Below are 230,686 nucleotides of genomic sequence, written 5' to 3'. Positions count from 1 at the left end.
CAGTAAACTGCTGATATGTACCAATGCCTTTGCCCGGCAGTTATTACCGGCATTGGATATCGTTCCTGCGCGTGGACAGGTATTAGTGACCTCCCCTATTGAAAATCTGCCACTCAAGGGCACTTTTCACTTTGATGCCGGCTATTATTACTTCCGTAACCTCGGCAACCGGGTATTGCTCGGTGGGGCACGCAACAAGGCTTTCGAAGAGGAAACAACCACCGAGCTCACTACTACCAATACCATTCAACAGGAGCTGGAACATTTTCTATGCACCTATATCCTGCCTGGTTATTCGTACCAGATCACCGACCGCTGGAGCGGCATCATGGGCATGGGCAATGAAAAGCTACCGATCGTAAAAGAAGTATCTCCACAGGTATTTTGTGCCGTTAGAATGAGCGGCATGGGTGTTGCACTTGCTCCCGTTATTGGACAACGGATTGCAAAGTTACTCAGTTCATAGTTCAAAGTTCATAGTTCATAGTTAACTTTTTTTGTTATTCATAAAATAAATTTTATATTTATTTCTCAGGCTTTATAGTAGCATTATAATATTACTTCACTTGAACAATTTCGAAATGGCTACTTTTAACAGCTTCGAAGAAATTAAAGCCTGGCAAAAAGCAAAGAATGCTGTGCGCTAAAATCCATTCGCTTTCTACCACGACAGATCTGGCAAAGGATTATAAATTGAAGGACCAGATCAATGGCTCCAGCGGCTCAATTATGGACAACATTGCGGAAGGTTTTGGAAGAGGAGGAAATAAGGAATTTATTCAATTTCTATGCATCTCACTTGGGTCTGTATGTGAATGCCAATCACAATTATACCGTGTGTCGGACAGGAATTATATCGATAAAATAATGTTTGACGAGCTATATCATTTGTGTAATGAAATCAGAAAAATGATTTTTGGGTTGATTCTTTATATACAGAAAGCTTGCGCAAAAGGAGTAAAATTTAAAGATCGTAAAAACAAAGACAATAATTTGCCTGGTGCAGAACAAACTTTAGATATTGACTCTGAACTTTGAACTTTGAACTTAAAACTTAGAACTTGGTTTTAGTCGAAATAATCGTCGTCGTAAACCCAAGCAACGCGATCAATGCAAACGACCACCGCAAACTGGAAAGATCAGCAATAAAACCTATCATTGGCGGACCGGCTAAAAACCCCAGATAACCGATCGTAGAAACAGCCGCCAGCGCCACACCCGGTGAGAACTGCGTTGATTTTCCCGCAACACCATACACCAAAGGCACCACAGAAGATACACCAATACCCACCAGCATAAAACCCAGTGTAGCCATAACTATAGTAGGAAAGCCAATAGCGATCGCCAGACCGCACGCAATGACCAACCCGCTTAATTGCAAGATTCGCAAGGTACCCAGGCGGGTGATCAGTTTATCACCGATAAAACGGCCGCCGGCCATCGTACTCATAAAAGCGGTATACCCAAGCGGTATCAAACCTTTCGGCGCCTCCACCACTTTTTGAAAATACACGCCGCTCCAGTCGAACATCGTGCCCTCACATACCATACAGCACATTGCAATTAAACCGAGCTTTAACAACGTGCTATCGGGTTTTGCAAATAAGGGGCGGTCATCGCCGGCATTGATATCCTGCTTAAGGGTGTTGCGGTACAGCAGAATGATAAACAAATAAGCTGCACCGGTTATAATGCAAAAATGAATGAATGGCGATAGATGAAAATTGATCATGAGCGTACCAATGGAAGCGCCGGTAAAACCTGCCAGGCTCCAGATGCCATGAAAAGAAGCCATGATCGAGCGGCCATACAATACTTCAAGGCTTACGGCCTGGGTGTTTACCGCAATATTGAACAGGTTGCCCACCAGGCCAAACGCAAACAAGACCGCTACCAGCTGCCAGGTTTGTTGAACCAATCCGATCATGCATAAAAAAAGCGGATACACTACAGCAGCCAGCAAAACCATTTTGCGGCTCCCGAAATGATGCACCAGCCATCCTGAAAATGGTAAACTAAGCATCAGTCCAACAGGTAATGCAAACAGAACCGCGCCCAGTCCACCATCACTTAAATGCAAGTGCAATTTTATATCGGGAATGCGCGAAGCCCAACTGGCAAAACATAATCCGGCAATAAAAAAGAATGTACCAATCGACAGGCGGGCTGCTCTTTTTGAAACCGCCGGCTGCACCACAGAAGTATCCATGGTTCCAAAATTACGATGGTTCTAATCACAAAAACATTTTTGCATGAATTTGGATCAATTTCTTCATTTTATACAACCATCTGTTGTTTATAAACGTACATAAAGCTGAACCCTCTTTGCGTACAAAAGGCTGTTAGGATAGCGAATAAATGTTCAACCAGACAATGCATAAGATTTATAACCGTTAATGCAGTCTGATTGATATATTTCTTTAAATTTACAAAACGGGTTTTCAATTTATTCGTTCCAAAAGGCTCAGTGACGTTCCAACCGGTCATTTATTTCCTCTGACTAGTAGCAGTAGCAGCTCCCTTCCAACCAAGTGCTACGTTTTCGTGACAGCCATGAAAACGAGGTGTTTTTTTGACCTAATACTTACAATTTTATGCAAACCTCATCTGTTTCGCATAGTGACACCACTATGCAGGCAACAAATGGCGCTAAGCGGCCGGCAGCCTTTTTTGCCATTCTGAACGGTGTAATTGAAAATACCGAAGGATTTACCTGGATCATTGACAATAACCTGCAGTACGTAGTTTGTAATGCCCGTCTTCGCAATATCATTAAACAATATACCGGTAAAGAAATTGTGCCCGGCGACGAGGTAATTGATTGCATAGCCCTGCTCGACGCTTCGCAAAAACTCCCCTGGGGCAATATTTATCACACCGCGTTTAACGGTCAGCCGCATCGGTTTACCCAGCAGATCTGCATACAGGATAAAGCTGTTTACTTCGACATTACGGTGAACCCGGTGCGCGAAGCCAGTAATATCATCGCGCTCTCCTGCACAGCCCAGGATATTACCGAACGAAAAAATGCCGAAGAAAGGCTGCGCCAAAGTGAATTGAAATTCAGATCGCTTATCGAAAACAGCACCGACATCATCACGATGGCCAATGCTGAAGGAAATATCTTTTACAGCTCACCCTCTGCCTATAAGGTCTTTGGCTATGAGGAAGCCGATTACATCGGCCGTCATGTTTGTGCGTTTGTACACCCCGATAGTTTGCCCGCCATGGGCGAATTATTGCAAAACCTCATGCAGCACCCCGACGAACTGTTCGACCTCGACCTGAAGGTATTTGACAAACAAGGCAATGAAAGATGGGTACAGGGGCTCGCTACGAACATGCTACAGGCGCCCGGCATCAATGCACTGGTGGGCAATTTCAGGGATATTACCGAACGCAAACAGGCAGCAGAATTAATCCAGGAATCGGAATACCTGTATAAGAACCTGTTCCTGAAAAGCCCGCTGCCCATTTGTGTTTGTGATGCAGCAACCATGCAGTTCGTAGAAGTGAATGACGCTACGATTCAGCTGTACGGCTATTCACAGAAGGAGTTCATGAAGATGACCGCCTATGACGTTATGTCGCCGGAAGAAAAATCTGAACTGCAACCCTCCCTGCCTATAACGGAACATAACAACCGCCCCTCGATATTACGGAAACACGTTAAAAAGAATAACGAAACCATTTTTGTAGAAGTATGGGCGCATGCTATCAATTACAAAGGCTGCAATGCCTGGCTGGTACTCGTAAATGACATCACCGAAAAAATACAATTGCAGAACCAGCTGGTAGAAGAAAAGATCAGGCGGCAACAGGAAATTGCCAAAGCGGTAATCGATGGGCAGGAAAGCGAACGCGAAAGCCTCGGCCGCGAACTGCACGATAATATCACGCAGGTGCTTACGACAGCACGGCTGTATCTTACCTGCGCCAGGGATACTCCGGCCATGCAGGAGAGTATGATCAAAAAAAGCATCATCACCATCAGCAGCGCCATAGAAGAGATCAGGCGATTGTCCAAATCGATGATCGAAACATTTCATAAAGAAGTGGGCCTTGAATTATCGTTGAACGACCTCATTGAAAATGTACGGCTGGCGCAACCATTCACCATCTCCCTGCATTTCGATGTGCCGGACGAACAGCAACTCGACGATAAACTTAAAATGACGATCTTCCGCATCGTACAGGAACAATTGAACAACACTATTAAACATGCCGCTGCCTCAGCGATGCAGATCGCTATCGTACGGAAAAACCGGTTGTTACTGGTCACCATTGCCGACGATGGCAAAGGGTTCGACACCACGCAGAAAAGAAAAGGCATTGGCATTACCAATATTATCAGCCGCACTGAATTGTTCAATGGACGCGTTAAAATTGAATCATCGCCCGGGCAGGGCTGCCGCATGCAGATCAGCTTTACCATTTGATTTTCAACCCTGACAGGTTAAAATTTCATTAACATATTGTGTTTGGTTGTTTTACACCGTAAAACGAGGCTGATGCCTTACTTTTGCGGTGTTTTTTTTACTAAATGCACAGGGGAAATTTTATGGAAAAGGCTTTTTTATTCGATTTGAACGGCACCATGATCGACGATATGCACTTTCATTTAAAAGCATGGTATCATATCCTGAACGATGACCTGGGAGCCAATTTAAGCTGGGAAGAAACCAAAAGCCATATGTATGGCAAGAACAGTGAGTTATTGATCCGCATATTTGGAAAAGACCGGTTTACACCTGAAGAAATAGACCGGCTGTCAGTAGAAAAAGAAAAACGGTATCAGCAGGAATACCGGCCGCACCTGCAATTGTTACCAGGCCTGCAACAGTTCCTGGAAAAAGCACATGCGTTGAACATTCCGATGGCGATTGGTTCTGCCGCCATCCCATTCAATATTGACTTTGTATTAGACGGACTGAACATCAGGCATTATTTCAAAGCCATTGTGAGCGCCGACGATGTTCAGATCAGCAAACCTCATCCCGAAACATACCTGAAAGCCGCCAAACTGTTAGGTGTTGATCCGGCGAACTGCCTGGTTTTTGAAGATGCGCCCAAAGGTGTGGAAGCGGCCCAAAATGCGGGTATGTCGTCTGTAGTGCTGACCACCATGCATGAAAAGCACGAATTCACACAATACACAGGGATCATTCACTATATAAAAGATTATACGCACCTGACACCTGCCGGCCTCATGCAGGCAATGGCGGTGTAATGTTCAGGTGTGCCACACGTTGAAAATTTGGCACACCTAATGCTCGTCAGCTTGCCTTCCTATCCTTCGCAATAATTCCAGACAGGCGCGGCCATTGTGGTAAGGACATTTCCACAAGCCAGCCTTGTCTTGTTGCTGCATAACAGCATGATCTTCGTTAACGCCCCAAAACCATTCGCCGTGCCGGTGATCGATGATGTGTTGCTTAATGAATGCCCATGTGTTGTACACATACTGCAGGTATTCATGCTGGTCACTCAGCTGCCAGGCATTGAAAAAACCTACCAGCGCTTCCGCCTGCGGCCACCAGTGCTTTTCCTTAATCAACCGGTTATCGGCAGCTTCAAACTCATACCATAAACCACCATCGGTATCGAGCCCGATGACCACTGCATCTGCCATTTTAAGCGCGTTCGCCTTCATCCTGTTGACTAACGCTTCGTCGCCGATGACTTTTGCCGCTTCAAACAATAACCAGCTGGCTTCTATATCATGTCCGTAGGAGACCGTACCCGATCGTACATTCCATTGTTCATCAAAAAACAAATGCAGATGACCGGTATATTGATTGATGATGTGTTCATCGAAGTTATGTAAGAGCCCTGCAATAGCCTGCTTTAGTTGAGCATCGGGCCATATACGGTATAGATTGGTGTAAGCTTCCAGAATATGCAGGTGCGTATTCATCGTCTTCTTCTCATTGGCGTCTTTGTCGCTCAGCCGCAGATCAGCCAGCGGTTGCCAGTCACGCGCAAAGGCTTCGAAGTACCCCCCGTGCACCGGGTCATAGGCTTTTTCCTGTATCAACCTGTACAGATCAATGGCCAGTTGCTTCGCCGGTTCCTTATGCATGGCGGTGTAATATTCACTGCAGCCATACAATACAAAAGCAAGCGCATATACCTGCTTTTTAGCATCAAGTGGTTCGCCCGTACTGGTCACCGTCCAGTACACGCCACCGTATTCTTTATCAAGAAAATATTCCTGGATGTAAGCAAAGGCCCGGTTGGCCATTTTTGCATATCGCCAATCGTTCGTCCTGTTTGCAGCAGCCGAAAACGTCCATAAGATGCGCGCATTCAACACGCAGCCTTTAGGCGCATCAGCATAACAGTTATTGTGATTATCAATGCGGCCATAAAACCCACCCTGCTTTTCATCCACCGCATGGCGTAACCAGTATTCGAGTATGGCCAACAGCTCCTGCTGGATTTCCCTTTTAAGATCTATCAGCTTCATGAAACGATTATACCACTTTTTTCAATGCGGGAGATATTAAATTTACTGCTGTTGTACAATCTTATTGTTATCAATCATTTTATACAGCGTTCGCACCGAAGCGGCAGAAGTATAGCCATCTGCCGGCGTGTGCATCACATAATCTATCAGCCGGCTGATGCTCGATTCGGCCACATGCATGCGGGTGTCTGATGATGCATAATAGATCAATACGCGGCCATCCTCATCAACCACCCAGCCATTGCCAAACACTACGTTCGATACATCTCCTACCCTTTCTTCGCCCTCGGGCGCAATGAAATAGCCACCGGGTTTGTAAATGATCTTTGCCAGATCGTTCAGGTCGGTCATAAACATATACAGCACATAACGCAATCCGGCTGCAGTGTTCCGCACGCCATGTGCCAGGTGCAACCAGCCATGAGCTGTTCTGATCGGTTGCGGCCCCAATCCATTCTTTAGTTCCGAAATGGTATGATATACCCGCTTATCTACCACCACCTCCTTGTGAATAACGGCCTGTTCAATAGACCTGCTCAGGCCAAATCCAATGCCACCGCCGGTGCCGGCTTCAATAAATCCATCCTGTGGGCGGGTATAAAAAGCATATTGTCCGTCAACAAACTCCGGGTGCAGCACCACATTCCGTTGCTGGGGCGATGGCGTTTTAAGATCGGCCAGCCGCTCCCATTTTTTAAGATCTTTCGTGCGCGCAATACCGCATTGTGCAATGGCGGAAGACTGATCTGATGGCGCCGCATTGGGATCACGGCGTTCGGCACAGAACAAACCGTAGATCCAGCCATCTTCATGCTGCACTACACGCATATCATAGATGTTCGTATCCTCTATAGCTGTCTCGGGCATCAACACCGGGTAATCCCAGAACCGGAAGCCGTCGATGCCATTCTCACTTTCAGCCACCGCAAAAAATGATTTCCGGTCCGATCCTTCCACCCGCGCTACCAGGTAATATTTTCCGTTCAGTTTTATAGCGCCCGCATTCAGCACCGAATTAATGGCGATCCGTTCCATTAAATACGGGTTCGTTTTCTCATTAAGATCATATCGCCAGAACAGCGGCGTATGCCGGTTCGTCAATATCGGATATTTGAACCGGCAATAAATGCCATTCTGTTCTTCCGATCTTTCATTAGGACGGGTGATCAATGCTTCATGCGCTTGTTTCAGCATCTCCAGTCGCATCAAAAAGTTCTTATCCATTGCATTTGAATTTTAGTTTTCAAGTTTATCCCACCAGGTCTTTTTCAGGATCAATACAATGATCAACAGTATGGCAACGGTGATCAATAAAGGCAGTTTTAGCCACAACACGATGTACATAGGCAGAATGGTTAAGCAACACTGGCCTGTGATACCTAATGCCACATTGAACATATCTGTTTTAAAATTCTTATTGGGCCTGAAAGCAGGGTCTTCGGCCATCACTTTTACCTGTATGGGTTTCCAGAAGCCCCAGGGTTTTACCGTTTTGTAAAACTGTTTCAGAACGGGTTCTGCGGTGGGCGGGGCCAGCCAGGTACCGATAAAACAACCGGCCAGCGAGATCAGGAACAACAATGGCCAGCTGTACAGGGGCAGGGTATTTTGAAAAATATAAGGGAATACCAGGGCGGCTGCAATACCACTGGCCATACCCCAAAAAAATCCGCTGGCGTTAAAGCGCCACCAATACCATTTCAACATATTCGCAGCAATATATCCGCCATATAAAGCCCCTACGATCCATTGCAGCACACTGTTAACATCTTTGGCAAAAAAACCAAGCGTTACGCCAATGGCCACCACGACAATACCGACCAGGTAATTGGCCGTGATGATCTTCCTGGTACCGGCATGCGGATCAATGTACTTGAGGTATATATCATTTACAATATAAGCCTGTGCCGCATTCAGGGTTCCCGAAAAAGTGCCCATAAAGGCGCCTAATAATCCGGTGAGCACCAAACCCAGTATGCCAACGGGTAAAAAACTGTTGATGGCCGCCGGTAAGATCTTTTCAAAATCGGTTCCGGCGCCTGACCGCAGATCCAGCTGGTCATAGTATAACAGGGCGAGCACCGTTAAACCAATGATCATCGAATACCGCACCGGCAATAATATGATGGAAACAAAGCCCGACATTTTACTCGCTTCCTTCGGTGAACGGGTTGATAATACTTTCTGCATATCATAGTTGGGCGCCGGCCCGGCCAGGCTGGCGAATATGCCTTTGAACAGCATCATCATAAAGAAGAAGCCGAACAAACCAAACCCATCTTCTGTGATCTTCTTGTTGGCGTCCGGCACGATGTTGCTCCAGTCAAGATCCAGCTGCCAGTTGAAAAAGGGATTGGTCCAACCAGCGGGCACGGCCATTTGGGTACCGGAGCCGTGCAAGCGCAGCATGGCAATGACCGCAATGGAAATGCAGGCCAGGATCATGATCGCATACTTGATCACATCGCCGAGCACAATACTGTGCATGCCGCCGAGAATGGAATAGAACATTGCAAACAGCGTAAACACGATGCCATACAAATGCGGCACATATTCCGGTGCCACTGTAAATGGCACATACGGCTGCACTATATGCCAGGGCACAAAGATCTCCATGAACTTGCCCAGGCCCACAAAGCCATAGGCCAGGAATCCCAAACAGCTTATCAGCGCAAAAGCCACCACTACATTATGCGAACCCCTTACCCCTCTGCCGCTCGATCCAAAACGGGTCACCAGCCATTCAGCACCCGTGCTGGCATTTGACCGGCGCACCCATTTTGAAATGAACATCATCATAAAAACCTGGTTGAATACAGGCCATAACCAGGGGATCCAGATCGATTTCATGCCATACACAAAACAAAGCGCCACCATCCACATGGTGCCACTGATATCGAACATATCGCTGGCATCGCTCAACCCCAGCATATACCAGGGCAGCGACTTGCCGCCCAGCAGATAACTTTCTTTATTCTTTCGCGCCCGCTTGCGCATTACCCAGCCAATTCCCACCATAGTGATCAGGTACAGCACTACGATGCTTACATCTAAAAGTGTTAATCTCATTATACGTTGCTCCTGTTTCTTTTGGGTTGCCGCTATTTCACCAGTAATACATCGTCAAAATAGAATACTTCATCCTGCGCATCGGGTCCCTTGATGCGGAAACCCAATTCGTTGAACGGCGACCCTTTTTCCCACAATTTCAATGTTGATAAAGGCACTTTGAAATAAGTCCATACGTTCGCCTTCACATCTATGCGGTTATCCTCGATATAAGTTCCATAGCCGCCGTCTATTTTATCTGACATGATATAAAGTGAATAATCCCTCGATGCACCTTTTACCCAAAAGGTCAGGTATTTGTAGGCAGGATCCATGGCTATGCCGGCTGCACTTTTGAAACCGATCAGGTGCCAGTTACCCTTCTGATAGTTCTTACCAACGGATCTGGTACCACTCTTGAATTCTGCCGTAGAAATAAAAGCCGCATCACCCCAGGAGTTATTGGTAATGCCCGCTCCGAAATCCTCTGCAAAAACGGGTAATGCCAGGTCAATGTTCACAAACTCCTGTGTGGTGGTCCGCATGCCCGTACCATTGGTAATATCGAGGGTAGCGCGCGGAACCGTTGTGGCCGGCATCCTGATCACCAGCTGCTTTTTTGATTTGGAAAGAACGGTTGCCTCTGCAGTAGTACCGGTCAACACCACCTTGCTTACGCTTTCCAGGTTATTTCCCGTTAATGTAAGCTCTGTTCCGGCTACATAATTGTAATTCGACACACTGGTCACACTGGGGTACGCCAAACCGTTAAATGGTACCGACAGCGTTTTTCCGGCGCCATTGGTAAAGATGATATTCTGCTGGCCGCCCGATACCGTATCAGGCACGCGGAACACAACAGCAGTGGCGGTATTAAGCGTAGTATAAAAAGATGCAGGCACGCTGTCCTTATCAAAAAGGATCTTCCTGATATCGCCCAGGCCGGTACCCTTCAGGGTTAGCACCGTGCCGCCGGCTGCAGAACTGGGGTCCAGACTTTCAGCCACCGGATCACCCGATGGATCGCCAGGATTGCCATCGTGATCCTTTTCACACGAATGCAGGGTTATGGCGAGACAGGCTGTTATAAAACCGATCGCAAGAGATCTATACTGAATGAATTTTTTCATAGTAACAATCGAGTTTAGAATTAATAATAACTAACCGGATCTTTTGCCAGCTCAGGGTCCTGCAATATTTCACCTGCAGGAACGGGCAGATACATATACCGTTCTAAAAAGGTTACATAGGCTGGTGCGTCTGCCGTGCCCCTGTTCTGCGCTTCAATCAGTTGCTTTGCTTTTGCAAAACCCTGTCTTTGCAGGTCAAACCAGTAATCCCCTTCAAAAGCGAACTCAACCCGGCGTTCTTTCAGAATATCATCTTTTGTGATCGAGGTCTTTGTTGACAAACCGGCCCTTCTGCGCACTTTATTATACGCTTCCACCGCTGATGATTCGGTAGTTGATGCGCCGGCGCCTATTACGGCCTCCGCATATATCAGCAATACATCGGCATACCGCAGCATCATGGTATTGATACCCGAGTTCATGCCCAGTACGGTTTCACCGCCAAAAGTTTTTCCAGGGCCCACTACGTATTTGGCAATATTCGAACGCGTCGCATTTTTAATGCCACCCTCGCCGTCTTTTTGCAGGGTATCGTATTTATAACCGTTCGCCATAAACGCATTATAGTTCGCGTTGGCGTTTTTCGGTTTCCACTCGGGTTTTGTCCAGCCATGCTCCATCACCGAACCTTTGCGCCGCAGATCACCGAACTCATAGGCATTTAAAATGTCCAGGCTGGGAATATACAATTGCCACATACTGGCTTCTTCTGTTTGCAAATTGGAGGGTCCCCGGTCAGGATTTTTCTGGTTACCTGATCCCCAGGGATTACTGGTAAGCTGGTGCTGGATGGAGAACAGGGATTCCTTATTGTTGTTAAAGCTGCTTGAATTGAACATGCCCGCATAATTATCAACCAGGTCGTACTGGTTGGAGGCGATCACTTCCTGCGCTTTTTTCCTCGCATTCTCATAGTCTTTCAGGTACAGGTACAGTTTAGCCATCATGCCTTTGGCGGAATACTTCGTCAACCGGCCGGGCTGCGGATCAGTTTCAGGCAAACCTGCTTCAGCCAGCTGCAGCTCTTCGAGCGCAAAGCGCAATACATCTCTTTGGAAATACCGGGGAATATTGAAATTGCCCGACAAAGCCGTTTTACCCGGATCGGTGATAATGGGCGCATCGCCCCAGATGCGGCCGATAAAGAAGTACACCGTTCCTCTGAAGAAATGACATTCTGCAATAGCGGGATCAATAAAAGTCCTGTTACCCCCCATAGCAATTTTCTGCTCCAGGGTTTTGATGTATTCGCTCGTCCAGCCGCCGATCTTGTAAAATACTTTCCACGCATCGGCTATCCGCACAGAGGTGGAAGCGTAGGAAAAATTCAGAAATGGCGGATCATCCCCACCGCTTGTATGTTCATTGCCGGCCATTACATCGCCGATGGCGTCCATGGCCCTGTTCTCATAACCCGACCACGGCAGGCCATATAATGTGCTGGTGAGCCCGCGCACTTCATCTGCTGTATTGTAATAGTTATCCAGGGTGGTTGCATCCAGGGCAGGCCGCTCGGTAAATTTTTTCGAACAGGATACCAGTACCAGTAGTACGGCCCCGAGGGTATATATATGATTTCGTTTCATTGTTATTTTTTTAAACCATCAGATACTTTAAAACTCAAGACTTGCACCGATCGTAAAGGAGCGTGGATTGGGATAGTGGCCCATATCAACATTCATGAGCTTGATGTTATTGTTGAAGGCCCCGATCTCCGGATCGTATCCGCTGTAATCAGTAAATGTTTTCAGGTTCTGTATACTTACATACACGCGGGCGTTGCTCACTTTTACTTTGTCAAGGATATGCCGTGGTAACCGGTAGCCCAGCGTAATGTTTTGAATGCGCACATAGGAACCATCTTCAACATAGCGGTCAGAGATATAAATGTTGTTGGTGTTCGTATTGCTGAACCGGGGTAATTTGGCGCTTGTATTGGTTTCGGTGTACCGGTCTTTTACCGTGCGCAGCTGGTTATAATTCGCATTATCCATTTTTTCCAGCTGCCAGCGAAGGAAGTTGAAGATCCTGGCGCCCTGGCTACCCTGCAGGAATACACTAAGATCGAAATCTTTATACTGGAAGGTATTGGTGAATCCGAAAGTGAATTTGGGAAGCGGGCTGCCGATGAAAGTAATATCCTCTGCATCGATGATGCCATCACCCGTCACATCCCTGAAGCGAACATCGCCGAGCCAGGTATGCGTTTGATCGACCGTATAATCAAACTGCGGCAGGCTGTTGTCCAGCTCATCTTTGGTGCGGAACAGCCCATCGGTAACCAAGCCAAAGAATGAACCAACCGCATAACCAGGTTTGGTAAAGGTGATGGTGTAATTGTCGTAATATACTTTACCCGACAGGCCGGCGGTTGACGCCGCCATTTTCTCAAGGCGGTTCTTGAAGTGTGAAAAGATGAAATTGGTTCTCCAGGTAAAATTGTTGGTCTTAATGTTATTGGTGGTCACACTGATATCAACACCGGTATTGCTCATTTCGCCCACATTGCCGATAGGCGCTTTAAGGTCGTCCCACTGGTCGCCCACGCCTATTAACCGCGGACCGGTCAGGAACATCAACATATCAGTGGTTGTTTTCTTGTACAGGTCTACGCTCAGGTCGATCCTGCCCTTCAGGAACGACGCATCGATACCTGCATTCTTCGTTACCACGGCTTCCCAGCTCAGATCAGGGTTGGAAATACCATTCAGGTAATTGGCGTCCCCAAAACCAACGGGCCCGGGCCAGAAGCCAACGACTGACGTGTATGGCGGATTGGGCGCGCCGGAAGGCAGGTTCTGGTTCCCAACAGCACCATAACCCACGCGCAGCTTCAGATAGTTCATTACATGTTTAATGGGATCAATGAACCGTTCGTTGGAGGCTGTCCAGCCCAACGATGCACCGGGGAAATACCCCCATTTGTTATTCGGACCGAAATTGGAAGAAGCATCTGCGCGGAAGCTTACCGACAAAGAGAAGCGGTCATCATAGGTGTAGGTGCCCCTGGCAAACCACGATTCCATGGCCCAGTTATTTTTGCCGCCTTCGAGCTCCCAGGTAGGTTTATCGCTGCTGCCGGCATTCAGGTCAAGGATATTATTGGCAAGATTGATCTTCTTTCCGTTTATGGATTCATAGTAGGAATACTGAGCTTCATGCCCTACGGTAGCAGAAATGCTGTGTTTATTAAGCCATTTATTATAGTTGAGGTAATTGCGCAGGGAATAATAATAACTGTTGGCCCGTTTGTCGAATAACTGGCTTTGCAGTTTGTTGGGACCAATAGCGCCTGCGTTCTGGTAGGCCTGGTTATTGTTGAGGCTAAGCGAATAGGCGAATTCTGTTTTAAAGGAAAGGTCTTTTCGCAATTGCACATCAGCGTAAGTACTGCCGAATACCTGCCAGTTGGTGCCTTTGTTGCCGCGGTAATGACTTCTGGCAATGGGATTGTCCTGGCCGTATTGAAAACCACCAACGGTAGTTCCACCGCCCCAGGTTCCATCGAGGTTCTTTACCGGGATGAGCGGACTTTGAACAGCGCCCCACCAGATGGTTCCTTCGGCCGCATCGGCCAGCGTCACATTCTGGATAGACCTGGTGGCATTGGTGCTGAAGCCGATCTTCAACCAGTTCTTGATCTGATGATCGATATTAAAGCGCAGTGCATACCGTTTGAAATCGGAACCGATGAGAATACCTTTCTGATCAAAATAGTTTAATGATAGATAGTATGATGTTTTGTCCTTGCCACCCGAAAAGCTCAGCTGGTGATTCTGCAACTGGCCGTGGCGGAACATGGCATCCTGCCAGTCGGTACCAGATCCCAATACAGAAGGATCTTTGAATTCCTCGGCAGGTAGTGAACCTATCAACGGCGCTACGGCATTCTGATACTCGGCAAACTCCTGCAGGTTCATCAGGTCTAATTTCTTTTGCACCTGTTGCTCGCCGTAATACATATCGTAGCTGATTTTTCCTTCACCGTTCTTTCCTTTTTTGGTGGTAATAAGAATGACGCCATTCGCTGCCTGTGACCCGTAAATAGCCTGTGCAGACGCATCTTTCAATACATCGATCGATTCAATATCACCCGGGTTAATGGAAGCCATTACGCTGTTACCGGTTTGACCATCGGAACCACCGAGGCCGGCATAACCGGTGGTGTTACGCGTATTACTGAAGAACGGAACGCCATCGATCACGATCAATGGGTCGTTGCTGTTAATAGATGTAACGCCACGCACCTTAACCGACACACCGCCACCCGGCTGGCCGCTGTTATTGGTAATGGTTAAACCGGCCACTTTTCCCTGTAAAGCCTGGTCGATACCGGCTACCGGCAGGTCTTTCAGGTCTTTGGCTTTAACAGAGGAAACAGCTGAGCTCACATCGCTTCGGCGGGCTGTGCCGTAGCCGATAACAACCACTTCGTTCAGTTTGCTATCGGTAATGTTCAGGGTAATCATGACCGATTGTTTTCCCTCGATGGAAACGTTCAACGGTTTCATGCCAACATAGGAGACTTCGAGTGCGGTAGCGCCGTCAGGAACTGTGAGCCGGAATTGGCCGCTGGCATCTGAAACCGCAGTTATTTTTCCTCCTTTTACTTTAATGGTAGCTTTTTCAAGTGGAACCCCGTTTTGGTCGGAGACAACGCCCGAGATCGTTTTGGTTTGGGCAAACGCAGGAGCCGTTTGTGCCAGTACCCATAGCACACCTATGAGTACCCGGCAGAGTACTTTTTTTCTCATACAGCAATACAATTTGGTTCAAATTTATGCTTCAAGGATGATTGAGATATAATACTATATTGACCTATTTTTATATTATTTCATGCGTTAATCGTGCAAAACACACGTATAAATCAGCTAAATCGTTACTCATGCTACATTTCATCGTTTGCACGTATATAATACAATTATGATATTAATTATACCGGTAATTGTATAAATTTGATCAGAATAACGATACAATTGCCAGCATATGAAAAGCACTTTATTACGGGAAATAACGCCCCTGACGCAAAGTGATTGTTTTACCCTTTTCTCCCGCATCAAATCTGAGTTTGATTTTCCCCTTCATTATCATGAAGAGTTCGAGCTCAATTTTATTCATAACGCCAAAAACGCCAGGCGTGTGATCGGCGATCATATTGAAGAGATTGATGAGCTGGAACTGGTGCTGGTAGGCAGCAACCTGCAGCATGCCTGGTTCACCCATCATTGCCGCAGCAAAGAGATCAGGGAGATCACCATCCAGTTTCATAAAGACCTCTTCGATGAAAGGTTCCTGCGCCGGAACCAGTTGAGCTTCATCCGCACGATGCTGGAAAAATCGCTGCGGGGCATTTTATTCTCCAAAGAAACGACCCAGCAGCTGGCGCCCCGTATTATAGAGCTGAACCAGAAGCAGGGATTCGATTCAGTGCTTGAATTAATGTCAATACTACACGATTTATCGATCTCACGCAATATGCGTATTTTATCAGACGCTTCCTTCAACAATACCGAACAATACACTTATAATAGCCGGCGCATTGAAAAAACGCTGGAGTATATGAACCACAACTTTGACAAACCGATCACACTGAACGAAGTAGCCAGGCTGGCCAATATGTCTGACGCCGCCTTCAGCCGCTTTTTTAAACAGCGTACCGGCAATACATTTATCGATAGTTTGACCGAGATCAGGCTGGGCCATGCGTCGCGATTGCTGATAGACACCACCCAATCGATCGCTGAAGTGGCCTATCACTGCGGCTTTAACAATATTTCGAACTTCAACCGGATCTTTAAGAAGAAAAAAAGTTGTACACCCAAAGACTTCCGGGAAAGCTTTTCGGGTACCCGGATCTTTATTTAAGACGTGATTTCCTGATCATCGTTAGTAAATGACATGTATGGGTGAACGGCAGACGGCTGCAACTTGCAAAAACCGGCAAATAGGCCCTGTGCAAAGGGTATGGCGAGGGCCCTATTTAAAAAAAATAGCTATCTTCATCACACGGTTATATTATTGTTCGGTTTTTCTTATTACTTTAACCCAAAATTCTATCCGTTTCCACTATTATAATTACTCGATTGTAGTAGTAAAATGGACCGATTCACTTTCATATGAAACATTATTCCAAGCAAAAACGCATGCTTGTTGCGGTTGACTGTATCATTTTTGGTTTTGACGGTCATGAACTAAAACTGCTGCTCATCCAAAGAGGTTTTGAACCCGAAAAAGGCAAATGGAGCCTTATGGGTGGTTTCGTTCAGCCTGATGAAGATTTTGAACAGGCCGGCGCCCGCATCCTTAAACAGCTCACCGGTCTTAAAAATGTATATATAGAACAGCTGTATGCCTTCGGCGAACCCAATCGCGACCCTGAAGAACGCACTGTTTCCATTGCCTATTTTGCCCTGATCGATATTCATAAATACGAAAAGCAACTGAGCGACGATTTCCACGCCGAATGGTTCTCCCTGAAAAAAATACCCAAGCTGATCTTCGACCATAGCCGCATGGTGAAAATGGCCCAGGAAAAACTTCGTTATAAAGCGGCCTTCCACCCTATTTTGTTTGAGCTGATGCCGGAAAAGTTCACCCTTCCACAATTGTACAACCTGTACACCGGCGTGTATGATACTGTGTTGGACAAACGTAATTTCACGCGCAAAATACTTTCTACCAAACTGCTCATTAAACAAAAGGAAAAGGAAAAAGAGGGTTCTAAAAAAGGCGCCTTCTATTATAAGCTGGATAAGCGTCGTTATGACTCGCAATTCCATGCTTTCCTCAACTTCATTCCCAACCCGGATAATCTGAAATAAGCAAATGGACACCCGGGGCATTGAGCACATTGAAATATTTATATTTTGAATACAAAACAGGTGTGGCACCCTTTAAAAGGGTGCCACACCTGTTTTGTAACTACCAGCCGCCAGTTATTTACTCAACTCTTTATATCTCTTACACGCTTCAATAAAATAATAATCGCCATAGGTCAAAGGCACATCTACCTCAGTGCCGGCAGGTTTATGCCCTACTCCATGCTGCAGGATAAAACCTCCATTCGTTCCGGCAGCAGCTTTATAGTCGGCACCTGATAAGTTTTTAATGAGGGTCGTTGCCACCTGCAGATACTCCCGGGCGGCTGCCCCTTTGGTATACTGGCTCAATTCAATAAATGCGGAAGCCATGATGGCTGCTGCTGATGCATCGCGCAAGGCATTGGGAATTTCGGGTGCATTGAAATCCCAGTAAGGGATCTTATCGGCCGGTAAATTGGGATGCGACAAAATGTATTTGGCGATCTTTTGCGCCTGCTGCAGGTAACTTGCGTCTTTGGTATAGCGATAGCAAACCGTATAACCATATAGACCCCACGCCTGGCCGCGCGCCCAGGCGGAAGCGTCAGCTGCCCCCTGCGCTGTTTTCTTCTGTTTAACCGCGCCTGTATTTACATCATAATTCAATACGTGGTAAGAACTGTTATCAGGGCGGAAATGATTCTTTAAAGTGGTATTGGCATGGGTAACCGCTATCTTATAGTAAGAGGAATCACCGGTTGCTTTGGTTGTTTCAAACAACAGCTCCAGGTTCATCATGTTATCAATGATCACGAGAAAATCGGACGGATCTTTAGAATCCCAGGACCTGATACAACCGGTTCTTTCATTGAACCGCGTGCAAAGTGATTTGGCGCTGTTCAGTAATATCGCTTTGTACTCCTCTTTTGGTTTGATGCGGTTGGCATTACCAAAACTGCAGAACATCATAAACCCAAGGTCGTGGGTGGTTGTGTTATATTGCTCCTTTTGTAATATGCCCAGGATACGATCGGCTTCATTGTACAGCGCAGTATCGCGGGTTTCTTCGTACAGGTATAACAGCGTGCCGGGATAAAAACCGCTGCACCACCAGCCCGAGCCACTGGTCTCTGACTTACCGGTTTGCGGATAATACGTCTTCGGGAAACGGCCGGGCGGCAAACTTGCTTTTAATACTTTGTATTGCTTCGCGCCATCTTCAAAATTCGTGGCGATCGTTTGCAGGAGCGCATCGCTTTTTACCGCAGTCGCTCTCTTCTGCGCCTGGCAGGCTACGCTTATCGTTATAACCATTGATAACAACGCAGGAACAATAACAGGTGATCTCATGGATAGCTTTAATTTCCGTCGAAAATAATGAAATGTATAGTAAAACCGGGCGATTATCACTAAGCTATATTGGTAAAAAAATATATGATCCTTACATAGGCAGGAAGTTGACCAGTTAACGGGTTAACTAGTTAACTGGGTCAACTGGTCAACTAATCTAATAACCCTGATTCTGCTCCAACACTGCATCCTTGTTCAAATCCCTTTCCGCCTGCGGAATGGGTAACAACAGGTGTTTGCTGTTCAGCCCCAATACCGGATTAATATTTTGCGTATTGTATTTTTTGGTGCGGTCAACCAGTGTGCCGGTACGCATCAAGGTCATGCGGCGGTTCTCTTCAGCTAACAATTCGCGCACCCTTTCATCGAGGATGAGATCCATATTCACCTGCGCGGCTGTTACTGGTGTAGCGTTCGCCCTGGTCCTGATCTCATTCAACGAAGCAGCTGCTTCGGCCAGCTTCCCCTGTTTGAACTGCGCTTCTGCCAGCAGCAAATAGGTTTCGCCCAAACGCATTAAAATGAAATCCTTGACCATCGCAAATCCGAATACATCGTTGGGATCGAACTGGTACCATTTGGTAGTATGCGGCGCGATCTTGAACACCGTATCAGCGCCTACGTACGGAACAGGCTGGCCATAATTGGGCTTTCCTGCTGTATTGTAATAAAACCGGTGACGGATATTGTTCTCGGAATTACGCATATCGCCGGGCTCATACAAGCCATACACTACCCAATCGGTAAGGCGCAACCGGGCAATGCCCCTGCCACCGAGGGAATCGCAGATGGTCATATCGGTGATCTGGTAATACGCAGCACCCCAGTTACGCCGCTGTTGGGGAGCACCACTGTAACCGCCAACTACGGTACTTGTATTTTCCAGTTCCAATACCCAGATGGCTTCTTTATTGCCTTGTCCGTACCGCTGGTTGCCATATACAAACATATCAGAAAAAGGATCACCGGGCTGGCTCGTGCGGATGCCATACCTCGATTTGGTCAGACTAAACTTGTTACTGTTGATAACGGCTTTACATTGCACTTCCGCCAGATCGTTCTTTCCCATGCGCAAGTAGGCCTCTGCCAGTAACTGCTGCGCCATGGCCTTGTTGGCCCGGCCATACAACCTGCCTTTTGAGTTCGATTTCACATTATCGATCGTGGGCAGCCAGGTTGCCGCAAAGCTGAGATCCTCGATGATCAATGCGTTTACAGAATCCAGTGAGGCGCGCACAAAATCTGTTTTAGGCCTGGATAACGGTTCTGTAATAATGGGCACTCTCCCAAATAAGGTAGCCAGGGTGTTGTAGGCATAGGCCCTGAAAAAACGGGCTTCACCATTGACAGTGTTCCTGGCGGCATCTGACAAACTGGTAATGGCCGGATTCTCTGCGTTCGCAATAATATTGTTGGCATTATTGATCATCTGGTAGGCCCAGCTCCAGGTAAAGGAAGCAGCAGCATCTGTAGAGATCAATTGCGAATAATCATAATAAGGTACTTCTATGCCCTGCTTTTGCGTAGGCGGCACGAACGCAATATCAGTTCCGGCCTGCCATACACTGGGCCAGCCCTGCGCATCGCTCTTGGTTAAGAACAATCCCATCTGGTAATATAAACCGATAGCAGCCGCTTCAAAGCCCAGGCTGTCGGTCAGCGTTTCAGGCGCATAATTCGAATACAACTTTTCGTCGAGGAAAGTTTTTTTGCAGGAATACAATCCCTGCAAAACCATGTACACGCACAATATGGTGATGATATGCTTTTTCATTTCTCCAAAAAATTTAAGTTGATCAATTAACGAAGTCCTACATTAACACCGAAAATGAATGATCTTACCAGTGGGTAGTTGTTCTCCCAGCCCCCGCTTCCGCGGAAAGTAAAGTCATTTTCGGGATCCCAGCCTACCCAGTCGGTGAATGTATACAGGTTACGACCACTTAGATAAAAAGTGAGGCTGCCCAGTCCGGTCTTGTTTAACAATCGTTGAGGCGTAGTATAACTTAAAGTAGCATCTTTGATGCGGGTGTAGCTGTTGTCAGAAGCATAACCATAACCACGGCTGTTGGTATAGCGCAGCGATGGGCGGGAATTGCTTTTGTTCTCCTCTGTCCAGTAACCGATCTCACCCGGCGTATTCATACGGCCCGCTTCATCGGCCCAGGTCAGGTTTACGTTATTTTTAATAGCACCCTGGAAAGTTTGAATAAAAATGTTCAGGTGCCAGTTCCTGTAATGAAAAGTATTGGTGAGGCCACCGATCCATTTGGGTAATGTGGAGCCCAGCACGCGTTTATCATCAGCCGTGATGGTTTTGCTGCCGTCCAGATCAGCGAATTTCAGATCGCCTGGTTTAACTCCGGGATCCTGGCTGGAAGCATCTTCGCCGGTTTGCCAAACCCCCTCCAGCACATAATCGAACACTACCGACAGCGGCTGCCCGATGAACCACCGGTTGCCGAGATCGTCTTTTTTATCACCATACAGGTCAATGATCTTATTACGGTTGCGGGAGAAATTCACCATGGTTTCCCATTTGAATTCCCCGGCTTTTACGTTAACCGTGTTCAGGGTAATTTCAAATCCGTTATTGGCTAATTTACCCAGGTTATCCCACACGGTGTTATAACCGGTGGCTGTAGGCAGATTGCGTCTTAGCAGGATATCATTCGTGCGGGTACTATACACTTCTATGGTACCATTGATCCGGCTGTTCAGTAACGAGAAATCGAGGCCGGTATTAAAGCCGGTGGTGGTTTCCCAGGTAAGGTTCCTGTTGCCCATCGTGCTGGTGCTTACAGCACCAACAGTGCTTACGCCGTTGAAAGGAAAACGAACGGAAGCATTGGTAGAAGCAGTTCCATTGGGGTCAATAGCCTGGTTACCCGATTTACCGTAGGAAACGCGCAGTTTAAGGTTGTTGACGAACGTAACCGGAGCCATGAATTTCTCATTGCTGATGTTCCAACCCAGGGCAAAGGACGGGAATAATCCGTATTTGTCGGTATTGGCGCCAAAAGCGGAATAGCCATCGCGCCGCGCGGTAACCGTTACCAGGTAGCGGCTGTCGTAATTATAGTTCAACCGGCCCATTTGCGAGATGAGCGTACTTCGGCTCTCATACGAACCGTATACGTTAACGCCATTGAAATAACCCAGGTACCCGGCACTTAGGGTGGCCGCCGCACTCAGGTTCTTGTATGACAGCTCATCGTTCACAAAACCGGTACCCGTCGTACTGCTTCCAAAGAAATCGTTGCGCTGGGCGCTGTATAAACCGGTAAAATCAATATGATGTTTTTGCCAGTCCTTTGTATAGGTGATGATATTTTCAAACAACCAGTTCTTGTTATGGGCGTTCATGACAATGGCTGTTCCCAACTGGTCATTGGCTTTGCGGCCTACGTAGTTGGCGCTGTCGCGGGGCAGGTATGACCAGGCAGCATTGGCCCGGTATTTCAGACCAGGGATAATAGCCGGTTTTACTTCAACATAAAAAGTTCCGTTCAGGTTATTGCCGCGGCTGATGCGATCGGTATACAAACCAAGCAAAGGATTCAGGTACAATAATTCCGGGTTCATAGGGAAGATCTCATAATCACCATTGGCCTTGCGCAATGTTCCGTACGGACTCATAATAGCGCCAAGATAAAAGTTAGCTCTTCCGCCGTCGTAATTGTTATTGGCGAAAAATAAGGACGTTCCCACTGTTAAGAAGTCGGTGAGGTTTACATCCAGGTTCGAACGAATGCTCAGGCGCCGGTATTGATACCCTTTTACTACACCTTTCTGCTTCAGGTATTCGCCCGAGAGATAATACTTTACGTCTTTGGTTCCGCCCGATACACTGATGTTATGATCCTGGATGATGCCTTGCTGGGTTACTTCTTTGATCCAGTCAACGGTATTGCCTGCATTGTAATTGGCAATTTCATACGCGTTCGGCAACACATCGGTTTGTGCCTGGGTAGGATTCACCTGCTTCCACCAGTCGGCATATTTTTGCACATACCCTTCCGGGCTGTTGGGCTCCATTACATGCGCCAGGTTTTCCAAACCCATATAACCGTTGTAGCGGATAAGCGGTTTACCGGAAGCACCACGCTTGGTAGTAATGAGTATTACGCCATTAGCGCCACGGGTGCCATAAATGGCCACGGCCGATGCATCTTTCAACACTTCAATAGAGGCAATGTCATTTGAGTTGATGTCGTTGATATTACCACCTGTTGTACTGAAGGGAATACCGTCCACTACAATAAATGGCGTTCGGTTGGCATTGATAGAATTAATACCTCTTACCGTAACGGTAGCGCCGCTGCCCGGCACAGATGAGTTTTGTGTAATGTTCAGGCCCGCTACCGAGCCCTGCATAGCCTGGTAAACGTTGGTCACCGGCAGTTCAGATAAACGTGCTTTCGGAACAGATACTACCGAACCGGTAACATCTGACTTCTTTTGCGTACCATAGCCTATTACCACTACCTGATTCAGATCAGCGACATTCTCCTGCAACACTATATCGATGGCATGCCGTCCTTTCACGGGTATTTCCTGGTCGAGAAAACCAACAGAACTGATCACCAGCACTGCATTTTCATTAAACACACTCAGGGAATAGGTGCCATGTTCTTTCGTGGAAGTTCCATTGCTCGTACCTTTTTCCTGCACGGTCACGTTGGGCAATGGATTATTGCGGGTATCTGTAACGCGGCCCGATACTTCAAAGGCCAGTGGCGTGCGGGCTTCCGCAGCTTCTTTTTGTTCGGTTGAAATAACGATGAGATCGCTGCCCACAATTTTAAAGGTAAGCGGCGTGTTATTCAGCAGCTGCTTCACCACATTGCCCACCGGCTGACTTTGCACATTGATATTGATCTTTTGTTCGGCTGGTAAGATCTCTTCATTATAGACAAACCTGAAATAGGTTTGCCGCTCAATTATTTTAAAGGCGGTTCGCAGGGAAGCATTTGCCAGTTTCAACGTCACTTTCTCCTGGGCAAACCCTACATGCGCTACAGACTGAAGTGAGAAATAACAAATAAGCAGAACAGTCAATTTCATCAGCAGCAAGCATTTGATAACAGGGGCAGGGCATGAGAATGCCCTACATCCATTTTTTTTCATAACTTAGTTTTGAATCGTTAAAGGATGAGAATTTCTCGCAAGAAGGTTTTCAGAATTTAACATCAACGGGGAATGCGCCAACATTCTCCGTTTTGTTTTTACGAAGTCATGTTCGTTTGTTCATTGCAAATCGTTTTGGTTACACAATCGTTATACAGCGTATATATAGCTATTTGTTCTTACCATATAGTGACCCGGTCGCCTTTTATCTCATAATGAAATCCACGGGAAATACTCAAAGCCTCCATTACGTCGGCCAGCGATTTGTTCTCAAAGACACCCGTGAAATGCAGTCCATTCAGCGATTCATTCTTCAATACGATGGTTACATTATACCATCTTTCTATTTCGGGCAGCATCCGATCGAACGCTTCATTCTCGAATGCCAGTTTGTTCTTCACCCACATGGTTTCAAAGTGGCTGGTGGTATCCTGTTTATATGGACGTATCCTGCTCAATGTCATTACAGGTTCATTATCCGGCCAGCCGGCGCTGCTGTCGTTATTGGCGGTACTGATAACGGCAGCGTTATCATTTTTAACAATGAGCTTTTCATCGGGCTTCAGCACTATTTTTTTGTCGGGACTATTATGCAGGGTTATTTCTACGGATCCGCGGATCAGCGCTGTTTCCGTGGTTTTTTCAGCGGGATAAGAGCGAACATTGAATGCGGTGCCCAATACCTTTATATCAATGGAATTGGTATGAATGATAAACGGGATACGTTTGCCGGTTTCGGGAGACGAAGCATGCGCCACATCAAAATAGGCTTCGCCGATAAGGGTAACTTCTCTGGTATTTCCTGAAAAGTTTTGCCCGTACGTTAATTTACTATCAGCATTCAGCCAAACCTGGGTACCATCGGGCAATTCCACTTTCGATTTGGAGCCGGGGCGGGTGCTGATCGTATTACTGGCAACGGGTTTGGCTTCTCTTTTTGTGGCAGGCATGTACACCAGCAAAAAGATCACCAGGCAGGCCGCAGCGGCGGTAGCCGCCCAAAGCCATCGGAGTGGGTTGCGGCGCCGTTCTGTTGTTGTTTCTGCAGGGTCGCTTTCTGTTGTTTCGTTGTCAAACTGCAGGGCAGGCAACGCCAGGTGATTGCTGAGGCGTTGCAGGTGTTTATCAAAATGACTGGCCGCTACCGGCGATGATGGCCGTTTGCTGCGCCACATATTGCGCATGAGCTCAGCACGCAATTCCCATTCGGGATGCTGCTTCAACAGGCTATTGAGTTCTTCCAGTTCTTTCGGGGTGGCTTCGCCTGAAAGCTGTATACTTAACAGAAACCAGACTCTTTCTTCGTTCATAAAGGATGGCTGTACCTGCTAAGACAAGGGATCCGTTCCTGATGTACCAAGGGTTTGAAAAAAAAGTTGCCGGTTGCCGGGTACCGGTTGCCGGTTGCCGGGTACCGGTTACCGGTTGCCAGGTACAGGGTACCGGTTGCCAGGTACCGGTTTTTCGAATTCACAATTGGGGATTGACAATTGACGATTGTCGATTGACGAATGTCGGTTCACGACTTGTCCGCCGTAGCCTTAGCGGAGGCGAATGGCCGATTCACGGATGGAGGCTGGTAAGGCTTCGGCGATCTTGCGGGTGGCTATGGCTACCTGGTTGCGCACGGTGAGCACCGAAATGTGCAGAATATCAGCCACTTCCTTATAGCGCATGCCATCTTCCTTTACCATTTGAAAGATGAGGCGGCACTGGGGCGGCAGCTGTTTTATGGTTTGTTGAATGGTGTTAATGATGTCGGCAGAAATGCACAGTTCTTCGGGATTATCGAGGCAGATCACCGCTTCGATATCCATTTCATCGAGACTGGCCACGGGGTTCTTGAAATGGCGGGTAATATAATTAAGGCAGAAGTTCTTGGCGATCTGATAGAGATATACCTTCAGGTTTTCGATCTCCGGCAGCTTGTTCCTGATCTGCCATAATTTGATAAATACGTCAGAAACAATTTCTTCGGCTGTTTCCGATGACTTTACAAAGGAGTAACAAAACCGGTGGAGATTATGGAAGAAAAGATCATACAAAGCATGGTAAGCCTGCATATCCTCATACAAAGCAATGCGCTCCTGGAGCGATCTGATATGATAGAGATCATTCAAAATGGCAAGTTCTGGTTTTATATCGCAAGCCTAATTTCTGCTAAAAAAATAATACCAGCAAAAATTTGCCATGCCTTTTTTTATGCAGGCGTTGATAAAAGGTCAGAAATACAGTTGCAACCACCTTCCATCAAATCGCTTTCCATCACTGTTGGCCTGCAACGGAACAAACCACGTTGCTTCGGTGTTTAGCCAGCCTGCGATGTACGATTTCGGGCCTACTTAGGATCACTGCTGGCTTGCGATAGATCATTGCTCACCCGAAATGGTCGCTGCAAGCTGACTTCTCATCATTGATTCTTTGCAATGAAATAAGATCATTTGCTTTTGGCTTATTGCAGCTTGAAATTACTTCATGTCAGCATGCAATGAAGTCATTTCAGTCTGTTATGAACTAAGAACACATGTATTTATATCATTTCAACCTGAATTCGGATCGTTTCAACGCAACAATGATCCATTTCTTTATGGTAATGGACCATTGCAACTCAGCAACGATTTATTGCAAAGCGATCTTGGATCATGGCAACCTGCTTTGTGCGTTTAGCAACCTGCAATGGTAACATAACAGCCTACTGTGTTGAGGTAACAGCTTGCAACGCTGTAATAACAACCAACAATGACCTGGTTACAGGCAGCAACGATGAAAATACACGAAACAATGATCCATTGCAGCCTAGCAACGATCCGTAGCAAGCGTGCTGTGATCAGCGATCGTAAACATTATGGATACAACTAAACTTATCAGCCCAAAATCCCCCATAAATTCAAAAATTAATTATTCTTTAAGCTTTGCTTATCTTTCCGATCGTATTTTTGAAAGCTTACGCCCTTTATTATGAATAGAATACTTTTTGCAGCTACCGTGATCTTTACTACGCTCATTGCCTGTAACGAGACCGAAAACGGCAATGGTGACGCTAATAACATGTCTGTAACGGAAGCCATCCCTGCCATTCAATATGCAGTAGTGAATAAATATCCTCACGATACCTCCTATTTTACAGAAGGCCTCGAATTCTATAAAGGACAGCTGTTCGAAAGCTCCGGCGGCAATGCCGACGAAAGCCCCTACCCCTCTGAACTGGGCATCAGCGACCTGAAAACGGGCAAAGTAACTACCAAAGTGCAGCTGGATAAAACAAAATATTTCGGCGAGGGTATTACCTTCTTCAATGATAAACTGTATCAACTTACCTGGACGAGCCAGATCGGCTTTGTGTACGATGCCAATACGTTTAAAAAGATCAAAGAATTCAAACTTCCTTCCAAGGAAGGCTGGGGTTTAACCCATGATTCAACTCACCTCATCATGAGCGATGGTACCAGCAACCTGTATTACCTTACCCCTGATTCACTCAAACTTCAGAACATTTTGCGGGTAACGGATAATAATGGCCCTGTAGCCAATATGAACGAGCTGGAATACATCAACGGCTACATCTATGCCAATCAATGGGAAACATCCTATATTCTCAAGATCGACCCGGCAACCGGTAAAGTAGTCGGCCGTATTAACCTGGAGAACCTGCAGAAAGAAGCCTCCTCCCTGCGCCCGGGCGCCGATGTATTAAATGGTATTGCATACAACCCCGAGACCGGTCAGGTACTTGTTACCGGCAAAAGGTGGCCGTTTATTTATGAGATAAAGATACAGTAAACAGGATCGTCTGGTGCTTACTTGTAAGTATTACAGTATTAGGAAAGCGTCACAGGTTACAAGTTTCAAGTTGCAGGTTACCCCAGTTACAGGTTACCAAGTACAGTTACCAGCGGTGTAGATTGCAGAATGCCAAAAAATGTCTTAGATCTTAATTTGCAGGGCCGGGAACCGGCGACTGGTATCCGGTAACAATTTCCCTGAAACCTGTAACTCTTTTTATTCCCCGATCACATAGATCAGCGAACTGCATTGTTCTTTGTGGAATAACGTATTCAGGTTGGAAATGGAGCCCATGATGCCTCCTTTCAGCACACTGTCTTTTCCGGTTTTATATTTCTCGCTTAACATGCTTACATAAAAGCTGTCGAACCACATTGGTTTTACGGCTCTTAGTTTCAGTCCGTGTTTTTCGAGCAGTAACCGCATGGAGTCAGGAGAGAAATGATACAAATGGCGGGGAACATCATACGCGGCCCAATGCTCTTTATATTTGCCGGCGTCGTAGCTCGTATAATTAGGAACGGCAATGAACAGGGTTCCCTGCGGGCGCAACAATTCTTTCAGCCGGTCCATATACTCATTCAACAGGTGCACATGCTCCAGCACATGCCACATGGTAATGACATCGAAATCGCCAAAGGAATTATCGAAGAATTTATCGGGAGGATATACGTATAATCCGTACTGTTTTACGGCATTTTCACGGGCGGTTTCACTGGGTTCAACCCCTTCTACCAGCCAGCCAAACTGCCGCATATGATCCATAAATGCGCCAATACCACAACCAACATCCAGCAGGCGGGGCATGCTTTCGGCATTGGTGTACGATTGTACCAGTTTCCTTTTATTTTTCAAACTACGTTCGCGCACTCGAAGATATAATCTGTTCACCAGTCCTTTGCTGGTATTGCTGTGTGAAATATAGTCTTCCGACTGATAATAAGCAGCTATATCATCCTGTTGGGGTGCGTCCTGGGTAAATCGCATGGTGCAACGGCTACACTCCCAGATCTCGAACATTTTTTGCGAAACCGTATGATCCTTTGATGCCAGTACACGACGGATCTCAGACGAATCGCAGGCAGGGCATGTGGTATAATGTATAGGTGACGACATCAGGTATTTATGACCTGCAAAGAAAAGAAAATTCAAATTGTTTAAAAGAAAAATATCAGGGAGCTGCCTGGATCGGTTGTTGGTTTCCTGCAGCTGATGTAACCAGTCCATCCCGGTACATCCGCAGGAAGATCACCGTCAAAGCAAGTGCAGCAAGCACTATGGCAAAGATCCACCAGCCTTTTTTCTTAGGCGGCTGCTCCTCATACAACTCGGGCGCCTGTTCATCACCAGATATTACATTATTATTTGATGCTGAGGTTTCAACGAGGTCTGTGCTGGAGATCTTCCGCGTCACTTCCTGGTCACCCACGAGCATGGTGTGCTGTGTATGGGTATGTATCACGCGATTGGCCGGCGTATGTTCCTGCAAACTGGGTATCCGGCCTGCCGATTCAAAAACTATTTCTCCTGAGATATCTTTTTTCAGTGTTCCTATGCCATCCCACTGAACTTCCATTCCTTCGCGCAATTTACTGCGCAACTCGTATGCCCATTCGTTATACCATTTAATGGCTTCATAATCGGCAATGTTCTGCTGTTTGGCCAGATAGGTGAAAAAATCTTTATCCGGAGCATCGAAATATTTATCAAAACGGAAATGGTAATCGGGAGGAAGAATACGACGGTTCACAAAATCAGTTTGCGCCGGAATGCGCTCTATATACATTGAACCCAGTCCGGGAATACTGATACTTCTATGTTGAAGCAGATAACTTACCAGCACATTGTTCATAATATTCCGTTGTTTACGCTGCAAAAAACAAAAATTTTCTGGTTTTAAGCACATAATGTCCCTAAAACCTTTATCCACCACCCCAGAAACCGCTAAACGTCAAACGCTTAACGCTTAAGGCAAAAGACACCATCAAGGTAGTCTGCGTTAAGCATCAAGCGTTCAGCTTTAGGCTTTAAGCCTATTTTGTATTGAATGAATACGTTATACCTCCCAAAATACTAAACCCGAATACCTCGTACTGGTTCCAGCGCTGGTACCTGTCATTTAACAAATTGTTAAGCTGTACCCACAGGTTAAAGTTTTTCGTGATCCTGAACTCGGCTCCTGCATTCAGGTCAAATGCATTGTCCCCTTTATAGCTGTCGCCGTTCTTTGACAGGTATTTAGGTTTGGTCCAGGTCCACAGTTCACTGTAAAAGAACAGGTCTTTCAATAACTGCCAGCGGATCGCCGCATTTAATTCTATAGGAATTAAACCATAGGGATCTGCTTCACGCTCCTGCTTATAATAATTGTTCCATGTCAGCCCGGCAGTAGCGCTGAACTTTTCGCCCACCGTATACCCGATTTCACTGTGCAAACGCAGGTTATTCATCTTGGGCTCATAGCGGATATTGAAGGTGTTGCCATAAAGTGTGTCATTAACAAATAATGGCATATTATGATAAGTAGCTAAACCCAGTTTAGCAGAATAGGTGAAATGATCGCCCAACGACCCCTTAACACCGCCATACATTTCTATGGTACGGGTATTCACCAGGGAATCAGGCTGCGCCAGCCAGGGATTGATGGACGCAAAACGCTGGTACGATCCCTTGCTGTAAGAGCCTACCCAACCCAATTGCAGCGTGAATTGTTTGTCATTGGTAGTGATGTCGGCCATAACATTGGGCAGCATGTGGAATTTCTTCTGATCCCATGAGGGCAGAATTCCTGCATGCAGGTACAGGTTACCGGTCTTAACCGATACCGCTGTTGCGATCTGGTATAAATTGTTCTGAATACTTTTCTTATCGGTCTTCAGATTGTCGTTCTTATAGTTGGTAAGATCAGCGGTGGCGCCAATATTAAAGGCAAATTTCTCACTGTCGCCAAAGGTCTTTTCCAGCGGCAGGTTCAGCACGGTGTTGGTCTCTGTGGCTTTGTTGCCAAATGTAGTTCCGTTAAAGCCACTCACCCGGATGCTCGGGTGAAAATTAAGCCCGAATTCTGTGGGCGCAATATTCCTGAAATCGACCTTTCCTTCAATGGTCTGAAACTTCTGCTTCAGATCGTCCTTGGTGAACACTTCTGCCAGTGAATCGGGTTTAAAGCCATACAAATAATAATCATCACTGCGGAAACCCAGGCTTCCATTCCACTCCAGGTTCTTCGAGGTTCTGTAGGTAGCTGCCGCGCCCACACTGGTCTGACTGTTCTTTTGAAAAGGCAGTTCGCCTTTCGACGTATAGTGATTACCGAAAATATTAAAGAAGGTTTTCTGGCCATCGCCAAAACTGAATCCTGCTTTTACAAAGGGCTGATGAATATTACCGATACCCGCTTTGATGTAATTACTGTTCACCCAGTTATTGCCCGTATCCGCCTTTAACGCCACCGGATGAACCCCCGCCGGCTGATAGGTAAAAAACAGGTTCTGCGCCGGTATATTATAATTCAGCCGGGGTTTGGTGGTATCCACTGCCGGCTCTGTTGCATTGAAATTGATCTTTGATGCCTCCCGTAAAACCGGTTTAAAAGTAGAGGTTACATCAATGGTCTTTCCTTTATTGGGTTCCTGCGCCATTACGGTAGAACCTAAAAAACAACCACTGATAAGGAAAACTGTTGTTCTGAATTGTTTATTCATCTGAATAACGATGTTCGTGAATGGTGAAATCGTGAATCGTCAATGGTAAATGGTGAGTGAATAGCTCACGAATTTCATTGCTGCCTCACAATCCAATAACCTATTAACTTAATAACTTAAGAACTAAATAACTTATTAACTAGCCCCCTACTTTACTGTTCTTCCTCTCCTCCTCCTGCGTTTGTTTCAGCTTGCGTTCCGCTTCCTGCCGCAGGTCTTCCAGTTTGGCATTGTCCACTATGCTTTGGTAAGTGGCTTTTGCATTGAAATAATCTTTCTGTTTCAGGTATACATCACCTAACAAAAGATAGGCTTTGGTTACCCAAACTTCGTATGAGCCGGATTTGTTCACCACTTCAAAAGCTGCTTTCTCTGCATCGGCCAGGCGGTCCTGCACCAGGAAGCAATTGGCAATCTCATACCGGGCTTCTGCACCATAAGCTGATTTATTGAGGGAAACAACCTGGCGGTAATAACTGATCGCCTGGTCACATTGATTGGACGTCTGGAACGATTTCGCAATGGCCATATTCGCAATCACCTTATCGTCTGAACCAATACCTTTCTGGCTCAACAGGTCTTTTGCATTGGTAACAGCATCCGTCCATTTTTGTAACTGGAACTGGCTGCGCAGCAATCCACGCATGGCTTCCAGCTTATTTTCCTGCGAGGTGGCAAATTCTTTCAGCCTGGTAAAATATTTCTCAGCCTTCTCATAATTCTTCAGTTCAAAAAAGTTCAGGCGTGCGGCGCTCAGTAATGATTTTTCGCCGAATTTATTAGGCACCAGGTCTGATAATTTTTCATAACCTTCGGCCGCTTTGGTCCAGTCTTTCTGGTTATAATAAATTTCACTCTTGTAGTACAATGCTTCCATAGCATATTTGCCATCGGGGAAACGGGTAAGATATTCCTCAAACTTTTTGGCTGCACCGGGAAAATTACCATTATTGAATTGCACTTCTGCCTGCTGGTACATCAACTCATCTTCCTGGTTGGTGGTAATTTCCTTACCCACAGAACGGGCAAACGTTATGTACTCGCTGGTTTTGCCCTGCTCTACATAGATGAGGCGTGCATTCTCCAATGCGGCTTCTGCCTCCGGTGAATTGGGGAACTGTTGCAGGACATTGGTATATTGTTTCAGCGCTTCGTTATCATTGTTCAGGTTGTAATATGCGATACCCATTTTAAGGTAAGCCTTGGGCTTCAGTGATGGCACCGGATCGCTCACCACATTCTTTAAATAAGGAATAGCTTCCCGGAACTGCTCACCGGCAATATAGGTCATAGCAATTTCCATATTGGCATCGGCCAGCAGGTTCGATTGCGGATAACGGCGTGCAATGGTAGTAAGCAGATTGATCTTTTCCTTTTCATTATTTACGCCGGTGATCATGGCCTTCTGGAAGGTGGCATAGTCGCCCGCCGCCCATGAGTAACCGATCACTTTATCATACATGGCCATTGCCTTCTTGAAATCGCGGTTCATATAATAACAGTCGGCACTGCGAACATATGCGTCCTGCTCGAGTGCACTGGCATTGATCTTCGGGTTACTGACCACTTTTTCAAAATAACCCAGCGCCTGGTTATAGTTCTCTCTTTTTAAGAAACAATAACCCAGGTTATAATAAGCATTGGTTGGATTTATTTCTATATAAGAAACCGGGCGTTTCAGGTATTCAAAATAATAGCGGATAGCATCATCCAGTTTGTTCAGCCGATACGAAATTTCGCCCCGCCAGAACTGGATCTGGGGTAATACACCCGTATTATTGGCGTCTGCCTCTGCTTTGGTGAGCAGGTCGTTGGCAGTAACCAGCATACCATCATTGATGAGTTCAGTAGCCCGGCCATATAATACCACCGGGTACAGTTTCCTGGCATTGGAAGATGGATTCTTCACCGATTCGATCAACGCCAGGGCATCTTTATAGTTGTTGGTGCTGGCCAGCATATTTACCAGCAGCTCTTTTGCTTCGTTGTTGTATTCTGACTGCGGATACTTGTTCAGGAACTCCTGTAACTCGGAGAGGGCTACGTCCTGGTAACCCAATTCGTATGATAATTTTGCGTAATTGAATTGCGAAACTTCCTGTTGCTTTTGATTGCTGCTGTTGCGGGCACACAATTGAAAGGCGTTGCGGGCATTGGCTTTCTGCCCTGTTCTTAAGTAGGCATCGCCCAGCAGGTACATCGCGTTCTGCGCCAGTGAATCATCTTTGCCACTGATCTGCTTGAATCCCTCGATCGCTTTGTTCCAGTTCTTCGCTTCGTAATAGCTGTAGGAAAGCTCGTAGATATCTTCGCGTTTTACACTATCCGCTTTTTTAACGTAGGACTCCAGATACGGCAGCGCTTTATCGAACTGTCTTTTTTCAAAATAAGCATGGCCCACCATCTGGCGCATCTGTGTATCGTAAAAGAGATTGCCCCTTTTCAGTTTCGACTCGGCATATTCCAGCGCTTTCTCTTTCTGACCTAATGAATAATAGATGCCGGCAATATAAAAAGGCACCACCTTACCATAATTGGGATGGTCTTCCACCACGGTAAAGGCAGTGAGTGCGTCCTTGTATTTCTTTTCGTAAAAACAAATGAACCCATAGTAGTAATTGGCATCGGCATAATTGGGATCATCCTTCATCTGCCTGATGGCATCGAACATCGGTTTGGCCTTGTCGAACTGTTTAGAAACAAAATAGCCGTACCCGAGATGAAATTTCATATCGGCAATTTCCCGGTTGCTCAGGTTGCCGATCTTAACGGTTTCGTATAAGGAAGCTGCCTGGGCATAATCACCCTGGCGGAAATAATATTCAGCCAGGTGAAAGCTCATCATTTGCACCCGGGCGGCATTATCTTCCAGTTCAATGAATTTACGGGCATTCAAAACGGCGCCTTCTTCATTTTGCTTCAGGGCGCAGACCGTGCTGTAATATTTTATTTCCTGGTACGTTATAGCCTGGTCGCTACGGTCGGCCGAGGTTTGTTGTAGCTGCAGGTCTTTTAATAATGGATATGCCAGACTGTATTGTTCCCGTTGATAATATTCTTTTGCTTGCTTGAATGTTGCCTGGGGATCTGTTAATACACGTGTTTGCTGGGCATAGGAAAAATGAAAAAGACCTAAAAGGGTTATGAAGGCTGTCGTTTGTTTCATTCCAGTGTCCTTAAGGTGATAGGTAAAACTTCGTAAAGGTTCTAAATATTTAACCTTTAACCAAACATCGTTCCAAACAGATGTGGATAAGTGGCAGGATTAACAAATCTTTTTAATACTAAATGTGAAAAATAAATACCCGTATTTTTGACCTACCTTAAAAACGAACTCATGAAAAGACTACTGAGCACAGCCTGTTCCGAAACCGCATTTAATATCGCCGTGTTACTAATACGTGTTACTTTCGGTTTACTGCTCCTCGTAAATCATGGAATTGACAAGCTGAAGCATTTTGCTGAAAGACAGAACAGCTTCCCCGATCCGTTTCATATTGGGCATATGCCATCGCTGATGCTGGTGCTGTTTGCTGAAGTGTTTTGTGCCGTATTTGTCATTCTGGGACTTTTTACCCGCATTATGACCATTCCTATTGTGATCACTTTTTTAGTGGCCGTTTTCATGATCCACAAAGGATTCAGGGGTAATAATGAAGTAGCCGTAATTTATCTCGCCGGATTTTTCAGCACCCTGTTAATGGGGCCTGGCAAATATAGCATCGATGGCGCTATGGGCAAATAAGTGAATGGTGAATGGTCAGTGGTGAATGGTACCCGTATTCAGAACCCGCCACTGATCATTTACAACCCGCTGTTCATGTCTATTGTTTCAAACTTTTTATTTAACATTAAATAAGTCAGGGTCATTCGAAGATCGCATTATGCAAACAGCAGTTCATTTCAAATTGGATTAGCTATTGACCATTGACCATTCACCGTTGACCATGTTCACCGCCGAAACCCAGATCCGTGTTCGATATGCCGAAACTGACCAGATGAATGTAGTGTACTATGGCAATTATGCCCAGTATTTTGAAGTAGGCCGTGCTGAATCTATCCGCCAGTTGGGTTTTACCTATAAAGATATGGAAGCGATGGGCGTTATTATGCCCGTGGTTGAAATGCATTGCCGCTATTTGCGTACCGCGCATTACGACGACCTGCTTACCATTAAAACCACCCTGAAGGAATTACCCACCGATCATAAAATTGAATTTCACCAGGAAGTATTTAATGAGAACAAAAAACTGCTCACGGTAGGCCGTGTAGTGCTTTACTTCGTTACTGCCAATGGCATGCAGAAAACGACGATGCCTGCGCAACTGTACGATAAATTAAAAACATTCTTTTAGATTTCTGATTTCTGATTGCTGATTTCTGATTTTGAGATTTTGAGATTTGCTTACATTTCAACTTTCCGATAAATCTTAAAATTCCGATTAGCCAAATCCCAAAATCTCGAAATCCTGAAACCCCGAAATCCCGAAATCCCGAAATCGGAAATCCTATTTCAGCACATCGAGCACTGTATATAACTTCTTCACGATGTCTCCCGCCGACCGTTCATAGTTATTTACTATAACAGAGAACACATACTGCTTTCCGTCTTTTGCGGTATGATAGCCGGCAAATGCCCTTGAACCGCCGATGGAACCGCTTTTCATTTTCATCCCATTGTACTCGGGCAGCGCATTGTAAAACGAATTGAACCAGGGCCGGTTCTTCGCATATAACAATGCTTTCACTTCGGCATGGGTGGTAACCCGGTTCTGGGGCGACAGCCCGCTGCCATCGATCATATTGATGGCGCCTTTGTTTATTCCATTGGCCGCCCAGAAATTGCGCACCAGTTCAACGCCTTTTTCCGTAGACCCTGATCTGCTTTTTTCCCAGGCGATGGTCTTTATCAGCGCTTCTCCATAAAGATTGATGCTCTTGCGTAAAAACCAGAAATTAATGTTTTCCATTGTTGGCGACAATAGCGTCGTCAATTCCTTTTGCATCGCCGGCCATTGTGCAGCATGAGCCTTGCTCGTTGAATATATTTTGAACCTGCCTGTAACGGCAATATGGTGTTTAGTCAATAATTGTTCCAGCTCATGTGCAAACTGTACAGGGGCATTCGGGAAAGCGCCCGAAATAACAAACGATTCGTTGCCCATAGGCACAGTGCCTTCGGTAAAACCTGTTCTTGAGTAAGGCGGTAAATAAATAAATCCATTGTCGCCGCTCCCCCTTTTGCCAGTGGTAATATAGTTGCTCAGTACAGAGCCCTGCAATTCGGGAATTGTTTTTACGATCCTGGTAGTGTCGCCTTCATTTTTTCCCGGCGCCAGATGCAGGTCATACTGATTTTCGTGCCAGTTAATGGCCCAGCTGCCTGCCCCATAATAATTGCCAATATCATCCCAGATCCAGCCGCCAGGCAGCGGTTGCACTGAAAATGCCGAATCATTCAATAATACATGGCCCGTAATGCGCGTAATGTTATGTTGCTGCAGCGCTGCTATTATTTTTTTGAATACGATTTCCTCTTTGGTATCTGCCCAACGCCAGCTGCCCAATGTAGGGTCTCCATAACCGTTAATATGCAGGTTCCCATGTAATACGCCATTCTCGATACGGCCATCATAACCGATCACCGTTTTATAGCGGTAATCCGCGCCCAGTAGATCAAAGGAAGCTATACTGGTAAACAGTTTCTGGGTACTGGCTGGCGCCAACCCGATTTGCGCCTGGTGCTCATACACCGGTTTACCGGTCTTTGCATCGGCCACATATATACTGAAAATACCATGTTGTACCTGGGCATCGGCTTCAAACTTTTTTACAGCGTTGGCAAGTTTCAGGGCAACAGTTTGGGCCCAACTAATTTGCACGATCATGGCAAATAAGAGAAAGATCAGTCTCTTCATGGGTTACAAGTTACAGGTTTCAGGTTACAAGGTAAAGGATTAAAAGGTACAAAGCTCAAAGCTATCGAAACCTGTATTCATTGGCACATTAGCTAATTGGCACATTAGCTAATTAGCACATCAGCTAATTAGCACATTATGTCTACATTTGTTGCTATGGAAAAGATTATCGCCTCCATAATAACCATTGGTGATGAATTGCTGATAGGCCAGGTAGTTGATACCAACAGCGCTTTCATTTCGCAGGAATTGAACAAGGCCGGGGTATGGGTAAAAAGAAGAGTGGCTGTAGGTGATAGTAAAGAAGAGATCATCCGCGCACTCAATGAGGAAAGCCGCGATTCGAATATCATTCTCATTACCGGTGGACTGGGCCCTACTGCCGATGACATTACCAAACCGGTACTGTGTGAATACTTCGGCGGAAAGCTGGTCATGAATGAAGAAGTGCGAAAACACCTGATCTATCTTTTTGAACAGGTATACCGCCGCCCTATTATCGAACGCAATCTTAAGCAGGCAGAAGTGCCTGATGTTTGTACCGTGCTGCCCAATGCCCGCGGCACAGCGCCCGGCATGTGGTTTGAAAAGAATGGTAAAGTATTTGTGTCTCTTCCCGGTGTACCACATGAAATGAAAGGATTGATGACCGCAGAAGTGCTGCCTCGCCTGCAGCAGACATTCACAATGCCATTCATAACACACAGGACGCTGCTTACAGTGGGTATGGGCGAATCGTTTATTGCAGAACGGATTAAAGACTGGGAAGAAAAACTGCCCGCACACCTGAAGCTCGCCTACCTGCCCAATTATGGCATGGTACGGTTGCGCATTACCGGATGGAGCACCGATAAGACCCGGCTGGAAAACGAGCTGGATACCGAATTTGGCAAATTGAAACAACTGGTTCAGGAATGGCTGGTGACCGATGAAGATGAGACCCTGCCCATGGTGTTAAGCAAATTGTTACGGTCCAGAAAAAAAACGATGGCCACTGCAGAAAGCTGTACAGGCGGATATATGGCCCATCTTATTACAGCCATTAGCGGGGCCAGTAACATATATAAAGGGAGCATCATAAGTTACGACAACGAGATAAAGATCTCGGCACTGAATGTATCGCCTGCCTCCCTGCAAAAAGCAGGGGCAGTGAGTGAGGAAGTGGTAAAAGAAATGGCTGCCGGCGCCCTGGCCAAACTGAATACCGATTACGCCGTAGCTGTTTCAGGTATCATGGGACCCGATGGTGGTTCACCCGAAAAACCGGTGGGCACCGTTTGGGTGGCTGCCGGCGACCGAACTAAGCTGGTCACCCATAGATTTCAGTTCCGCTTCGATCGTGCGCGGAATATTGAAATGACGGCGATCCAGGCATTGAATCTTTTACGGAAATTTATTGTAGAAAACGCATAAGCAAACAGTTGTTAGCATAAATCATTACCTTTGGCGCCTTGGAAGTTCAAAGTTCAAAGTTTTAAGTTCTAAGTTCTAAGTTCCAAGTTCTAAGGTTTTGATGTTGCGATTTGAGTATTAATTAATAAGTTCGCGACTTTAGTTATTGATCCGGCCCGAAACTAAAAGTGAAATCATAAACCTTCCCGCCATGGCGGGAAATTAAAATCTGCAATTGCATATGGCTCTAGTTGACCTGGTGATGCCTAAAATGGGTGAAAGTATTATGGAAGCCACTATTTTGAAGTGGTATAAACATCCCGGAGAAACAGTGAAGATGGATGAAGCGGTACTTGAAATTGCCACCGATAAAGTGGACAGTGAGGTACCCTCCATTGCTGAAGGCGTTATTGAAGAAACCTTTTTCAATGTGAATGACGTCGTACCCGTAGGTACGGTGATTGCCCGCATCCGGTCAAATGCTGCAGAACCAGCTTCAACCAATACACCAGTGGTTACCAGTCCGGCCGCGGAAGTAGCGGAAAACCGCCCGCTGGCGCACGACATGAACCACAAACCAGTTACCAGTGAGTCGTTCAGCCATCAACCGGCTGCCCAAAACGGTTCGCGTTTTTATTCTCCCCTGGTCTTGAATATTGCCACCAGCGAAGGCGTTAGCCTCAGCGAGCTGGAAAATATTCCCGGTACGGGAAATGAAGGCCGGGTTACCAAAAAAGATATCCTGCAATACATTGCCAATAAAAAAGCCGGTAAGGTCGGCGGCGGTGCGGCTGTTGCTTCACCCGTTCAGAAAGCGGCTGAATCCACACCGACCATTCTGCCCCAGGTGCATCAGCCCCAGCAGGAACCTGAGCGCCACATCCAAACCTACAGCGGTAATGTCGAGATCATTGAAATGGATCGCATGCGCAAGCTGATATCCGACCACATGATCCGCAGCAAACAAACCAGTGCACACGTTACCAGCTTTACCGAAGCCGATGTAACGAATATGGTGCATTGGCGCGATAAGGTTAAAAAAGAGTTTGAAAAACAGGAAGGTGAAAAGCTCACGTTTACACCCCTGTTCATAGAAGCCATTATTCGCTGCATTAAAAAATATCCCTGGCTGAACAGCAGCGTTGATGGTGATAAACTGATCGTAAAGAAAGACATCAATATTGGTATGGCCACTGCCCTGCCAACCGGTAACCTCATCGTACCGGTTATTCGTAACGCCGATCAGCTGAACCTCGTTGGCCTCACCCGCCAGGTGAACTCGCTGTCGAATGCAGCGCGCAATAACCGCTTAAGGCCCGATGATACCCAGGGGGGCACTTTTACGCTTACCAATGTAGGCACCTTTGGCAGCCTGATGGGCACTCCCATCATCAATCAGCCGCAGGTAGCTATTCTGGCAACCGGCGTAATTAAGAAAAGACCAGTGGTTATTGAAACCGAGCAGGGCGATTTCATTGCCATCCGCCACATGATGTACCTGTCGCTGTCATACGATCATCGCATCATCGATGGCGCATTAGGTTCTACATTCCTGAATGCAGTAGCCAAAGAACTGGAGAACTTTTCAGTGGAAAGAACGTTATAAGTCGCTTTCAAATAGTAGGAAATAACCCTGACGGCCATGTCAGGGTTATTTTTTTATATACTAATCTTACAGGACCCGCGTTTACAATTAAGCGCCCGAATTGTTCACTGTGTGCCCGGTTAAACATCGTTGGGCAGAACCCGGTTTTAACGGAAAATAGTTAAACCATCACTTCCTGGCACGGTCTTTTTTTTGTAAATTGATGATAAGGTCAATCATTTGCCTGCAGTGCCCGGATCAACTAAATTCTAAACTTTTAAAACGTAATCGAATGAAAACGCTTTCAGAAACCTGGTTTGCCGAAGGCTATATTGATTTCGAGTTAAAGAAATATACGCTTCTCGCCTATCTTCAACAGGTGACCCAATACTTCAATGAATCTAAATTATACCCGCAATTATCGGATGTTATCTTTCATTATAATAATCTGCAGGCATTAAAAGAGAACAAAAAATTCTTACAGGAACAATTTCCTAAAAAATTAACAGGTGTTCAGATTGAAAAGCTGCAGTTGTTGTATGAGCAGATCATCGAAGATGACGAACTGATGCAGGAACTGGAGGATATTATCAACTATTCGGCTGATAAACTGAAAACAACCATCAGTAATGGCACAGAGATCTATGAATTTGTGGAGGAGAAGCTGAATATTTTTCCGGTTGGACTGGTACCGCTTGACACGAATGAAGGTTATTTCTTCTTGAGTGAAGGTTCGCATCGTACTACAATGGTGTATCAATACAGATTGAGCTTTTTTGAAAAGCACGACGAAAAATACCGGGCTATCAGAACAGAATATGTGAATGACTGGGAACGCAATATTGTAAATACCTACGAGAACATCAAGGCTGAACTGTTGCGCAATAACCGCGACATGCCTAATCCCGCTGTATATTCCATTGAGACCGAATTGTCGTTTCCTGTTTCGGAAACTTTGTTACCGGTAGCGAAACGGAGTCTGGTAAGATATATATCGAAAGCAGCGTAAAAACATTTCTGATTTCGCGATTTTGAGATTTCGAGATTTCGGGATTTTTAGAATTAAATCTCAAAATCCCGAAATCAGAAATCAGAAATTAAATGGTGGTAATCAAAAACCTTTTTTCTCCTCAACCTCCGTTCCCCAGTCAATGCCCTTCGACGTAGCGGGTAATCCTTCCGCCAGCCAGCGAGGCGCAGGCGCTCCTTTCAAAAAATGATCGAAGTATTGAGCCAGCCTGATGCTGAGGTCTTTGCGGTTCTTTCTTTCAACCAGGTTATGATCTTCACCGTTATACTGTAACATCCATACTTTTTTACCCAGGCGGCGCAAAGCGGTAAAGAATTCAATGCCCTGGTACCAGGGTACTGCACCATCGGCATCATTATGCATAATAAGCAGGGGCGTATTTACTTTATCGGCCCTGAACAAAGGTGAGTTCCTGATGTACAGGTCGGGCCGTTGCCACAAAGTAGCGCCGATACGGCTTTGTGACCGTTCGTACTGGAACTGGCGGTTCAGGCCGGTTCCCCAGCGAATGCCGCCATAGGCGCTGGTCATGTTTGATACCGGTGCACCGGCTTCAGCTGCTGCAAACAAATTGGTGCGGGTAACCAGGTAAGCCACCTGGTAGCCACCCCAGCTTTGTCCCTGAATAGCCATTTTGGTAGAATCGACCCACGGCTTTTTCGCGAGAGATCTGGCTGCTGAAACAACCGCGTTGTAAGCACTTTCGCCAGGCTCTCCCTTCTTATAATAGATATCGGGAATGAACACCAGGTAACCATTGCTTACAAAATAAGGGATATTAACGGTTGAAGCGCTGGGCGCAGGCGCACGGTACATATGCAGGGTCTCTGAATATTTTTCATAGAAGTAAAATATCACGGGGTATTTCTTCTTCGCATCAAAATCTTCCGGTTTGAACAATAACCCTTCCGACATTTTTCCATCGAACATTTTCCATTTTACCAGCTCGGCAGTTAGCCAGTTATATTCTTTCTGTTGCGGATTGGTTGTTCCCAGTATGGTTTGTGGCAATGTGCCATGGCCCGATTTTGTATTGGTCGACTTGCTCCATTCGCTGACTGCCAGCGATGGCGACCTGTCGAAACTTTCGGTTGTGTATACCCAGGTGTCGGCGTTTTTGGCTTTTACTACCTGGAAACCGATCTGGAAGGGCCCATCCACCTGCGTTTGGTTGAATGTCTTTTCCTGCGTATCATAAATGCTCAATCCGCCATACTTGTTTACTTCATTCAATGTTTTAAATACCAGTTTCTGGCCATCAGAAATGTATCTTTCTTCCTTGTCAGGCGACATATACTGGAACCTCGTCTTATGCAACCGGCCGTACCCGTTGGTAAAATTGCGGGGCTGGGTCTTGCCATCGGGATCGCATTGCCATACATCATACTTATCATACACATATACAAACCTGTCGTCCTGGTGCCATTTCATGATGCCATAAGCAGGCGGATCGTCTGGATGATCATCATCGTCCTGATATAAGGGAACGGCGATGCTTTTAGTGATATTCGTAATGACGCCGCTGCTCACGTTATAGGTAAAATAATTACGTTGTACCGCATCGTACCAGATCACATATTTGCCTTTTGGCGAGATAGCTATCGGCGAGCGTACTTTGTCCTTGACTGCTTTACGCGAGCCATCGATGGTTGAAATGATGTACACATTGTATTTCGAATGACCCAGCCATTGGAATTCAACACGATTGCCTTTGGAGGTCGCGGCCAGCACATGATCTGCATTGCCCTCATCTGCCAGGTGAACTACTTCTGCATCTTCGGCGCCCAACTGGATCACCTTGTGATCATCTCCATTCAGCACAGCCCGGAAACTTCGCTGTAATTCCGTGTTCAGTTGCACCAGCTGCTGCGGCTGCAGGTAATCGTCTTTATAATGCCAGATGTCGAGTTTGGCTGTTTCAAAATCAACGAGTGTGGTATCTTTTGGCTTGCGGATCGGCATTAATCCGAAATATAATTTCTGACCATTCCTGCTGAACTCAGGCGCCTGCGTTTCGCTCAGTGTTAAGCCTTTGGCAACGCCGGCAGTAGTTCTGTCGACCCGTAACCGGGCGCTGTCCATACCGGGCCGGTAATAATATAATTTATAGAATTTCTGCAGCGCTTTCGTGCTGCTGTCGCGTTCGGCAATAAACGCCAGTTGTGTACCGGCCTCGTCGATCGCAAAGCTTTTTGCTACATTGAAGCCGCGCAGCACCGTATCGGTTCTTCCATTGGTCACCTGGTGCCAAAGGATGGCTGCTTTTTTCAGGGTATCGGCATTGCTGCGCGTGGTTTCTATAACGAGCGTATTACCGGCCTTGCTGAAATAATAATCATTTGTTAGCGGAAAGGTCCTTTCTTCCCCGGTATATAAATTCCTGAGCACCAGTTCAGTGCCTTCTTCAATTGTTTCACCCTTTGACTTACTCTCTTTCTTCGGCGCCTGCAGGGCAAGCAGGCCTTTTGTTTTTGCTTCATTCGCCTTGTTGCGCAAACTGTCGGCCACGCGGGCCAGGCTATCGGCCATGCGCACCAGATCCGTCAACCGGGCAAGCGAGTCCGGCTGTTTCGGCGGCGCCGGCAGTGCTTTCTCCCGCAGATACGCCATCCATTGACCGGTTCCTTTTTCGGGTGATTTAAATGATCGTACACGTGGTAATCGCAACACGCTGTCTTTGCCCATTTCAACAATGGCCAGACTGTCTTTCGGCATATCCTCGGCTTTTTTCTTTTTGATCTTAGCCTCGCGGGTAGCCGCAAACAGCGGTTTGATCTTACAGATCACGAAACGGTTGTCTTCGGTAATAGCGGCTGCATAGCCACGGGGAATTTCTTTTTTGTAGGAATTATCGGTAGCCTGGATCACCAGGGTGGCATCTCCTTCCTGCGGCGTGATGGTGTATACCACCCATTTTCCATCGTTGCTGATATAACGTTCATTAATATTTTGCCAGCCATCGTACACGGCATGCGTAAGGGGCTTTTTTTGGGCGGAAGCGGTTACTGCTGCCAGCAACAATACAGGGAGCGCGAGTATTCTTCTCATGAGTTGTAGTCGGTTAAAAAATAAAATTAATACAAACTTTATTTCTACCGCAACTGCTATCCTGCAGAATAACCGCTTATAATAATTAGCTAATGTGATGATGTGATAATTTGATAATGTGATAATGCATGGAAAGTGTATTTACATTATCGAATTATCACATTTAGTTGGGGCCAAAGTTAGTGCGCAAAGACGCGATTGTATACCTTCTCCACACCCGCATCAACAGCAAAACATCCTGAGCGTAACACGAGCTTATGAGCAGCTACATTAAAGAATGTTTTATTGGCCGACCCATCATTGTCGAAGATAATGCGACGGGCGAATTCACCTCCCGGCGAAGTCAGGCAAACATTCTCAGAATGAGTGGTATCTATCACAACCGTGTAGCTGCCTTCCTTAACCAGCTCATGATTTTCGTAGATGAAATATTTATTGTCATTAAACGACAAAAAATTGCCCTGGCCCGGGGGATGCGACACCGTTGGTGTAATAGAGGCCGAGGTAGCAGCCAGCTCCCAGCTTCCAATAAGGTCTTGCGCCAAACCATTGTCGGTTTTGTCTTTTTTGCAGGCCACGAATGCCGACATTACAAAAATAACCAGGATGTAAAATACCTTTTTCATGTGCTATACCATTTTACTGCCTTGACACGAAAGCAGCTAATACCGTTGCATCTGCTTGTCCGCCCTAGCACTGGCGAAGGCGGATTTAGCCTTCAGCTTTTATGCCTTCGATAAACAATCAAGGTATGCAGGAAGACCGATAATAAGATCAATAACAAGCCAATATAAAATGAGCCGGAGAGGTATTTGTCTTCCCTGAAGAGTACAAACGCAAGCGCAATGCCATAGAGAGGTTCCAGGTTATAGCTGAGATTCACGGTAAAAGCAGAGATCTTTTTCAAAGCATTCATTGATAAATTAAATGCCCATACGGTGCAGAACCAGGCTAACACCAGCAACCAGCCGGTATCTGCCAGGGTGGGTATAACATGACCGGCCGGAACAAAATACAGGTATAGCGGCAACAACAGGGTAAGGAACAGAAAACCGCCGCTCAACTGGTACAGGGTCACCGATTCAGGTTTGTATTGCTGTACCAATAACCGGTTATAAACAGGGAACAGGCTCGCAAGTAATGCCGATATAAGCCCCAGGATAATACCTGTTTTGAACTGCGGGTCAAAATGAAAAATGAGGTAGATGCCGCCGATCACGAACAGTCCGAGCAGCAGTTCGGTGCTGTTAAAGGCTTTGCTGGTGATTAGCGGTTCCAGGATGGCGGTAAAAAAACCAATGGCCGAAAAGCATACCAGCGCCACCGAAACATTCGCGTACTTGATGCTGGCATAAAATGTTACCCAATGCAGCGCTACAATAATGCCTACCCCTGTTATGCGCACTGCACCATTCCATGTAATGCGGTATACATCGCGTTTAAAGCTATACAGCACCCACAGCGTAAGTACTGTGATCAGTAACCGATACCACACCAGCAGCGCCTCGTTGAGCGAAATGAGCCTGCCCAGAACACCTGTAAACCCGGCCAGAAAAACCGCCGTGTGCAACTGTAGAAATGCTTTTCGCATGGAAAACGAAGGTATAAAAAAGGTGTGGCATCCGCCAGCCGGCGGATGCCACACCCGATGATCGTCTTATATAGTTATTTTGTTTTCGCCAGCACCTTTTCGCCCGGTTTGGATACCGTACCATAAGAGTTGGTGCCGGTGTTTTTGACGCGGTTGTGGTAATCTTTGAAAAGGCTGAGCCAGCGCAATTTCAATACACCCCAGATCCCTTCTTTCACGATGCCTTTGTGCATTTTTGAAACGCCGTATTTACGGTCTTCAAAAATAATGGGCACTTCTTTTATTTTGAAACCCAGCTTCCAGGAAGCAAATTTCATTTCGATCTGGAACGCATATCCCAGGAAACGGATCTGATCGAGGTTGATCGATTCCAGCACTTCGCGTGAGTAACATACGAAACCGGCGGTGGTATCTCTAACCGGCATCCAGGTAATGAGCCGGGTATATAATGAGCCGCCTTTTGAAAGCAGAATCCGGTTGCGGGGCCAGTTGATGGTTCCACCGCCTTTCACATACCGTGAACCTACTGCCAGATCGGCGCCACCGGTTTTGCAGGCCTCGTATAAACGCTGCAGGTCCTTGGGATTGTGAGAAAAATCGGCATCCATTTCAAAAATGAACTGATAGCCTTTTTTCAATGCCCATTTAAAGCCGTGAATGTAGGCAGTACCCAGCCCCAGTTTACCTTTACGTTCTTCGAGGAATAATTTGCCGGCATATTTTGCCTGGCGCTCCTTTACCAGCGTAGCGGTATTGTCGGGCGAGCCATCATCAATAACAAGAATGTGAAAATTATCGTATTGGGCAAAGATGATATCAATCAAATGACCGATATTCTCCCGTTCATTGTAGGTTGGTATGATAACGATGTTTTCCAAACAAATTGATTGATATTGGAATACGAAAATACAATAATTCAAATTGTGCAATTATATAAATTACACATTTGCAATTAAATAAATTGACAGGAGATCACAATCCTTTCTTTAACAAGGTTCTGTTAAATATTTCGGTCAGCTTGGCCTTGGTATGCATCGGAAAATCTCCTTTCATCATCCAATCATAATATTGAGGCTCAGCTTTTAACACATCTGCTACCGCACGACCTTTATGTTTGCCGAAATTAAAAACTTCCACCCCGTTCTCCATTACCATCCGCCGGGCAAAATCTACGATACAGTCATCGCCAATGCAGGTAATGATCGTTTCTACGCTGTTTCCCAATTGCGGATATTTCTCGATCTGGGCCTGTAAAATCTCCCAGGTGGCTACAGCATCCACTTCTGCTCCATGCGCCCCTTCGAGGTTCTTATTGCAATAAAATTTGTATGCCGCACTCAGGGTTCGCTGTTCCATCATATGGAATATTTTCTGAACATCAACCAGTCTGCGGTTGCTGAAATCAAACTCCAGCCCTACCCGTAAAAATTCCTCGGCCAACAGGGGAATATCGAAGCGGTTTGAATTGTAACCGGCCAGGTCGCAATTATCGAGGAACTGTTTGATCTCATTGGCCACCTGTTTAAATGTAGGCGCATCCTTCACCATTTCATTGGTTATACCATGTAGATCGCGCGATATAGCCGAAATAGGTATTTCCGGATTGAGTAGTTTTCGTTTTATCTGGCGGGTGCCATCGGGTTGAACTCTTACTATAGCTATTTCAACGATACGATCCGAGCCCAGGTTAACCCCGGTAGTTTCAAGATCAATGATTGCCAGCGGCTTCTTTAACTGCAACATTCAGCAATGATAATTGATAATGGTTATATAAAATTAGGCCTATGGGTAAAAAGATTCAAATTGATAAAAATTCCTTTCCTGCTGACAATAAACACATCAAACGGGTATCAGGTTTACTACCGGTTAAAAATTTTGAAAGCAAATCACTGTTTGCAGGGAAAGCCTTCGCAACAACCGGTCAACAATATAATACTAATTATTAATAGCTGTTATATCCTTTGCAAAGGTAAGTATATCTGCCCCATCATAGTTACCGGAACTCATTAACAGCAGACAGGCATTTTTATACTGTTGCTGCTGCAGCCATTGCATCAGCTCACCCTTATCGTTCAGCACGTTCAGTCCTTCCTTGCCGAAACCCGCCTTTACTTTTTCGGCCGGCAGATCAGGCATCCGCTTCAGTTCCAGGGCATGTTTCGAATAGAATACGACGGTTTTGTCGGCCCTGTCCATAGCGCCCCTGTATTCATTCATGAACTGTTCATTAAGGCTGCTGTACGTATGCAGCTCCAGCACGGCAATCAACATACGGTCGGGGAACTGTTGCTTTACCGCCTCAATAGTTGCCTTTACTTTTGAAGGCGCATGTGCAAAATCGCGATATACGATCGTGTGCTCATTGCGGCCCAGCAGCTCCAACCGTTTGGCGGCACCGGTAAAAGATGAAACCGCTTTTATAAAACCGGCCGCATCCATCCCCAGCTCACGGCATACATACCAGGCAGCGTGTAAATTAAGCAGGTTGTGATTGCCAAATACCTGCAATTCACCCGTTTGCCCTTCTATGGTAAGTGTCGTTCTGCCGTTTGCTATAGTATGTGCCGGAACCTGGTAAGGCTGATAACGAATGTCTGTTCGTTTATTTTCGGTTACCAGCTTTTTCAACACCTCATCGGTTTCATTATAAATTAATATGCCACCAGGCTCGATCTTCTGTATGAAGATGGTGAACTGTTCCAGGTAAAAATCAAATGTTGGAAAAACATTTATGTGATCCCAGGCAATGCCGGTGAGAATGGCTACATGCGGAAAAAGAAAGTGGAACTTGGGCCGTTTTTCAATGACACTGGCCGGGTATTCGTCGCCCTCACATACAATAACAGGTGCGTGGGTAACCTGTACCGATTGATCAAAACCTTCGAGCCTGGCCCCTACGAGGTAATCGAAATCTTTACCTGCTTTGCGCAGGGCATGCATGATCATGGAAGTCGTGGTGGTTTTACCGTGGCTGCCGCCCACTACCACCCGCGTCTTGTCGCGGCTTTCCTGGTATATATATTCGGGAAAAGAATAGATCTTCAGGTTGAGCTCCCGGGCTCTTTGCAATTCCGGGTTATCCTGTTTGGCATGCATTCCCAGGATAACCGCATCGAGATCGGCCGTTATTTTTGCGGGGTGCCAGCCAATGGCGGCCGGCAACAGTCCTTCTTTTTGCAGGTTCGATTGGGCCGGTTCAAATATTTCATCGTCACTACCGGTTACCTGGTAACCTTTCTTGTGTAAGGCAAGCGCCAGCTGGTGCATCACGCTGCCGCCAATAGCTATAAAGTGTACTTTCATCTGATATTATTTACCATCCCGGTGCAACCGGGACAAGCGTTTCATTCAACGGATTTACAGCTAAATGTATTTAAGGTGGAACGATTACCAAAAACTTTTTATATACACCCGGATATTTTTTGCGAACCGGGCTTGCACAAGCGGGATATTATTTGTTATTTTGATCATTCTACTATCCAATCCGACAGAATTTTCCTCTCCCTTAAGTCCGTTAACCTTTGAATGAACCTGATGATCGTTCTGCCCTTGTATTCATCAGGCAATTGTTAACATTTAATAAATATCACAAAATGAAACGGACAATCGTTATCGTAGCTATGGTTATTTTGGCCAGTGCAGCTATTACCTCCTGCGCGGCATCAAAAGGGGCCAGGGGCACAGGATGTAAGGGAACGCAAGGGTATATTGGATACGGCCACCGCTAAATTAGTTAACCCTGATATTATCTATAAGGCTCCTACCGGGAGCCTTTTTTTATGAAAAAGAGGCAACGAGGCACAAGGGCAACAAGGCAATCCCCCCTTCAGGGGGCCGGAGGGCTAAAAAGAAAACCCTTCCACCAGTCGGGCAGAAGGGTTTAAATTTCTTATGGCTTATCACAAAGGGCCATCCTGGGATCAGGACGGCCTCTAACGATTGCTTGCCATATGAAAAAAAACTTATTTCTTCTTTGTAGTGTCTGCTTTCTTAGTTGTATCAACTGTAGCAGCGGCAGTGTCTACTGTAGGAGCAGGAGCAGCAGTAGTATCTACAGTAGTAGGAGCAGTAGCGGCAGTATCAGCAGTTTTTTCTGCTTCAGCGCTTCCACCATCATTACATGCTACAGCGAATAAAGAACCAATAGCTAAAACTAACAACAGTTTTTTCATTGTACCGTTTTTTGTTTGTTAACAAATCAATTTGAAGTTTAATACAGAATCCGGGAAAAGGTAACCCCGTCACCCTAAGATTTTTTATTTTTTTTTAAAAAAAAGTCCAACCTTTCGGGCAATGGGCGTTTTTAGCCCTTTTTGGCGTGAATTTTACGGCCGGGATGGGTTACTTCTATTTAAATTGGGTATTAATTAAAGGTTCAAAGCGTGAAAACTGATTCTACCGACGAAAAAGCATTGTTAAAAGGACTGGCACTGAACGACCGCAACTCCGTTGAAACCATTTATAAACTGTATTATAATATGGTTCAATCGTTGATTATCAACAATAATGGATCTGCGGACGACGCACGCGACATATTCCAGGAAACAGTTATTGTGCTGTACGAGAAAGCTAAAACCGGTTCCTTCGAGTTAAACTGCCAGCTAAAAACTTTTGTTTACTCGGTAAGCCGGCGGCTCTGGCTGAAAAAACTGCAGCAACAACAGAAATTTCTTCCCAGTATGAACAACCTGGAAGAAACAGTGCCGGTGGAGGAAGAAGTTGAAAGCCACAGCCAGCGAAATTCAGAATTCCAGATGATGGAAAAGGCTTTATTACATCTGGGCGAGCCCTGCAGAAGTTTGATCGAGGCTTTTTACCTGCAGAAAAAGAGCATGACAGATATTGCCGGCCATTTTGGATACACGAACGCTGATAACGCCAAAAATCAGAAATATAAATGTCTGATGAGACTTCGGAAATTATTCTTTGCCGAATTTAAAAACGACAACGTGTAATGCAAGATCTACAATTATTAGATGCTATTGAACGGTTTCTCCGCGGTGAAATGTCGCCCGAAGAAATGGCTTCTTTTGAGCAGCTGCGAAAAACGAATCCCGAAGTGGATGAAAAAGTTGTGGAGCACACCATGTTCTTACAGCAGATCGACCAGTTCGCTGAAAGGAAGAACTTTAAACTAACCCTGCACGACGTACACAGCCAACTGCTCGAGTCTGGCGAGATCAAAGAAGAAGCCCCCAAAGCCACCGTTTTCCAAATGTGGAGAAAATACAAACGGGTTATGGCTGTTGCCGCTTCCATCGCCGGTATCACCACCCTGCTCATTGCCGGTATGGCCACTTACTACTCACAAAAGAAAACCGGCGCCGATATAGAAAGATTGAGAAGAGAAGTGAAACGTGAAGTTGCCCAGAAAGCCAACGAGGTTATCAATACCATGCAGGCCCGTACGACCAAAGCCCCTGAAAATACACCGGTCAAATTTGGTGGAACCGGCTTCCTTGTAGATGGCAAAGGGGTAATTGTTACCAACGCACACGTGGTGAATGGTTCCTCTACTGTGGTGGTACAAAACAGCAAAGGACAGGAATTCAGATCACGCATCATTTATACCAATCCCGAAACAGACCTGGCCTTCATTAAAATAGAAGACGCTGATTTCAGAAGCATCGGCCCCCTGCCCTATGGCATCCGCAAAGGTGGTACCGACCTCGGTGAACAGTTGTTCACATTGGGTTACCCGCGCGAAGAGATCGTTTATAACGAAGGCTACATGAGCGCCAAAACCGGCTACAATGGCGACACCCTTTCCTTCCAGATCGGCGTATCGGCCAACCCGGGTAACTCTGGCGGCCCTGTATTCAACAGGAACGGTGAAGTGATCGGCATTATCAATGCCCGCCAGAAAGCAGCCGAAGGGGTGGTATTTGCTCTTACCGCCAAAAATATCTTCCGCAGCCTGGAAGAAATTAAAAAAGATTCTACCTACGAGAATATCCGCTTAACGCTTAACTCGTCTATCAGGAATATGGACCGGGTGCAGCAGATCAAGAAAATTGAAGACGCTGTGTTTATGGTGAAATCTTATTAAAGGCTCAAAGCTAAAGGCTCAAAACACTCAAGGCTAAAGGCACAACTTATAAAGCAGAAGCCTCCTGAAATATCGGGAGGCTTCTTCTTTTATTGGTGGGACTTCTATCTTTAGTTAACGAGTTGACTAGTTAACGAGTTGACTAGTTAACCAGTTAACTCGTCGAGTGGTCAACTGTGAACGAACCTACTTCCACAACTTGGCGGGATACTCACCCGCTTTCACCAGCGCTTCCAAATTCGCTTTCACTTCAGGTGCATCTTCTTTATAGGTAACACCAAACCATTGTGCTGATGTTGGTATTACCTTAATGGTGCCTTTTCCTTCATTGATGAATTTATCGGCAACAATAGGTATGAAGAATTCTGATTTAATATTCGAAATATTTTCTTTCAGAAAACTATTGAACAGCTTTTCAGAGTAGCTGAAAATAGAAGGGGAGAAACACCAGAAGTTCATGGATACCTGAGAATCGAGCGGTAATTCTTTTGGTTGCTGGTTGTCGTCGGTAACGATCTTTCCATTCACTTTTGCAATATTCAGGCGTTCTGCAATAGACACCAGGTTGCCATTTCCATTGGCCACACAAACACCTCTGTTCACAGTTCCGTTGTCGGATAATGTTTTCAGCAATTCATAACCGATAATGGAATACGTATTATCATTCACATCTTTTGTAAGGAACGTATAAGCCTTCTCAAATGCATCGCGACCGTAGAAATCGTCGGCATTGATCACCGCAAATGGTTCGTTGATTGTATTCTTGGCGCACAGTACTGCATGCGCAGTTCCCCAGGGTTTGGTACGGTCGGCAGGCACTTCGAAACCATCGGTAAATGATTTCAGGTCCTGGTACACATAATCGATCTGCACTTTACCTTTTAACGGGGGCTCCACTATGGCTTTAAAATCGTCAGCAAATTCCTTGCGGATAATAAATACCACTTTTTTAAATCCGGCGCGTATAGCATCATAAATAGAATAGTCCATGATCGTTTCTCCGCCGGGTCCGAATGATTGTATCTGTTTCATACTACCATAGCGGGAAGCCATGCCTGCTGCCAAAATCAAAAGAGTTGGTTCCATTATTGTATTTTTAAAAATTGAGCCACGAAAATATAAAAATATGTGGTGAAATTAATTTTGATAAACAAAGTATTCAATCAACCGGTTGACTTAACAAAAGCTGTGGTACAGCCACTTGCCAGCGATCTCTTGCATAACAAAAACGTTGCCATGGATGTATTGCGGCTCGATCGCATTCATCCGGTCATTTCGGGCAACAAATGGTTCAAATTGAAATACCATATCCAGGAAGCGTTGCAACAAAACAAAAAAGGCATCCTCACTTTTGGCGGCGCATGGTCGAACCACCTGGTAGCTACTGCCCTCGCCTGCCGGCAGGCTAACCTGGCCAGCATTGGCATCATCAGGGGAGAACGGCCGGCGCTGCTCTCTGCTGCTCTTCAGGAAGTGCAGGAATATAATATGCAATTGCAGTTCATTGCGCGAACAGCCTATAGCCAGGAAGCAGCTATCATTCCGCAGTTACAATCCCTTTACCCTGATTATTACATTGTACCCCAGGGCGGACAAAGCCACCTGGGTGTACAGGGTGCTGCCGAGATCCTGCAGCTCACACAGATAAAAAGTTATTCACATATATCCTGCGCAGCCGGCACCGGCACCATGCTTGCGGGCTTAGTGCGCGGTTCATTACCACATCAACAGGTTTTGGGCTTTTGCAGTCTGAAATTGCCTGCAGATGACAACAGCATCAACCGTTTTGTACAACAATACGCCGGGCCTCATCAGCAGTACACTGTTGTTTATGACTACCATTTCGGTGGTTATGCGCGGAAAACAGATGAGCTGATCCGTTTTATGAATACCATTTATCAAACACATGATCTGCCCACCGATTTTGTATACACGGGCAAACTGTTATTCGGGATGATGCAGCTGGTACAATCCGGTTATTTTAAACCCGGCAGTCGTATTTTAATAGTACACAGCGGTGGTTTACAGGGCAACAGGTCGTTGCCCGCAGGAACATTAACATTCCTGTAAGTTGTAATATAAAACCGCTGTCGCAAAACTATTATATTTGCGACGCCAAATCCTTTACCGACTAATACAACATTGGCGCATGCGCAAACTGGCAGCATTACTAATACTAACTTGTACCTTATTTATAACCAACAGCTGGGCGCAGGAAGTGCTGCCTGATTTTACCGTCGTAACCAAGGGAAACAAAAAGGTCATTATCAGCTGGGTCAACAATTACCACGTTGTTAAGCAAATAAGTGTTCAACGCTCTAAAGACAGCACCAAAGGTTTTGTTACTGTTCTCTCAGTGGCAGATCCTACTGCACCGCAGAACGGGATCGTTGACGGCAAAGCGCCGGATGAAAAACAATTTTATCGGTTATTCATTGTACAGGACAGCGGCAAATTTGTATTCACGAAATCAAGACGGCCTTTCTGGGATACCGCACATGTTGCAGTAGCGAAACAACAAACGCCCGAAAATGCGCGCCGGGTGATCATTACAGAAGGCGTTTCACCCACACAGGCGGAGGAAATAAAGGAAAAGCTGAAACCGGCAGCCCCCGCACCCACACCCGTTGTGAAAGCGCCCGAGCCGGAGAAATTCTTCTTTATAAAGAAACGTGATACGCTGGTGGCTACCATAAATGCCAGGGAGCTGAAGAAGTTCCGCGATTCTGTCGTTTCCAAAACAAAAGATACCATTGCCTTTGCCAGCGCAGACACCATCCTGTTAAAACCTTTTGTTCCGAAAGAAGTGTTCAAGCCTTCCAAATTCATATACACCGAAAAGGATGGGAATGTCGCCATCAACCTGCCGTATATCGCAATACACAAGTATTCTATCAAATTCTTCGACGAAAAAAGCGTTCCGCTCTTTGATATAATGGAAGTAAAAGAATCCACCCTGCTGATCGATAAAGTAAATTTTCTACGATCGGGCTGGTACCGGTTCGAATTATATGAAGACGGCAAACTGAAGGAAAAGCACAAATTCTTTATACCGAGGGATTAAGGCAATGTGATAATGTGATGATGTGATGATGTGATAATGCTTCAATTTAAGCAGTCCCTTCAAATCCATAGCCCATGCTAAGCTTTCCTTCGGACTTGTATTCCATTATCGAATTATCAAATTATCACATTATCAAATTAGCCTATTAGCTCTACCTCAAACACTCTTTCAAAATTCGCTTTCACCCGGTCCTTGACCTCATTCATATCGAGCTTTCGGCCCAGTTCTTTCTGCAGGGAGGTCACCTGCTTGTTCTGAATACCACAGGGAATGATGTAATTGAAGTAAGACAGATCGGTATTTACATTGAACGCAAAACCATGCATGGTGATCCAGCGGCTGCAGCGAATACCCATAGCACAGATCTTCCGTTCTTTGCCCGGAATAGCCGCGTCGAGCCAAACCCCGGTTTCGCCGGGCGACCGCTCTCCTTTCAAGCCATAATCGGCCATAGTGGCAATGATCACTTCCTCCAGGTTCCGCAAATATTTGCCAATATCCGTGTAGAACCTTTCCAGGTCGAGAATGGGATAACCTACCAACTGCTCCCGGCCATGAAAGGTTATGTCGCCCCCACGGTTGGTATGGTAAAAACTGATCCCCTTGGCCGCTCTTTCCGCCTCACTGATCAGCACATTTTCAATATCGCCGCTTTTTCCCAGCGTATAAACCGGCGGATGCTCTACAAATAACAGGTGATGGATCGTATCTGGCCCAACTAACTCATTATCAATGATCGACTGTCGATTATCAGCCTGCGCCGGCTGGCCGGCGATAATCGGTTGCCGATTGTCTGCTGCCGAATCCAGTGCTGCCTTCCTGTTCCGGTATTCGGTTTTAATGCGAACATTTTCCTGTAAGAGGCTCTCCTGCAGATCCCAGGCATCCTGGTAGCCGAGCTGACCAAGATCACGAAATAAAACACCCTGTTTTATACTGGTTTTCATATAGAAACAAATGTACTACTTTATACAACTCCCGTCGTTTGTTACCTTTGTCGAAACTGTGATACCACATGACTATAAAGGATGCCAACACTTTTAATGAGCAGGACGAAAATTTTGAAGGCGCAGAAAGCGCAGATGGCGCTGAAGGCGCAGAGGAACTGTATGAACGATTCAGTTTGGTGGTAGATAAGGGCCAGGAACCCATGCGCCTCGATAAATTCCTGGTAGCCCGTATCGAGGGCGCTTCCCGTAATAAAGTGCAGCAATCCATTGAAACCGGCCGGGTTACGGTAAATGGTAAAACCGTACAGGCCAATCACAAAATAAAGCCGGGCGAAGAGATCATCGTGTACTCCGACAAGGAAATGCATGGCGAAGAGATCATCCCGGAAAAAATGCCGTTGAATATTGTTTTCGAAGACGATGACATCCTGATCGTAAATAAGCCGGTGGGACTGGTAGTACACCCGGCCAGCGGTAACCCCCGCGGTACACTCATCAACGGCGTTGCCTGGCATTTACAGCAGCAGAACAGCGATATTTCGGCCGACACCCTGCCCCGTTTTGGACTCGTGCACCGGATCGATAAAAATACCAGCGGTTTAATGGTGCTGGCAAAAACCGAAAAAGCGGTGACCTCCCTGGCCAAAGAATTCTTTGATCATACCATTCACCGCCAGTATGTGGCCATGGTTTGGGGCGATGTTGCCGAAGACAGCGGCACCGTTCGGGCGCATATTGGCCGCCACCAGCGCTTCCGCAAGATCTTCGACGCCTACCCCGATGGGGATTATGGCAAAGATGCGGTTACCCACTATAAAGTGCTCGAACGCCTGGGCTATGTGACCATTATCCAGTGTGAACTGGAAACTGGCCGCACCCACCAGATCCGCGTACATATGAAACACCTGGGCCACCCCCTGTTCAATGATGAATTATATGGTGGCGACAGAATTGTAAAAGGGACCGTTTTCAGCAAATACAAACAGTTTGTCGACAACTGTTTTGCCATTTGCCCACGGCATGCCCTACACGCAAAGACAATCGGATTTATTCATCCCCGCAGCCGCAAAGAAGTGGTGTTCAACAGCGAAATGCCAGAAGATATGCAGCAGTTGTTCGAGAAGTGGAGGGGCTATGCCAAGACGCGGTCAATAACGTAATTTGCTAATGTGCTGATGTGCTGATTTGCTAATGTGATAATTCGATAATGCTATAATTAGATAATTAGATAATTTAGAAATTAGGGGAAGCCTGCGAGCTATCGAACCTCCCTGAATTGGATTCATTATCACATTATCACATTATGAAATTATCACATTTTCTGTCTCACTTACTTAGGCCAAAATCAAAGAGCGTGGCTGTAAAGATTGAACGCTCCCTCTTTTTCATGACCACGTCCCAGTTGCCATTATACCGAAGCAGCTTTGGCACGAGGTAATTGCCGAATTTTGTGAGCTCTACTTCCATGCGTACGTCAAAATCGTACACGCCGGCATTGTAGCTAAGGTCGTAGTTGCGGGCCACGATCTCCCAGGTATCAATACGGAACCAGGTGGTCATATTGTTCACTACGATCTTGTCCTTTTCACCTTCCGACAGATCAGCCCTCGGTTTGCAGGTGAACACATAACACATTTCGCCTTTGAAGGCTTCCATATCAATGGTGAAATCGTACCGCTCTGCAACGTCCTCTTCGAACAAGGCCACCTTGTTGCCAATGAATGGAATGCCGGGGATCTTTTTACCGGGGTTGAAGAACAACATTTTCAGTTGCTCTTTATGTTTTGCCAGTCCGCTTTTACCCTGTGTGCTGAACGTTGCCTCTTTTACAATATTCGTTTCCCCACAAATGGTATCGGCAGCAAAGAACAAACCGGCATACATGCCGGCTGTATAATAGTTGAACTGATGATGTTTGTCGTAGATATCGCCGCTGGTGGTTTCTTCCAGTACCTGGGTATAGCGGCAGCCATTATTTACATGCTGCCTGGTACGGCTGTAGAGCGAAGCCGTCACCTGGTCTTTTTTACCCAGCATCCTGATATCGTTCAGCGATGTATAACCGAGTACTTTCAGGTTACGGAACGCTTTGTAAAAAGTAGTGTCGTTTTTGATGCGCTCGATGAAAGCCTGTACGTTCAGGTTATTGCGCACCACTACTTCTTTCAGGGTTACCGCTTTGTTTTCAAAATGCACCAGGGAGTCCTGGGCATACAGCGGACATGAAACCAGTAAGAAGATCAGTACGCGCCAGCAGGCTGGTAACATATCGGCACTATTTAGGGAAGATCATTTTGTAATCGGCCCGCACTTTACCTTTGGAAATATCATCCAGTTTACCGCGCAGCATTCTTTTTTTCAAAGGCTTCAGGTAGTCGATAAACAATTTTCCTTCTATATGGTCGTATTCATGCAGAATGATCCGGGCAGTAATGCCATTGAATGTTCTTTCGTGCGGCACGAAGTTCTCATCTACATAACTGAGCGTTACCGTTTCATTACGCATGATGTCTTCCCTGATCCTGGGAATGCTTAAACAACCTTCGTTATAGGCCCACTCTTCTCCATTGAGCTCTTTGATCCGGGCATTTATAAATACCTGTTTAATGCCAGGCTCATCGGGATATTTCCCTTTTTCATCCTCCTCCTGGTTCTCGAAGATCTGGGCACTGTCAACGACAAACAAACGGATGTCCTTATTGATCTGCGGTGCCGCCAGTCCTACCCCGCTGCTGGCATACATGGTTTCCCACATATCAGCGATCAGTTTCGACAAATTAGGATAGTCGGGGGTTATTTCCTTACCCTTGCTCCTCAAAATTTCAGCCCCGTATGCTACGATCGGTAAAATCATGGTATCTGTTCCTTTTGAATAAAATTTGGGTGCAAAGTTACTTATAAAAAGTGAGTGGCTGAAGGCTGTTGCCGGTTACCGGTTACCAGTTGCCGGTTTACCTGTTACAGGTTTCAGGACATATGGCTCATTTTCATAAATCATTACAACCGGCGGCTTACCTTTTTAGCTGTTACAGGGTGCGGGTTTCCCTGTAACTTGAAACTTGTAACCTGTAACAACTATCTCATTTACCGCTGGGTTATTGGCCATTTACTTGCTATTCATTGATAATCAGCTAATACTCCGAAGATACTCCTGCAGCATGATGGTGGCGGCAATTTCGTCGACCAGGGCCTTGTTCTGCCGTTGCTTTTTCTTCAGCCCCATATCGATCATTGCCTGGGAGGCCATTTTGGAAGTGTATCGCTCGTCGACCATTTTAATGGGAATGGTGGGAAATTCTTTTTTCAGCCGCTCCACCGCTTTTTTCACCAGCGGTGTGGCATGCGTATCCGTTTCGTCCCAGTTCTTGGGCTCGCCCATAATGATCAGCTCCACGGCTTCTTTCTGGAAATAGTCCTTCAGGAAAGGGATCAGTTTGGGCGTCTCCACCGTTGTCAACCCGGTTGCAATGATCTGCAGGGGATCGGTAACGGCCAGGCCGGTGCGTTTTTTTCCGTAGTCTATAGATAGAATGCGAGCCATTCAAAAATTAAAAGTTCTTTGTTTATAACTGGCAGTTCCAGGTTTCAGGTTCCAGGTTCCTCGGCATATCTTCCCAGTCCCTGCATCCTGTAACTTGTATCCTGTACCTTGTAACCGGTAACATGTAACCTGTACCTAATTAATATGCTTTTGATTTGTACCCGGTGACAGGGAACCGGTAACCGGTAACTGAATTTTCCTGCACCCTGTATCCTGTACCCTGTAACCTGTAACATGTAACCTGTACCTGATAAATATGCTTTTGATTTGTGCCTGGTGACAGGGAACCGGTAACCAGTAACTAAATTTCCCTGCAACCTGGACCTTGCAACCTGTAACTTTTGAGTGTAATCACCCTACAAACAGATCAGTAATAACAAAAATTGCAAACACCACACTGGCTATTCCATTCGCTGTCATAAACGCCAGGTTCACCCGGCGCAGATCGGTTGGTTTTACAATGGAATGCTGGTACAGCAGCATGCTTACGAAAACAGCCACGCCGATCCAGTAGATCCAGTTAAAATGACCATATACACCGGCAGCAATAACGCAGGCAGCGCTTAACACATGTAATAGCTCCGACACGCGTAGTCCTTTCTTCTTTCCCAGCCAGGCAGGGATGGAATACAATTGTTTTGATTTATCGAACTCTTCGTCCTGCAAGGCATAAATGATATCGAAGCCGCTTACCCAGAAGATCACTGTCAATGAAAATAAGATCGGCAGCAACGCAAACGCGCCCGTCACCGCCAGATAGGCGCCAATGGGGGCCAGCGATAAACCCAGTCCCAGCACGAGGTGACAAAGCGGTGTAAAGCGTTTGGTATAGCTGTAAAACAAGATCACGAACAATGCTACGGGTGATAACAAGAAACAAATGCGGTTAATGAACCAGGTGCATACCACAAACAATAGACTGCAGATAATAGTAAACCACAATACATTGTTTGCTTTCAGTATACCGGCCGGAATTTCGCGGATGGCAGTCCGCGGGTTTTGCGCATCGAAGTGGCGATCGAGATAACGGTTGAAGGCCATGGCGGCGCTGCGGGCGAAGATCATGCAAAGGATGACCAGCATGAATAATAACGCTAACCGGGAATAGTTAGGGGTGAACCTGAAAACAGTGGTAACAAACTCGCCTTGCTGACCCAGCGATTTTCTGGCCTCGGCTATACCCGTGTTCATCAGGGCAAAAACGCCCAGCATAAATCCGATCATCGCAAAGGGCATGGCGAAAATGGTGTGCGAAAATTTTATCAGGCTCAGGTATTTTTTGACGGTGCTCATTGTTGTTTATCGAATATTGAATGTATATTTTTTATTGGGCAGGAATCGTCATCGCAATCGACAATCGTCAGTCGACAATCGTCAGTCGACAATGCTGAAACTGCATTATCACATTATCACATTATCAAATCATCACATTAGCTAATTTGCTTCTGACCAGCTCCCACAACACGATCCCCGCCGCCACGGAAATGTTCAATGAGTGTTTCATGCCGAGTTGCGGAATTTCAATGCAACCGTCGCATAATTTGATCACTTCCTGCTCTACCCCCGTCACTTCATTGCCAAAAACAACAGCCACCGCTGCCTGTTGGTTAATATCGAACTGATGTAAGGGAATGCTTTTTTCCACCTGTTCTATCGCATATACCAGGTAGCCATCTGCTTTGAGCTTTTGCACAGCCTCCACGGTTGTTTCGGCATATTTCCATTCCACCGTTTCAGTAGCGCCCAGGGCGGTCTTATGAATATCGCGGTGCGGGGGTTGAGGCGTATAACCGCACAAATAAATGCCCCGCAACAAAAAAGCATCCGCCGTGCGAAATACACTGCCTACATTGTGCATACTGCGGATATTATCCAGCACCACCACTACAGGCATTTTTTCGGCTTCCTTAAATTCATGAACCGATTTGCGGTTCAGTTCGTCCATGCTCAATTTGCGCATGGGGGCAAAGTTACTTTAAAATGGCCTTTCTTACCAGACCCACCACGATTTCGAGATTGCGGGATTTTGGGATTTCGAGATTTAGAGATTTAGAGATTTCGGGATTTAGAGATTCTGGGATTTTGAGATTTTAAATTAATCGGAAAGATGGCCCTTGAGCAAATCTCAAAATCTCAAAATCAGAAATCAGAAATCAGAAATCAGAAATTCTTATTTCTTCCCATTTTCTCCACATCCCCGATCCCTGCTTTTTTATCCCCTGTCAAACCTTTTATATTTGCCTGCCATGTCAAAAGCCACTACAGAAACTCCATTAATGCAACAGCACCGGGCCATTAAACAACGGTACCCCGATGCTGTACTGTTGTTCAGGGTAGGTGATTTTTATGAAACTTTTGGCGAGGATGCCGTCATTGCTTCGCAGGTGCTGGGCATTACCCTCACGAAAAGAAACAATGGCGCCGCTTTCAGCAGCGAACTGGCCGGATTTCCCCACCATTCGCTCGATACCTACCTGCACAAACTGGTGCGGGCCGGTTATCGCGTAGCCATTTGCGATCAGCTCGAAGATCCCAAAGCGGCCAAAGGCATAGTGAAACGCGGCGTAACGGAATTGGTGACGCCCGGGGTAGCCACCAATGACAAAATGCTGGAACATAACAGCAATAATTTTCTGGCTGGCATTCATTTTACTGAAGAACAGGCCGGCATTGCCTTTCTGGATATTTCTACCGGAGAATTTTTTGTGGCCGAAGGCAATTCGGAATACATCGATAAATTACTGCAAACCCTGAAGCCGGCTGAGGTCATCTTTCAGCGCAGCTTCCAAAAGCATTTCAAAGAGGTGTTTGGTTCCCGCTTCTATACCTATACCATGGAAAGCTGGATCTTTGACGAACCGTATGCTACGGAAAGTCTGCTCAAACATTTCAACACCCATTCCCTGAAAGGATTTGGCGTAGAAGAGTTGCACCGGGGTATCGTAGCCGCCGGCGCGGTATTACACTACCTGAAAGATACCGAGCACCCCAACCTGCAGCATATTACGAGTATCCAACGCATAGATCGCGACGATTACCTGTGGATGGACCGCTTCACCATTCGGAACCTCGAGCTCATCAGTAACGGCAATGGCGAAGGCAACAACCTGCACAAGGTGCTCGATAATACGGTATCGCCCATGGGTGCCCGCCTGCTGAAACGCTGGATCTTGCTGCCCTTAAAAGATACTACCCGCATTAATGAACGGCTGAACCTGGTTGAGTTCTTTATAAAAGAAGTTGATCTTCGGGCCAAATTGACACAGCACATTAAACAGTGCGGCGATATTGAACGGCTGGTGAGCAAGATCCCGTTAAAAAAGATCAACCCGCGCGAGGTGCTGCAAATTGCCCGTGGTCTACGGCATATTGAAGAGATCAAACAGATCTGCAGCAATACCGACAATGAATACCTGAAACGGCTGGCCGATTCATTGAACGGCTGCCGCTACATTGAAGAAAAGATCACCAAAGAGATCATCGATAACCCGCCGGCCATGGCGGCCAAAGGCGGCGCCATTCAAAACGGCATTCACGCCGAACTCGACGAGCTGCGCAATATTGCTACCAATGGCAAGGAATACCTGGTGCAACTGCAGCAAAAGGAATCGGAGAAGACAGGCATTTCCTCGCTAAAGATCGGTTTCAATAACGTGTTCGGTTATTACCTTGAGGTAACCAATTCACATAAAAGTAAAGTGCCCGCAGAATGGATGCGCAAACAAACGCTGACCAATGCGGAACGGTATATTACCACAGAGCTGAAGGAATACGAAGAAAAGATTACAGGCGCTGAAGAAAAGATCCTGGCTATTGAGCTCGACATTTATGAAAAGCTGTTGCTCGAATTGCAGGATTACATTGCGCCGATGCAGGTGAATGGTCATGTAATGGCCGTGCTCGATTGCCTGCTGTGTTTTGCACATAATGCCCTTCACTTTAATTATAAAAAACCCGAGCTGCATGAAGACGGTGTGCTCGACCTGAAAGAGAGCCGCCACCCGGTGATAGAACGCAATTTACCGGTGGGTGAACCTTATATTGCCAACGACATTTTGCTCGATCCGGCCACTCAACAGGTGATCATTCTAACAGGACCGAACATGAGCGGTAAAAGCGCCATATTACGGCAGACAGCGTTGATCACCCTGATGGCGCATATGGGCAGTTTCGTACCGGCTACTTCAGCCCGTATTCCGCTCACTGATAAAATATTCACCCGCGTAGGCGCCTCCGATAATTTAAGCGGCGGCGAATCTACCTTCATGGTGGAAATGAATGAAACCGCCAGCATTATCAATAATATTTCCAGCCGCAGTTTGATCCTGCTCGATGAGATCGGCCGCGGTACTTCAACCTACGATGGTATTTCCATTGCCTGGAGTATTGCAGAATACCTGCATCAATCGCCCCACGCACCCAAAACCCTGTTTGCCACACACTACCATGAGTTGAACGAACTGGAAAACAAACTGGTGCGGGTAAAGAACTATCATATCACCAATAAGGAAGTAGGCAATAAGATCATTTTCCTGCGTAAACTGGCGCCCGGTGGCAGCACCCATAGCTTTGGTATTCATGTGGCGAAAATGGCGGGTATGCCCCCTGCCCTCATTGAACGGGCAAATGAGATCCTGAAACTGCTCGAAAAAAAGCATGAGGAGCAGCCGGCTACCAACGCCAAGAGCAAACTGGCCGAACAGGTAAAACAACCCGACACTGCAAAAGTACAGCTCTCCATTTTTGACGCCCACAGCGAAACCTTCGAAGGCATTCGTAAAATGTTACAGGATATCGATATCAATAGATTAACGCCCGTGGAAGCGTTGTTGAAGTTGAATGAGATCAGGAACCTCGTGAAATGATGTGATGATGAAACAGCACAAATGTGCTGATTAGCTAATTAGCTGATGTGCTAATGAAATACAGCGCTAACGATAATTAGCTAATGTGATGATGTGATAATTTGATAATGTGATAATGAAAAACAGCGCTAATATGCTGATTAGCTGATGTGATGATGTGATAATTTGATAATTTGATGATGAACAGCACAAATGTGCAGATTAGCTAATTAGCTGATGTGCTAATATGCTGATGTGCGTTTTGCGTTTTGTATTTAGCCTTGAGCCTTTAGCGTTTTGCGTTCCGCGTTTAGCGTTCAGCGTTAAGCGTTCAGCGTTACAAATAACTCAGCCACCATTGCGTATGCGTGTTCTTATAATTGTTATACCAGCGGCATAAAGGGTATAATAACAATACCAGCGCTATCCAGATGATATATACCGCCCACAGATCATAACCGAACTGCACCGGCCGGAACAGGAAAGGCGTTGGACCGGCAATATCCTTTGCGCCATATCCCTCTATATAAAATGCAATGACCGTTGCCAGGTGGATCAGGTAAATATGCAGTACGTAATAGAAAAAAGGCACCCGGCCGAATACTTTTACAAATTCTGCAAACCGGTTCTGCACATTTTCGAGCAGGGCCAGCATAATAAGCGCGGGCCCCAGCGTTATACACGTATACATCAATGAAGGCGGATACTTTTGTACGTTCATGAACGCCAGGAAACTACCTAAAGCGGTTGACCGGCTCGTCCAGGTAAAAGGATCGCCGTAATTGTTCATCAGGCGCAGCACCACAAATAATGCGATCAATGCCAGTCCGGTCAACAGCAGTTTCTTTTGCCGGCTTTGCGCAGTTACAATCGGTTCAAACAATCTTCCGGCACAATAGCCCATGAGCATTATACCCAGCCAGGGCAGAAAAGAATAAGCTATGATAAGCATTCTGTTCGGTGCATAGGCATAGGTATCAAAACGCCCGTTGTGTAACAGGTCCCAAAAAAACCCTACGTCATTTTTACGGGCAGCTTCCGGATAGTCGAGGATATTATGCCCAAACACGATCAGGGCGCCTATACTGAAAATAACCCAGTAGGGCAAACGAACCGCCAGTCCAAGCAGCACCATACTGATGCCGATGGCCCATATTACCTGTAGTATAGTGGTTCTGTATAAAGGATCGAAGGTCCAGCCCAGGGTTATTACAACCACTTCTATCAAAATAAGCCAGAGTCCTCGTTTCATCAAAAAACTGCCCAGGTCGGCTTTTGTTTTCCTGGTGCCCACCAGGTAAGCGGACGTTCCGGCAAGAAATACAAAAGTAGGCGCGCAGAAATGCGTGATCCAGCGGGTAAAATACAAAATGGGAGTAGTTGTGTCGGGATTCAGCGGATCACTTTGAAAAGCATCAACATGAAAATAGTCGCGGACGTGATCCAGCGCCATAATGATCATTACGATACCGCGCAAGATGTCAATAGATTGTACCCGCTTTCTGACTGCAGTTAGTTCATTCATACTGGCTCTTTAAGGGTCCTCCAAGGTACAACTATTCCCCTTAATGGCTTATGATTTGGGTTTAACGGCAGCAGGCATAAATAAAAGCTGCCCCGATCCTTTCGGGGCAGCTCGATCACACTTTCGCATGACTTGTTTTAACTTAACCACAGCGATTGAAAGGTAGAGTTGTGCATCCTTTCACTGTATATACTTTAAAAAATATGCCAGTTGTGCCAGATAAATGAAACAAAATGTTAAAGGGCATTAATACTATTGCTACTCAATGAGATAGAACTAGCTCCGGATCTTATGTAATCGGTAAAAATCATCTTTTAACTTATCATAAAGCCCTGAATATACTGCATAATAACGATGGTAGCGGTCATGCATCGCCATATCGGGTACATAATGCTGCGGCTTGTGGATTTCAGGCATCAACAGGTTGCCGGCCAGCAGGTCCAGGGCCTGCAAACCAAGTATGGCCGCGCCTGCAGAAGAAGCATCGTCGTTATTGATCACCTTGATTTCTTTGCCAAAAAGATCAGTTAACCATTGTAACCATAACGGAGCATTGATAAAACCGCCGCTCGCATATATATGCTGTATAGTACCCACAGTTTCCTGTACGGAAGTGGCTACCTGGTACAATGCATAGTTGATCCCTTCAATAATGGCGCGCATAAAATGCGCCTGCGTATGGCCGGCATGCACGCCGAAAAAAACGCCTTTTGCAACAGCGTCCCAGATCGGCGCCCGCTCGCCCAGCAGGTAAGGAAGAAAGAGCAAACCGTCGGCGCCCGCCGGCGCCTGGGCAGCCTGCTCAACAAACGCAGCCAGGTCTTTGGCGCTGGCAAATGGCTTATGCAAAAAATGCTCGGTGTACCATTTCAATAACACAATACCGTTATTGATCGCTCCGCCGGATACGTACCGTTCGTTGGTTAGGATGTAATTAAAGATGCGCTCCTGCTTATCCCAGGCAGGCTGGCTGGCCATCATACGCACAGCGGCGCTGGTGCCAATGGTCACCGACAGATCACCAGGCTGAGTGGCATGGCTGCCAAGGTTGGCCAGACAGCCATCACTGGCGCCAATGATAAAAGGCGTGTCGGCGACCAGCTCCAATTGTTCAGGACAAGGCCTTTTGAGTCCTCTTAAAACATACGTGGCAGGTACGGGCCGCGACAGGCGTGCCGGGCTAATGCCGGCTGCTGCCAACGCCGGTTCATACCAGGTGTTATTGAAAATATCGAACAAGCCGGTAGCTGATGCAATGGAAAAATCGACCAGGTATTCCTGAAAAAGACGGTGAAAGATGAATTCCTTGATGGAAATAAATTTATGGGTAGCTGCAAATATCGCCGGCTCATGGTGTCGAAACCACATGATCTTACACAGGGGCGACATGGGATGGATAGGCGTGCCGGTGTGGCGATAGATCTCCCTGCCGGCAGGTGATTGTTTCAGGGTTTCTGCATAAGCGGCGCTGCGGGCATCGGCCCAGGTAATAACATTGGTAAGCGGTTGGCCACCGGCATCTACTGCAATCAAACTATGCATGGCTGCACTAAAACTGATACCGGCGAAAGTACCCGCCAGGGTTATTACCTGTTGTGCCGTTCTTTCAATACAGGTGATAACGGCATTGTATAACACCTCCGGATCCAGTTCGTGATAGTCCGGCTGTCGGGAAACCGGGTTATACGACATATACGTATTTGCAACAACTTTTCCCTCCCGGGTGTAGGCAATGGCTTTGGTGCCTGATGTTCCAATATCAACGCCGATGATAATGTGATTCTGCCCGGAGTGAGACCATTCTTTCATGGGCAGTAATTTACCAAAAAAATGAAGGCAGAAGTCGAAAATCGGAAGTCCGAAGTCCGAAATCGGAAGTCAGACCTCAGAATAAAAAAGACATCCCGATCACTCGGGACGTCTGTTCTTATTTGTTAGCAAAAGGAGCCGTTAACATATATGCCAGTCACCACGAAAGAACGCTAGATCATGTCCTTCAGTTTCTCCACCACAAAATCAATTTCTTCTTTGGTGTTATGTTTACTGAACGAAAAGCGAACCGTAACCTGGTTGGGGTTATTATTAATAGCCCGAATGACATGCGAACCCTGGTCGGCCCCGCTGGTGCAGGCGCTGCCTCCACTGGCGCAAATATTATTCATATCCAGGTTAAAGAGGATCATTTCCGACTTCTCCGTCTTGGGAAATGAAACGCTCAATACAGTGTAAAGACTGCGGCCCAAAGGATCGCCATTGAAAGAAACGCCGCGAACTGCCTTTTTCACCTGTTCCATCATATATACTTTCAGTTCCTGTATGTACCTGCTGTCTGCTTCGTACCGTTCGGTCGCCAGTTCAAGCGCTTTGGCAAAACCTACAATACCATACAGATTCTCGGTACCCGCCCGCATATTGCGCTCCTGCGCGCCGCCATGGATATATGGTTTGATCTTTACATTCTCGTTAATGTACAGTAAACCCACGCCTTTAGGCCCATGGAACTTGTGCCCGGCGCCAGTGATAAAATGCACAGGAGTATTGCGCAGGTCGAAGGGGAAATGACCGACTGTTTGCACGGTATCGGAATGAAATATGGCGCCATACATTTTACACAGGTTACCAACCGCATGCAGGTCGAGCATATTACCAATTTCATTATTGGCATGCATAAGCGTTACCAGGCATTTTTCGGTACTGCCGGCCAGCAGCCGTTCCAGGTCTTCCATATCAACATGGCCATTGGGCAGCAGCTTTACAAAACTCAACGTTGCTTCGCTATGGCGGTATAAATGTTCCACGGTGTGGGAAGTAGCATGGTGCTCGATCGGCGAGGTAATAATATGCCGGCAACCCAGGTCATGGATCGCAGCGTTGATGGCAGTGTTGGAACTTTCCGTTCCACCCGATGTAAAAAAGATCTCTGCCGGATGCGCATTCAGGATCTTTGCTACGATCTTGCGGGCATTTTCAATGGCCAGCCGGCTTTCCCGCCCGTAAGAATAAATGGCAGACGGGTTGCCAAACTTATCAGTAAAGTAAGGCATCATAGCCTCCAGCACCGCGGGGTCGAGCGGCGTGGTAGCAGCATTATCAAAATAAATACGGTTTGACATGTAGAATTCGTTTAAGTCCCCTTTCCACCGGAGGAATTAGGGGAAGGCCAAAAAAAAGCTCCGCTAAAAAAGCGGAGCAAAATTCAAAAAAATATTTGAATAGTTATTTTAATGTACCTGAATTACACGCATAGCATCAAAAACAATGTAACACCGTTAAATGTTCAAAAAACAGCGCTCTTCAACTGATATTATTCAAAAGAAGCCATTGTTCTTTGCATTATTTCCACCGGCCATTGCACCATCAAAAGGCCAGACTTTCTGAACTGTGGCCTACTTTCAAAGTGTGCCGCACCCTTTAAGCGCTCAGAACTACAAAAACTCCTTGATATCGTGCATCAAACGCAGCGCAATATTATTGGCGGTCGTTTCGAAGCTGCTTTCTGCATAAATACGAATGATCGGCTCTGTATTGGAAGTTCGTAAGTGAACCCAGTCACTGTCGAACTCAATCTTTAAACCATCTTCCGTATTCACCGGCTGGTTCTTGTATTTTGTTTTGATCTTCTCGAAGATCTCTTTTACATCGATACCGTTCTGCAGTTCTATCTTATTCTTTGAGATAAAATAATCGGGGTACCGGGTTCTGAACGAACGGATACCATTTTTGTGGGTAGCCAGTGAGCTCAGGAATAAACCGATCCCAATGAGTGCGTCACGGCCATAGTGCAGATCAGGAACGATGATGCCACCGTTGCCTTCGCCGCCGATTACCGCCCCCACTTCTTTCATTTTATTCACCACATTCACCTCACCCACCGCAGAAGGATAGTACTGTCCGCCGTGTTTGATAGTGATCTCTTTCAATGCCTTTGTGCTGCTCATATTGCTCACCGTATTACCTACTTTTTTACTGAGTACGTAATCTGCAACAGCTACGAGCGTGTATTCTTCCCCGAACATGCTGCCGTCTTCACAAACGAAACAAAGGCGGTCAACATCCGGATCTACAGCGATGCCCAGATCGGCCTTATGCTTACGCACAGCGGCGCTCAGGGCGGTCAGGTTCTCCGGTAATGGTTCAGGATTATGTGCAAACTTCCCGGTGATCTCTTCGTTCAGCACGATCACATCTTCAATACCCAGGGCAGCCAGCAATGGCGGAATAGCCAGGGCGCCGGTAGAGTTCACCACATCAACAACCACTTTGTATTGTTTCTGGCGGATGCTTTCCACATCGACCAGGGGATAGTTCACGATTGTATCAATGTGCTTTTGGATGTAAGTGTCATTTACGGTGTAGGTGCCCAGCTTGTCTACAACAGCGAAATTGAAATCTTCATTCTGGGCTTTTTCCAGCACCAGCGCACCATCGGCCCCGCTGATGAATTCACCGCGTTCGTTCAACAGCTTTAATGCATTCCATTCTTTGGGATTATGACTGGCAGTAATAATGATACCACCTGCCGCTTTTTCCCAAACCACCGCCATTTCAACGGTTGGTGTGGTAGACAAGCCAATGTCAACCACATCTATGCCCAGCCCTGTTAGCGTACTAACAACTAATTGCTGCACCATAGCGCCGCTGATACGGCCGTCCCGGCCGATAACAATCTTATTGCCCGAATTTTTTTCAAGCACCCAACTACCAAAGGCGGCGGAAAATTTTACCACATCAAGGGGAGTGAGATTTTCTCCGGTTTTACCTCCGATCGTTCCACGAATACCTGATATACTTTTAATCAATGCCACAATAACAGGGTTTAACAGTAATAATTACAAAAATAAGTGTTTGGCCGTTAGCAGGGGCTATCAGATTCGGGTATTTTACAGGATCGGGAATACGAAAAGTGAAGATAAGTGAAAATTAAAGACATTTTAGATATGAGTTCAAAGATGTGGAAAACAATGAGTAATATACGATTTCTGATTGCTGATTTTCGATTTCTGATTGCTGATTTTCGATTTCGAGATTTGCCAATGCACCAGAACCTCCGCGTAATCTCAAAACCTGCCTGCAAGCAGGAAGGCTTTGGGGTAAATGCCAAAATCTCCAAATCCCAAAATCCCAAAATCTCGAAATCCCGAAATCCCGAAATCTCGAAATCAAAAATCGTTAAGCCCTACTTTTGCGTAAACTTTCAGGCGCATGTTCAACAGCAGTAACTGGTTCAAAGAGTGGTTCAATTCACCTTATTACCATAAATTATATTTTGAACACGACGAGCAGGAAGCCTCCGCCTTTATGACCAGGCTGCTCGGGAAACTAAAGCCGGCCGAACATGCCAAACTGCTCGATGTAGCCTGCGGCCGCGGCCGGCATGCTAAATTCCTCGCCTCAAAAGGGTTCGATGTAACCGGCATCGACCTGGCCCCCGACAGCATTGCCATTGCCCGGGAACAGGAGAATGGCCACCTGCAATTCTTTGAGCATGACATGCGGCTGCCCTTCTGGATAAACTACTTCGACTACGCTTTTAACCTGTTTACCAGTTTTGGCTATTTCAGAACAGAACGTGAACACTACAACGCCATCCGCACCATTGCCGGCTCCCTGGTGCACAAGGGTACCCTGGTAATAGATTACCTGAACGTGCATTTTGCCGAGGACCACCTGGTGCATAAACAGGAAAAGGTAATTGACGATGTTACCTATTACCTTACCAAATGGTTCGATGAAACGCATTTTTACAAGAAGATCGAGATCGAAGACGAGGCCCTGGAGGCGCCGCTGGAATACACCGAGAAAGTAGCCAAATTCTCCCTCGGCGATTTCAACGATATGTTTGCCTTTTACGACCTGCAGCTGAAAGAAGTGTATGGAGATTATAATCTCAATGGCTACGATATAAAACAAAGCCCGCGGATGATCATGATTGCGGAGAAGAATTAGATGATTTGATAATTCGATAATGTGATAATTATTGATAATCGGGCGGCCTGCTATTTGACAGACCTCCCGAATATGCGCATTATCACATCATCACATCATCACATTATCACATCATCACATTATCACATTATCACATTATTTGCCCCCTTTCTTATTATTAAGCAACATAAACTTCGCCGTCTCATACAACGCATCGGTAAGCACCTGCATATCATGCGCAATGGCGGCATGTTCCGCATCGTTGGGAACGGGTTCATTATTTACAATGGAAACCAGTTCTGCTTTTTTGGTCACCAGCTGCTTGCGGTATAAATAATCACCCTTCACCACACCGGTCATGCTGTTATCCGGATCAAAAATAAATGCAAACCCTTTGGTGGCCGAATCCAGCAGGTCTTTGCCGAGTGTGCTGTTGGTGTATTTGATATTCAACAATCCGGCAATGGTGGGCAATACATCGGTTTGTGAACTGATGGTATTGATGCGGCGGGGCGCCAGCAGCCCGGGTGCATAGAATAACAGGGGCACATGCATACTGGTCAGCCGCTGGGCCGTCCATGATCTGGGGAACAGCGCATCGGCATTGCCGGGAATGCCATGGTCGCCGATAAACACGAATATGGTATTGTTAAAATACTTTTCCTTACGGGCAGCTTCAATAAATTTCTGGTAACCGAAATCGGTGTACCGGAACGCATTCATTTCCGCCAGGGATTCAAACCCATATTTCGCCAGGGAATCCGCAGGCGCCTCTATCTTTTTAAACTCCTTCAGGTCTTCCTCCGGTATGGTGTATGGCCGGTGGTTGTCTGCCGTTTGAATAATGGCAAAAAAAGGCTTCTGCTGCCGGGCCAGCACTTTATTGGCTTCCAGGAACAGGTTCTTGTCACTGATGCCCCATACATCGATCTTTTCTGCCTTATAATCTTCCTGTTCGTATAAATGAAGTCCATCTATATTGTTGGTAAGCACCCCGCGGATGTTCGCCCAGCTGGTGCTTCCGCCCAAAAAGTAAAATTTCTCGTAGCCGGTAAGATCGTTGATGATGGTATGCTGGTCAACAGCAGCCGGATTACGGCTGGCGGTCTTAGGCATTTCCACATCGGGTGTGCCGGTAATGGTTGCCCAAACACCGCGGGCAGTTCCGTAGGTAGGTGTAAAACAACGGTCGAAAAAGATGCCCTGCCGGCATAAACTATCGAAAAAGGGAGTGGTATTCAACGGATTGCCATACATGGAACTTTTATAGGCGCTGAACGATTCACAGATGACCAGTACAATATTAGGCTGGGTGGTGATCGCGCCGGGCCGCGGATTTACGGTTCGCCGAAAGGCCGCCGGAAAAGGCAGGTCCGTCGGAAAATTAAAATGTTCGCCGATGACCGGGGCAAAAGCCTTCACTTTCTTTTCATCATAGGTGCTGTGCCTGAACTTCAGCGTGCTGAAAAAACTTTCAAACGGGTTCAGTGCCAGGTAGGCTTTATAGTCGCTGCCCTGTGCAAATGCATCGCTCCACCGCAGCGGGTACTGGTTGAACCTGCCGAAAATGAAAAAGCCGAAAACCACGAAGCAAACGGCGAAGGAAATAATGCGATTGCGTTTTGTTCCGGTAAACGATTGCTTGCTGACCGTGCGGTGTGCACGATGGATGATCCAGATCAACACGGCGGCAACAAGCAAAACCGCCAGCACCATCCGCACAATCGGATACGATTGCCAGACCATATCCATGGAAATGCGGGCATCTTCCAGGTAATTCAGTACACTGGCATTCAGCCGCTGCTCCAGGTAAGCATAATGGGCAAAGTCAACCGAAAAGAAGAAAAGTGCAAACAAAATGGCCACCGCCAGGGTGATCATCCAGAATTTTTTTCCCCGGCCACTGGAAAAGGGATGTAATACGGGTATACTTCCCAAAACAAGCATGGGTATCAGTAACCAGGAGATCATGCGCAGGTCATACCGCAAACCCAGGAAAAAAGACCCGCCTAATTGGCTAAGGCCATAACTTTGCTGGTCGGAAAGAATAAATAACCCCAGCCTCATGAGCGTGAATAGAACAAGGAAAATCAAGCCAGTCCATAATATCCACCGGATCAGTTTAGGAATTTTCGCCATACGTTATAAATAACAAATAAGACCTAAAATTATAGTATTTATTTTTGCAATTATGATTGTTGATCCACCCGCCTTCCTATTAACATTTTGGCAACTAATTCAGCCCTTCGATGCATGGCTGATCACCCATATTAACCAGGACTGGAGCACATCTTTTTTAGACACCGTTTTGCCGTTTATGCGGGAGACCCTCACGTGGATGCCCCTGTACCTGTTCCTGCTCTTATTTGTGACCAGAAACTTTGGTATAAAAGGCTGGTGGTGGGTCATGGGCGTGATCCTGTGCGCCGCCCTTAGCGATCTGATCAGCAGCCAGCTAATAAAACCAAACATTATAAGAACAAGGCCCTGCCGCGATGAAATAATGGGTCCGCAATTACGCTTTTTCATCAATTATTGCCCACGCAGCAGCAGTTTTACTTCTTCCCATGCCACCAACCATTTTGCCCAGGCCATGTTCTTTTTTGCCACCTTACGGCCAGCTATAGGTAAATGGGCCGGTCTTTTCTTCGTTTGGGCGTTTATTATTGCCTATACACAGGTTTATGTGGGGGTGCATTACCCTTTTGATGTATTTTGCGGGGCGCTCCTGGGTTGCGGAATAGGTTTTCTGCTAAGCAAACTATTTCATAAGCGAATAGGAATGCTTACAGTATCTTAGTTTAACCAAACCAACCGGCTAATGGAATTATTTATTTTACTGGCGTTGATCTTATTGAATGGTTTATTTACGATGTCTGAAATAGCCCTGGTATCAGCCCGCAAAGCCCGGTTAGAGAACCTGGCCAATAAAGGTGATGAATCGGCCCGCAAGGCTCTGCAACTGGCTAATAATCCTGAGATCTTTTTATCCGCAGCACAAATAGGTATTACGCTCATTGCCATCCTTACGGGTGTGTACTCGGGCGAACGCTTTGGTAAATACCTGGAACCTTCCATCGAAAAAATTGAAGTGTTGCGGCCGTATGCCCAAACCGTGGCCACTACGATCATTGTTATAATCGTTACTTTTTTATCTATTGTTTTCGGCGAACTGATCCCAAAACGCATCGGTTTGATAAAGGCTGAAAAAATTGCCCGAATCGTAGCGTTACCGGTCCTTTATTTTTCCCGGGCCACCCACCCTTTTGTGTGGTTGCTCAACAAGACCAGCAACCTCTTTCTGAAACTGCTGAACGTAAAAGTGACTGCCGATAATTCGGTAACGGAAGAAGAAATTAAAGCCATGATCAGCGAAGGCACCGAACAGGGCGCCATAGAAGAAGTGGAACAGGAGATCATTGAACGGGTGTTTCACCTGAGCGACCGTAACATTACCTCGCTCATGACCCACCGCAGCGATATCATGTGGTTCGATATGAACGATACCGAGGATTCCATCCGCGACAAGATCCTCAATGAGCCGCATTCGGTATATCCTATTTGCGATAAAGACCTGGATAATATCAAAGGCATTGTTTCCCTGAAAGACCTGTACGTCACCAACGACTTCACAGCTTTCAAATCCATTATGAAACCTGCCCTGTTCGTGCCGGAGAACATTACGGCCTACCGCCTGCTCGAACGGTTCAAACAACAGCGCGTGAACTCCTGCTTTATCGTTGATGAATATGGAAGCCTGCAGGGTATGGTAACGCTGAACGACATTTTAACGGCGCTGGTTGGCGAAATGCCGCAGCCGGATGATGATTACTATGAAATTGTAAGACGTAAAGACGGCAGCTACCTGGTAGATGCCCAGATCCCTTTCTATAATTTCCTGAGCTATTTTTATAAAGCCGAATGGATGAGTGAAGTGGAGCAGGAATTTGATACGCTCGCCGGCTTCATCCTGCACCAGCTCGAACGTATTCCTCACATCGGCGATAGCATGGAGTGGAAAGGGTTTCAATTCGAGATCATTGATATGGATGCACAGCGGATCGATAAGGTGCTGGTAACACCTTCAGACGATATTAAGGAAGAGATGGAGGATAATGAAGAAGACGAGGCTTAATTAGCTAATGTGATAATATGATGATGTGATAATGTGATAATTGAATACAGTTCCTGGGGTTAAAATTGAAAGGAAGCTTCTTTGTCGGGATTGTTCAGCCGGTAACTTTTGCGGTTGCCGCCAACAGTAACATGCATCATGTTCATTTGCTTTTCGTACGATTCGTACAGGATGGTATTCACTACGTCGATCTTTTTCGGCGCCACCGTATTCTGTACCTCGAAATAGCTCCATACGGCATCATTCTCTTTTTCAAAACCAACGAATGACAGGGTCACAGCTTTATTATCGAGCTTCAACAGCAAATGGCTTTTAATATATTCCATTACCATTTTATCGGCCAACGGTTTATTGGCCGGCGCCGTAAGATCTACCTTTGTATGATAGATACTGGTAAGCGTTTTCTCGAAATCATCGGTAAAGATCTTGCAGCTTATTTCCAGATTTTTGTCGGCTGCATTGTGATTGATTTCCGTAACACTTACATATAATGGATGGCGGGCATCATGCGGCAATCTGCCGTCATTGCCTTTTGGCAGGAAAGCCGAAAGCAGGAACAACCATTTATACAGAAGTATTACCATTAAACATGAAAATTTTAAGGTTACAAATCTCTTAATTATTTTAACACCATTTCGGCAATATGCAGGATTTTACCATTTATTTTCAATTAGGGGTTGACCACATTCTTACACCAGACGCACTGGATCATATCCTTTTCGTAACCGCTTTGTGCCTCCGCTACCTTTGGCGTGACTGGAAAAAAGTAGTGGTGCTGGTGACCGCGTTCACCATTGGCCACTCGTTAACGCTGGCCCTGAGCGCCCTCGGTTATATGCAGGTAAACGCTACCTGGATCGAATTCCTTATTCCGCTTACCATTGCCGCTACCTGCGTCAATAATATCATTCAGTTCAAAGCAGAACCAACAAAGCGGCTGCCGTTGATCTATTTCTTTGCCCTGTTCTTTGGGCTGATCCATGGACTGGCCTATGCTGAAACGATCCTCAGTCTGGAAGGAAAAGAGAACCTGGTGGCAGATCTGCTGGCATTCAATATCGGTATCGAAGTGGCGCAGCTGGTGATCGTGCTGGTGGTTTTATTGCTGTCTTATTTAGTTGTTCAATTATTAAAATTATCACGAAAGGTATGGTTGCAGGCCGCATCTGCCTTAATTTTGGTCATTTCACTCTTTTGGGCATTTGAAAGATTCCCTTATCATAAAAACTACGATGATGAATCAGAAAAAACAGTTCTTGTTTCTGGTATTGGCTGTAGCAGGTATGTATAATGGCGTACAGGGCCAGAATATACAGAACAATCCGGGCTCCAATCACGGAAATAAATTTGAACAGTTGGGTACGATACTACCAACACCCAACGAATACCGCACCGCCAGCGGCGCTCCCGGTCCGAAGTACTGGCAGCAACGGTGCGACTACGATATTAAATGCGAGCTCGACGAAGCCAACCTGAAATTAACCGGCAGCGAGACCATTAATTATTTCAATAACTCACCCAATACACTTACCTATTTGTGGTTGCAGCTCGATGAGAACCAGCACAGCTCCACGAAGAACGCCAACTATCAAAACGGCAGTAACATGCCCCGGCAATTGAATGCTGCAATGGTCGACAGGCTCGAAGAAGCCAATTCGGACAATGGCTATGGCTTCAATATCGTTAAAATAACAGATGTTGCCGGCAGCCCGTTGAAGTATACCATTAACAAGACCATGATGCGGGTTGAATTGCCCACTGCATTAAAGCCCGGTCAAAAATTCACCTTTAACATTAGCTGGAATTACAAGATCGCCGACCGCTTTAAGTATGGTGGCCGCGGCGGTTATGAGTATTTCCCTGAGGATGGCAATTACCTGTTCACCATGGCGCAGTGGTATCCCCGCCTGTGCGTATACAGCGACTTCCAGGGCTGGCAGAACCACCAGTTCACCGGCCGTGGCGAATTTGCTTTGACCTTTGGCAATTTCAAAGTGCAGATGACAGTGCCGGCCGATCATATGGTGGGCAGCACCGGTGAATGCCAGAACTACGCCCAGGTATTAACGCCTACGCAAATGGCGCGTTACACCAAAGCCACAACAGCCAAAGAACCGGTACAGATCGTAACGCTGGAAGAAGCTAAAAAAGCGGAAACGCAAAAAAGCAAAGCAAAGAAAACCTGGATCTTCAAAGCCGATAATGTCCGCGATTTTGCCTGGACCTCTTCCCGCAAGTTCGTATGGGATGCCATGCCGGCTTATGTAGAAAGTAAAAAAGTAATGTGCATGAGCTTTTACGGCAAGGAAGCGTATGGCCTGTACAGTAAATTTTCTACCAAAGCGGTGGCGCATACCATTAAAAGTTATTCCAAATTCACCATCCCCTACCCATACCCGGTGGCACAAAGTGTAGAAGCATCCAATGGAATGGAATACCCCATGATCTGCTTTAACTACGGCCGCACCGATAAAGATGGCACTTACAGTGAAGCTACCAAATACGGTATGCTGGGCGTGATCATCCATGAAGTGGGACACAACTTCTTCCCCATGATCATCAACAGCGATGAGCGCCAGTGGAGCTGGATGGATGAAGGCCTGAACTCATTTGTCGAATACCTTACAGAAGAACTGTACGATAATAAGTTCCCCGTTCGCGGTAAAGGACCAGCCTGGGCTATCGTTGATTATATGAAACTGCCCAAAGACCAGCTGGAACCTATTATGTCGAACTCAGAGAACATCATCGGATTTGGTCCCAATGCCTATACCAAGCCCGCAACCGGTTTGAACATGTTGCGCGAGACCATCATGGGCCGCGAACTGTTCGACTACGCCTTTAAAGAATATGCGCGCCGCTGGGCCTTTAAACATCCCGAGCCTGCCGACTTCTTCCGTACCATGGAAGATGCATCCGGCGAAGACCTCGACTGGTTCTGGAGAGGATGGTTCTTTGGCACCGATCCCTGCGACCTGGCCATTGATTCGGTAAAATATTTCAAAGCCGATGTAAATGCAGCTCCTGCACAACAGGGCGATACCGTAATATTTAGAAAGTTAGACCGGCCTATGGGCTCTACCAACCCGGATATTTCGAAACTCCGTAACCGCGAAGACAAAAGCATTCAGTTCCTCACCGACCAGGATACTACGCTTCGTGATTTTTACTGGAAATATGCACGGGGCATTGAACCATATGACAGCACTACCTACCAGGTGCCGGTTCCTGCTACTATCGAACCGGCAGATGAAGCCGCCAAACAAAAAGTGGCCGGAAAATATTTTTATGAAGTTGCCTTCAGCAATAAGGGCGGACTGGTAATGCCTATTATTGTTGAGTGGACCTTTAAAGACGGCACCAAAGAAGTGGACCGCATTCCGGTTCAGATTTGGCGTTATAATGAAAAGAATGTAAGCAAGGTGTTCATGAAAGATAAGGAGGTGGCTGCGCTGAAACTGGATCCCATGCGGGAAACAGCCGATATCAATGAAGGGAACAACACCTGGGGTACCATGCCGGCACCGTCGAAATTTGCGGTGTTCAAACAAAAACAACAGGCGCGCGGACAATCAACCGGTATTACGCCTATGCAAAAAGCACAGGAGCAGAAAAAAGGATTCTAATAAAGATCTTCCCATATCAAATCGCTTCCTGTTACCAGACAGGGAGCGATTTTTTTTACGCTTAACGCTTGCCCGTCCGTAGCTTTAGCGAAGGCGGGCCGAACGCCTGTGCGTTGCGCCTTTAGCTTTGAGCCTTCAGCCTTCAGCTTTGAGCCCTCAGCCTTTAGCCTTCAGCCTTGTGCCTTTAATGGCATGCCCTAAAGAAAAAACCGACAAAAGCGACAACAAGAGGTATCCAGAAGAAAATAAAATTATCTTTCATAATTCAGTAAAATTACTATCCATCACACATATTGCCTGATCACCCGGCTAAAAACCGGCTGATATTATAGAAAATACCATTTCACCCTGAACAGCATTACAATTATCAATGATATATTATGCGCAAGTAAACAAGATGGGGATAACTGATTAACGTTATTTGAACATTTATATATTATTTTTGCGACCCCTGGAATTAAAAATCCGGCCGCATTTCTTAATCTGGATTTTTCTTTCTAATATAGCGCCACGATTCCTTTGAATTTCCTATCACTATTGATGCTCCAATCTCCACACAACGTCCTTTGCATTTGTACCATTATTCCATTAACCTAACGTGAATGCCTGGCGGCTTGATGTTCCATCCCTTTATGCATTTATAGCTTCCCCTGTAATCCTTTGAAAACGCGTGTCTGTGGAATACGTGTATCCGATCGCAATGTCCTTGGCCTGATCATTCTAAAGAACAATAAATAAATATGAAGAAGGTTACCTCTACACTCTTAGCATTATTCCTATGCCTGTACCTGAGCGCCCAGGTGGGAACGCTGGACGAAACGTTTAATCCGGCGCCAGCAGCTACGCCCGGTTATGTCATTAACAATCTGCATGCTGCCAACGCCGATTACGGCAAGGCGATCGCCACCCACCTGGATGGACGGATTGTTGTAGCCACCTATACCACCAACGAATTCATGACCCTGGTGCGCTATTTACCCAATGGCACCCTGGATGCTTCCTTTGGAACCGGTGGTATTGTGAATCTGAGAGAAGATGATGCTGAAAATAACAACGCCGTTCCGTTTGCTATTACAGTATTAAATGATAATTCCATACTGGTGGCAGGTTTTTCCTATGACGCCACGAAAGATTTCGCGCTCCTGAAATTGCAACAAAACGGTACGCCCGATCCTGCTTTTGGTACTGATGGATGGGTATTGACGCCGATAGGTGCAGGCCACGATGAAGCACGTGCGATAACGGTTCAAAGCGATGGTAAGATCCTCGTGGCTGGATTCAGTCACAATGGAACTAACAATGATTTTGCCGTGGTAAGATATGAGGCGGATGGAGATCTCGATGGCGGCTTTGGTACCGGCGGCATTGTAACAACTGCTATCAGTGGTAACGATGAAGCAGCCGGCGTGGCTGTGCAACAGGATGGAAAGATCATTGTGGGTGGAACCAGTAACAAAGGACCCAACGGCGACTATACAGCTGTACGGTATAATGCCAATGGAACACTCGACAATAGTTATGGCACCGGCGGCATTGCTACCATCGATATCGCCAATGGCGGCGCCGGTTCAAACGATGAATGCTATGCAATGATCTTACAGGTGGATGGAAAACTCCTTATGACCGGAGAATCCTATCCCATTGCTGTAACCAACAATGATATAGCTACCATTCGTTTAACCACAACAGGTATACCCGATGCCACTTTTAATGGCGACGGCAATACTGATGGCATCATCGTATTTGATTATGCGACAAACCCTACCGTTAATTCTGATGAAGACGGGCGGTCAATAGCTTTGCAAAGCGATGGCAAGATCATTATCGGCGGTGGTTTGGAGCCCATAGGCGAAGACTTCAGGTTCTTGTTGTTACGTTACAACACCAATGGCATCCTCGATGCCGCTTCTTTCGATGGCGACGGCATCGTTAATGCTGATCTTACAGCCGACGAAGAATTCGGCTATGCCGTTCATTTATATGATGGCCGCATCTATTTGTCTGGCGGCACCGGCGATCCCAGGAACTTCATACTGGCCGCCTTTGAGAACGACGGTACGCCGCTGCCTTTGGTATTATCTAATTTCTATGCCAATAAGCTCAGCAACAAAGTTCAGCTGCAATGGCAAACGTCCAGCGAAGAAAATGTAAAGCAGTTCATTGTAGAGCGCAGCAATGATGGTAAGACCTACAAGGCCATCGGCCAGGTAGCCGCATCAGGTAATAGCAGTACTACAAAAAATTACACATACACCGATCAGTCGCCCTTTATGTCTGCAAACAACTATTACCGTTTGTTGATGCAGGATATTGATGGCAACTACAAATACAGCAAAACCGTCATCATTAAATTCGACGATGAGTTAAGCGCTAACCTGCAGCTGTTCCCCAATCCGGTTAAAGACGTGTTACAGGTGCAAATACCGAATGGACTGAACGGTACGATCGGTTTACAGATCATCGATATGAACGGACGTGTGATCAAACGGAACAACTTCGCATCTGATGGTAATGCCCTGAATACGCCACTGGATGTAAGCACACTGGTAAAAGGGGTTTATATCCTGAAAGTACAGGCCGGTTCTACTACTTTGATAAGCCGGTTCACTAAAAACTGATGTGCTGATTAGCTAATGTGCTGATGTGCTAATTAAGCTCTTATAAGTATTAATAAAAATAGAAGGCCCCGCCAACAAGCGGGGCCTTCTATTTTTAAAATTGTATTTCATTAGCAAATTAGCACATTATCACATTTGCTAATTAACCACCCGTGCTTCCATCTTTATACCTCACTTTCTTCTTTCCTGAATTCTTTTTTTCAAACTCCACCACTTCTTTTGGTTTGGCAACCGGTTTCTTTTCAGTGGTTACGGGGGCGCTTTTTGCTTCCTGTTCCAGTTTACCCAGGGTGTACAGTTCTGAGCGGATCACCCGTCCGCTAACAGGATCGTAATATTTCCATACGCCGTGCTTGATGGCAGCGCCTTCATTCTTTACGATAACGGTGCGGTAAGTATCGAATTTGTCTGGATCTTCAATTTCGAGGGTATCATATTCCTTATCGGGATTCATGGCGCGCCAGCTCTGTTCCAGTCTTAAAGCACCATCCTTGTTGAAATAGCGGCAGATGCTGTCCTTAAGGCCCCATTTGTAATATTCGATGCCTACGAGGTCGCCCATGAGCGAATATAAGCGCCACTCCCCTTCCTTGCGGTCCTTTTCATACCAACCCTCTTCTTCATAGCCAGGTTCGCCCCGCACGTTGTCATGGTGGTGCTTCCAGGGCCCCCATTTCCGGCCCAGTTTGTCGATCCGGTTCAGGGTATCGCCCTTTGAGGTAAGTTTATAATCCTTCCATTGGGCAAAACTGCATACCGAAAACCCCAGCAGGAACACAAATAATATCAATCGCATTGTAACAGATTTGATAATGGTAATAAACAACTTATCCTTCGCAATAATAACGCCAACCCCCGCAATTCATTGCCGATCGAATATAAGGGGCTTTGTTAAAATTGGCTACCGCGACTGGAAAACGATTTCTGATTTCGGGATTGCGCGATTATGGAATTGCGCAGGCTTGAACATGCTGATGAATCTCAAAATCCCAAAATCTCTAAATCTCGAAATCTCGAAATCTCGAAATCTCGAAATCAGAAATCAGACATCACTTCCGGTCGATGAGATATTGTAGCGCGAGCTCATAGCCCTTGAGGCCCAGGCCGATAATGCTGCCCGCCGCTTTGGCCGATACATGGCTTAATTTGCGGAACTCTTCCCGCGCATGTACATTGGAGATATGTACCTCTACCACCGGCGTTGTAATGCTGGCGATGGCGTCGCCAATAGCTACAGAAGTGTGGGTATAACCCCCGGGATTCATAATAATGCCATCATATTCGAACCCAACCCGTTGTAATTCATTGATCAGCTCCCCTTCCACATTACTCTGGTAGTAGAGGATCTCTATCTGCGGGTATTTGCTTTTCAAGGTTACCAGGTAATCTTCAAAAGAGGTACTGCCGTAAATGCCGGGCTCCCGCTTTCCGAGCAGGTTCAGGTTTGGACCGTTAATGATAGCTATTTTCATAACGTTATGGAGAAAAAAGGGCGGGTTCTTTTACAGTGACCCGCCCTTATTATTAGTTCATGTATTCCTTGATCATGTTAATGAAGTCATCGAACAGGTAGCGGCTGTCGTGCGGACCAGGCGTGCTTTCCGGATGGTATTGTACCGAAAAAGCGGGCTGGTCTTTCAACCGGATGCCTTCGATCGAATTGTCGTTCAGGTTCACGTGGGTGATCTCTACGTTCTTCGCCTTTTTAACAGATTCGGGATCAACGCCAAAACCGTGATTTTGCGTGGTCACTTCGCATTTGCCCGTAAGCAGGTTCTTCACCGGATGGTTCAAACCGCGGTGGCCATGGTGCATTTTGAAGGTAGTGATGTCATTGGCCAGGGCCAGCAGCTGGTGCCCCAGGCAGATGCCGAAGGTGGGCTTTTTCTCTTTCAACACTTCTTTAACCGTTACAACCGCGTAGTCCATTGCTGCCGGGTCGCCGGGACCATTGGAAATGAAATACCCGTTGGGAGCAAATTTCTTGAGTTCGCTAACCGGTGTTTTGGCAGGAAATACTTTTACATAAGCGCCCCTTTCAACCATACATTGCAGGATATGCTGCTTGGTGCCAAAATCAAGTACGGCGATCTTTACCGGTGAATTGGGATCACCCAGGGTATATGGTTCGCTGGTGCTCACTTTGCTGGCCAGCTCGAGGCCGTCCATGCTGGGCACCTTTTTCAATTCTTCTTTCAGCTGGTCAACATCGAGAATCTCAGAAGAGATGATGCAGTTCATAGCACCCTGCTGGCGCACATGGGTTACCAGTGCACGGGTATCAACCCCTTCAATGCAAACGATATTATTTTTGATCAGATATTGATCCAGGGATTCATTAGCCTGTTTGCGGCTGTATTGTTCTTCCAGGTTCCGGCCGATCATACCGCGGATCTTCACACTATCCGACTCAACATCAGTGTCTTTGGTGCCGTAATTCCCAATGTGCACGTTATTCATAATAACGATCTGGCCAAAATAACTGGGATCGGTAAAAACTTCCTGGTAACCGGTCATCCCGGTATTGAAACAAATTTCACCGGCTGTAGTGCCTATTTTACCAAAGGCTTTTCCGTAATGAACGGTGCCATCTTCCAACAGTAGTACAGCGGGTTTTTGAAGCGGATTCGACATCTTTCTATAAAAAATTTTGCAAAAATAAAACAATAATTTGATTTTGGGATTTCGAGATTTCGGGATTTTGGGATTTTAACCTTTGCCTCTCATACCGACTCTCCATCTCAAGGTCCCTAAACGCTAAATCCTGCCATTCGGTTCATAAAAAAAGCAAGACCGGTAACAGTCTTGCTTTTCTATAAAAACCAATTCGATCATTTTTACTTCGCTGCTTTTTTAGCTGATTTTTCTTCTGATGCTGTTTCTTCGGCAGGAGCGGCAGCTTCTTCACCGGCAGCTTTTTTACGGCTACCACCGCGACGTGTTTTCTTCGCAGCTTCTTTTACTTCACCTTTTCCTTTACCGTAGATCTCATTATAGTCAACCAGTTCGATCATAGCTGTTTCAGCGTTATCACCCACGCGGATACCCAGCTTAATGATGCGGGTATAACCACCAGGACGGCCACCAACTTTCTCGGCTATAGGTCCGAACAGTTCAGTAACAGCCTCTTTGTTCTGCAGGTAGCTGAACACTACACGGCGCTGATGCGTGGTGTTATCCTTAGACTTTGTGATCAGCGGCTCAATGAAAGTGCGCAGTGCTTTTGCTTTAGCCAAAGTGGTAGTGATACGCTTGTGATTGATAAGCTCACAAGCCAGATTTTTCAGTAACGCCTTCCGGTGAGAAGCCGTTCTGCCCAGGTTGTTGATTTTGTCTCCGTGACGCATGACGTTGTTGTTTTATCGACTGTACCGTGTCAGGAATTACAGTCTACTGTTATTAATGTGATAATGTGATAATTCGATAATTTGATAATCCAAAAACCGGCGCTTACAAAGGCCGCGCAAAAGCATTATCACATCAGCTAATTATCACATTAGCTTAATTGACTAAAGTTCTTCTTTGTCGAGACCAAGTTTGCTAAGATCCATTCCAAAGTGCAGTCCTCTTTCAGCCAGCACCTGCTCGATCTCGGCAAGTGATTTCTGACCGAAGTTCCTGAACTTCATCAGGTCTTCCTGTTCGTATTGAACCAGCTCGCTCAAGCTGTTGATCTTGGCAGCTTTCAAACAGTTGAAAGCGCGTACAGACAGATCCAGGTCTTCAAGCGGCGTTTTCAGGATCTTACGCAGTTGCAGCATTTGCTCATCAACTACATCCTCTTTCTTATCTTCCTTGTTATCGAAAGTGATGTTCTCGTCGGTGATGATCATCAGGTGCTGGATCAGGATGCGGCTGGCTTGTTTCACCGCTTCTTCAGGGTGAATGGTGCCATCGGTAGTAACTTCCATGATCAGTTTTTCGTAGTCAGTACGCTGTTCAACACGCGTGTTTTCAATAGCATACTTTACGTTTTTGATCGGTGTGAAGATAGCATCGGTTGGGATGTAGCCAAATGGCGCATCTTTCACCTTGTTATCCTCAGCAGGAACGTATCCGCGACCTTTTGAAACAGTCAGCTCGATATCGAGCTTGGCTGAAGAATCCAGAATACAGATCAGCAGCTCCGGGTTCATGATGTCGAAGTTTTGTGTAGCTTCTCCGATCATACCGGCTGTGAACTCTGATTTATTTTTGATGCTCAACGTAATTTTTTCCTGGCTCACTTCATGATCTACCTTCTTCTTGAACCGAACCTGTTTCAGGTTCAGGATGATCTCCAGCACATCTTCGGTAATTCCCTTGATGGTAGCAAACTCATGGTCTACACCTTCAATGCGGATACCTACAATTGCAAACCCTTCCAATGAACTCAACAATACCCTGCGCAAAGCATTACCAATGGTTACACCGTAACCAGGCTCTAACGGGCGAAACTCAAACTGGGCTTCGAATTCCGTTGCTTTTTGTAAAACTATTTTGTCAGGTTTCTGGAAATTTAAAATGGCCATATTTTAAAATTTCGATTTTTTACTTCTTTGTTAATGAGTTGCAGCGCTTGGCGAGTTATAATTATCAGTAGTGAATGCAGCATTGCGGGTTCCTTGCACGTTTACCGTTTGCCGTTTCACGCCTCACGATTACTTACTATACAACTCAACAATTAATTGCTCCTTAATGTTCTCAGGAACGCTTTCCCGCTCTGGATAAGCTACGAAAGTACCTGTCATTTCAGCTTCGTTCCAGTCGAGCCAGCTGAACTTCTGGTTCTTACCGCGGAATACGCTGGTAATAGCAGTGTTCGACTTGTCTTTTTCTTTAATGCTGATGATATCGCCTGGTTTTAACTGGAAAGAAGGAATGTTCACCACTTCTCCGTTAACAGTAATGTGTTTGTGCGATACCAGCTGACGGGCGCCGGGACGTGAAGGAGAAAGACCCAGGCGGTAAACGGCGTTATCTAAACGGGCTTCCAGCAATTTGATCAGGTTTTCACCAGTTACACCTTTTATACGCGCAGCTTCTTCAAAAGTTTTGCGGAATTGTTTTTCCAGAACGCCGTAAGTGTATTTTGCTTTTTGCTTTTCTTTCAACTGTAATGCATACTCACCGGGAGCTTTACGCTTTTTTGAAGGACCATGCTGACCGGGAGGGTTACTGTTCTTTGACAGATATTTACCATTGCCTAAGATAGGCTCGCCGAAAATGCGGCAGATTCTTGTTTTTGGACCAGTGTAACGTGCCATGTTGTTATTAATTAGATTTTTTGGTGACGGTACACGATCCTAAAAATCTTAAAAATCAATCGTGCACCCTGTTAAAATATATTTCGAGATTTCGGATGTCGGGATTTTGGGATTTAAAAATTCAAATCCTAAAATCCCGAAATCGTAAATCAGAAATTCGTTATACCCTGCGTTTTTTGGGAGGACGGCAGCCATTGTGCGGCAGCGGAGTTACGTCCTTGATCATAGCTACTTCAATGCTGTTTTGAGCCAGACCACGGATAGCGCTCTCGCGACCGGCGCCGGGACCTTTTACATATACATCAACTTTCTTCACACCTGCATCGAAAGCTGTTTTGGCAGCATCGGCTGCAGCCATCTGAGCGGCATATGGAGTGTTCTTTTTAGAACCTTTGAAACCCATTTTACCGGCACTGCTCCAGGAAATAACCTGGCCGTTCTTGTTGGTAATGCTGATGATAATGTTGTTAAAGCTGGCTGAAATGTGAACATCACCATAGGTGTCCACTTTCACAATTCTTTTCTTCGCAGCGGCTTTTGCGCTGGGCTGTTGTGCTTTTGCCATAATTGTTTACAGGTAATCTTGTTTAAAAATAACTCCCATTTGAGTGGGAACCAGATCAACACTCCACCTGCACCTGGTATCTGTTGCTGACCTGTTATAATTGGTGCAATTATATAAAAGCTCAAGCCACAAGCGGCAAGGCACAAGAATCAAAAAATTGAACCTTGTACCTTGTGCCTTGTAGCTTAGCGCATTTATTATTTCTTAGGTGCTTTCTTTTTACCGGCAACAGTTTTCCGTTTTCCTTTACGGGTACGGCTGTTGGTACGTGTACGTTGACCACGAACAGGTAATCCTTTACGATGGCGCAAACCACGGTAGCAGGCGATATCGAGTAAACGCTTGATACTCATTTGCACTTCAGAACGTAACTGACCTTCTACCTTGAATTCGTTGGTAATGATATTACGGATAGCGTTCAGTTCGTCATCATTCCACTGATGTACTTTTTTGTCCAGCGCAATACCTGCTTTGGTAAGTATATACTGGGCAGTTGAACGGCCGATCCCAAAAATGTAGGTAAGACCAATTTCGCCTCTTTTATTCTTGGGTAAGTCTACACCGGCAATACGAGCCATAATTCTTGATTATTGTTTGTTGTTTGTAGTTTGTTGTTTTTATAATTCATCAGTCCTACAACCCGCAAACAGCTTTAATTGCCGGTTGCCGATTGCTCATTGCCGATTGATTACCCTTGTCTTTGCTTGAAGCGAGGGTTCTTTTTGTTGATAACATATAACCGGCCTTTTCTACGCACGATCTTGCAATCTGCGCTACGCTTTTTGATAGATGCACGAACTTTCATAACATTTATTTATTTACAGTGCTTTACTATTTATAACGGAAGATTATCCTCCCCCTCGTCAAATCATAAGGGCTCATCTCCACACCCACCTTATCTCCCGGCAAAATCCTGATGTAATTCATCCGCATTTTACCAGAGATCGTTGCCAGTATTTCATGGCCATTTTCAAGTTTTACCTTAAACATTGCGTTCGATAAAGCTTCAGTTATAACTCCATCCTGTTTAATCAGCGGTTGTTTACCCATATAATTTTAAGGAGGCGCAAAGATATGATAATCGCCCTAAAAAAGAAAAAAATAAGAAATAATTAAAAATAATTGCCTTTTTTCCCTTTAATTCCGGGCCAAAAGGACATAAAAAACAAGGAGCACCGAATGCTGAAGATGGTTCAACCCTCCTTATCCGACACTCCTTGTTTCCTATAAAAATATGAAAATAAGTAATTTAATGCACACGGGCAGGTAATAATTCTACCTTGGTCATTTGGTAATAGTGATTTTGCAGTTCATGCACCATAATCGGCTGGTTCAAATACCGGTGGTCTTCGCGCCACCAGATCTCCATCACCGAAAAATCGTCTTTTTTGGGTAAAAGCACCCGGAAAGAGTCTTTCATGTACTTTACACTCCCGTCTCCGTTCTCGGTCATGGTAAAACCCAGCTTCCGCATTTGCTCATCATTCAGGGCGATGGGATACAATTGCTCCGGTGAGTACCAAAATTCCTGCACACCCGTATCCACACACACTTCCTTGTCTTCCCGGTTGATATCCGTAACCATCCCTTCCTTCTGCTGACCTTCATATTCAGCTATTACAACATCTCCGAATTTAAGTTCTGAAAATTTGATCATATGACAGCATTTTTAGTTGATTTCTAATTTACAAAAGGCTGTCCATATAACAATACTTAAGTTCTAAGTTAATGTTCCCGGTTCATAAGAAGGGGTGGGTTTAAGTTACAGGTTACAAGTTACAGGTTACAGGTTACAGGTTTCAGGCTTTTCCGGGCAACCTGTAACCTGTACCTCATTCTATTACAAAGGCCGCTGTCTCCGACTCCTTTTCATGCTTTTGTGCATTCGTCTTCCCTATCTTCCGGTTCACCTGCCGGTTAACGAAGTACAACATTACGATCACCACGATCATTGAGGCTATTACAATGATCCCCAACGTACTGTAATGCTGCAGCTTTTGATCGGGGCCCTCGGTGATCACCTGCCCCGCCAGAAACGCCGCCAAACCACCCGCAAACTGCTGAACCGATGAATTGATACTCATGAAGGCACCCCTGTCCTGCGGTTGCGGAATGGCGCTTAAAAGCGCTGTAGAAGTGGTCATCCTCGCCAGAATACCTGCAAACATGAGCACATTGATCGTGATCACCACGGCCAGCGGTGTAACGCCCAGGTTGGTGTAGATGGCTACCATGATCATCGTCAACAGGCTCCCGCCTACAAAAACATTGTATTTACCCAGTTTATCACCTAAAAACCCGGCGAGCGGACCGAAAACAAAAGAAAATATTCCCGAGATGCCATATAAGACCGGCAGATCCTCCTGCCTGATGCCAAGATTCCTTACACTGAAGTCGCTCCCGAATGGCATTAACATAAAGCCGCCCGTAGCCAGCAAGGTCGTGGTCAAAAAGGCCAGCAGATAATTCCGATTCGAAATGGTGTTGCCCATGTGCTGAAAGACGTTGCGGTCATGCTGCAAAGCCAAATGGGCATTCACCGGCTTCATTTTCAGGGCGATAATAATGCCGGGGATCACTCCTGCAATGACGATCATCCAGAAAGGGGCATGCCAGGCGAATTTATTGGCCAGAAAAAGTCCAATAGGTAAACCCAGCACCTGGCTGGCGGCAAAGGCCATTTGTATAAAGCCCATCACCCGGCCCCGCACTTCCAAACTGAACAGATCGGTTACAATGGCCATGCTTACCGAACCGATAACCCCGCCGAAAAGACCGGTCACAATACGGGCGCCCAATAAAAACCGGTAACTGGTAGCCATGGCGCACAGGGCCGTACCGATCAAAAAGCCGGTATAGAAAAAGATCAGCAGCTTTTTGCGGTCGAACTTATCGGCAAAACCTGCAGCGAGCAAACCCGAAGCGCCGGCGCTGAATGCATAGGCCGAAACGGCCATACCGAATTGGGCCGGGGAAATGTTCAGTTCCGGTCTGATGATAGCGCCCAGCGGCGACATCACCATAAAATCGAGGATAACGGTGAATTGTAAAAAAGCCAGTATGGCGATCACAAAGACGTCATAGTTGGAAAAGGATGGTTTCGCGATTTTCGTTGGATTGGTTTGGTTCATGTAAAGTATGATTTGTGTTTGGACAAATACCCGCCCTGAGGTCGATGGGACGGAAAATCCAGCCTCCCGATTGCATTGGGAGGATTTTTCTTTGGGATTCTATGGGTCGTTAATCAGGCAGCTCTTCGCATAAATATCCTACGGCCGTCACCAGCCGGATTATATCTTCCGGCATTAACCAGGCTGTTTCAATACGAAGCACATTGTCAATATCGTGCTGATCAACATTCCACTTCAGGATTCCGGGCGTTTCGCCCATCACCGGTGAAATACGCCAGATATCTTTAGCAGATATCAGGTTGGTCTTGAAGACGAATACTTGCACGTTTTGTTCAGAATAAGAAGCAGGTTTAACGATGGTATTCATAAAAATGAACATTCATTTACTTAATTTGGCAAAAAAATATTACGGTTTCAGGGCTTTCAACACCAGCTGCAGCGTTTGATCCACTATCTCATTGCTGATCGTGAAATGCTCAGTGGCCGGCGTTTCGCCCTGCGTGTGGAATTTGATCAGCTGATACAAAGGGGCAAAAGCTACGGCCCAGTACACTTCAAAGGGAAGCGGCGTTAATTCGCCGCGGTTAATGGCATTGTGTACGAACTTACCGAGCACATCGCCAAAGTTCTGCCTGATGGTTTTTTTAATGGCATCGTAAGTGGGCATGTACCTGATCTGCTCTATGAACTGCATATCCAGCGGATGATTCAAAAAGAATTCCATCCGGTTCTTCCATTGCAGGGCCATACCGTCGGCAAACGACATTTTTGGGTGCATGCCCTTCAGGCTCGATTCCATCAACCGGTTGCTGATCTCCGTCGCGATCTGGGTGATCAGGTCATCCCGGTCTTTGTAATAGATGTAGAGCGTAGCAGGCGACACGGCGGCGGCTTTGGCCAGTTTTTGCATGCTGAAGCCATCGAGCCCCTCCTTTACGATCATTTCGATCGCTTTTTCCCGGATACTATTTTCTTTATTGACGTCCCTTGTACGCATTGCAGGGCAAATATAAATGAATATTCATTCACTTATAACTATTTCGCCGGTTTTTTTGAGGGTTTTACCAAATCCGTCAGATACTGCAAGGATTGGAAAATTGTTTGGTATTGATTAACAATCTTTTATGACCTTACCCGGGTTAAAATAAAAGTTTATAGCATGCCATTTATACTTTTAAATGGTACGCTAAAAATTATTTTCACCCCATTTCCAGCTATAAACCATACTCCAAAAACTTTTGAAGCACCATTTCCAGCTATAAACGTTACGCCAAAAACTTTTGAAGCACCATTTCCAGCTATAAACCATACGCTAAAAACCTTTGGAGCACCTTTTCCAGCTATAAACGATACTCCAAGAACTTTTGGAGCACCATTTCCAGCAATAAACCATACTCCAAAAACTTTTGGAGCACCATTTCCAGCTATAAACGTTACGCCAAAAACTTTTATCAGCCCATGTCAAACTATAATGTAGACGCCAATAACTATTATCAACCGATTTCGAACTGGAAACTATACCGGAATCACCAACTCCAACCTATCCAGTTTGTCATTGATGAATGCAATCTCTTCCTTACTCAGCTTCACATCCGCCGCTTTTGCATTCTGAACAGCCTGTTCGGCATTGCGGGCGCCGGCCAGGGCAATCGTAATACCCGGCTGATCGATGGTCCAGCGGAGCACCAGCTGCGCCAGGGTAGCATTTTTTTCCGCAGCCAGCGGCCTTAAACTGTCGAGCATATCGTTCACCCGTGTTATGTTCTCGGTTGTGTAAAAACGATTGCCATCACGGGTATCGCCTTCACTGAAACTATGACCGGGTTTTATTTTACCCGTGAGCAAACCGCGCTGCAGCGGACTGTACACAATGATCGCTTTTTTATTTTCAATGGCGTAAGGAACCAGGTCTTTTTCAATATCCCGCAGCACCATGCTATAAGGCACCTGGTTAGAAGCGAGGCTGATGGTCTTTTCGGCTTCCTGCATCAATGCGGGTGAATAATTACTAACCCCGGCTGCCAGTATCTTGCCCTGCTCCTGTAACCGCACCAAAGCCTCCATGGTTTCTGCTACCGGTGTAGTGTTATCGGGCCAGTGTATCTGGAACAGATCAATATAATCGGTTTTCAGGCGGCGCAAACAATCCTCGCATTCCTGTATCACACTTTCTTTGGATGCATACTTATGCATGTCAATGTCACGGCCATGATTATCCCTGCTTTTGAAAAAGAATTCACCGCCTTGTGTATCCCAGCGTAAGCCGAATTTCGTAAGCAGCTGCACACGGTCGCGGGGAATGCTGCTGATCGCTTCCGCTACAATTTCTTCGCTCAATCCCTGTCCGTACGCCGGCGCCGTATCAATAGAAGTAACGCCATTGTCATACGATGCTTTGATGGCATCAACGGCCTCGCGGCGGTCACTCCCACCCCACATCCAGCCGCCAATGGCCCATGCACCAAACGTAATTACCGAAGCTTTTACAGAAGAAGTACCCAATTGTCTGTATTCCATAACTTAATTTGTTGGTTGTGACTATTTATTGAGCTTATCGTTTTTGTAATGATGCAAGTTAATGTAACTTTGCACGTCTAATAAACGTCACGTTCTTATTAACATGCAACGAAAACCTTACAGCGGTTGTCGTATTGCAGTCAGTCTGCCGGCCTTGCTTCGCCGAAGCTTTGCGAAGGCGCAGCAGGCAGCCATGAACTCAAAAATATTATGAAAAAAATTCTTTTATCTATCCCGCTGGCATTGCTGCTTTTTGCGGCCTGCCGCAAGGCAAACAACCCGACGGTGTTTGATCTGGGGGTAGATGTGCAGGGTGGCTTCGAAAAAGATCATGTACAGGTGTATATTGATAACCAACCGTTATTAAATACTGAGGTAACTACATCTCCTTTGTTGGGACTGGCCACCAGCATTTCAACAGCCAATACAGAGGGCCTTCACACTATCAGGGTCATTGTAAACGGCAATATTGAAAAAACGGAGAAATTCGCCCAGCCCGGCGATCTGTACATCGGCATTAGTTACAACAAAACAACTGCTACTGTTTCCTGCAATTATTCCGAGCACCAGTTCTTGTACTATTAAAACTGCATTAAAATCCTGAATACAATCAGGTGTGGCATCTTTTGAAAATAGGCCACACCTTTTTTTATGACCGCTTTTTATAGTGCAGAACTGCCCAGCTATTCAGTACCACGGCAAAGCCCAGCACCGTAAACAAATGCGGACTGATATCTTTTAAACCACTCCCCTTCAGCACCACCATCCGCATTACATCGATAAAATAAGTGACCGGGTTCACTTTGGTGATGGCCCTGGCCCAGGCAGGCATACTGTCGATAGACGTATACAAACCACTCAATAAAATGAACACCATCATCATGAAGAACGATAACAGCATGGCCTGTTGCTGATTACTGGTGTAGGTTGATAACAGCAATCCCAATCCCAGCACAGCCAGCAGGTACACCGCTGCAAACGTATATATTACAAGTAAACTGCCTGCAGGAATAATACCATAAGCCAGGCGTGCAATGATTAGTCCAATAGTGAGAATAAGCAGTCCAAGTACCCAGAAAGGGATCAGTTTACCCAGGATGAAATGGTATTTTTTGATCGGCGTTACATTGATCTGTTCAATGGTGCCTATCTCTTTTTCCCGTACAATGTTCAATGATGCCAGGAAAGAACCAACCATTGTTACCAGCACCACCAGGATGCCGGGCACCATAAATAACTTGTAATTCATGGCAGCATTGAACCAGTTCGAAGAAGTTACTTCAATCTGCACTTCGGGACTGAACCGCGGCAACTGCACCCACTTCAGGCGTACTTCCCGGTTATAATCCTGGATGATACTGCGCAGGTAGGCGCCGCCCAGATTGGCTTTTACCCCGTTGATGGCATTGATGGCCATGAACAAGGTAGATTCATTTTCTCTGATCAGTTTCTTTTCAAAATCGGCCGGTATTTCCAGTACGAGATCAGCTTTATCGTGTTCTACCTGTTGCAATGCATTGGAATATGAGCCGGAATAATCCTGCAGCTGGAAATATCCCGAGGAAGTTACTTTATTTAACAGCTGGCGGGAGTATTGCGAATGGTCATGATCTACCACGCTGAGCTGGATGTTCTTCACTTCATAATCTGCCGCCCATGGCAAGATCAACAATTGTATGGCAGGCATCATAAAGATGATGCGGAGGATAGACGGATCCCGGAATATTTGCCGGAACTCTTTCTGTAACAGAAAACGCAATGTTCTCATATAATTATTTTAAGCCAGTCTTATTTTGAATTTCCTGATGCTCAGTGCGAGCAGGAACAACAGCATACCAGTAAGGATGAGGGTCTCTTTCCAAACGGCTGCAATACCCAGCCCCTTAATCATCACTTCTTTTACGATATAATAGAACCATTTGGCCGGAACGATATTGGAGATGATCCGCAGCGGCAAAGGCATATTTTCAATGGGGAACATAAAACCGCTGAGCATGACGGTTGGCAGGAACATGCCGGTCAATGCAATGAACATAGCGGTTTGCTGGGAATCGGTTCCCGTAGAGATCAACAAGCCAAAGGCCAGGCAGGTGAGAGTGAACAGGATGCTTTCAAAGATCAGTAACAACAGACTGCCATTGATAGGCACATCCAGTACAAACACACTCAGCAACAGGATGCTTGTAACATTCACGATAGATAACAAGAGATAGGGAACCGCTTTGGCCACTACGATCTTGAAAGGCTGCATGGGCGATACCAGCATGATCTCCATCGTGCCCAGTTCTTTTTCCCGCACAATGGTAATGGCTGTCATTAGTGTACACACCAGCATGAGCACCATGGCCATAACACCCGGCACAAAACTGTAAGCGCCTTTTAATTGTGGATTATACAACATGCGCATCTCCGTTTTGATCGTATAGGGTAAACGCCTGTTGTTGGTGATGCGGTCCTGGTAATCGAGAATGATAGCCGTGGCATAATTGGTGAGCGTATTGGCCACGTTCGGGTCAGAAGCATCGGCGATCAACTGTACCTGTGCAGCATTGAAATGGTCGAGGTCATTCGCAAAATTTTCCGGGAAAATGACCGCCAGCTTGATCTTACCCTTTTTAAAGGCCGCCTCGATCTCGGGATAGGCATGTACATCCTGCACTACATCGAAATACCGGCTGGCATTTAGCTCGCTGCGCAAAGCGTGTGTAGCCAGGTCGTTCGACTGATCGAAGATGGCGATCTGCGAATTCTTTACTTCATTGGTAAGTGCAAATCCAAAGATGAGGATCTGCATAATGGGCATACCCAATAAAATAAACACGGTTCTTTTGTCCCTTGCTATATGATAGAACTCTTTTTTTACGAAAGAAACAAATTGTTTCATATAAATGATTGTCGATAAGTGGAACTAATTCCATATTAAGTATCTGTTACAGGGTACAGGGTACAGGTTCAGGGCCCTATCCTTTGCTCCCTTCAAATATTTAAAGGCTGCAACCTGTAACTTTTTCTACCTGCAACCTGAAACCTGTAAGTCTTTGTGCTTACTGCGAACCATCTTTTAGTCGGTGCTTCGCTTCGCCTTGCGGGCTAATTTCAAAAACACTTCGTCCATCGAGTTCACTTCAAACGTCTTCTTCAATTGTGCCGGCGTATCCAGCGCATCTATTCTGCCATCCACCATAATAGATACACGGTTACAATACTCGGCTTCATCCATATAGTGTGTGGTCACAAAAATGGTGATCCCCGATTCCGCTGCCTGGTAGATCATGTTCCAGAACTCGCGGCGGGTAACGGGATCTACACCTCCGGTTGGTTCATCGAGGAAAACGATCTCCGGCTCATGAAAGATGGCGACCGAAAAGGCCAGCTTTTGCTTCCAGCCCAGCGGTAATGATCTTACCAGCTTGTTGGTCTCGCCTTCCAGGTGCAGCTCTTTTAACAGGAAGGCTGTTTTCTCTTTGATAAAGGCATCGCTTTTTCCATAGATGCCGGCATAGAACCGGATATTCTCCTTTACCGTCAGATCTTCATACAGCGAGAACTTCTGGCTCATATAGCCGATGCTTCGTTTGATCTGTTCCGTTTGTTTAAAGACATCGAAGCCCGCCACAGCCGCTTTGCCGGAAGTGGGCATCGACAATCCGCACAACATCCGCATGGCCGTTGTTTTGCCGGCTCCGTTCGCCCCCAGGAAACCGAAGATCTCCCCTTTTTTTACCTCGAAAGAAATGCCGTCAACGGCTGTGAATTCGCCGAAACGTTTCGTTAATTCAACTGCCTGTATAGCGATATTGTTTGTTGTCATTGTTTACAATTTAATGGTCAACTCACGCGTCCTCCTAGCCGCTTTGCTTCATGAGTGCTATAAAGCAATCCTCGATATCCGCTTTAATGGACTGCACTTCCGCCTGCGCATGCTGATGCTGTAAATAATTCGAAACGTCGGCAGCAGCATAGCCGTCTTTCAGCACAACATGGTGGTATTCTCCGAAGGGATAGGCATCCTGTGTACCTTCAAAATGGTGCAGGTGATTCAGCAAGGGCAGCATGTTCGCGTCTTTAACGGCCACAAGGGGTTGTTTAAAAGCAGCGATCACCCCTTCGGGACTATCTACTGATAATATGGCTCCGTTTTGAATCAAAGCCACACGGTCGCACATACTGGCTTCATCCATATATGGTGTCGAAACCAGGATGGTAATACCCTGCTTTTTAAGGTTCCGCAGCATTTCCCAGAATTCTTTTCGTGATACGGCATCCACGCCCGTGGTTGGTTCATCGAGAAATAAAACCGAAGGCTTATGGATCAGCGCACAACTCAGGGCCAGCTTTTGTTTCATACCTCCCGATAGTTTACCGGCTTTCCGGGTCCTGAATGGTTCTATCTGCGAATAAATGTCTTTAATGAGATCGTAATTCTCCTCGATGCTTGTGTTAAAGATGGTGGCAAAGAACTCCAGGTTCTCTTCAATGGTCAGGTCCTGGTACAGGGAGAACCGGCCAGGCATATACCCTACCCGATGACGGATCGCTTTGAAATCCTTTACCACGTCTAACCCATCTACCGAAGCAGACCCGCCATCCGGCAATAATAAGGTCGTGAGTATCCGGAATAAAGAAGTTTTACCAGCGCCATCGGGTCCAATGATGCCGAATAATTCGCCCGGCGCTACGTTAAAAGATACGCCACTGAGCGCCTGGGTCAGTTCTTTCTTTTTGCCGTAATGCTTTGTAAGGTTATTTACTTTTACTGAAACCATGTTAAAAGATTAAAAGTTGAAAGGGTTGATAGAGTTGATAGAGTCTCCTTTATCAACGCTATCAACTTTATTAACTTATCAACTACTTCGCAAACATCACCTCTCCATACATACCGATCTTTAAATAACCGTCATTCTTTACACGTACTTTGATAGCATATACCAGGTTCGCCCGCTCGTCCTTTGTTTGTATGGTCTTTGGGGTGAACTCCGCTTTATCACTCACCCAGGTAATGGTTCCGGGGTATTCCCTGTAAGCTTTTGCGCCGCTGTCGATCATCACCTTTACAGCCTGGTTCAGCTTTATCTGTGGCAATTGCGTACCGGTGATATAAGCGCGCAGGGTAAGGGTATCGAGATTGGCGATCTTGTACAGGGCCTTGCCGGCCGACGTTACCTCGCCCGCTTCGGCATACTTCGTAATAACAGTTCCGTCCACCGGATTAATGATCTGCGCTTTGCCGATCTGCTCGTTTAATTGCGCCACTCTCTTCTCCAATGGCTTTTTTTCGCTGAGCACCGTCCGGTTCTGCGTATAGGTGTTGGTTCGCTGCACATTGATCTGTTGGCGCGTAACATCCATTTGCTTTTGCAATACTTCTATCTGCGAAGTAATATCATCCAGTTGTTTGCCGGTAGCCGCATCCTGTTTCAACAGGTTCTCAATACGCGTACGTTCATGCAGCAGGTTCTTCAATTGCGATTGCTGAACAGCCAGCTGTTCTTCCAGTAGTTTTATCTGCGGCATTACATTATATGTTCTTTCCTGCAGGGCTTCAATAGTGGCCTGCATCTGTTCCTTTTGCAAAGACAGATTTTCAGCATCGATAATGCCCACGACCTGTTCGCGAGGAATGGCCTGCCCTTCAAATACGTTGAACGATAATATTCTTCCGGTTTGCTCGGCAGAAACGATCACTTCATCTACTTCGAATGTACCGGAAGCATCGAATTTCTGCGCATTACGGTTACAGGCTGCAAAAAGCATCGCTGTAGCAGTAAGGGTTACAATAAGTTTGTTCATGAGCTTTTATTTAATGTAATAATGTGATAATCCGATAATGTGATAATGGAATACAGAATTTAATGAATGCTTACGTGGGAGCTCCGCTTTATAGGAACTGCTGCTTTTAAAGCATCATATTATCTCATTATCAGATTTTCTAAATAATTATTGGTTGCCTGACAGGGTGCGGTAATTGATGCGGGCCTGAATAAGCTGCAACTGGTGCGCAATAAGCGACTGGCGTGCCTGGTCTTCGGCATTCACCTCTTTTAGAAAATCATTGGCAGTGATCACCCCGTTCGACAGCTGTGCATTGGCTGCATCTTTTACCTGCGCCCGGATGGCGATGATCTGCTGGTCACTTTCTATCAACCGGGATAGTTTCTCCAATTCGGCTTCCTGTTGTTTAAGCTGCGTATTGGTAGTTAGCAGGAACATTTCTTTTTGTACATCCACTACCCGCTGGTTCACCTGTAATAATTCGCGCTCGCGCCTGGTGGTATACAAACTGCCCAGGTTCCAGTTCAACCGAACACCTCCTATATAAAAGAAATCAAACTCATTCTTCAACATGTTCAATCCCGGACGGCCATAACCACCCTGCACAAATAAACTGGTGCGTGGCCGGTTCCTGGCACTGATCAAATGGTTTTGCACTTTATACAATTCGTTTTGATAATTATATAATTTCAACTCCGGACGAACCACTGTTTCCTTCACCAGCGGCGCAGGCATTACCGGTTGTTCCAGTTGTATATTCGCAGGCAGTGAGCGGTTGAGGAACAGGGATAATACATCCACCAATCCTTTACGGTTGGCGTTCAGTTCAATGATGCGCTGATCATTCTTCATCAGCTCCGCTTCCAGGGTTAACTGGCTCGAACGGAATGCTGTTCCATTCTTTACCTGCGCTTCCATTCGTTTAATACCTAACTGTATGTCCTTTTTTACCAGCTCCACCTGCTTCAGTTGTTCGTCAACCAGCAAAACACCCAGGTACAGTTGGTTGATGCGGTCTTTCACTTTATACAACTCTACTTCCGCTTTCTGGTCTTCCACCAAAGCGTTGGCATGCTGCACATTCTTTTGTGCGGCGGTATTTCCGCCATCATATAACAGCTGACTTATTTCTGCCTGGATCTTGTACTGATCTTTCTCCGGCGCATCGATCTTGATGCCGGGAATACTAACCGGAACGCTGGTTACATCTGATTGGTAAGTGGCCTGCCCTGAAATGGTGAGTTGCGGCAGGAAACCTTTGCTCAGGTTTTCAATGGTGAGGGTGGCGGTCTGGCGAACGAGGTCTTTTTGTTTGATCACCGGATAATGTTGCCGGGCCAGGTCGTATGCCTGTTCCAGCGTGAGCCGGCTGCTATCCTGCGCCTGCACGCAGATGGCCAGCAGCAACACCCCTACATTAAACCAAAATTTAATCATAAGGTTTAACCATTTAGTTAATTGCATGGTAAAAAAATTTATTTCTTAATTGAATCAATAACAAACCTGACCACTGACTTTTTACGTTGCTCCATCATTTTTATAAACTCCTCATCATTCGTTTTGGTTACCCATTGTACCATGGGCCTCGCGATAAAAGGAAAGATGCAAAGCGAAACCATGTTGATCATCAGATCATACGCCCTGATCGGCTTTATCTCGCCTTTCTTTATCAGTTTGGCCAGGTGCTCTTCTACTTTATCAATCGGCGGCCGGCTGTTACCCCAGATCTTTTTCATCATTTCTTTAGGATTCCGGCTTACTTCATTCAGGATAAAATTCGCCAGCAGCGGATTCTGCGACAGCGTATCAATATACTCACCCATAAACTTTTCAATCTTTTCAAACAGCGGCATTTCCGACAACATGATCGTTGTAACCTTCGGCATGAACTTCTGGGCCTCTTCCATAAAGATCCGCTCGAACAGCTTCTCCTTACTGCGGAAATAATAATGCAATAAAGCCTTGTTAATACCTGCTCTGTCAGCAATATCCTGCATACGGGCGCCATCGAGCCCGTTTTCCATAAATACCTGTTTGGCAGCTGCCAGGATCTTCTCTTCGGTACTTGTATCGTTCTTGGTTACTTTAGCCACGAAGTTTAACCATTTGGTTAAACACAAAGGTATAACGAAAATGTTGATACTGCCAAGCATTTCAGTAAAAAAAAAATCGCCTGCCTTGTTTAATGGCAGACGATCAGAATAATGTGCTAATGTGCTTATTTGATAATTAGCTAATGAAATGTCCGATATGGATCATTACTTACTGCTCCCTTCGCCTTCTATACCCTTGCCCATTGACTGTCATCCCGCAGCGGGCATGCATTTACAACAAAAAGCACTATTGGCGCCAACTTACATTAGGAACGTTTAATTAGGGCGTTTTTAATTAGCTAATTAGCACATTAGCTAATTAGCTAATAATGATTTACTCCGCCCAACTCATTGTATAATTCGGATTTTCAATTTGCAATGCTTCCTTGGTCAACTGTAAGGGATGAAAAGTGTCAACCATCACCGCCAGCTCTTTGGTTTCTTTGGCGCCCAGGCTTTTCTCCACGGCGCCAGGATGCGGCCCGTGTGGAATACCGCCGGGATGCAGGGTGATCATACCGCGGGTTACATTTTTGCGGCTCATAAAATCACCATCTACATAATACAACACTTCATCGCTATCGATATTGCTGTGGTTATACGGCGCGGGCACCGACTGCGGATGATAATCGAACAGGCGCGGGCAGAATGAGCACACTACGAAATTATTGCCCTCAAATGTCTGGTGCACAGGTGGTGGCTGGTGCACACGGCCGGTGATAGGCTCAAAATCATGGATGCTGAAGGCAAATGGATAACAGCAGCCATCCCACCCCACTATATCGAACGGATGATGCCCATAATGCAGGTTGTACATCATTCCCCGCTTTTTGGTGCGAATGAGATAGTCGCCTTTTTGATCAAAAGTGGGTAAATTCTGCGGTGGCCGGATATCCCGCTCGCAAAACGGAGCATGTTCCAGTAGCTGTCCGTATTTACTCTGGTATCTTTTGGGAAACCTGATAGGACTGAATGATTCCACAATGAACAGGCGGTTATTATCATCTTTGAATTGTATCTGATAAATGGTGCCCCTGGGCACTATCAGGTAATCTCCATACCCAAATGGCAACTCGCCATACATGGTACGCAATACACCCGTACCCTCATGCACAAAGATCATTTCATCAGCATCGGCATTTTTAAAAAAATAATCGTGCATGCCTTCCTGTGGCGCGGCCAGTACAATATGACAATCATTATTCACCAGTACCGGCGTGCGGCTCTGTAAATAATCGATAGCTGGTTTTATATGAAAGCCCTCAAAACTCCGGTGCTTTAACATTTTTTCTTCGGCTATTTTGGGCGACACGTCGTATGATGGTTCTGTTTTAATGATATCGGTAGGTGGATGGCAATGGTATAACAAGGAATAATCATTTGAGAACCCTTCGGTGGAAAACAATTGTTCGGCATACAATGATCCGTCAGGTTTACGGAACTGGGTATGACGCTTATGCGGGATATTCCCTAATTTATAATAGTATGGCATGATAATAACAATTTGCTAATGAGATAATAGGCTAATGTGCTAATTAACCGCCTGCCGGCAGCCACGCTACCAGTAGCATTATTTAAGGAACGAGTAATTATAGTGTAGATGCTTCTGGCCTTACCAGGGAAAGTTCGAGGGTTTTTAGCAGGAAGACGTATTTCCAGCTCCGCTTATCGATCCAATATGTAAAGTTGCGAAAGAATGGCATGGCAATGATCGTTGATATAAAGTTAATAAATACCGGACAAAACAGGCAATTTCGAAATTTGGTCCGTAAAAAGGAAAATCCGGTAATTTGCGGCCCAATTCAGGAGAAACCAGGCGAAACACTAAATAAATTCAGATGAAAAAGAATTTAATCCTTACCAAAGAAAGACACATCGATGCCAGCGCGCTGAAAGTATGGAATGTTTTGACCGATAACCAAAGTGTTGAACAATGGCTGGGCGTTCAAATGATCACCGACTGGCAAATTGGAAGTCCAATCGCCTTTACCTTCAATTACAAGGATAAAGAAGTGAAAGACAAGGGCACGCTGTTGCACTTTGAAAAGGAAAAAAAATTGACCTATAATTACTGGAGTGTGTTCTCAGCTACGGAAGATAGTCCGGAAAATTACTCAGAGATCACCTTCACCATTACAGCGGAAGGAAATGGTGTTTTGTTACAAATGACACAAAGTAATATACCTTCCCAGGTAATGTTTGCCCATGCCGATAAGAACTGGGCAGAAACCATGGACACTATAAAAAAGCTGGCAGAAGAGGAAGCGCAATGGTGAATGCTTGCCCGTCCTTAGCAAAGCGAAGGCGGGGTGAATGGCCGCGGCACACAAAATTATTTATGAAACGAATCGGCTTGATCTCAGACACACATGGTTATCTGGATGACGCAGTTTTCAAACACTTCGAGAACTGCGATGAGATCTGGCATGCCGGTGATTTCGGCAATTTAGCCCTGGCTAATAAACTGGCTGCTTTCAGGCCATTGAAAGGCGTTTATGGTAATATTGACGGACAGGACATCCGCACGGTTTATCCCGAGAAATTGCGCTTTACCTGCGAAGGCGTGAACGTATTCATGATCCACATTGGCGGCTATCCCCCCAAATACAATCCTGCGGTAAAAAAAGAATTGACAACCGATCCGGCCCAACTGTTCATTTGCGGGCACTCACATATTCTGAAAGTGATGTTCGACGACAAATTGCAATGCCTGCATATAAATCCCGGGGCAGCAGGAATGCAGGGCTGGCACAAAGTGCGCACCCTGATCCGCTTTGTTATTGATGGAAGTAATATGAAAGATTGTGAGGTGATCGAATTAGGAGCAAGAACACAAACTTTATAATCTTATTTATAGTAATGAAATACCGGTTACTGGGGTACCGGTTACCAGTTACCGGTTACCGGATTCAAATCCTTTATCCAACTTTTTAAATTGTCAACCTGTATTTCATTATCACATTATCACATTAGCTATTTATCACATTTGTCCCTGACTACCACTTACTTTCCATTCTTAACCTTTTCATTATAAATAACATCTAACAACCCATTAGAGAAAGTATCCTCGCCCAACTGCCAGAACATTATACCATTGAGCTTTTGATTGACCGCATACTCCGTTTTAAGCCGCATGGAGGTGGTATCATCGTACGTTACGAACAGTTTCTTTTCCGCATTATACAACCAGGGGGCTTTTGCAACCGGATCCCAGTGATAAACATAACCACTGTCGGGGGCAAATACTTTGGGATAATTCCTGAACGGCACGCCCCGTTTGAATGTAGCCGCCTGGTACAGGCCGTTATTTACGTTTTCTGCGTTTTCAAATATGCGTGCGTAGAAGGCTGCACCGATCACCATTTTGTTTCGGGGAACGCCTATAGAATCGAGGAAACGGATGGCATTGTCGGCCGATTCTTTTTGCTGAGGTGTTGAATAAATGGGCGTATGATGACCTGTAACGGTGCTGAACCCATTTACCAGATCATAGGTCATTAAATTAACCATGTCAATGACCGGCATTACTTTTTTCCATTCAATACTTTCCTGCAGGAACTGGGTAAATCCGCCGGCAGCGAAACTGATAATATTTTTGGGGCCAATGGCCTTGCGCAATTCGATGACCAGTTTGGTGAAATTGGGTTTATCCTCGGGCACAAACCGGTGACCGGGATACCCCGAAATGGCAGGATATTCCCAGTCGAGGTCGATTCCATCGGCCTTGAAATGATCGAGCAGTCCTTTCACCGAGCGCGAAAATTCAGCCCTGCCTTTATCTGTGGAAAACACATCGGAACAGGTTTCACAGCCGCCCCATCCACCGAGAGATAGCAGCACCTTTAATTGCGGATTTCTTTTCTTCAGCCCTACCAGCCGTTGAATGGTGGCGCTGTCACCGGCATTATCAACTACCAGTTGATTGCCTTTTAAATGACAAAAACTAAAAATGATGTGGGTGAGCTTTTCGGCCGCAAAACTGTCAACCTGGGCAGCCTGGCCGGCATAGTAGGCAATAACGTTCAGCGGCTGCGCTTTGCCGCTCTTTTTGGAGGCAGCCTGTGAAAAACCGCTGGTGTATATGACAAGTAGCAACAGGATTTTTAATGCAATGCGGGTCATGAAATATGTTTTTAAATATTAGTGCTGTTAAAGCGAAAAATGTAATGTACAGCCGAACGTCCATTGAATGGTAACCACTCGTATAAAAGCGCTCACGGGCACAGGTATCGTTTATTGCTGCGGCACATTTACCTATCATCAAAAATAAAAGAGAGCAAAGGAGTACGGAACTCACTTTGCTCTCTTTATTTTATTAAGTTAAGCGATTGCCTACTTCTTCGCAAACTGTGAACGGATAACGTTCAATGCACCACCTGCTTTAAACCACTCGATCTGTTGTTTATTGTAAGTGTGGTTCAACGTTATTTCGTCTTTGCTGCCATTTTTATGGTTCAATACCATGGTCAATGGTTTACCAGGCGCAAAAGATGCCAGTCCAACGATATCGATGCTATCATCTTCCTGTACTTTATCGTAGTCTTCTTTATTTGCGAAGGTCAATGCCAGCATACCCTGTTTTTTCAGGTTGGTCTCGTGAATACGGGCGAAACTTCTTACCACGATAGCGCGAACGCCCAGGTGACGGGGTTCCATAGCAGCGTGCTCGCGGCTGGAGCCTTCACCGTAGTTCTCATCACCTACTACAACAGAACCAATGCCTGCTGCTTTGTAAGCGCGTTGTGTTGCAGGAACCGGACCGTATTCGCCGGTCAGCTGGTTCTTGACTTTATCGGTTTCTTCGTTAAAGAAGTTCACGGCGCCGATCAGCATGTTGTTACTGATATTATCGAGGTGGCCGCGGAATTTCAACCATGGACCAGCCATAGAGATATGGTCAGTAGTACATTTACCTTTTGCTTTGATCAGCAGTTTCAACCCTTTCAGGTCGGTGCCTTCCCAGGCAGCAAATGGTTCCAGTAACTGCAAACGTTGTGAATCAGGAGCCACTTTTACCTGAACGCCGCTGCCATCAGCTGCAGGCGCCTGGTAACCGGGATCTTCTACAGAAAAACCTCTGGGCGGTAATTCCATACCGGTTGGTTCATCCAGCATCACTTCTTTACCATCTTCATTCTTCAACTTATCTTTTAATGGGTTGAAGGTAAGATCACCGGCAATAGCGAATGCGGTTACGATCTCCGGAGAGGCCACAAACGCGTGGGTAGAAGCCAGACCGTCATTACGTTTTGCGAAGTTGCGGTTAAACGAAGTGATGATCGAGTTCTTACGTTTGGGATCGTCGATGTGACGGGCCCATTGACCGATACAGGGACCGCAGGCATTGGCCAGTACAATACCACCGATCTTGTCGAAAGTATCGAGGAAGCCGTCTTTTTCAATAGTATAGCGAACCACCTCAGAACCGGGGGTGATGGTGAATTCAGCTTTAGCTTTCAGATTTTTATCGATCGCCTGTTTTGCCAGTGAGGCAGAACGGCTGATATCTTCATAAGAAGAGTTGGTGCAGGAACCGATCAGGGCTACTTCCAGGCGTTGCGGCCAATCGTTCGCTTTTACAGCTTCTGCAAACTTGGAAATAGGCCATGCGAGGTCTGGTGTGAACGGACCGTTTACATATGGTTCCAGCTCATCGAGGTTGATCTCGATCAACTGATCGTAGTATTTGGCAGGATCAGCGTATACTTCTTCATCAGGACGCAGGTGTTCCTTGATCTGAGTAGCCAGGTAAGCTACATCCTCACGGCCGGTAGCGGTCAGGTAGCTGGCCATTTTCTCGTCGTATGCGAACAGTGAGCAGGTAGCACCAATTTCAGCACCCATGTTACAGATAGTAGCTTTACCGGTAGCGCTCAGGCTGTCGGCGCCTTCGCCGAAATACTCAACAATAGCTCCGGTACCACCTTTTACGGTTAAGATACCAGCCACTTTCAGGATCACGTCCTTGGCGGCAGTCCAACCACTCATTTTGCCGGTTAATTTAACACCGATGAGTTTGGGCATTTTAAGCTCCCAGGGCAAACCTGCCATTACGTCAACCGCGTCAGCACCTCCTACACCGATGGCGATCATACCTAAACCACCGGCATTAGGTGTATGGGAGTCGGTACCGATCATCATACCACCGGGGAAGGCGTAATTTTCCAGCACTACCTGGTGAATGATACCAGCGCCGGGTTTCCAGAAACCGATACCATATTTATCAGAAATAGAAGAAAGGAATTCGTATACTTCTTTATTGATCTCATTCGCGGTTTTCAGGTCTTCCTGGGCACCGGTCTTGGCTTGAATCAGGTGATCACAATGCACGGTTGAAGGAACGGCTACTTTTGCACGTCCGCAGGTCATAAACTGCAACAATGCCATCTGCGCGGTTGCGTCCTGCATGGCTACGCGGTCGGGTGTGAAATCTACGTAGTCAACGCCACGATCGTAGGCTTTTTCTGCCGGAACGAACAGGTGGGCATATAATATTTTTTCTGCTAATGTGAGGGGACGGCCTACCAGTTTACGCGCTTCAGCCACCTTCTCAGGCATTGCGGCGTAAACCTTTTTAATTAAGTCCAGATCAAAAACCATGATTTTTCGTTTAAGAAGTGATCAAACGTATAAAAAAGTTTGGCAAAGTTACCTAAAAAATGGGTAGGGTGGGATTCATTGCTTGCAGATTTTTGATGAATGTTTTAATTTAGAGCCATGAACCGGTTCAGGCAATTTATAGAATGGCAGGCATTTGGCGTATGCACAGCTATTGGAGAAAGGCTGGGCATTGCCACCTCGCGCATTCGTACCTGGTTTATTTATGTTTCTTTTCTTACAATGGGTTCTCCATTGATCATTTACTTCATCCTGGCGTTCTGGATGAACATTAAGCGATACATCTGGTCTCTCCGCCGTAACCCCCTGAAATATCAATAGAACCTTTTACTCCTCTGAATAGTAGCCTTACCTGGGCTGGTACGGATTTTTTTATTATCTGTCCTATGTACAGACGTAAATAAGGCTCGGTGTTCGAATTTGACTACACTAATACCAATTATGAGCAATTGGTGCATGCGATGGCCTCCTTATTACAGGTTCCCGTGCACAATGAACAATTGTTATTTCCCGAAGCTGTCGGCAACGGTAGTTTTCGTCATATACATGCGCCTAATGGACTACATGCCTACCTCATTGAATGTACGTTTCATAAGGACTGGCATATACACATCAATCAATCCAGTGAAGAATACTACATGCTTCGGTTTGATGAACTGGCCGTTCCACAGTCATTGACCATTACCGTAGCTGATGAAAAGATCAGGGAAAAAAATACCAACCGCGCTTTGGCTTATCTCACAAGTTCCCTCTATAACTGGTCGTATGAAGGAACAGCGGGTAGTACATATAGAGGTGTACTCATTGCATTCAGCAAACAGTGGCTGGCCAGGTATTTTGAGATAGAACGGGTGGAAGATGTGCTTTCGTCCTACATTTCATTAAAAGCGGAAAGCATAAATATTGTGCCACTCGATGCACGGTACCGCCGGTGGATGAAAACCGTCAGTCATGTAGAAGATGACAATCCGTTACGTACAACGATCCTGCAAAACCGCATGATGCTGCTGATCGAACGGTTCTTTACAGGCCTCTTCGAAAAGATGAGCAATCCTGCTTACCGGCTGCCCCTGTCTCATGAAGATATTGCCCGGGTAATGCATATTGAACGATTGTTGACAAGGAATTTGTTGCAAACGCCTCCATCGATCCAGCAACTGGCCAGAATAGCCGCCATCAGTGAATCGAAGCTGAAAAAGGATTTCAAGACCATGTACAATTTTCCCATATATGAGTATTTTCAGAAAGCACGCATGCATGCCGCCCAGGACAAATTACTCACCGGAAAATTCTCGGTAAAAGAAGTGGCCATGGAACTGGGCTATTCGAACCTGAGCAATTTCACCATTGCATTCAAAAAAGAATTTGGCATCTTACCCAGCCAGCTGCTCTCCCAAAAGAAACTGTCGCATTAAAATCCATGTGCTGGTCTATAATAGTTACGACCGCCGGCTCTGTTTATAAAATGTTAAATCAACATCAGTAACATATCGTTTACTTCCTGCGGTTATTGTTATGACTATATTGGATACTGCATCGTAAAATTCCGGTATAATTTTCCGTAGATCTACAGTATAAATTTATTCAGGTTCCCCCCGTTTTTAGATCCAATATTACATGTGTAAAAATGTTTATAAATATTTTTATGCATCACAACTGTCTTGATAAACAGTGTATTACAGCTCCCGCCGGGAGCTTTTTTCATATTACATTTTTATGTATGGTATACTTTTAGCTTCTTTGTGAACACATTAAATATTTCACACACTATGAAATCCAACTTTCGCACGTTCCTTTTCGCATGTGCACTGTTTACTACCGGCCTGGTTTCCTGTTCTGACAAAGAATCGAATGAAAGAGCCAGGTTAGAGGTCCGCATGACCGATGATCCTGCAGCTTATGATGCAGTTTATATCGATCTTAAGGATGTACAGATCAATGTAACCGGTGAAGACGACAAAGGATGGCAATCTTTACCTGGTGTGCAAAAAGGTATTTATAATTTGCTCGACCTGGTGAATGACAAAGACACCCTGTTGGTGAATGCCGACATCCCTACCGGAAAACTGCACCAGATCCGCCTCGTACTGGGCAACAACAATTCTATTGTTGTAGATGGAACTACCATTCCATTGGAAACACCCAGCGCCATGCAAAGCGGTTTAAAGCTGAACGTTCAGCAAGATGTAAAAGGTGGCATTTTGTATACCATGCTGCTTGATTTTGATGCAGGAAAATCAGTTGTAACTACTGGCGGCGGCAAGTACATTTTGAAGCCTGTTATCCGCACGGTACTGAATGCCGTTGGTGGCAGCATCAAAGGTGCCGTTACACCTGCCAGCGTGATCACAGCCGTTTATGCGATCAATGGTACCGATACCATGACTACCTTTACCGATGCAACCGGTGGCTACCTCATCAAAGGTGTACCTGCAGCTACTTACAACTTGCAGTACTGGCCAACCGACACTGCCTACAACTCACAGGCCAAGACCGGCATTGCTGTTACAACCGGTAATGTTACTGTTGTAGATACGGTGCGTTTGGTAAAATAAGTGAATGGTCAATGGTGAATGGTGAATATGCCCTTTATTCAAACCTCACTAAGTTAAAACATAAAATGCCCTTATAGCAGAACTTGCTGTAAGGGCATTTTCTTTTGGGGAAACGCGATATTAATATTAATTATTAGGCGTGAACGTAGGAACCCATTCACCATTGACTATTGACCATTGACTATTGACCATTGACCTTTGACTATTGACCATTCACCACTCACCATTACACCACCGCTTTCCTCAGCTTCACCAGCTTTTGCAACAAACCTTCCAGCAGGTCGAGTTTCAGCATATTGGCTCCATCACTTTTGGCAACGGCGGGATTGGGATGTGTTTCAATAAACAAACCATCAGCGCCCGATGCAATGGCAGCGCTCGCAATGGTACCGATCAATTGCGGGTTACCTCCGGTAACACCGGTTGTTTGATTGGGTTGTTGCAGACTGTGGGTGCAATCCATCACCACCGGTGCGCCATGTTCTTGCATCCAGGGAATATTCCTGTAATCGACTATCAGGTCCTGGTAACCGAAACTGTTACCCCGCTCGGTAAGGATCACATTTTCATTACCGGCCTTTACGATCTTTTCCACGGCAAATTTCATGGATGGACCGCTAACGAACTGCCCTTTCTTTACATTCACTACTTTGCCGGTTTCGGCCGCTGCGATCAGCAGGTCGGTTTGCCGGCATAAAAAGGCGGGTATTTGTAAAACATCGGCAAACTGCGCCGCAATGGCGGCCTCATCATGTGCATGGATGTCTGTTGTTACCGGTACTTTAAAAGCAGCGCCTGTTTTTTGTAACAGCTGCAAGCCGGTTTCATCGCCCAGACCGGTAAAGGAAGAAGCGCTGGTGCGATTGGCTTTCCGGTAAGAGGCTTTAAAAATATAAGGAATGCCCAGGTTGCGGCAGATAGTGGATACTTTATCTCCTACTTCCATCAACAATTCTTCACTTTCCACTACACAGGGACCAGCAATCAAAAAGAAGTTCGATTCATCGTATTGTTGTCCGGCGAAAAGGTCAGTAAGCATTTTTTTCATGCAGCAAAGGTATAAAAGTAATGTGCTAATGTGATGATGTGATAATTTGATAATGGGCTCACCTAATTTTAGCAGCTCAAAACTTATGCAATTTCTTAAATATCAAATAATTAAATCGCAGATTCGCTTTCAGCATCGCTGGCCACACAGGCATTATCACATTATCCAATTATCATATTATCACATTGGTATTTGACCATTTTTTCTTTCTTTTGCGACTATTACAAAAACTAACAGTTGTTTATTAATGATTAGAGAAAGAATACTCGTAATTGGCGCTTCAGGCCAAATTGGTGTTGAACTTACACTGGCCCTGCGCAAGATCTATGGTAATGCCAATGTCATTGCTTCTGATCTCCGGGAAGAGAACGATTTATTGAAAGGTACCGGTCCGTATGTCAGCCTCGACGTTATGAACAAGGAAATGCTGCACGTTCAGGTTATCCGGCAAAACATTACCCAGATCTATTTGCTGGCGGCCATCCTGTCGGCCACGGGTGAAAAAAATCCTAACCTTGCCTGGCATCTCAATATGCAGGGCCTGCTGAATGTGCTGGATATCGCCCGGGAAGAAAAGATCAATAAAGTATACTGGCCCAGCAGCATTGCCGTATTTGGCCCTACGTCACCCAAACAACAGTGCCCGCAGCAAACCATCATTGAACCAATAACCGTCTATGGCATCAGTAAATACGCCGGTGAATTCTGGTGTAACTATTATCACCAGCGTTACCAGGTGGATGTACGCAGCCTTCGTTATCCCGGTTTGATCTCTTACAAATCAGCACCTGGTGGCGGCACTACTGATTATGCAGTGGAAATATTTCATGAAGCACTGGAAGAAAAAAAATACACCTGCTTTTTGAAAGAAGACACTTACCTGCCCATGATGTATATGCCGGATGCTATTAAAGCAACCATTGAACTGATGGAAGCGCCGGCCAGTAATATCTCGGTTCGCACTTCGTATAATATCTCAGCAATGAGTTTCTCGCCCAAAGAAATTGCCAGCGCCATTAAGAACTATATTCCCGAATTCACTATCAATTACGAACCCGACTACCGGCAAGCTATCGCCGACAGCTGGCCGCAAAGTATTGATGATTCAGTTGCGCGCAAAGACTGGGGCTGGAAACATGAATACGATCTGTTAAAAATGACCAAGGACATGCTCGAGAACCTGCGCGACAAATAACTGATTTTGCAGGAGTAAGCGGGTAACCGTACCGGTTGTAGAATTTATTTTGTATTCCAGGAATTGTGTATTAAATTTCCTGAACAATCGGCGTAGTATTCAATAGTATATTAGTTTTTCCTGCATTTCTGGTCAGGTTCCTGATATAGCAACCTTCTAATGTGATAATTTGACATTTCGATAATTTGACAATGTATTAATTCGGGAGGTTCCATTTTTTGCAGGCTTCTCCCCGTAAGGCCATTATCATATCAAATTAACATATTCACTGTTTTTCTTTGAGCATTTAGTGCTATGTGTTGTCACCGGGGCTGTTTCAAAAAATGAAGCAGCCCCAACTTTTAGTACCATGCAAATGCACTAAACTTGCACGGTTAAATTTTGTTTAGATAAATAATATGAAAAAGATTTCCTGGATCATCGGTTTAATGACCGCTTTTGTTTTCAGTGCTGCAGCCAACCAAAAGCCGGCCGGCGGTATGTGGCGCGCCTCCCTGCAACGGGCTGATGGCTATACCATTGATTTTAGTGTTACTATACAATATATATCGGGTAAACCGGTGTGGTTTGTGCGGAATGCTGAGGAAAAGATCAGGGTAACCGCTATTGAACAAAAGCAGGATTCCATCGTGGTGCAAATGCCTTTGTTTGAATCGGAATTCAGGTTGCAACTGCTAGGCACCCACACCCTGCGGGGGGTGTGGGTGAAAGGTACTTCAACAGCAACCCAGGTAATGCCTGTGGTATTTAACTATGACCAGGCAGAACGGTTTCCCCAGGCGAAAAAAAGCAACCGCAAAATTGCCGGACGGTGGGGCGCTACTTTCTTCGATAAAAACAGAAGCAAACCGGCCGTTATTGAATTCAAACAATCGGGTAACCAGGTAGCTGGCACCGTATTAACGCCAACCGGTGATTACCGTTACCTCGAAGGGGCACTAGACGGGGACACTTTACACATGAGCACTTTCGATGGCAGCCACGCGTATTACTTCAGAGGCACCGTTCACAACGATACTGCCATTACAGACGGCTTGTTCTTTTCCGGCGCCACTTTTGTCGAAAACTGGACAGCCCGCAAAAATGAGCAGGCCACGATTCCCGATACGCTGGCAAATGTTTACCTGAAACCTGGTGAAGACCGCCTGAACTTCAGGTTTCCCGACCTGGACAGCAATATGGTATCCATTAACGATGATCGTTTCCGCAATAAAGTAGTGATCATTCAGATCATGGGCTCCTGGTGCCCCAATTGTATGGATGAGACCGCTTTCTTAAGTGAGTATTATAAAAAGAACAAACAACGCGGCATTGAAATGATCGCACTGGCTTACGAATACAGCACCGACTTTCGCCGTTCACAAAAAAGCCTGCGTAAATTCCAGCAGCATTTCAATATTACCTATCCCATGCTCATAACAGGCGTACGGGTTTCAGATACTCTGCGAACAGAAAAGACATTACCGCAAATAACGAAGATCAAAATGTTTCCCACTACCCTCTTCATTGGCCGTGATGGAAAGCTGAAAAGAACGCATAGTGGTTTTTATGGACCTGGTACTGGCGAACACTACGAGACGTTCAAGAAAGAGTTTAATACTATAGTAGACGAATTATTAAAACAAGGAACCTAGAGGGTCCTTGTCGGCAGTTACAGGTTCCAGGTTTCAGGGTTCAGGGTTCAGGTTAATACTATCCGGTTTTCCCTGCAACCTGTAACCTGAAACCTGTAACATATTGTTTACTCACTGGCACTCATTATTGCCTACGATATCACTTAGAGAGGCCGTATCCAGATGTTTCTAAAGCTTGTTGGATTGCCATGATCCTGCAACACCAGCGGTTCTTTATCGCCATGTTTCTCATAAGTGGCAATGCCAATGTACTGGGTGCTGCCCCACAGCGTGGAATTATTCTGCACCAGCACGCCATTATGCAATACGGTTATCTGTGCGCGTGATTTAACAGAACCATCTTCATAAAAGCGCGGTGCTATAAAAATGATATCATAGGTTTGCCATTCCCCGGGACCTCTGCTGGCATTTACCAAAGGGGGCAATTGTTTGTAAATACTGCCTGCCTGGCCATTGCTGTAGGTCCTGTTCTTATAGGAATCGAGCACCTGCAGTTCATACCGGCCCATTAAGAAAATACCGCTGTTGCCACGTCCCTGCCCATCGCCTTTTACTTCGGCGGGGGTACGCCATTCAACATGCAACTGGCAATCCCCAAATCCCTGTTTGGTATGAATTTCACCCGTTCCGGCCGCAACCGTCAATGCGCCATTCTCTACTTTCCATTTAACCGGGCCGTTGTCTTTTCCCGCCCAGGCATTCGCGTTTTGTCCGTCGAACAGTATGATGGCATCTGAAGGTGCGTCAGAACTGGTTTTGCCGGGCGTGATCACTTTAGGCTCGGGTTCCCATACTTCAGATAGTTTGGGATCACCCTGCCGTAAAGGTTTTTGCGCCTGTACGGCATATACACAGATAATGAAGGCAAAGGCACATACGAATCGTTTAACCATTGGTTGATAGTTTTTATTATTGAGTTGGAAAGTTAATGAAAAAGGCAACGAGGCAACGAGAACCACTAGCCGGTCAGTCGTATTAGCACATTAGCAAATCACCTCATAAGTACATTTGATTTCTCCCCCTTCAGGGGGGCGGGGTTATCGTTGAATAACGAAGCTCATAAATACCTGCTTGTCTACCTGTTTAACATCAACGCCACTTACTTTGGCATGAGGTGGTCCCTGTTTGCACCAGTGCACCAATTGATCGAGCTGGTCGGCGGTTCCGGTGGCCATAATATGCACGTTGCCATCGGGCAGGTTCTTTACCAAACCCGAGACACCCAGCTCCAGCGCCTTCTCTTTCGTGCTTTGCCGGAAATATACCCCCTGTACGAGGCCGCTTACGGTAATTGAGATGGTTTGTTCCATACCCCGAAAGTTAATAAGTAATGTGGATAATGGCTCCTGGCTGCAATAAATAAGCCACATATTAAGAGCAATCATTTCGTGAAGTTACCTGGTAATCAGCCGGAATAAAGTCAAACGGGTATAATAACGACAAGAGCGTCACACGCTATTAGCCACACTGATAAATTTTGCTATTTTTATAAGGTAATAAAAGGCAATATAAGATCCTTATGACCCTCCGTAATGCGATACAATCCATTACCCTGATCGTGGGTATTTCGTTTACAATGGCCTGGTTGGGACAATACATTCTGTATCACTATAATATTGCTGAAGCAGTATGTTTCACCAATGACTGCCCTGCTACTACGAAATCCACCATCATAGGAACTTTATTTCTCATGCTATTGTTCAGCGCCGTGTACCTGGTTTTCATTAATCCCGATCTGGCCAACAGTCCGGGTATGGAGGTAAGTATACTTCTAAGTTGTGTTATGCTGAACTTCATTTATTTCAACAGCAATACCAACGCGTACCTCTCCCTGATCCCTTATAATATTGTGACTGTTTATTTTTATTACCGGGTCAGGAACCAGCTCAAAAAGCCGTTCGCGTTCTTCACCTTCATCCTGCAGGAACTGTTCCTGTTGTTGCTGCTGGGTTGCACGTATGTGTACCTCGATGAATTGTTTGTAACCAAGAGTCTGGACCGGGATATTGTAATGTTTACGGGAGCAGAAAAAATGATGGGACGTATATTCGATTTCCTGGTGTGGACCATATTTATCTTACACGTATTGTACCTCTTCTTCAAATTCATCCTGAAGAAAACGATCCTGCGCTCCATTTCTTACCCCCCGGCCCGCTAAGTGTTCGGCGTTAAGCGTTTTGCGTTTCCGCAATCTTATAAATAGGCTTATGATGAACGGGGAAATTGCAGGAGTTGGCAATAAAACACAGGGCATTGGCCTTTTCATGTAATGCATCGGCCTTGTCTACCATTTCTTCATTGGCCACCGTGATCACCGGGAACAAGGTCACTTCGATAAAGCGGCCGCCGCCGTCAGCTGTTTCTTCCATAATGCCGGTAGCATCATCAACATACTCCATCACACGCACACCAGCCGTGGTGCATAAATGCAAGAACCATAACATGTGGCAGGATGACAGCGAAGCCACCAGCAATTCTTCAGGATTGTACCTCGTGATATCGCCCCGGAAGGCAGGGTCTGATGAGCCGGGGATCACCGGCTTGTTACCGGCGGCAATGATATGCTCTCGTTCATACGAAGTATAGGAGGCGGTGCCCTTTCCCCGGTTGCCCGTCCAGGTAATATTTACTTTGTAGTGATGCGCTTTCATAGAATCAAGTTAAGGTTATTGCCCAATTGCTGCGGGTTGCTCCGGGGTGCCTGCCGGTGCAACGGAAGGTTTACACCTCGTAAACCAGGCCATAAAGAGCAGCAATAGCAGAATAACAAATCGTTGGATGCGAGATCGGTTTGGCATAGTGCAATGTTTAATTATCCAACAATGAACAGGGAATACCAGTCTGCAAGCCTATCATTTATGTAATGTATTATTCCCTGGGTTACCGTAACAAGCCATCCCGGGCTGGTGCACGGCGGGGTTATCTATTCTGTAAGTTACACATTATTAAACGGATGCGCCCAAAATTATTTTTCAGCTTATGGTTGATCACCGGTCACCCAAAAAAAATTTTGCTGGCAGCTAATAGGTAGTATTTTTGCGGCTCATTATGATAATTTTCATACACATCCACCACCATCATCATACTTACCTCAGCAGGTAGGCCGATGGTGCTTTGTGTAGTGCCAGATATTTTTAAGGGCTTACCGCATGGTAAGCCCTTATCATTTTAAACATGGTCTGCAAGACCTTAAAACATGACATGCTGATGAAACTTCGGATCGCTATTCAGAAATCGGGACGCCTGTATGAAGATTCCGTACAACTGCTGAAAGAATGTGGTATTGCCCTGCGCAATGTAAAAGACCGCCTGAAAACAGAATCAGACAACTTTCCCCTCGAAGTGTTCTTTTTGCGCGATGACGATATTCCGCAATACGTTGAAGATGGCGTAGCTGATATTGGTATCGTAGGCGAGAACGTCCTGTACGAAAAGAACAAAAAAGCAGCTATCGTTGAAAAACTCGGCTTTGGCAAATGCCGCCTTTCCGTAGCGATCCCCCGCAACCAGCAATACGAAGGCGTGCAAAGTTTACAGGGCAAACGCATCGCCACCAGCTATCCCCTCCTCGTTAATGAATTCCTCGCTAAAAATAGTGTGCAGGCCGAGATCCATGAGATCAGCGGCTCGGTTGAAATAGCTCCCGGCATTGGCCTGGCCGATGTAGTGGCCGACCTTGTAAGCAGCGGTTCTACTTTACTGATGAATGGCCTTAAAGAAGTCGAAGTTCTATTACAATCTCAGGCAGTGCTCATCCGTAATAACAACCTGGATGCCGACCAGCAAAAACTGCTCGATAAACTGATCTTCCGCATCCGCGCAGTAAAGAAAGCCGATAACAACAAGTATGTTCTATTGAACGCGCCCAACGATAAGGTAAAGGAGATCATTGCCCTGTTGCCTGGCATGAAAAGCCCCACCGTGCTGCCGCTGGCCGAAGCTGGCTGGAGCAGTGTACACAGCGTGCTGAGTGAAGATACTTTCTGGGATATCATTGAACAGCTCAAGGCTGCCGGCGCCCAGGGCATCCTGGTAGTGCCTATTGAAAAAATGATCATATAAAGCTGAAGGCTAAAGGCTGAAGGCTGAAGGCTGAAGGCAAATAACATAAGAGTCAAAGAAACAATCATCAGGGCACAAGAAAACAAGAACAAGCCTAATTAATTTCATTATGCAAGTTTATCAATATCCGCAACGGAGTGAATGGAAGGCGTTGCTGCAACGGCCGGTGATGAATGTAGAAGCACTGGAAGGTTCTGTAAAAAATATTCTGCAGGCTGTTAAACAGGAAGGTGATGCAGCCGTAAAAAGGTTCACGCAGCAGTTTGATAAAGCTGCTATCTACAACCTCCAGGTCAATGAGGAGGAATTCACGATCGCGCAACAAGCGCTCGACGCTAAACTGAAAGCCGCCATCCTTTCGGCCAAAGTAAATATTGAAACATTTCACAAAGCACAGCTTTCGGCGCCTGAAATTATTGAGACCATGCCCGGCGTGAAATGCTGGCGCAAAAATGTGGCCATCGAGAAAGTAGGTTTGTATATTCCCGGTGGTACGGCGCCGCTGTTTTCCACTATCCTGATGCTGGGCGCTCCGGCCAGGCTCGCGGGCTGTACGGAGATAATCCTTTGCTCACCGCCCGATGCCAATGGCCAGCTGCACCCGGCCATTCTGTTTGCAGCCAAAGCAGTGGGCATTACCAAAGTATTTAAAGCAGGCGGCGTACAGGCTATCGGCGCAATGGCTTATGGCACGGAAACCATTCCGGCTGTGTCTAAAATATTCGGTCCAGGCAATCAGTATGTAACCTGCGCCAAACAACTGGTGCAACAGGATGGACTGGCCATCGACATGCCCGCCGGCCCCAGCGAAGTGGCCGTTTATGCCGATGAATCGGCGAATGCGGCCTTTGTAGCAGCCGATCTGTTGAGCCAGGCAGAACATGGCAGCGACAGCCAGGTGGTGCTGGTGAGCTGCACGCAGGCCGTCGTTGAGGATATTGAACAGGAGATCAACAAACAGGTAGCCGTACTACCGCGAAAAGACATTGCTGTAAAAGCGCTGGCCAACAGCAAACTGATCCTGGTAAATAATGAAGCAGAAGCGATTGACCTGCTGAATGAGTATGCCGCAGAACACCTCATTTTAAGTTGTAACAACCCGGAAGCCATTGCTGAAAAGATCATCAATGCAGGATCTGTATTCCTGGGCCATTATTCACCCGAAAGCGTCGGTGATTACGCCAGCGGAACCAATCATACCCTGCCCACCAATGGCTATGCCAAAGCGTACAGCGGCGTAAGCGTGGACAGCTTTGTAAAAAAGATCACGTTCCAGCAGCTGACCCAGGAAGGCCTGAAAAACATCAGCAAAACAGTTATTACCATGGCAGAAGCGGAAGGGTTACAGGCGCATGCAAATGCGGTTAAAGTTCGTTTATGATACCCTGCCCCGAAAGGGGGCATAGTAACCGGTTACCACATAGTTTGAAGTTTTCAGTTCAAAGTTTTCAGTTCCGGTTCTTAGTTCGTAAGTTTTTAGTTATTAAGTTCTTTAGTTAGTGGTTTGTGGTTTGTAACGGCAGTTCGTCGAAAAAGCGTTGGCAACTGTGATTATTTACATTAAAGTTGCGCTTTTTCGAAAATTCAATTGTACGCTTGTCCGCCAAAGCCCTGGCGAAGGCGGATTGACCATTGACCATTGACCATTGACCATTGACTATTGACCATTGGCTATTGACCATTGACCATTGACCATTGACCGTTCACGTTTCACGATAAAAAAAAAGTATGTCATTCGATTTAAATAGTTTACTAAGAGAAAATATAAAAAAGCTGGTACCCTATTCATCAGCACGCGATGAATTCAAAGGGGAGGCCAACACTTTCCTTGATGCGAATGAAAACAGTTTCGGCTCACCGCTTACCAAATGGTATAACCGGTATCCGGATCCATTACAATTGAAAGTAAAAGAAAAGCTGTCGACCATTAAAGGCGTTCCGGTGGAGAACATCTTCCTGGGAAATGGCAGTGATGAATGTATCGATGTGCTGATGCGGGCATTTTGCGAGCCAGGCGTCGATAATATTCTTATTTGTCCGCCCACCTATGGCATGTATGAAGTAAGCGCCCACATCAATGATGTTAATATCAAAAAGGTTCCGCTCACCCCGGCGTTCCAGCTCAACCTGCCGGCCATTGAAGAAGCGATCGATGACAACACCAAGATCATCTTCTTATGTTCGCCCAATAACCCTACCGGCAATTCACTGGATCGCGACGATATTGAAGTTATTCTGAACAATTACCACGGCATTGTAGTGATCGATGAAGCATATATCAATTTCTCCCGCTTTCGTTCGTTCACCCAGGAATTGAATGATTATCCCAACCTGGTGATCCTGCAAACCCTGTCAAAAGCCTGGGGCCTGGCCGCCCTGCGTGTGGGTATGGCATTTGCGTCGCAGGAGATCATTCACGTGATGAATAAAATAAAACCGCCTTACAATATTAACCAGGCTTCGCAGGAACTGACCCTGCAGGCTTTGGAAGAGGTTGGACAGGTAAATGACATGATCAAAGAAATAGTTGCCCAGCGCGATTTACTGGCGAAAGACCTGTTGACTATTCCCGTGGTTCAAAAGATTTATCCTTCAGATGCCAACTTTTTGCTGGTGCAGGTAACTGAGCCAAAGTCTTTATATAAATATTTACTCGAAAAAGGCATTGTGGTGCGCGATCGCAGCAGTGTTGAGCTGTGCGCCGGTTGTTTGCGGATCACCGTGGGCACCCCGGCAGAAAATGCGGCCGTTGTTGATGCAGTGAAAAACTGGAAACCATCCTGATCAGGTTGTTGCCAGGTACCGGTTACCGGTTTCCGGGCCATGAATGTCGATCATTCTGCCTGCAGTCGGGAACTCCGAATTTTTTGTCTGGTATCTGGGACCTGGTAACTGGTAACTAAACAGTAATTTTAAAATTCGCTTGTTTAAAAAAAGCGCTATAAACAGTTGCATTATGAAAAATTTAATGATCCTTGCATGTACAGCCGTTATAGCTGTTACTGCATTCGGCAATGATACCACCAGGCTGAAATCACCTTCGACCGGCATTGTTCAAAAAGACGACGATGGCCCGGCCATCACGTTGCCTCAGGGTTTTAAATCGGTAGTTGTAACAAGCGGATTGGGCAAGGCCCGCCACCTCACGGTGGCCGCCAATGGTGATGTATTTGTCAAGCTCGAAAAACTGAAAGATAATAAAGGCATTATCCGTTTACACGATACCAATGGCGATGGCAAAGCCGATGAAACCAGCGGCTTTGGCAATTATGTAGGCACCGGCATTGTCATAAAGAATGGTTACCTGTATGCATCTTCCAATTCGGATGTGTACCGTTACAAGATCGATGAAAAGACCGGCGCTGTAGATATTGCCTCAGAAGAAAAAATAGTAACCGGACTGGTTGATAAAAGCCAACACAATTCAAAATCACTTGCGTTGGACAACAATGGCAACATCTATGTAAACATCGGCGCTCCTTCCAATTGCTGCCAGGTGCAGGACCGCGTTAAAGGGTCACCCGGACAAGACCCCTGCCCCATCCTCGAAAAAGCAGGCGGGATCTGGCAGTTCAAAGCTGATAAAACAAACCAGTCATACGAACAAGGCGTACGATACGCGACCGGCTTGCGCAATGTAGTGGGCCTCGACTGGAATACCGAAGTAAATGACCTGTACGTTATGCAACATGGCCGCGACATGTTATACCAGTTCTTCCCCCAACTGTTCAATCAGAAAGAAGGCGCTGAAAATCCGGCTGAAGAAATGTTCCGCGTGAAGAAAGGCGCCGACTGCGGCTGGCCTTATTGCTACTGGGATATCGACAAAAACCAACAGTTACAAAATCCGGAATATGGCGGCGACCGCCAGAAGGCAGATCGCTGTGCCGACAAAACAAAATCAATTGTACAGTTCCCCGGCCATTTAGCGCCCAATGCGCTGCTGTTCTATACAGGAGATCAATTCCCCGCCAAATACAAAAACGGCGCTTTTATCGCCTTTCATGGCTCGTGGAACCGAGCTCCCGAACCACAGGCTGGTTTCTTTGTCGTGTTCGTACCGTTCAAGGACGGCATGCCCAATGGAAAATGGGAGGTATTTGCTGACGGCTTCTCCGGTTTTCAACAGGGCGGATCAACCGGTAAAGCGAAATACCGCCCCTGCGGGCTGGCACAAGGCCCCGATGGCTCGCTGTATGTTTCCGATGACAACAATGGGACGATATGGAAAGTGAGTTATGGCAAGTAAAGTCAGTTACCAGTTACCAGTTGCCGGTTGCCAGGCTCTAAATGCATGCTGCCTGACAATAATTAAACTGTATAAATTTTTAGCCCGGTAACTGGTAACCGGTACCCGGTAACAATTCATCAACACCCAACCAATCACAGTTAAACTAATCATATATGAAAAGAACGATGCTCATAGTACTGGTATTATTCATTGCCACCGCATTTGCATTTCAACAAAAACAGCAACAACCAGCCAGGTTAAAAGCGGCGATGGCCAGAGGTAAAACGGTGTATGAAAATGCCTGCCTGGCCTGTCACCAGCCCGATGGCAGCGGCGTACCAAACATGAACCCGCCCCTGATAAAAACAAAATGGGTGCTGGGTGATAAAAAAGCCCTCACCAGGATTGTACTGAAAGGCTTACAGGGTGGTGAAATTGAAATTGACGGGGATAAATTCCACAATCCCATGCCTCCGCAGGAATCAGTGTTGAATGATCAGGAAATTGCTGATGTTTTAACGTATGTTCGCAATAGCTTTGGGAATAAAGCCAGCATGGTGACGGCTGCTGAAGTAAAAGCCCTGCGCGCCAAGCTCAAATAACAATTGAACTTTTAAAATAACTTTTTTGAAACGGATTTTATTCATCGATCGCGACGGAACCTTAATTAACGAAGCGCCTCCTACGTACCAGTTAGATTCTTTTGACAAGCTCACTTTTTATCCGAACATGTTCGAGTACATGGGCCGCATTGCCCGTGAACTGGATTATGAACTGGTAATGGTCACCAACCAGGATGGCCTGGGCACTGATGCTTTCCCGGAAGACACCTTCTGGCCCCTGCATAACCTGGTGATGAAAAGTCTGGAAGGTGAAGGCATTCATTTCAGCGCCGTTCATATCGACCGTTCATTTCCCAAAGACAATGCCCCTACCCGCAAACCTGGGACGGGCATGCTCACACAATATCTGAACAATCCGGCGTATGATATTGCCAACTCCTATGTGATCGGCGATCGTATCACCGATGTACAGCTGGCCAAGAACCTCGGTTGTAAAGCCATCTGGCTGAACCAGGACCCCAACCTGGGCGCCGGTGAAATAAGTGATAAGATAAATGAATTGCGTCCGGTGATTGCCCTGGAATCTACGCACTGGAGCACCATTTATGAATACCTGAAACTGGGCCTGCGCAGAGTGGTGCATGAACGCAATACCAATGAAACGCAGATCAAAATAGACCTGAATGTAGATGGCAGCGGCAAGGGTGCTATTTATACCGGTCTCGGCTTTTTTGATCATATGCTCGATCAAATCGCGCGCCATGGTAAAATGGACCTTACCATTCGGGCAAACGGTGATCTGCATATCGATGAACACCACACCATTGAAGATACCGGTATTGCACTTGGTGAAGCATTTGCCAAAGCTCTGGCCGACAAACGGGGTATGGAGCGTTACGGTTTTGCATTACCGATGGATGAAGCCGATGCCAAAGTACTGATCGATTTCGGCGGCCGCAACTGGATCGTATGGAATGCCGAATTCAAAAGAGAACGCATAGGTGAAATGCCAACAGAAATGTTCTTTCACTTCTTTAAATCGTTTTCAGATGCAGCCCGCTGCAACCTGAATATCGAATGCCACGGTGATAATGAACACCATAAAATAGAAGCCATCTTCAAAGCTTTCGCCAAAGCGATACGCATGGCGGTTAAGCGTGATCCGTTATCGAACTATCTCCCTTCTACCAAAGGTGTGCTGTAGCCTGATTAATCAGTTCTTCAGTTATTAAGTTATTAAGTTATTTAGTTCTAACTAACGAACTAAATAACTTAATAACTTATAAATTTTGAACTGTGAACTATGAACTGTAAACTATTGAGGCAACACAGAACGATGAACCACCTTCTTCCTCCCGATATTCCCTGCAAGGCCAATACTGTAATAGAAATGATTGCTTACTGTTTCGGTAACCGCTACCCGGTATTGTGCATTAAAAACAAAGAAGACTTCATCGAAGAGATTTACCTGTAAGCCGGTGCCGGCAGGAATGAATGCGCCCCAGTAACTTCTGAACTTGGAAATGCCCGTGCCTATTTGCAGGAAGGGACTCACCCAATACCGGTTTGAAAACAATTTTCCTTTAATAGATACATCGCCTTCCAGCAACAGGTTATCCTGCCCCAGCAACACGTCATCCTGTTTATAATAATCCAGGAAACTACCGGTCAATGTACCCGTAAAATCGAAATACTTCGTTAACCCGTTGATGAAGTTCAATGCCAGTCCGGGCGACATATCTTTCAGCTTGCCGAATTGTGAATTCCGCAGCGCCTGGCGCAGCGAAGTAGCGCGGATATTCGCAGCCGATTTGAAATCATTGAAGAAAAAATAGATCCCCAAGGTAGGTCGCTGTATATAATCGTCCTGACTATATGCAGGGGCTACTAATGACAGGACAGCCAGCAGAAATCCTACATGTTTTTTCATATCCGGCCGGTTTGGGAAGAACCGTTCGGGCAAAAATAGCCGGTACCTGTAAACTGGAGAAATTAATTATTGATTGCCGGCCACCATCTGGTCTTCCGGTTTCTTTTTACCCAGATACTCGATCTTAACTTTGGTTAAGCCACGGCCGGTATAGCCCAGGGCGACAGCGGCCGATTTACTCATATCGATCAAACGGGGGTTGGCCGGGTGCATGCGGTCGTTGATCCATACTACCACCGATTTATCATTTCTCAGATTGGTAACGCGGATCCAGCAATTGAGCGGGAGGGTATTACAGGCTGCGGTCAGTTTTTTCTGGGTGAACACCTCGTCGGTGCAGGTACGCAGGCCTTCGAACTTATCGGCATAAAAACTAGCCACACCATACTGAGTTACAGGCACATTTCTTTTCTTGTTCAATGCCACGCTATCTACTTTCTGTTGCGCTTTTGACGCAACAGCCGCACACATCAGGACTGTTAAAACCAATATATTTTTCATGGTATAGAATTTATCAAAGGGTCTTGGTATCGAAGTATCGCTCACTCAATAACCTGTCTTCCCCATATACATCATTATAAAACTTAATGCTTCCGTTCTTCGCTTCACAGGTAAAATACCTGATAAAAATGGGCACCCGGGGGAACCCGGAAACCACATGTTTTTCCCGCCTGTCTATCCAGCTCCGCAACGTGTCGGGCGGATATCGCAGCGTATCATTCCTTACCAAAAAATCGGCCAATTTCATGAAATCCTTGATCCTTACACATCCATGACTCAAGGCCCGGTTCTCTTTAGAGAATAGCCAGCGGGCATTGGTATCGTGCAAATAAACAGCGTATTTGTTTGCAAAATTGAACTTCAACACCCCCAGCGAGTTATCGTCACCCTGCCGTTGTTTTATCAGAAAGGGAAAATAATGCTTGCTGTATCGCTTCCAGTTCACGCTGTCCGGATTCATTACACTGTCGTTCTTGTCAACCACCATCAGGTTCTGCTTCCGCAAATAGTCGGGATTGGCCTTGATCTTTGGTAACATTTCATTGAAAATGATACTGTAAGGAACCGTCCATTGCGGATATGTAATGAAATTCGATACATTCGATGTCAGCAGCGGCGTCCTTGTCTTAGGCTGCCCCACTATAACGTTCGATTCCATCTTCACAGTACCCGAATCAACAATGCACATTTTGAAGGCCGGAATGTTCACCCAGATATAAGTCGTTGGCATTGAATCTGGTAACAATTTATACCTGTCCAGCGTAATGGCAATCCTTTTAAACTTTTCCCAATCCGTATTATTCAGGCTGTTGATCGTGTTAAGGTTCAATTTTCCGGTCTCTGCAAGCCCTTTCTTTCGCTGGTATCTGGCGATCACCATCTTAAGCGACGTAGTGTCGAGATAATCATAAGGCGATTCCAGTAACTCCTCTTCAAACAGCCGCTGCTTGAGGTTGTTGACATAATCCATGGAATTATTAGGCGGCGAGGGAATATATGTATATCGTTTAAGAGGTTCTACTGATCGGAGCATTTTCTGCAGCTCGAATTTCAGCGAGTCGTACGCCATGTGTTTGGGCTCCAGGGCGTGCATCAAAGTATCTACCTGGCCTGTTTGCTGCAGCGAGTCGAACAAACTGAGGTAGGCGCTTCTGGTAAGCGTGTCTTTGCGTAACGTGACGCTGTCATACGGCAGCCGGCCCCGGTGCAGGTCGCTGCAAATTCTGAAAAAAGCGTCGGTGAGCAGCAATTCGCCCCGCGACCACAGCGCAGCGTCTTTTTGAGCGAGCGTGTCCTCCGTGGTTTTAGTGCGGATGTTGTTTAAGATATTGTAATGATAGTCAGTGGGAAATAATCCATAATCCTTCGACTGGCCAATAAAGTGCAGCAGCGAATCGCTCAGCGGCAGCCATTTTTCCTGGCGGCTCCAGATGGGTTCAAAGTTTCTTTTTTGATAAACTTCGTGAACGAGCGAGTCTTTTGCAAAATACATGGAGTCGTTCAGCACCCCGTTACTGGCCAGAATGAATTCGAGGGCCGACTGAATATTCCTGGGGATGCGGATATTCAGTGCTTCGGGCTGTTCTACAATGTCTTTTTCTTTTGGCTGGGGAGGCTTAACGGCCGCTTTTCCGCGTCCATGGCAGGCAGCCAGGCCGAGCGCTACAATGATCAAACACCAATGAAGGCGGGAAAGAATACATTTTTTCATGTTCATGGATCCTGGTTATCCGGAATAAAAGTTTGTATCTTTTCAGTGACTGACCTGCCTTTAAACCGGTTGCAATGTTATACAAAATAGTACTTCACCGTTGTATTTACATCCTGGCTTTCCTTATTTTTTTCCACGTGCTGCCGGGCCGCGGACAAGAAACAGGCGTTAGCCGGTACGGCGTGCCAGTCATAAATAAATTCACTGATTATCAATTATCTGTACACAATGATTCTGCCAAAAAAATGGTGGAACTGCTAAAATTTATGCCGGGTCTGGTGCTCGATCTGCGCTATGCCGGCGCCAACAATTTTACCCACCGGCAAATGTATGTGCCGGCGCCCCGCTGCACGTTCCTGCGGCTGCCTGCTGCCAGGGCCCTGGCGGCGGTTCAAAAAGAATTGAACAGCCAGGGCTATGGGCTGAAGATATTCGATGCTTACCGTCCATACAGCGTTACGGTAAAATTTTGGGAACTGATTGGCGATGAGCGCTATGTGGCTCATCCAGGGAAAGGATCAGGACACAATCGCGGCCTGGCGGTTGACCTTACGATCATCGATCTTAACACCCGCCATGAGTTGGATATGGGAACCGGCTTTGATAATTTTACCGACACGGCCCATCATAGTTTTACTGCTTTGTCACCAGCCGTACTGGCCAACCGGAAGCTGTTAAAAGAAACGATGGAAAAACATGGTTTTACTAAACTGGAAACGGAGTGGTGGCACTTTTTCTGGAGCAATGATCGTGGATATGAGGTACTTGATCTTCCTTTTAATGATTTACTTTCCAACAGCAAGTAAATGTTACGGTTTACAAGTTGCAGGGCATTCAATGTAAATCATAAAGACTATCCCCCTGTCACCTGAAATCTGTAACTCTATCTAAACTTCGAAATCTTTTCATCACCAGTTACATTGCTACTACTACGAACCTGGATCTGCAAATTAGTGATCCACTCGGCGCATCCCTTCTGGTATAGGAATTCATTTACCTGGTGAATCACCTTCATTACGTCATCATACGTTCCTTCGAGCACAGTCGCGAAAGGACCTACTTCATATTTGATCCCGGATTGTTGAATAATGGCAATGGCATCATCAACCCACTGGTAAGGATGTTTGTCGAGTACAATAGGAACTATTTGTATAGAAGCATTGATGATGTAAGAATGCATTGTTGTTTATGGTTTGCTGGTAAGGAATATGATGTAGCAGCGGCATTACACCAGTCGTTTGATGCGTTGCTCCAGCAACAGCAGGTCGGCCAGCACCATGGCAGTAACCGCCTCCAGTACAACAGGTACACGCAGGGCAATACACAGATCGTGGCGGCCCTTTACGGAGAACGCTTCCTGTTCACCGGTTTCCCAGTTCAGCGTCTGTTGTTCTTTGGGAGTGGAGGAAGTCGGTTTTACTGCAATGCGGAAAACCAGTTCATTGCCATTGGTAATTCCACCCACGATGCCACCGGCATGGTTGGTGCGGGTTTTACCGGTCATATCTTCAATAGCATCGTTGTGTTCGCTTCCATACATCCGCGCAGCGGCAAAGCCGGTGCCGAATTCAATGCCGCGGATGGCAGGGATGGCAAATACCGCATGACTGATCAGTGATTCGGCTGAATCGAAGAAAGGTTCGCCCAGCCCTGGCGGCAGACCGGTTACGCGGCATTCAACAATACCACCAATAGAGTCTTTATGATCGATCGCATTTTGTAAGCCTTTCTCGAGGTCTTTTTCACCGCCGATCTCCAGGATGCTGGCGGTTACTTTGGCATCACCCAACAGTTTTTTGGCAATTACACCGGCAGCTACCAGGCTCACGGTTAACCGGCCACTGAAATGGCCGCCGCCGCGGTAATCTTCATGTCCGCCAAACTTTTGATGAGCAACAAAATCAGCATGGCCCGGGCGGGGAACAGCGCGTTGCTTTTCGTAGTCGCCTGAACGCGTATTCTTGTTTTCGAATAAAATGGTCAGCGGAGCGCCGGTTGTTTTGTTGTTGAACACCCCGCTTTTAAAAATAGGCAGATCATCCTCTTTACGCGGCGTGGTACCTTTTTGGGTACCGCCTTTCCGGCGTTCTATATCTGCCAGGAAATCTTCTACCGATAATGGCAAACCGGCAGGACAACCATCAATATTCAAACCCACACTTTCACCATGCGATTCTCCGAATATGGTTACTTTGAATATGCGACCGAAACTGTTCATTGTATTGTAATGTTCTTCTTTTAATATTAGAGCGCTTCAGCATACAATATGCGTGCAGCAACTAACAATATGTTACAGGTTGCAGGTCTCTGGTTACATGGCGTACATTTCATTATGTTCCCTGGAACATGTAACCTGTAACTTGTAACCCTTAATTACACTCATATCTACCATTACGGCTTTGTACCCGCTTTGCTTACAATGGCACCCAAAGCTGTAATATGCTCATAAAAATCAGGATAGGATTTACTCACCGCCTGGGCTTCGCTGATCACGGTTTCACCGGTTGCTTTTAAAGCAGCTACGGCGCAGGCCATCGCTATGCGGTGGTCGTGGTGCGAATGTACGGCAGCGCCTTTCAGTCCGTTGCCACCTTTGATGAGCATCAGGTCATCCTGCAGTTGAATGTCAACGCCCATTTTGCCAAACTCTTCCTGCAGTGTTAAGGCGCGGTTGCTTTCTTTATGGGTTAACCGGGTTACGCCTTCAATAACGGTAGTGCCTTTGCAATAAGCAGCCAGGGCTACCAGGGGCGGAAACAGGTCAGGACATTCTGTTGCATCGAACTGGAAAGCTTTCAAGGCAGCAGGTCCGATCTCAATTTGCTCAGGTTGTATGCTCATGCGGGCGCCGCAAGCCTGCAATGCCTGCAGTACGGCGCGGTCGGCCTGGGTCGATTGTACATCGAGTCCCATTACGGTGATATCGCCGGCAATGGCGCCGGTCACCAGCAGGAAGGCCGCCCCACTCCAGTCACCTTCTACGGTATAAATTATCCGTTCAGATGGAGGATTGATTGTTCCGGTAAAATGAAAGGCTTCATAATTCCTGTTCTCTACCTGCCAGCCAAACTGTTTCATTACCGTTAAGGTAAGATCGATATACGGCTTACTTTTCAGGTTGTTCACCGTTATGGTTACGCCTTTGGCATTTGAAGCGGCATAACCGAATAAGAGGCCGGTCAGGAATTGTGAGCTCAAAGAGCCATCGATGGTAATATTTTTGGGCTGCAGTGGTCCTTTCACGTGCAAGGGCAGTTTGCCTTCGCGCGAATTGATCTCAACACCCAGCTGCGGCAACACTTCATCAAAGAAATCCATCGGACGGTTCACCAGGCTGCCCTCGCCATTGATGGTAATACGTTTATTACTCAATGAGATAATCGGCGTGAACATGCGGATGCCCAAACCACTTTCGCCACAATTAACAGCGCCGCTTTCGGGATTTACGCCACCGCCGGTGATCTGCAAACTGCCGTCGTCCATTTTCTGTACTACAGCACCCAGGTCCCTGATAACACCCAGCGCTGCATTATCGTCATTTGAATGACCGGGATTGCGAATGATGGTGGTTCCTTTGAAGAGTAATGACGCTGCACATCCTCTTTGCATCGAGCTTTTAGAGGCAGGCGCCTGTATGGTTCCTTTTATTTCAGATGGTTGAATTGTTACTCTCATAAGTTGATCAGTTGACCAGTTAACTAGTTAACTGGTCAACTTGTTAACTGATTAACTAAGTTCATTAATAATTTTCTCCAGCTCCGCCATAGGTATGGGCTTAACGATCCCCTTCCCTATCTTTTCCAGCAGCACAAAATTCATTTCTTTTTGCTCCCGCTTTTTATCCATCTTCAATACCTCAAATGCTTTGGGTTTATCGAAGTTGGCCAGCGTGGGCAATCCATATTGATCAAGCGTTTGTATAACCCGGTCACTGTCTTTAAAACGCACCAGCTTTTCCGAGATCTGGCAGGCGGCTGTCATACCGATGCTGATGGCCTGGCCATGGCTGAGCTCATACATATTTTCAATAGCATGCCCCAGGGTATGGCCAAAGTTCAGCAGGCGCCGTTCTGCTTTCTCAAATTCATCGGCCTGCACTACAGTTGATTTTATATCTGCATTGCGGCGAATGAGTTTGGCTAAAGCGGGTTTGTTTTTCTGGTAATGGGTAAGCTTGTTCTTTTCAAGCTCTTTGAATAAGGACAGGTCTTTTATACAACCATGTTTGATGATCTCGGCAAAACCGTTCACCCATTCCTGTTTGGGCAAAGATTTCAGAAAGCTATAGTCGTACAATAAAAATTGCGGCTGTCGGATGGTGCCTACTAGATTTTTATAAATGCCTACATCAATTCCATTCTTGCCACCGATGGAAGCATCTACCATGGCCAGGATGGTGGTAGGTACAAAGCCACATCTGATGCCCCGCATGTAAACTGCGGCTACATAACCGGTAATATCGGTAACCACCCCGCCACCGATACCTATGAGCCAGGTACTGCGGTCGGCTTTGAACTCGATCAGTTGTTCTATGATCGAATCAACGGTAGCCTGCACTTTATATTCTTCACCGGGCTTCAGGGAAATGCAGTTCCACCCCTTCAGCTTTTTTTTATGGGCCTGGAAAATATGTTCATCCGTGATCAGCACCGCGTGTTCCTTGCCGATCATTTTTTCCAGCCGGGAAAAATCAGCATCGAAATAATAGTTCACGGTGGCTGCAGTAAACTGGTAACTTTTTGTTTGCATACGCGCTAATCAAACTTGAATTTTCTGAAACACTTCCAGCTCACTTTCCAGCGTCTTCGTTTTGTGGTGTTCTTCCTGTTTTTCAATATAATCAAGCACCTGTTTTACGCTGCTTGGGCTAACGCTCAATGCGGCGATGTTTTCGTCCCACTCAAAATGGCTTTTGATGAAATTGCCTTCATTGATCCAGGCGGCTGATTCGGTACGGATGCTCTTCATTATCTGGGCCAGATTCTGCGTTGGCATCATTTGCACGACAGCATGCATATGATCATCGGTGCCGTTCACCGACAGCACATTGATGCCATTCTCGGCTGCATGCTTCTTAATGTGTGCAAATAAAACAGTACGAACAGGCTTCGTCAACAAAGGCTCTTTATTCTTTACACAGGTTATAACATGTATGAACAAATACACTTTGCTGTTTTGGCTTGTCATTTGGAAGTCTTTATCGTGAATGGTCAATTGTCAATGGTCAATAATTTCTCGATTTTGAATTTCCCGGGTAATCCGGAACCTCCAGATCCGTGAGCTATTCACCATTCACCATTGACCATTCACATCTTATGAATTCATGATCTTGTTCTGGTGGTTAATGCTCTCCATGTGTACAGCATCAAAATATTTGGTGATGAACTCTTTGCTCAGGTTCAGTTTTTCACCTTTTTTGAATGCTCTGTCGAGGATCTCATTCCAGCGGTTGGTTTGCAGAATGGTGATGTTATTGTTCTTTTTGTATTCACCGATCTTTTCTGCAATGCTCATACGCTGACTTAAGATCTGCATCAGTTCATCATCGAGGTGATTGATCTGCTGACGCAATTTTTCGAGAGCGGCATGATATTCTTCGGAGTTAACATCTTCTCTGCGCCATGCGATCTGACCGATCATTTCACCCAGTCTTTCGGGGGTAACCTGTTGTTTGGCATCGCTCCAGGCTTTATCGGGATCGATATGGCTTTCGATGATCAATCCGTCCATATCCAGGTCAATAGCTTTCTGGGCTACATCGAGCAGGATATCGCGGCGACCACTGATATGTGAAGGATCGTTGATCATTAATAATTCCGGATTGCGGCGTTTCATTTCGATGGCCAGGTGCCACATAGGCGCATTCCGGTATTCGGTATTACCATAAGAACTGAATCCGCGGTGGATCAAACCAATCTGTTTGATGCCTGCCTTGGCCACACGCTCAACAGCACCGGTCCACAGTTCCAGGTCAGGATTAATAGGGTTCTTGATCAACACGGGTACATCAACACCACGCAAAGCATCTGCTACTTCCTGTACACTGAACGGGTTAACAGTGGTACGGGCACCGATCCACAATACGTCTACATCAAAGGTCAGTGCATCTTCTACCTGCTTTGCAGTAGCTACTTCTACAGTCACTGGTAAGCCGGTGATCTTTTTGGCTTGCTGCATCCAGGGTAAACCTTTTGTTCCAATTCCTTCAAAACTTCCCGGACGTGTACGTGGTTTCCAAATGCCGGCACGCAGCATGTCTACCTTACCTGTTTTTGCCAGCCGGGTAGCGGTTTCCAGAACCTGCTCTTCCGTTTCGGCACTGCAGGGTCCACTGATAATCATCGGGCGTTTTTTCCATACCTGTTGCACGGTCTCTCTCATGGTTGTTGATGTTTGTTGCATACAATTGTTAATTTGCTAATTTGCTAATGTGATAATCTGCTAATGTTAAATGATATAATTGCTAATTGAAATTATTGTCAGTGGTTTTCCAATTAGCTAATTAGCAAATTATCAAATTAGCTAATTGGTTAGCGTCTGCTATCCGCTTCGTTCATCCTGATCCTTCTTCCCTTGTAATTTCTTCCATCAATAGCCTGGATCATCTGACGGGCTGCCCGTTTATCGATCTCGATCCAGCTATTCATTTCCTTCATATCTATTCTTCCAAGCACATCTTTTTGCAGTTCGCTCATATCTAAAATGAACTGCAGAAAACTGGCTTTATAAAAACCGTCCTTGGTACCAAGGTTCACAAACAACTTGGTATAATCGCCACCACCAGCGAATTTGCGGCCCCTGGTATCGGTGTATGGTTTTCTGTCGCCATCGCGCCGAACGGTCAGGCGTTCGCCTCTTTCGCGGCGTTGTTCCCGTACGTTCAGGTCTTCGGCATTCTCGTAATATTTCAAAAAGCGGTCAAACTCCAGGGCGGCCACGCGTTTCAAAATGTCTTCCTTGCTCATATCGGCGAACTTCTCTTCAAGCATGGGTACATACGTCTCATAATCGCCATGGTTCACCTCCAGTTGCAACAGCTTGTCCATGAAGTGGTAGAACTGTTTACGGCAAACATCCTTACCGGTAGGGATCTCCAGCTTATGGAAAGGCGCCTGTACAATGGTTTGTATCTGCCGCATCTTTCCCAGTTCGCGCACATGCACGATCGACATACATACCCCGGTCTTACCGGCACGGCCGGTTCTTCCGCTTCTATGGGTGTATACTTCCACATCATCGGGCAGCTCGTAGTTGATCACATGCGTGATGCCCGATACGTCGATACCGCGGGCGGCCACATCTGTTGCTATCAGGAGCTGTAAGGTCTTATCCCTGAAATCACCCATCACCTTGTCGCGCTGCTGCTGGGTAAGGTCGCCATGCAATGCATCGATATCGTATCCTTCGCGGGTTAACTTCTCGGCAATATCCTGGGCATCGGCTTTTGTACGCGTAAAAATGATGCCGTAAATGCCAGGATTGAAATCGATCAGTCTTTTCAGTGCTTCATACCGGTGCTGAGCACTGGTGATGTAGTACTGGTGATCGATGTTCTTGTTGGCTGAATTCACTTTGCCCACTGTTACTTCAACGGGCTCTTTCATATAGCGCTTGCTCACGCGGCGAATTTCCGGTGGCATGGTAGCGCTGAACAACCAGGTGCTTTCGCGTTTGGGCGTGTTCTGCAAAATGAATTCAATATCTTCCTGGAAGCCCATGTTCAACATCTCATCGGCTTCATCCAGGATGACATACTGGATCTGCTCAAGGTCGATTGCCTTGCGTTCTATCAGATCGATCAAACGGCCGGGTGTGGCTACAACGATCTGCACACCTCTTCTCAAATCACGTATCTGCTGGCCTATAGGCGCGCCGCCATAAACAGCCGCCACATACATACCGGGTATAAACTTTTTGAATCCTTCAATTTCATTCACGATCTGCATGCACAATTCCCTTGTCGGACACACCACTAATGCCTGGGGATGCTTCAACTGCTCATTCACCAAATGCAACAGGGGCAACCCAAATGCAGCCGTTTTACCGGTACCTGTTTGCGCCAGTCCCACCAGATCTTTTGTTCCGCTCAACAACACAGGAATGGCTTTTTCCTGTATCGGGGTGGGGTTAGTAAATCCTAAAGCATTGGTAGCCTGTATCAGCCGTTCATCCAATCCCAATGCATCAAATGTTATCATAGTCAGAAAATTTGGCGCAAAGGTACTGTTATTATGGCCGTTGACCAATTTAATCCTGTTCAAAGAGCAATTTGATTATATCCAGTTCGGCTGGGACCTTCAGAGCCCCTTTTCAGGGTTACGAGCCCGCTGTATTAGTGCTGTTACAAGTTCCAGGTTTCAGGTTGCAGGGAGTACAACTTCAAAAAATGTGATCCCCTGTAACTTGTAACCTGTATCCTGGAACTCATTTTAGTATTCGTTTGATCTTATTCGCCTGCTCTATCAACTCCAGCAAATAAGCATAGTTCTCCTTCTCCAGGCAGGCCTTGAACTTGCGCAGCTGGCTGATATGTTCATTCAGCACATCCAGCACGTTCTCGCGGTTCTGTTTGAAAATAGGCACCCACATCGCCGGGTTACTCTTTGCTAAACGAACCGTACTCTCAAAACCACCACCTGCCAGCTCGAAAATGGTATCTTCTTCTTTTTCCTTTTCCAGTACCGTATTGGCCAGGGCAAAGGAAGTGATGTGCGAAATATGGCTTACATAGGCCGTATGCATATCATGGCTGTCGGCATCCATGTATACCAGGTGCATACCCAATTGACGGTAAATGTCTTCAATGGTTGCAACCGCGGCTGCATCACTTTTTTCTTTTTCACAGATCACACAGGAACGGCCGGCAAATGCATTCCGCACAGCTGCTTCCGGACCGCTGTATTCCGTACCCCACATAGGATGGGTGGCCACAAACCGGTGACGCATGGGATGGCTGGCTATGGCAGAACACAAAGCATGTTTGGTGCTGCCTGCATCGGCCACGATCTGTTTATCGGTTATCATGTCCATCACCTGTTGCATAACGCCGATGGTAGCATCAACCGGGATGGCCACATAAATGAGATCGGCCTGTTTTACCGCTTCGTCCAGGGGCAGCGCTTCATCTATGAGGCCCAGCTCTATGGCCTTCTGTGCACTTGCCTCCGTACGGCTTACACCGATCACTTTTTTAACCAGCGCCCGCTCTTTCAGGGCCAGGCTGAAGGAACCGCTGATTAATCCTACACCAACTATGGTAACGGTATTGAACATGCTCTAATTAACTTTTAATGCTGGTAAAAATGCTTTTATCCGTGTAATGCTTTCTGCGAACTTTTCTTCCGTGCTGCACAGGCTCACCCGTATATAGCCATCGCCTGCCTTTCCAAAAATGCCCCCGGGCGTTATAAATACCCCGGTATTGTACAGCACCTGATCGCTCAGCTCATAACCGGTCTTGTAGCCGGCCGGGATCCTGGCCCATACAAACATTCCAGCCTGGCTTTTATCATACACGCATTCCAGCAGATCGAGCAATTCAAAAACTTTCTCACGACGCTTTTTGTAAATAGCATTCACTTCATCGTACCAGCTCTTTGGTAATTGTAATGCTTTGGCAGCCGCTAATTGTGCGGGAAGGAACATACCGCTGTCCATATTGCTTTTAAACCGCAGTACTTCATCGATGCGCTCTTTGGCGCCGCTCAAGACCCCTACCCGCCAGCCGGCCATATTGTGCGATTTACTGAGCGAATTCAGCTCGATCGCTATTTCCTTCGCCCCGGGCACCCGCAGTAAACTCGTGGGGTTGTCGTTCAGGATAAAAGAATAAGGGTTATCATGACAAACAAGAATGTTATGCTTTTTACCGAAGGCCACGATCTTTTCGAACAGGCTAACAGACGGTAGTTGCCCCGTCGGCATTTGCGGATAGTTGATCCACATTAATTTAAATGTCCCACCGGCAGCCACCAGTTTATCCAGCGCATTAAAATCAGGCTCCCAGTTATTGGCTTCCGTAAGATCGTAATCAACGCATTCGCCACCGGCCAGTTTAACGGCGCTTCTGTAGGTAGGATAGCCGGGATTGGGTACCAGCACTTTATCGCCTGCATTCAGGTAGGTCATGCAAATGTGCATAATGCCTTCCTTGCTGCCCAGCAGTGGTAATATCTCTGTATCGGCATTCAGTTCTACATCATACCATTTCTTATACCAGTCGCTGATGGCTTTACGCAATACCGGCGAGCCTTTATAACTCTGATAAGCATGTACATTGGGTTTGGCGCTTTCTTCCTGCAGGGTCTTTACCACATCGGCATGCGGCGGCAGGTCGGGGCTGCCAATGCCCAGGTTGATCACGTTCCTGCCCTGCTTGTTCAACTCATCGATCTCCCGCAGCTTTTGCGAAAAATAGTATTCGCCAATTCCTTCCAATCTTTTTGAAGTTTGCATATCATTGTTTTTCTTGATCGTATAACTTGTATCGTTAGTGATTTGTTTCTCAGTTACCGGTTGCGGTTTCCAGGCGCCGCGCTTTTCCTGCAGGCTGCTCGCAATTCGAGGGCTGTATTCCCCGGTAACCGGTACCTTGGAACCGGTACCTATTCAACAGTCTTCCCATTCTTATAAACGCCGTACACTTTCAACTCTTCCGTGATCGGCTTCATATTTTTAATAACCTCTTCAAACTGATCCTGCGTAGTGAATTCCATATCTGCATGAAAACTGTATTTCCAGTCGCTGCCGGGAATGGGAAAACTTTGCAGCTTGCTCAGGTTGATGCCGCCATCGGCAATGCGGGTAAGTACCCGGGCCAGGCTGCCGCGCGAGTGATCGGTGATAAAGCTCACCGATGCTTTATTGGCATCAGCTACCGGTTGCGCTACTTCCTCTGGTTGCAGCACCAGGAACCGGGTATAATTGTTTTTCATGGTATGTATGTTGGGGGCGATCACTTCGAGATTGAACAGGTCGGCGGCGAGTTTGCTGGCGATGGCGGCGATGTGTTTACTGCGATGCTGGTGAATATGTTTGGCGCTTAAGGCGGTATCCTCAGTCTCTACCAGCTTCCAGTTGTATTTGTCGAGGTATTCAAGGCACTGCTGAATGGCCATGTGGTGGGAATGCACTTCGCGGATGTCTTCCAGTTGTACGCCGGGATTAACTAACAGTTGTTGTTTTATAGGCAGGTATATTTCTCCAATGATCTTCAGGGTGCTCTTCTGCAACAGGTTGTAGTTGGGTAAGATGCTGCCGGCGATGGAGTTCTCGATGGCCATCACGCCACCATTACTTTCCTTTTTGCTGCTGGCGATCCTGGTTAGTTCGCGAAAGGTGGCGCAGGGGATCACTTCTACATTTTTGCCGAAGAACTGGCGGGCTGCTACCTGGTGAAAACTACCTTCATATCCCTGGATAGAAACCTTTATGCCTGTACCCTGCATGCCATTGGAGCCTGGCGTGATCTCCTGTTGTTGTTTTCGGTCGATCATAGATTTTTTTTTATGCTTTACCCGTTGAACGGGGGATTAAAAAGCAATAAAAAAAGTCCCGGCTTTTTCGCCGGGACTTCTTATGTTGAACTTTTTGTTTATTCTTATTTTGTTGTCAACAAAAGCATTCCCGGCCTACTGGTAAAGTAGAAATAAAAATAAAAGTAAAAGAAACGGTATGCCTTTGCTGTAATCATTACATCAAAAATAATAACTAAATACTTACATGCAAACTTTTTTCAGATAATTCTACTGTCCCCAACCCACCCGTTTTAGTGTAAAACACAGTCTGGGACTGCTTTTCAGCGAATTAAAAAACCGGTTTTCAAATTTATTCAAGCCTTTTGCGCATTTGTTCATCAATTTTTTTGAACAAATGGAAGGGCTTATAAGTGCGCCAGTTATCGAGATCCATCAGTTCAACGTAGCGATTCAGGCGGGCTCCTTTGAAGTCGTATTGCGTTTGTTCGGGCATGTTGAGGATCACGATCCAGCCTTCTTCGTCGGTCACTTCTTCAAACCATTCCTGGTAATAGTCTTTATCGCCGCTATGAAAATTGAGTACGTTCTCGGCAATGAAAATGAACTTGCTGATACCCTCGTAGAAAAAAACGTCGGTTACCTCCCGCTTCAGCTCCATGATATCATTTTCTATCGCATCGTTCCATTCACCGATCAGTTCTATGATCGCATACTTCTCTTCATAATCGGCCATTAATGTTTTCAGGTACATGGTGCGGGAACCGAAATCGTCCCACTGCGGATGGATATAATAATTGTAAACAGTTTGTGAAAATGTAAACTCAGAATACACCCTTCCGAAAAACGGTGACCGCTCATCCTGCTCACTGGTGTAAATGTGACGCCAATTATAAAATGGTTCTATCTCATGCATATTTTTATGTCAATTGTCACTTGGCAATCTTGCTTAAAAACCATGCCACGAAGGCATTAAAAGAAAAAAGGCTGTAGCAATTTACAGCCTTCGCAATGCGGTTTCCAAATATTTTTTTATTGTTTATTCTACCATCAACTTGTCGGTAAACACCGCTTTTTTACTATTACTTAACACTTTGATCATGTAAGCGCCTTTGGCCAGGCCTGCCTTAAGAAACACAGGCACAGACTGGGTTCCATTGACCATGGCTATCTTCTCTGAAATTATTTTTCCTGTAAGATCAACCAATTGAATTGTATACCGACCGGATTCCTTACCATTGAAATTAACATTTACCCAACTGGTAGCAACGGGATTGGGATACATTGAGATCTTATCATTGCGAATGATAGCCCTGTTAATTAACGATATAACCGGTTTATCATTGGCAAAGGCCAGATTGCCATTGGCCAGGTCAGATGCATTGAAGACAGTGCCTTTGATATCTATACGCGTGGCCAGCCATGAATGCATATCTACTTTGTAATATGCTTCGGCTGTATTGGCACTGCTTACGATCAAATCACCATCATTATCTACCACGGCGCCGTTAGTAGTGAAGGTAGCCGGCAAACCCTGGATCTCTGCCACCCAGCTGGCCAGCCTGGTTTGAATGTTCACCTTGAACACCTGGCGGTACGCAGATATTACATACAGGTTATCGGCAGCATCGGCGATCATATCTCCACCCCAGCCCGTTGTTTTTGCATGTATCGATCTTTCGCCATTGTTGGCATCGTCCTGCAATGCACCCAGATCGGTGATCACCGGTTTGCGGCCCGTAGTGAACCTTATCAGGTGATTGGCATCGTTGCTTAGCGCATAACCATTGCCATCAGCAGCAATGACCATACGGGTAATATGATTGGCTTCGTTATTAAGATCAGCAGCCGGCGTGAAATTTTCATTCTCGAAGTAATATAGCTTGGGAACCTGTTCACCCAGGTCGAGGTAGCGAAGCTGGTTAGTGAATAACGGCGCATAATAGAGGCGGTTGTGCCGCTGGTCATACGCGCAGGCGGCCGACAGCGAAGCTACCGGAACAGTCACATTAGGTGTAGCGCCATTCTGTGTAGTAACTGCTTTAATTTCTTTTCCGGTTCGTGCATTGTACACCGTGAAATTAGGCTGCTTGGAATCAAAAATAGAGCGGGTAACGGTACCGGTTGTAAAGTCGATCTGCTTTACATCCGTCCAGTTGAAATTTCCTTTTTCTGAACTTGTTATAGCGTATGCTGTCGTTAATTTTTGTTGGGCAGAAACTTGTGTATTGGCCAATAGCAAACACGTTGCCATAGCAGATAGTGTAAAGCTGTACCTCATAAGTAAAAGTTTAATGATATGTACTTAAAAGTTACAGCTTTTTACGGAGCCTGCCAATGCTAAATTATTGTCATCTGTTTATAGTAACCACGTGAATGGGCAATGGTGAATGGTGAATGGTGAATGGTGAATGGTGAATGGTGAATGGTGAATGGCTCGCGATGTTTTTAGCCTTCCGGCTTCTGACCTTAGACTTCAGACCTCAGTCTTCCGACTTCATACTGCAGACTTCCGACCTCCGCCTTCAGCCTTCCGCCTTAAGCCTTAAGCATTAAACGAATCAACCGCCTTCTTCACGCTGCCATATTTCAGCAACAGTTCGCGGGCTTTATCGTAGCTGTTGATACCGGTTTTTTCCATTACCATCTTGGTGCCCCTGTCAACCAGCTTGCTATTGGTAAGTTGCATGTTTACCATTTTATTATCTTCTACCCGGCCGATCTGGATCATGACCGCGGTAGAGATCATATTCAATACCAGCTTTTGTGCGGTGCCGCTTTTCATGCGGGTGCTGCCGGTAACGAACTCGGGACCTACCACTACTTCAACAGGCAGTTCAGCTGCATCGGCCAGCGGCGAGCCCGCGTTACAGGTTATACAACCGGTGGTAATGCCTTTTTGGCGGGCTTCGGTAAGGGCGCCGATCACATAAGGCGTTGTGCCGCTGGCGGCAATGCCTATTACGACATCCTTTTCGTCAATAGCATGTTTCATAAGGTCGAGCCAGCCCTGCTCCCAGCTGTCTTCAGCCTGCTCTACCGGGCGTTGGATAGCCACATCGCCACCGGCAATGATACCGATCACCAGGCCCTGGGGAAGGCCATACGTGGGGGGAATTTCGCTGGCATCCAGGATGCCCAGGCGGCCGCTGGTACCGGCGCCAATATAGAAGAGGCGGCCACCGGCCAGCATTTTATCGGAAATAGCAGCCACGAGTTTCTCTATTTGCGGGATGGCTTTCTCAACTGCAATAGGCACCTTCTTATCCTCATTGTTCATGTTGGTAAGCAACTCAGGAATACTCATTTGCTCAAGATGCCGGTAATTGCTCGGCTGCTCTGTTACCCTGGTAAATTCTGCTGCCATAGTTCTGTTGTTCAATGTTTTATTCGGGTTCTGCACAAGGTTTGTTATTTGTTAAACATGGTATTGGATCAGGCCTTCCATAGCGCCTTTTAGAATTTTCCCCTGCTCAAATTCATAGGAATGAGACAACTCCTGAATTATATCATGGAACGCAAAAGCCACGCCGCCTACAAAATGGATGGGGCTGTTCCAGCTTTCAGGGAATTTACATAAGTGTGTAAAATAGAAATCATTCAAACCGTCCTCAATGATATTTTCAATCATATAGTGCCCCCTGTTTTCCGACAAAAACAGGCAAAAAGTGGCCATGTATCTGTTTGCCAGGGGCTTCCGGTATACGTTCTCTAAAATTTCTACGGCTGATGTATTATATCTTTTTTCGAATTTGTAACGCAGCTCTTCATCAAACGTATTGTACAAATAATATTGAAGTACTTTTTTGCCGAGGTAGGCGCCGCTTCCTTCATCGCCCAGGATATACCCGATGCCCGGAGCCTGCCTGGTTATTTGGTTACCATCGTAATAAACGGCAAAAGAGCCGGTACCCAAATTACAGGCCATGCCTGCCTCGCGCCCATTGAGGGCCCTCGCCGCTGCCAGCATATCATCACTCACTTCTATCGAGGCCTTTTCAAAAACAGTTGTTAGTGATTGCCGCACCATATCTACGTTAACCGGATTCCGCATGCCGGTTCCATAATAATGTATTTCTTCTATTACTGCCGATGCCGGTAACTGAGGCAGTAATTCCTGCTGCAGTAACGCTACCGTTTTTTCTGTATTAAAGAAATACGGACTGATGCCCTGAGTAAAAACTGTTTTAGTGTTCTCCTTAGATTCTGCCAGAAACCATTCACATTTGGTGGCCCCACTATCTGCCAGCAGTATTGCCATATTTATAACCGTTTAGTCGTATAATTTCCAAACTCTTGTTACAGGCTCATTTATACACATAGCCATCCTGCGAAGGTAAGGCGCATACCTGAAACAACCATGCTGAAAGCCAGGCATATACCTTGCACAAAAACGCAAGCAGCCCGTCTCTACGCTGCCTTCCCCCATCGGCTATTGGTTAAAAGTACCGGAACCATGCGGTCTGTAACCATTCAAAACAAAAAGCTGTTTCTTGCAAATTAATTATGAACTTCGCCGAAAATTTATAGATTTCTATCCCTTGCGATGCTGTTTCTTTGCTGCTCCGGCAAATTCACTTACAGTACGCAAAATGCTCAACCTGCCTGCTGCGCCTTTGCGTAGCTTCGGGCCGGCGGGCAGGCGCTAAACGCGGAACGCACAATGCTGAACGCCGAAACCGAACTTCAGGCTCTCGAAATTATTCGGTTTGAACGTATTCGGAGAAAAGCGTTAAGCGTTCAGCTTAATTTCGGACTTTTCGAAATTATTCGGGAAGAAGGTATTTCGGAGGACGGCGTTAAGCCTTCAGCGTTAAGCGTTCAGCTTAATTTCACCGGCCTTATTAAAACATAACTATATAAAGCAGATGAAAAGACTTCAAGTATGGATGCCACTGTTATTTTCTCTTGTATTGATCCTGGGCATGTTCATCGGTTCGGCTTTAAGGCAGAACGTCCCCAGCTCCCGCGGTATTTTCAACAGTGGTAAACGTTCTGTGCTACAGGAAGTGGTTGACCTGGTCAATTTGAAATATGTCGACAAGGTTAATACCGACAGCCTGACCGAAGACGCCGTACAGGCTATGCTCGCTCACCTCGATCCGCACTCGGTTTTTATTCCTGCTTCTAACGTTGAAGAAATAAACGAAGACCTGCAAGGAAATTTTGAAGGCATCGGAGTTGAGTTCTTCATCATCGACGATACTGTTCATGTAACCAATGTGCTGGCTGACGGGCCCAGCGACAAAGCCGGCTTGCAGGTGGGTGATAAGTTCCTGAAAGTAGGCGACTCGGTGGTAACAGGCAAGTCTATCAACGCCGATAAAATAAAGAACTTTCTGCGGGGCGTAGGCGGCAGCAAGGTTGAAGTGACCGTTTTACGCGCTGGCAAACAAATAAAAACGTCCATTACCCGCGGAACCATTCCTCTGTACTCAGTGGATGCGGCTTATATGATCGATACCTCCACCGGGTACATACACCTGAACAAGTTCTCGGGCACCACCTATGAGGAATTCATGAAGGCCATGGAAACCCTGCAGGCGAAAGGCATGACCAAACTTATTTTCGACCTGCGCGGCAATGGTGGTGGTATACTCACTGAAGCTACCGACATAGTTGATGAGTTCCTGGGCAATGACCGCCTGATCGTATACACACAAGGTAACAAGCAGGAAAAAATAGAATACCATTGTAAACGCCCGGGGCTGTTTGAAACCGGCAAGCTGGTACTGCTGGTTGATGAAAGCTCTGCCAGCGCGAGTGAAGTAGTGGCCGGCGCCCTGCAGGACTGGGACCGTGCTACCATTATTGGGCGCCGCACCTTTGGCAAGGGCCTCGTACAGGAACAATATGACCTCAGTGATGGATCGGCGCTGCGCTTAACTGTGGCCCGGTATTATACTCCTATTGGCCGGAATATTCAAAAGCCGTATAACCGGGGCCGTGCTGCTTATAATGATGAACTGGCTGAACGTTTCGAGAACGGCGAGCTGGTGAATGGCGATACCGTTGCCAAACATAATGGTCCGGCCTACAAGACCAAAAGCGGCAGGATCGTATATGGTGGCGGTGGCATTACACCCGACGTATTTATTCCTTTCGATACGGCTACTTTCTCGAGCAACGTGTATGTGCTGTTCGACAACCAGTTGTTCAGCAAATTCATTTACATCTACTACCAGCAGAACAAGTCGTATTTCGACCAGTTCAAGAACCCGGCTGATTTTGCGCGTCGTTTTACCGATACCCGCACTGCCTGGAACAGCCTGGTAAACTATGCCGGCAAAAACGCCGTGAACGTACAGAACGTACCCGAACGCGATAAACTGGAGATCGAGAAACGCATCAAGACCTGGCTGGCCCGTCAGATCTGGCGCATGGAAGGTTATTACGAGGTTAGTAACACCGATGATGCAGCGCTGACCAGGGCGTTGGCGGAAATGAAAAAATAAAAACCCACCCTTAAAGGGGAGTTACAGGTTACAGATCGAAAAGTAATAAGATTTTTATAACAAGAAAGCCCCGGATTACATTCGGGGCTTTTTCATTTTGTTGATTGTTGGGTTATGAGGTGAAATGCTGAATGGTCAATGGTCAATGGTGAATGGTCAATGGTGACTTCCGACCTCTGACTTCGGTTCAGGGGGCCGCGGGGTTAGGGGGGTATAACTCTTTCTTCTCGATCCGGTAAGAAGCTATCAAGCCCGTACCACCGCCCATGGCAATAAAGGCAAACCACAATGCCGGGTTCTCATAATCGTGCAGCATGTACTGCGTAATAAAATAAGACAGGGCCAGTCCCAAACCTGCGCCAAACAGCAGCAAACCCCATTTCAGATTGGTATATGGCGCCGGCCGGTTGATCTTGTCCCGGGGGTTCAGTCCTTTTTCAAGCATGGCCAGGTTTTCACGGCTGATCAAATACCTGATGCCAAAGATCATGATCAACAATCCCAAAGAAGAGATGATCAACCAGATGATCGCTAATATTCCTTTATCCATAATGTATATTTTTTAAGTTCTATACATCTATGACTACAGCTGTTGCCGGCAGGTTACAGGCTAACCGGTCAATTTATTTCATAAATGAACAGAAAAGTATCAAAACCGAACAGTTCTGTAATAAGCCTTCTAAATAAACGACTGATAATCAAACCTGCCCGATTCCGGCACAGCTAATGCGCCAAAGCCTGTAACCTTTATTTGTCTTACATCGTCATACCGTTAATAATGCAAACCGGACCGGGTGATACTGAGATCATTAGCAGGGTACTGAAAGGCGACCAGGCTATGTATGCTGAATTGGTAAAGCGATACCAGAATTTCGTTTTTACCATAACCTTGCGCTATACCCCTGCCCGGGAAGATGCCGAGGAAATAGCCCAGGACGTGTTTGTCAAAGCTTACCGGAGCCTCGCCGATTTCCGCGGCGATTCAAAATTCAGCACCTGGTTGTATACTATTGTCACCACCACCTGTATCACTTTTTTACGCAAAAAAAGAATACCGGTGCATTCACTCGATAACGAACGGGTGTTTGAGGTGGCAGACAATCAGAATTCGGCTTTCCGCGCCAACCAGGTAGAACAGAAATCCAAAGCGCAGGCCATACAGGAAGCCATGCGGTTATTGAGTGTTGATGACGCCCGGATCATTACCCTGTTTTACCAGGCTGAACAAAGCCTGGAAGAGATCGGCCGTATCCTGGGTATCGATCCCAATACCGCCAAGGTAAAACTGCACCGCGCACGGCAACGGTTGAAAGAGAAAATGGAAAAACATTTTGCAGAAGTCGTTGAAGAGCTGAGGGATTAGCCGGTTAAAAATTAACGCGTAAAAACACAACTATGAACAAGCAACAACATATAGAGGAACGTTTGTGGGAGTATATCGACGGCGCAGGCAGTGCTGAGGACCGCTTGTTTATTGAACAATTGATAACTACCAACCAGGAATGGAAAACCAAATACGAGGAACTGCTGCAATTACAGGACATGCTGAGTCACCTCGAGCTGGACGAACCCTCCATGCGGTTCACCCAGAACATCATGGAATCTATCAGCAAACATCATATAGCCCCTGCTGCCAGATCATACATCAATAAACGGATCATCTGGGGCATTGCCGGTTTTTTTATCTGCAGCATCATTGTATTGCTGGTGGCCTGTTTAACCCAGGTGAACTGGTCGGCCGGCAGTTCCGTCAGCTCTTCTGCGATCAACTTTGGTAAGCTCAGCCATGTAGACCCCGGCCGCTTTATTAATAGTACCTACACCACCCTATTCATGATGATCAATGTAGTGCTGGGGTTGGTGTTGCTGGATCGTTACCTGAATTTCCGTAAATCTAAAATGGAAAGTAAGAGGTCGTGAGTGGTGAGTGGTGAATGCTGAGTGGCTCGCGATTATCCGGATCAATATAGGATTCTGCGCCGCCCGAATTTTATTGCAGGCGCCCGATTGCCGATTAACGACATAAAGCAAAAAGCCTCCGCTATCAGCAGAGGCCTTTTTATATTTCGCTCTTCAACTAGTTAACTGGTCAACTGGTTAACTGGTTAACTGGTCAACTAATCATTAAACTTCTTCTTCAACTCAGCCAGCTTCGCCTGGAACGGATTCAGCGGCTCCTGTTTCTTCGGCTGGCCCTTTCCGCCAGCTGCCGGCTTACGATCGCCACTGCCGCCACTGCGTCTTTCACCGCCGCCACCTTTCGCCTGATCCTTCATGGTAAGGGAGATCCTTTTACGGGGCACATCCACTTCAGTAACGGTAACCATCACCTTCTGTTGCAGCTTCACCACTTCGTTGGGATCAGAAACATAGGTATTGCTCAGCTGGGAAATATGCACGAGACCATCCTGTTTAACACCAATGTCGACAAACACACCAAAGTTGGTGATATTGGTAATGATGCCGGGCACTGTCATGCCGGGTTTTACATCCTCGATGGCTTTGATGGTGTCATCGAAGCGGAATTCCTCGATCGGGGCGCGCGGGTCGCGACCAGGTTTTTCCAGCTCTTTCAAAATATCATCGATGGTGTATTCACCAATGCTTTCGTTGATGTATTGTCTTTTATTGATCTTTTTACGCAGATCGGCTTTTTTGATCAGGTCTTCAAGCGACGCCTGCAGATCCTTCGCCATGGCTTCAACTACATGATAGCTCTCCGGATGCACGGAAGAATTATCCAGCGGATTTTCAGCCCCGGGAATACGTAAGAACCCTGCGCACTGTTCGAACGATTTGGGTCCCATCATAGGCACTTTCTTCAATTCTTCACGGGTTTTGAATGGACCGTTCTTGGCGCGGTATTCAACAATATTTTTAGCCAGCGTATTGCTTAAACCGGAAACATACACCAGCAGGTGTTTGGAAGCTGTGTTCACATCAACGCCTACAAAGTTCACCGCACTTTCTACTACCCTGTCCAATGCTTCCTTCAGGCGGGTTTGGTTAACATCGTGCTGGTACTGGCCAACACCGATCGATTTGGGATCGATCTTTACCAGTTCACTCAGCGGATCGAGTAAACGGCGGCCAATACTTACGGCGCCACGAACCGTTACATCATGATCAGGGAATTCTTCACGGGCAACTTCTGAAGCAGAATAAATAGAAGCGCCGCTTTCATTCACCTGGAATACGCTTACCGGTTTGCCATAATCGATGCTTCGTACGAGTTGTTCAGTCTCGCGGCCTGCTGTTCCATTTCCAACACCAATGGCCTCGATATCGTATTTGTCGACCAGGAATTTTATTTCAGCTACACTCTTCTGCCATTCGTTCTGTGGCGGGTGTGGATAGATAGCTGTATTGTGCAAAAGATTACCTTGCGCATCGAGACATACGACTTTACAACCGGTACGGAAACCGGGGTCAAGCGCCAGTACTCTCTTCGAGCCCAAAGGTGAAGCCAGCAACAGCTGACGCAGGTTCTCGGTAAACACCTGGATAGCTTCTTCGTCGGCTTTGTTCTTGCTGGCCAGGCGGAACTCGTTTTCGATAGATGGTTTCAATAAACGATCGAATGAATCATCGATCGCTTTCTTAACCTCATTGGCAAACGGGTTGTTGTTTTTCACAAAGGTCCTGTTCAACTCATCAATAGCGGTTTGTTTGTCGATATTGATATCCATAACCAGGTAACCTTCTTTCTCGGCACGGCGTATAGCCAGTATGCGGTGAGAAGGACTGTCAGCCAGGTTCTCATTGAACTCAAAGTAATCACGGTATTTCTGTGCTTCCTCTTCTTCTTTTTTGCTGCTTAGTACTTTCGACGTCAGCCTGGCTGTTTCGGTGAACTGCTGACGCACCTTATTACGCGCCTGCTCATTTTCACTCACCCATTCTGCAATGATATCGCGGGCGCCCTGCATGGCCTCTTTAATATCTTTAACCTGCTCATTCAGGAATTTGGCAGCTTCTTCATCAGGATTTTCATTGCCCTGTTCAAATACCAGTTTCGCCAAAGGCTCCAGTCCTTTTTCAATGGCCTGCGTAGCTCTTGTTTTGCGTTTGGGTTTGTACGGCAGATAAATATCCTCCAGCTCCGTAGCGTCGAAACAGTTCTCTATGCGTTCTTTCAGCTCGGGTGTTAATTTTCCGAGGCCTTCTATCGTTTTAACAACTGTTTCTTTGCGCTTATCCAGTTCAGAAAAATAAGCGATCTGTTCAACCACCTGGGTGATACCCACTTCATCCATGTTGCCGGTCGCTTCCTTCCGGTAACGGGCCATGAACGGAATGGTAGCACCTTCACTTTGCAACTGGTGAATATTGGTGATCTGCTTAATGCTGAATGATAATTTTTCAGCGATCTTCTGAATGTACTTTACTTCCATCTATTAGAATTTGCAGTTTTTTAATTTCGATTAACCTGCTATCCCCTTCGCCGGCTGCTGACTTCCAATCTCCGGCTTCCGGTAAAGGGGTCGCAAATGTAAGGCATCAAAACAAAGAAAAAACTTGTTTTTACCAACAACATTTTTTTCCGAAAAACGTAACCTATTTTATTAGGTCTGATCAAAATTATAACATATAAAGGTTGAAGCGGCCATCACCAGAATTAATCTTGCCGGCTTTTTCATTAAGAAAAAAAATGGTATTTTACTACATGCCTGTCACCCATCACGGTAGGCCTTTGTTCCCTCCCACTCAGGCGAGAGTGGATGTAGCAAAAAGCAAACCAATCGGACATGGAAAGCACCAGTTAAGACCTGCTTCCCTCAATAAGTGCTTTTTGGAGAAATTCATTGACAAGATGCGGCGCCGTCATGATCATCATGTGACCTTCTTTCTGAATCACATGTGTGGGCTGTGTAAATTTTACCGGCAGAATTTCATCTCTCGTTCCATGAATATGCCATACCGGTTGTGGAACGGTTTCATTTTGCCAGTTCAAAATGGCATGCATGCTCCAGCGGATCAGATCATCATCGCTTTCGTGGATGATCTGCCTTAATAACTTTTTAACCTCATTCTTTTCGCGGGTAAAGAATCGTTTTGCAGCAGCTGCTGATTTCAATAACGATACCGGCACCAGTTTGTGTAATCCTATTTTACCGGCCATGCGAAAATAGCCTGGTAACTGGTTCGATACCGGTACACTGGAAATAAGTATGGTTGCTGATGGATGATATTGTTTGGCGATCTCTATAGCGAGCATGCCGCCAAATGATAAACCTACCAGAGCAAAAGGTTCATTGGTATTGATGCCAGATGCCAGGCGCAGGGCGTATGATGGCAGGGTTTCTTCTTTTTCAGGTGTGATCCAATCCAGGTAAACGGCTTCAAAATTGGCTGGTAATTGTATGTATTTAAATACCCGCTTGTCTGCAGCCATTCCGCTTATAAAATACACTTTCATCATTAAGTTCCCCCGGTACAAATTTACATTGGAATCAACGCTCTTTCCCGACCTGAATGTTAAATAAACAATCCTGCCAAATTAACACGCTCCCCGCGGCAGAAAGGAAAACCTTACCTTTGAAACCATAAACTACATGACATGGATATTAAAAATAATATTCTTGAAACGATTGGAAATACGCCACTTATCAGGCTCAACAAGATCACCCGGCAGCTGCCTGCCACCGTGGTTGCCAAAGTAGATTATTTTAATCCGGGCAACTCCATCAAGGACCGCATGGCCATTAAGATGATCGAAGTAGCCGAACAGGAGGGAAAATTAAAACCGGGTGGAACCATCATTGAATGCACCAGCGGTAATACCGGCATGGGACTGGCACTGGCAGCCTGTGTAAAGGGATATAAATGCATTTTCACGACAACCGATAAACAATCCAAAGAAAAAGTAGATATCCTCAAGGCAGTAGGCGCAGAAGTAATTGTTTGTCCAACCAATGTTGAACCAGATGATCCCCGAAGTTATTATTCAGTAGCCCGCCGCCTGGCTAAAGAGATCCCCAATTCATTTCACTGTAATCAATATGACAACCTGGCTAACCGGCTGGCCCATTATGAAACTACCGGCCCGGAAATCTGGAAGCAAACCGATGGAAAGATCACTCACCTGGTTTGTACAGCCGGCACGGGCGGCACAGTAACAGGCGTGGCTATGTTCCTGAAAGAAAAGAATCCCAATATCAAAATATGGGCGATCGATGTGTATGGTTCTTTGCTTACAAAATACTTTCGCACGGGCGAAGTGGATATGAATGAAGTGCATCCCTATATCTCGGAAGGCTTTGGTGAAGATTTTGTGCCGGAGAATTACGACATGAGCGTCATCGATCATTTTGAGCAGGTGACCGACCGCGATGGGGCTATCATGGCCCGCCGCCTGGCCAAAGACGAAGGCATTTTCTGTGGCTACAGTGCAGGCAGTTGTGTACAGGGACTTTTACAGGTTGCTGCCCAATTCCCTTTGACAAAAGACGACCTGGTGGTTTGTATCTTCCACGACCATGGCAGCCGCTATGTAGCTAAAATATATAATGACCAGTGGATGATGGAACGTGGTTTTATGGATGTAAAGACCTGCAAAGACATCATTAACAGCCGCGCCGCCAAACAGAAGCTCATCACCATTGCACCCGAACACACCGTAGCTGATGCAGTGGAACTGATGCGCAAATACGACATAGAGCATATTCCGGTCATTAATGGCAGCGGTCCCGTTGGCGCCATCAGTGAAAGTGGTTTGTTCCAAAAAGTATTTTCCGATCCTGATATTAAAAATGCTGCCATAGCAACCGTTATGGAACCCGCCTTCCCCGTGGTTGATTTCAATACACCTATTGAAAAGCTGCGCACGTTGATCAATAAAGACAATGGAGCCGTGCTTAGCAAAGATGAGCTGGGGAACTATCATATCGTGACCAAATATGATGTCATTCAGGCACTGGGGAATTAATGTGATGATGTGATAATTCGATAATTTGATAATGAAATACAGCTTAAAATACAGAACGCAAAATGCTTGGCATTGCGTTCTGTATTTTAAGCATTTGCGCTAGGCGTTGAGTATTTGGCGTAAAAACAAAGCGCCCCGGTATTAGCAGGACGCCTTTGTGAAATCTTGTTCAGGTACTTTGGACGGTTTTAACTAAGGACTGGTTTGCTGATAGAGATTTCTGGTTTTCACGATATTGGATACGGGGTACGGATCAAAAACCAAAAAACTATAAAACTAAATCAGGGATTAGGGGTTCTTCTACGTTCAGGAGTAAGGTTGTGTTCGTGTTCTCGGGTACGTGATCTTTCAGGGTACGTCAACAATGTTTTGACAGTACAAAGATGATGATGTTTTTGCGGTGTTGTGACTTTATTCGATCAATGGCATTCCTTCCTCGTTTAATGCAAAGAAATTCCGGATTAAGCTGTGAAGATCCCGTGAAACCCTTACTGGAACAGCGTTTCAGATATATACTTTTTACAAGATGTTTGATCCCGATCAATAAAAAACCAGGCTCCCGTTTCACTGCTTAGTAATACTACTTTACCCCATCAGCAATAATACGTATAACGGGGGTGGACAGCTACTATTTTTGCAGTAAATACCGAACGATTTAAATCGAGAGTTTCTGCGCTTGTTAACATTTCGTTTAGATGTAACTTTGTCTTAGAAGTTGATTGATTACTAATCAATCTAAATCCAATGTTCCAGAAAAACTGTTCGTGTTCAATATCCAATAAAAAACGTAGATCCGGTACCAGTCAACTTCACTTTTTACAATCCGATATCATTCTATAAAATCCATTATCCAGGATCCAATGTCCGTGACAACCGAGTATTCTGTGAAAACCACCAGTATATCCTGTGATCAACCAGTAAATTAAAATCCAACGTCCCATAAAGACCGAGGTAGTTCCAATTCCTGTGTGTTAAAAACCGTCTGCTTAACTCCAATAACCCCTCCTGCTAAAACCGACAATGCTTTTAGCAGGAGGCAGCAGCGGTCCTCAAACGCTTAACGCTACGCAAAACACCCTCCAACTTCATCATTTCTCCTTCAGGTAAAACATTTCCAGCACCATTACAAAAACCAAAGCCTATGTTCAGTACTTTTGCAGCTTTGGTTCCATTATCACATTACATTAGCTAATTAGCACATTAGCTAATTAGCACATTATTTTATGCCAGTTTACATCGATCAGCTGGGCCATGTGCTTGAGCTGCCGGCTACGCCCCGCAGCATTGTATCACTGGTTCCTTCCATAACAGAATTGCTGTACACTTTACAGCTCGATGAACAGGTAACCGGTATAACCAAATTTTGCATTCACCCCCAAAGCTGGTTCCGGCAAAAGACCAGGATCGGCGGCACCAAGAACATCAATACCAGCGCCATTCAACAGTTACAACCGGATCTCATCATTGCCAATAAAGAAGAGAACGTAAAAGCGCAGGTTGAACAACTGGCCAAACAATTCCCGGTATTTACTACAGATGTAAACAACCTCGACGATGCGCTCGAGATGATCGAGCAAATTGGCGCCATCACGGGAACAACCGCTAACGCCAACCACCTGGTGAGCCAGATCAGGTGCGCATTTTCGAACCTCCAGGTTACAAACCATAAACCCAGAACAGGCTATCTCATCTGGCGCAATCCCTATATGACCATTGGCAAGGATACTTTCATTCACGATATGCTTACGCGTTGCGGCTTTACCAATATATTTGGTAATACCACCCGTTACCCTGCCGTTGACACCTGGCAACTGGCCCACTGCGACCTCTTATTACTCTCATCGGAACCATACCCCTTTAAACAGAAACATCTTGATGAACTGCAGGCGCAGTTACCCAATACCAGGATCATGCTGGTCGATGGCGAAATGTTCAGCTGGTATGGCAGCCGGTTGTTGCATGCACCTGCCTATTTTAACAGCTTATTGAAAAGCATCGATTAACTTTGGGTTGAAGTTGAATACTAGTTACCAGTTACCGGTTTCCGGTTACCGGAAATACAAAATGCAGAGGGCTATTTGCAATACGCCCCTGGTAACCTGGACCTGGCAACTGGTAGCTTTTTTACCATTGACCATTGACTATTCACCATTGACCATTGACCATTGACTATTGACTATTCACCATTGACCATTGACCATTGACTATTCACCATTGACGAATATGATTGACATTATAGAGACAAACGAACCGAATAAACCATCCCGTAAAAAACCCATGTTCCCGGTACATGACCGGTTACGCGGCTATTTAAAAAACCATGGCCGTGAAGTGAAGCTGCCAGTATTGTACAATGACCTGCTGCACATCACTTATTCGGTTCCGTTGAAAGATAAAAAAGGGAACGATACGTATTGGGAAACGGTCGTGTACGATATGCGCGACTGGGAGTTTATCCGCAGCGGACTGGTGCAGATGTATGCCATCCTGAAAACAGAGGGCGATCTAACATTCACCAGTCACCTCGATGTGGCCCGCATAGATTATTGCAGCTTCGGTAATTCCAACCCCTTCCGTATCCGCATTGTAAACAAGTATAACGACAATTACGACCATTACTATATCAAGATCGCCGATGCTTCACGCATCTACGGCCTCGAGCTGGAGCATATCCTTTCACCCAACCGTATTACCTACCTTACCAACCAGAACACACTGGTGGAAGAGCATATTCCCGGCATTCCCGGCGATGTATTCATAGCCAATCATCTCAACGATCCGCACACCAACAAGATCAGGCTGGCGAAGGAATTCGTCAAGTTCAATGAACGCTGCTTTGTGCGGTTACTGGGTGATATGCGTTCTTACAATTTTGTGGTGGATATTACACCGGATATTGAAGACTATCAATACCGCATCCGCGCCATCGACTTCGACCAGCAATCCTATGAAGGACGCAAAAATTTGTACATGCCACAGTTCTTCAAAGAGAACTATGCCCTGGTTGACCTGTGCTCGAAACTGCTCAATAAAGAAAGTATTCACCAGTACCAGACGGAAGAACGGACCATGATGGCATTCCGGGTGGCTTCGTCCCGTTTCCGCCTGATGGAACTACTAAACATCATGGCCAAAGACCAGATCTCTGTGCCGGCTAAATTGCACCAGCTGCGCACCGAGCTGGGTGATTATTTTCATAACCAGCAGTTTTACAAATGCAACTCCATGGGCCAGCTGGTAAAACGCCAGTTGAAACAAACCCTGCAAAAGAATTTGAAACTGATCCAGAAGAACCTCGGCAAGTTTGAAGATTGATCTAAATACCCAACCAACATGCATTTCACCATTACCGGTTATTCAACCGCGCTTTTTTCTACCTGGTACTTTATTGAAGAGCTCAAACTCCTGTTCGATGCCGGCGACGGCGTTGCCGCCAGCCTCTTACAGAAAAGCAGAAAAATAGAACATGTTTTTATATCGCATGCCGACCGCGACCATCTCACCGGACTGTTGCAATTCAACCAGCTGAATGCCCGTCCTGGTTTTCCCGTTATATATTATCCCAGAGATTGCGGTTCTTTCCCGGCACTGAAAGACTTCACCACAAAATTCGACCCGCCTGTTTCCAGTGTCGTATGGAATGCTATTACACCCGATAGCAACTTGCGCATTAAAGAAGACATTATCATTAAAGCGGTTCACAACGGACATGTGGCTACGAAAGCAGGGGTAAAAAGTCTCAGCTATAAGGTGATTCAATCGAAATTGAAATTAAAGCCCGAGCTTACGCAGCTTCCGGGCGAACGAATAAGACAGATCATTGAAGAACAGGGCCGGGCAAACACCCATACCGAGGTTCAAACTGTTTTATTGAGTTATTCAGGCGATACTCCGGTAGAAGATGTCACCCGTTGGGAAGATTCAAAAATACTGATCCACGAAGCTACCTTCATGCACGAGGACGACAACCTGATCTACGCTCATGGTAACAAACACAGTTATCTCGAAGAAGTGATGGAAATGGTAAGCCGTTCACGGATTGAACAGCTCATCCTGGGTCACTTTTCAGCACGCTATTCTCAGGAACAGATCGACCGCCGGATCCTGGAGCTTTGTAACCGCTATGCTATCAATATCCCGGTATTCAGGGTGTTGCCTGGCGCCGTGGCCAGCGATATCCTGAAAACAGTACCCGTGAACGCTTAAAAAGGTTAGCTTCATATCATACATTACAATCAATAACTATCCTTTTTGCCTTTAACAAGGTAACCGGAGAATCAATTGGTTATGCAAGACCGGCCGGTTTAGCATGTAACAAATACACCTCTTTCTTTGCTAAATTGACTATCTTCGCGCCTTATTAAAAAAAGAGATAATTTCTTAAAGAATTTCCAACGCTTTTGATACTCAATTAACTAACAAGACGCTTTAACACTGAAAATGATGAAAAAATACAAACCAGGAGTGCTCTTTGGTGAAGAACTGGAAGCCCTGTATAAAGATGCAAAGGAAAACCAGTTTGCTTTACCTGCCGTAAATACAATTGGCACTAATACGATCAATGCGACCCTTGAGACAGCCGCAAAAGTAAACTCACCTGTAATCATTCAATTCTCCAATGGCGGTGCACAGTTCATTGCCGGTAAAGGCATGCCTAACGACCAGTTACAAGGCAATATTTCCGGCGCCATTTCCGGTGCATTGCATATTCATAATGTAGCTAAATATTATGGCGTACCGGTTGTGCTGCACACCGACCATGCCGCTAAAAAATGGTTACCCTGGATCAGTGGTCTCATCGATGCCGGTGAACTCTTCTTCAAAGAGAAAAAACAACCTTTGTTCAGCTCTCACATGCTCGACCTGAGCGAAGAGCCGATCGAGGAGAACATTCATACATCTGTTGAATATTATAAACGCATGCAGCCCCTGGGCATGGGTATTGAGATTGAGCTGGGTGTTACCGGTGGTGAAGAAGATGGCGTTGATAACAGCGGTGTTGAAAATGAAAAATTATATACACAGCCGCAGCACGTAGCGTATGCGTATGAGCAGTTAGGCAAAGTTGGCCGCCTGTTCACCGTAGCTGCTGCATTTGGCAACGTGCATGGTGTTTATAGTCCGGGTAACGTAGAACTGCGTCCCGAGATCCTGAAGAACAGCCAGGAATATATCAAAAAAGAATTCAAGACCGGCGAGAAACCCGTGTACTTCGTATTCCACGGCGGCAGCGGTTCACCCCAACATCAGATCAGGGAAGCCATCAGCTATGGCGCTATCAAAATGAATATCGATACCGATCTGCAATGGGCATTCTGGGAAGGTATTCTCAACTATTACAAAAAAAGCGAAGGATACCTGCAGGATCAGCTGGGCAACCCCGAAGGACCAGACAAACCAAACAAAAAATACTACGATCCGCGGACCTGGTTGCGCAAAGGCGAAGAAAACTTTATTAAACGTTTAGAAATTGCGTTTAATGATTTGAATTGCATCAACAGAAATGCTTAAAGTTTAGAATTTAGTTTCATATTCCTTTACTGGTTTAAAAGATTATGATCTCAGTCCCGGCGGTACCGTCGGGACTTTCGTTGCGTCGCACCCTTGTACGGCATATCTTTGCGCAGCCCGGAAGTTGGAAGTTGGAAGCCGGTAGCCGGAAGCTGGAGGTCGGAAATCAGAAGATGGAAAAAAGCGCGAGCTATTCACCATTGACCATTCACCATTCACCACTAGCTTGTGCATAATTGATGCGTGGCTTATGGTTTGCATACGGCAATTCCATTGACAATTCACGTTAAATTTTAAATAAGTATGCCGTCAAAAAAAATCATCGATCTGCTTGGTGACAAAGCCTCTTATCTGCTCGAACACAAAAGCACGACCATTGACAAATCAACGATCACACTTCCCTCCCCCACCCACATTGAAGACATCTGGTTGAACAGTAACCGCAGCAACCAGGTACTGCGCAGTCTGCAGTCTTTGTTAGGCAATGGCCGCCTGGCCAATACCGGCTTTTGCAGCATCTTCCCGGTTGACCAGGGCATTGAACACAGTGGAGGTTCTGCCTTCTCCCCCAACCCGATCTATTTCGATCCCGAAAACATTATCAAACTCGCCATTGAAGGTGGTTGTAACGCCGTAGCCAGCACGTATGGCGTATTGGGCATTATGAGCCGGAAATATGCGCATCGTATTCCGTTCGTAGTGAAGATCAACCACAACGAATTCCTAAGCCTGCCCAACAAGTACGATCAAACCATGTTTGGTACTATTAAAAGCGCCTGGAATATGGGAGCCGTAGCAGTGGGTGCTACCATTTACTGGGGCTCTGCAGAAAGCGCCCGCCAGTTAAAAGAAGTGGCAGAGGCTTTTGAAATTGCACACGAGCTGGGCATGGCTACCATTTTGTGGTGTTATACCCGTAACAGTGGTTTCAAAGTAGATAATGTGGATTACCATACCGCTGCAGACTTTACCGGACAGGCCAATCACCTTGGTGTTACATTGCAGGCCGATATCATTAAGCAGAAACTGCCTACCAATAACGGCGGTTACCTGGCTACCAAACACGGCAAAACTTCTAACCTGGTGTATGATAAGCTTACGAGCGATCACCCGATCGATCTTTGCCGCTACCAGGTATTGAATTGTTACAGCGGCCGTGTGGGCCTGATCAACAGCGGCGGCGAAAGCAAGGGCGCCAGTGACCTGGCCGATTCAGTATATACAGCTGTGATCAATAAACGCGCCGGTGGTATGGGATTGATCCTTGGCCGCAAAGCATTTCAACGGCCGTTCAAGGAAGGTGTTGAGCTATTACATGCTACACAGGACGTGTACCTGGATAAGGATATCACTGTTGCTTAGTCTTAAGTCGTGCTCCTGCTCTTATTGATGCGAAGCAGGAAGTAACAAGTATGAAGTACGAAGATCCGATTCAGGTTTAGCTTTCAAATAAGAAACAGGTTTCGACATAATTCGAAAAAGCTGGTAGTAAACAGCTAGTGGCAAGTAGGAAAAACAACAACTCAGCGTTCTTCCCATTGGCTACCGGCTATTCGCTGCCAGCTTCTATTTATTACAAAGCATGTTCTTTATTGACGACTTCGTACTTCTTACTTCACTTGCTATATAAACAAAGCATCACTTCACTATACACTTTGCTACTATCCTCAGTCATGATCATGATGACCACGTCCATGTCCGCGACCATGACCATGACCATGATCGCGGTCGTGACCACGTCCATGATGTTTGTAGTGGCCATGTCCATGACCGCGTGGGCCATCATAATAATCGTCGCGGCCGCGGTAATCGCGCCAGCACTGCTGATGGCCCCTGTAGTTTCTGTAACGGGCATATGTTACCCGGTGATCGCTGAAGTGCATGTAAGGCCTTGGACCGCTGCAAACCACTTTATATCCGCTGTACAGATCATAATTGCGGCAGCGGGCAGGTAAATTATAAGAGAACACCCAGTTGGGACCGCTTAAGTACACGAACTGACGCCTGGGCACATAATAGTAACATTCAATATCGGGCAGGTAATAATAATCCACGGAAGCGTAACCGGCAGGTCCCCACATCGGTGGAAAAATCTGTAGAACCCGTTTCATATGTAATCGATTTGGTTATCATTGAGACGCCAAAATACATGCCCTGTTTAAATTAAAATGTGGACAACCGTTCAATTAACAAACTTTAAGCATATAAGCTGTGTTACAGCCGGTTAATCGTTAATGACAACATAAAAGTGATAGTGCGCGGTTGATTTAAGATATTCTTTTCAATTGGTGAATGGTCAATGGTGAATGGCCAATGGTGAGTGGCTCGCTACTATCGAGACTCATAACTAATCTTTCGCCGCCGTAAGCGCTTCTGGTGCCGATTGACGACTCACGGTTGCCGTCTGCCGATTGACGATTGCCGTTTCCCGTCTGCCGATTAACGATGAGGATTGCCGATTGACGACTCACGATTGCCGATTCCCGTCTGCCGTTTCACGATTTGTAATTATGTATTGCATAATGCGCCAACTTCGTTTGTCCGGCGACGTAACCGACTGGCATTGTCAATCTCTGGTAAGGGGTAAAAAAAAAGACAGCCAGCCATGCGGCCGACTGTCGTGATCTAGCAACCCCTAAACCAGCGAAATCGTTAAACGGGTAATTTTCCAGAGCAACTTAACGATGCTTGTATGAACAAAGCTTTACCCGCTACTAATTAAAGCCGGTACTAAGACACCTCTCACCTCCGGGATATCTTACAAATGATTTATGTATTTTTTTTTCTACACACAGGGTTATAAACCTGCATGTCAATCATAACAATTAATGCTGTCTCTAATAGTAATCATGAAGGGCCAAGCTTGTTGTACAACCAAGCAAATAATGAAAGCAAAAACACAACTAGGGAGGAGTTCGCTATATCCGTTTGTTCCTGCAAGTTAGTGGTAAAACTATAATAAAAAAATTTTTTTGGGCTTTTTTATCAATAAAACGAATGAGCAAAATAGTCACGAAGTGCTTGTCCAGACCGTGTTTGCGCAGATTCATCTTTTACCTTTTTCAGCAATATCACGGCCTGGTTCAATTGCACTGCATTTCAATAAAATACACATAGCCATCATAGTAAAGCCCTCCCGAAACACCGGAAGGGCTTTACTATTGTGTATTAGAAATTTAACGCCTAAAATCCTTTCTTAGGTTCTGCAGCCGTTCCTCCATTCGCATTTTCAGGCATTTGAATAGCCAGGAATTCATTGCCACCCAGCACCAGTTTGGCAACTTCCTGTATATCTTTCGGTGTCAATGCATTCACATACTTCTCATAATGAATGAACCGGTCGGGATCGCCACCCTGCAATTTGTACTGCAACAGCTTTTCTACCCAAACGCCGTTCTCTTTCAGGTTCAACTTATGTTGCTCAAGCCATTGCTTTTTTACTTTGTTCAAATAGCTGGTATCGGGCCCTGCAGCTATAATGGATGAAAACTCATGTTTAATGGCTTTTACCAGCGTATCAACTTTTTGCGGGCCGCATGGCAGTTGTACTACAAAACTGTAACTGTTGTAAGGATATTTCTCCAGCTCGGCATACGTACCACCGCCATAAATGCCCTGGATCTTTTCCCGCAATTCTTCAATGATCCTTATGTTCAGCACCTCACTCAATGCATGCGCTTTCAGCTCCGTATCTTCATTGTACGGCGTTTCACCCGTATAAAATGCCAGTATCAGGCTTTGATCTTCTTTACCCTTATTAATAGTGAAAGTTCGTTTGCCTTCTACGGGTCGTACTTTATTATCAGTGAAGCTGAATTTTTTACCGGACACAGGCAAGCTGGCTATATACTTTTCTATGAGCGGTTTAATGTCTGCTTCTTTAAAGCTGCCTGCAAATACAAAATGCATATTGCTGCAATCGCCCAAATGTTCCTGGCGAATTGCCAGCACCCGTTCATAATCGATCTTGTCGAAGTTCGCACTGTTGGGCACGGCCACTGGCGCCAGTGGATGGTTATTGAACAGGGTTTTGTATAAAGTGTCTACAAAGGAAGCCCTTGGATTGGCATCGATCCTGGCGAACTGCAATTTATTCTTTTGCACAAAAGCCCTGAACAAAGCAGTATCGCCGCGTGGCGCTGTACAATGCAGATAGGTTAGCTGAAACAAAGTGGCCAGATCCTTAACGCTGCTACTGCCGCGGTAGCCATCTGAAATGGAAGTGAACACCGGATCTACACTAACTGTTTTACCGGCCAGCACCTTACTGAGATCTGTAGGTGAAAATTGTCCTACCCCCATAGCCACCGTAGCAGGAACCATATATTCAGCGCTGTATTTATCTGCGAGCCCATAACTGTTCTTGCCACCCGGGCGGGTAGCGCCCATAATGATCTGATCGCTTTTAAAATCAGTCGGCTTCAGGGTCACCGTAATGCCATTGCTTAGTGTATATTCTGTTGTACCCAGTTGTACATTTTTTTTAACTACAAGCACTTTGCCTGCTTTCGGTTCTGTGCGCAACAAAGTGGCGGCAATGGCTTTTTCCTGGTATGGTTTAATATCGGCGCGGGCCTTTGCATCAATGATCGCCAGCAGTTCCTGCTCAGTAGGTAATTTTTCAGTTTCCTTTGGCTCCGGACCGCTCATGTACACAAACAGGTTCTTCTGGTCTTTAATGAGTTTCGATACTGCATTCACTTCCGCCAGCGTAATGGCCGGTAACAGCGCTTTCACATACTCATACTCTTTTTCAATACCCGGTATTGGTTCCTGCAGCAGAAAATGATTCATGTATTCTTCTACATAATCGGCCGATTCTGTTTTTGCCCGATTGTTATAGGTTCTCTCATATTGAGCCATTACCGATTTCTTGGCACGCTCTAATTCAGGCGCCGTAAAACCGTACCGCTTTACCCGCTCAATTTCTTCTGTGAGCGCCGCCAGCGCTTTTTGCGGATCACCGGTACCGGCTGCTGCCAGGGCATTGAACGACTCATATCCGCGGGCATAGGAATCAAAATCAGCACCGCCATAGATGAACGGCGGATTTGCTTGCTGGGTCAACTCCTGCAAACGTTCATTCAACATAGACACAAACATCTGTTGAACCAGGTCGTCGCGGTAATCGCCCACAGTTACAGCGGCTGCTTTTTTATAGGCAGGATAATTTATTGCCACCCTGTTATTCGTAGCTTCCTTGTCGGTTACCACCATGGCCTGTGAAGCGGTATAAGGAGGCACATGGGCATATTCCCTTGTACGGGGCGAAGCTGGATTGGTTAACCCGGCAAAATGCTTTTTGACCAGGGCTTCTGCTTTGGCTACCTCAATATCGCCTACCACCACCACAGCCATCAGGTTTGGCCGGTACCAGTCCTTATAAAAACGACGGATATTATCCAGGGGGAAATTTTTAATGATGCTGTCAACACCAATCGGCAGCCGCTTTGCATATTTCGATCCTTCAAACAGCTTCGGGTAAATTTTCCTGAAGATGCGCTCATTGGCGCCTTTGCCCATCCGGCTTTCCTCCAGGATGATGGCTCTTTCGCCATTGATATCATCATCAAGATAGGTTACGTTATGGGCCCAGTCTTCCAGTACCTGAAAACCCTTTTCCAGGTTGCCCGGTTTATCGGTTGGGATGGGCAGCATGTAAACTGTTTCATCAAAACTGGTGTAAGCGTTCAGGTCATTGCCAAAGCCAACGCCAATATCCTGTAAAAAAGATACGATGTCATTTTTTTTGAAGTGGGATGTTCCGTTAAAGGCCATATGTTCCGCCATATGCGCCAGCCCCTGCTGGTCATCATCTTCCAGGATGGAACCGGCATTCAGTACCAGGCGGAGCTCCACTTTCTGTTCAGGCTTTTTATTCTGGCGAATGTAGTACGTGAGGCCGTTATCCAGCTTGCCGATCTTTACTTTGGAATCAACCGGTAGTTTTGCGGACAGGTTTACCTGCGAAAAAGAAGGTTGCATTACAAAGAAGCCAAGCAGCAGCAATAGCCACCGTACTTCAACACGCAAAGTGTACATCATGGTTGTTGTCGTTTTGGATTACAAAAATATTTGGGGTAGCCATAACTTCAACGCCCGTTTGTAAAAAAATGGGCAGGTCGAAGTGAGAGGTCGGAAGCCGGAGGTGAGAAGTGACCTATTCCTCAGAATTGTAACCAAGGTCGGCAGGTAAAAACAAAGGTGAGCCTCGCATACAATAGCGAGCTCACCTTTTTATTATCTTCCGACTTCCGACTTCAGATCTCAGATTTCCGACTTCCGACTTCAGTTATTACTTAACCACCTCTGGGATAACAGCTCCCACGCTGCCACTGGGCATCTGAATGCGCAGCATCGCTGCTAAAGTAGGCGCTATGTCGGTCATATAAGTTTCGCGATTGGTCTTGCCCACAGGGATGCGCCAGCCGTAGAACAACAGCGGGATATGTGCATCGTACGGATTCCAGGCACTGTGGGTTGTACCGGTAGCGCCGCCTTCCATATAGTTCGACTGCAACATAACTTCAATATCGCCACTCAGGCGCTGATTGTAGCCATTGGCTACCATATCGCGTTGTTTGGCAGTGAGCGGCTCTTCCATCAGTTTATCCAGCGCAAATACACGGGAAACCTCGGGTTGACGGCTCAGGTATTTTACAATAGTTTTCTTGATTGCCGCTTCATCGAGTTTCAGGGAATCTATCAGGTTATGATCGAGGTAAAGCTGGTGGTTGTAATTGCCAATGATCAGCTTGCCGTTGCCGTATTTTTCTGAGAGTATGCTACCCAGTTCTTTCAGCCAACGGCTGGCAGGGGCTGTACCACCCGGCAATTTATGTTCTTTCATAAAACCGGGCACATGGGCTACCGCGTGGTCGGCTGATAAAAACACCAGGTACTGGCCTTTACCCACCTTTGCATCGAGGAAATTGAAAAAGCCGCCGAGGTCTTTATCAAGGCGCAGGTAATCATCTTCCTGTTCAACAGAGTTTGGACCAAAGGCATGGCCGATATAATCGGGTGAAGAAAAGCTGATGGCTAACAGGTCAGTGACATTATCGGCGCCCAGTTGTTCATTTACAAGCGCTTCTTTTGCCATTTCAAGCGTTATCACATTACCGTAGGGCGTGCTGCAAACAGCGCCATAATTGGTATTGGTAAACTTTTTCAGGTCATACGGAAAGCCTTTCTGTTCAGCGCCCAGCGGTTTGCCTTCGTATGGTTTTTCGTCGGCAGTGCTTTGGGTATAAGTGTTAATGGGATACAATGTATTCCATCCCATGGCATAGTATTTATCAACCAGCTTGCGGGCGTTGAAATCCTGTACCCATTTGGGAAGTTCATTCATGTAATAGGTAGAAGTTATCCAGTTGCCATTGCGGGAGTCGTACCAGTAGGCAGCATCTGCTGAGTGACCGGCGGGCAGAATACCACCGCGGTCTTTCACGGCTACTCCAATTACTTTGCTTTTGAAATTGGTTGCCAGTTTCAATTCATCGCCTATGGTGGTAACGAACATATTGCGGGGGCTCATAGCGCCAGGCGTGCCGGCGGCAGCACCTACCGTTGTTTCGGCAGTATCTTCTGTACAATACACGCTGCGTCTTTTTTGCGGGTCGTACCAGCCGTTGCCAATTATGCCATGAATGGCAGGTACACTACCGGTATAAATGCAGGTGTGGCCACAGGCAGTGATCGTGGGCACATAGGGGATCATGGTGTTTTCACAGGAGAAGCCCTGGTTCAGAAAACGTTTAAAACCACCATCAGCGGCATAACGGTCATAATAACGATACAGGTAATCCCATCGCATTTGATCTATGACGATACCCACTACCAGTTTGGGCCGGTTTACGGAAGCTGCAGCAGTGCTTGTCTTAGTGGCACTTGTCTTAGTTTGAGCGGGGGTTATGTAACAAAACAGCAAAAAACAGATCGTTGCTAAAAGAAGGCGCATTAAAATTAGTTTTCGCAAAGATAGCCGGCTACCTAAACCGGAACATTAAAATTTTATAAAATCAGCAACACAACCGTTTGCTTAAGAGTTTGATATTGAAATTGTTTCACCACCCGGGTTTTTACACAATTGTTATAGCTGTTCAAATAATCGGGCGCTTTATCCGTTTATCCAACCAAATCCACAGGGAACAGTAACGTTCTAACGGTCGGCCATTAAATCACTTGTTAAAGGCCCCGCCTAAACGATTGTTCTCCCGGGCAGGCATTAAACCATTAAAAGCGCTACCTTTGCGCCATTCGCCAAATACAGCAATAACCCTTTAATTAAAATCCATATTATGGCAGATATTTTTGAAAGATTACTAAAGAATTATGGTCCAATAGGTCAACATCGTGAAAGGGCTCATGGTTATTTTGCATTTCCTAAATTGGAAGGCGAGATCGGGAGCAAAATGAAATTCAGGGGAAAGGAAATGATCGTGTGGAGTTTGAACAATTACCTGGGGTTAGCCAACCATCCTGAGATCCGGAAAGCCGATGCTGAAGGAGCTGCTCAATACGGATTGGCATTGCCGATGGGCGCACGCATGATGAGTGGTAACTCCAACAACCATGAGTTACTGGAAAAAAAGCTGGCCGATTTTGAAGGTAAGGAAGATGCCATTTTATTGAATTTTGGTTACCAGGGTATGGTTAGCCTGATCGATGTGTTGTGCGGACGTCACGACATTATTGTTTACGACGCCGAAAGCCATGCCTGTATTATAGATGGTGTTCGTTTGCACCCCGGTCACCGTTATGTTTTCAAACATAATGATATGGAAGACCTGGAAAAGCAATTGCAACGCGCAACTGCACTGATCGAAAAACAAAAGGCCGGCGGGATCCTGGTGATCACCGAGGGTGTATTTGGAATGGCCGGCGATCAGGGCAAACTGAAAGAAATAGCCGATCTTAAAAAGAAATACGAATTCCGTTTACTGGTTGATGATGCACATGGTTTCGGTACCCTGGGCAAAACCGGCGCCGGCGCTGGTGAAGAGCAGGGCGTACAGGATGAGATCGACCTGTATTTCTCTACCTTCGCTAAATCCATGGCTTCTATCGGTGCATTTATTGCCGGTCCGAAAGCGATCATCGACTATATCCGCTATAATATCCGCAGCCAGATCTTTGCTAAAAGTTTACCAATGCCGCTGGTGATCGGTAACCTGAAACGCCTGGAACTGCTGATGACCCGTCCTGAGCTGAAAGAAAAGCTGTGGGATGTGGCCACCAAACTGCAAAAAGGACTGAAAGAAAGAGGTTTTGATATCGGCAAGACCGATTCAGTGGTTACTCCCGTATATATGAAAGGCGGCGTTGAGGAAGCTACCGCGATGGTAATGGACCTGCGTGAGAACTACGGCATCTTCTGCTCTATCGTAGTTTACCCCGTGATTCCAAAAGGACACATTATTTACCGGTTAATTCCTACTGCGGCTCATACGGACCAGGACATCCATAAAACACTGGAAGCCTTCTCTGCCACCAAGCAAAAACTGGATGCCGGCGCTTATAAAGTTTCTGCCATTCCTGATATGGCCGAAGCGTAAGTTATGCCCTTTTTGACTGCCCGAAACACTGTCAGGAGGTAATAACCAGTCGTCCACCGCGTTCAGGGCCTGATCAACAAATTGATTTACAACATCCCAATACGATCCCGGAGCACTCCTCCGGGATTTTTTTATGAATTAACTCAAAACAGCCGTTTGCCAAATAAGAAACAGGCGGAATAAGCGTTATTACTTATTAGAGATAAAGAGTTTCCAATAGTAAATTGACGTAGAAAAAACACTAATCAGATGAAGTGAATTTTATTCCGGCACCCTAATATCGATATCTATGAAAGCGGTCATTGTGCTGACTTTGCTGCTGTCGCTGCTAACAGCAAGAACAGCAAACGCACAAAGAAAAAGACTACCTGACAGTGTGAACGTACTGATCCGTCTGCATCCGCGGAACCCTTCCAGTCCGCGGGTTGATTCTGTATTGGTGATATTCGACCGGTTCGACCATACCGGGGCCGGGATTGTAAGGAATATCTACTACCCCACTAATAATCAATTCACTATTCCCAAAGTTCCCGAAGGGAAGTATTATATAACCATCTATTGCCTTGGTTTTTACACCGATAAGTTCAACGACCTTATGTTCATCAGCAAAAGGCACAGCAATCACCTGAAGTATAAATTACAAAAGACCGAGGAGTACATTCCCGGCACTTTTCTGCCTGATATGGAGATCGATTTCACCAACCTCGCCATTACCAATATCAAGTCGTTCAGGTAAGCGAAGATGCGCGCCCACACGACCGGTCACCCGCAGCCACTCTTTAGCAGTTGAATCATACCAGGTTGATACCTGGATCGCTTCAGGTTCGTACCTGCTTCGCCAATCTATCGTTACTGTCCCGCAGCTGTTATGTACGTATCTCGAGGATGTCCCGTATCTATAAAGGAACGGCTTATATACGAGACATGTACGAGACATCTACGGAACATGTACGAGACATGGGAGAAGATGGTGCGAAGCAAACCCGGCCCAGGGTACTACCGGGGGCAGAAAAATTAGCCAAAAGGGAGGAAAACAGGAGTTGAGTAAGTAAAAGGGCGCAGGACGGTAAAAACTACAATAAACACCAAAAAAATAGCCTCCCGGAGGGGAGGCTGCACTAATCAAATACCATTAACCATTAAACCTTATCCTATGAAAATTCAAATATAGTATGAATATCTCAAAGTATAGGTCGTGTTATGGGGAAATTTTGCTGTAGACGTTGTTAATTGATTAAAATCAAGGTAAAAATAAACGAAATAATTGAGTTCTTTTCCAATCTGGATAACCTACGCAACCGTTTGCGCTGACATATTATTTATTTATATTCTTTCATTTAATAAAGTGACCACTCGCTTATGGGAAGCGCTTCCTGTGAACATATTCATGCTAAGACACATGTTTAATAATTGATTATAAAACACATAGCTGTTCTTTGTCTTATATATTAACAGGTTGCAGGTATAGCAACCGCTATGTCCCCATGAACCTCCATTCGTGACATCCTTTATTATTCGTTTAATTTATATAGATACACTTACCAGCTTGACTTAAAGTTCTTCTGATAGTCATCAAACGGCACTTTTCCGAATTTGCCTTCGCCGAAATATTTGGCAATGAGTTCAAACTCGCCTGGGTTCAGGTAACCAGGGATGGCTTGCGGTTCGCCATTGACCGGAATAAAGACAGTAGTGGGATATGATAAATGCCCGTTCGTGAGATAAATGGCAAAATCGTGGGTCTTATGCCTTGCATTGAAATTATAGGTTTTGCCGTTCCAGGTGATGGTTTTGCGGCCTTCGGCATCAAATTTCACCGGGTAAAACTTCTGCTGCACATAGCTGCTTACATCCTTGTTCGCATAGGTTTTCCGGTCCATCGTTTTACACCAGCCGCACCAATCGGTGTACAGATCTATCAGCACGGGGCGTTTCTCCTTCTGCAATCCGGCTGCAACATCCTCCAGCGTCATCCACTGCAGCTTTTTGTCAGCTTCTTCTTTTCCGGCCGTTATCCAGTTCCCCTTATCAGCCTTGATCGCCGGCTTTTCTGCACATGAAAAAACAACTATCCAGCAAAACAAAACCGATATTTTCAATGTTTGCATGTGTATTTTTGTTTAACATCATAAATTTAAGTCATTTCCATGCATAAAATCGTGTTGGCCATTACCGGCGCCAGCGGCAGCATTTACGCCCGCCTATTGATCGAGAAACTGCTCACCATCAAACAACAGTGGCAGGATGTAGCCGTAGTAATGACCGACAACGCCAAACAGGTGTGGGAAACCGAACTGGGCAACAAGGACTATACCCAATACCCCGTCTCTTTTTATACGACCAAAGACTTTACTGCGCCCTTTGCATCCGGTTCAGGCCGGTACAATACCATGATCATTGCCCCCTGCTCTATGGGCACTTTGGGCCGCATTGCTTCAGGCGTATCAAGCGATCTCATTTCGCGCGCCGCCGACGTAGTGCTAAAAGAACGGCGCAGGCTCATTTGCCTGGTGCGTGATACCCCGTATAATCTGGTGCACATAAGGAATATGGAGACCGTTACCCTGGCCGGCGGTATAATTTGCCCCGCTACCCCTTCTTTTTACAGCCGTCCAACGACTTTGGAAGAAGCGGTGGCCACGGTGACTGACCGCGTGCTTGATCTGGCGGGATTGGACATTACTACTTATAGATGGGGCGCTAACGAATAAGATAATATACCTGTTAAAGCGTTACAGGTCACAAGTTGCAGGTTACAGGGCCTATCTATCAGTCAGCTCTTAACCGGTTACGTGTTATAGGTAACATATTAAAGCGTTACAAGTTACAGGTTCGTTAGAGAGCCCATATTTTACCCTGCCCTTAAACCGGTTACGAGTTATAGGTAACTTATTAAAGCGTTACAGGTTACAAGCTGCACATTACAGGGCTCTTACCCCTGCAACCTGGAACCTGTAACCTGTAACTTATAAATTAACCTGGTAACCTTAATTTGTATCGGCAATTATCTCAGATCAATAACTTCTACCCCCGGGTATTTGCTTTTATCAAACACAAACAGGTTGTCGGGCAGGTTGGCTGCACCGTTCATTGAATTAACGGTATATACCATTACGCTGCCTGATTTATCGAGGATGCGGGTGCTGTAAATCGTTTTGCTGTTCTTATCAACCAGCAGATAAACCTTGTGGAAGGGTTTGGTCTTATCAACCGGTGTCATTTCAATTTCCTGAACCGTTTTGTTGCTCACTTTTTTATCGCCGTTCAGCTTATACAGGAAATCCTTGTCATAAAAGTTGGTGAACAACTTTTGCATGGTAATGGTATTGGCAGAATTATCAGGTTTGGTGATCGTTACCTCGTTCGCCGATTTATCGTAGGTCCAGATGTTGGCGCCGTCACAAAAAACCTCCTGACCGGTACCGGCGATGCTAACGCGATAGCGGGCGCCTTTCAGGGAAGCAGTACCTTTTTTACTTCCCAACAAACTGCCTTTATTATCCTCATTGCGCAGGGTAAAGCTGGCCTGTACCGACTTAAACGTTTTGAACTTGGCGCTTACCGCATCCAGTACTTTCTTGGCAGCGGGGTCACTTTGTTGGCTAAAAGTTATAGTGGCTATAAATAAAGTAGAAGTTAATACGATTAGGCTTTTCATTATATTCATTATGTGAATTCTTTGGGTAAAGGCCGCAAAGATATTAGTTATAACCTTTTGCGGCAATTATAAGACGCGAAATGTTAACGGAGGTTGTGCATTAGTATCACATTAACAAAATTCTAACCCTATATTAAACCGGCCAGCAGTTGTTCCAGATCGGCTTCAGTCTTGATCAGTACGTCCCGTGCCTTACTGCCCTGGCTGGGGCCAACGATGCCAGCGGCTTCCAGCTGGTCCATCAGGCGGCCTGCGCGGTTATATCCCAGTTTCATCCGCCGTTGCAACAATGAGGTAGAGCCCATCTGGCTGCTAACGATCATGCGGGCAGCGCTTTCAAACAAGGTATCGCGGTCCTCGAGGTCCAGCTCCTTGCCTTCAAACTGCTTCTCATCAACGTATTCCGGCAAGAAGAATGCCTGCGGATAGCCTTCCTGAGTACCAATGAAATCGCAAATGCTGTCTACTTCGGGTGTGTCAACAAATGCGCACTGCAGCCGGGTTATTTCCCCATTATAGGAAATAAGCATATCGCCCTTACCGATCAGTTGTTCGGCGCCGCCCGCATCCAGGATAGTGCGTGAGTCGATCTTCGATGATACTTTAAAAGCAATACGTACCGGGAAGTTGGCTTTAATGGTACCGGTGATGATATTCACCGAAGGACGCTGTGTAGCGATGATCAGATGGATACCCACCGCACGGGCCAGCTGCGCCAACCGCGCAATTGGCATTTCCACCTCTTTACCGGCCGTCATGATGAGGTCGGCAAACTCATCCACTACCAGTACAATGAAAGGCAGGAACTGGTGCCCTTTCTGCGGGTTCAGCTTCCGTTTAATAAATTTCTCATTGTATTCACGAATGTTGCGGGCGCCGGCCTCTTTCAGCAGGTCGTAGCGGTTATCCATTTCAATACACAGGGCGTTCAGCGTATGAATAACCTTTTTTGTATCGGTGATAATGGCTTCTTCCTCGCCTGGCAGTTTGGCCAGAAAATGCGTTTCAATATTGCGGTACAGGCTTAACTCCACTTTCTTGGGGTCAACCAGTACCAGCTTGAGCTGTGACGGGTGTTTCTTGTACAAGAGTGACACCAGGATGGCGTTCAACCCAACCGACTTACCCTGACCGGTAGCACCGGCCATCAACAGGTGCGGCATGGTGGTAAGGTCTACTATAAAGTTCTCATTATCGATCTTTTTGCCAATGGCGACCGGCAGGCTGAAATTATTGTTCTGGAATTTTTCCGACGACAGCATACTGCGCATACTCACTACCGTCTTTTTCACATTGGGTACTTCAATACCCACTGTACCCTTACCCGGTATGGGCGCAATGATACGAATACCCAGGGCCGCCAAACTCAACGCAATGTCATCCTCCAGGTTTTTGATACGGGAGATCCGCACGCCTGCAGCCGGCACTATTTCATACAAGGTTACGGTAGGTCCTACCGTGGCGCTGATCTTCTGGATCTCTATATCGTAATTCTTCAGCGTATTGATGATCTGGTTCTTGTTGGTCTCCAGTTCTGTGGGATCCTGGATGATACGTTCACTGCCATGCAGCTCTAACAGATCGAGGCTTGGGAATTTATAATCGCGCAGCTCGAGCGAAGGATCGTACGGCTCCTGGGAAACAGGCTTTTGTTCAACCTTTGGCTCTTCCACCGGCAGCTCGGGTTGATCCACTTCGGGATACGATTTAATTTCCAGCTCCAGGTTAGGCTCGGGTTTATTCCCTTTGCCTTTTTGTGCAGTCACCGGCGTTTCTATGGGCAGCGGAATTTCCGGCGTTTCTTCTATTTCTTCTTCAATCTCTTCTTCCAGTTCGTCTTCTTCCTCCAATGCAGGTTCCTGAACCGGCGTTTGTTTTTCGACCAGTTTTATATCCAGCTGCGGTTCTTCCTCCGGTTGATCTGTTTTTGGCAGTTTTTTAAGCGCGCCCACGCCATCTTTCAGTTTGTTACCAGCTGTTTTTACTTTAGGCGTTTCAATTTCTTCGGTATTCACCATTACCGGCGTTACTGCTTTGGCCGGGTCTTCCGTTTTAGGTTTGACTAATGCTGGCGCCTTGAAAACAGGGTTGAAACGCCAAATGATATAGGCCAGGCCGGCTACCAGTAATAAAGCAGCCGTGCCAACGCTGCCGATCATGCGAACGAGCCAGTCGCGGCACATATCACCTACTGCCCCGCCCCAGGCAAATGCACTGCTGCTGAAAACAAAGGAAAATACAACACTGAAAAACAACAGGCTTACGATCACATAGCGCAGATTGCGCCCGAGGGAAAATATCTTAGAGCCCAGCAAGGCATTTACGCCAATTACAAAAAAAAGGCTGCAGAACATGAAGGACGCAGCGCCGAATCCTTTAAAAAAGAACAGGTGTGAAATATACGCACCCAGGTTACCCAGCAGATTGGTGGTCTTTACTTCTTCGCCGGGCAACAGGATAGCAGCACCCCGGAATACCTTATCCTGGTCTTCCTTCCAGGTAAACAGATAGGATGCAAAGGCAATAAATAAAAAAAGGCTGATCAATAAGGCGAAAGCACCTGCAATTTTATGGGTACGTTCGTCTTTTACCAATTGTTTTACCGTTACCTGAGCTTCTTTTTCAGGTTTGAATTTTTCCGGATTAGCTGGCTTTTTCTTTTCTGCTTTGTCTGCTTTTAAGCGGTTGGCCATGTTCGCAAAGATAAGTAGTTTAAGGAATAAGGATCAAAGTATAAGGACGGTTCACACCTATGAGAATTGTTAAGTTTCGAAGAGGTTACCGGTTACCGGCCGCGGTTACCGGGCCTTGGAAACAACTAAATATTTCCGGCATACTAACCTTGAACCTGTATTCCTGGCAACGGGTAACCGGCACATGGATCAGCACATTAGCTAATTATCACATTAGCACATTGTGCTTTTTTCGTACTTTCACTCAAGAAACTAACGCACCCCGGTGCAAACCGGGGCATTATATGAGCACTAATCGCCATCCTGGATTTGTATCAGCCAACACTACCTGCCACCATCCTTATCACAAGGCCGTCAAACATACATTTTTTTATATCCTGCTTTTTTGTTTAGCCACCAATAGTTATGCACAATGGTCAGATACCATGATCATTGATGTGGCCGCTATCCGTTATCATAAAGCTATCGGGAAATATTCCCTGTTCAACTCGCAGCCCAAACATCAAATACCGGATGCTGATATCTATAAGCTGCCTTTCCAGCAAAATCCGGGCAATTACCTGCCCCATGACCTGCCAGGCAAGCTCATAGAACAGGACTGCTTTTTACAGTTCTTTTTAACCAACTCGCATGACACGGCCATTACGGTTTGTTTTACCCCGGCGTATTTCTGTTCGGAATTTATACTGTTCAAAGCCCGGCCCGATGATATTCCCGGAAGCTTCAGCAGGTTGCCCGACAGCCTTACGGCTGACGACCGGTCTGATGGCGTAAAACAGATCGTTGTGCAACCTCATGAAACGGCTACCTATTTTTGCCGGTTCAATTTCGTGCGAACGAATATAAACTCTCTTACGCCCCGCATCATCCGGTACGATTACCTGCCGCAATGGAGCATGAGCCAGCGTGACCGCGACCATATGCTCGACGTATTCACTTACACGGTCTCGGGCGTATTGTTGTTCATGATCTTTTATTCACTGGCTGTTTATATTCAAAGCCGCAACAAAGAATTTATTTTTTACGCCGGCTACACCTTCCTCACCTGCTCGCTGCTGTTTTTAAAATCGTATCTCAATTACAGCGCCACCCCATTCAATTATTTTTATGAAGAATACCTCGATTTCATGATCATGACGGGCAGCGTGGTAATGTATCAGATCTTCATGCGAAAATTCATTAACAGTAAAGAGAATTATCCGCTGCTCGATAAATGCCTTCATTTTTTCTCCCTGCTGCTGATCGGCGCCAGTATCGTGTTTTCCATTGTATATTTTTTAACCGACAGGTATATCCTGTTGAACATCATGGAGAACTTTATCATTAAACAGGTTTTCTTCCTAACCGGTGTGTTCTTTATCGTGTACAGCATTAAAAAGAAGAATACGCTGCTCAACTACCTGGCTGCCGGCAATTTTTCGCTGGTGGTGTTTTCCGTTATTTCCTATATCATCATCATTACGGGCTGGAAGCTGGTGAAGGACGATATCACCTCTGTCTTTAACCGGGCTTTGTTCTATTACGAGATCGGACTGGTGTTGGAGCTGGGATTCTTTTTGTCGGGCCTGGCGTATAAGAACCGGCGTGATATCATCGAGCGGGTAAAAGAGCGGGAACGCCTGAAACTGGAAAATGAACGTAAAGAATTCGATAAACAAATGGCGGTAATGGCTGCCAAACAGGAAGAGCGCAACCGGATTTCAGCCGACATGCACGATGAGCTGGGATCGGGCGTTACAGCCATCAGACTCATGAGCGAGATCATGAAGAGCCGGTTGAAAGGCGATGTAGTGCCCGAGCTCGAAAAGATCTCCAACTCGGCGAATGAACTGCTGGGCAAGATGAATACCATCATCTGGACCATGAAAAGCAGTAACGACACGCTGGAGAGCCTGATCGCCTACATCAGGGCCCATGCCATTGAATATTTTGACTCCACGCCTATTGAATGTAAAGTGCAGCTGCCGCCGCTTATTCCGCAGGCAGAAGTAAGTGGCGAAAAAAGAAGGAACATCTTCCTGAGCATTAAAGAAGCGCTGAACAATGCCATGAAACACTCGCAGGCCACGCAGATCCAGATCGTTATTTCTACCAGTGATAAATGGCTTATGATCAAAGTGGCAGATAACGGCGTGGGCATCGATGCCGACAAACTGCGCCGCTTCGGCAACGGCCTCAGCAATATGCGCCGCCGCATGGAAAGTATCGACGGCACATTTAAAATAGAGTCTGATAAGAATTGCATTCTTACATTCGAAGCCCCGATTTAGGTTTGTGGTTTATGGTTTGTGGTTTGTTGTTACGCCTATATTCGGAACTCACTATTACTTGCAGCCTTTCGATTCACTCACTATAGTTGCAGCTTGAATTCGCTAAACTATAAACCATAAACTATAAACTGCTTTTCTTAATCACTGCCAGGAACAGAAAGATCCAGCCAACAATAAAGAAAACACCTCCAAAGGGCGTAATGGCGCCTATGCCGCGCAGTCCAACGGTTTTTGTTGCCTGCAAGATGGTTAATACATACAATGAGCCAGAGAACAATATTATACCCACGATGAAGCAGATCCCTGCGTACTGGAGATATTTGCCAGGGAAGCTTCCAAACAGAATAGCTACCGCCAATAATGCAAATACATGGTAGAATTGATAACGCACCCCGGTCTCAAAGGTAGTAACGGTTTCAGGAGGAACAATCTTCTTTAATCCGTGTGCGCCAAAAGCGCCGAGGGCTACGGCGAGTGCGCCCAGAATGGCGGCCGTTTGTAAAAAACCTTTATGCATGTAATACGGTTTGAATAAAATCATTCATGGATATGGCATCTTCCTTATCGATGATTACATCTGCCTGCTCATAGTACATCCGGCGTTCATTCAGTTTACGAATGATGTAATGTTTGAGGTCTTCGTCCTGGATATCTTTCAGCAATGGCCGTTGTAAACGCTCCTTCATCAGGCGGTGCAGCAGCACATCTACCTGGGTATTGAGCCATACCACGGTGCCATACTTCTTCATGAATTCGATATTATTAAAAAAACAGGGCGTGCCGCCGCCGCACGACAACACCATATTGCTGTTTTCATCCACGATCTTTTCCAGCACTTCTTTTTCGCGGTTACGGAAGTACTCTTCACCCGATTCGCCGAAGATCTCCGGAATACTCCGTTTTTCTTCTGCCACAATCACTTCATCAAGATCATAAAATGGTAAACTCAGCCGTTGCGCTACCTGTTTGCCCCAATGCGTTTTTCCGGAACCCATGAAACCGATTAAGAAAATCCTCATTACGTCGCAAGTTATTTAAAAGCATTGAAACCCGTAACATCCATACCAGTGATCAGCAAATGTATGTCATGTGTGCCTTCGTAGGTAATAACACTTTCCATATTCATCATGTGCCGCATCACGGAATATTCGCCGGTGATGCCGCTGCCGCCGAGGATCTGCCTGGCGTCGCGGGCAATAAACGCAGCCATTTCGCAGGCATTGCGTTTAGCCATACTCACCTGCTGCGGCGTGGCCTTTTCTTCATTCATCAGTACCCCCAGCCGCCAGTTCAGCAATTGCGCCTTGGTGATCTCGGTGATCATTTCGGCCAGCTTCTTTTGCTGCAGTTGAAAAGAGCCGATCGGTTTATCGAACTGCTGCCGTTCTTTCGAATAGCGCAAAGCGGTATCATAACAGTCCATAGCCGCACCGGTAGCGCCCCAGGCGATGCCATACCGTGCTTTGGTAAGGCAGCTCAGCGGCCCTTTCAGTCCTTTTACATTGGGCAGAATATTCTCTTTCGGCACTTTTACATTATCAAAAACCAGCTCACCGGTTGCGGAAGCCCGCAAGCTCCATTTATTATGCGTTAAAGGGGCTGTAAAACCTTTCATGCCCCGTTCCAGGATGAGGCCGTATATTTCCCCATTTTCATCCTTGGCCCAAACGATGGCCACTTTGGCGTAAGGGGCATTACTGATCCACATTTTGGCGCCGTTGAGAATAACGTGGTCGCCTGCATCGGTAAAATGGGTGGTCATGCTGCCGGGGTCTGAACCATGATCGGGTTCGGTAAGGCCGAAGCAGCCGAGCCATTCGCCATTGGCCAGCTTGGGCAGGTATTTGCGCCGCTGGTCTTCACTGCCGTATTCATAAATGGGGAACATTACCAGGGAACCCTGTACAGATGCGGTTGACCGTACGCCGCTGTCGCCCCGCTCCAGCTCCTGCATCATGAGGCCGTAGCTGATGTAGTCTAATCCCCCTCCCCCGTATTCAACCGGGATGGTAGGGCCGAAACAGCCGAGCTCTCCCATCTGCTGAACGATCTGTTCGGGGAACTCTGCTTTCTGCGCAAAATCTTCTATGATAGGCGATATTTCTTTTTTCACGTAATTACGAACAGATTCTCTGACAAGTTTCTGTTCGTCGGTCAATAGTTCGTCCAATAAGAAGTAATCCGGGCTGGTGAACAAATCGGTTCTGGTACCCATGACTAAACTGATTTTCGATATTACGCTAAAAGTAAGAAAAAGCGGGCAAGTTTATGGTTTATAGTTTGTTGTTTGTGGTTAATTTTCATTCGCAACGCCTTATTTTCCGGCACCACCGGTTCTGCTGATAACCAGCGTTTTGAAATCGGTTAACCACCTCAAAGCGCGGCAGCAACCACAAACCACAAACAACAAACCACAAACAACAAACCACAAACAAATTGATCGTTCCATGCAACATCATAACTTTCGCCATGTCTCTTTATAAAACAAACAACCTAAACAGATCATTTTGGAGCTGACTGCAAACATTATCCGGGATGAACTGGTTGAACGCTGTAAGCTGGGCGATCCGCAGAGCTACCAGGCGTTGTACCGGCAATATTCCAAAGCGATGTATAACACCAGTTTACGTATTGTAAACAATACCGCCGACGCGGAGGATGTGTTGCAGGAATCGTTCCTGGATGCTTTCCGCTCGCTGCACGATTTTCACTATCGCAGCACCTTTGGCGCCTGGCTGAAAAAGATCGTTATCAATAAATCGATCAATATACTCCGCAAACGCAGGAATTACCTGGTTGATATGGAAAGCTCCGAACTGCAGGCTGTTACTGATGATGAACCGGTAAATGAAGACGATATCCATTACCAGGTGGAAGTGATAAAAAAAATGATCACCCGGCTGCCCGATGGCTATCGAACGGTGCTGAGCTTATACCTGCTGGAAGGTTATGATCATGAAGAGATCTCACAAATATTGAATATTTCGCATAACACGGTACGTACCCAGTATGTACGCGCCAAACAAAAACTGCTGACATTAATTAAACAAGGAGTTTGACAATGAGTAAAGGTTTAGAACAATTTATTCGTGACCATCGTGACCAGTTCAACGCTGATGAACCCGGGGAACAGGTATGGAAAAAGCTGGAACAACAACTGACTGACGGCAAACCCACTGAACAAAAGCAAACTTCAAAGAACCGGACATTACTTGTATTCACCCTGCTTCGCTGGAGCGCCGCCGCAGCCATCCTGGTGCTGGCCGGTATAGGTATCTTCTCCCTACTGACCAACCGGAGCAACAACCAGCCTTCTGTGGTGCAGCAGGAACGACCCGATACGCCTCCGGCGAACGACCCGATCCTGAAGGAGATCAATCCAAACTATGCGAAGGAAGTATACCAGTTCACGCGGCTCATTGAAGACAAGCAAAATGAACTGAAGGCAATTGAAAAAGAAAACCCTGTTTTATATAAAAAGTTTGTTTCGGATATCAATAAGCTCGATAGCTCTTACAACGCGTTGCAACAAGAACTCCCGGAAAATCCTAACCGCGAACAATTACTGGAAGCCATGATTGAGAACCTGAGGCTGCAGACCGAGATCCTCAATCAGCAATTAAGTATTATCAATCAAATCAAAGCATCAAAAAGTAATCATCATGACAGCAATAATAAAAAGATATAACCTCCTCTTACTTTTTACCTGCCTGGCAACATCGGTAACGGTTTTTGCCGGTGACCCGGTAGTGAAAAAAACGAAGACCTATACCAAGTCCTATAACGTAAGCAGCAATGACAAGATCTCTTTCAACAATCAGTTTGGCGAGCTGCAGATAAATACCTGGGACAGGGACGAGGTGAAAGCAACCGTAACCATCACCGCTGAAGCCGGCACCGACGAAAAGGCACAGGCTATCCTCGATCACATCAGTATTGAAGATGGCAAGAAGAATGGCGGCGTTTTTTTTGAAACAAAATTTGATAAAAAGAAAGACACCAAATGGGGCAAAGGCGAGAAACAACAGTTCAATATCGACTATGTCGTATATCTACCGGCGCGCAACGCACTTACCGCCATCAACCACTTTGGGCCTATGAGCATCGGCGATCACAGTGGCGATGTATCGCTTGAAAGCAAGTTCGGCAGTTTAACTACCGGCAAACTGGCCAATGCAAAAGTGCAGATCGAGTTTGGTAAAGGCACCATTGGCGGCATCAACAATGGCAATGTGGTCATCAAATTCTCCAAAGCGGTCATCGATAATCTCGACGGCAATGTAAATGCGGTCTTTGAACATTGTGACGTGGCCAAACTGCGGGTTGATAACAACACGAGGACGCTTACCGTAAAAAACAGTTTTTCTAACCTGTACCTCGATCTGCAAAATAATATCTCTGCCAATTTTGATATCAGCACACATTTTGGCGACCTGCAGAATAAGACCAACCTGGAGATAAAAGAAGAGAAAGACGACGATGAGGGGCATGGTCCGCGGTTCGATAAAAAATTCACCGGCAGATCGGGCAATGGTAGTACCGCCATGAAAATAAAATCAGAATTCGGTAAGATAACCATCGGCCACAATCTGAACATCAATATGAACAAGGATGACAAAAAGGACAAAGACAAGAAGGGCACGGTGAGAATTTGACGCAACTCCTTTCCAACTTGCAGTCAGCAGAGTCGAGACTCTCTACAACGGCGCTTCTCCCGGTTATAATCGGGAGGGCCCGTTTTTAAATAACAAGGCCCCGGCAGTATCGTCAGGGCCTTTGTATTTACAATGCAATTACAATATCGTCAGAAGATCCAGAGCCACGAAACCCACACCTTTGCATCGGCAACGCTAACCATATCGAATGAATTGGCGCTGCTTTGTACAAAATAGTAGCCTGTAGGTGCAAAGAGCAGATTACGGGTATCAACCAGCGGTCCGCTACCAGGCCAGGGTATGTCCTGGTGTTCTTCAACCAGACTAAAGTTTGCCCGGCCCGCAGAGTTGGCCGTCATGCCCACCCATGAACCGGCAACCAGGTCGAGGGCACTTTCAGCTGAATCGAGATAAATACTAAAGAATGCATCAACACCGTTGGAATTCGGTTTGTACAGTAAGAAATAGAATTGAGATGTATCGTTCTTCAACGATTTAAGGTTGTAGGCATCGTCTACCCCATTTATGTGAAAGCCATCGAACGAGATCCAGTAATTATCACCGGCAGCACCCTGGCCCCACCAGCGGTTGACGGCACTTCTTACATCGGGATTAACAGGCGCATTGGCGCCGGTTATGGTGGCGGCAGTGCCATTCACAGCTACATTCATTACCTGGGCCCCCGCATTAAAGTTGTTAATGGTGAACCCAGGTATAGAGGTGGCCCCGTTTACAACAGGATCAGTAAAGTATACACCGTTTGCCCAAAAATAATAGCCCCTGGTAACCGACTGTGCCTGGTTACCGGTTCCCCAGGAAACAGTTACTTTTTTCACGGTTGTATCAAATTGCAGTTCGTAATCCCCGTTGCGATAGTTAAGCCGTTTCCAGTAAAGCAGGAATTTCCAATAGTCCTTGAACTTTACTACGCCGTTGGTCACCTGTTTATTCGCCCATACCGATACGTCTGATTGAACGGCTTTTCGCAGGCTCAGCCTGCTGCCGTTGAACCGGCCGGTTAAACTGATACTGTCTGCCGTTACGGTATCGACCCGAAACTCGAAATCAGCCTTTAATCCCTGGCCGTTGCCGCCTCCGCTTACAGACCCATCAGGGTCGCTGAGAATATGTATGTACGAATAGGTATCGAATATGAGACTGGGTTGCTGCAACGCCTTTAACCGGTAACTGCTTTCTTTGGTCACCGTAGCGGTAGTGCTGTCAAAATCACTGTACATTACTACCCGGTTGCTGTCGTTAAAATTAAAATAGAAGCGGTAAGTGCCGCCATCGGCGGTGGTAAGGTTTCCATTCCACCCGAAAGGGGAGCCGGTAAGGGCCTTCTGATAAGCTGCCAGGGCCTCATTGAGCCGCTCGTCAGGTGTTTTATCGAACACATTGTCGTCGTCCTTCCGGCACGAGGCAAGCAGGGCTATAGCGAGTAGAAAATATAATAGGTTCTTATTCATACCTGTCTCTTTAATCGTGAATAAAGCTTAACGCTTAAAGCTTAATGCTCAACGCTGGTTTCCGCATTTTACAACTGCCGGCATCAGGAAGGATGGCATTTCCGCGTTTTGCGCCTGTGCGCTTTGGCGGCTTCTGCTTTTGCGTTTTGCGCATGCCTGCCGGCAGGCAGGTTTAGCGTTCAGCGTTCTGCGTTCAGCGTTCAGCGTTCTGCGTTTAGCGTTTAATACATCAATGCATTGATCGAATTACGTGTACGGGTTTGCAAACTATAAAAGTTGATGCCCCATACATCTTTAAAATAGTTGACCACGATCGTTTCCTTCTGACGCAACTTGTCTACCGCGGCCGGATTGGAAATGGTTTTCAAAAATGATTCAAACCCGTCCCTTCCTTCAACAAGCATCAGGGAGATCATTTCCACAAAGTCTTCGTCGGCTGCACTTTGCGCATAGGCTGAAACAAATCCCTTTTCGTTGGCTTCATCATCACGAACGTTGTTCCAGTTAGAAGTATAATCACCTACAGAAATGCGTTTGAAGTCTTCGGGGTACATTACTGTCTGGTGCATAATGTGTGCGAACTCATGCTCAATGGTATGGAACATCATTTTAACCTCAACCGAGTCTGACGGTACATAACCCGGCATACCTTTTATCCTGAAATCATTCAATACGTATAATACAATGCGCCGGCCACCTTCGGCTGTACCCAGGGTGATGGTGCCGTCGATGTTCCAGTTGGCGCTGCCCACCAATACAAAGAACTTGGGAATATATTTTTGCATGAACAGCTTTCCGGCTTCGGCCACATAGTTATCGATCCATACTTTTTTGATGGCGCTAAGCAGCGGGATGATCTTCTCTTCCTTAGGAGGCGTTAAGGTTTTATCGAAATCCAGTTCACCCTGGTCCCATTTATATTTGGCCGCAACATTAAAGGGTGTGGTAAGGGTATCTCGTATCCAGTTATCGATTGGCGTAGCTGCCCAGGTGTCGCCGCCAAGCCCGGGAATATTACTCACATCGCCCAGGTCATCTTCCTTTTTACACGACGCAAAAACCGCCAGCGCCAGTAAAACAAGGTATATTTTATGTTTGAACATATCAGTTGCTATTTATTACTTAGAACTTATTACTTAAAACTTAGAACTCATCTCGGGTTTAAAGGCATACCCGATAACGATACCGATTCTGGCAGCTGGAATACCCGTTGCGGAGAATTCGCCGGCAAACTCAACGTGCGGCCATCCGTGGTTGTATGGGTAACTGTAATGTCATACCGTATTATATCGAACCAGCGCATGCCTTCCTGAACGTATTCGGCCCGTTTAAAATCGAGCAATGCGTTCAAGGCATTTAGGCGTACGTCGTTTGAGCCATAAGCTGCCTTCAGTTTGTCGGGCGTGATCTGATGGTCGGCAGTCTTGTAACCAACGACACGGGTGCTTGCATAGGTATTCAGGTCCTGGATAGCAGCATTTACGTTATTAAGATAAATATATGCTTCCGCCCTGTTGAATAATACTTCTTCAGTGGTGAATAACGGCACCATCACATAAGGTAAACCGATATTGGCATTTACCGAGTTGCGCACGAAATATTCATTGATCTTTGGCACCAGATAGTTGTTGGTGCCCGCTGTATAGGTCTGATACCTGAAAGCCCATTCGGAGGTGTCGCTGAATATTCTCTCGGATTCGTATATCTCATCGCGCTTTTCCGAGTTCATGGCATAGCGTACGGTAAAATAATCACGTCCCCAGTTCGACACAGTTTCAACCAGTAACAGGTTTGCCGGTTCGGTAGCTTTCTGGTAAAGCGCCCACATCTCCTGCGGTGTTTTGGTAAGGTAAACCGTATTCCAGGGGCGCAGCAGGGAGGTAATGTTGCCGCCGGAAAATATAGCATTCGCATGGGTAACTACCTTGGCGTATTCCTGTTTGAAAAGATAGAACCGGGCAGCAAAAGCATTGGCCGCAGCTTTGGTAAAATGGTAACGGGGTACCGTGTATTTGGTATCGTCGATCAGCGGTAAACCCTGGGTAAGGTCCTGTTCGATCATTTGATAAACATAGGCTACCGTTCTGCGATCGTAATTCTTGAATACCACATTCTCGGGTGTGGTCACATATGGAATGCCCATGTCCTGTGCAGCCGTGCCCGGATCGTACACTTTCGAGAACAAGGTCACCAGCATAAAATGCGCATAGGCGCGGCAAACCAGCGCCTCACCTTTCTGGGCACTGTACAAGGTAGTGTCGGCTGCGTTTCTAATGGCTTCCAATGCCTGGTTGGCGGCGGCGATGGCTGTATAACAGGCATTCCAGTAATTCTCCGGTGAATCCTGCTGGTTATCGGCCACGTCCTGGAAAAAGTATGGATCCACATTGATCCTTTCCTGCGTGCCGCTTCCTTTATCGGTCACATTATCCGAGATGGATTCGGTAAAGGCCATATAGTTGCCCTGCGGATAAGCTGTTCCCAACAGCTGCGATACCTGGGAGGGCGTACTTACAGCGGCCCGGTTGTCGGGATTTTTTTCAAGGAACTTTTTACATCCTGCTGTTGAAAAAAGCAGTGCAAATGCTGTATATGATAGTATCTTTTGCATTGTATTTACCTTTTTTCTTTTTACGTTCTGCGTTCTGCGTTAAGCGTTCTGCGTTAAGCGTTAAGCGTTCTGCGTTTCGCGTTATACTCCCAGTTTCAATGAGAACGTAAACTGTTTTTGAACGGGCTGGGCAATACCACCGGTATTGAAGAACTCAGGATCCTGCCCCTTTAACTTTTTGTCGGAATAGATCAACCAGGTATTATTCGACACCGCCTGTAATGCCAGGCTGTTGAGGCCGATCTTTTTAATTATCCTGTTGGGCACCTGCCAGGTGAACGAAACGTTCTTTAACCTGATCATATCGCCATTGGCAACCCGCGCCGTTGAATAATTATAGTTGTTATACGGCGTGGAGCCTGCCAGCTTTGACTGTTCAAAAGCGCCTAATATGGAAGGCACTGTGGTGAACTGCTCATCGCCAGGCATGGTCCACCGGTCATAAAACTCTTTCGGCATGGCATCCAGGTCTGAATAGCTGTTCCTGAAGGCAGGGTATAACCTGATCTTGTTACCAGCCTGGTAAGTAATGAATACACTCAGGGTGAAATCCTTGTAGCTGAAGCTGTTCAACCAGCCGCCGGTAAGGCGGGGATCAACCGGACCTTCATGCACCAGGAAGCTGGTATTCTGATCCTGCAGGTACACATTGTTGCCCACTTTGCCGGTCTCATCAACAAACTGCGGCGTACCGGTAAAATGTTCCAGTCCTTTAAAGTCGATCGAGAACAGGCTTCGTACGGGGTATCCCTGTTTATTGCCACCTTCTGCTGCTACCAGGTCCCAGATGAGGGGCTCGTTGCGGGCATTGGTAATTTTATTGGTGTTGTAACCGGCAGTAAGGTTGGTGCGCCATTTAAAGTTCTTGTTATTCAACACCAGATACCCTACGAGCAATTCAACACCCTGCGATTCCATATCGGCATAGTTGGCGGCTTTGTACGGCTCACCGCCTACGCCTGATGTTTTAACTACACTTATAAGATCGAAGCTGCTGCGGTTGTATACGTCTACACTCACATTCAGGCGCCTGTTCAACATGGTAGCGTCAACACCCAGGTTGGTAGTGTATAACTTTTCCCAGGTAAGCTCGCTGTTCTCCAGGTTGGCCAGCTGTATCACCGACTCCCGTTCTGTTAAATAGGTCCTGTTGGTATTAATATTCCTCAATACGATGTTTGAGTTGGTGGCAGGTCCCATACTCGCTGTTAAACCATAACTGGCGCGCACCGTAAGGGCATCTACCCAGGCAATGTTTTCCATAAAGCGTTCCTGTTCTACGTTCCATGAACCGGCCACGCTCCAGGTAGGCAACCAGCGGGCATTTCTTGACTTACCCAACCGGTTCGAACCATCGTACCGTACTGTTGCGGTTAAATTGTACCTTGAATTATAGGTATAGGTACCCGATCCGTAAAAGGCCACAAAGCGGTCATAATCCTTAGACATTCCATAATACGGGAAGTTCAGCTCGATGGTTTGTTTCAGAATGCGGTAATCGATGAAAGGCACGCCGCCATTCTCATACTGGTAGCCATAACCGGTGTTGTTGAATTGCTGACGATCGGCATATTTTACCTGCTGACCCACCAACGCGGTGATCGTATGCAGGTCGTTGATCGTTTTATTGAAATTAAGGCTGTTCCGGAAATCATAGTTCAACAGCTGGTCTTCTACGCGGTTGTAAAAACCGCCATACGGCAATACGACTACCGGTTCAGCATCGGGGTTCTCCGGATCACGGTACAGGAACTTGTTATTAGCCCTGATGGTTGATGTGTTTGCGGCACGATAGGCATTGGCCATATTCGACGACTCGGTGATCTGGTGCTCACGGCTCGATTTCACGAAACGCAGGGCGCCTACAAATTCATACCGCAGCGAGGGGGTGATCTTGTAGTTCAGGCTTCCCTGCAACCGCAGGTCGATCACTTTGAGGTCCATATAGTTGTTCTCCAGTTCGGTGAGGATGTTGAACGGAGCAAAGTTGCGCCGGAAATATTCGCGGTTGCCGTTCTCGTCGTATGCCGTTAAGGTGCGGCTTGAGTTGAGGGCATAGCTGAAAGGATTGATGTCGAAATCGCGATCGTAACTACCTTCTACCGGGTTGCTGTTGCGCGTGAGCGCACCGGGCGCTTTCTGTTCGCGCATGGACCCTACGGTAGTAAAATCGGCCGACAGCCGTTCATTGAACTTATAATTATTGCGGAAGTTGAGGGTATAACGGCTTACTTTATCGGCCGGCGTCCAGCCGTTATCGCCATAATAACTGGTAGAAAAATAAGATTGGGAACGGTCGGTTCCTGCAGAAATACTGAGGGAATGTTCCTGCGTGAAGTTATTACGGAAGAGCAGATCGAACCAGTCGGTATTCGCCTGTGCGTACCGGGTCAAAAATGCTTTGCGGGCGGGCTGGGTATTGGGCAATACGAAACCATTGCCACCTGGTAACGGTTCGTTCAGCAGTTCGTACATTTTACCATAAACGCCGTTATCGCCCCGGTCGAGGATGTTGGCGTTCAGCATGCCTTTGCGCTCGAGTTCGGCCAGAACCGACATTTGCTGGGCAGAATTCATGATATTGAAATCACGGTAATGGGGTTTCAGGTAAGTACTGAAATTACCGATATAATTTACGTTGGGTTTTCCGGCCCGCCCTCTTTTTGTAGTGATGACCACTACCCCGTTCATGGCCCTGGCGCCATAAAGAGCGGCGGCAGAGGCGTCCTTTAAGATGTCGAAGCTTTCAATATCGTTGGCATTTAAACCGGCTACGGCGGAACCTAACAAAGTAGTAGGGTCGCCGCTCGACAGCTGGTCGTTAGAGATGTTTACGATGTCTTCCAGCACCACACCGTCTACCACCCACAAAGGTTTGTTATCACCGTTGATGGAGGTGGCGCCGCGCACCCGCACTTTGGGTGCGGTACCAAATGTGCCCGACACGTTTTGAACGGAAACCCCGGCAGCCCGGCCTTCGAGCATCCGGCTGACATCTGTTTGACCGCTCAGCCTGGCATCATCCATTTTTACAGTGGCGGCCGCGCCGGCAAATTTCTTTTTTTCGATGGTCTGGAAACCGGTCACAATCACTTCGGATAACGCTTTACCGCCTTCCGACATGAACACCTCCATAAACCTTTCGCCGCGGTAAATGATGGTTTGGGGAGCTTTGCCGGTATAGGAGAACCGGATGCTGTCGCCCCGGCGGGCGCCAATGGCAAACTCACCCTGTGTATTGGTGAAGGTACCCCTGCCTGAGACCAGGTTCTGTACAGATACCTGGGGCAGAATGCCTCCTTCTTCAGTACCTGAGACCCTGCCTCGTACCACAGTGGTATCCTGGAAAAATCGGGTGTTATTTATGTTGGGAATACCGGATGCGCGAGCGATGAATGGCAAACAACCAGCTACAACCACCACCAACAACAATCTTTTGCACGTTGTTCGTACTGCCTTTGCCTCAAAAGCGTTTTGCATAAAACGCATAGCATTAGTTTTTGATTAACTGAAGATTGGGTTAACGTCCTATCCCTTTTGGGATATCCATTTAACCTGTCGGGCCTGTGCATTACTGATGCACTGGCCCGACAGATACTATTTCAAAGCGCATTTATCTGAACAAATACGTTTATTCTATAAACTCGGTTTTCAGGGAGAAGGATTTCTTAAGGAACGGTTGCTATTTATGAAGAAGCCGTGTTCTCAGTCAGGGATGTTATAAAACGCTTTTACAGCATTATAATCGTTCAGGTTCACATCTCTTCGGGCCGGAGTAGATCCTGCTATTATCACATATCTGAACTGAGAGTATTTCTGTCCGCCCTGTGTAAAAGTTGAAAAATCGCCGCCCTGCATGTAGATCTCGCCTTTGCTGATAAAAGGGATGAGGATTGTGCCAATAGGAAGCGGGATGATCTCAGGTTGTGCTGCAGTTCCATTGTTTACGTATATTCTCACATCACCATAGGCTAATACACTATCGGTTATCTTCGGAGCGGGCACTACCGTCTCATAGTAAAGGGTATCGCCTGCTGTATTTCTAACCGCTTCAAATGAAACATCGAGCCAGGGTGAGTATTGTACATTGGCATTACCGGTTTCACCTTTCGGGCCGGTATCGCCTTTTTTACAACCGGTCGAGGATATCAAAATGGTTAAAAATGCAACACAGGTAACTGAGAGGACAGAGAAAACGTGTTTCATAAATTGTAAATTTTGATTATGTAGATGATCTATGCTTAATACGTAAAAAAGCCCTTAACCGCTGGGTATTATTGCAATTTAAGGTTTTTTATCTCTACGTATCTTAATCTGATACACCCGAAAAAGTGAATATTCTTACAATTGGCAACGATGTTCGCGAGCCGGGGTGTTGAAGGATCCTGGATCCGGGACAAAAATAAGGCCCCCGGTGTTCGATCAAGCCGAATTCCGGGGGCTTTTTGTTCAATTATAAACTGCGTGGAAAGCTATCGGTTCACAGATCAGTTGTGGCCTTCTGTCGATAGCCGATCAGCGTTTGTCTGTTTTAGTTGGTCGTTTGGGTGCCATTGCCAATGGGCGTACCATTGTTGATGGGGGTGCCATTGCTGATCATCTTGAACACCACACGCCTGTTCTTCTCACGGGCTTCCGGGATATCTTTTCCATCAGGTGTGGTCTCTTTCTCGATCGGGCAGCATTCCCCAAATCCTCTTGGCAACAGCTGTCCGGGCGATACACCGGCATTGATCAGGTACTCGGCGCAGGCATTGGCCCGTCCTTTCGACAGGAACTCGTTCGATTTAACCGATCCCAGGCCGTCTGTGTGCACATTTATTTCAAGCACGACCGATGGATTGGCCTTCAGGTAACCGGCAATGAGATCAAGATATGGGTATGATTCTTTTGCGATCTCGGTCTTTAACTCAAACACGATCTGATAGGTAACCTCGGTCTTGTTTTTGAACGGATCGGGCTTTTTGGCCAAACATAACTCCTGTGCATATACGGTGTCGCCTTTCGAGGGGTAGGCCGTCAGCAGGCCATCCTGGTACTCTTCCTGGCGGCCACTGATCTGCAGGGCCAACCCGGCATCGGTTTGAATGGTATACCGGCCGCCTGCCTGGGTCTTGATAGTAGCGATCTCGTTACCACGCGGATCTTTGGCAGTTACGATAGCGCCTTCCAGCGGTTTCTTGGTATCGCAATCGAGCACCACCCCGGTAAATACCTGGTTGTAATTCTTATGTATGGAGAATAATTCCAAACAACATAATGAGGCGCGGTCACTGCTGATGATGGCATCTTCAAGCAACCCCTTTCCTTTGCCTACAAAGTAAATATCATCTTTTTCTGAATTTACCGGGTAGCCCAGGTTCAATGCCACCGTCCATGAGCCATTGAAATAACCACTGGATGAGAACAGGTCGAAGCCGCCCATACCGGTTCTGCCATTGGAGGCAAATACGAGGGACTGGCTGCCGCCATGGTAAAACGGCGCTTCTTCATCGCCCGTGGTATTGATGGCCGGTCCCAAATTAGTGATCTTTTCGGGCATTCCTTTAGGGTCGAGGGTGGCCGACCAGATATCGAAACCGCCGATGCCATCCGAGCGGTCACTGGCAAATAACAGGTATTTGCCATCGGGCGTTACCTGCGGCTGCCTGGAATTGAATGATTCTTCACTGAGCTTGCCGTCGATCACAACAGGCTCGCTCCATCTTTCGCCATCGCGTTCGCTCATATAAATGGCCGACAGTTTCTTTCCATTCTTCACCATCCAGCCAGTAAAGAACATTTTTGAGCCATCAGGTGTAAAAGTTGGAGTTCCTAAATGGGTATTCCTCGGCGCTGCCACATTTATTTTTTCTATCCTGCCAAAACCGCCGTTATTGAAGGCTACGCTGTACAAGGCATTGTTATACCCTTCCGACCGGGTTGATGTAAAGGCCAGGGTATTATTGTTGAGCCAGCTGGCAGCGTAATTGGCGCCTTCTTTATTGATGTTGTTATTGAGCCTTTCTATTTTAATACCGGTAGGGCCATTGGTCAATTGCTGCTGAATGAACGCACAGTTATCGATCTCCTGCTGCGCCCGTTTATTATACTTCTCGCCTTCGGTATTCTCCTGCATGAACCTCGTGAGCTCCTGCTGGGCAATTTTGTAGTTACCATTGGCGCGCAAACAAATGCCATAATAGTAACGGGCCAGCGGAAAGCTGGCAGAGTCTTTTTTCAGCAACACTTTATACCATTGTTCTGCATGTATATAATCGTTCAGGTTAAAGTAACAGTCGCCCATTTTATACAAGAGGTTACCGTCGAGACCGCCGAGATCGTTGGGGTTGATCAATGCAGCGCCCTGCTTTTGTACTACATAGGCATTATACCCTGAATGGGAAGGAGTCTTCCCACTTAAGTATTTTTCAAAATAGTGTGCGGCAGAATAATAATCGCCTTTGGCATAGAACTGTTCCGCTACGCGCTTAAAGTTAGTTGCCTGCGCATGTACCGCAGCGGTACTCAAACCCAGACAGGCTATTATTATAATTTGCTTGATCATGTATAATCAATTTGCTAATGTGATAATGTTTTGAAACAGCCGGTGGCTGGTGGGTCCTTCTCTTCGTTTTGTATATTACAACCGCGGACACACGAACGGCACGGCATCCTGTTTAACCGATTTGCGGCCGATGAGCGTCAGGGATATTTCGAAATTGTTGGCATTACCTGCCACTTTACCCAGGTCAGACATGTTTACATCATAGCTCACACTGATCATATAGTTCTTATAGTAAACACCTACATAGGGCGACACCGCATCTTTGAACCGGTAGTTGGCGCCCAGTAAAAAGTCGGTGGTTTCATTTACCCGCATCTGGGCATAGGCGCCTGCCATTTTTTCTTCACTGTTACCCTGGCGCATATACAACAGGTTGGGCGTAATGCTCACGTCTTCGTTCACATTATATTTCAAACCGCCATGGGCTGTTAACCGCATCGGCATTTTTTCATGATCGCCTGCCAGGAATGGGTCCTGTGGCTGGGTTAAATGATAGGCTGAGATACCGCCGAACCAATTCGCTTTTTTACCCGGCGTTCCATCAAAATACACGGCGCCTACCCCCGCATCGAATGCAATGGCAGATGTTTTATTCAGCACTTCGGTACCGCCATTCGTTGGGTCGAAGCCCATATAGGGATTCCACATATCGCCTGTTCTGAACTTCGATTGATCGAAGCGGCGGTTCAATACACCCAAAGCCATACCCATAGAGATCTGGTGATACCCAAAGCGTACGCCATTATAAGACATGGTAGCATACCCGGTCATATAGCTGTAGCCAATAGTGCCTGCCCGCTGGTTCATGAGGTTAACACCAAGGCTTACATTTTTATTCGTTACAAAGTCTGCAGAAACAGCGGGCGTTGCAAATGGATTGCTGATGCCGCCCCATTGACTGCGGTACATGGCTGTTACCCGGCAATTACCGTCTATGGCGCCCGTCAAAGCGGGGTTCAACCAAACCGGGTACGCATAATATTGCGAAAAATGGGGATCTGTTTGAGAAAGACCTGTTACTCCTTTAACCAGGGTTAACAGTAACAAGCCGGTTTTTATAAGATATCTCATTACAAACAGTTTTTTTGGATTTTAATTACCGGATCAGATTAAATGTTCCTTTCTGGGTTACTTTAGTGCCATCTGAAAGCGTGCCCGACACCACGAATACATATACGCCTACGGGTTGGGGTTTGCCCTTATACCTGCCATCCCAGGCGCCCTGCAGTTCCGTGGTTTCAAACACTTTTTCACCCCACTGGTTGAATACCATCCAGCGGATTGACCTCATCATATTACTATATACTTTGAACACGTCGTTCTGACCATTGCCATTGGGGGTAAAAGTATTGGGCACATAAATGCCATCTGTGAGCGTTCGTGACACCACACGGCCCGACAAATATTCCGGACAATCGATACGCGAACCCAAAGCTTTTACCATCAATCCTGCAGTATCAGCAGGTTTTAACCCGGCAATGATATGCGTAAGTCCCATGGCGCCCGAAGAAGGGATCGCCCAGTTGATGCCATCACGGGATACGCGGTAACCGGTAGTATTTTGTACAGCAGGCCAGCTGAACCTGATGGCATTCACGCCCACAGAATCGGCACTGATCACCGGGTTGGTAAGCTGGCGGCAGATGGTGAATTCCACGGCCCCAATATCAGGCCTTGCCAAATCTCTTGTAACATCCCGGATATCGGTGGTAATGCCCACATTGCTACCCCTGTTCTCAAATGGTATTTTGGTAGGAGTATAATCTCCTTTTGCGGGATCATGTGGTACCGGATCGATGGAAATTGAATTGGAATCCTTGCGGGTGGCCAGCCATTGAGGTAAGGTAGGATAGTCGGTGGTCATGTAACCGATAATGGCCGGACCTTCCGTAGAAGAAATATAGTAGTTATTAAAGTTAGCTACCAAACCACTATCGTTGACATTCGTATAGAATCCATACTTTGCCCCCGTACCACCGCGGCGCACAACTATGTTATTATCCTTGATCTCTATCCCCTCGTTGAGCATACCAAATGCGCCGAATCCACGGGTTAAGCTCGGGTTGCCAGAGGAAGAATCATCCAGTGAAACCGTATTATGATAATATTTCACATGCTGGGAAGAAATGTTGTTCAGTCCATTCTGTACGCCGCTTCCCCGCCAGGTATACAATAAATTGTTGGTGATCACGATCGGTTCCGTTGGCAATGCTTTAACCAGCTCACATTTTATTCCTTCTAACAGCACACTGGTTGTTTTAGCATTCTCTGCCAGATTATGGATCTTGTTTCTTGACACCGTTACCCCAAAGTTCACCTCCAGCAAATAAATGCCGGTGAACGCCGCCAGTACAGTGCGGGTAGGCTGACTGATATCATTGCTATCAACCAGGGTTTTAGAGGCGCCTGTTAAATAGATCCCGTACTGGTAGTTATCTTTCAGGATGTTTTTTCTGATGATATTTCCCCTTGACCTCGATACGCCGGGAGAAATGGAATTGGAAGCATTGGTAATACCATGACTACCACCAATGACAGTATTGTTGGTGATGAGGTTGGTATCGCAATCGCTATAACCAACAGTACTTGTAGGATTGTCGGCAGCCCCGCTGATAACTATTCCTGCATACCGGTTAGTGGTTGCTGTTTTACTGAGATTGATCGTGCAACGTTTGATCGTATTATGATCGGCATCATTCGTGAGCTGTATGCCAAAACCAAAGGTCGAAGATCCCTGTACGTCAACGTTCAGGCTATCGATAGTAATGTAATCAGTTCCATTCAACTTTAGTACAGCACTTTGACTGGAAGTCGTTGGCGCATAAGACATGGTTACGCCATTGCAATTAAAGGTCACCGTTTTTGTGGGCGACGTACTTAATGCAGGCAGGATCAATTGCTCATTATAAGGCCCGCTGCCGCTGGCCACGTTAAATACAATAGGCCCGTTGATACCGCATTGTAAAGCCAATGCCGCGTCTTTGAACGAATTGAAATTGATGCCACCGGTAGGCAGTTCAGAATTAATGGTATAAGTACCGCCGTTGAGCGAAGTGTTTACCAACACCCTGATCGGTTTGGAGTAAGCAGTAGTGGTTCCACAGGTAAGCGCTACGCGGTAAAATAAGGTCGTAACAGGCGTTGTTTCCAGATACGGAAAACCAAGCTGACCGGTAATATTGCTATAAGTTCCTGTAGCGGTGGTAGAGGTTTGCCAGGTATAGGTTTGCCCGCCACCAGCCGAATGACCTGTTAAGCCAAGAGAGATCTTTGGGCCTATGCATAAGATGGAATCAGGTAAAGCATTGACGGTACCGCCGGTAATGGTGGACGAGCACGCGGCAGATAAAAATTCATAACAACCTACATCGGGGTTCGATGTACTACGAGGGGCTCCGGTTATATCAGTATTTATACTTTGATAAACGGCCATATTATCTATGCCCTGTGCCGTTGGTCTGAAATCGAAGGCGGCAGGATTTGCGTATATCGGGTTAACGTCGGTTGAAAAATAATCATAACCGGTAGCCTTTTGCCAGGCTGCCATTGTATTATAGACAACACTTCTGATCACGCCTACTGCATCATTGGTAGCGGGGCCGTCTGGCACATATATATCATTCCGTTGGCTGGTAAAGTTGGTGGGGGCCACTTCAAAATAGATACCATAATTAATATTACTGCTTCTGCGCGTCACTGTCACAATATTGTTCATGATATTCACATCCGAAACGTTATCAAACTGCATCCCGAATGCATCAGTGCCGGGAACGCTTTGATCGTCGAGGGATATCGTGTTATGATAAATATTGAGGAATGAAGTGGAATATACAGTATTGGGCAGCCTGGAAACGATGCCTATGACGGTACCGGCAGTTTGAAAATCGTAAATAAGATTATTGGCAAACAGACATTCCTTACCGGCAACACTCTCGGATGAGATAAAAAGACCGGTTAGTGTGCTACCAGGCTCTGCATGAAAACCATGGATGCGGTTATTGGTAATGACAAAGCTTTGATTGTAATAAGCAAGATACATTCCGATGAGGTCGTAAATGGCATCGGGACCACCCGTAATATCGTTACCATCTATCAGGGTACTACTGGTATAATACATCTGAATACCATAAAAAATGGCATTTGAAATAGTATTACCAATTATTCTATTTCCGGTCATAAACTGAGCCGGATTGCCCCATACCGGTATGGATGAGAGCGTTATACCTGCTGTTCCGCCGGTGATTGTATTATGCAGGATCAGGTTGTCATCGCAATTGCTATCTCCCTCATCCCACGTATTGGCGTGGCTGCCATTTATCACTATGCCGGCATGATTATCGTAATTATCCCAATCAACAAAACAGGTGATATGGCAATTTTTGATCGTGTTATGATCGGCATCATTTAAGATGTGTACACCATAACCGTATTCACCGGGCGCATCGGCCAGCGGCTGAATGTTGAGGTTATCGAACGTTACATAATCTGCACCGTTCAGCTTTATACCGGCACGGCTGTTATAGTCGGTAGAAAGAAAGTTGAGGGTTTCACCATTACCATTGAATGTGATGGTATTGGTTGCCGAGGCGCCGGCAATGGCATTGATCACCACCTGCTCGGTATAAGGCCCGCTGCCTGACACCACATTAAAAGTCACGGCGCCATTGACACCGCCGGAAAGCGATGCAACGGCTGCAGCAAAAGTCTGGAAATTAGTTGCACTGGCTGGTGCGCCGCTATTAATGGTAAATGTACCGGACACCTGAGCGTGAGCTTCGAACAAAAAAGATGAACCTAAACAAAGGGTAAACAGAAATATTTTATAAACTACGTGCCCGCGTAAAATTTTTCGCATAGCCGATGATTGGATTTTAAATTTCGATAGGATATGGGATCTCTTTTAGCTGATTAATATGCCAAACTTAAAAACCAATTACCACAATCGTCGTTCGATCATTGGTTAATGGTTCTCCGGCAACAGTATAACCCGTGTAAGAATGCATCATTCATACAAGGGTATACGGAATTCACGGAGTTTGGGTTGTTAGTGCTTCAACGTTAAAATACCTGACCTGTTAACCGGCAAAACGTAATAGTACGATCCGTTAATCAGTACATCTTCGCATCTTCACTCAAATCAACTATAACGCTTTCGGAAAAGGCATTTGGTATCTTTACGCCTTAAAACATCTAAAACGCTTTTTAGTGCCTGCAATTGTGTGCACCCCTGCCTGTAAGTGAAAAAATAATACACATTTTGTAAAGAGAACTGTGTGAAACTAAATCTATTAGGAAGATTATATTAGAAGGAAAAAATGTAAAGACATACAGGTAACCGGTTACCTGGCACCGGTTACCGGGTCCAAATCGCAGGATGCGCGGTTAATTGCCGTCCGTTACCCGATTCAACGCCCGGTACCCGGGAACTGTCAACCGGTAATTATTACAGGTAACCAGCCATTTCCTGCTGGTATTCTTTGGCAACGAGCATTGCCCTGGCAGCAAAATCTTCCTGATCGGAAGCATAAATAATAGCCCGGCTGGCATTTACCAGCAGCCCTACGTCTTTATTCATTGCTTTTTCTGAGATCTCTTTCAGGCTGCCTCCCTGCGCCCCTACCCCCGGCACCAGGTAAAAATGGTCTGGCGTAAGAGCACGGATATTGGAAAATTCTGAAGCCTGTGTGGCCCCTACTACAAACATCAACTGACCGGCAGTACCCCATTGTGCGGCGGTACGTAATACTTTTTCGTACAACAATTCTTCGCCTGCCTTTTGCAATTCAAAGTCGCGGGCACCGGTATTTGATGTGAGGCCCAGCACGATGGTCCATTTGTCTTTATACTCCAGGAACGGTAAAACGCTGTCGGCGCCCATATAAGGGGCTACCGTAATGGCATCAAATGGTATTGTTTCAAAGAAGGCCCTGGCATATTGCGAGGAGGTATTACCGATATCGCCTCTTTTGGCATCGGCTATTTTGAAATGCGTATCGGGAATGTAAGCAACTGTTTTTTGCATGGCTTCCCAACCGGGTAAACCCAGGGCTTCATAAAATGCCGTATTGATCTTATAACCTACACAGTACTCTTTGGTAGCATCGATGATCTGTTTGTTAAACTCAAATACCGGGTCGCTTTTTGTCAGCAGGTGTTTTGGGATCTTGTTTAGATCCGTATCAAGCCCCACGATGAGGTATGTTTTTCTAATGCGTATCTGTTCTACCAGTTGCTGCCGTGTCATACGAGTTGGAGTTGTAATATTTGCCGCAAGATATTAGTGAATTGCCATACTTCCTCGAAAGTATTGTACAAAGGTACCGGCGCCAGCCTGATCACATTCGGTTCGCGCCAGTCGACGATCACCCCCGCCTTCGCCAGTTCGTCAAACACCTTTTTGCCCTGTTGTAACATCAACATAGATACCTGGCATCCTCTTTCACTTTCCTTGCGGGGTGTAATAAATTCAATGACCGGTTCCGATTGCCGGCTGTTCAGATCGTCGAGCAGGAACCACAACCAGCTGTTGAGCAATTGCCTTTTCTTTTGCAGGCGGTCGATACCGGCTTCCGTAAAGATCTCCAGCGCAGCGCGGTGGGCTGCATATAACAAGGGAGAGGGCGTACTTAATTGCCAGCCCTCCGCCGAGCGGGTTGGATTAAACCCTTTCTGCATCAGGAAACGCGTAGCTTTATCGTAGCCCCACCAACCGGCAAAACGCGGTATTGTATGATCGTTATGATACCGTTCATGAATATAGGCGCCGCCAATTCCGCCCGGGCCTGAATTCATGTATTTATAACTGCACCAGGCTGCAAAATCAACGTTCCAGTCGTGCAGCTGTAAAGCAACATTTCCGGCTGCATGCGCCAGGTCGAATCCTACTTTGGCGCCAACTGCCTGTGCCGCGTTGGTAATGGCAGCCATGTCAAACAGCTGACCGGTATAGTAATTGAGTCCACCCCATACAACCAGCGCCAGCTCATCTTTGTGTTCGTGTATTACCTGAAGAACATCTTCCTGCCTGATGGTATGTTCCCCTGCCCTTGGCGCTACTTCAATGATGGCATCAGCGGGATCGAAGCCACAATATTTCACATGTGTTTCCAGCATATACTGATCGCTGGGAAATGCTTTGGCCTCGCAAATGATCTTATAGCGTTTTTGATCGGGTTGATAGAAGGACACCAACAGTAAATGCAGGTTTACCGTAAGCTGGTTCATGACCACTACTTCATGTGGTAAAGCACCTACAATTTGTGAAAGCGGCTGAATGAGCTGGTCGTGGTATTGCAGCCAGGGTTGTTCGCCCATGAAAAAACCTTCCACACCGTAATTGGCCCATTTGTTCATTACCTGTTGCAGGCAGGCTGCCGTACGTTTGGGTTGCAGGCCCAGGGAATTGCCTAAAAAGTAGATCTGCTGCCGGCCATCTATAACGGGCATGATAAACTGATCCCGGAAGGAACGCAGCTCATCCTGCTGATCGAGCCGGCAGGCAAACGAGCGGGAATTTTCAAATATCATGTAGTAGGTTTGTTTCCTGGTTATTCAGTTGTTCAGTTATTCAGTTGTTCAGTTATTCAGTTATTCAGTTGTTCAGTTATTCAGTTGTTCAGTTATTCAGCCTTACGATTAATTATAAACTCAAAAACTTATGAACTGAATAACTCAATAACTCAGGAACTTAGGAACTGAATAACTGATGAACTTTAAACTATGAACTATTTTAAAATGAACCGGTTTTCCCTCCATCGACCGGAATACTTATCCCATTCACATAGGAAGCGGCGGGGGAAGCCAGGAAGGCGGCAACAGCAGCCAGTTCCGCTGCTTCGCCAAAACGCTTCATGGGTATCTCCTGTTTCATTTCCTGTTCAATAACGTCGGGTGATACCCCGCGTTTTTGTGCATTGTTCTGGATCAGGCTATCCAACCGTTGTGTTTTTGTTAAGCCGGGTAAGATATTGTTTACCGTTATATTGAACTGACCAACCTCATTGGCCAGGATCTTCGACCACATGGCCACCGCTCCCCGTACCGTGCCTGATACCGCCAGGTTGGTAATGGGAATTCGGATAGACGTAGATATGATATTGATGATGCGTCCGTAATTCGCCTGCTTCATGCCCGGAATAACAGCCTGGGCCAGCAGCTGATTTACGATCAGGTGCTGATTGAATGCCTGCAAAAACGCTTCTTCGGTGGCCTCGAGTACCGAGCCGGGTGGCGGCCCACCTGTATTGTTGATGAGGATGTGCACCGGCTTTTGCTGAACATGCTGTTCAATGACATGCTTTACCTGCTCGGGCTTGCTGAAATTGGCTACCAGGCAGCTGTGCTGCTGGCGAAGCGCAATATCCAGGCTTTTTAAAGCGGCATGCAGCGCTTCTTCATTCCTGGCCAGCAAGGTACAGTTAGCGCCCTGTAATGCCAGCTCTTCGGCAATGGCCAGGCCGATGCCCTGGGTGCTTCCGCAGATCACGGCGTTTTTTCCTTCTAATGATAAATTCATACACCCTGCCCCCTAAAGGAGGAAGTTAAAGTTTATAATAGTGTTTTGAATACAATACAGTTTCATGTATGCAAGCAACCGTTAACCTATCACCATCACAACTACTGAACCAACAGGTCAGGATAGTCAGAAATAATACCATCGACACCAAGCGCCTTTAATTTTTCGATAGCTTCTTTATCATTGACCGTCCAGGGAATGACCTTGATCTGCCGTTCATGGCATTTTGTTACCAGCTCTTTTGTCACCAGGCTGTAGGCGGGGCTGTAGATCGTGGGTTTGAATCCCAGGGCTTTCAGGTGCTCTTCCAGGGTGCGTTTATCATAGTCCTCGATCAGGGCAGCGGTTCTTACGCCGGGATATCTTTTATGCACCACCTGCAACGTACGAAAATCAAATGACTGAATGATCACCCGGTCACTGATCTTGCCCGTGTTGACCACTTCCATAAGTCTTCTTACGAACTCTTCGGGCGCCGGGTGATACTTGTTATCAGTAGCCGGTTGTGATTTGGTTTCTATATTATAGAAAACCGGGCGGCCGCCATTTAATTTGTGATAGGCTTCTACATGATCGATCACTTCGCGCAGTAAGGGTTTGGTGGCTTTCAGCCGCTTCTGGTTCGGAAAACGCGGATGCGGTTTCAGCCCCACATCAAATGTTTGCGTTTGTGCATAGGTCATGTTGTAAATGTTCAGGCTGCGCTCATCCTGCGCTGTTACATACTTCCCATCGGGACCTGTGGTGATCTCGTGATTGAAAAAAGGTTCATGTGACAGGATCACTTCTTTGTCTTTGGTGATCACGGCATCCATCTCCAGGGTAGTAACGCCCAGTTCCAGTGCCTTCATCATGGCGGGAATGGTATTTTCGGGCATTAAACCCCTGCAGCCGCGATGGCCTTCGATATCAAATGCTGGTAACAACGGATCAGTAACTTTTTTTGAAGCGTGACAGGCAAAAATCAAGGCAACCAATACGAGGAGCTCTGTTACTTCCCTAAATTTAAACATATACAATTTTTACAGTGATGATCAGGGAGGATATTGGAGATCCAATTGACAACTGACAATAAGCAATTGACAATTACCAAAATTCATGCTCAACTGTTAATTGCAGGTTACTTTAATTTTCAGGAACAGACAACCAGCAAAGAGAACTCTCTTATCCATTGCCAATTGTCTGTTGCCCGTTGCTTTATTGGCTGTGCATATTCATTAAATGACCTCAGCTACTTTAGCGGCGCTTACATTGGCATTGCGCATGGCAATGCTGCGGGTGGCATTAGCGGCAAATTCTTCAAATGCTTTCCGGGAGATCATATCATCGCTCACCATGATCGGAATGCCCATATCGCCCCCTTCCCGAATGCTTTGCACTAAGGGAATCTGCCCCAGGAAAGGAATATCATATTCTTCGGCCAGGCGTTTGCCACCTTCTTTGCCAAAGATATAGTACTTATTATCAGGTAATTCAGCAGGTGTAAAATAACTCATATTTTCGACAAGGCCTATTACCGGCACTTTTATCTGGGCCTGGCTAAACATGCCGATCGCTTTTTTAGCATCGGCCAGGGCAACATCCTGCGGTGTGGTAACGATCACCGCGCCGGTAACCGGCACTGTTTGTACCAGGGTCAAATGAATATCACCTGTTCCGGGAGGCATATCGATGACCAGGTAATCCAGTTCATCCCACCATACATCGGTCACAAACTGGCGAATGGCGCTGCTGGCCATGGGACCACGCCAGATCACTGCGCTTTTTTCATCCACCAGTAAGCCAATGCTCATGAGCTTTATACCAAAACGCTCCAGCGGAACGATCATACCCTTCTGTCCTTCGCCCATGCTTTTCATCATCGGCCGTTCACCACGCACGCCAAACATGATGGGTACGCTGGGACCATAAATATCGGCATCCATCAGCCCCACTTTTGCACCACCCTGGGCCAGCGCCAGTGCCAGATTGGCGGACACAGTACTTTTTCCCACGCCTCCTTTTCCACTGATCACAGCTATAATATTTTTGACTTTTGGCAGAACAGACCCCGGATCCTGCCGGTTAGTGCTGGTATTAGCTGTGAAGTTTACTCTTACAACTGCTTCTTTGTTAACCAGTGATCTGATAGCGTTTTCACTGGCCCTTGCCATCATATCTTTCATAGGACAAGCGGGTGTGGTAAGCACAACAGTGAAAGACACCGTATTACCGCTAATCACTATATCTTTTACCATGTCCAACGTAACTATATCCTTGCCCAAATCAGGTTCCTGAACGTTCCTCAATGCATCTAAAACTTTCTCAGGGGTCATTCATCTAAGAGTTTTGTTAAAAAGATTTATTTGCCACAAAATTAACCATTGACCTTAGTATTTTGTTGAAGTATTTTAGGCATTATGTATATATTTGACGGGCATGAAAAGACGTTTACTTTTACTGATTTTCCTGGCGATTGCCATACCCTTTGCCGCTAACGCTCAATTTGAGAAACTGAAAGATTCCGTGATTCAGTTGTACGGTGTTGTAATGACAGCCGACAGCCTGAAAGCCATCCCTTCCGTGACCGTCATGATCAAAGGCCAGAACCGGGGTACCATCACGAATGAGCAGGGCGTTTTCAGCATTGTGGTGATGAAAGGAGATATCGTAGAGTTCACGTCTATTGGTTATAAACCCAAACTGGCCACCATTCCGCGCGACCTGGAAGGCAACCAGTACAGCCTGCTGCAATTGATGGTTACCGACACGATGTACCTGCCCGCTACGGTCATTAAACCACGCCCCACCAAAGAACAGTTTGAACGGGATTTTGTGAATGTATCCATTCCCGACGATGATATAGAGATCGCCCGCAAGAATACCGATGAATCCAAACGCCGGGTACTGGCACGCACCTTACCCCGAGATGGTACCGAAAGCTCCAATATGTTCCTGCGTAACAATGCACAACGGTACTACTACAGCGGACAAGCTCCTCCACAAAACATTTTCAACCCCGCCGCCTGGTCAGAATTCATCAAGGCGTGGAAACGGGGAGACTTTAAAAATCAGAATTAGATAATTCGATAATTTGATTATGTGATAATTGCCGGGATTCATGACCACCGACAACTTATTGCCGCCTCATTATAACAGGATGACTACTATCGGCCTTTACGTATTAACAGACAAACACTTGTTAGCTATCAATTAAGAATATTATCTTAGCACCCGCTTTTAATAAACTGAAATAATAGTCTGTTTGGCCAAAATTTCGGACTGAAATCAGGCGGACCATCATTATCACATTATCTAATCATCACATTATCACATTATGAACGTTGCTGTCATCGGCGCAGGTACTATGGGCAATGGTATTGCGCATGTTTTTGCACAAAATGGTTTTCCGGTAAACCTTATTGACGTTAATGCCGCCCAGCTCGAAAAAGCCCTTCAAACCATTCAAAAGAACTTCGATCGCCAGATCGCCAAAGGCGCTGCCACGGAAGAACAAAAGAACAATGCCCTGGGCAATCTTACTACTTATACCGACCTCGTTCAGGGTGTAAAAGATGCCGAACTGATCGTTGAAGCTGCCACCGAGAACATCGACCTCAAACTAGATATATTTAAACAGCTCGACACCCTGGCCCCTGCCAATGCGCTGCTGGCTACCAATACTTCCTCCATCTCCATCACCCGCATTGCGGCAGCTACCAAACGCCCCAGCCAGGTGATCGGGATGCATTTTATGAACCCGGTTCCGGTAATGAAGCTGGTGGAGATCATTAACGGGTATGCTACTTCACCGTCTGTCACCGATACCATTGTTGCATTGAGTAAACAATTGGGTAAAGTGCCCTGCGTAGTGAATGATTATCCCGGTTTTATTGCCAACCGCATCCTGATGCCGATGATCAATGAAGCGATCTATAGCTTGTATGAAGGCATTGCCGGCGTGAATGAAATTGACACCATTATGAAGCTGGGCATGGCTCACCCGATGGGACCACTGCAATTAGCCGATTTTATCGGACTGGATACCTGCCATGCCATCCTGAATGTATTGTATGAAGGTTTCGGCAATCCGAAATATGCACCCTGTCCCCTGCTCACCAATATGGTCACTGCCGGATATCTGGGTGTAAAGAGTGGTGAAGGATTTTATAAGTACTCAAATGGAAGTAAAGATTTGATTGTAAGTGATCGGTTCCTTTAATGGCGTTGCAGATTGCAGCGTTACCGGTTACCAGTTACCAGGAATACAGATTCCAGGCTCAGGCGGCTGAATACAGATTAATGGTTTCATTTTGAGGCGCGGTACCAGGAACCCGGTAACAGGTAACTGATTCACCATTGATCATTGGCCATTCACCATTGACCACAGACCATTGACCATTCACCACTCACCACCCAAACTGCCTCTGCCATTTCTCCGGCAAGGGTAAATTGGGAATGGTATAAGCTGGAACCCGTTCGCCATTGCAATAAATAAAATGTTCCAGGCGCCAGCGGGCGGAATCGCTTTCGTTGTATTGGTTGGAACTGTATTCTTCCTGTATCTGCAGTTTTCCATCCTGCCACATGAACTTACCATAAAAGCCTTTGCAATGTTCGCCCAGGTAGATCGACTGCTCTTCTGCCGATAGTCCGAAATCGTAATAAGATCTTATTTCCGGTATATGTACCAGCCTGTCCTTTTCGCTGTTGTATAAATAAATATCCCTGCAGCCCGGCGCTGTGCAATTACAGGTGCCGGCAGAATAGTTCCAGATGATTGAAACGTCTTTATAACCGTCAAAATTCACATCGGAGAATTGAATGGCGCTGTCATTTATGATCCCATAGCCGTTCATCACCTGCCGCAGGCGCCAGGCCTCTTCTTTCAAAAAAAAGAAAAAAAGATTTTTGTTGGCAAAGCCCACTACGGCATGTTGCTTACTACTGGTGCAGATATTCCCTTGGCAGAATTGTATTTTGGTGGTATCGCCGTCGAATACGGCCAGGGTGTAGAAGCGGTCGCCCCCTTTATGGCTTTGGAGTTTTCTGATGCAGTAATCGGTGAAAAAAGACATTTGTTCGGCACTATCCATAGCCTTACTTCTCAACACTTCATAAGGAACGGTGTGTACCGATAATGTATCTTTTGTTTTGCTCCTGCCCCATGGTCCATTTCCCTGTTTGCAGGCTACGAGCAATATGATATGAAGGAATATTATTATAACAAACCTGCTCATACGCTATCAGTCCTCAGTCAGGAGAAAGATACTACAAATTTTTCTTCATTACCTCCACATTCCTGATCTCACTGAACTTATACAACGCTTCTTCGATCCTGCCTTTTGGAATACCAATTACCATCTGGCAAAAGAGGTTCATTTCCTTTTCCAGCACCTGGCAATTCAGCTGCTTTACGAGCATCATTATCTCGTTCATTTGCGTGTAATCGAACTGGAGGGTATATACTACCTCGATAGGTTTTTGAATGATAGGCGTTACCTGGAGCGCCATGGAAGCGGCTGATTTGTAGGCATTGATCAAACCCGGTACGCCCAGCAGGGTGCCGCCGAAGTAGCGCACCACCACTACCAGGATGTTCGTGAGCTTTTTGCTATCGATCTGGCCCAGAATGGGTTTTCCGGCCGTACCCGAAGGTTCGCCGTCGTCGCTTACGCGGAAGGTATTATTGTCGAGCCCGATGCGATAGGCAAAGCAATGATGCGTGGCTTTGGGATGCTCTTTTTTGATCGCTTCCAGGTTCTTTTTAAAATCTTCAACAGATTGTATGGGAAACGTATAGGCAATGAATTTGCTGCCGCGATCCTTGAATTCTGCGGTTGCGGATTTATCGATCGTATAGAAAAATTCGGAGTCGGTCATAAATGATTCAAATTGAAAGATGCTGATGTGTGCCACACTTTTAAAGTGTGGCACACCTGACTGCGGGTACACTATCCATAGGCGATCAATGCGATAGCGACCAGCGACAGAACAATTCCGAGCCAGTTGATGGCCGACAGCTTTTCTTTAAAGACCAGCCAGGCCACCATGGCCGTGAACAATACAATTCCCATGTTATTAATGGGAATAATGGCCGAACTGTTGCGGGCATATCCTTTCAGGGCTCCCAGCAAACACCAGATAGAAAAATAATTCGGCACACCGATACAGATGCCTGCCACCATTGCTCTACCCGACACTTTTTGCCTGCCGGTCACGAACAGGAATAATAACAGCATTATTCCTATACTGGCTGCCACACAAAAAGCAGTGATCAGGTAAGCATCCTGGTTAGCAGGGTTTATAAATGCCTGTTCAACATATTTGATCATGGCATCGAGCAGGCCGCTGCCCACAAACAACAAGAGCGGCATGGCCCACAATACCCACGATAGCTTTTTGCCTTTTCTTTCCTGCTGACTGGGTCTTGTGGTGAACCAGACAGCCAGCAGCGCCAGCGCAACCCCTGCGATCTTCAACGCTGTAGCTTCTTCGTTGTACAGGTAAATTGAAAACACAAAGGGTATTACCATCGATAATTTGTAGGCAACCGTTGCAGCGGCTACCCCAATTTTCTGCACGGTAAAAGCCGCCAGGTTGAACATCGAAATAAAACAGGCGCCCATCACCAATGCCCAGTAAAACCAGGGTTGTTGAACAAGTGAAGCGTTCACCGGAAAACTACCGTTCACGAAGCTGCCTGTTATTACGCACACTGTATAGTTATATACAATAGCCTGCAGGTTATTGATGCCTAACCGTCCAACTATTTTAAAGGCAATGGTCAACCAGGCAGTAAGTATAATACTGGCAATGAGAAATAATAAACTGCTCACTGAACCAGGGTTTGCGGGTTCACAAAATATTGGAGTGAATCTGAATACAATGTTTCCTGTTGCAGCAGCCGGCCGGTATGCATACGGGGGGCAGGTAATCCATGCGGCACCACCAGTTCATTATTGGTGATCACCCGAATTTCGTCCCACAAGCTTTCATCGATGAATGACTGCAGCAATTGAGCGCCGCCTTCAACCAGCACACTCTGGATCTTCAACTGGTACAGCGCCTGCAGCACCTGGTGAACCAGGTTTACGTCCTGCGTTACCTGGTAATACATCAGGTTATCCTTTTCCTGATGCTGCAGGCTGTTAAAAACGATCGTACGCACCTGGCCGTTAAATAACTGTAAGGATGAGGGCAGCCGCAGGTTCATATCTACCACCAGCCGCACGGGATCAGGTCCCTTCCACAACCGGGTGGTCAGTGCCGGATCATCGAACAGGGCGGTATTGGTGCCTACGAGGATCGCCGCTTCCTCGCTGCGCCACTTATGCACCAGCCGGTTAGTGAACGCATTGCTGATCAACAGCCGTTCAGCACCAGCTTCACCGGCCATTTTTCCATTGGCCGTTTGTGCCCATTTTAAAATTATATACGGGCGGTGCTGTTTATGAAAAGTAATGAACCGTTTATTGAGGGTTTTGCAATCCTGCTCCAATACGCCCATGGTAACCCGTACACCGGCAGCCTGCAATTTCTCGACCCCTTTGCCATCAACCTGTTTAAAGGGATCACGTACACCGATCACCACCTCGGGGATCTTTTTTTCAATGATCAGGTCGGCACAGGGCGGTGTTTTGCCGAAATGAGCACAGGGCTCCAGCGACACATACATTACCGATTGGGGGATCAAATGCCTGTCTGCCTCCCTTACCGAATTTACACAATGCACTTCTGCGTGCGGACCGCCATATACCTGATGGTACCCCTCCCCTATAATGCGGCCTTCATGCACCAGCACGGCCCCCACCATCGGGTTGGGCGCTACGTATCCTGCTGCCTGTGCGGCCAGCTGGATACAACGTTGCATATACGATTCGTGCGTGTTCAATGGAGACTGGTCGTGACTATTCAAGTGTTACAAGTTCCAGGTACAAGTTACAGGGCTATATTTCCGAAACTCAAAAAATGGGCACAACATGCAATCCATGCAACCTGAAACCAGTAACCTGAAACCAAATTAAAGCCGCAAATATACACTAAAATACCCTCATCTTTGCCCTTATGACCCTTCATGAAGCACAGCAGCAGTTGCAGACTTCCCTGTATGCATTGTACGACAACCGCGAGGCGGCCAATATTGCCGACTGGGTGATGGAATCTGTTACCGGCCTGCGGAAGATCGACCGCATTATGTATAAACAGTCGCCCCTGACGGCTGAGCAAATAACGAGGCTGCAGCAATATACCAGCGAACTGCTGGCGCATAAACCGGTGCAATACGTGCTGCACGAGGCCTGGTTCTGCGGTATGTCTTTTTATGTTGATGAGAACGTGCTTATCCCCCGGCCTGAAACGGAGGAGCTTGTGGAGTGGGTGTTTTCAGAAGCAAGAAGTATGAAGTATGAAGCAAGAAATACAGGACCAGGAACAGGCGACCTGCAATCTACCTACGGCAAGGCGCCGGCGGACAAGTCAGGAGACCAGAAGAATGAAAACCCGCCTTACTTCCCACCTCCTACTTCCGACCTCAGAATACTTGATATAGGCACCGGCAGCGGCTGCATACCCATTGCATTAAAAAAGAAACTACCCCAGGCGGAGATCTATTCCTGTGATGTGAGCGCAGCGGCGCTCTCGGTAGCTGCCCGCAATGCAACGGCGCATGGAACTGCCGTTCATTTTCTGCACGCCGATTTTCTGGATACCGCCACCTGGCCATCTTTACCGGCGGTGGATCTCATCGTGAGCAACCCGCCTTATATCCCGCAAAGTGATCAAAGCAGCATGGTACAGCATGTACTGGCCTACGAACCACACCTGGCATTGTTTGTGCCCAATGACGATCCGCTGTTGTTTTATGAGGCCATTGCCCGGTTTGCGTTACTGCATTTGTTACCCGGCGGCGCCCTCATTGCTGAAATTCATGAAGACCTGGGCGAAAGCACTAAAAAACTGTTTGAATCGAAAGGGTTTGCTGCGGAAGTGAAGAAGGATCTTCAGGGGAAAGACAGGATGATCAAGGCCAATGTGCTAATGAAAACCAATGTGATAATTTGATAATGTGATAATTTGATAATGTGATAATTAATACAGTTCCAATAAATCAAGGAGCTTTTGTATCCATTAGCACATCAGCTAATCAGCTAATCGTATTTGTTTTCCATTATTAAATTATCACATCATCTAATTATCTAATTGCATTTGTGTATTCCATTAGCACATCAGCTAATTAGCCAATTAGCTAATTGTATTTTGTTTTCCATTATCACATTATCACATCATCTAATTATCTAATTGCATTTGTGTATTCCATTAGCACATTAGCCAATTAGCCAATTAGCTAATTGTATTTTGTTTTCCATTATCAAATTATCACATCATCTAATTATCAAATTGCATTTGTGTATTCCATTAGCACATTAGCACATTAGCTAATTAGCCAATTAGCTAATTGTATTTTGTTTTCCATTATCAAATTATCACATCATCTAATTATCTAATTAACTAATTGGTCTTCGTGTCTACCAGCAAAGTAGATCTTGCGCCGAGGTTTCTGGCCACACGCATAACGGCCACTACGTTTTCGAGCGGCACCGTTTTGTCGGCATTGATCGCTATTGTCGCCTGCGTTGAATCTTTCTGCACATAAGGCTGAATGAAGGCCGTCATTTCTTCAATAGAGATCTGTTTACCGTTGATGATGTATTCACCGGTAGGTTTAATATTCACAATAACCGTTTGTTTGGCTTTGGTATCGCTTTTAGCCTTTGGCTGCGACAGCTTGATCACATTCGGATTGGCCAAAGTGGATACAATAAGGAAGAAGAACAACAGGATGAACAGGATATCGTTCAACGCTCCTGCATGCATCTCCGAGTGTGTTCTGAGTCTTCTTCTTATACTCATTTTAAAAACGTTTAAGGTATAATGTATAACGTTGAAGATCGCATGACCTATCTCGTTGGTTCCTGCAGGATATCCATGAATTCGGCTTTGGCCACTTCCATGCGGTTCACCGTTTTGTCTATCTGCGCATTGAGGAAGTTATATGCTACATACGCGAGCAGACCGATGATCAAACCAGCCGCCGAGGTGATCATTTTCGTATAGATACCACCGGCGATCTGGGCAGGGGTGAACTCACCCGATGCATTGATATTATAGAACAATTGCAGCATACCAAAGATAGTTCCCAGGAACCCGAACATGGGTGCAATACCATACACCAGTGACAGCACCGACAGGTTACGTTCCATTTTATACACTTCAAGAACGCCTACATTTTCCATACTTTTTTCAATGGCATCGATGGGTTTGCCGATCCGTTGCAATCCTTTATCAATGATGCGGGCAACAGGGTTCTGGGTATTTTTAGCCATTGACCGGGCTGCAGATACATTTCCGCTTAAAATATTATCCCGTATAATATACATGAAATTAGGATCTATCTTACTGGCCTTGCGAATGGCTATAAGCCTTTCGAAAAAGAAGAATACGGCCAGCACGAACAATAATCCCAGGGGAATCATGAGGGGACCGCCATTTGCCAGGAGCTCCATTACATTCATGGTTTGAGCGTCCTGTGCGCCAGCTGGAGTGGCTCTTGCTAAAGAATCGGCGACGGATGTGGTAGCGGGATTGGTAACTTGTAAAAAAAACCAATTCATTTTTAATAGTTTGAAAGTAAAAACTCAACAATGGTGTAAATGTAGGCAAATGTGTGCCTAAAACGAATCGAACGATTTAATATTTCTTAAAAGTTTGCTAATTGAATCACCTGATAGTCATAATTGTACAGCCAACAAATCGTTAATTCCGGCCGTGATGCGTATCCCCCTTCATCTGCATCATAGCCATGATCTGTTGCATATTGCGCTGCATGCTTTCACTGCTGCCATCGAGGAAAATAATATTGCCCTTGCCCACTTCGGCAAAATTCTTAATGGCTTCTGTCCACATACTGAACAGGATCACATTGGTATCGAGGTTCGCCTGTTTCATTTGCTCGGCAGCCTGGCTCATACCACGGGCTACTTCTTCACGGAACAACGCTACTCCCTGACCGCGTAACTGGGCCGCTGTACGTTCAGCCTCAGCCGCTATTTTTATGGCATTCCCCTCCGCTTCGGCCGATTTGGTCTTGGTGATCAGCAGGGCCTGCCCTTCATTTTCTGCCGCGGCTTTCAGGTTATTACTGGCCACTACTTTGCTCATACTGTCCATAATGGCTTTATCGAATGTAATATCATTGATCTGCAGGTCGAGCAGGTGATAGCCCCATTCTTCCAGCAAATGGTCTATCTGTTCTTTTACATATTCCACGATCTCTTTGCGCAGGCCCAGGATCTCGGCCTGGCGCTTTGTGGCCACAAACGATCTGATGGTACCTTCAATGGTTCGGGTAAGCGCCTGCATCAGATCGCGCTCGCTCAGGAACTTAAAAGCTACTTTTTTGATGGTCTCCTCATCGGCATTCTGCACCGAGTATAGCAACATGCTTTTAAAATACACATTGGCCTGGTCAGAAGTCACCGCCTGAAATTCCATTTCAACGGAACGGTTCTGGATGCTTACCCGGCGGCTGATCTGTTCCAGGAAGGGTATTAAAAAATTCAGGCCAGGGTTTAATACCCTGCGGTATTTACCAAACATGGTCACTACCCCGACAAAGCCCTGGTTGATGGTTTTTAAACCGGCAAATAAAAAGAGTATGATCACAATGACATACCAATAGGACGCTAACAAATCCATAAGATTAAATTTTAATTAATGAAAGTACGGCAAATGTGCAAATATGCAAATGGGAAAATCAGCAAATGATGGAACACAAGTTGCAGGTTAACAGGTAGAGGTTCCGGAGCTCAGGAGCAAAATGCAAATGACAGGCGGATTTCCTGTTTTTCAGGGCCCCGGAACCAAAAACATGTACCACAACCCTGAGAATACATATCACGCAAGTAAGCATTGAACATCTAAAGAACTAAGAATTAACTTTGGCACAATGAATTCAACCAATCAATTTGACATTATTATCGTGGGGGGTGGACCTATTGGTTTGGCCTGTGCCCTGGAAGCGAAAAAAGCAGGTTTACATTATTGCATACTGGAAAAAGGGTGCCTGGTGAACTCACTTTACCATTACCCCATCAATATGACGTTCTTCTCTACATCCGATAAACTGGAGATCGGCGGTATTCCTTTTGTAAGCAACAACATTAAACCAACCCGGCCAGAAGCCCTGGAATATTTCCGGCGGGTTGCTACCAGCAAAAAACTCACCATTCACCTGCAGGAAGAAGTAAAAGACATTACCGGCACCAATGGTAAGTACCAGGTAATTACCACTAAACAAACCTATCTGGCTACGTTTGTGGTGATCGCCACCGGATTTTATGATATTCCCGTCATGATGAATATCCCCGGGGAAGACCTGCCCAAGGTGGTTCACTATTACAAAGACCCGCATTTCTATGCCATGCATAAAGTACTGGTCGTTGGTGCCAATAACTCGGCGGTTGATGCAGCCCTGGAAACCTGGCGTAAGGGCGCCGAGGTAAGTATGGTCATTCGCCATGAAGGCATTGGGAAACGGGTGAAATACTGGGTAAAGCCCGATATCGAAAACCGCATTAAAGAAGGCAGCATTAAAGCATATACCAACTCAACGTTAAAGGCCATTCGCGAAAAAGAGGTAGACATTCTTACGCCCGATGGAATGGTAACCATTGATAACGATTATGTGATCGCCATGACCGGCTATCAGCCCAACTGTAGTTTTTTGCAACAGGTAGGCATCCAGTTATCGGATGATGAAGTGCTGCAGCCTGTATACAACCCCGAGACCATGGAAACGAATATGCCGAATATTTACCTGGCCGGTGTGGTTTGCGGCGGCATGAATACGCATGTATGGTTTATCGAGAACAGCCGCGAGCATGCCGAGCTGATCATGAAGTCTATCAGGAAGAAGTTGCTTAATGAATAGTTATTCAGTTATTCAGTTCCTCAGTTATTTAGTTCATAAGTTCATAGTTGAACAATTAACTATGAACTTTGAACTATGAACTTTGAACTATGAACTTTGAACTATGAACTTTAAACTTTGAACGCGTATGTAGCGCAGGTTTGATCAATATCAAGAAAGCCCAGGCCCTATTGCATCTCAAAAAAACGCATTATACTTTTACACCAGCTTACTTCTACCACACATCCTTTAGAAACTCCACCATTACCAAATCATAACCTTCAAAAGATATTTCTTTTCATTCATCCTTTTGAAGACCTCCCTGTAATCTTTTCTACAAACGTAGCAGAAAAGCATTTCCTCCAATTCCTCTGGGGCCATCCCTAATTTTTATTTATCCAAAATCAATTGAAATGAAAAAGATCTACTCTTTAGTCATGGTATCTGCTATTGCCATTACCTCAAATGCACAAATTGCATTTTTTGAAAACTTTACCGGCTATAACACAGGCGACCTGGGAACCCAGGGTAGCTGGACAACAACTACAGGCACTCCTGATGTACAGGTTGCCAACACTTCCCCGTTGATCTATCCGGGTTATACCAGTGGCTCGGAATACATAACTGTAGCCACAGAGAACGGTAAAGATCCCTATAGATGCTTTACAGGCGTATCTACTTCCAGTGGCCAAACATTCTATATGAGCTTTGTAGTGCGGGTGTCGAACGCAGAGCTGTTGAATGAAAGCCCCGATCACAGCATTGCACTTTTCAATACCGGCGATGCTGACCGGCCGTTAAGATTTTTCATTGCGCAGGAACAAAGCGCTAACGGTGAGCTCCAGTTTGGTATTGCCACCGGGGACGAAACGGCGCCTGTTTATACATCCACGAGCGCGGCTTATACCTTTAATACAACCTATTTAATAGTTATCAGATACACCATCTCCCAGGGCGGTAACGATAACGACAATGCTTATCTGTGGGTAAATCCAGACCTCTCTACTGAACCGTCTACAACCACGGCTACAGGCGTCACCGGCGCCGCTATGCTCAATGGTAATGAAGTAAACTTTGGTTCTACCATCAATGCCATGGGAATAGCGCAAAGCCATGACGAAGATTCACCCAATGCTTCTTTTGATGGTTTCCGGGTAACGTATGCCGCTACTTCAGCTGACGCCTGGAACTTCCTGAACCCCGCCGGCGCTCCCCTGCCCGTTCGCCTCACCAGCTTTAATGCCAGCGAAGAGGGCCTCAGCACAAAACTGATCTGGAATACTGAAGAAGAAAGCGGCATAACCAGCTACATCATAGAAAAAAGCACGGATGGCAGAACTTATAAAGCTATCGGTTCAGTGAAAGCTGCCAATTTGAGCACCTACAGCTTTACCGATATACAACCTGTTGCTGAGCATAGCTACTACAGATTGAAAATGGTTGAAACAGACGGCACCTATAAACTGAGTTATATCATTAGTCTCAGGAGCAGGCTCAGTATGCATATCAGCCTGTCGCCTAACCCGGTGAAAAATATACTGATGATCCAGCACCCGAAAGCCGGCGCGAATGGTCATATTCAAATTACAGGCGTCAACGGCCAGCTGATGAGAGATATAAGATTATCTGCCAATGCGGTTATTTCAAACGTAGATATGAGTGGATTTACAAGCGGCCTGTACCATATTGTTTATAAAAGCGGGCAGGACATGTTTAGTAAAACTGTGATAAAACAGTAAAACCGTACCACCATTTGGATGAAAGAAGCCATCGGAATAAAATTCGGTGGCTTTTTTGCATGGTGAATGGTGAATGGTCGCCTTAGCTTTTTACCTATAAACTTTACTTATCATTTTTATACAGAAAGATCTCTACTCTCCTGTTAAGCTGCCTTCCTTTGGGCGTTTTGTTACTCGCCAGCGGCCGCCGGTAGGCAAAGCCACGCGTGGTGGTCTTAACATCGAGACCGCGCACTTTGCCTGCCAGATACATTTTGACCGACTCAGCCCGGTTCAGCGACAGCGTTTCATTATATGCCAGCTTCCCGATGCTGTCTGTATGGCCTTCCACGACCATTGAATCAATCACCGGTAACGACAATTTACTGGCGAAGCTGTCGAGCAAATGATAACTCACCGGCGATAATTGGTAACTGCCCGTAGCAAAAAAGATATCCGGTATAACCAGCGTATCTATGTGTTGCGCTTTCCTGTGGGCAGTCTTTGGCAAAGGCAATACGGGTGGTGGGTTGCGGCGGTATTGATACACTTTTCGCACCAGGTAACTATGCCGTTCGTTCTCTTCATAAATAGCGCGCCGCACACTATCGGCCTGCAAGCATATTTTTTCCTGGCTATCAACCGGCGTGAGCGACACATCATCGAGGAAAAAATAATAATCATGTCGGTATTCCGCGTGTTGAATACCGGTATAATCGTTCCGTTTATAATTGCCGATAGCGATATAACCTTCCGTTCCATCTGCCGTATATAAAAATTCCACTTTTTGCCATACCGCAGGATTCCTGATGGTTGTATCCATACCATTGATGCTCCACAACTGCGGTGTAATGAGCTTGAAATATCTTTTCTCGTATAAATAATCCTGCTCGGAGAAGTAGACGCCAATACTATCGAGAATGGAATGCGGCGAGCGGATATACATTTTCAACCTGTACTGATGTCCTTTCCGCAGTCCGCATAATAACCGGGTCCTCACAAAATTCCGGATGCCCTCCATGGACAGGCTGCCGGCGGTAAGTCCGATAAAATGAGTGCCGGTGTGGGCTTTGGCGGCCCCTTTCTGGGTAGCGTCGAAATAATAGTTGGCGGTTAAAGAAGTAGCTATCCAGGCTTCAGGTGCACAATTTTTGATATATTCAATGCATATATTCTCATCTTCAAAGCCGCCGTTCGCCAACAGGTTTTGAGTATAAGCAATCGCCCGCCAATAAAGCAATATGCAGCAAACAAAGAGACATTTCATATATGTATGAAGTTACAGGTTACAGGTTCCCGGTTACAGGGCATTCCTTGAAACATGTAACCTGTAACCTGAAACTATTTCCTACTACCTTCAAACTAACTTGTCGTAAGTTACTAGCTTTTTTCTTCCCAGATACAAGCCAGATGCACGATCGTTTCTACGCTCTTCTGCATGTCCTGTACGCTCACATATTCATGTTTGCCATGAAATGCCATCTCGCCGGTAAAAATGTTTGGACAGGGCAATCCCATAAATGACAGTCGCGACCCGTCCGTTCCGCCGCGGGCGCTCATTTCAATCAACGGTACGCCGGCCCGCGCTATGGCCTCTTTTGCATAAGCCGATACCTGCGGATGTTTATCCAGCACTTCCTTCATATTGCGGTATTGCTCTTTCACCTCAAAATCGGCTTTTGCGCCGGGAAAACGTTGCAGGGTCTGTGCGAGCTTCTCCTTTAGGAGGTTTTCATACTCGGCCAGTTTAGCCGTAATAAAGTCGCGGATGATGAACTCCAGCGTCACCTTTTCAGCAATGCCATTGATCCGTACCGGATGTACAAAGCCCTGGCGTTTCTCGGTTGTTTCGGGCGACAGGCTATCTTTCGGCAATGACTCCAAAAAAGCGCCAGCCACTTTCATCGCATTCACGAGCTTATCTTTAGCATAACCCGGATGGGCACTGACGCCATGAAAGGTGATGGTAACACCATCGGCCGAAAATGTTTCATCTTCATAAGCGCCACGCTCCCCGGCATCGAGGGTGTAGGCATACTGGGCGCCCAGCTTTTTGAGATCGACTTTATCAACTCCACGGCCTATTTCTTCATCAGGCGTGAACAGGATCCTGATGGTACCATGCGGCACGTTGGGATTGGTCATAAAAAAATGCGCCATATCCATGATCACCGCAACGCCTGCTTTATCATCGGCTCCGAGCAGCGTAGTGCCGCTGGCAGTAATGATGTCCTCCCCTTTCTTCTTCAGCAAATAGGGATGATCCTTTGGCGAAATAACCTGTGACGGATCATCAGGCAATACAATGTCGCCGCCATCATAGCTGGCATGAACGATCGGTTTCACGCCCCGGCCTGTGCAATCAGGCGCCGTATCAACATGCGAGCAATAGCAAATAACAGGCACCTGCTTTGTGGTATTGGCCGGAATGGTGGCATAGACATACCCATGATCATCGAGCTGCGCATCGCTAATGCCCATGGCTTTCAACTCCTGCACAAGCAGGCGGCTGAGGTCTTTTTGTTTTTCAGTAGAGGGGCAGGAAGTTGATTGCGGATCACTTTGTGTGTCTATCTGTACATATCGTAAAAACCTTTCCTGTACGGTAAAACTATAGTTAGTAAACATGTAAGCTGTATTTTTGGCAAGATAACTCAATTATCGTTCAACTTATTTAACCTATGACCGCTGGTACGCTGACCCCGGTGATAAGACAAGGCTGGCTGCGCGCCCTGTTGCTGCTGTTCGCTTTTATGGTGTGCTCCCTGGTGGCCGGCGTACTGGCGAGCTTTATCATCATTGTACCTGCTGCAACGGATGGCGCCCAAACGCCCAGGGAAGACCTGATGCTGCAAATAGTTGTTCTTTCTCTCTTCATCACGGCCGCTCTTTCCATTGCACTAACGGTCATCTTCCGGCGCTATATAGATAAGAAACCGCCTGAAAGCCTGGGATTTGCCTGGCATCCGCATAAAGCGGATGCGCTTACCGGCTTCAGCCTTGGCATAACATTGCTGGGCGTTGCGACCCTGGTACTGGTAGCTACCAATAATCTCGAATGGACAGCTGTTCATTTGGATGCCGGCGACCTGTTGGTTGGGTTCTTTATGATGGCACTGATCGCTGTTATGGAAGAAATGGTTTTCCGGGGTTATATCCTCAACAACCTGATGGAATCGATGAATAAATGGGCCGCCCTGGCCGTATCCGCCGCGCTCTTTACGCTGGCCCATGGAAGCAACCCGGGTATCACATCTGTCGCCGCTGCAAATCTATTATTGGCCGGACTGCTACTGGGTATGAACTTCATCTATACCCGCAATCTCTGGTTTGCTATCTGTTTCCATTTCAGCTGGAACTTCTTTCAGGGTCCTGTGCTCGGCTACGAAGTTAGCGGCTTACCCTTACAGGGTTTATTGCAACCTGCCTTACAGGGACCGTGGTGGTTGACCGGCGGCGTCTTCGGACTGGAAGGTTCATTTATTGCGACCGTGTTATTTGTGCTGGCGCTGCTGCTGTTTTACACGGTGTACGAAAAAGTATATGTAAACACCGTTAGCACCAGGCGATAACATATTTGTAAAATCCGATAAATCTTTCTACCTTTTTCAAATCTAAAGTCGCCTATTATGAAAAAATTACTCATTGGCGCCCTGGTTGGTGGCATCATTTTGTTTATGTGGCAATTTCTTTCGTGGACGGTATTGAACCTGCATTACAACGCCTACCAGTACACGCCCAAACAGGATGCGATCATGAGCACATTGAGTGCCCAGCTCGAAAAAGAAGGACAGTACATGATGCCTTCCCTTCCTCCCGATGCGCCCATGGAAGAACACGAACAATTTATGAAGACCATGGAAGGCAAACCCTGGGCTTTGGTACAATACCACCAGTCGATGAGCACGAATATGGGCTCGAACATGATCCGCGGACTGATCGTAAATATGTTGATCGTTGCCTTTTTCTGCACTATTATCAGCCGCATGAACGCTCTCAACTTTACCGCCATATTCATTTCTGCGCTTTTCGTGGGCATGATCGTTTTCTTCAATGTACCTTATACCAATCATATCTGGTTCAAAGGCTTCGACCTGATGGCTTATTTCATTGACAGTATTGTGTCCTGGGCTTTGGTAGGTATATGGCTGGGCTGGCTGTATGGAAGGAAGAAAGCCTGAATATGATTTCTGATTTTGAGATTTGGAGATTTAGAGACCTGCCTGCTGCCCCTTCGCATAGCTTCGGCGAAGCAAGGCCGGCAGGCAGGTTTTGCGATTTGCCGAGGTTTAAACTTGCAGGGTAAATCTCGAAATTTCTAAATCGAAAATCTCCAAATTTCTTGCATTACTTAGCCGGTTTTTTTGCTGCCGGCTTCTTTTTTACCGTTGGTTTTGCAGCTTCCTGGGCAGCCTGTGCCGCCTGTGCCGCTTCCAGGGCCGCTACTTCGTCTACATATATGGTTTTGCCTTCCGGTATTTCGAGCGTACTGAAAATGGAAGGCATAATGTACACGATGTTCTGAAGCGAGTTATGGCTTACATCAATGAATTTCCAGGTTTGTCCGTTGTCGGTTGACTCACCCACGAGGTAGGTCGTTGTCTTTACTTTTCCCCGCGACTCATCCCACCAGTCACGTGTTTTTTCAATAACACATTGCCAGGTTTCAATGTCATTCATCATGTTAACCACCCGCAATGTCTGGGGTTTCTCCTCGGTTTTAGGTTCATTACGGTAATGGGCAATGACAGCACTCTCTTTGTAGCCGTCTTTTCCGCCATAGTATTTAATGGCGCTGGCCATACTTAAGTTCAGGTAAGTATTCCAGTCAACATAAAAATCGGCTTTTACCAAACTATCAGCAAAACGTAAGGCATTGCGGGTAGCAATGGCGGTGTCAGATTCTGGTAATGGCTGGTCAGGTGTAGCTGTAGTGGTTGCCTGGTCCTGCGCATAAACGATACCGGATAAACAGATCAATAGTGCACACGCAACGATGTGTTTCGTGGTTTGTATCATAGGGTATAAATTATCGCAGCAAAATAGAAAAAAAAGCCGGGCGTGTCAATATCGGAAAAATACGAGGTCGGAAGTCGGAGGTCGGAGGTAAATCCAAATAAAAAATCCGAAGTGAGAAGTGTATTCTTCTTACTTCGGACTGTGTTTTATTATCCGACTTCAAACTTAGTTATATCATATCCGTCCTGCGGTTTTGAACTTCCGGCTTCGGTCACCCGACTATGGCATAATGATGCGGGAAGGCGGTGCTCCGATCTCAACCAGTTCAATATCGAAAACGAGGTCTTCACCCGCCAGTGGATGGTTAGCATCCAGCATCACATTTTCCTGGCCGATCTCGGTAACTACAACCGGAATTACGTGTCCTTCTGAATTGGTCATATTCAAACGCATGCCTACTTCCAGTTCCATATCCTGGGGAAATTCGCCGACAGGGAATGCGACGATCATATCAGGATTTTTGGGACCGTATGCCTCTTCAACAGGGATCTGAATGGTTTTTTTATCACCCACTTTCATTCCCATTACACCATTATCGAAACCGGCAATCACCATTCCGCTTCCAACTTCGAACTGCAGCGGTTCGCGGCCGGCAGATGTGTCAAAAGTGGTGCCATCCGTCAAACGGCCATGATAATGAACTTTTACAGTATCGCCGCTTTTTACTTGTTGCATACAAACTTTTTTGTGTTAAAAATTTAATGGGAAACCAACTCCCTGTACCACTTCGCAGCATGCTTTTGACCTTTCAAATGAACAGAAGCGAGCAGATAAAAAAAGCCCAATTCCCTAAGCTGCAAAGTAACAGGATTAATTTCGGGCAGCCAATAAAAGTTTTTTTAATGACATTTGCCAAATCAATTGGCAAATGACAGATGACAATTGGCAAAAGAGGCTGAATTTTGAACTTGCCTATCGCCCATTGCCTGTTGATTTTAAACCTTGTATCTGAATTTTAAAATAAAAAATGGCAGAAAACAAACCTCACACGAACAATAGTCCCCGAATTGTGTTTATGGGCACACCTGAATTTGCAGTGGCTTCGCTGGACGCATTGGTGCAGGCAGGCTTTAATATCATAACGGTGATCACCGCGCCTGACAAACCTGCCGGCAGAGGAATGAAATTAACCGAAAGCGCCGTGAAGAAATATGCAGTTGAAAAACAATTGCCCATTCTGCAACCGGTGAAATTAAAAGATCCTGCTTTTATTGAAACACTCAAAGCATTACAGGCCGACCTGCAGATCGTGGTTGCTTTTCGTATGTTGCCCGAGGTGGTATGGAACATGCCTCCGATGGGAACCATCAACCTGCATGGTTCCTTATTGCCGCAATACCGCGGGGCTGCACCTATCAACTGGGCCGTTATCAATGGAGAAAAAGAAACCGGCGTAACCACTTTCAAACTGCAACATGAAATTGATACCGGCGATATACTGCTGCAGGAAAGTTTTCCCATCGGCGATGATGAAACCGCTGGTGAAGTGCATGACCGCATGAAAGAGATCGGCGCAAAATTGCTGGTTAAAACGGTGGCAGGTTTAACGAATGGCACTTTGAAAGAAATACCACAAAATACCAGTTACCGGTTACCAGTTAGCAGTCACCAGGGCCTGGAAACAGGGACCCGGGAACCGGGAACTGATCATTCTAAACTTTATGATGCACTGCAACTGAAACACGCTCCTAAAATATTTACTGAAACATGTAAAATAGACTGGAACCAACCCATTGCGGCTATTTACAATCTCATCAGGGGCTTATCGCCCTACCCCGCAGCATTTACATATCTGAACGAAAAAGTGCTGAAGATCTACAAGGCAAAAAAGGAAATACATCCTTCGCCTAAACCCGCAGGCAGTATTGAAACAGATCAAAAGACCTATATAAAATTCGCCGGCGCCGATGGGTATATTCATGTTACCGAACTGCAACTGGAAGGAAAAAAGAAAATGACGGTAGATGAGTTTTTACGGGGGTACCGAATACCTAACACCCCACTTACCCCCCCACCTACCCCCCCGGCCCCCTAAAGGGGGAGAGCTACCGCGCTTTAAAAAGCATAAGAAAATTCGGCTGGTTAACAAGGCGGAAGTCGAATAAGAAAAGGTATGCTATCGTTACAGATCGCATACCTTTTCTTATATCAAATTCTACCCTTTACAGACTGTTGAATGAAGTGACCTCTTCCCAAAGCGCGTAAGCATTCCTTTTTCCCCCTTTAGGGGGCATGGGCCAGGCGGTTAATAGGCAACATCCACATAGAATTTACCCATCTCTGCGCCGAGTTCCGCAGCAGCGGCATCGCTTAAGCGAACGGTAAGTCCAACACTTTCGCGCATTTCAGGCAACTGCCCCAACACTTTCGCGTAAATTGATCTATTCGTAGAATTGTAGCTGATCTTTACAATGGTGCCCACCGGTACATTATTCATGAGCGCATAATATTTACCGTCTTTCCAGCCGCTGGTGCTTCTGAAAATACCGGCATTACCAGCCGTTGATTTTCCATTGCTGTTGTACATGGATCTGAAATAACCACCTTTATACCCGGTATAGTTGGCTTCTGTAGCCGGTGTTACCGGTGCAGATGTCTTTGATGACTTCTCTTCTGTAGTCGTTGCCGGTGCGCCTATCTCCTTTTTGAGATCTTCCTTCTTCATTTCCTCTTTCTTCAGCTCTTCTTTTTTGGCTTCAACCGCTTTCGGCTCTTCGTGTTTTGTTTCGGCCGGTTTGGTTTCCGTTGGTTTGGTTTGGGCAACTGTTTCTACAGGCGGTTTGGGAGTTGTAACTGCAGGCGCCGTTGCAGGAACCACTATTTTTTTCAGCCCGGTAGCGGCCAGTGGTGAATGGGCGGTCTTTACTTTCAGGTATCCTACCACCAGTTTCATACCTGCCTGCAGGTGATCATTGGTAACACTGTTCCATTTCTCCAGCGTTTCAACCGGAATTTTATTATGGTTCTGGCTGATGCGGTACATCCATTCTTTTTCCTGTACGATATGATATACGGGAACAAATACCTCATCGGCGCCCTTTTTACCATCCTGTGTAAAGTTGTGTGCCGACAGTGGTACTTTCAATTGCTGACCAATATTCAGTTTGTCCATGGCCACACCGCTCAGGGTGGCTATTTCCTTGGGCGATACATTATAAATACGGCCTATTCCATACCAGGTTTCTTTGGGTTGAACCGTATGCAGCAGGTAAAGGTCGGGCGAAGTACCCTGTACAGTCATATCTGATTGTGACCATACACATTGTGTGAGTACAAGAAACGCGATTATTAATACTCCTTTAATCTTCAACATAGGCTATGCATTTCGTATTCGGATGCAAAGATGCACCATATTTTTTAATTAGCGCCAACGGGGATAACTATACATCTATGCGCCGCTAGCTGTTTTCACTGCTATGATCGGGAATTCTTTTCAATATGCGCCATCCCTGCGGATAGTAATTGTTGATCCTGTTTGCCAGCACCTTCATCCATCCTATATTGTAATGCTCGTATTGCACCAGGGTCCAACCCTTATGTGGTGTTGATACGCTAACTTCCTCCCTCCGCAAATATTGTATTGCCTCTTCCTTTTTTAACGTTACTGCAACAATTGACGCACTGATGATAGTGCTTAATGCCAGTGCATGGTCAGGCAACAGGTCGTTACCGGCTATTTTACCAACAGTAATGCCGGCACGGCGTACATACACATTATCAACAATGGTGAGCAGGTCCTTTTCCAGTTGTTGGGGAAAGGCGAGCAGCTCTTCTTTCTGTTTCCACAACTGCAGCTGCAATCCTGCTTGCAGCCAGGGTTGCACGATCGCCGATTCGTTCCTGGATGCCTTTTGGAGTAATGATTTCTTAGGAGGCCTGGTACTGTGACCGCCGCCTTCCTGTTTGCGAAAACAACCGATAAAAAAGCCCTCGCCCTTTACTTTATCTGGAAAAAAGCGATAGCCGTATGCCTGGTGTTTGTCGGATCGTGTTTCCACAATGCCCCAGGAAGTTTCTGTTTGCAAAGGCAAACTGTCAACCGTAAACGTATCCATCAGCCAGTCGGCTATATCCTCATCTTCCTCTTTCGAATAAGAACAGGTGGAATAGATCAGTACGCCGCCTGCCTTCAATGCCGGTAACGCAGCCGCCAGAATGCGCTGCTGCCGCTGATAACAAAGTGTTACATTCTGTTCACTCCATTCGCCGATCGCTTCCTGCTCGCGCCGGAACAATCCCGATCCTGAGCAGGGCGCATCAATAACGATCACATCGAAAAAGTTGGGAAGCCGCTCAAAGGCTGCAGGGTCTGCATTGGTAACAATGACATTGGCCCCGCCCCATTTCACAGAATTCTCTTCGAGGATGGCTGCCCTCGATTTGATCACTTCATTGCTCACCAGCAAACTGTCGGGGCTGATCAGGGATTGCAACAGGGTCGATTTACCGCCGGGTGCCGCACAAAGATCCAGCACCCGCAGGGGCTGATCAATGGCTGTCGTTTGCATAAGCGCCTGCTCCAGGAACATACTCGACGCCTCCTGTACATAATAGGCACCGGCATGGATGAGCGGATCAAAGATAAATGCAGGCCGCTCCGGTAAATAGTAGCCGTAGGACGACCAGGGTATTTTTGTTGAAGATGGGAGGTTCAGGGACTGCTGAAATATCGTTGGAAGGCCATTTCCTATTGACCATTCACCATTCACCATTGACCATTTGCCTGGATTCATGCGAACCGAAGTAACCTGTTCGCCGCTTTCATGCACCTGAACAAACGCTTCCCTGCTGAAGCCTGCTACGCCGGTTAAAGAATCAAGAAGTTGTTGAGGAAGTTGCACCACGCAAAACTATGAAATTATGCGCTAACAGGTTCCGTGGGCGCTTGCAGGCCCTGTAAAATGCAAATACCGTCCCCCAAATGGAGAGACGGCATTACAGGTAAGTATCAATATGTTTGCTTATTTAACGACCTTGTCGGCCTTGAATTTCCTGGAGGTGATGAGGTTGCCACGCACATCATAGAATTTGAACGTGCCTTCCCGTTTATCATTAACATAGTTCCCGGTCTCTTTCACGGTGCCATTTGGGTTATATTCCGTTAATAAACCGTTTCGTTTGCCATTTTTGTAATGAATGATCACTTTGGGTTTCCCACTTTGAAAATAAGAACTGTAACGGTCAACAGCGCCACTGGTATCGCGGTGTTCCTGCTCCTTGGGATTTCCATTGGCATAATAAGTAGTGGTAGTGCCTACCAGCTTTTTAAAGTCAACAATGGTGTCGGTCTTTATCAACCGGCCTGTTTGCGTATCATATGACTTGGCGAACTGAAACTTGCCTTTTTCCTTAAAATGGATCTCGGTTTTCAGCTTTCCGAACAGGTAGGATTTTTCAATGCCTTCGCTGTGATCATCGTTCAGGTACTGGTACTCATAAGTGAGGTTACTTTTAGGCTTTGCCACTGCAGAATCATCTACTTTCGTAAATTCTCCTCCGCCCTGTGCTTTACCGATCTGGCAGGTAATTAAAAGAACAATGGCTACAAAATAGGCTCTTTTTGTGATCATAATGTACGATTAACTATTAATTGCCACTAATATAGTGGAGAATATTTGTGTATACTACAATTGTAAACTATTCTTTTACAATTAATTGAGCAGTTGGAGCGCCGGGTTACGGCAACAATCCCCCGCCGGTGCGCCCTTATAACGGCTTACCGGGTTCGTTTAGTGTCCCCACAGCGGGAGCGTTTAGTATTTGCCAGGGTTATTACAAATTTTTAATCTCGCCGATGAGGTCCTGCAACACTTTTTTGGCGTCGCCAAACAACATCGAGGTCCTGGGTTGAAAGAAAAGATCATTTTCAATACCGGCGTAACCGGGTTTCATACTGCGTTTGTTCACGATCACATTTTTTGCCAGTTCCACATCGAGAATGGGCATCCCGTAAATGGGAGAAGCAGGATCCGTTTTGGCAGCGGGGTTTACCACGTCGTTGGCGCCCAGCACCAGCACGACATCGGTGGTGGTGAACTCGTCATTGGCCTGTTCCATTTCGAGCAGTTTATCATAGCTCACATCGGCTTCGGCCAGCAATACGTTCATATGGCCGGGCATCCGTCCCGCAACGGGGTGAATGGCATATTTTACCTCCACGCCTTTGCTTTCGAGTAATTTTTCCAGTTCATGACAGGCATGCTGGGCCTGCGCTACGGCCAGTCCGTACCCGGGCACGATCATGACCTTATTGGCATAACTCATAACCACAGCCGTATCGCTCAGGGTGATCTCTTTGTAAGAACCCTGGTCTTTTTTACCAGCAGCGGCGGCGCTGCTGCCGCCAAACGACCCGATGAGCACATTCTTCAGCGACCGGTTCATGGCCTTACACATCAGGATGGTGAGCAGGGTACCGGCAGCGCCCACCAGGATACCGCCCGTTAACATCACCTTGTTGTTATACAGAAAACCGCCGCAGGCAGCGGCCACACCGGTAAAGGAGTTCAACAAAGAAATAACCACGGGCATGTCGGCGCCACCGATGGGCATTACAAACAATACGCCGTAGATGAGCGCGAGTGCAACGGTTGTATAGAACAGTATCAGGGAAAGCCCTACATTGTATTGATAGGTAAACACCGCAGCCGCCAGCACCAGCAATAGTACCAGCAGGTTTACGATATGCTGGCCGCGGAAGGAGAAATCTTTTATTTTACCGCTTAATTTTCCCCAGGCGATCATACTACCGGCAAAGGACACGCTGCCGATAATAGCGCCGGCAATAATGGTGAGGTACATGCCGGCAGGCACGAAATCGGCCAGCCAGGCAGTATCGATGGTATTGTAGGCATGATACAAATGATCGAATTCAACGGCGGAAATCAGGGCCGCACAGGCGCCCCCCATTCCGTTGAACATGCTCACCATCTCGGGCATGGCCGTCATTTTTACCCTTTTTGCGGCCAAGGTGCCTATAACACCGCCAACGAGGATACCCCCGAAGATCCAGAGATAGTTACCCAGCTTTTTGCCGTCTTCTTCATACAGAAAGATCGTGCCCACGATGGCAATGGCCATACCTGCTGCTGCCAGCAGGTTCCCATTCCGGGCGGTAGCCGGGTTCGACAACATCTTTAAACCTATGATGAATGTAACTGAACCAATTAAATAACTAACTGTAAGTATGCTTAGTTCCATAGCTTATTTTTAAATCCCAAGAACCAAATAACAAGAACCAAAAAAATGTCAAATTTTAATACACAAACCACAATCAATTCCTGTTGGAATTATGCTCTCGTTTTTTAAGAATAGAATTAAAAATCAACACAAACTCGTTTGCTTCCTGGTGTAACGAATTCCTTTCATTTTCCATTTCTGCTGAACCATCGGTTATAACCAATCGTAGCCAATAGGATGACTCCTTCGACTCCCTTCTACAGGTTTTTATTTTCATATTAAAATCCTTATCACCTATAGATTCATTCGCCTCAATATAATTTGCACCCGGAGAACTTCCTGACCGTAATAATTGGGGTACATACTCATTGTTACCCACATTCTTAGGAAGCTTTAAACAGAAGTTTCTGATCCTTTCTGCAAATAAAGCAGTCCTTTCTTCTAAATCATAAGGTTTTTATCGATTCTCTGTTCCATTGAAACTCGAATTTTAATATTTGAATTTTACAGGACCAGAGCCTTTGATTTGGTTTTTATAAAAATCTGGATTTATTTGGATCTTGTGTTTTGAAATTTTTATTTGGATCTTGGGTCTTGAGATTTGAGATTTTTCTTTCCCTTTCCCTTAAACATTTCCAGCATACGGTCGGTGACCACAAAACCGCCAACTACATTGAGGGTGCCGAGCACTACGGCGAGAAAACCGAGAACGAGCGCCACGTAATTATGCGGCTCCGCCTTGCCCATGACAATGATGGCCCCGATGATCACCACGCCATGGATCGCATTGGCGCCGCTCATCAGCGGGGTATGCAATACGCTGGGCACATGACCGATCACTTCAATGCCAACGAAGATCATCAATATAACGATGTAGATCATCTGCTGATTATCCGCTATCCAGTTAAGAATCGCTTCCATATAATAAGTTTTCAAAAATTTAATTGGCTCAATAAAGAACTAACCGATTAAGAGTCCGCGCCGGCGGCAACAAAGCACCATCACGGCCCTGCAGTTGGTTCCCTGAAAATTGTATTCCATTAGCACCATCAGCACATTAGCTAATCAGCTAATTGCCTTTCACCCGTTCGTGCGTCACTTCTCCATTGAATGTTATACAACAGCCTTTCACCAGGTCGTCATTCCAGTTTAGGTTCAGTTTTCCCTCTTTATCAATGATCAGCTGTAAAAAATTCAACAGGTTCTTGCCATACAGCTTACTGGCATCGGAAGGCATGGTAGCAGCGAGGTTGCTGTTACCTACGATGTGTACGCCATTGTACAGCACGGTCTCCCTGTTCTTTGTGACAGGCGTATTACCACCGGTAGCAGCGGCAAGATCAATGATCACCGATCCTTTACGCATCTTTTGCAGCATCTCTTCGGTAACCAGTACCGGCGCTTTTTTACCAGGGATCTGGGCGGTGGTGATCACGATGTCGGCTTTGGCAATGCTATCGGCAATGCGTTGCTGCTGGCGTTGCTGGTAATCGGCCGATTGTTCAACGGCATAACCGCCCGCCTTGGAAGCGTCTGCGGCGCCTTCAACCTCAACGAATTTGGCGCCCAAACTCATTACCTCTTCTTTTACTGCAGGGCGGGTATCAAATACTTCAACCACAGCACCGAGGCGACGTGCGGTGGCAATCGCCTGCAATCCGGCCACACCGGCTCCCAATATCAATACTTTGGCCGGCGCAATACTGCCTGCAGCGGTCATGAACATGGGAAAATAGCGGCCATAGGTGTTGGCAGCCAGCAATACGGCTTTATATCCTGCAATATTCGCCTGCGAGCTCAGCACATCCATGCTTTGCGCCCGCGTGGTGCGCGGCAGCATATCGAGGCTGAAGGTAGTAATGCCCTGTTTGGCCCATTGCTGCATCAGCGGACCATTAAACAAAGGCTGATATACGCCGATAATGATCTTTTGCGTGAGCGCAGCCGCTTCAGCAAAAGGGTGAATGGCTACCAGTATGTCGGATGATTGAATGACTTCTCCCCTGCTTTTGATCGCCGCACCGGCATTAACGTATTCTTCGTCGTTATGAAAGGCTTTTTCGCCTGCGCCTGATTCAACAACTACAGTAATGCCTTTTTTGGTAAGGGCAGTTATGGCTTCGGGCAGGAATGATACGCGGGTCTCTTCGGCTGGTTCTTTTAAAACTCCAATCGTCATAATCAGGTAGTAGTTATATGCTTCAAGGTAAGGAAAATTTAAGTTATGTAAATGGCTACGTCAGAATTGCGATTTTATTGTGACCGCATTTTGAAAAATTGAGCAGGCCGCGAGCAATGGCTGCACCTCGCCTGTTGCGACATTTCCGCAGTATGGACCGTTTATTGACCGGAATATTAAATGAGCATTAAAACCGGATCGTAAAATGTTGTTTCACCTTGAACTGATCACTGAAAAATACCAGTCCGATAAAAAACAGATCGATGGAAAGCCGTACGGCGGAATTTTCCTTAATGTCGTGCCAGGCCTTTTCCATGCCGGCGCTCCAGTGGATATCATCAAAAATAACCATACTTCCGGCGTGCAGGTTAGGCAATAACTGGTTAAAATACCGCACGGTGGGTTCGTAGCGGTGATTGCCATCGATAAAAACCAGATCGAGCCGCGGTAAACGGGAAAGGATACCGGGCAGGGTATCATCGAAATTGCCCGTTACCTGCTCAATAGAGGATAACTGAAGGGATTGAAAATTCTTTTTTGCCTGGGCTGCAATGGCGTTGCTTCCTTCAACGGTGATGATCTGTGCCGCAGGATTGGCCATGGCCATATAAGCTGTGGAAATACCGAGGGAAGTGCCAAGCTCAAGTATAGTTGATGGCTGGTAATAATTGACAATTCGAAATAACAGCTGCGCCCATTTCCTTGATTTGGCTGCATGCCGGGCAATGGACGAAACAGACCGTTGACCCGTCTTGCTGATGACGGAGCCTGCGCCCAGATCCTCCACTTCCAATACGGTTTCATCCCGCAGCAATTTTGCACGCAGAACTTCCACCTGGTTATAGGCATAAAAGTTCCGCTTATCGATCAATACGCGCCGTACGAATTCATATACAAAAGGTGAATGGATGCCATGGCCTTTCCCGTTGGAGGCGGTCAGGTAGTAGTCAGCGTATTTTTTTAACAGTTGCCAGGAAGAAAACATGTCGTTTGTCATTTTATTGCGCTGCTTTTCGCTGCCACACCTGGAAGCTATAGGCATAGGCATGCTTTTCATCGGCGGAAAAATCGAGTTGTGAAAGCAGCTCCCAGTCGGCTTCATTGAGTTCAGGAAAATAAGTATCAGCGTCTAAACTGGTATGAACGCGGGTAAGATAAACGCGTTGGGTAATGGGCAGCGTTTGCCGGTAAATTTCCCCGCCGCCGATAATGAATGCTTCTTTGGCATCGGTTTCAGCTGCGGCCGCCATAGCGGCTTTTATATCATTAACGACAATTACTCCGTCGGGTTTCCAGTCCTGCTGCCGGGTAACGATAATGTTGGTTCTGCCGGTCAGTGGTTTACCCAGCGATTCATAGGTTTTTCGGCCCATGATCACTGGCATACCCCAGGTGGTATTCTTAAAAAATTTCATATCGTTCGGCAGCGTCCACAGCAACTGGTTATTTTTTCCAATGGCATTGTTATCAGCCGCTGCCACCACCTGGCTTAGAATCATACGATTTAAATTAATACTGAAAAAAATCTCAAGAACCAAGATCCAGGAACCAGATAAATCTCAAAAACCAAACTCCTACACTAAAATCTCAAGAACCAAGATCCAGGAACCAGATAAATCTCAAAAACCAAACTCCTACACTAAAATCTCAAGAACCAAGATCCAGGAACCAA

At 46.3% G+C, this 230,686-nt stretch carries 197 protein-coding genes and 1 pseudogene (1 of these 198 only partly in view); 69 read left to right on the top strand and 129 right to left on the bottom strand.

Going from position 1 to position 230,686, the window contains the following annotated elements; genetic code table 11:
- Together JUB15_RS15675 and JUB15_RS15670 are read left to right on the top strand one after the other, a co-directional pair.
- Nucleotides 1–466 carry the 3' portion of an NAD(P)/FAD-dependent oxidoreductase gene (locus JUB15_RS15675; RefSeq protein ID WP_369411545.1) on the top strand. 701 nt of this gene lie to the left of the window's left edge, so the window shows 466 of its 1,167 coding nt (coding positions 702–1,167); its start codon lies off the left edge, out of view; the stop codon is at nt 464–466.
- A gap of 167 nt (nt 467–633) precedes the next feature.
- On the top strand, nt 634–1,038 hold the full coding sequence (locus tag JUB15_RS15670) for a four helix bundle protein (RefSeq protein ID WP_242696361.1): 405 nt from the start codon (nt 634–636) through the stop codon (nt 1,036–1,038).
- 16 nt (nt 1,039–1,054) lie between these two features.
- On the opposite strand, the gene JUB15_RS15665 is transcribed toward JUB15_RS15670, so the two are convergent.
- The gene (locus JUB15_RS15665) at nt 1,055–2,209 is read right to left on the bottom strand and encodes an MFS transporter (protein WP_207513430.1); all 1,155 of its coding nucleotides are present in this window, start codon (nt 2,207–2,209) and stop codon (nt 1,055–1,057) included.
- Nucleotides 2,210–2,594: 385 nt separating this feature from the next.
- Here JUB15_RS15665 and JUB15_RS15660 point away from each other — a divergent pair, with 385 nt between their 5' ends.
- Both JUB15_RS15660 and JUB15_RS15655 read left to right on the top strand, forming a co-directional pair.
- Nucleotides 2,595–4,439: a sensor histidine kinase gene (locus JUB15_RS15660; protein ID WP_207513429.1), complete on the top strand. Its 1,845-nt coding sequence runs from the start codon at nt 2,595–2,597 to the stop codon at nt 4,437–4,439.
- Between the two features lie 122 nt (nt 4,440–4,561).
- A complete protein-coding gene (locus JUB15_RS15655; RefSeq protein WP_207513428.1) occupies nt 4,562–5,230 on the top strand; it encodes an HAD family hydrolase in 669 nt (222 codons plus the stop codon).
- A 36-nt stretch (nt 5,231–5,266) separates the two neighbouring features.
- Here the strand turns inward: JUB15_RS15655 and JUB15_RS15650 are convergent, their stop codons facing one another.
- From JUB15_RS15650 to JUB15_RS15625, 6 genes are read right to left on the bottom strand one after another with little or no spacing between them, the layout of a single operon-like run.
- Nucleotides 5,267–6,469, bottom strand: a complete 1,203-nt coding sequence (locus JUB15_RS15650; RefSeq protein WP_207513427.1) for an AGE family epimerase/isomerase — start codon at nt 6,467–6,469, stop codon at nt 5,267–5,269.
- Nucleotides 6,470–6,511: 42 nt separating this feature from the next.
- Nucleotides 6,512–7,693, bottom strand: a complete 1,182-nt coding sequence (locus tag JUB15_RS15645; protein WP_305068325.1) for a glycoside hydrolase family 130 protein — start codon at nt 7,691–7,693, stop codon at nt 6,512–6,514.
- A 12-nt stretch (nt 7,694–7,705) separates the two neighbouring features.
- A complete protein-coding gene (locus JUB15_RS15640; RefSeq protein ID WP_207513426.1) occupies nt 7,706–9,538 on the bottom strand; it encodes a sodium:solute symporter family protein in 1,833 nt (610 codons plus the stop codon).
- 32 nt (nt 9,539–9,570) lie between these two features.
- Nucleotides 9,571–10,647, bottom strand: coding sequence for an IPT/TIG domain-containing protein (locus tag JUB15_RS15635; RefSeq protein ID WP_207513425.1), 1,077 nt, complete (start codon nt 10,645–10,647; stop codon nt 9,571–9,573).
- Nucleotides 10,648–10,667: 20 nt separating this feature from the next.
- Nucleotides 10,668–12,233: a RagB/SusD family nutrient uptake outer membrane protein gene (locus tag JUB15_RS15630; RefSeq protein ID WP_207513424.1), complete on the bottom strand. Its 1,566-nt coding sequence runs from the start codon at nt 12,231–12,233 to the stop codon at nt 10,668–10,670.
- 27 nt (nt 12,234–12,260) lie between these two features.
- Nucleotides 12,261–15,401, bottom strand: a complete 3,141-nt coding sequence (locus JUB15_RS15625) for a SusC/RagA family TonB-linked outer membrane protein (protein WP_207513423.1) — start codon at nt 15,399–15,401, stop codon at nt 12,261–12,263.
- A 232-nt stretch (nt 15,402–15,633) separates the two neighbouring features.
- Between JUB15_RS15625 and JUB15_RS15620 the strand changes: the two genes are divergently transcribed.
- Both JUB15_RS15620 and JUB15_RS15615 read left to right on the top strand, forming a co-directional pair.
- Nucleotides 15,634–16,512: a helix-turn-helix domain-containing protein gene (locus tag JUB15_RS15620; RefSeq protein WP_207513422.1), complete on the top strand. Its 879-nt coding sequence runs from the start codon at nt 15,634–15,636 to the stop codon at nt 16,510–16,512.
- Nucleotides 16,513–16,763: 251 nt separating this feature from the next.
- Nucleotides 16,764–17,468, top strand: coding sequence for an NUDIX hydrolase (locus JUB15_RS15615; RefSeq protein ID WP_207513421.1), 705 nt, complete (start codon nt 16,764–16,766; stop codon nt 17,466–17,468).
- A gap of 114 nt (nt 17,469–17,582) precedes the next feature.
- On the opposite strand, the gene JUB15_RS15610 is transcribed toward JUB15_RS15615, so the two are convergent.
- The 6 genes from JUB15_RS15610 to JUB15_RS15585 form a co-directional block, all read right to left on the bottom strand.
- The gene (locus JUB15_RS15610; protein WP_207513420.1) at nt 17,583–18,797 is read right to left on the bottom strand and encodes a glycoside hydrolase family 88 protein; all 1,215 of its coding nucleotides are present in this window, start codon (nt 18,795–18,797) and stop codon (nt 17,583–17,585) included.
- A gap of 157 nt (nt 18,798–18,954) precedes the next feature.
- A complete protein-coding gene (locus JUB15_RS15605) occupies nt 18,955–20,571 on the bottom strand; it encodes a RagB/SusD family nutrient uptake outer membrane protein (RefSeq protein ID WP_207513419.1) in 1,617 nt (538 codons plus the stop codon).
- A gap of 26 nt (nt 20,572–20,597) precedes the next feature.
- Nucleotides 20,598–23,864 carry a TonB-dependent receptor gene (locus JUB15_RS15600; protein ID WP_242696360.1) on the bottom strand — a complete coding sequence of 1,089 codons (3,267 nt, stop codon included), beginning with the start codon at nt 23,862–23,864 and terminating at the stop codon, nt 20,598–20,600.
- Nucleotides 23,865–24,106: 242 nt separating this feature from the next.
- Complete coding sequence (locus JUB15_RS15595) at nt 24,107–25,237, bottom strand: FecR family protein (protein WP_207513417.1); 1,131 nt, start codon at nt 25,235–25,237, stop codon at nt 24,107–24,109.
- Nucleotides 25,234–25,401: a hypothetical protein gene (locus JUB15_RS15590; protein ID WP_207513416.1), complete on the bottom strand. Its 168-nt coding sequence runs from the start codon at nt 25,399–25,401 to the stop codon at nt 25,234–25,236. Before JUB15_RS15590 ends, JUB15_RS15595 begins: the two co-directional genes overlap by 4 nt.
- A gap of 67 nt (nt 25,402–25,468) precedes the next feature.
- The gene (locus JUB15_RS15585; protein ID WP_207513415.1) at nt 25,469–26,047 is read right to left on the bottom strand and encodes an RNA polymerase sigma-70 factor; all 579 of its coding nucleotides are present in this window, start codon (nt 26,045–26,047) and stop codon (nt 25,469–25,471) included.
- An 838-nt stretch (nt 26,048–26,885) separates the two neighbouring features.
- Between JUB15_RS15585 and JUB15_RS15580 the strand changes: the two genes are divergently transcribed.
- A complete protein-coding gene (locus tag JUB15_RS15580) occupies nt 26,886–27,707 on the top strand; it encodes a glutaminyl-peptide cyclotransferase (RefSeq protein WP_207513414.1) in 822 nt (273 codons plus the stop codon).
- A gap of 219 nt (nt 27,708–27,926) precedes the next feature.
- Here the strand turns inward: JUB15_RS15580 and JUB15_RS15575 are convergent, their stop codons facing one another.
- The 4 genes from JUB15_RS15575 to JUB15_RS15560 form a co-directional block, all read right to left on the bottom strand.
- The gene (locus JUB15_RS15575) at nt 27,927–28,826 is read right to left on the bottom strand and encodes a class I SAM-dependent methyltransferase (RefSeq protein WP_207513413.1); all 900 of its coding nucleotides are present in this window, start codon (nt 28,824–28,826) and stop codon (nt 27,927–27,929) included.
- A 55-nt stretch (nt 28,827–28,881) separates the two neighbouring features.
- On the bottom strand, nt 28,882–29,586 hold the full coding sequence (locus tag JUB15_RS15570) for a hypothetical protein (RefSeq protein ID WP_207513412.1): 705 nt from the start codon (nt 29,584–29,586) through the stop codon (nt 28,882–28,884).
- A 157-nt stretch (nt 29,587–29,743) separates the two neighbouring features.
- The gene (locus JUB15_RS15565; protein WP_207513411.1) at nt 29,744–31,414 is read right to left on the bottom strand and encodes a TonB-dependent receptor; all 1,671 of its coding nucleotides are present in this window, start codon (nt 31,412–31,414) and stop codon (nt 29,744–29,746) included.
- Nucleotides 31,415–31,553: 139 nt separating this feature from the next.
- Complete coding sequence (locus JUB15_RS15560) at nt 31,554–34,580, bottom strand: tetratricopeptide repeat protein (RefSeq protein WP_207513410.1); 3,027 nt, start codon at nt 34,578–34,580, stop codon at nt 31,554–31,556.
- A gap of 171 nt (nt 34,581–34,751) precedes the next feature.
- Between JUB15_RS15560 and JUB15_RS15555 the strand changes: the two genes are divergently transcribed.
- Together JUB15_RS15555 and JUB15_RS15550 are read left to right on the top strand one after the other, a co-directional pair.
- Nucleotides 34,752–35,159 carry a DoxX family protein gene (locus JUB15_RS15555; RefSeq protein ID WP_207513409.1) on the top strand — a complete coding sequence of 136 codons (408 nt, stop codon included), beginning with the start codon at nt 34,752–34,754 and terminating at the stop codon, nt 35,157–35,159.
- 175 nt (nt 35,160–35,334) lie between these two features.
- Nucleotides 35,335–35,769: an acyl-CoA thioesterase gene (locus tag JUB15_RS15550; RefSeq protein WP_242696359.1), complete on the top strand. Its 435-nt coding sequence runs from the start codon at nt 35,335–35,337 to the stop codon at nt 35,767–35,769.
- Between the two features lie 153 nt (nt 35,770–35,922).
- On the opposite strand, the gene dacB is transcribed toward JUB15_RS15550, so the two are convergent.
- On the bottom strand, nt 35,923–37,332 hold the full coding sequence (dacB, locus tag JUB15_RS15545) for a D-alanyl-D-alanine carboxypeptidase/D-alanyl-D-alanine endopeptidase (protein WP_207513408.1): 1,410 nt from the start codon (nt 37,330–37,332) through the stop codon (nt 35,923–35,925).
- Between the two features lie 156 nt (nt 37,333–37,488).
- Here dacB and JUB15_RS15540 point away from each other — a divergent pair, with 156 nt between their 5' ends.
- The 3 genes from JUB15_RS15540 (at nt 37,489) to JUB15_RS15530 (ending at nt 41,318) form a co-directional block, all read left to right on the top strand.
- Nucleotides 37,489–38,745, top strand: coding sequence for a CinA family nicotinamide mononucleotide deamidase-related protein (locus tag JUB15_RS15540; RefSeq protein WP_207513407.1), 1,257 nt, complete (start codon nt 37,489–37,491; stop codon nt 38,743–38,745).
- A 220-nt stretch (nt 38,746–38,965) separates the two neighbouring features.
- A complete protein-coding gene (locus tag JUB15_RS15535) occupies nt 38,966–40,330 on the top strand; it encodes a dihydrolipoamide acetyltransferase family protein (protein ID WP_207513406.1) in 1,365 nt (454 codons plus the stop codon).
- Between the two features lie 271 nt (nt 40,331–40,601).
- Nucleotides 40,602–41,318 carry a hypothetical protein gene (locus tag JUB15_RS15530; RefSeq protein WP_207513405.1) on the top strand — a complete coding sequence of 239 codons (717 nt, stop codon included), beginning with the start codon at nt 40,602–40,604 and terminating at the stop codon, nt 41,316–41,318.
- A gap of 102 nt (nt 41,319–41,420) precedes the next feature.
- On the opposite strand, the gene JUB15_RS15525 is transcribed toward JUB15_RS15530, so the two are convergent.
- The 5 genes from JUB15_RS15525 to JUB15_RS15505 all read right to left on the bottom strand — a co-directional run bounded on the left by JUB15_RS15525 (nt 41,421) and on the right by JUB15_RS15505 (nt 47,721).
- The gene (locus tag JUB15_RS15525) at nt 41,421–44,387 is read right to left on the bottom strand and encodes an alpha/beta hydrolase family protein (RefSeq protein WP_207513404.1); all 2,967 of its coding nucleotides are present in this window, start codon (nt 44,385–44,387) and stop codon (nt 41,421–41,423) included.
- 179 nt (nt 44,388–44,566) lie between these two features.
- Nucleotides 44,567–45,013: a hypothetical protein gene (locus tag JUB15_RS15520; protein WP_207513403.1), complete on the bottom strand. Its 447-nt coding sequence runs from the start codon at nt 45,011–45,013 to the stop codon at nt 44,567–44,569.
- Nucleotides 45,014–45,105: 92 nt separating this feature from the next.
- Entirely contained in the window at nt 45,106–45,978 is an 873-nt protein-coding gene (locus tag JUB15_RS15515) for a DMT family transporter (RefSeq protein ID WP_207513402.1), read from the bottom strand.
- A 74-nt stretch (nt 45,979–46,052) separates the two neighbouring features.
- Nucleotides 46,053–46,856, bottom strand: a complete 804-nt coding sequence (locus tag JUB15_RS15510) for a polyprenol monophosphomannose synthase (RefSeq protein ID WP_207513401.1) — start codon at nt 46,854–46,856, stop codon at nt 46,053–46,055.
- 94 nt (nt 46,857–46,950) lie between these two features.
- Nucleotides 46,951–47,721, bottom strand: coding sequence for a 3'-5' exonuclease (locus JUB15_RS15505; protein WP_207513400.1), 771 nt, complete (start codon nt 47,719–47,721; stop codon nt 46,951–46,953).
- Between the two features lie 41 nt (nt 47,722–47,762).
- Here JUB15_RS15505 and JUB15_RS15500 point away from each other — a divergent pair, with 41 nt between their 5' ends.
- Complete coding sequence (locus JUB15_RS15500; protein ID WP_207513399.1) at nt 47,763–47,924, top strand: hypothetical protein; 162 nt, start codon at nt 47,763–47,765, stop codon at nt 47,922–47,924.
- Here the strand turns inward: JUB15_RS15500 and JUB15_RS15495 are convergent.
- On the bottom strand, nt 47,914–49,281 hold the full coding sequence (locus JUB15_RS15495) for a UDP-N-acetylmuramate--L-alanine ligase (RefSeq protein WP_207513398.1): 1,368 nt from the start codon (nt 49,279–49,281) through the stop codon (nt 47,914–47,916). The genes JUB15_RS15500 and JUB15_RS15495 overlap by 11 nt on opposite strands.
- 290 nt (nt 49,282–49,571) lie before the next feature.
- Here JUB15_RS15495 and JUB15_RS28615 point away from each other — a divergent pair, with 290 nt between their 5' ends.
- The gene (locus tag JUB15_RS28615) at nt 49,572–49,706 is read left to right on the top strand and encodes a hypothetical protein (protein ID WP_255539637.1); all 135 of its coding nucleotides are present in this window, start codon (nt 49,572–49,574) and stop codon (nt 49,704–49,706) included.
- Between the two features lie 234 nt (nt 49,707–49,940).
- Here JUB15_RS28615 and JUB15_RS15490 read toward each other — a convergent pair whose 3' ends face one another.
- Nucleotides 49,941–50,150 (bottom strand): hypothetical protein, encoded by a 210-nt coding sequence (locus tag JUB15_RS15490; RefSeq protein WP_207513397.1) that lies wholly within the window; start codon nt 50,148–50,150, stop codon nt 49,941–49,943.
- 210 nt (nt 50,151–50,360) lie between these two features.
- Here JUB15_RS15490 and JUB15_RS15485 point away from each other — a divergent pair, with 210 nt between their 5' ends.
- Nucleotides 50,361–50,933, top strand: a complete 573-nt coding sequence (locus tag JUB15_RS15485; RefSeq protein WP_207513396.1) for an RNA polymerase sigma factor — start codon at nt 50,361–50,363, stop codon at nt 50,931–50,933.
- Nucleotides 50,933–52,027 carry a S1C family serine protease gene (locus tag JUB15_RS15480; RefSeq protein ID WP_207513395.1) on the top strand — a complete coding sequence of 365 codons (1,095 nt, stop codon included), beginning with the start codon at nt 50,933–50,935 and terminating at the stop codon, nt 52,025–52,027. The genes JUB15_RS15485 and JUB15_RS15480 overlap by 1 nt, the downstream gene beginning before the upstream one ends.
- Nucleotides 52,028–52,213: 186 nt before the next feature.
- Here JUB15_RS15480 and JUB15_RS15475 read toward each other — a convergent pair whose 3' ends face one another.
- Nucleotides 52,214–53,113: a nucleotidyltransferase family protein gene (locus tag JUB15_RS15475; protein WP_207513394.1), complete on the bottom strand. Its 900-nt coding sequence runs from the start codon at nt 53,111–53,113 to the stop codon at nt 52,214–52,216.
- A gap of 42 nt (nt 53,114–53,155) precedes the next feature.
- On the opposite strand from JUB15_RS15475, the gene JUB15_RS15470 reads away from it, so the two are divergent.
- Nucleotides 53,156–54,097, top strand: a complete 942-nt coding sequence (locus JUB15_RS15470) for a 1-aminocyclopropane-1-carboxylate deaminase/D-cysteine desulfhydrase (RefSeq protein WP_207513393.1) — start codon at nt 53,156–53,158, stop codon at nt 54,095–54,097.
- Nucleotides 54,098–54,176: 79 nt separating this feature from the next.
- Nucleotides 54,177–55,091 carry a hypothetical protein gene (locus JUB15_RS15465; RefSeq protein ID WP_207513392.1) on the top strand — a complete coding sequence of 305 codons (915 nt, stop codon included), beginning with the start codon at nt 54,177–54,179 and terminating at the stop codon, nt 55,089–55,091.
- A 137-nt stretch (nt 55,092–55,228) separates the two neighbouring features.
- Here JUB15_RS15465 and lipB read toward each other — a convergent pair whose 3' ends face one another.
- Nucleotides 55,229–56,038 carry a lipoyl(octanoyl) transferase LipB gene (gene lipB, locus JUB15_RS15460; RefSeq protein ID WP_207513391.1) on the bottom strand — a complete coding sequence of 270 codons (810 nt, stop codon included), beginning with the start codon at nt 56,036–56,038 and terminating at the stop codon, nt 55,229–55,231.
- 68 nt (nt 56,039–56,106) lie between these two features.
- On the opposite strand from lipB, the gene JUB15_RS15455 reads away from it, so the two are divergent.
- A complete protein-coding gene (locus JUB15_RS15455) occupies nt 56,107–57,201 on the top strand; it encodes an RluA family pseudouridine synthase (protein ID WP_207513390.1) in 1,095 nt (364 codons plus the stop codon).
- Nucleotides 57,202–57,367: 166 nt separating this feature from the next.
- Here the strand turns inward: JUB15_RS15455 and JUB15_RS15450 are convergent, their stop codons facing one another.
- The 5 genes from JUB15_RS15450 to JUB15_RS15430 all read right to left on the bottom strand — a co-directional run bounded on the left by JUB15_RS15450 (nt 57,368) and on the right by JUB15_RS15430 (nt 61,542).
- Complete coding sequence (locus JUB15_RS15450) at nt 57,368–58,309, bottom strand: hypothetical protein (RefSeq protein WP_207513389.1); 942 nt, start codon at nt 58,307–58,309, stop codon at nt 57,368–57,370.
- A gap of 7 nt (nt 58,310–58,316) precedes the next feature.
- A complete protein-coding gene (def, locus tag JUB15_RS15445; protein ID WP_207513388.1) occupies nt 58,317–58,895 on the bottom strand; it encodes a peptide deformylase in 579 nt (192 codons plus the stop codon).
- A 273-nt stretch (nt 58,896–59,168) separates the two neighbouring features.
- Nucleotides 59,169–59,582 (bottom strand): Holliday junction resolvase RuvX, encoded by a 414-nt coding sequence (gene ruvX, locus JUB15_RS15440; RefSeq protein ID WP_207513387.1) that lies wholly within the window; start codon nt 59,580–59,582, stop codon nt 59,169–59,171.
- A 351-nt stretch (nt 59,583–59,933) separates the two neighbouring features.
- Complete coding sequence (locus JUB15_RS15435) at nt 59,934–60,875, bottom strand: UbiA-like polyprenyltransferase (RefSeq protein WP_207513386.1); 942 nt, start codon at nt 60,873–60,875, stop codon at nt 59,934–59,936.
- A gap of 124 nt (nt 60,876–60,999) precedes the next feature.
- Complete coding sequence (locus tag JUB15_RS15430; protein ID WP_242696358.1) at nt 61,000–61,542, bottom strand: RNA methyltransferase; 543 nt, start codon at nt 61,540–61,542, stop codon at nt 61,000–61,002.
- Nucleotides 61,543–61,828: 286 nt separating this feature from the next.
- Here JUB15_RS15430 and mutS point away from each other — a divergent pair, with 286 nt between their 5' ends.
- Nucleotides 61,829–64,447 carry a DNA mismatch repair protein MutS gene (gene mutS / locus JUB15_RS15425; RefSeq protein WP_207513385.1) on the top strand — a complete coding sequence of 873 codons (2,619 nt, stop codon included), beginning with the start codon at nt 61,829–61,831 and terminating at the stop codon, nt 64,445–64,447.
- A 316-nt stretch (nt 64,448–64,763) separates the two neighbouring features.
- On the opposite strand, the gene JUB15_RS15420 is transcribed toward mutS, so the two are convergent.
- From JUB15_RS15420 to glmM, 4 genes are all read right to left on the bottom strand, one after another.
- Nucleotides 64,764–65,951, bottom strand: a complete 1,188-nt coding sequence (locus JUB15_RS15420; protein WP_207513384.1) for an acetyltransferase domain-containing protein — start codon at nt 65,949–65,951, stop codon at nt 64,764–64,766.
- A gap of 276 nt (nt 65,952–66,227) precedes the next feature.
- Nucleotides 66,228–67,760 carry a gluconokinase gene (locus tag JUB15_RS15415; RefSeq protein ID WP_207513383.1) on the bottom strand — a complete coding sequence of 511 codons (1,533 nt, stop codon included), beginning with the start codon at nt 67,758–67,760 and terminating at the stop codon, nt 66,228–66,230.
- A gap of 173 nt (nt 67,761–67,933) precedes the next feature.
- Entirely contained in the window at nt 67,934–69,064 is a 1,131-nt protein-coding gene (locus tag JUB15_RS15410) for a cysteine desulfurase family protein (RefSeq protein ID WP_207513382.1), read from the bottom strand.
- A 312-nt stretch (nt 69,065–69,376) separates the two neighbouring features.
- The gene (gene glmM / locus JUB15_RS15405; protein WP_207513381.1) at nt 69,377–70,756 is read right to left on the bottom strand and encodes a phosphoglucosamine mutase; all 1,380 of its coding nucleotides are present in this window, start codon (nt 70,754–70,756) and stop codon (nt 69,377–69,379) included.
- A 397-nt stretch (nt 70,757–71,153) separates the two neighbouring features.
- On the opposite strand from glmM, the gene JUB15_RS15400 reads away from it, so the two are divergent.
- Nucleotides 71,154–71,897 (top strand): class I SAM-dependent methyltransferase, encoded by a 744-nt coding sequence (locus JUB15_RS15400; RefSeq protein ID WP_207513380.1) that lies wholly within the window; start codon nt 71,154–71,156, stop codon nt 71,895–71,897.
- 135 nt (nt 71,898–72,032) lie between these two features.
- Here JUB15_RS15400 and JUB15_RS15395 read toward each other — a convergent pair whose 3' ends face one another.
- Complete coding sequence (locus tag JUB15_RS15395; RefSeq protein WP_207513379.1) at nt 72,033–73,943, bottom strand: LTA synthase family protein; 1,911 nt, start codon at nt 73,941–73,943, stop codon at nt 72,033–72,035.
- Nucleotides 73,944–74,067: 124 nt separating this feature from the next.
- Here JUB15_RS15395 and JUB15_RS28710 point away from each other — a divergent pair, with 124 nt between their 5' ends.
- Nucleotides 74,068–74,676: a phosphatase PAP2 family protein gene (locus tag JUB15_RS28710; protein ID WP_207513378.1), complete on the top strand. Its 609-nt coding sequence runs from the start codon at nt 74,068–74,070 to the stop codon at nt 74,674–74,676.
- Nucleotides 74,677–74,697: 21 nt separating this feature from the next.
- Nucleotides 74,698–76,011, top strand: coding sequence for a hemolysin family protein (locus tag JUB15_RS15385; RefSeq protein WP_207513377.1), 1,314 nt, complete (start codon nt 74,698–74,700; stop codon nt 76,009–76,011).
- A gap of 59 nt (nt 76,012–76,070) precedes the next feature.
- Here JUB15_RS15385 and JUB15_RS15380 read toward each other — a convergent pair whose 3' ends face one another.
- Nucleotides 76,071–76,595, bottom strand: coding sequence for a DUF6702 family protein (locus JUB15_RS15380; RefSeq protein ID WP_207513376.1), 525 nt, complete (start codon nt 76,593–76,595; stop codon nt 76,071–76,073).
- A 59-nt stretch (nt 76,596–76,654) separates the two neighbouring features.
- On the opposite strand from JUB15_RS15380, the gene JUB15_RS15375 reads away from it, so the two are divergent.
- The 3 genes from JUB15_RS15375 to JUB15_RS15365 all read left to right on the top strand — a co-directional run bounded on the left by JUB15_RS15375 (nt 76,655) and on the right by JUB15_RS15365 (nt 82,255).
- Nucleotides 76,655–77,302, top strand: a complete 648-nt coding sequence (locus tag JUB15_RS15375; RefSeq protein ID WP_207513375.1) for a HupE/UreJ family protein — start codon at nt 76,655–76,657, stop codon at nt 77,300–77,302.
- Nucleotides 77,244–79,637, top strand: coding sequence for a M1 family metallopeptidase (locus JUB15_RS15370; protein WP_207513374.1), 2,394 nt, complete (start codon nt 77,244–77,246; stop codon nt 79,635–79,637). The genes JUB15_RS15375 and JUB15_RS15370 overlap by 59 nt, the downstream gene beginning before the upstream one ends.
- Nucleotides 79,638–80,377: 740 nt before the next feature.
- A complete protein-coding gene (locus tag JUB15_RS15365; protein WP_207513373.1) occupies nt 80,378–82,255 on the top strand; it encodes a T9SS type A sorting domain-containing protein in 1,878 nt (625 codons plus the stop codon).
- Between the two features lie 142 nt (nt 82,256–82,397).
- Here the strand turns inward: JUB15_RS15365 and JUB15_RS15360 are convergent, their stop codons facing one another.
- The 14 genes from JUB15_RS15360 to JUB15_RS15295 form a co-directional block, all read right to left on the bottom strand.
- On the bottom strand, nt 82,398–83,051 hold the full coding sequence (locus tag JUB15_RS15360; RefSeq protein WP_207513372.1) for a toxin-antitoxin system YwqK family antitoxin: 654 nt from the start codon (nt 83,049–83,051) through the stop codon (nt 82,398–82,400).
- A gap of 253 nt (nt 83,052–83,304) precedes the next feature.
- Nucleotides 83,305–83,727: a type II 3-dehydroquinate dehydratase gene (gene aroQ, locus JUB15_RS15355; RefSeq protein ID WP_207513371.1), complete on the bottom strand. Its 423-nt coding sequence runs from the start codon at nt 83,725–83,727 to the stop codon at nt 83,305–83,307.
- Between the two features lie 52 nt (nt 83,728–83,779).
- Nucleotides 83,780–84,889 (bottom strand): glutamine-hydrolyzing carbamoyl-phosphate synthase small subunit, encoded by a 1,110-nt coding sequence (carA, locus tag JUB15_RS15350; protein WP_207513370.1) that lies wholly within the window; start codon nt 84,887–84,889, stop codon nt 83,780–83,782.
- Between the two features lie 203 nt (nt 84,890–85,092).
- Complete coding sequence (gene rplQ, locus JUB15_RS15345) at nt 85,093–85,602, bottom strand: 50S ribosomal protein L17 (protein WP_207513369.1); 510 nt, start codon at nt 85,600–85,602, stop codon at nt 85,093–85,095.
- A gap of 162 nt (nt 85,603–85,764) precedes the next feature.
- Nucleotides 85,765–86,766, bottom strand: a complete 1,002-nt coding sequence (locus JUB15_RS15340) for a DNA-directed RNA polymerase subunit alpha (protein ID WP_207513368.1) — start codon at nt 86,764–86,766, stop codon at nt 85,765–85,767.
- A gap of 129 nt (nt 86,767–86,895) precedes the next feature.
- On the bottom strand, nt 86,896–87,501 hold the full coding sequence (rpsD, locus tag JUB15_RS15335) for a 30S ribosomal protein S4 (RefSeq protein WP_205512715.1): 606 nt from the start codon (nt 87,499–87,501) through the stop codon (nt 86,896–86,898).
- Between the two features lie 160 nt (nt 87,502–87,661).
- On the bottom strand, nt 87,662–88,066 hold the full coding sequence (gene rpsK / locus JUB15_RS15330; RefSeq protein ID WP_207513367.1) for a 30S ribosomal protein S11: 405 nt from the start codon (nt 88,064–88,066) through the stop codon (nt 87,662–87,664).
- A 197-nt stretch (nt 88,067–88,263) separates the two neighbouring features.
- On the bottom strand, nt 88,264–88,644 hold the full coding sequence (gene rpsM / locus JUB15_RS15325) for a 30S ribosomal protein S13 (protein WP_207513366.1): 381 nt from the start codon (nt 88,642–88,644) through the stop codon (nt 88,264–88,266).
- A 110-nt stretch (nt 88,645–88,754) separates the two neighbouring features.
- On the bottom strand, nt 88,755–88,871 hold the full coding sequence (ykgO, locus tag JUB15_RS15320; RefSeq protein WP_010519235.1) for a type B 50S ribosomal protein L36: 117 nt from the start codon (nt 88,869–88,871) through the stop codon (nt 88,755–88,757).
- Between the two features lie 26 nt (nt 88,872–88,897).
- Complete coding sequence (gene infA / locus JUB15_RS15315; RefSeq protein WP_081147897.1) at nt 88,898–89,116, bottom strand: translation initiation factor IF-1; 219 nt, start codon at nt 89,114–89,116, stop codon at nt 88,898–88,900.
- Between the two features lie 199 nt (nt 89,117–89,315).
- Complete coding sequence (locus JUB15_RS15310; RefSeq protein ID WP_207513365.1) at nt 89,316–89,723, bottom strand: hypothetical protein; 408 nt, start codon at nt 89,721–89,723, stop codon at nt 89,316–89,318.
- 175 nt (nt 89,724–89,898) lie between these two features.
- Entirely contained in the window at nt 89,899–91,197 is a 1,299-nt protein-coding gene (locus JUB15_RS15305) for an MFS transporter (RefSeq protein WP_207513364.1), read from the bottom strand.
- 109 nt (nt 91,198–91,306) lie between these two features.
- Nucleotides 91,307–91,564 carry a hypothetical protein gene (locus JUB15_RS15300; RefSeq protein WP_207513363.1) on the bottom strand — a complete coding sequence of 86 codons (258 nt, stop codon included), beginning with the start codon at nt 91,562–91,564 and terminating at the stop codon, nt 91,307–91,309.
- Between the two features lie 39 nt (nt 91,565–91,603).
- Nucleotides 91,604–92,194: a TetR/AcrR family transcriptional regulator gene (locus JUB15_RS15295; RefSeq protein ID WP_207513362.1), complete on the bottom strand. Its 591-nt coding sequence runs from the start codon at nt 92,192–92,194 to the stop codon at nt 91,604–91,606.
- A 162-nt stretch (nt 92,195–92,356) separates the two neighbouring features.
- On the opposite strand from JUB15_RS15295, the gene JUB15_RS15290 reads away from it, so the two are divergent.
- On the top strand, nt 92,357–92,674 hold the full coding sequence (locus JUB15_RS15290) for a hypothetical protein (RefSeq protein ID WP_207513361.1): 318 nt from the start codon (nt 92,357–92,359) through the stop codon (nt 92,672–92,674).
- A 38-nt stretch (nt 92,675–92,712) separates the two neighbouring features.
- Here JUB15_RS15290 and JUB15_RS15285 read toward each other — a convergent pair whose 3' ends face one another.
- A complete protein-coding gene (locus tag JUB15_RS15285) occupies nt 92,713–93,714 on the bottom strand; it encodes an aldo/keto reductase (RefSeq protein WP_207513360.1) in 1,002 nt (333 codons plus the stop codon).
- Nucleotides 93,715–93,924: 210 nt separating this feature from the next.
- Here JUB15_RS15285 and JUB15_RS15280 point away from each other — a divergent pair, with 210 nt between their 5' ends.
- A complete protein-coding gene (locus tag JUB15_RS15280; RefSeq protein WP_207513359.1) occupies nt 93,925–94,299 on the top strand; it encodes a hypothetical protein in 375 nt (124 codons plus the stop codon).
- 64 nt (nt 94,300–94,363) lie between these two features.
- On the opposite strand, the gene JUB15_RS15275 is transcribed toward JUB15_RS15280, so the two are convergent.
- The 8 genes from JUB15_RS15275 to JUB15_RS15240 all read right to left on the bottom strand — a co-directional run bounded on the left by JUB15_RS15275 (nt 94,364) and on the right by JUB15_RS15240 (nt 103,071).
- Complete coding sequence (locus JUB15_RS15275; protein ID WP_207513358.1) at nt 94,364–95,482, bottom strand: ABC transporter permease; 1,119 nt, start codon at nt 95,480–95,482, stop codon at nt 94,364–94,366.
- A 9-nt stretch (nt 95,483–95,491) separates the two neighbouring features.
- Nucleotides 95,492–96,598, bottom strand: a complete 1,107-nt coding sequence (locus JUB15_RS15270; protein WP_207513357.1) for an ABC transporter permease — start codon at nt 96,596–96,598, stop codon at nt 95,492–95,494.
- A 177-nt stretch (nt 96,599–96,775) separates the two neighbouring features.
- A complete protein-coding gene (locus JUB15_RS15265; protein ID WP_207513356.1) occupies nt 96,776–97,525 on the bottom strand; it encodes an ABC transporter ATP-binding protein in 750 nt (249 codons plus the stop codon).
- A gap of 34 nt (nt 97,526–97,559) precedes the next feature.
- Complete coding sequence (locus JUB15_RS15260) at nt 97,560–98,480, bottom strand: ABC transporter ATP-binding protein (RefSeq protein ID WP_207513355.1); 921 nt, start codon at nt 98,478–98,480, stop codon at nt 97,560–97,562.
- An 82-nt stretch (nt 98,481–98,562) separates the two neighbouring features.
- The gene (locus JUB15_RS15255; RefSeq protein ID WP_207513354.1) at nt 98,563–99,504 is read right to left on the bottom strand and encodes an HlyD family secretion protein; all 942 of its coding nucleotides are present in this window, start codon (nt 99,502–99,504) and stop codon (nt 98,563–98,565) included.
- Nucleotides 99,505–99,651: 147 nt separating this feature from the next.
- The gene (locus JUB15_RS15250) at nt 99,652–100,923 is read right to left on the bottom strand and encodes a TolC family protein (protein ID WP_207513353.1); all 1,272 of its coding nucleotides are present in this window, start codon (nt 100,921–100,923) and stop codon (nt 99,652–99,654) included.
- Nucleotides 100,924–100,961: 38 nt separating this feature from the next.
- A complete protein-coding gene (locus JUB15_RS15245; RefSeq protein WP_207513352.1) occupies nt 100,962–101,579 on the bottom strand; it encodes a TetR/AcrR family transcriptional regulator in 618 nt (205 codons plus the stop codon).
- 334 nt (nt 101,580–101,913) lie between these two features.
- Entirely contained in the window at nt 101,914–103,071 is a 1,158-nt protein-coding gene (locus JUB15_RS15240) for a homogentisate 1,2-dioxygenase (protein ID WP_207513351.1), read from the bottom strand.
- A 346-nt stretch (nt 103,072–103,417) separates the two neighbouring features.
- Between JUB15_RS15240 and JUB15_RS15235 the strand changes: the two genes are divergently transcribed.
- Together JUB15_RS15235 and JUB15_RS15230 are read left to right on the top strand one after the other, a co-directional pair.
- A complete protein-coding gene (locus JUB15_RS15235) occupies nt 103,418–103,855 on the top strand; it encodes an SRPBCC family protein (RefSeq protein ID WP_207513350.1) in 438 nt (145 codons plus the stop codon).
- A gap of 62 nt (nt 103,856–103,917) precedes the next feature.
- A complete protein-coding gene (locus tag JUB15_RS15230) occupies nt 103,918–104,424 on the top strand; it encodes a metallophosphoesterase family protein (protein WP_207513349.1) in 507 nt (168 codons plus the stop codon).
- Nucleotides 104,425–104,582: 158 nt separating this feature from the next.
- Here the strand turns inward: JUB15_RS15230 and JUB15_RS15225 are convergent, their stop codons facing one another.
- Together JUB15_RS15225 and JUB15_RS15220 are read right to left on the bottom strand one after the other, a co-directional pair.
- On the bottom strand, nt 104,583–105,701 hold the full coding sequence (locus JUB15_RS15225) for a glycoside hydrolase family 18 protein (protein ID WP_207513348.1): 1,119 nt from the start codon (nt 105,699–105,701) through the stop codon (nt 104,583–104,585).
- A 210-nt stretch (nt 105,702–105,911) separates the two neighbouring features.
- Nucleotides 105,912–108,137: an aconitate hydratase gene (locus tag JUB15_RS15220; protein WP_255539636.1), complete on the bottom strand. Its 2,226-nt coding sequence runs from the start codon at nt 108,135–108,137 to the stop codon at nt 105,912–105,914.
- 159 nt (nt 108,138–108,296) lie between these two features.
- Between JUB15_RS15220 and JUB15_RS15215 the strand changes: the two genes are divergently transcribed.
- The 3 genes from JUB15_RS15215 to JUB15_RS15205 all read left to right on the top strand — a co-directional run bounded on the left by JUB15_RS15215 (nt 108,297) and on the right by JUB15_RS15205 (nt 110,752).
- Nucleotides 108,297–108,518: a PspC domain-containing protein gene (locus tag JUB15_RS15215; protein WP_014220653.1), complete on the top strand. Its 222-nt coding sequence runs from the start codon at nt 108,297–108,299 to the stop codon at nt 108,516–108,518.
- Between the two features lie 89 nt (nt 108,519–108,607).
- Nucleotides 108,608–109,612: a helix-turn-helix transcriptional regulator gene (locus JUB15_RS28785; RefSeq protein ID WP_207513346.1), complete on the top strand. Its 1,005-nt coding sequence runs from the start codon at nt 108,608–108,610 to the stop codon at nt 109,610–109,612.
- A 354-nt stretch (nt 109,613–109,966) separates the two neighbouring features.
- The gene (locus JUB15_RS15205; RefSeq protein ID WP_207513345.1) at nt 109,967–110,752 is read left to right on the top strand and encodes a DUF4382 domain-containing protein; all 786 of its coding nucleotides are present in this window, start codon (nt 109,967–109,969) and stop codon (nt 110,750–110,752) included.
- A 226-nt stretch (nt 110,753–110,978) separates the two neighbouring features.
- Here the strand turns inward: JUB15_RS15205 and kdsA are convergent, their stop codons facing one another.
- Nucleotides 110,979–111,800, bottom strand: a complete 822-nt coding sequence (kdsA, locus tag JUB15_RS15200; RefSeq protein ID WP_207513344.1) for a 3-deoxy-8-phosphooctulonate synthase — start codon at nt 111,798–111,800, stop codon at nt 110,979–110,981.
- A 247-nt stretch (nt 111,801–112,047) separates the two neighbouring features.
- Between kdsA and JUB15_RS15195 the strand changes: the two genes are divergently transcribed.
- Both JUB15_RS15195 and JUB15_RS15190 read left to right on the top strand, forming a co-directional pair.
- A complete protein-coding gene (locus JUB15_RS15195; RefSeq protein WP_207513343.1) occupies nt 112,048–112,995 on the top strand; it encodes an NAD-dependent epimerase/dehydratase family protein in 948 nt (315 codons plus the stop codon).
- A gap of 398 nt (nt 112,996–113,393) precedes the next feature.
- Nucleotides 113,394–114,629: a peroxiredoxin family protein gene (locus tag JUB15_RS15190; protein WP_207513342.1), complete on the top strand. Its 1,236-nt coding sequence runs from the start codon at nt 113,394–113,396 to the stop codon at nt 114,627–114,629.
- Between the two features lie 143 nt (nt 114,630–114,772).
- On the opposite strand, the gene JUB15_RS15185 is transcribed toward JUB15_RS15190, so the two are convergent.
- Both JUB15_RS15185 and JUB15_RS15180 read right to left on the bottom strand, forming a co-directional pair.
- Nucleotides 114,773–115,522: a 3-keto-disaccharide hydrolase gene (locus tag JUB15_RS15185; protein ID WP_207513341.1), complete on the bottom strand. Its 750-nt coding sequence runs from the start codon at nt 115,520–115,522 to the stop codon at nt 114,773–114,775.
- 144 nt (nt 115,523–115,666) lie between these two features.
- The gene (locus JUB15_RS15180; RefSeq protein ID WP_207513340.1) at nt 115,667–115,939 is read right to left on the bottom strand and encodes an acylphosphatase; all 273 of its coding nucleotides are present in this window, start codon (nt 115,937–115,939) and stop codon (nt 115,667–115,669) included.
- Nucleotides 115,940–116,148: 209 nt separating this feature from the next.
- Here JUB15_RS15180 and JUB15_RS15175 point away from each other — a divergent pair, with 209 nt between their 5' ends.
- Nucleotides 116,149–116,787 (top strand): hypothetical protein, encoded by a 639-nt coding sequence (locus tag JUB15_RS15175; protein WP_207513339.1) that lies wholly within the window; start codon nt 116,149–116,151, stop codon nt 116,785–116,787.
- Between the two features lie 10 nt (nt 116,788–116,797).
- Here the strand turns inward: JUB15_RS15175 and JUB15_RS15170 are convergent, their stop codons facing one another.
- On the bottom strand, nt 116,798–117,280 hold the full coding sequence (locus JUB15_RS15170) for an OsmC family protein (protein ID WP_207513338.1): 483 nt from the start codon (nt 117,278–117,280) through the stop codon (nt 116,798–116,800).
- 556 nt (nt 117,281–117,836) lie between these two features.
- Here JUB15_RS15170 and hisG point away from each other — a divergent pair.
- From hisG to hisB, 6 genes are all read left to right on the top strand, one after another.
- A complete protein-coding gene (hisG, locus tag JUB15_RS15165) occupies nt 117,837–118,691 on the top strand; it encodes an ATP phosphoribosyltransferase (RefSeq protein WP_207513337.1) in 855 nt (284 codons plus the stop codon).
- Nucleotides 118,692–118,800: 109 nt separating this feature from the next.
- On the top strand, nt 118,801–120,072 hold the full coding sequence (gene hisD, locus JUB15_RS15160) for a histidinol dehydrogenase (RefSeq protein ID WP_207513336.1): 1,272 nt from the start codon (nt 118,801–118,803) through the stop codon (nt 120,070–120,072).
- 347 nt (nt 120,073–120,419) lie between these two features.
- A complete protein-coding gene (gene hisC / locus JUB15_RS15155) occupies nt 120,420–121,475 on the top strand; it encodes a histidinol-phosphate transaminase (protein ID WP_207513335.1) in 1,056 nt (351 codons plus the stop codon).
- 172 nt (nt 121,476–121,647) lie between these two features.
- Nucleotides 121,648–122,940, top strand: coding sequence for a PQQ-dependent sugar dehydrogenase (locus JUB15_RS15150; protein WP_207513334.1), 1,293 nt, complete (start codon nt 121,648–121,650; stop codon nt 122,938–122,940).
- Nucleotides 122,941–123,095: 155 nt separating this feature from the next.
- Nucleotides 123,096–123,524 (top strand): c-type cytochrome, encoded by a 429-nt coding sequence (locus tag JUB15_RS15145; RefSeq protein WP_207513333.1) that lies wholly within the window; start codon nt 123,096–123,098, stop codon nt 123,522–123,524.
- Between the two features lie 25 nt (nt 123,525–123,549).
- Nucleotides 123,550–124,689 (top strand): bifunctional histidinol-phosphatase/imidazoleglycerol-phosphate dehydratase HisB, encoded by a 1,140-nt coding sequence (gene hisB / locus JUB15_RS15140; protein WP_207513332.1) that lies wholly within the window; start codon nt 123,550–123,552, stop codon nt 124,687–124,689.
- A 111-nt stretch (nt 124,690–124,800) separates the two neighbouring features.
- Here the strand turns inward: hisB and JUB15_RS15135 are convergent, their stop codons facing one another.
- From JUB15_RS15135 to JUB15_RS15125, 3 genes are all read right to left on the bottom strand, one after another.
- The gene (locus tag JUB15_RS15135; RefSeq protein ID WP_207513331.1) at nt 124,801–125,415 is read right to left on the bottom strand and encodes a hypothetical protein; all 615 of its coding nucleotides are present in this window, start codon (nt 125,413–125,415) and stop codon (nt 124,801–124,803) included.
- 66 nt (nt 125,416–125,481) lie between these two features.
- Nucleotides 125,482–125,916 carry a septal ring lytic transglycosylase RlpA family protein gene (locus JUB15_RS15130; RefSeq protein ID WP_207513330.1) on the bottom strand — a complete coding sequence of 145 codons (435 nt, stop codon included), beginning with the start codon at nt 125,914–125,916 and terminating at the stop codon, nt 125,482–125,484.
- A gap of 13 nt (nt 125,917–125,929) precedes the next feature.
- Nucleotides 125,930–127,633, bottom strand: coding sequence for a L,D-transpeptidase family protein (locus JUB15_RS15125; RefSeq protein ID WP_207513329.1), 1,704 nt, complete (start codon nt 127,631–127,633; stop codon nt 125,930–125,932).
- Between the two features lie 68 nt (nt 127,634–127,701).
- On the opposite strand from JUB15_RS15125, the gene JUB15_RS15120 reads away from it, so the two are divergent.
- A complete protein-coding gene (locus JUB15_RS15120) occupies nt 127,702–128,433 on the top strand; it encodes a M15 family metallopeptidase (protein WP_207513328.1) in 732 nt (243 codons plus the stop codon).
- A gap of 77 nt (nt 128,434–128,510) precedes the next feature.
- On the opposite strand, the gene JUB15_RS15115 is transcribed toward JUB15_RS15120, so the two are convergent.
- From JUB15_RS15115 to JUB15_RS15050, 14 genes are all read right to left on the bottom strand, one after another.
- On the bottom strand, nt 128,511–128,807 hold the full coding sequence (locus tag JUB15_RS15115) for an MTH1187 family thiamine-binding protein (RefSeq protein WP_207513327.1): 297 nt from the start codon (nt 128,805–128,807) through the stop codon (nt 128,511–128,513).
- 45 nt (nt 128,808–128,852) lie between these two features.
- On the bottom strand, nt 128,853–129,845 hold the full coding sequence (locus JUB15_RS15110) for a chorismate synthase (RefSeq protein WP_207513326.1): 993 nt from the start codon (nt 129,843–129,845) through the stop codon (nt 128,853–128,855).
- Nucleotides 129,846–130,018: 173 nt separating this feature from the next.
- On the bottom strand, nt 130,019–131,302 hold the full coding sequence (gene aroA / locus JUB15_RS15105) for a 3-phosphoshikimate 1-carboxyvinyltransferase (RefSeq protein ID WP_207513325.1): 1,284 nt from the start codon (nt 131,300–131,302) through the stop codon (nt 130,019–130,021).
- 51 nt (nt 131,303–131,353) lie between these two features.
- A complete protein-coding gene (gene aroB, locus JUB15_RS15100) occupies nt 131,354–132,376 on the bottom strand; it encodes a 3-dehydroquinate synthase (protein ID WP_207513324.1) in 1,023 nt (340 codons plus the stop codon).
- Between the two features lie 9 nt (nt 132,377–132,385).
- Nucleotides 132,386–132,814 carry a transposase gene (locus JUB15_RS15095; RefSeq protein ID WP_207513323.1) on the bottom strand — a complete coding sequence of 143 codons (429 nt, stop codon included), beginning with the start codon at nt 132,812–132,814 and terminating at the stop codon, nt 132,386–132,388.
- A gap of 126 nt (nt 132,815–132,940) precedes the next feature.
- Complete coding sequence (locus JUB15_RS15090) at nt 132,941–134,029, bottom strand: chorismate mutase (protein WP_242696355.1); 1,089 nt, start codon at nt 134,027–134,029, stop codon at nt 132,941–132,943.
- 128 nt (nt 134,030–134,157) lie between these two features.
- Nucleotides 134,158–135,825, bottom strand: a complete 1,668-nt coding sequence (locus JUB15_RS15085; protein WP_207513322.1) for a DEAD/DEAH box helicase — start codon at nt 135,823–135,825, stop codon at nt 134,158–134,160.
- A 226-nt stretch (nt 135,826–136,051) separates the two neighbouring features.
- Nucleotides 136,052–136,900, bottom strand: coding sequence for a prephenate dehydrogenase (locus JUB15_RS15080; RefSeq protein ID WP_207513321.1), 849 nt, complete (start codon nt 136,898–136,900; stop codon nt 136,052–136,054).
- 3 nt (nt 136,901–136,903) lie between these two features.
- Entirely contained in the window at nt 136,904–138,082 is a 1,179-nt protein-coding gene (locus JUB15_RS15075; protein ID WP_207513320.1) for a pyridoxal phosphate-dependent aminotransferase, read from the bottom strand.
- Nucleotides 138,083–138,231: 149 nt separating this feature from the next.
- Complete coding sequence (locus JUB15_RS15070) at nt 138,232–139,122, bottom strand: prephenate dehydratase (RefSeq protein WP_207513319.1); 891 nt, start codon at nt 139,120–139,122, stop codon at nt 138,232–138,234.
- A 331-nt stretch (nt 139,123–139,453) separates the two neighbouring features.
- Entirely contained in the window at nt 139,454–140,017 is a 564-nt protein-coding gene (locus JUB15_RS15065; RefSeq protein ID WP_207513318.1) for a hypothetical protein, read from the bottom strand.
- Between the two features lie 123 nt (nt 140,018–140,140).
- On the bottom strand, nt 140,141–141,355 hold the full coding sequence (locus tag JUB15_RS15060; protein WP_207513317.1) for a T9SS type A sorting domain-containing protein: 1,215 nt from the start codon (nt 141,353–141,355) through the stop codon (nt 140,141–140,143).
- Nucleotides 141,356–141,646: 291 nt separating this feature from the next.
- Nucleotides 141,647–142,468: an N-acetylmuramic acid 6-phosphate etherase gene (gene murQ, locus JUB15_RS15055; RefSeq protein WP_207513316.1), complete on the bottom strand. Its 822-nt coding sequence runs from the start codon at nt 142,466–142,468 to the stop codon at nt 141,647–141,649.
- A gap of 51 nt (nt 142,469–142,519) precedes the next feature.
- On the bottom strand, nt 142,520–143,362 hold the full coding sequence (locus JUB15_RS15050) for an N-acetylglucosamine kinase (protein ID WP_207513315.1): 843 nt from the start codon (nt 143,360–143,362) through the stop codon (nt 142,520–142,522).
- 402 nt (nt 143,363–143,764) lie between these two features.
- Between JUB15_RS15050 and JUB15_RS15045 the strand changes: the two genes are divergently transcribed.
- Together JUB15_RS15045 and JUB15_RS15040 are read left to right on the top strand one after the other, a co-directional pair.
- On the top strand, nt 143,765–143,956 hold the full coding sequence (locus JUB15_RS15045; RefSeq protein WP_207513314.1) for a hypothetical protein: 192 nt from the start codon (nt 143,765–143,767) through the stop codon (nt 143,954–143,956).
- A gap of 13 nt (nt 143,957–143,969) precedes the next feature.
- On the top strand, nt 143,970–145,556 hold the full coding sequence (locus JUB15_RS15040; RefSeq protein ID WP_207513313.1) for a S41 family peptidase: 1,587 nt from the start codon (nt 143,970–143,972) through the stop codon (nt 145,554–145,556).
- Between the two features lie 187 nt (nt 145,557–145,743).
- On the opposite strand, the gene JUB15_RS15035 is transcribed toward JUB15_RS15040, so the two are convergent.
- Complete coding sequence (locus JUB15_RS15035) at nt 145,744–146,106, bottom strand: DUF6249 domain-containing protein (RefSeq protein ID WP_207513312.1); 363 nt, start codon at nt 146,104–146,106, stop codon at nt 145,744–145,746.
- Nucleotides 146,107–146,334: 228 nt separating this feature from the next.
- Here JUB15_RS15035 and JUB15_RS15030 point away from each other — a divergent pair, with 228 nt between their 5' ends.
- Both JUB15_RS15030 and JUB15_RS15025 read left to right on the top strand, forming a co-directional pair.
- Nucleotides 146,335–146,919, top strand: coding sequence for an RNA polymerase sigma factor (locus JUB15_RS15030; RefSeq protein ID WP_207513311.1), 585 nt, complete (start codon nt 146,335–146,337; stop codon nt 146,917–146,919).
- Between the two features lie 32 nt (nt 146,920–146,951).
- A complete protein-coding gene (locus JUB15_RS15025; RefSeq protein ID WP_207513310.1) occupies nt 146,952–147,476 on the top strand; it encodes an anti-sigma factor family protein in 525 nt (174 codons plus the stop codon).
- A gap of 197 nt (nt 147,477–147,673) precedes the next feature.
- On the opposite strand, the gene JUB15_RS15020 is transcribed toward JUB15_RS15025, so the two are convergent.
- Nucleotides 147,674–149,950 (bottom strand): Tex family protein, encoded by a 2,277-nt coding sequence (locus tag JUB15_RS15020; protein ID WP_207513309.1) that lies wholly within the window; start codon nt 149,948–149,950, stop codon nt 147,674–147,676.
- A gap of 368 nt (nt 149,951–150,318) precedes the next feature.
- Nucleotides 150,319–150,978 carry an alpha/beta fold hydrolase gene (locus tag JUB15_RS15015; protein WP_207513308.1) on the bottom strand — a complete coding sequence of 220 codons (660 nt, stop codon included), beginning with the start codon at nt 150,976–150,978 and terminating at the stop codon, nt 150,319–150,321.
- Nucleotides 150,979–151,116: 138 nt separating this feature from the next.
- On the opposite strand from JUB15_RS15015, the gene JUB15_RS15010 reads away from it, so the two are divergent.
- The 7 genes from JUB15_RS15010 (at nt 151,117) to JUB15_RS14980 (ending at nt 159,357) form a co-directional block, all read left to right on the top strand.
- Nucleotides 151,117–152,484, top strand: coding sequence for a pyridoxal-phosphate dependent enzyme (locus JUB15_RS15010; protein WP_207513307.1), 1,368 nt, complete (start codon nt 151,117–151,119; stop codon nt 152,482–152,484).
- A 1,223-nt stretch (nt 152,485–153,707) separates the two neighbouring features.
- The gene (locus JUB15_RS15005) at nt 153,708–154,487 is read left to right on the top strand and encodes a helical backbone metal receptor (RefSeq protein WP_207513306.1); all 780 of its coding nucleotides are present in this window, start codon (nt 153,708–153,710) and stop codon (nt 154,485–154,487) included.
- 13 nt (nt 154,488–154,500) lie between these two features.
- Nucleotides 154,501–154,653 (top strand): hypothetical protein, encoded by a 153-nt coding sequence (locus tag JUB15_RS15000; protein ID WP_207513305.1) that lies wholly within the window; start codon nt 154,501–154,503, stop codon nt 154,651–154,653.
- 54 nt (nt 154,654–154,707) lie between these two features.
- Nucleotides 154,708–155,799 (top strand): hypothetical protein, encoded by a 1,092-nt coding sequence (locus tag JUB15_RS14995; protein WP_207513304.1) that lies wholly within the window; start codon nt 154,708–154,710, stop codon nt 155,797–155,799.
- A gap of 18 nt (nt 155,800–155,817) precedes the next feature.
- Nucleotides 155,818–156,690 carry an MBL fold metallo-hydrolase gene (locus tag JUB15_RS14990; RefSeq protein WP_207513303.1) on the top strand — a complete coding sequence of 291 codons (873 nt, stop codon included), beginning with the start codon at nt 155,818–155,820 and terminating at the stop codon, nt 156,688–156,690.
- 237 nt (nt 156,691–156,927) lie between these two features.
- Nucleotides 156,928–157,995: a class II fructose-bisphosphate aldolase gene (gene fbaA, locus JUB15_RS14985; RefSeq protein ID WP_207513302.1), complete on the top strand. Its 1,068-nt coding sequence runs from the start codon at nt 156,928–156,930 to the stop codon at nt 157,993–157,995.
- A gap of 303 nt (nt 157,996–158,298) precedes the next feature.
- Entirely contained in the window at nt 158,299–159,357 is a 1,059-nt protein-coding gene (locus JUB15_RS14980; RefSeq protein WP_207513301.1) for a class I fructose-bisphosphate aldolase, read from the top strand.
- Between the two features lie 305 nt (nt 159,358–159,662).
- Here the strand turns inward: JUB15_RS14980 and JUB15_RS14975 are convergent, their stop codons facing one another.
- From JUB15_RS14975 to pafA, 3 genes are all read right to left on the bottom strand, one after another.
- Nucleotides 159,663–160,106: a hypothetical protein gene (locus tag JUB15_RS14975; protein ID WP_207513300.1), complete on the bottom strand. Its 444-nt coding sequence runs from the start codon at nt 160,104–160,106 to the stop codon at nt 159,663–159,665.
- Nucleotides 160,107–161,178: 1,072 nt separating this feature from the next.
- Nucleotides 161,179–164,040, bottom strand: coding sequence for a M16 family metallopeptidase (locus tag JUB15_RS14970; protein WP_207513299.1), 2,862 nt, complete (start codon nt 164,038–164,040; stop codon nt 161,179–161,181).
- Between the two features lie 250 nt (nt 164,041–164,290).
- A complete protein-coding gene (gene pafA, locus JUB15_RS14965; RefSeq protein WP_242696354.1) occupies nt 164,291–165,955 on the bottom strand; it encodes an alkaline phosphatase PafA in 1,665 nt (554 codons plus the stop codon).
- Between the two features lie 340 nt (nt 165,956–166,295).
- Here pafA and JUB15_RS14960 point away from each other — a divergent pair, with 340 nt between their 5' ends.
- Both JUB15_RS14960 and JUB15_RS14955 read left to right on the top strand, forming a co-directional pair.
- On the top strand, nt 166,296–167,552 hold the full coding sequence (locus JUB15_RS14960) for an aminotransferase class I/II-fold pyridoxal phosphate-dependent enzyme (RefSeq protein WP_207513298.1): 1,257 nt from the start codon (nt 166,296–166,298) through the stop codon (nt 167,550–167,552).
- 289 nt (nt 167,553–167,841) lie between these two features.
- A complete protein-coding gene (locus JUB15_RS14955; RefSeq protein WP_207513297.1) occupies nt 167,842–168,288 on the top strand; it encodes a hypothetical protein in 447 nt (148 codons plus the stop codon).
- Between the two features lie 802 nt (nt 168,289–169,090).
- On the opposite strand, the gene JUB15_RS14950 is transcribed toward JUB15_RS14955, so the two are convergent.
- Nucleotides 169,091–169,660 (bottom strand): thioredoxin family protein, encoded by a 570-nt coding sequence (locus tag JUB15_RS14950; RefSeq protein ID WP_207513296.1) that lies wholly within the window; start codon nt 169,658–169,660, stop codon nt 169,091–169,093.
- 39 nt (nt 169,661–169,699) lie between these two features.
- Here JUB15_RS14950 and JUB15_RS14945 point away from each other — a divergent pair, with 39 nt between their 5' ends.
- Complete coding sequence (locus JUB15_RS14945) at nt 169,700–170,263, top strand: UbiX family flavin prenyltransferase (protein WP_207513295.1); 564 nt, start codon at nt 169,700–169,702, stop codon at nt 170,261–170,263.
- Nucleotides 170,264–170,556: 293 nt separating this feature from the next.
- Here the strand turns inward: JUB15_RS14945 and lolA1 are convergent, their stop codons facing one another.
- Nucleotides 170,557–171,210, bottom strand: coding sequence for an outer membrane lipoprotein periplasmic chaperone LolA1 (gene lolA1 / locus JUB15_RS14940; protein WP_207513294.1), 654 nt, complete (start codon nt 171,208–171,210; stop codon nt 170,557–170,559).
- 128 nt (nt 171,211–171,338) lie between these two features.
- Nucleotides 171,339–173,903 carry an FtsK/SpoIIIE family DNA translocase gene (locus JUB15_RS14935; RefSeq protein WP_207513293.1) on the bottom strand — a complete coding sequence of 855 codons (2,565 nt, stop codon included), beginning with the start codon at nt 173,901–173,903 and terminating at the stop codon, nt 171,339–171,341.
- Nucleotides 173,904–174,187: 284 nt separating this feature from the next.
- Here JUB15_RS14935 and JUB15_RS14930 point away from each other — a divergent pair, with 284 nt between their 5' ends.
- Nucleotides 174,188–176,173 carry a sensor histidine kinase gene (locus JUB15_RS14930; protein WP_207513292.1) on the top strand — a complete coding sequence of 662 codons (1,986 nt, stop codon included), beginning with the start codon at nt 174,188–174,190 and terminating at the stop codon, nt 176,171–176,173.
- Between the two features lie 121 nt (nt 176,174–176,294).
- Here the strand turns inward: JUB15_RS14930 and JUB15_RS14925 are convergent, their stop codons facing one another.
- From JUB15_RS14925 to JUB15_RS14915, 3 genes are read right to left on the bottom strand one after another with little or no spacing between them, the layout of a single operon-like run.
- A complete protein-coding gene (locus JUB15_RS14925; RefSeq protein WP_207513291.1) occupies nt 176,295–176,690 on the bottom strand; it encodes a DUF423 domain-containing protein in 396 nt (131 codons plus the stop codon).
- Nucleotides 176,683–177,192 (bottom strand): shikimate kinase, encoded by a 510-nt coding sequence (locus tag JUB15_RS14920; protein WP_207513290.1) that lies wholly within the window; start codon nt 177,190–177,192, stop codon nt 176,683–176,685. The genes JUB15_RS14925 and JUB15_RS14920 overlap by 8 nt, the downstream gene beginning before the upstream one ends.
- An 11-nt stretch (nt 177,193–177,203) precedes the next feature.
- Nucleotides 177,204–178,388: an acyl-CoA dehydrogenase family protein gene (locus JUB15_RS14915; protein WP_207513289.1), complete on the bottom strand. Its 1,185-nt coding sequence runs from the start codon at nt 178,386–178,388 to the stop codon at nt 177,204–177,206.
- Between the two features lie 292 nt (nt 178,389–178,680).
- On the opposite strand from JUB15_RS14915, the gene JUB15_RS14910 reads away from it, so the two are divergent.
- From JUB15_RS14910 to JUB15_RS14900, 3 genes are read left to right on the top strand one after another with little or no spacing between them, the layout of a single operon-like run.
- Nucleotides 178,681–179,232, top strand: coding sequence for an RNA polymerase sigma factor (locus JUB15_RS14910; RefSeq protein WP_207513288.1), 552 nt, complete (start codon nt 178,681–178,683; stop codon nt 179,230–179,232).
- Nucleotides 179,233–179,234: 2 nt separating this feature from the next.
- Nucleotides 179,235–179,861, top strand: a complete 627-nt coding sequence (locus JUB15_RS14905) for a hypothetical protein (protein WP_207513287.1) — start codon at nt 179,235–179,237, stop codon at nt 179,859–179,861.
- Entirely contained in the window at nt 179,836–180,828 is a 993-nt protein-coding gene (locus tag JUB15_RS14900) for a DUF4097 family beta strand repeat-containing protein (RefSeq protein ID WP_207513286.1), read from the top strand. The genes JUB15_RS14905 and JUB15_RS14900 overlap by 26 nt, the downstream gene beginning before the upstream one ends.
- 149 nt (nt 180,829–180,977) lie before the next feature.
- Here JUB15_RS14900 and JUB15_RS14895 read toward each other — a convergent pair whose 3' ends face one another.
- The 13 genes from JUB15_RS14895 to JUB15_RS14835 all read right to left on the bottom strand — a co-directional run bounded on the left by JUB15_RS14895 (nt 180,978) and on the right by JUB15_RS14835 (nt 202,285).
- Nucleotides 180,978–182,297: a DUF4302 domain-containing protein gene (locus JUB15_RS14895; protein ID WP_207513285.1), complete on the bottom strand. Its 1,320-nt coding sequence runs from the start codon at nt 182,295–182,297 to the stop codon at nt 180,978–180,980.
- Nucleotides 182,298–182,518: 221 nt separating this feature from the next.
- Entirely contained in the window at nt 182,519–183,400 is an 882-nt protein-coding gene (locus tag JUB15_RS14890) for a zinc-binding metallopeptidase (RefSeq protein ID WP_207513284.1), read from the bottom strand.
- Between the two features lie 47 nt (nt 183,401–183,447).
- On the bottom strand, nt 183,448–184,908 hold the full coding sequence (locus JUB15_RS14885; RefSeq protein ID WP_207513283.1) for a RagB/SusD family nutrient uptake outer membrane protein: 1,461 nt from the start codon (nt 184,906–184,908) through the stop codon (nt 183,448–183,450).
- 81 nt (nt 184,909–184,989) lie between these two features.
- A complete protein-coding gene (locus JUB15_RS14880; RefSeq protein ID WP_207513282.1) occupies nt 184,990–188,397 on the bottom strand; it encodes a SusC/RagA family TonB-linked outer membrane protein in 3,408 nt (1,135 codons plus the stop codon).
- A 216-nt stretch (nt 188,398–188,613) separates the two neighbouring features.
- On the bottom strand, nt 188,614–189,114 hold the full coding sequence (locus tag JUB15_RS14875; RefSeq protein ID WP_207513281.1) for a hypothetical protein: 501 nt from the start codon (nt 189,112–189,114) through the stop codon (nt 188,614–188,616).
- Between the two features lie 325 nt (nt 189,115–189,439).
- The gene (locus tag JUB15_RS14870) at nt 189,440–191,455 is read right to left on the bottom strand and encodes an OmpA family protein (RefSeq protein WP_207513280.1); all 2,016 of its coding nucleotides are present in this window, start codon (nt 191,453–191,455) and stop codon (nt 189,440–189,442) included.
- Between the two features lie 75 nt (nt 191,456–191,530).
- On the bottom strand, nt 191,531–192,526 hold the full coding sequence (locus tag JUB15_RS14865; RefSeq protein ID WP_207513279.1) for a PorP/SprF family type IX secretion system membrane protein: 996 nt from the start codon (nt 192,524–192,526) through the stop codon (nt 191,531–191,533).
- Between the two features lie 25 nt (nt 192,527–192,551).
- The gene (locus tag JUB15_RS14860; protein ID WP_207513278.1) at nt 192,552–196,310 is read right to left on the bottom strand and encodes a right-handed parallel beta-helix repeat-containing protein; all 3,759 of its coding nucleotides are present in this window, start codon (nt 196,308–196,310) and stop codon (nt 192,552–192,554) included.
- A gap of 588 nt (nt 196,311–196,898) precedes the next feature.
- Complete coding sequence (pyrF, locus tag JUB15_RS14855) at nt 196,899–197,699, bottom strand: orotidine-5'-phosphate decarboxylase (RefSeq protein ID WP_207513277.1); 801 nt, start codon at nt 197,697–197,699, stop codon at nt 196,899–196,901.
- The gene (gene kynU, locus JUB15_RS14850; protein ID WP_207513276.1) at nt 197,696–198,982 is read right to left on the bottom strand and encodes a kynureninase; all 1,287 of its coding nucleotides are present in this window, start codon (nt 198,980–198,982) and stop codon (nt 197,696–197,698) included. Before kynU ends, pyrF begins: the two co-directional genes overlap by 4 nt.
- 202 nt (nt 198,983–199,184) lie before the next feature.
- Entirely contained in the window at nt 199,185–199,970 is a 786-nt protein-coding gene (locus tag JUB15_RS14845; protein ID WP_207513275.1) for an SDR family oxidoreductase, read from the bottom strand.
- A gap of 101 nt (nt 199,971–200,071) precedes the next feature.
- Nucleotides 200,072–200,983 (bottom strand): glycerophosphodiester phosphodiesterase, encoded by a 912-nt coding sequence (locus JUB15_RS14840; protein ID WP_207513274.1) that lies wholly within the window; start codon nt 200,981–200,983, stop codon nt 200,072–200,074.
- 204 nt (nt 200,984–201,187) lie between these two features.
- Entirely contained in the window at nt 201,188–202,285 is a 1,098-nt protein-coding gene (locus JUB15_RS14835; RefSeq protein WP_207513273.1) for an Mrp/NBP35 family ATP-binding protein, read from the bottom strand.
- A 103-nt stretch (nt 202,286–202,388) separates the two neighbouring features.
- Between JUB15_RS14835 and JUB15_RS14830 the strand changes: the two genes are divergently transcribed.
- Both JUB15_RS14830 and JUB15_RS14825 read left to right on the top strand, forming a co-directional pair.
- The gene (locus JUB15_RS14830) at nt 202,389–203,030 is read left to right on the top strand and encodes a carboxypeptidase-like regulatory domain-containing protein (RefSeq protein WP_207513272.1); all 642 of its coding nucleotides are present in this window, start codon (nt 202,389–202,391) and stop codon (nt 203,028–203,030) included.
- A 256-nt stretch (nt 203,031–203,286) separates the two neighbouring features.
- Nucleotides 203,287–204,171, top strand: coding sequence for a 3-hydroxyacyl-CoA dehydrogenase family protein (locus tag JUB15_RS14825; protein ID WP_207513271.1), 885 nt, complete (start codon nt 203,287–203,289; stop codon nt 204,169–204,171).
- A 187-nt stretch (nt 204,172–204,358) separates the two neighbouring features.
- On the opposite strand, the gene JUB15_RS14820 is transcribed toward JUB15_RS14825, so the two are convergent.
- The 4 genes from JUB15_RS14820 to ribD form a co-directional block, all read right to left on the bottom strand.
- Complete coding sequence (locus tag JUB15_RS14820) at nt 204,359–205,189, bottom strand: XAC2610-related protein (protein WP_207513270.1); 831 nt, start codon at nt 205,187–205,189, stop codon at nt 204,359–204,361.
- Nucleotides 205,190–205,220: 31 nt separating this feature from the next.
- Entirely contained in the window at nt 205,221–205,832 is a 612-nt protein-coding gene (locus tag JUB15_RS14815; protein ID WP_207513269.1) for a YigZ family protein, read from the bottom strand.
- Between the two features lie 71 nt (nt 205,833–205,903).
- The gene (locus JUB15_RS14810) at nt 205,904–206,788 is read right to left on the bottom strand and encodes a DMT family transporter (RefSeq protein ID WP_207513268.1); all 885 of its coding nucleotides are present in this window, start codon (nt 206,786–206,788) and stop codon (nt 205,904–205,906) included.
- Nucleotides 206,785–207,867, bottom strand: coding sequence for a bifunctional diaminohydroxyphosphoribosylaminopyrimidine deaminase/5-amino-6-(5-phosphoribosylamino)uracil reductase RibD (gene ribD, locus JUB15_RS14805; RefSeq protein WP_242696353.1), 1,083 nt, complete (start codon nt 207,865–207,867; stop codon nt 206,785–206,787). Before ribD ends, JUB15_RS14810 begins: the two co-directional genes overlap by 4 nt.
- Nucleotides 207,868–208,016: 149 nt before the next feature.
- On the opposite strand from ribD, the gene JUB15_RS14800 reads away from it, so the two are divergent.
- Nucleotides 208,017–209,012: a N5-glutamine methyltransferase family protein gene (locus JUB15_RS14800; protein WP_207513267.1), complete on the top strand. Its 996-nt coding sequence runs from the start codon at nt 208,017–208,019 to the stop codon at nt 209,010–209,012.
- A 447-nt stretch (nt 209,013–209,459) separates the two neighbouring features.
- Here the strand turns inward: JUB15_RS14800 and JUB15_RS14795 are convergent, their stop codons facing one another.
- The 3 genes from JUB15_RS14795 to JUB15_RS14785 all read right to left on the bottom strand — a co-directional run bounded on the left by JUB15_RS14795 (nt 209,460) and on the right by JUB15_RS14785 (nt 211,706).
- Nucleotides 209,460–209,861, bottom strand: coding sequence for an ExbD/TolR family protein (locus tag JUB15_RS14795; RefSeq protein ID WP_207513266.1), 402 nt, complete (start codon nt 209,859–209,861; stop codon nt 209,460–209,462).
- 47 nt (nt 209,862–209,908) lie between these two features.
- Nucleotides 209,909–210,622, bottom strand: coding sequence for a MotA/TolQ/ExbB proton channel family protein (locus JUB15_RS14790; RefSeq protein ID WP_207513265.1), 714 nt, complete (start codon nt 210,620–210,622; stop codon nt 209,909–209,911).
- A 142-nt stretch (nt 210,623–210,764) separates the two neighbouring features.
- The gene (locus JUB15_RS14785) at nt 210,765–211,706 is read right to left on the bottom strand and encodes an SPFH domain-containing protein (protein ID WP_207513264.1); all 942 of its coding nucleotides are present in this window, start codon (nt 211,704–211,706) and stop codon (nt 210,765–210,767) included.
- 250 nt (nt 211,707–211,956) lie between these two features.
- Between JUB15_RS14785 and JUB15_RS14780 the strand changes: the two genes are divergently transcribed.
- Both JUB15_RS14780 and JUB15_RS14775 read left to right on the top strand, forming a co-directional pair.
- Nucleotides 211,957–212,940 (top strand): YpdA family putative bacillithiol disulfide reductase, encoded by a 984-nt coding sequence (locus tag JUB15_RS14780; RefSeq protein ID WP_207513263.1) that lies wholly within the window; start codon nt 211,957–211,959, stop codon nt 212,938–212,940.
- Nucleotides 212,941–213,332: 392 nt separating this feature from the next.
- Nucleotides 213,333–214,658 (top strand): T9SS type A sorting domain-containing protein, encoded by a 1,326-nt coding sequence (locus tag JUB15_RS14775; RefSeq protein ID WP_207513262.1) that lies wholly within the window; start codon nt 213,333–213,335, stop codon nt 214,656–214,658.
- 103 nt (nt 214,659–214,761) lie between these two features.
- Here the strand turns inward: JUB15_RS14775 and JUB15_RS14770 are convergent, their stop codons facing one another.
- Both JUB15_RS14770 and pepT read right to left on the bottom strand, forming a co-directional pair.
- Entirely contained in the window at nt 214,762–215,904 is a 1,143-nt protein-coding gene (locus tag JUB15_RS14770; protein WP_207513261.1) for an OmpA family protein, read from the bottom strand.
- 113 nt (nt 215,905–216,017) lie between these two features.
- Nucleotides 216,018–217,265: a peptidase T gene (pepT, locus tag JUB15_RS14765; protein WP_207513260.1), complete on the bottom strand. Its 1,248-nt coding sequence runs from the start codon at nt 217,263–217,265 to the stop codon at nt 216,018–216,020.
- 53 nt (nt 217,266–217,318) lie between these two features.
- Between pepT and JUB15_RS14760 the strand changes: the two genes are divergently transcribed.
- Together JUB15_RS14760 and JUB15_RS14755 are read left to right on the top strand one after the other, a co-directional pair.
- Nucleotides 217,319–218,209: a CPBP family intramembrane glutamic endopeptidase gene (locus JUB15_RS14760; RefSeq protein ID WP_207513259.1), complete on the top strand. Its 891-nt coding sequence runs from the start codon at nt 217,319–217,321 to the stop codon at nt 218,207–218,209.
- 57 nt (nt 218,210–218,266) lie between these two features.
- Nucleotides 218,267–218,818: a hypothetical protein gene (locus JUB15_RS14755; protein ID WP_207513258.1), complete on the top strand. Its 552-nt coding sequence runs from the start codon at nt 218,267–218,269 to the stop codon at nt 218,816–218,818.
- 166 nt (nt 218,819–218,984) lie between these two features.
- On the opposite strand, the gene JUB15_RS14750 is transcribed toward JUB15_RS14755, so the two are convergent.
- Nucleotides 218,985–219,656: a hypothetical protein gene (locus JUB15_RS14750; protein ID WP_207513257.1), complete on the bottom strand. Its 672-nt coding sequence runs from the start codon at nt 219,654–219,656 to the stop codon at nt 218,985–218,987.
- A gap of 219 nt (nt 219,657–219,875) precedes the next feature.
- On the bottom strand, nt 219,876–220,331 hold the full coding sequence (locus JUB15_RS14745) for an FKBP-type peptidyl-prolyl cis-trans isomerase (protein WP_207513256.1): 456 nt from the start codon (nt 220,329–220,331) through the stop codon (nt 219,876–219,878).
- Nucleotides 220,332–220,623: 292 nt separating this feature from the next.
- Between JUB15_RS14745 and JUB15_RS14740 the strand changes: the two genes are divergently transcribed.
- Nucleotides 220,624–221,691, top strand: a complete 1,068-nt coding sequence (locus JUB15_RS14740; protein WP_242696352.1) for a methionyl-tRNA formyltransferase — start codon at nt 220,624–220,626, stop codon at nt 221,689–221,691.
- Between the two features lie 210 nt (nt 221,692–221,901).
- On the opposite strand, the gene JUB15_RS14735 is transcribed toward JUB15_RS14740, so the two are convergent.
- From JUB15_RS14735 to JUB15_RS14695, 9 genes and pseudogenes are all read right to left on the bottom strand, one after another.
- The gene (locus JUB15_RS14735) at nt 221,902–222,897 is read right to left on the bottom strand and encodes a LysM peptidoglycan-binding domain-containing protein (RefSeq protein WP_207513255.1); all 996 of its coding nucleotides are present in this window, start codon (nt 222,895–222,897) and stop codon (nt 221,902–221,904) included.
- Between the two features lie 157 nt (nt 222,898–223,054).
- A complete protein-coding gene (locus JUB15_RS14730; RefSeq protein WP_369411541.1) occupies nt 223,055–224,500 on the bottom strand; it encodes a methyltransferase RsmF C-terminal domain-like protein in 1,446 nt (481 codons plus the stop codon).
- Between the two features lie 117 nt (nt 224,501–224,617).
- A complete protein-coding gene (locus JUB15_RS14725; RefSeq protein ID WP_207513254.1) occupies nt 224,618–225,226 on the bottom strand; it encodes a toxin-antitoxin system YwqK family antitoxin in 609 nt (202 codons plus the stop codon).
- A gap of 202 nt (nt 225,227–225,428) precedes the next feature.
- On the bottom strand, nt 225,429–226,856 hold the full coding sequence (locus JUB15_RS14720; protein WP_207513253.1) for an NAD(P)(+) transhydrogenase (Re/Si-specific) subunit beta: 1,428 nt from the start codon (nt 226,854–226,856) through the stop codon (nt 225,429–225,431).
- Nucleotides 226,857–226,929: 73 nt separating this feature from the next.
- Nucleotides 226,930–227,262 (bottom strand): annotated as a pseudogene (locus JUB15_RS28780) (four helix bundle protein); the annotation flags it as partial.
- A gap of 149 nt (nt 227,263–227,411) precedes the next feature.
- Entirely contained in the window at nt 227,412–227,756 is a 345-nt protein-coding gene (locus JUB15_RS14710) for an NAD(P) transhydrogenase subunit alpha part 2 (RefSeq protein WP_207513252.1), read from the bottom strand.
- 148 nt (nt 227,757–227,904) lie between these two features.
- A complete protein-coding gene (locus JUB15_RS14705; RefSeq protein WP_207513251.1) occupies nt 227,905–229,014 on the bottom strand; it encodes a Re/Si-specific NAD(P)(+) transhydrogenase subunit alpha in 1,110 nt (369 codons plus the stop codon).
- 187 nt (nt 229,015–229,201) lie between these two features.
- Nucleotides 229,202–230,056, bottom strand: a complete 855-nt coding sequence (locus JUB15_RS14700; RefSeq protein ID WP_242696351.1) for an O-methyltransferase — start codon at nt 230,054–230,056, stop codon at nt 229,202–229,204.
- Complete coding sequence (locus JUB15_RS14695) at nt 230,013–230,513, bottom strand: dihydrofolate reductase (RefSeq protein WP_207513250.1); 501 nt, start codon at nt 230,511–230,513, stop codon at nt 230,013–230,015. Before JUB15_RS14695 ends, JUB15_RS14700 begins: the two co-directional genes overlap by 44 nt.
- Nucleotides 230,514–230,686 lie beyond the last annotated feature (173 nt).

The sequence above is a fragment of the Longitalea luteola genome, from assembly GCF_017356035.1.
Classification (GTDB): domain Bacteria; phylum Bacteroidota; class Bacteroidia; order Chitinophagales; family Chitinophagaceae; genus Niastella; species Niastella luteola.
This window is presented reverse-complemented; position numbering and strand designations above follow the sequence as displayed.

Bases quoted from the DNA above. Each gene is read 5' to 3' on its own strand.
- infA (WP_081147897.1), bottom strand. From the start codon at position 89,116: ATGGGTAAACAACCGCTGATTAAACAGGATGGAGTTATAACTGAAGCT.
- JUB15_RS15540 (WP_207513407.1), top strand. From the start codon at position 37,489: ATGGAAAAGATTATCGCCTCCATAATAACCATTGGTGATGAATTGCTG.
- JUB15_RS15580 (WP_207513414.1), top strand. From the start codon at position 26,886: ATGAATAGAATACTTTTTGCAGCTACCGTGATCTTTACTACGCTCATT.
- JUB15_RS14995 (WP_207513304.1), top strand. From the start codon at position 154,708: ATGATTGACATTATAGAGACAAACGAACCGAATAAACCATCCCGTAAA.
- JUB15_RS15075 (WP_207513320.1), bottom strand. From the start codon at position 138,082: ATGCAAACTTCAAAAAGATTGGAAGGAATTGGCGAATACTATTTTTCG.
- JUB15_RS14845 (WP_207513275.1), bottom strand. From the start codon at position 199,970: ATGAATTTATCATTAGAAGGAAAAAACGCCGTGATCTGCGGAAGCACC.
- rpsD (WP_205512715.1), bottom strand. From the start codon at position 87,501: ATGGCACGTTACACTGGTCCAAAAACAAGAATCTGCCGCATTTTCGGC.
- JUB15_RS14835 (WP_207513273.1), bottom strand. From the start codon at position 202,285: ATGACCCCTGAGAAAGTTTTAGATGCATTGAGGAACGTTCAGGAACCT.
- JUB15_RS15110 (WP_207513326.1), bottom strand. From the start codon at position 129,845: ATGAACAGTTTCGGTCGCATATTCAAAGTAACCATATTCGGAGAATCG.
- JUB15_RS15635 (WP_207513425.1), bottom strand. From the start codon at position 10,647: ATGAAAAAATTCATTCAGTATAGATCTCTTGCGATCGGTTTTATAACA.
- JUB15_RS15070 (WP_207513319.1), bottom strand. From the start codon at position 139,122: ATGATCGACCGAAAACAACAACAGGAGATCACGCCAGGCTCCAATGGC.
- JUB15_RS15365 (WP_207513373.1), top strand. From the start codon at position 80,378: ATGAAGAAGGTTACCTCTACACTCTTAGCATTATTCCTATGCCTGTAC.
- JUB15_RS15375 (WP_207513375.1), top strand. From the start codon at position 76,655: ATGCAGGATTTTACCATTTATTTTCAATTAGGGGTTGACCACATTCTT.
- JUB15_RS14725 (WP_207513254.1), bottom strand. From the start codon at position 225,226: ATGATCACAAAAAGAGCCTATTTTGTAGCCATTGTTCTTTTAATTACC.
- JUB15_RS15285 (WP_207513360.1), bottom strand. From the start codon at position 93,714: ATGGAATACAGACAATTGGGTACTTCTTCTGTAAAAGCTTCGGTAATT.
- JUB15_RS14960 (WP_207513298.1), top strand. From the start codon at position 166,296: ATGGCAGATATTTTTGAAAGATTACTAAAGAATTATGGTCCAATAGGT.
- JUB15_RS15420 (WP_207513384.1), bottom strand. From the start codon at position 65,951: ATGAATGAACTAACTGCAGTCAGAAAGCGGGTACAATCTATTGACATC.
- JUB15_RS15135 (WP_207513331.1), bottom strand. From the start codon at position 125,415: ATGAAAAAACATGTAGGATTTCTGCTGGCTGTCCTGTCATTAGTAGCC.
- JUB15_RS14710 (WP_207513252.1), bottom strand. From the start codon at position 227,756: ATGGAAGCGATTCTTAACTGGATAGCGGATAATCAGCAGATGATCTAC.
- JUB15_RS15455 (WP_207513390.1), top strand. From the start codon at position 56,107: ATGACTATAAAGGATGCCAACACTTTTAATGAGCAGGACGAAAATTTT.
- JUB15_RS14825 (WP_207513271.1), top strand. From the start codon at position 203,287: ATGAACGTTGCTGTCATCGGCGCAGGTACTATGGGCAATGGTATTGCG.
- JUB15_RS15380 (WP_207513376.1), bottom strand. From the start codon at position 76,595: ATGGTAATACTTCTGTATAAATGGTTGTTCCTGCTTTCGGCTTTCCTG.
- lolA1 (WP_207513294.1), bottom strand. From the start codon at position 171,210: ATGAAAAGCCTAATCGTATTAACTTCTACTTTATTTATAGCCACTATA.
- rpsM (WP_207513366.1), bottom strand. From the start codon at position 88,644: ATGGCTCGTATTGCCGGTGTAGACTTACCCAAGAATAAAAGAGGCGAA.
- JUB15_RS15125 (WP_207513329.1), bottom strand. From the start codon at position 127,633: ATGAACATGAAAAAATGTATTCTTTCCCGCCTTCATTGGTGTTTGATC.
- JUB15_RS15430 (WP_242696358.1), bottom strand. From the start codon at position 61,542: ATGCGCAAATTGAGCATGGACGAACTGAACCGCAAATCGGTTCATGAA.
- JUB15_RS14760 (WP_207513259.1), top strand. From the start codon at position 217,319: ATGACCGCTGGTACGCTGACCCCGGTGATAAGACAAGGCTGGCTGCGC.
- hisC (WP_207513335.1), top strand. From the start codon at position 120,420: ATGTCATTCGATTTAAATAGTTTACTAAGAGAAAATATAAAAAAGCTG.
- JUB15_RS15300 (WP_207513363.1), bottom strand. From the start codon at position 91,564: ATGAATACCATCGTTAAACCTGCTTCTTATTCTGAACAAAACGTGCAA.
- JUB15_RS15230 (WP_207513349.1), top strand. From the start codon at position 103,918: ATGAAACGAATCGGCTTGATCTCAGACACACATGGTTATCTGGATGAC.
- JUB15_RS15205 (WP_207513345.1), top strand. From the start codon at position 109,967: ATGAAATCCAACTTTCGCACGTTCCTTTTCGCATGTGCACTGTTTACT.
- JUB15_RS15615 (WP_207513421.1), top strand. From the start codon at position 16,764: ATGAAACATTATTCCAAGCAAAAACGCATGCTTGTTGCGGTTGACTGT.
- JUB15_RS14700 (WP_242696351.1), bottom strand. From the start codon at position 230,056: ATGCCTATAGCTTCCAGGTGTGGCAGCGAAAAGCAGCGCAATAAAATG.
- JUB15_RS14735 (WP_207513255.1), bottom strand. From the start codon at position 222,897: ATGACTGTACAGGGTACTTCGCCCGACCTTTACCTGCTGCATACGGTT.
- JUB15_RS15530 (WP_207513405.1), top strand. From the start codon at position 40,602: ATGAAAACGCTTTCAGAAACCTGGTTTGCCGAAGGCTATATTGATTTC.
- JUB15_RS14790 (WP_207513265.1), bottom strand. From the start codon at position 210,622: ATGAATTGGTTTTTTTTACAAGTTACCAATCCCGCTACCACATCCGTC.
- JUB15_RS15500 (WP_207513399.1), top strand. From the start codon at position 47,763: ATGGGTAAAAAGATTCAAATTGATAAAAATTCCTTTCCTGCTGACAAT.
- JUB15_RS15600 (WP_242696360.1), bottom strand. From the start codon at position 23,864: ATGAAATTGACTGTTCTGCTTATTTGTTATTTCTCACTTCAGTCTGTA.
- JUB15_RS15020 (WP_207513309.1), bottom strand. From the start codon at position 149,950: ATGGAAGTAAAGTACATTCAGAAGATCGCTGAAAAATTATCATTCAGC.
- JUB15_RS15625 (WP_207513423.1), bottom strand. From the start codon at position 15,401: ATGAGAAAAAAAGTACTCTGCCGGGTACTCATAGGTGTGCTATGGGTA.
- JUB15_RS15505 (WP_207513400.1), bottom strand. From the start codon at position 47,721: ATGTTGCAGTTAAAGAAGCCGCTGGCAATCATTGATCTTGAAACTACC.
- JUB15_RS14820 (WP_207513270.1), bottom strand. From the start codon at position 205,189: ATGAGCAGGTTTGTTATAATAATATTCCTTCATATCATATTGCTCGTA.
- JUB15_RS15475 (WP_207513394.1), bottom strand. From the start codon at position 53,113: ATGGAACCAACTCTTTTGATTTTGGCAGCAGGCATGGCTTCCCGCTAT.
- JUB15_RS15525 (WP_207513404.1), bottom strand. From the start codon at position 44,387: ATGAGAAGAATACTCGCGCTCCCTGTATTGTTGCTGGCAGCAGTAACC.
- hisG (WP_207513337.1), top strand. From the start codon at position 117,837: ATGAAACTTCGGATCGCTATTCAGAAATCGGGACGCCTGTATGAAGAT.
- JUB15_RS15195 (WP_207513343.1), top strand. From the start codon at position 112,048: ATGATTAGAGAAAGAATACTCGTAATTGGCGCTTCAGGCCAAATTGGT.
- JUB15_RS14795 (WP_207513266.1), bottom strand. From the start codon at position 209,861: ATGAGTATAAGAAGAAGACTCAGAACACACTCGGAGATGCATGCAGGA.
- JUB15_RS15630 (WP_207513424.1), bottom strand. From the start codon at position 12,233: ATGAAACGAAATCATATATATACCCTCGGGGCCGTACTACTGGTACTG.
- JUB15_RS14915 (WP_207513289.1), bottom strand. From the start codon at position 178,388: ATGGGTACCAGAACCGATTTGTTCACCAGCCCGGATTACTTCTTATTG.
- JUB15_RS14780 (WP_207513263.1), top strand. From the start codon at position 211,957: ATGAATTCAACCAATCAATTTGACATTATTATCGTGGGGGGTGGACCT.
- lipB (WP_207513391.1), bottom strand. From the start codon at position 56,038: ATGAAAACCAGTATAAAACAGGGTGTTTTATTTCGTGATCTTGGTCAG.
- JUB15_RS14770 (WP_207513261.1), bottom strand. From the start codon at position 215,904: ATGAAATGTCTCTTTGTTTGCTGCATATTGCTTTATTGGCGGGCGATT.
- JUB15_RS15480 (WP_207513395.1), top strand. From the start codon at position 50,933: ATGCAAGATCTACAATTATTAGATGCTATTGAACGGTTTCTCCGCGGT.
- fbaA (WP_207513302.1), top strand. From the start codon at position 156,928: ATGAAAAAATACAAACCAGGAGTGCTCTTTGGTGAAGAACTGGAAGCC.
- JUB15_RS14925 (WP_207513291.1), bottom strand. From the start codon at position 176,690: ATGCATAAAGGTTTTTTACAAACGGCCGCCATTCTGGGCGCACTCGCC.
- JUB15_RS15410 (WP_207513382.1), bottom strand. From the start codon at position 69,064: ATGTCAAACCGTATTTATTTTGATAATGCTGCTACCACGCCGCTCGAC.
- JUB15_RS15130 (WP_207513330.1), bottom strand. From the start codon at position 125,916: ATGAAAAATATATTGGTTTTAACAGTCCTGATGTGTGCGGCTGTTGCG.
- aroA (WP_207513325.1), bottom strand. From the start codon at position 131,302: ATGAGAGTAACAATTCAACCATCTGAAATAAAAGGAACCATACAGGCG.
- JUB15_RS14750 (WP_207513257.1), bottom strand. From the start codon at position 219,656: ATGATACAAACCACGAAACACATCGTTGCGTGTGCACTATTGATCTGT.
- JUB15_RS15610 (WP_207513420.1), bottom strand. From the start codon at position 18,797: ATGAGATCACCTGTTATTGTTCCTGCGTTGTTATCAATGGTTATAACG.
- JUB15_RS15265 (WP_207513356.1), bottom strand. From the start codon at position 97,525: ATGACAACAAACAATATCGCTATACAGGCAGTTGAATTAACGAAACGT.
- JUB15_RS15655 (WP_207513428.1), top strand. From the start codon at position 4,562: ATGGAAAAGGCTTTTTTATTCGATTTGAACGGCACCATGATCGACGAT.
- JUB15_RS15575 (WP_207513413.1), bottom strand. From the start codon at position 28,826: ATGTCGTCACCTATACATTATACCACATGCCCTGCCTGCGATTCGTCT.
- JUB15_RS14970 (WP_207513299.1), bottom strand. From the start codon at position 164,040: ATGATGTACACTTTGCGTGTTGAAGTACGGTGGCTATTGCTGCTGCTT.
- JUB15_RS14885 (WP_207513283.1), bottom strand. From the start codon at position 184,908: ATGCAAAAGATACTATCATATACAGCATTTGCACTGCTTTTTTCAACA.
- JUB15_RS15010 (WP_207513307.1), top strand. From the start codon at position 151,117: ATGGATATTAAAAATAATATTCTTGAAACGATTGGAAATACGCCACTT.
- JUB15_RS15150 (WP_207513334.1), top strand. From the start codon at position 121,648: ATGAAAAATTTAATGATCCTTGCATGTACAGCCGTTATAGCTGTTACT.
- ruvX (WP_207513387.1), bottom strand. From the start codon at position 59,582: ATGGCTCGCATTCTATCTATAGACTACGGAAAAAAACGCACCGGCCTG.
- JUB15_RS14720 (WP_207513253.1), bottom strand. From the start codon at position 226,856: ATGGAACTAAGCATACTTACAGTTAGTTATTTAATTGGTTCAGTTACA.
- murQ (WP_207513316.1), bottom strand. From the start codon at position 142,468: ATGGCAGCAGAATTTACCAGGGTAACAGAGCAGCCGAGCAATTACCGG.
- JUB15_RS15005 (WP_207513306.1), top strand. From the start codon at position 153,708: ATGCCAGTTTACATCGATCAGCTGGGCCATGTGCTTGAGCTGCCGGCT.
- JUB15_RS14945 (WP_207513295.1), top strand. From the start codon at position 169,700: ATGCATAAAATCGTGTTGGCCATTACCGGCGCCAGCGGCAGCATTTAC.
- mutS (WP_207513385.1), top strand. From the start codon at position 61,829: ATGTCAAAAGCCACTACAGAAACTCCATTAATGCAACAGCACCGGGCC.
- dacB (WP_207513408.1), bottom strand. From the start codon at position 37,332: ATGAAGAGACTGATCTTTCTCTTATTTGCCATGATCGTGCAAATTAGT.
- carA (WP_207513370.1), bottom strand. From the start codon at position 84,889: ATGTCGAATCCGCTTCAAAAACCCGCTGTACTACTGTTGGAAGATGGC.
- JUB15_RS15660 (WP_207513429.1), top strand. From the start codon at position 2,595: ATGCAAACCTCATCTGTTTCGCATAGTGACACCACTATGCAGGCAACA.
- JUB15_RS15240 (WP_207513351.1), bottom strand. From the start codon at position 103,071: ATGCCATACTATTATAAATTAGGGAATATCCCGCATAAGCGTCATACC.
- JUB15_RS15185 (WP_207513341.1), bottom strand. From the start codon at position 115,522: ATGGTTAAACGATTCGTATGTGCCTTTGCCTTCATTATCTGTGTATAT.
- JUB15_RS15360 (WP_207513372.1), bottom strand. From the start codon at position 83,051: ATGCGATTGATATTATTTGTGTTCCTGCTGGGGTTTTCGGTATGCAGT.
- JUB15_RS15640 (WP_207513426.1), bottom strand. From the start codon at position 9,538: ATGAGATTAACACTTTTAGATGTAAGCATCGTAGTGCTGTACCTGATC.
- JUB15_RS15650 (WP_207513427.1), bottom strand. From the start codon at position 6,469: ATGAAGCTGATAGATCTTAAAAGGGAAATCCAGCAGGAGCTGTTGGCC.
- JUB15_RS15305 (WP_207513364.1), bottom strand. From the start codon at position 91,197: ATGAACCAAACCAATCCAACGAAAATCGCGAAACCATCCTTTTCCAAC.
- JUB15_RS15255 (WP_207513354.1), bottom strand. From the start codon at position 99,504: ATGAACAAACTTATTGTAACCCTTACTGCTACAGCGATGCTTTTTGCA.
- JUB15_RS15250 (WP_207513353.1), bottom strand. From the start codon at position 100,923: ATGATTAAATTTTGGTTTAATGTAGGGGTGTTGCTGCTGGCCATCTGC.
- JUB15_RS15435 (WP_207513386.1), bottom strand. From the start codon at position 60,875: ATGAGCACCGTCAAAAAATACCTGAGCCTGATAAAATTTTCGCACACC.
- JUB15_RS15340 (WP_207513368.1), bottom strand. From the start codon at position 86,766: ATGGCCATTTTAAATTTCCAGAAACCTGACAAAATAGTTTTACAAAAA.
- JUB15_RS28615 (WP_255539637.1), top strand. From the start codon at position 49,572: ATGAAACGGACAATCGTTATCGTAGCTATGGTTATTTTGGCCAGTGCA.
- JUB15_RS14930 (WP_207513292.1), top strand. From the start codon at position 174,188: ATGAGCACTAATCGCCATCCTGGATTTGTATCAGCCAACACTACCTGC.
- pafA (WP_242696354.1), bottom strand. From the start codon at position 165,955: ATGCGCCTTCTTTTAGCAACGATCTGTTTTTTGCTGTTTTGTTACATA.
- JUB15_RS14740 (WP_242696352.1), top strand. From the start codon at position 220,624: ATGGCAGAAAACAAACCTCACACGAACAATAGTCCCCGAATTGTGTTT.
- JUB15_RS15560 (WP_207513410.1), bottom strand. From the start codon at position 34,580: ATGAAACAAACGACAGCCTTCATAACCCTTTTAGGTCTTTTTCATTTT.
- JUB15_RS14705 (WP_207513251.1), bottom strand. From the start codon at position 229,014: ATGACGATTGGAGTTTTAAAAGAACCAGCCGAAGAGACCCGCGTATCA.
- ykgO (WP_010519235.1), bottom strand. From the start codon at position 88,871: ATGAAAGTTCGTGCATCTATCAAAAAGCGTAGCGCAGATTGCAAGATC.
- JUB15_RS15050 (WP_207513315.1), bottom strand. From the start codon at position 143,362: ATGGCAATACTGCTGGCAGATAGTGGGGCCACCAAATGTGAATGGTTT.
- JUB15_RS14950 (WP_207513296.1), bottom strand. From the start codon at position 169,660: ATGCAAACATTGAAAATATCGGTTTTGTTTTGCTGGATAGTTGTTTTT.
- JUB15_RS14975 (WP_207513300.1), bottom strand. From the start codon at position 160,106: ATGAAACGGGTTCTACAGATTTTTCCACCGATGTGGGGACCTGCCGGT.
- hisD (WP_207513336.1), top strand. From the start codon at position 118,801: ATGCAAGTTTATCAATATCCGCAACGGAGTGAATGGAAGGCGTTGCTG.
- JUB15_RS14865 (WP_207513279.1), bottom strand. From the start codon at position 192,526: ATGAGATATCTTATAAAAACCGGCTTGTTACTGTTAACCCTGGTTAAA.
- def (WP_207513388.1), bottom strand. From the start codon at position 58,895: ATGATTTTACCGATCGTAGCATACGGGGCTGAAATTTTGAGGAGCAAG.
- kdsA (WP_207513344.1), bottom strand. From the start codon at position 111,800: ATGAAAAAAATGCTTACTGACCTTTTCGCCGGACAACAATACGATGAA.
- JUB15_RS15280 (WP_207513359.1), top strand. From the start codon at position 93,925: ATGAAAAAAATTCTTTTATCTATCCCGCTGGCATTGCTGCTTTTTGCG.
- aroQ (WP_207513371.1), bottom strand. From the start codon at position 83,727: ATGAAAATAGCTATCATTAACGGTCCAAACCTGAACCTGCTCGGAAAG.
- JUB15_RS15465 (WP_207513392.1), top strand. From the start codon at position 54,177: ATGCGCAAACTGGCAGCATTACTAATACTAACTTGTACCTTATTTATA.
- JUB15_RS28710 (WP_207513378.1), top strand. From the start codon at position 74,068: ATGATTGTTGATCCACCCGCCTTCCTATTAACATTTTGGCAACTAATT.
- JUB15_RS15235 (WP_207513350.1), top strand. From the start codon at position 103,418: ATGAAAAAGAATTTAATCCTTACCAAAGAAAGACACATCGATGCCAGC.
- JUB15_RS15225 (WP_207513348.1), bottom strand. From the start codon at position 105,701: ATGACCCGCATTGCATTAAAAATCCTGTTGCTACTTGTCATATACACC.
- JUB15_RS14830 (WP_207513272.1), top strand. From the start codon at position 202,389: ATGAAAAGACGTTTACTTTTACTGATTTTCCTGGCGATTGCCATACCC.
- JUB15_RS15620 (WP_207513422.1), top strand. From the start codon at position 15,634: ATGAAAAGCACTTTATTACGGGAAATAACGCCCCTGACGCAAAGTGAT.
- rplQ (WP_207513369.1), bottom strand. From the start codon at position 85,602: ATGCGTCACGGAGACAAAATCAACAACCTGGGCAGAACGGCTTCTCAC.
- JUB15_RS15645 (WP_305068325.1), bottom strand. From the start codon at position 7,693: ATGGATAAGAACTTTTTGATGCGACTGGAGATGCTGAAACAAGCGCAT.
- JUB15_RS14695 (WP_207513250.1), bottom strand. From the start codon at position 230,513: ATGATTCTAAGCCAGGTGGTGGCAGCGGCTGATAACAATGCCATTGGA.
- JUB15_RS15515 (WP_207513402.1), bottom strand. From the start codon at position 45,978: ATGCGAAAAGCATTTCTACAGTTGCACACGGCGGTTTTTCTGGCCGGG.
- JUB15_RS15115 (WP_207513327.1), bottom strand. From the start codon at position 128,807: ATGCATTCTTACATCATCAATGCTTCTATACAAATAGTTCCTATTGTA.
- JUB15_RS14815 (WP_207513269.1), bottom strand. From the start codon at position 205,832: ATGACCGACTCCGAATTTTTCTATACGATCGATAAATCCGCAACCGCA.
- JUB15_RS14990 (WP_207513303.1), top strand. From the start codon at position 155,818: ATGCATTTCACCATTACCGGTTATTCAACCGCGCTTTTTTCTACCTGG.
- JUB15_RS15190 (WP_207513342.1), top strand. From the start codon at position 113,394: ATGAAAAAGATTTCCTGGATCATCGGTTTAATGACCGCTTTTGTTTTC.
- JUB15_RS15495 (WP_207513398.1), bottom strand. From the start codon at position 49,281: ATGAAAGTACACTTTATAGCTATTGGCGGCAGCGTGATGCACCAGCTG.
- JUB15_RS15450 (WP_207513389.1), bottom strand. From the start codon at position 58,309: ATGTTACCAGCCTGCTGGCGCGTACTGATCTTCTTACTGGTTTCATGT.
- JUB15_RS14890 (WP_207513284.1), bottom strand. From the start codon at position 183,400: ATGTTCAAACATAAAATATACCTTGTTTTACTGGCGCTGGCGGTTTTT.
- JUB15_RS15040 (WP_207513313.1), top strand. From the start codon at position 143,970: ATGAAAAGACTTCAAGTATGGATGCCACTGTTATTTTCTCTTGTATTG.
- JUB15_RS15015 (WP_207513308.1), bottom strand. From the start codon at position 150,978: ATGATGAAAGTGTATTTTATAAGCGGAATGGCTGCAGACAAGCGGGTA.
- JUB15_RS15270 (WP_207513357.1), bottom strand. From the start codon at position 96,598: ATGAAACAATTTGTTTCTTTCGTAAAAAAAGAGTTCTATCATATAGCA.
- JUB15_RS15565 (WP_207513411.1), bottom strand. From the start codon at position 31,414: ATGAATAAACAATTCAGAACAACAGTTTTCCTTATCAGTGGTTGTTTT.
- JUB15_RS15665 (WP_207513430.1), bottom strand. From the start codon at position 2,209: ATGGATACTTCTGTGGTGCAGCCGGCGGTTTCAAAAAGAGCAGCCCGC.
- JUB15_RS15090 (WP_242696355.1), bottom strand. From the start codon at position 134,029: ATGCAACAAACATCAACAACCATGAGAGAGACCGTGCAACAGGTATGG.
- JUB15_RS15220 (WP_255539636.1), bottom strand. From the start codon at position 108,137: ATGCCTGAGAAGGTGGCTGAAGCGCGTAAACTGGTAGGCCGTCCCCTC.
- JUB15_RS15295 (WP_207513362.1), bottom strand. From the start codon at position 92,194: ATGCGTACAAGGGACGTCAATAAAGAAAATAGTATCCGGGAAAAAGCG.
- JUB15_RS15180 (WP_207513340.1), bottom strand. From the start codon at position 115,939: ATGGAACAAACCATCTCAATTACCGTAAGCGGCCTCGTACAGGGGGTA.
- JUB15_RS15290 (WP_207513361.1), top strand. From the start codon at position 92,357: ATGCCATTTATACTTTTAAATGGTACGCTAAAAATTATTTTCACCCCA.
- JUB15_RS15045 (WP_207513314.1), top strand. From the start codon at position 143,765: ATGCTGAACGCCGAAACCGAACTTCAGGCTCTCGAAATTATTCGGTTT.
- JUB15_RS15490 (WP_207513397.1), bottom strand. From the start codon at position 50,150: ATGAAAAAACTGTTGTTAGTTTTAGCTATTGGTTCTTTATTCGCTGTA.
- JUB15_RS15395 (WP_207513379.1), bottom strand. From the start codon at position 73,943: ATGAGGCTGGGGTTATTTATTCTTTCCGACCAGCAAAGTTATGGCCTT.
- JUB15_RS14785 (WP_207513264.1), bottom strand. From the start codon at position 211,706: ATGGATTTGTTAGCGTCCTATTGGTATGTCATTGTGATCATACTCTTT.
- JUB15_RS15175 (WP_207513339.1), top strand. From the start codon at position 116,149: ATGACCCTCCGTAATGCGATACAATCCATTACCCTGATCGTGGGTATT.
- JUB15_RS14775 (WP_207513262.1), top strand. From the start codon at position 213,333: ATGAAAAAGATCTACTCTTTAGTCATGGTATCTGCTATTGCCATTACC.
- JUB15_RS15085 (WP_207513322.1), bottom strand. From the start codon at position 135,825: ATGATAACATTTGATGCATTGGGATTGGATGAACGGCTGATACAGGCT.
- JUB15_RS15275 (WP_207513358.1), bottom strand. From the start codon at position 95,482: ATGAGAACATTGCGTTTTCTGTTACAGAAAGAGTTCCGGCAAATATTC.
- pyrF (WP_207513277.1), bottom strand. From the start codon at position 197,699: ATGACACGGCAGCAACTGGTAGAACAGATACGCATTAGAAAAACATAC.
- JUB15_RS15370 (WP_207513374.1), top strand. From the start codon at position 77,244: ATGATGAATCAGAAAAAACAGTTCTTGTTTCTGGTATTGGCTGTAGCA.
- JUB15_RS15120 (WP_207513328.1), top strand. From the start codon at position 127,702: ATGTTATACAAAATAGTACTTCACCGTTGTATTTACATCCTGGCTTTC.
- JUB15_RS15385 (WP_207513377.1), top strand. From the start codon at position 74,698: ATGGAATTATTTATTTTACTGGCGTTGATCTTATTGAATGGTTTATTT.
- JUB15_RS14900 (WP_207513286.1), top strand. From the start codon at position 179,836: ATGACAGCAATAATAAAAAGATATAACCTCCTCTTACTTTTTACCTGC.
- JUB15_RS15030 (WP_207513311.1), top strand. From the start codon at position 146,335: ATGCAAACCGGACCGGGTGATACTGAGATCATTAGCAGGGTACTGAAA.
- JUB15_RS15170 (WP_207513338.1), bottom strand. From the start codon at position 117,280: ATGAAAGCGCATCACTACAAAGTAAATATTACCTGGACGGGCAACCGG.
- JUB15_RS14800 (WP_207513267.1), top strand. From the start codon at position 208,017: ATGACCCTTCATGAAGCACAGCAGCAGTTGCAGACTTCCCTGTATGCA.
- JUB15_RS15670 (WP_242696361.1), top strand. From the start codon at position 634: ATGCTGTGCGCTAAAATCCATTCGCTTTCTACCACGACAGATCTGGCA.
- JUB15_RS15025 (WP_207513310.1), top strand. From the start codon at position 146,952: ATGAACAAGCAACAACATATAGAGGAACGTTTGTGGGAGTATATCGAC.
- JUB15_RS14875 (WP_207513281.1), bottom strand. From the start codon at position 189,114: ATGAAACACGTTTTCTCTGTCCTCTCAGTTACCTGTGTTGCATTTTTA.
- JUB15_RS15095 (WP_207513323.1), bottom strand. From the start codon at position 132,814: ATGACAAGCCAAAACAGCAAAGTGTATTTGTTCATACATGTTATAACC.
- JUB15_RS15060 (WP_207513317.1), bottom strand. From the start codon at position 141,355: ATGGCAACGTGTTTGCTATTGGCCAATACACAAGTTTCTGCCCAACAA.
- JUB15_RS15535 (WP_207513406.1), top strand. From the start codon at position 38,966: ATGGCTCTAGTTGACCTGGTGATGCCTAAAATGGGTGAAAGTATTATG.
- JUB15_RS15400 (WP_207513380.1), top strand. From the start codon at position 71,154: ATGTTCAACAGCAGTAACTGGTTCAAAGAGTGGTTCAATTCACCTTAT.
- JUB15_RS14755 (WP_207513258.1), top strand. From the start codon at position 218,267: ATGAAAAAATTACTCATTGGCGCCCTGGTTGGTGGCATCATTTTGTTT.
- JUB15_RS15260 (WP_207513355.1), bottom strand. From the start codon at position 98,480: ATGGTTTCAGTAAAAGTAAATAACCTTACAAAGCATTACGGCAAAAAG.
- JUB15_RS14980 (WP_207513301.1), top strand. From the start codon at position 158,299: ATGCCGTCAAAAAAAATCATCGATCTGCTTGGTGACAAAGCCTCTTAT.
- rpsK (WP_207513367.1), bottom strand. From the start codon at position 88,066: ATGGCAAAAGCACAACAGCCCAGCGCAAAAGCCGCTGCGAAGAAAAGA.
- JUB15_RS14860 (WP_207513278.1), bottom strand. From the start codon at position 196,310: ATGCGAAAAATTTTACGCGGGCACGTAGTTTATAAAATATTTCTGTTT.
- kynU (WP_207513276.1), bottom strand. From the start codon at position 198,982: ATGATATTTGAAAATTCCCGCTCGTTTGCCTGCCGGCTCGATCAGCAG.
- pepT (WP_207513260.1), bottom strand. From the start codon at position 217,265: ATGTTTACTAACTATAGTTTTACCGTACAGGAAAGGTTTTTACGATAT.
- JUB15_RS15035 (WP_207513312.1), bottom strand. From the start codon at position 146,106: ATGGATAAAGGAATATTAGCGATCATCTGGTTGATCATCTCTTCTTTG.
- JUB15_RS14955 (WP_207513297.1), top strand. From the start codon at position 167,842: ATGAAAGCGGTCATTGTGCTGACTTTGCTGCTGTCGCTGCTAACAGCA.
- JUB15_RS15080 (WP_207513321.1), bottom strand. From the start codon at position 136,900: ATGTTCAATACCGTTACCATAGTTGGTGTAGGATTAATCAGCGGTTCC.
- JUB15_RS14935 (WP_207513293.1), bottom strand. From the start codon at position 173,903: ATGGCCAACCGCTTAAAAGCAGACAAAGCAGAAAAGAAAAAGCCAGCT.
- JUB15_RS15520 (WP_207513403.1), bottom strand. From the start codon at position 45,013: ATGAAAAAGGTATTTTACATCCTGGTTATTTTTGTAATGTCGGCATTC.
- JUB15_RS15310 (WP_207513365.1), bottom strand. From the start codon at position 89,723: ATGATCAAATTTTCAGAACTTAAATTCGGAGATGTTGTAATAGCTGAA.
- JUB15_RS15605 (WP_207513419.1), bottom strand. From the start codon at position 20,571: ATGAAAAAGCATATCATCACCATATTGTGCGTGTACATGGTTTTGCAG.
- JUB15_RS15555 (WP_207513409.1), top strand. From the start codon at position 34,752: ATGAAAAGACTACTGAGCACAGCCTGTTCCGAAACCGCATTTAATATC.
- JUB15_RS14895 (WP_207513285.1), bottom strand. From the start codon at position 182,297: ATGAATAAGAACCTATTATATTTTCTACTCGCTATAGCCCTGCTTGCC.
- JUB15_RS15065 (WP_207513318.1), bottom strand. From the start codon at position 140,017: ATGCATGAGATAGAACCATTTTATAATTGGCGTCACATTTACACCAGT.
- JUB15_RS14870 (WP_207513280.1), bottom strand. From the start codon at position 191,455: ATGATCAAGCAAATTATAATAATAGCCTGTCTGGGTTTGAGTACCGCT.
- JUB15_RS14920 (WP_207513290.1), bottom strand. From the start codon at position 177,192: ATGAGGATTTTCTTAATCGGTTTCATGGGTTCCGGAAAAACGCATTGG.
- JUB15_RS15145 (WP_207513333.1), top strand. From the start codon at position 123,096: ATGAAAAGAACGATGCTCATAGTACTGGTATTATTCATTGCCACCGCA.
- aroB (WP_207513324.1), bottom strand. From the start codon at position 132,376: ATGCAAACAAAAAGTTACCAGTTTACTGCAGCCACCGTGAACTATTAT.
- JUB15_RS15415 (WP_207513383.1), bottom strand. From the start codon at position 67,760: ATGAAAGAATGGTCTCACTCCGGGCAGAATCACATTATCATCGGCGTT.
- JUB15_RS15215 (WP_014220653.1), top strand. From the start codon at position 108,297: ATGAACCGGTTCAGGCAATTTATAGAATGGCAGGCATTTGGCGTATGC.
- JUB15_RS14745 (WP_207513256.1), bottom strand. From the start codon at position 220,331: ATGCAACAAGTAAAAAGCGGCGATACTGTAAAAGTTCATTATCATGGC.
- JUB15_RS14905 (WP_207513287.1), top strand. From the start codon at position 179,235: ATGAGTAAAGGTTTAGAACAATTTATTCGTGACCATCGTGACCAGTTC.
- JUB15_RS14880 (WP_207513282.1), bottom strand. From the start codon at position 188,397: ATGCGTTTTATGCAAAACGCTTTTGAGGCAAAGGCAGTACGAACAACG.
- JUB15_RS14840 (WP_207513274.1), bottom strand. From the start codon at position 200,983: ATGTTTAAATTTAGGGAAGTAACAGAGCTCCTCGTATTGGTTGCCTTG.
- JUB15_RS15595 (WP_207513417.1), bottom strand. From the start codon at position 25,237: ATGAACGAAGAAAGAGTCTGGTTTCTGTTAAGTATACAGCTTTCAGGC.